Here is a 217,693-nt window from a genome sequence, read left to right on the forward strand (position 1 = left end):
GCGACAATGCCGAATCCGAGAAGCTGATCCGCAAGGTCGAGGATGCCCGCACCGAGAAACTCCTGGTCAAGTTCAATCGTAACGATGAAGATTGATCTTGGTTAACCACAGCGCAGAGTTGTTACTGCATTCAACTTTTGCGTAACAACTCTGTGGCCTTCTCTGCCAGTCGAAAGAGGGACCCGCCGTGCAACACAATCTGATGACCTCCAGGAAATTCGCGCCGCTGTTCTGGACCCAGTTCCTGACGGCCTTCAACGACAATTTCCTCAAGAACACCCTGGTGTTCCTCATTCTCTTCAAGATGTCGGCGAGTGAAGGCGCCGCCCTGGTGACGCTCGCCGGCGTCATCCTCATCGTGCCCTTCCTGCTGCTCTCCGCGCTCGGCGGCGAACTCGCCGACAAGCACGACAAGGCGAAGATCGCCGAGCTGCTGAAACGCTGCGAGATCGCGGTCGCCGCCCTGGCGGTGGTCGGTCTGGCCTTCTCTTCCATCTTCGTGCTGATGGCGGCGCTGTTCGGCTTCGGCGTCGTCTCGGCGCTGTTCGGGCCGATCAAATACGGCATCCTGCCCGATCATCTCGAACGCCGCGATCTGCCGAAGGCCAATGCCTGGATCGAGGGCGGCACCTTCATCGCCATCCTCGCCGGCACGATCATTGCAGCCTTCGCCTTCTCCGGCGGCGACAATGTGCTGATCTTCGGCACGATGATGATGGGGCTTTCGGTGCTCTGCTGGCTGGCCAGCCGGATGATCCCGCCCACCGGCTCCAAGGCGCCGGATCTTCAGATCGACCGCAATGTCATCCGCTCCAGCTACACCCTGGTCATGGAAATCCGCGCCGATAAGCGCCTGTGGCGTTCGGCGCTGATGAACTGCTGGTTCTGGCTGGTCGGCGCCTTCGTTCTCTCCATCCTGCCGACCATGGTGACCGAACTGCTCGGCGGCTCCGAGCTCGTCGTGCCGGCTTATCTCACCGTCTTTGCCATCGCCGTCGCCGTCGGTTCGGCCATCGCCGCCTGGATGTCCTCCGGCCGCATCGTGCTGCTGCCGGCCCCTGTTGGCACGGCGCTGCTCGGCCTCTTCAGCCTCGATCTCGCCTGGAACCTCTGGGGCTTGGCTTCCACAAGCCACGCAACGACGATCGGCACCTTCTTCGCTGGCCAGAATACCATCCGCGTCGCCATCGATCTCGCCGGCATGGCGATCGCGGGCGCCTTCATCGCCGTGCCCACTTTCGCCGCCCTGCAGACCTGGGCGCATGAGGACCGCCGCGCCCGCGTCATCGGCGCCGCCAATGTGCTCTCGGCCCTGTTCATCACCGTCGGCCTCGGCCTCGTTGCCGCCGTCCAGGCGCTTGGCGCTTCCATTCCTCAGATTCTGATCGGCCTCGGCATCATCAATTTTGCCGTCGCCTGGCTGATGCTGAAGACGCTGCCGACCAATCCTTTCCGCGATTTCATCTCGATCATGTTCCGCGCCTTCATGCGCCTCGAGGTCGAGGGGCTGGAGAATATCAAGAAGGCCGGCCGCGCGCCGATCATCGCGCTGAACCATGTCAGCCTGCTCGATGGCGCCCTGGCGCTTGCCATCACCGAGGAAGAGCCGACCTTTGCCGTCGATTACAAGATCGCCCAGGCCTGGTGGGTGCGGCCCTTCCTGAAGATGTGCAAATTCCTGCCGCTCGACCCGACAAAGCCGATGGCGACGCGTTCGCTGATCAAGGTGGTGCAGGACGGCAACCCGATCGGCATCTTCCCCGAGGGCCGCCTGACGGTGACCGGCACGCTGATGAAGGTCTATGATGGTGCCGCCATGGTCGCCGACAAGACCGGCTCGATGGTCGTGCCGGTGAAGATCGACGGGCTGGAGAAGAGCTATCTCTCCTATCTCGACAACGGCAAGATCCGCCGCCGGCTGTTCCCCAAGGTCAAGGTCACCATTCTCGAGCCGGTGAAGCTCGAAGTGCCGCCAGAGCTGAAAGGCCGCAAGCGTCGCACGGCGGCAGGTGCAGCCCTTTATCAGGTGATGTCGAACCTGCTGTTCCAGACCGCCGATACCTCGTCGACCGTGCTCGACCGCGTCATCCAGGCCGGCCATGAATTCGGCACGAAGAAACTTGCGGTCGAAGATCCGGTCACCGGCCGGCTGACCTATGGCAAGCTGCTGACCGGGGCTGCCGTGCTCGGCGCCAAATTCCGCACGATGTTCCCGGAACAGAACCTCGGCGTCATGCTGCCGAATGCCAATGGTGCCGCCGCCACGCTTCTCGGCGTGATGAGCGCGGGCAAGGTGCCGGCAATGCTGAACTTCACCGCTGGTGCCGCCAATATCCTCTCCGCCTGCAAGGCCGCCGAGGTCAAACATGTGCTGACCTCACGCGCCTTCGTCACCCAGGCCAAGCTCGGGCCCGTGATCGCCGAGATGGAAAAGCAGGTGACGATCGTCTGGCTCGATGATCTCAGGGCCGAAATCTCATTCAAGGACAAGATCCTTGGGCTTCTCCGCAAGGCGCGGCCGCTGGTGAAGCGCCAGCCGGATGATCCGGCCGTCATCCTCTTCACCTCGGGCTCCGAGGGCACGCCGAAGGGCGTGGTGCTCACCCACCGCAATATCCTGTCGAATGCCGCCCAGGCCGCTGCCCGCATCGATTTTCACAGCGGCGACAAGGTGTTCAACATCCTGCCCGTGTTCCACTCCTTCGGGCTGACGGCCGGCACCGTGCTGCCGCTGATTTCGGGCGTGCCGGTTTATTTCTATCCGTCGCCGCTGCATTACCGCATCGTGCCGGAGCTGATCTATGCCTCCAACGCCACGATCATCTTCGGCACCGACACCTTCCTCAACGGTTATTCGAGGACGGCGCATCCCTACGACTTCCGCTCGATCCGCTACATCTTCTCCGGCGCCGAGCCGGTGAAGGCCGCAACCCGCCAGACCTATATGGAAAAATTCGGCCTGCGCATCCTGGAAGGTTACGGCGTCACCGAGACGGCGCCGGTCATTTCGATCAACACGCCGATGTACAACAAGTCAGGCACCGTCGGCAAAATCCTGCCGGGCATGGAATGGAAGCTCGAACCGGTGCCCGGCATCGATGAGGGCGGCCGGCTGCATGTGCGCGGCGCCAATGTCATGGCCGGTTACCTGCGTGCCGAAAAGCCCGGCGTGCTCGAGCCGCTTGTCGACGGCTGGCACGATACCGGCGACATCGTCACCATCGACGAGGACGGCTTCGTCAAGATCCGCGGCCGCGCCAAACGCTTCGCCAAGATCGGCGGCGAAATGATCTCGCTCGCCGCCGTCGAGACGCTCGCCGCCGAGCTCTGGCCCGGCGCTCTCTCGGTCGTCTCCTCGCTACCCGACGCCAAGAAGGGCGAGCGCCTGGTGCTCCTGACCGACGCCCCCACCGCCACCCGCGCCGAATTCCTCGCCTTCGCCAAATCCAAGGGCGCCATGGACATGATGGTGCCGGCCGAGGTCACCATCGGCAAGGTGCCGGTGCTCGGCTCCGGCAAGGTGGATTTCGTCGCGGCGCGCAAGCTGGCGGAGAGTGTGGCGCAGGCGGGGGAGGCGGCGTAGAGCCCTAACCTCCGGTCGCGCTAATGGCTGCCCCTCACCCTAACCCTCTCCCCGTAAACGGGGCGAGGGGACGTGCCCTGCGAAAGGTTGGTGGGGGAACGGAGAGGTCGCGACATGGTCCCTTCGCCCCGCAGGCGGGGGTCCGAAGGACGGGGCGAGGCCCGTGGCTCGACCCCGGCGGTGGCGGCAGCCGGATGAGGGGCTGGCCCCGACACTGAGCAACAATGGCCCCGTGCCGAGGAAACCGTCCGTTACTTCTGTTCGGGCGCCAAAAACTCTGCGCAATAGGACGGGCCGTTGACGCCGGGGATGTCGGCGACGGTGCGGATGTCGCGGATGGTGTAATCGGAGCTGGTGGTGATTTCGGCCTGGCAGCGCAGATAGGCGGTGCGGGCGGAGGAAATCTGCTTGCCGCGCTTGCCGTCGGCGCCTTCGGCATATTTCGCCGGAATGCGCACGGTCTTGTAGCCGCCGCGCCAGGTATAGACGGTGGTCGAGCCTTGCTCGCTGTCGCTGATCGGCGGCCCGTAGGCGGCAAAGAAGATGCCGGCCGATTTGCCGACCCAGCGGGCCTCGATCGGATTGCCGGCGGAAGGAATGGTCGTGCATCCGGCAAGCGCAATTGCAAGCCCGGCCGCGGTCATGGTGCGGAAATTCATCGTGTCGTCCCTGATCTCAAGCGCATTGGCTGCGAAGCCGCCGTCGCAGCGGTTTCGCCTGTCCCGTCTGCCCTTTAGCGCGGAACCTGGCAAAAGAAAATTGCCCCTTTGAGACTTCCGTTCGATTTGCGAGAGGTGTGGCTTTTTGCTGCAGCTGTAGCCGCCCAAACCTGTCACAACCCCGTCAAAATTTCCGCCGGCTTTTTGGAATTTGGTGCTTGTGCAACCAGATAGGCTGTTCTATAGAAGCGCCGCTGGTCACGGAGTGTAGCGCAGTCTGGTAGCGCACCACGTTCGGGACGTGGGGGTCGAGTGTTCGAATCACTCCACTCCGACCAGCCGAAAAGCCCGGTAACCCGGGCTTTTTTCTTTTGTGCTGATCTCGGCCTTCGTCTCCTCCCCACCGACCAAGTTTCCTAACGGCGGGACTTTGGCGCAGGTGTCGAAGTTCCCCCGGCTCCGTCAGGGCCAGTTTCAACTCCGTAACGGGCGGGATCTTCGCCAATTTCCGCCATGCCTTCGGCGAGAACGGACATGAGCTGTAGACGGCGGTCCGGTCGCATGAACGACAATCCGCGTGCAATTGCGTCACGCCATGACTGACCGCGTTCCCACGCCTCGCAATAGGCCAGCGCAAGATCGGAATGGCGGCGTGTCGCGCCCATCGCTTCGAAAAGATGGGAAGCCTGCTGCACGTCCTTTTCGCGCTTGAGCACGCCATTGTCGTCGTTCTGCCGCCGCGAGGCGACGATCAGCTTGTGAACTGCGTAGCGCTCCGCAGCGGGAACATTGACCGTAATGCCGCTCTTGTGAAGGACCACGGTCCTGATTGGGTTGTAGATGAGGTAATCGAGGAATCTGAGCGGTTCGGCAGAAATTCCCCCAAGGGCGGGCATATCAGCGGGCTTCTGCTGATTGTCGTCGCTGCCCGTATTCGGCGTCAGGAATTCGACCTTGTAGTTCTTCGCGTTCACGAACTGGGTCGAGCGCGTGGGATGGTTGAGATGTGGGACCTCCCGGAATGTCGAGTCCAGCTTTTCAAGAACCTCGCCTATGGGAGGGATGCTGTCGTTGACCGCCGTCGAGATCGAATGGAACTGGGCGAAGTCGGCATCGCTCGTCTGCATAAGCGACGCCGGCAGTCGAACGCCGAGAATGCCGGAATAGGTCTGGAATGCCACGGTTCCGACGAGAACCGCGCGCAGACGGAAGAGCCCTGCATTGGCAAGCGCCTCGATGATGTCGCCCGTAAACCTGGGCGGTGCGTTCATGCCGCCTTCTCTCGTAAGAGTGGCTACCATTCGCCGGCGGTTTCGGAGATCATCCTTGATCGCGCCGAAGTCGGTCACTCTTTTCGTAAGCTCCTCGTCATTCTTTGGCCCGACATACGACCGTTTGACTCCGTCTTGGCCCGGATGATCGAAATACCAGTATTCCTTGCCCTTCACGGGGACGGAGACGAACCGACCCTCCAGCGGGAACTCGGCGACAAAACTTCCGTCCAGCGAACGCTGGCCGAGCTCCGCCAGCATGGTCTGGTACATCAAATCGATCTCGCGGATGGGCACGGATTTTCTCTTGTTATAACTTTCCTGTAAAAAGATTATAACACCGCGCTCGACCGGCCGAAAGCCCATCCTTCCTCTGGTTATAATTTTTCTACAGGAAAGTTATAACTGAGGCGCGGCTGAACGGGAGCGGTGCATCGGCTCCGTGTGGCGCAGAACGTGCGTGTGACATCATCGCCAAACCCTGCCGCGTCCTGACCGTCCTCGCGCGTTGCGCACTGTGGATCAAAAAGGAGCCCCGCCGAAACGGGCAATTTGGGTACGGGCGGATCGCACTGCAAGGGGTGGCGTACGGCCCCGTCACGAGGGGGCACCTGCGCGATCCTTGCGACCTAACCTATTGATAGTCCGAAAAGTTCCTGTGCGGTTCCGCACCAAGCGCCCCGCGCCTGAGGGATTGATGTCGGCACCTTGTTTCATTCGAAAAAAGAGCACATCTCGATGGGGTAAGCGCCGTCAGGAAAGCAAATGGCCTACGAGCGGGATATGGCTATCGTCTTCGATAGCGTGACAAAGGCGGTGATCGTCAGTTTCCGCGGAGTCACGGTCTATCTGCCAGGTCCCTATGCCGACCGAAAGGAGGCCGTCCTGATCGCCGAAGCGCATTGCCGCCGACTTGGCTGGCGAGATTGATTGCGACTTCTTTTCAACGATCGACGAGGGGCAGATATTTATATTGTGAATCGCTCGTCCTTTCGCAATGAGCGCGCATGCCGAGGCAAGATGTGCTAAGCTCTCTTGGTCGGCACCGAACGTCGGTGCCGGTCTATCGTCGCTGATCATCAACAATGTCAGTGGCTTATGTGCGGTTTTGTCATAAACGCACACTTTCGCGGGACCTATAGCCAAATCTTTGGGCGTCCCGTAGCTTTCACCACACCCACAGGCGTTTGGCTTGACATCCAAGCTCCCCACGCGGAGCTGCTATGCCCCACCAATCGACCGTCGAGAACACTCTACTGAAATTGTTGAGCGTAGACGGTTTCGCACGCCTCTCGGGAGCGATGGAGCGCATCGACCTTCCATTGCGGCACGTTCTTGTCGCCAGCGACGTGCCGACCACGCATGTTTGTTTCCTGGAAAGGGGCCTGGCATCCATGGTTGTCAGCAGCATCGACGAAGAAGTTGTGGAAATTGGCCACATCGGGCGCGAGGGCGCATCCGGCATGCACGTCGTCCTGGCGGTAGAGACCACCCCCACGCGCACGTTCATGCAGGTCGCGGGGTCGGGGATTATGGTGCCGATGGAGACATTTCAGCGCGCGCTCGCCGATGATCCCGAGATGAAGGATTTCTTCCTTCGCTATGTTCACACAACCGTGCTGCAGCTCGCCCATTCGGCGCTCGCCAACGCCCGCTACAATATGCATGAGCGGCTGGCTCGATGGATCCTGATGTGTCACGACCGCCTCGAAGGCAATGACCTGGCCATTACCCATGAATTTCTGGCATTGATGCTCGGTGTCCGGCGTTCGGGCGTCACCAATGAGCTACACGTGCTTGAGGGCGTCCACGCCATCCGATCGACCCGCGGAAACGTGCGAATAGTGGACAGGGAAAAATTGATCGAAATCGCCGGTGGCTGTTATGGAGTGCCGGAGCGCGAATATGAGAGGTTGCTGGGTCTTCCGCTCGGCGCCAGGTAGATCAGCCCATTGGCTTCACCGCTTCCGAAAAAGGCAACACGAGCAGGATACCGCCTGTTCATTTTGCCTCTCTCCGTCGCGCTCAAGGCAACGGCATCGATAACGCATTCGCCACTGTGCCATGTCATCGCCGGCAATTGTGCGCAACCGCACTGATGGTTGGCCTTCAGAGCTTGATGCACTACGGTTGTCTTATCGCGATCCGGGTGAGCTGTTGCGACGCTCAATGAGGAAGATATGACGGACTTCGATCCCTCACTCCAGCTAGCAGACGTGAGCATGCTTTCGGATGCTGTTCGGACTTGGTACCGGCATAATCGCGCCACGCCAACGGAACAATCGACACAGCTGCTTTGCAGCGCGGCGTTCGACTTCTATAATCAAGGACACAGGACGCGCGAGGAACTGGTCACGCTGCTGATCACGAAGTTTGATTGCCTTCACTCACTTGATGTCAACGCGCCGACGTCCACGTCTCATCACTAGTGAATCGGTCTTCTCCCGGCTTGACCCTAGAGCGCGAAAAGGCGCTCGCGGCCGATGGAACCTGCGGCGCAATGCTGCGACTCAGCCGCCGACTGTGATTTCACCATCCGCAACACGTTTGACAAATATCTTCAAACCGTCATGCCTCAGTTTCTTCCAACTGCCGTCGGAAACCATTGACTTAGCCAGATCGGCAAACCCCTTGGTGAGGTAGGGAACCTGCGATGCCGGTCGTTTGCCGAGCGCTTGAATCAGACAGTCAGTTCTTGGCGGTGACGAGAACGTGTTTCCTGAACGCTGCATGCCGATCTCCACATGATCTGTGCCGTCTGGAAATCTGATCGTCCCATAGCCGCACTTGGCCGCCGCATTCACTTCGACCTTGGAGAGCTTGTCTTGCAGAAGAAATGACAGCTGGCTGAAAGTCTTGTCGGTGTAGTCGAACTGACCCAGGATGATGAAGTCCAGCTCGTTCTGCCCCTTCTTGGCGCCTTTGATCTTGCCAAAGAAGTCGGAATTCACCTTGGTGTCTTTGCCTGTCGTCAGGGCGAGCATTTCGCCCAGCTTGATATAGGTCCTCGGTTTTGACGAAGCGTTTTTGGTGCCAGCCGCGGCCTTGCCTGACGGCAGACTTGCCGTCTCCGGCTTGGCATAGGCGTCAGCGAAGGCTTGCAGTGTCGTCAGGTTGAGCGCCTCGGGAAGCGAACCGCTCTCGAACTTGCGGCAGGAGAGCGCGGCTTGCCGTGTTGCCTTGTCAGGCTTGCCCTCGACATTCCCTGGCTTGCAGCCCAAATGAGCCAGTTGCTGCTGCAACCTCTTGAGCAAAACTGCTTGTTTGGCGGAATAGTCGCTGACAGCGCGGGTCACACTGACATTGCGGACATCGATGCCGATACCATCCGGCTGCACCACGTCAAACTGGGACGTATGATGGTCATAGGTCTTCCATTCATTGCCCCAACCCATCATCACCGGGCCGAGAATGAAGTTGAATGATTTTGGGTCGCGGTTTGATTGTGGCTCGCACTCGTTCGATTCCCAGCAATGCGGAGCCTGGTTGGTTGCTTCGCCTTCGGCGGCGTAGATCACCTTGTTGTCGCAGCTTGCCGTAACCCATCCGCTCTCATCGTTTGCCCATCGGATTTTCAACGAGAATGTCGCCCATTTGCCGAAATCTTCCGGTTTTTGGCACTGGCGGGCGAGAAAGTTCACGCCGTTGCGCGTGTCGGCTTTCAGCATGTAGATGAAATTGTGGATTGCCGGTCCTTCCCAGGACGCGAGGGCAAATGGCTGTCCCAGCCATCGGGATAAAAGCCATTTGCGGAGTTGTTGTGCCAGCCCTTGTAGGCAAAAGTCGGATCGAGCCGGAAATCAAACTTGTATCGACGCTTTCGCCAGCCTTCATGTCTCGCGTATAGCGAATTGTCGAGCGGACGTTGCCATTGCGACAATCATTTTCGCCGCGTCCATCTCCATAGTAGACATGGGAACACTGACGGTCGAATATCTCAAACCGGGTCACGCCGTCCTTGACCTCCGGTCTGACCGATCCGTTGAACTTGTGGCGCTCAAAACCTTTGGGGAGCGGATCGGCAGTCGCTGCTGCGTGGGGCACAAAAACCATAAGCGCGCCAACCGCCAGTCCAACGATGGGATTTTTCAGCATAGCCCCCCCTCCAAATTGGACGCCAACCATATCACGATCTCTTTGGAAGGTCGGGTTTAGATCAGGTTCAGATCGGTGCGTGAGGTGCTGTGCCATGAGCGGGGGCCGCGGTCAAAGCTGCCGAGCTGCTGTCTTCAACGATGCCGCCGAGCCCGAGCAGGTGCGGCGGGATTGGCCCGGCGAGACGCCGGCGGTCGAGCCTATTGGCTCGGAGCCCCGGCGCTCAACAGCGCCCGCACCAATGCCGCCTGGCTGCGGACGCCGGTTTTGTCGAAAATGCGCTGTAGCTGGGTGCGCAACGTGTTGACACTGACCCCGAGCAGATCGGCGGCGGCGGCGAGGTCGTGGCCATTGATGATCAGGCGAGCAAGCCGGGTCTGCGCCGGCGAGAGGCCGAAGACCTCCCGCGCACTGGCGATCCGGCGCACCAGCGTCTCGGCGTCGTCGAAGGAGACCAGCGTCTTGCCGTCCTCGAGCAGAACCCAGCAGTGGAGCGGAATCCCCGCCGCGTCCTCGCCGAGCGCCACCGCCCAGGCCTGCTTCGGCGCGATGTTCAGCGGCCTCTGGCTCTGCAGCTCGCGGAACGCCAGGCGCACCGCCTCGCGCAGCGCAGGGTCGCGTTCGCGCTGCCGGGCACGCAGGCGGCCGGCAGCGGCGACGAGCCCGGGATGGCCAGGCATCCGCTCCCGCGCCAGCCGGTTCGTCCAGAGGATCCTTGCATCCGTGTCGACCTCGATCAGCGGGCAGCTCGCCTCCTCGACGCTGCTCTCCATCATCACCATGCAGCCGATCTTCCAGGCGCCGTCGATCCGGTGGAGGATCCGGAGCTGGCGCTTGCGATCTTCGCCGGTGTCGCTGCTGATCTGATCGAAGGTCATCCAGGCCATGTTGCCGTCGACGACGATGTTGACCTTTTCCCAGCGGACACGCTCCGAAAAGACGTGTTTCTCCGGGAATCGCTCGACAATCTTCTTGATCCGCGCGGCGATCGGATCCCAGCCTTCGTCCACCCGGACGCCGAGTGAGGCGAAATATTCCATCCGCCGGGTCTGCGGCGACTGCACCCAGTGGCTCGCCAGCGCCTCGAAGTCGCGCTGCAGCCAGGCCTCGGTTTCGGCGCGGATCACTGCCATGATCGCCGCCCGGTCAGCCTCGCTGTCGTCCATCGCGCGGTCCCCCACAACGGATCGCAGCATAGCATGATCGGTCTGTCGGAGCATGGCGGCACCTCATGTGTGGATGACGCCGGCCAGAAACAGCGTCAGGCCGGCGGTCGCGGCAGTCAGCCCGATTAGCCGAAGCTTCAGGCGCGGCAGGGTGATCTGATTTCGGTAGTATCGGTCCTCGGCCGCGGCGCCCATCGGCGTCGGGCGGCGGCGGTTTGGCATATGCGCGGCGACGAGACTCTGAAGGTCCATTGTGTTGCCTCCCGGTTCGGGCTTCATCTGCCGCATTCTCGCACGCATCCGAGCCCCGCTCTGTCATGCAGGCGGAGGACATCGGGCTCGGCGCCCGGCTGGCGAACAAAGAATCATCTCAACCGGAACGAGTCCCGCGGTGATTCGTTGAGTCGCGTATTTCCAGCGTGAGGGGGATGCATCATGAGCAGGCGACGAAGGTTCAAGCCGGTGAAGATCACCATCAATGGCAAGGTCAGGACGGTCTATAATGTCGTTCAGGCCGGCAACACTTTGCTGAACGACTGGCCCGAGCAGACGCCGGCGGCCAAGGTGGCCGAGCGGCTTGTGCTTGATGTGTTCAATGATGCCGCCGGGCCGGAGCAGGTGCGGCGGGCATTCATCACGGCGGCCAAGGCCAGCGACATCAAGTTCAGCTCCTGATCCGTGGCGTTGGCAAAGCCTTGGCTCACTTCCATGACACATGCTCCTGGTATCGCAGATCCCGGGTTTTGAACTGCGTCTCCATCCAGGCGGCCGAGACGATCGCCGCGAGGAAGCCGAAGGTGAGGCAGGCGATGGCCTGGGTCCGCCACGAGACGAAGGTGACCGGTGCCGGGACGACCGGCTTTTTCGCGCATTCACCGGGCGGGCAGGCGCAGCCGGAAAAGGCCTTGATCAGGCAATCGCTCATGATGGGCTGCCTTTCACCGTGTCGATGGCGGCGAGGATCTTCCGGTGAAGCGGGCAGCCGTGATCGTCGCTGCCATCGAAAAAGCGTTCGGCCTCCACCAGCGCCGTCAGGAGATCGGGTGCCCCGGCCGTGAAGCGGGCCCTGGCGCGGGTCTTTTCGACTGCCCCGGCCCGTCGGGCGGCAGGAAGGGAAGGGCTCTCGGTCGATGGCTCTGGTGCGGGACTGGCGGCAGACATCTCCGTTCTCCTCAGGCGTAAAGCTGATCGGTATCGGTGATGCCCATGATCTCGCGGGCATAGCGGTAATGCTCCTCGACGCTGGCCGCAGCACCCCGCAGCCAGGACGGGCCGCGGATCGAATGTTCGGGACGGCGCAGAAAGGCAAAGCCGAGGGCGCCCATGCGCTGGGCCTCATTGGCCATATAGGCGCGGCAGTCGCCCATCGTGCGCGCCGCATTCCAGCGGGCATCCCGCCTGCTCTCCTCGGTCTCGATATTGCGGATGTGCTGCATCGCCTGTCCTCTCGCGCCTCTGATCGGCCTGCGAGAGAAAGGTATATATCATACCCTATTGCGTCAACCGTAAAAGGTATAAAAAATACCTCAGTGATTGACGAGGTACGAATCGTAGGTCTATGTCTGTCGCCAGTGATTGGGCGACCGGGTGCAACTCCCGAGCTGACGAAGCCCAGCGGCGCGGGAAGCGAAAGTCCTTAAGTGCGCTGTCAGAAAATCAGGACGAGGGTGAAGCGAATGGCCCCTCTGGCACGTGTCCCATCCCGGCTCCGGCCTTCAGGACTTGGCCAATGCTCTCCCGGCTTCATGGGCTTTGCTCATGGGGTAGGGGGAAGCTTTGGTCGGAACCCTCCCTCACCAGCCTTCAGGAACCTTCTCCTCCTAAGCTGAAGAGAGAGGAGTGAGAACTGAAGTTGGAGTATGAAGCTACTAGAAAAAAGAGGCCGGCCATGCGCAACGAAATCGAAATCACCGGCGAGGTGATCGAAGCAGGTCGGATGCCATCACCGAATTTTAAGGTCATGAGAGGAGAATCTGCCGAAAGACATGTTCCCCGCGGCGATCCGTTCCATCCTGGTGGCGGTGTCGAGAGTAGTGCGCCAACGGCATCCGGAGCTTCTGCAATTTGTGGCTTCAGAGGACGAATCGTCCCGATATTCCTCGTGATCCCAGCTGGAGGCCGGCGAGCTTCGGAGCGAAATCCTACAGGCCGTACATCTCGCGCGCGGCGCTGTACGCCAGGAGCAATACCGCTAGTGAGACGATATAGAACCAGATTCGGCCGGCGCGTGAGGAAGGGCGTATCATCCTGTTTTCCCTGTTGAAGTATGATTGATTCGCGGCGTTGCTTCCGAGCCTTGCGCTTTCATTCCTACATCTCGATGATCGATCGGCGGACGCGGCCGACGATGGTGACAGCGCCCTGGAATTCCGGCGGCGGCACGTCCTCGTAGGAAGCGGGCTGGAAGGGCGGGTCGTCGTTCGGGCGATAGCGCTTGTAGGTTGCAGCGCCCGTCTCGTCGGCAACGACATAGAGTGCGTTCGGCGCCAGGCGCTTGTCGCGCAGATTGACGAAAATGATCGAGCCGGGTGGCGAGATCTTGTTCATCGAATTGCCTTCGACCTCAAGCGCGATCCATTCGCCATCGGGCAGGTCTAGGGCGGCGACCGTCGGGAATTCCGAAAAATCGGTGATCGGCGCCTGCTCGCTCAACTGGCCGGCGCTGACCCAGGAGATCTTCGGCACATCGGCGACGGAGACCGGCAGCTCATCCGGATCGAGCGCGTTGCCGGTGCCGAACTGCAGCCAGTTGAGATTGACCTTGAAAGCGCGGGCATACTTCTTCGCATCGGCAATGCCGAAGCCGTTGCGGCCGGACTCATGCGCCTTGTAGACATTGGCATTCCAGCCGAACCGATCGACGATCGCCTTCGGCCCGGCAAAGCCAGCATTCTTCCTGGCCATGACGAGGCGCTTTGCGCGTTCTTCGCGTTCAAATTGTTCCTGATCTTTCAACATGATATAAAAAATACCCTAAATTAAGGTACATGTCATGCCCTAATGCGCTTGACATATCGGGTATTAATTGTACCCTAATCGACATGGCAAGCACCGACATCATCAACAACGGCCAGCCTTTCGGACTGGAGGAGACGGCACCATGAGGTTCACCATTTCCTCGGAAGAGCGGCTCGCCATGGACGTCATGCCGACCGGCGTCGTCATTCACCGGCCGCAAGGGCCAAGGGGAGGGCGGATGTCTGCGATATCAGTTCGCAACGAGGATATTCCCTTCCTCGCCAAGGCCTTGCAGCAGGTGCTGAACGCCAACCGGGAGGTGGAATCGCTATGACCATCGCCACCGCAACACCCGCCGGCGAGTTCCAGCGCCGCGGCGCCCGCTACACCGGCTGCCCGAACTGCGGCAAGGCGCTGTCGATCGCCGAGGTGATCGAGCGCCACTGCGAAAATTGCGATCGGCCGACGCGCCCGGAAGAGATCAGCGAGACGATGATCCCGCCCGGCGCTCTGCCGATCACCAACCCCGATAGCCCAGCCCCTCCCTGACGGCTATCGGTGGCTGGCGTCGTCGCCCTCCCTCGGCGACGCCAGCATCTCGGGCGCGGCAATGCCGTGCCCACCGGGCGCGACAATGTCGTGCCCGACCCAGGCGGCGGCCTGGCAGACGACCGGAGCCTTTGCTCCCAGAGCCGGGGCTCCGGTCGTCATCCGTGAAAAATCAAAGACGTTGGCAGCACCCGCTCCGGCGGGAACGGCGAGCCGCGCTTGAAATCGGAAAGAAGGATCAAGCGATGAGCATCCAGGCCGAGGCCACGCCAGCGCAGCAAAGCACGCACATGAACGCGCTCGAGCTCTTCCGCAGCGGCCGGGACTACATCGAGATCGCGGCCCTCCTCGGGAGGTCGGTGCCGTCGGTGGAAACCGAGATCCACCGGCTTCGAAGCGCGGAAAAGGGCGACACCGCCCACGAGGATCATGCCGGCTCAGAGATCAGGCGGTTTCCCCGCCGCACCGCCAGGCCCGGTGCCCCGGTCAATTTTGCCGGCGGGCGACGGCGGCTGCGGATTTGAAGAGGCCATCTCAATCGGGAAAGGGACATCGCATGGCTAAGGATACAGTGAGCCAGGAGATCATGGAAATCCTCCGCCCGGTGCTGGGGGAGGAGCTGGCGGCAGCGATCATCGAGCATCGCAAGCGCACGCTGAAGAAGCCGCTGACGGCTTATGCCGCCAGGATGCAGGCGAGGGAATATCTCATGACCGGTGACCCGGTCGGCGCCGCCGAGATGCAGATCTTCCGCGGCTGGCAGGCGATCAAATGCGACTGGTACCTCAAGGAGAAAGCGAGGGAGGCCGGGTCGATCAACAGCAGCACGAGAAGGACGACAGTGGATGCCGCAAGAGATTTCCTCTCCGGTGAAGATCATAGCTGGGATGCTTTCGGGTTTCCCGGCATCCGCAGGCACTGATCCCGACATGCAGATCCGCGCCTATCTCGTCGCGATCGAGGGCATCCCGCTGGAGGCGGTCTGGCAGGCCGCCAAACTCTTCATATCAGGAAAGGTGAGGGATCATAACCGCGCCTTCGCCCCGAGCTCAGCCAGTTTCGCCGAGCAATGCCGCAATCAGCAGGCGGCGATCGAGGCGGAAAGCCGGCCGCGCATGGAGGCAGAGCCCGAGAGCCCGCAGCCGAAAGTGCCGGCCTACAAGATGCAACTGCTGCGGGACGCAGCCAATGGAAGCCGCAGCGCCAAGCGGGAGCTCGCCAGGATGTTTCCCGACAACCCGATCATTGCAAGGGCCGCACGATACGAGGAGGCACTGAGATGACCATCACCTTTTGGACGGAAGACAAGATCGTCAAGGCGGAAAAGCTTTGGAAGGAAGGGCTATCGGCGAGAGAGATCGCCAACCTGTTCGGCTCGAAGAAGAACACCGTCATCAACATGGCGCATCGCAACCGCGACAGGTTCCCCTCCAGGCAGGACACCTGGCATCCGCAGCCAAAGGCGGGCCCGCCCGTCCAGCCGATCCGCCACCCCGACCGCGTGACGCGCGTGACCATGTCGGGCGCGCATGTGACGATGCCGCGCGTGCCCTGCATCGATGGGTATGCAGAGCCATGAGCACCGTCACCCCACGCGAAACCGAAGTGATCCGCTGGATGGCGGCGGGCAAGACGGCCGCCGAGATCGGCACCATTCTCGGCATCTCCCACATCACCGTGAACACGCACATTGCCAACGCTAAGGCGAGGCTCGGCGTCTTCAAGGATACGGCGCTGGTCGCCGCGGCACTCAGAAACGGCATCATTCGATAGAGGGACGATCAGCATGGGCGGCAAAGCCACCAAGGTGAAGACACAACGGGCAAACAAGGGCGCCGGCCGTCCGCGCAAGGAGAATGTCGAGCGTTTTCCCTGCGGCAAGATCAAGCCCTTCGAAACCGAGAAGGAGAATATCAGCGTGGCGATAACAGCCCGCCGGCGCATCCACGGCTTCGGCCGGACGGTTGATGACGAGACGGTCAAGAGCCCCTTTGCCGGCTACACCCTCGGCCGCATGTTCCTCGACGGCCTGATCACCGCCGAGCAGCGCCAGGCCGGCGACGACTATGCCGAGGCGATCGCCCGCTACCACAAGACCACAGGCATCCCGGCCCCAAGCCCGAGAGCGCAATCGCTCTTTACCGTCAAAGGCCATGAAGGCGAGGTGACCGACACCTTCGCCGACCGCGCCCGCAAAGCCAGCAACCGCATGATGGCGCTGCAGGGCATTCTTCTGCGCTGCCCTGATGGACCGCAGGTCAGGAGCACGGTCTATAACGTCACGGTGATGGACTATGAACACTTGCGCCAGATGCCGCCGCAGCAATTGCTATGGCTGCGGCGGGGGTTGACGGCGTTGCGGGCGGCGAGGGCTGGGTGATGGGGTGGCTCAAGGCTCAGTCCGGTGTCCGGGGCTGCGACCTCTCTCCAGCCTCATCCTGAGGCGCCCCGCAGGGTCCTCGAAGGACGGGGCTGGCCTCCCGCCTGCCTCGATATGCCATGCTGCCATTGGCATCCAGCCACCCGCCCTCGTCCTTCGAGGCTCCGGCCTTTGGCCTGCGCACCTCAGGATGAGGGGTGGTCGGTGCGCCGTGCCGCTGCGCCCTCTACAACCCCGGCCAGCGCCGGGCAGGCCAAGCGCTGATCAACATCACCAGGGGGGCAAAATTGCCACGCCTAAACACAGGCGATCTGATTGACAGAAGATTAGCGGTTGGCACATACCTGCAGGGCCTGTTCTAATAGGGATATTGACGGATCCACCGTGAAATTGACGTTGCTGCAAGTTTTGAGGACATTGTGGGCGCGGGGGAGCAATTGCCAAACACATGTCGTTCTCAAGGGACATAAGGAAGCAAGACTGTGATCTACGAGCTCAGAATTTACGACTGCCTGCCCGGCCGATTGCCCGCGCTGCTCAACCGCTTTGCTGAACATACGCTGGCAATATGGGACAAGCACGGCATCAAGCAGGCGGGTTTCTTCACCACAATCGTGGGCGAAAGCAGCCAGCGTCTCACCTATCTCATCGCCTGGGAATCGCTAGCTGATCGCGAGGTGAAATGGAATGCTTTCACCACTGATCCTGCATGGCTTAAGGCCCGCGACGAGTCAGAGCGCGACGGGGAAATCCTCTCCACTATCTCTAGCCAGCTGTTGTCACCGACCGCCTTTTCGGCAGTAAAGTAAGACACCACCGATCCCCGCTGGCCGCCAGTCGGAATTCCACCCGAGCTGGTCATCCGCGGAAGCGATGAAGAACGGCAGCTCCTAGAACAGGATGATTTTAGGCCCGGTGGGCCTAAAATCTGAATCCTGTTCTAAATTAAATAGTTGGAGCATGATGTCGTCCGAAAACCGACCACACTTTTTGGCATCATGCTCTAGGATATCGCCAACGCTGCCCGAACGGCCGGAATGGGGCGCTTCGCCGACGGCTCTTCATCACCGTCGGCAAAATCACTTCGGTCAGATCTCGGTAGCTTCGGGGAGCGAAAGCGCGCCTGCACCAGATGCCGCCGCCGCTGTTCTCGTCGGCGAGCAGGGGGCTTGCGGCGACGGCCGGTTGACGCCGGAGCTGCTCGGCCCGACGCTCATCCGCATGGGCGCTGAATAAGGTCCATCGCATGGTCTTCCATCCAGGCGACCTCAAGCATCCCTTCGTCAAGCACACCACGGCTAGCCAATTCCATCTCCCATGCGGAACCTGCTGCGGCAAGGTTGCGCATATGTTGCTGCATTTGCCGAACCCGTTCGATTCCGGCCTGCATGATGCCGATCTCGGGCTCTATCCCGTAGGCATCGAGTAACAATTGAAAGCGCCGGGCTTTCTCGCGGACGCCCGTTTGCAAGCCATGCGCCTCGCATTTCTCGTCACGCCAGAACGGCACCCAGCGCCAGGCAACAAAGCCGAGGTCCCAGGCGCGCGGTCCCGGCGCTGCCGCGTCCCAATCGATGAAAGCCACGGGGAGCCCTGCTTGAAACACCGTATTCCACGGCGTCAGGTCATTGTGGCAGACCGTTTCAACAGGGTGGCGGGCGTCAAGACGCCATTCGCGATCCCGCCATGAGAAGCTGGCTGCAGCATCGTGGTAGGATCGCAGCAATTGTCCCAGGCGCTCGAGGACGTTATCGCGCCAGACATAATCCGGGAGACGGAGATCGAAGCGACCGCCTTTATCGGGAAGGAAGCCTTCGCCGTTGCCGACGTCACCGTCGATATAGGTAAGAACTTCCCGGCCCTGGTCATCGAGGCCCAGCGCACGCGGGCAGCCATCATATCCCTGGCGCTCGACGTGCCGCAGCAGGTCGAGAACGGCCGGAGACCACGCACGTCCGCCGCGCCGCACCGTTTCGCCGATGCGCACGACATTCGAATCCTTGCCGCCGATAAGGGGAATTTCTGGCTCGTCCATACCCTAGCTTAGGCGAGGGCGAACTGACGGGTCAACGGAGAAGGTGCCTGCAAAGGCGAAGGGAACGGAGCGTCGAGCCGACGTCATCGACGATCGCAGCAAGCAATAGCCGCGAAAGCCCCGACTCCCGCGCTCTATCCGGTTCACGCCGGGAACTGCCCCTCACCCTAACCCTCTCCCCGTAAAAACGGGGCGAGGGGACGTGCCAAACGCAGCGTCAAGATTGAGGAAGCCGGTGCGGCATGTCCCTTCTCCCCGCGCGCGGGGGTCCGAAGGACGGGGCGAGACCCGTGGCTCGACCCGCTGCGATCTATGTGCGGGATTGCCGCATGACATGGGATCCGCTGCTCGCGTCCAAAACGCCGCGGGTCTAACCGGTTGACCGCCCCCGAGCTACTCGGTCCACCGCCGTTCAAAGAACTTTGTCCTGGCGCCCAGATAAATGAGCGCGAGCAAGAGGCCGATGCCGACATAGCGACTTTGGTCGACGTCTGATGAACCCTTTTCGGTGCCGCTCTATGGGAGTATTTTGCTCTCAAACTGTCTCAACTTGGCGTTGGAGAGTGCAGTGTTTGTGGACGGCCGTCGCAAGTTCCTGCTCTTCTTGGCCCTCGCATCGTGTCAACTGGCGTTGGCGCCACGATTGGGTGCGGCAGACGAGACCGTTACGATCGACAGCGGAATGCTGAAGGGTGAGAGGTCAGGCACGGTCGTCAGCTTCAAAGGCATACCCTACGCGGCGCCGCCGGTCGGTGATCTGAGATGGCGTAATCCCAGGCCAGCGGAGACATGGAGCGGTATCAGGGATGCCCGCAATTTCGGCCCGTCCTGCATGCAGACCGATGACCTGCCGAAGTCAGAGGATTGTTTGACCCTCAATGTCTGGACACCCATCAAGCGTCCCCGGACGCCGCTGCCGGTGATGGTTTGGATTTACGGCGGCGCTCTTGTCCATGGAAACACCCCTCAGTATCCCGGTGGCCAGCTGGCTGCCCGGAGAGTCGTGTTCGTCAGTATGAACTACCGCATGGGACGACTGGGTTATTTTGCCCATCCTGCACTGATCAAGGAATCCCCTGACGAGCCCGTCGGCAATTATGGTTACATGGACCAGCTTGCAGCCTTGAAATGGGTCCAGCAAAATATTGAAGCCTTCGGCGGTGATCCGAAGAAAGTGACGATATTCGGAGAGTCGGCCGGTGGCGGCTCGGTGATGGCGCACATGATATCGCCGTTGTCACGGGGGCTTTTCCGCGGCGCCATTCTGCAGTCACCGGGCCTGCCTGCCGCGCGTGCTGAGAGCACGCCTTTGTCACCTCTGAATGAAGCGGAGAAAACCGCGTTGGACTATGCGGCTTCTCTGGGGATCAACGGCAGCGATGCCGAGGCTCTCACGGCACTTCGGGCGCTGCCTGCGGAAAAGCTGACCGAGGGTGCATCGGCACAAGAGGTGCTGGCGGGAATGTCGACAGGCAAGCCCGTCATCGGCATCTCAGGCGCGATGATTGACGGACGGTTTTTGCTCGAAACGCCGGAAGCGGCTTTTGCGGCAGGCCGTCAGGCGCCGGTTCCCGTCATCGTCGGGGCAAATAATCGAGATCTCGGTCTTGGTCAGGCCGCGACGAAAGACGATCTCTTCGCGCTGTTCGGGAAGCATGCAACTGAGGCCCGCACCGTCTACGATCCGACCGGCCAAGAGACCCTCGATGAGCTGAAGCAGCAGGTTCTGGCCGACAAAACACTTGTCGAACCGTCTCGCCACCTCGCTGACGAGATGATCCGCGCTGGTCGGCCGACGTGGTGGTATCGTTTCTCCTATGTCGCCGAGGCTCTCCGCAACGATCCGGCATGGAAAGGCACTCCGCACGGCTTCGAAATTCCGTTTACGCTCAACGTTCCAGACGCACTGGTGAAAGACAAGGTTACGCCTGCCGACTGGGCCATGGCCACATTGGCGAGTGCTTACTGGGTCGATTTTGCAACGAGCGGTGACCCCAATGGAGGCTCACGGCCAAAATGGCCTCACCACGACCCCTTCGTCCACAGGGTCATCGACTTCACCAATCACGGCGTGACGTTCGGAGCAGATCCGCTGAAGCCAAGGCTCGACCTTTGGCAAAGATATTGGGAGGAAGAGGAGTGACGGGGTGGTGCCCGTCGCTTAGCCTCCGCCATCCCTAGGACTGCAGTCCCGTCCCCGAGCCCGAGGGCGCTATCGCTGTTCTCAGTCAAAGGCCATGAAGGCGAGGTCACCGAAACCTTCGCCGACCGCGCCCGCAAGGCCAGCAACCGTGGTGTCAGGCCCCACTGAGGGTGACTACAGCCGCCTGCCTTCATAGCAAGGCTTCACTAGGCTGAGAATTTCACCGTGACACCGCGCTGCCGAAAGTAGGCCTCCATCCGCTTCCTGCCAGAACGGTTATTCTGCACGAGCCTAGCCGGGTCGAATACGGCCTCTTTCACACCCGCCCGCGTCAACGCTGCCTTGAGGGCCGCGATATGCACGTCGATGTCGGCGTTGTCCGCCTGGAGCGACTCATAAATGCGGTTTGTTGCATCTGCTACGGTCGGTTCGCTCACGATTGCACTCCTGTTGTCGTCTGGCTGGCCTGACCGTATTGGGGTAAAACCTGTTCACGTCAATGGGTGACAATGGATTGGAACATTTCGTCCACTTTCGAAGATGAACCACTCAACGGCAGGAACAGCTCCGCCACCGTCCCGTGCTCCGGCCCCCGGGGAAGAAGGCGAGGTGTCCTCACCAGCGAGCGTTACAAAGGTGGCAGCAGCCGGATGAGGGGCGGGCGGCGATCTCTAGGCGAGTGTGGGCACTGCGCCGGTTGCTCAAGCCAAGGATCATCCGGCGCGGCACGCAGTGGGTCGCTGTCGTCATCGAAGGCGCGGTGGTTGTCGTTTCGATCGCGGGAAGGGAGGCGTCCACTGCGTGCCGCAGGAGAGCTGGTAGCGCGGCATTGTTGCGCGCACTTTGCCGGGATCATACCAATCCGTAAGAATGCAGCCCCGGCCGTTCGACCGCCGCACTTTACCAAAATGTATAGTTCCAGCGAGGTCCCCGTGAGGTTTGGAGCGCAGGCTTGGCGCCATCATTGCCAAGTTGAAGGTCAGCTCTTTCATGAACATGCGCGCCGCTCCTGCCACGCTTATGCCGGCCCTTCATCCGGTCAGCCTGCGGGTGAACACCTACCTGATCAATCTCGACCGGGCGCCGTTGCGCAGGTTTCGAATGGAGCGCCTGCTGGCAAGCTTCGGCCTTGCCTTCGAGCGCGTGGCGGCGGTCGATGGCGCAGGGCTGAGCCTGCCGCATCCGGGCTTTGACGAAGCATCCTATCTCCGCCGGCACGGCCGCCGGCCGAACCATTTCGAGATCGGCTGTTATCTGAGCCACGTCGAATGCGCCAAGCGGTTCCTCGGCAGCCATGCCGAGTTCGCGCTCATTCTGGAGGACGATCTCGATTTCGATGACGATCTGGCCGAGCTGCTCGACGCCGCTCTCGAGCACCAGGCGCGCTGGGACATTCTGCGGCTGTCGACCGTCAATACCGGGCGAAAGCACAAGGTGGAGCCGCTGACCGCATCGCGCTCGCTCGCCATCGCGCTGACCCGCGAGAAGGGCTCCGGCGCCTATCTGATCAATCGCAAGGCGGCGGGCTGGATTGCCGATGTGCTTGTCCCCATGCGCCTGCCCTATGATCTCGCCTTCGATCTGGAGTTCGATGATGGGCTGAGCGCCTGCTTCGTCGATCCGCTGCCGGTCAGCCAAAGGGCCGATCCCTGCTCGCAGATCCAAGCCGGGCTTTCGACCTATCGGCTGGGCCGCCGCCGGCCGTGGAGCGTGCTGCCGTATCGCGCTGCGGCCGAGCTGCGCCGGTTTACGGCCCGCTTCAGCCGGCTCGCGGCATGGCGGATGCGAAATTAGCACCTGCCGCCGAGATCAGCGGGAAGCCGATCGAAACGATGAGGCCGGGATGATTGTCCGCCATGGTGATCTTAGCCGAATGCAGGTCGGCGATTGCCTTGACGAGGCTGAGCCCGAGCCCGCTTCCCGGCGTCGCGCGGCTCTTGTCGAGCCGGTAGAGGCGCCGGAAGACCTTGTCCCTTTCGCCGGCGGGAATGCCGGGGCCGCTATCGGCGACCGAGATGATAGCGCGGCCGCCCTGGCAGCGGAGCGAAACCGTGATGTCGGTTCCATCAGGGCAGTGGTTGATCGCGTTTTCCACCAGGTTGGCGATCATCTGCGTCAACAGATCACGGTCGCCCCGGATGAGCGCCGGACAGCGCTCCGCGATCCTCAACGCCATCAGTGCGTCTTCGGCGACATCGACATAGACCTCGGAAATCACGCCAAGCACGGCGTCGATATCGGTTGCCTGGAAACGCTCCTTGCGGGCGCCGGCCTCGATCTGGGAAATGCGCAGCAGCGCCTCGAAGGTGGCGTTGATCCGGTCGCTCTCGTGTCTGGCTTCGTCAAGCAGAGCCGAAACATCCGCCTGCTGGTCGTTGCCGGCCACCGCGGCATCCAGCGTCAGGCGCAGCCTGTTCAGAGGCGTCTTCAGATCGTGGGCGATATCGGCGCTCACCTGCCGCATGCTCTCGACCAATCTCTGCAGCCGCTCCAGCGCCGCGTTGATCTGGATCGCCACCGTATCGAGATCGTCGCCGTTGCCGGTGATGGCAATGCGAGCGTCGAGCGCGCCGTGGGAGACCTCGTTCATGGTAAGGGCGACCCTGTCCAGCCGCGCCTGGGCGCGAACGGCGAGAAAGACGCCGCCGCCGATCGCGGTCGCGACGACGATCGCGGCGGCCCATTCGAAGCTGACCAGCACGATCCGCAGCATCTCGTCGACATCGTTGAAGTTTTCCGCCACCACCAGGCTGTAGGGACCGATGGTCGAGACCTGCATCCGGTAGCGTTCATGCGCCTTCAGCCCGACATCCCTGGAGGTGACGGTATAGACGCCGTTCGGGATGCGCGGTGCGGCGAAATTGCCGGCGAGTTTGCGCCCGCCTGCATCCGTCAGCGAATAGAGCCCGTCGGAGGTCGACTGGAAGCTTGCATAATTGTTCAGCGTGTTGATCAGATCCTCGGTGTCACCGGGATTGTAGGTCGAGACGATGAGCGAATTCATCTCGTGGAGCGACTGTTCGAGATCACGCTCAAGGCCGAGGCGCAGCATGTGGTAGATGATCGCACCGCTCAGGATGAAGGTGACGACAAAGAGCACGCCGAAGGTGACGGCAAGCCGGAACGGCGTGCTCCTGCGCAGGCTCGAGCATGATGCCGAAAAGTGTGCGCGGTTTTCGGACGAGATCATGCTCTTACTCTTTAAATTGCGAACAGGTTTTGAGATTTTCAGGCTGATAGGCCCTGAAATCATCCTGTTCTAGCGAGGCGCATGCAGGCTGTATCCGGTGTTGCGGACCGTATGCAGAAGCTGGACCTGGAACGGCTTGTCGACCTTGGCTCTCAGCCGGCTGATATGGGTCTCGACGACGCTGGTCTTCGGATCGAAGTGGAAATCCCAGACCCGCTCCAGCAGCATCGTCTTGGTGATGACCCGGCCTTCGCCGCGCATCAGCACCTCGAGCAGGGTAAATTCGCGCGGCTGCAGCTCGATCACCTGGCCGGCGCGGCGGGCCTCCCGCCGGATCAGATCGAGCTCGAGATCGGCAACCTTCAGCACCGTCCGCTGCTCCTGCACCGGCGGCCGCCGGCCAAGCGCATTGACGCGCGCCATCAGCTCGGAGAAGGCAAAGGGCTTGACCAGATAATCGTCGCCGCCCGCCTCCAGCCCCTCGACCCGATCGTCGACACCGCCGATCGACGTCAGGAACAGCGCCGATGTGCCGACCTTGGCAGCCCTCAGTGAACGCACGATCGCCAGGCCATCGAGACCCGGCAGCATGCGATCGACGACGATGACGTCATAGGCCTCGCGCTGCGCCTGAAACAGCCCATCGCGGCCGTCGCCAACCACGTCACAGACATGCCCGGCCTCGGAGAAGCCCTTGGCGATATAATCGGATGTTTTCCGGTCGTCCTCAATAAGCAGGATTCGCATCAGCCCGATCATTCCCGGCATGCCTGGGGGCGAGATCTAGCCGAGAGGACGGCTTGGCCGCAACTTACGGATTTGTAAGGTGATGGGTGGGGAGTGGCTTCAGACGCAACCAAGCGCCACCCGCCCTCGTCCTTCGAGGCTCCGGCCTTTGGCCTGCGCACCTCAGGATGAGGGCTAACCGTGGTGCTTGCATGGGCTACCGGCGCGTCTTGCCGCCGCGCTTCCATTGAACCAGGCTGCAACCTCTCTCCAGCCTCATCCTGAAGTGCCCCGAAGGGGCCTCGAAGGACGGGGCTGGCCTGCCGCCTCTCGCTCCGGTTGGCTGCGAAGCCAGTCCGAAAGATATGTCGATTTTCACGGTTGTTGCCGGTGTGCTTGCCGCAGAGCTCACCCCACCCTCCGTCTTCCTCGGGCTTGACCCGAGGATCCACGCCGGCATTCATCAGCAGCGGGCAATGGATCCCAGGCTCAAGGCCTGGGATGACGGAGGGTGAGGGGAAGCGTGTCGCCATGCCTCGCCCCACCTTTCTCGCTGGCGAGGGGACCACAAGACCGGAAACCTCCTCCTCGTGCGTCTCCCATCCGTCTTGGCGTGTAAAATTTCCGCGCTACCTCTGCACACGGCAAAGGAGGAAGACGATGAAGATGCGTAAGTTCACGGTCGCCGATGCGTCGTTGGAGCGTTCCCCCGGACAGGAGGCAGACATCTCCGTCGGCAATCTGGTCGACGAGCGGCACGGAGGGCCGATCACCATCGGTTATGGACGTTACGCACCCGGCCAGAGCCTGACCGAGACGATGGCGGTTGATGACGTGATGATCGTTCTGGAAGGCCGGCTTTCGGTCTCGACGGACGGGGGAACGGTCACCGCCGGGCCTGGCGAGATCGTCTACATGCCCAAGGGTGAAACGGTGACCATCCGCTCGCACGAGGAGGGCGCGCTCACCGCCTATGTCACCTATCCGCATTGGCGGCCGGCACACGCCTAGAGCGCCGGGCGGCGGCCCTATTCGGTCGATCGCCGACCCCCGAGCTGATCGTCAGAGGCCGGCAAGATAGTGAGCCATGGCAGCGATGTCGTCGGCCGACAAATTGCACCAACGCCGTCATGCGGGGCATGTTCGGGCGCTTGTTGTCGTGAAAGTCGGAGAGGGTTTTGATCAGGTAGTCCAGCTTCTGATTTGCGACGCGCGGAGTGTTGGCGTATCCGACGAAACCCTCGCGGTGGCACGAGGTGCACTTCTTCTCGACGTCGAGCGCTTGGAAGCGGGTCATGCTCGCTGCGTCGGCCGGCTCGCGGTAGGCGGGCCAAGGCAGTGCGGAGAAGTAGGCCGCAAGCGCCTTCATGTCGTCGTCGGAAAGATTCTTCGCGATCCGGCCCATGAGCTCGTCGGTGCGCGCTCCATTGCGATATTCCTGCAAAGCTATCAGCAAAGAGGACTCGTGCTGGCCGGCGATGATCGGCGTGTTCTTAACAGTCGGCAGACCTTTCCTACCGTGACACATCTGGCAAAGCTTGGCCTTGTGGGAGATTGCCGCCGGCGGTGGCGCAGCATTGTTCTGCGCTCCAGCCGGCAGCGGACCGAGGGCCAGAGCGGCGATGACGAATGGAGCGAGCGCGCTGCTGCAGGGCATGCGAGGCCTCCAGATGTATGAGGCTGATCTTATCAGAAGATGCAACCATTGGCGAGCGAACCCCCGTCGCCTCCATCCGACTATGGCTGCGTTTTTATGAGTTCACGCCCTAGACCGCGGTTTGTGGCTCAGCGCCTGTATTCGGGCTCGCTGCGATCGAGCGCGCGCTTGACGGACTCCAGATGGAGCCGGGCCGACTCCGGGTCGCCTTCGCGCATTTGCCGGTATGCAGCTTCCGCAATCTCAGGCGCGGCGGCAAGGACTTCGCGTCCGGTCGACAGGGCGAGCGTCTGCACTTCGCAGGCGCGCTCGAGGTAGTAGAGGTCGTCCCAGGCCTCGGCGATGTTAGGTGCGCAGACCATCACGCCGTGGTGCTTCATGAAGACGATGTCGGCATCGCCGATTGCGGCGGCGATCCGATCGCCCTCGCGCGCATCGAGCGCCAGGCCGTTGTAGTTCTGGTCGACGGCCGTGCGGCCATAGAATTTCAAGGCGGTCTGCCCGGCAAAGATCAGGGATCGCCCTCCGTCATCGAAAGGGCGGTGGCATAAGGCATATGGGTGTGGAACGCCGCCTTGGCGCGGGGAATGTTCTTGTGAATCCTGGCGTGGATGTAAAAGGCGGTGGCCTCGGGCTGCCCGCTGCCCGACACCACGTTGCCGTGAAAGTCGCAGATCAACAGCATCGAGGCCGTCAGTTCGGCAAAAGCGTAGCCATAAGGGTTGACGAGGAACAGGTCGTCATATCCAGGAACGACGGCCGAGAAATGGTTGCAGATCCCTTCCTCCATGCCGAGCCTTGCCGCCATCCGGAAGCAGGCGGCAAGATCGACGCGGGCCTGCCAGATGTCGTCCGTATCAAGTTTCGGCTGGTTGGGGCCGCCGGCGGGCGATGGGGCTGTGTTGAGGGAGTGCGCCATGGGGTCGTTTCAAATTGGTGTCGAAGGAGAGGGTGGCTACGTTCTGGATTACGCCCGGATCAGCCTCGCATCAAGCCGGCTGGAGACAAAGATGGTTGGGTTCGCGCCAATGGCTGCCCCTCACCCTAACCTTACCGGGGTCGAGCCCCTTGTCTCGACCCGTCCTCCGGACCCCCGTAACGGGTAGAGGGGACATGCCAAACGCAGCGTGGAGGTTGAGGGAGCCGGTGCGGCATATAGGACGCCGCGCAGTTCTTTCCACGTTGAGCAGTGATTGGTCTGAACGCCCCAATCCATCATGCCTCAGCCGTGCTTCCGGATCGACAGCAGATGAGCCATTGCATCGATAATCGCGTGGCTGTCGTAGGGTTTCGAGAAGAACCGGCTTCCGGTGGGGAGGCTGCTCTCTTCGAGGATTGCTGCGCCCGACGCAACAATCAACCTCACAGGCGGCCACCGATCGTTGATGTAATGGGAGAGCTTGATGCCGTCCATCGTGCCAGGCATCTGAACATCGGTGAACACCAGATCGACGTCGTCTCGGGATTCAAGGATGCCGATTGCCTCGTCCGCATCGCAGGCCTCCAGCGCTTCATATCCCGCAGATACCACCAGATCGACCGCACCCATCCGAATGATCGTGCTGTCTTCGACGACCAGGACGACCGCCTTGCCATTTCTCATCACTCACTCAGTTGAATTAGAGTTGGGAGCCTCGCAGGCTCCGATGGGATAGCGCGTAGGAAGCCATTCAGTTCCTACGCGGCCGTAGAAATGTCGCGGGAACCGGCGCTTTCCTGGCGGCTGATGGTGACGGCGGTGCCGGGATCCGCATCGCTCAGCTGAATTTCGCCGTTCAGGGTCTTTACCAGCGCCTCCACAATGCCAGTCCCGAGGCCCGCCTTTGGTGCTCCCGCAGGCATGCCGATGCCGTTATCGGTAACGGAGAGCGCCCAGTCGTCGCCGGATGATCGATAGTCGATGACGATTGTGCCCGTTCGCTCATCGGGAAAGGCGTGTTTGAGGGCGTTGATCGCAAGCTCGGTCACAATAAGCCCCAAGCGAACGGAAACGTCCGCGTCGACGGCGCTGTCGTCGGCCGTCACCTCAATCGAGAGCCTGTCCGGATCAGCGATCATCGATGCGCCGAGGCTTTGGCAAAGCTGAGTCAGATAGGTGCGGAGTTCGACCTTGCCGCCGCTGGACGTCGAGAGTTGCCGCTGCAGGGTTGCAATCGACATGACCCGGTGATGGGCGTTGTGGAGGTGCCCGCGCGCTTCCTCCGACTGGACCCGGCGGGCACTCTGCATGAGAACGCTGGCAATGATCTGGAGGCTGTTGGCCACCCTGTGCTGGACCTCCTGCAGCAGAATGGCATTATCGCGAACCAGATCATCTTTCAGCCGAGCCTCGGCGCGCACATCGGTCACGTCGGTGATGGCCAGAAGCAGTCGAATATGGTCGATGTCGCCGTCATCGAGCGTCCGCGCATTGACGACCAAGTGCCGCATTTTCTGGTTTGGCCTCTGAAAGTCGATTTCGTAGGCTTCGATGTTGGCACTTCCAGAGGCGGTAGCCCTCAGCAGTGATGCAAGCTTGGGCATCGCCCATTCGCCGTTGCCAATTTTGCTGAGGCGTTGGCCACAAACGGTCTTGGGGTCGATGTCGAAGGCCCGGCAGAACGACGCGCTCGCCGCGATGACCTTCAGGTCATCGGATAGGAACAGCAGCGGCTCGTTGGATGATACCACCACGGCAAGAGTACTCGCCGCTTCGAAATGCGCGATGGGGATTTTTTGCATAGGGAGGCCCTCATGGGCCGAAAACTCACGGAGCAAGTCATCACTCGGCAACAATGCCAACCGGCCAGAAGCTCGGCCCGACAAAGTGATGGTAACACGCCTGACAGGTAATCTCTTCATACTAAATATCGCGGCTGCCATGTCCATGCGATGAGCCGAGATGACGGATATTCATCGTCCAAATCATTATCCAAGCAGATGCGAGCGTTCGATTGTCGGCGGCATAAAGCTCGCCGTGCACTTTCGCCTCCCTCGGTAATCTCCGAAAGGGTTTTGTCCACTGCGGATCTCAAGCACCGACTGATGCTTGGATCAACGCTTCAACCCTCCTTGCGACATGCAAGGAGGGTTGGTCTCAAGGCCGGTTAGATCGTCCGCCGATAGCGGTCACGCTCTTGCGCGATCTGCTCAGGCGCATATGGATCGAGCGTGTCGTCGAACCGCGTCCAGCCCTGGTCGTTATAGGCACGCCGGCGTTCGATCGGGTCGACCCAGTTTGAACCCTGGAGAATAGCCTGCGCCTCGGAGGCGCGGACGTCGTCGACCTTGGCGGTGACCAGGCTGCCGCCGCGGCGGACACCTTCGGCATAGAGGTGAGCATCATCTTCCGGGACGCCGGAGTCGGTGAGGGCGCCGATCAGGCCACCGGCAGCACCGCCAGCGACAGCGCCGGCGACGGCCCCGGCCGCAGTCGCGGCAAGCCAGCCTGCGGCAACCACCGGTCCGACACCCGGAATGGCCATCAGGCCCAGTCCGGTCAGCAGGCCGCCGGCGCCGCCGACGGCAGCGCCAATGCCGGCGCCGGTCGCGGCATCCTCGCCAACGTCAGAGTCGCGATCGATGCGGCCAGCCTTGTTGGAGACGATGCTGATGTCGCTTGAGGGAATGCCTGCCGCTTCCAATTTGCTGACGGCGGAGCGAGCGTCCGAATAGTCGTCGAAAAGTCCGGTTACAGTTCTCATGATGTTTCTCCCTGGGGGTTACTTGGCGACGATGTTGCCTTGATAATCGAGGGCAATGGAGACGGCTTTCCCGTCCTTCATGCCGGCGGCCATCCAGATCCCCTTGTCATCGAGCTTGAGATCCTTGACGTCGGTGTAACCCGCTTCCGTAATGCGATCCTTCGCCTGGGCTTCGGTGAAGCTGTTGGCGCCCTCGACGGGTGCAGTCGGATTTTTGGTGTCCGGGGTTGCAACCGCAGGTGTATTTCCATCCGCAGATGGAGCCGGCGTTGTCTGGGCAAGGGCTGCAACGGCAGACGCGCAGAGAATTGTCGCCGCAAAGACGATCTTCTTCATATGTGTTTCCTCTCATTTTGCGGATCAGATGACGATCCATGCGCTGAAAACACGCAAGGGAGTTCTTTGTTCCCCAAGATTATGCAATTGATTTTTCTAAATATAAGGCAACGCGGCGGGCTGCGGGGTCATTCTCTACGGTGCCAGGGCAATGTAAGCAGACAGTAACGAGGGAGGGTAGCCGACGATCCACGGGCGCCTTGAGGAAACCTCTCGGAGTGAGGTCGGTCCTCTAACTCCTAAAGTTGTGCTGCTGTCAAATGTCCCAGGGCTGGCAGCGCGGGGCCGCTCTCCTGCCGGCACTTCGTGCGGGTGACGGATGCAGCCCCGGCGGTGTCAGTGACTTCACGGAATACGGGCGATGACCTTGATCTCGAAGTCGAAGCCGGCGAGCCAGTTGACGCCGATGGCGGTCCAGTTCGGGTAGGGCGGCGTGCTGAACATCTCCTGCTTGACGGCCATGATCGTTCCGAACTGGTTTTCAGGATCGGTGTGGAAGCTGGTGACGTCGACGATATCATCCAGCGTTGCGCCGGCGGCGCTCAGCGTCGCCTTCAGGTTTTCAAAGGCGAGCCGCACCTGGCTTTCGAAATCCGGTTCCGGCGTTCCGTCCGAACGGCTGCCGACCTGCCCGGATACAAACAACAGGTCACCGGAGCGGATCGCGGCGGAATAGCCGTGCTTCTCGTAAAGAGCATGCCGGTCGGCCGGAAAGATTGCTTCGCGTTTTGTCATTCTGGTCTCTCTTCATTGTTGACAACGACCGTTGAGCGCGACGTATCGCTTCACATCTCACGCCCCATTTGATATACGGTTCGTATGTGAAATGTATGAGATACGCATCGTATGTCAAGTCCATATACGCTTCGTATCTGAAATTGAGGGATTGAATGGCGAGGAAACGCAGTGAAACGATGCAGGAAAACCGCGTCAAGCTGATCGCGGCGGCGCGCAAGACCTTTGCGGAAAAGGGCTATTCGGCAGCATCGATGGACGAGCTGACGGCTGACGTCGGCCTGACACGGGGCGCGCTCTACCACAATTTCCAAGACAAGCGCGGGCTCCTGGCAGCGGTTGTCGATCAGATCGACACGGAGATGGCGGTGCGCGCTCAGGAGATCGGAGCGCGCGCAGGCAATGATTGGCAGGGCCTGCTTGCCGAGGGTGCGGCCTATATCGAGATGGCGCTCAATCCGGAAGTCCAGCGCATCGTCCTGCTCGACGGACCTGCGGTGCTGGGTGATCCCTCGCAGTGGCCGAGCCAGAACAATTGCCTGCAGGTGACCAAGAGCACGGTGGAGCGCCTGATCGCCCAAGGCATCCTCAAGCCGCTTGACCCAGAGGCGGCCGCCCGATTGCTAAGCGGCGCCGCTCTCAATGCGGCTCTGTGGATCGCCGCCAGCGAAGATCCGCAAAGCGTGATGCCAAAGGCGGTCGAGGCTTTTCACGCCTTGGCGGCAGGTCTGCTTGTGCAGCCTTTGTGATCTCCCAAGAGCCAAAGACGGCGAGATACTTTTACGGACCCAAAGAGTTTCGGCATGGCGGAACCAATCCTGCTGCCGGTGCACGCTCTAGATGGAGATGGCGAAGTGGATGGCACTGCTTGATCCAGCTGCGCCACCGCTGCTAGGCTTCGGACGTTGGGAGCATCGTAGTGGTTGATGGCGATTTAATTGTAAGTTGGATCATGTTCTGCGTGGTGGGCGCCTTTTGCGCTTACCATTGGTATTGGCTCATCAGGTCGATCATCTTCTACAGTAGAAACGGCTTCGATTTCCGCGAAGATTTCGGACCTGAGGCGTACTGGTCCGATCGGGGAGGTGATGATGATTGCGTGTTGATGAAGCCGAAAGAGAAATTCCTGATATTCTGGCCTTCTTTCGTGGTAATTACCTCTGTTATGTTGACTTTCATAGTTTTAGGTTTGACGGGAATTATTTAGCCTTGCGTCGGTTGCAGACCGAAGCTCTTGAACGTTATTCTAGGTCATAAACCGCCGCATTGTCCTCGCTCCCGCAGCCCCTTATATCGCATGCCGAAGCTTCGCGTCCTCCGTCGACGCCTTATATTCAATCTCTGCGATCAGCGTCGGCTGCAGCCAGACAACTCTTTCCGCTGGACGTGTCGCAAAAGTCAGTAGTTTTGCAACGCGACAACCACAGGCTCGCCTTGTGGGAAGCTGATAACCTCCTTTGGTAAAGGCCAGTCCGCTGTAGTTTCCGGCTCGCCGTCCCCGTCAACATCGGCGCTCCTGAGTCGCGAAGCGAGCTGGTCTAGCGTTGTCCTCGCCTGTTGCGACAACTCGGTTGAAATGGGGGAAAGGTCCTTTGATAGACCCCAGTAATCCCACGGCTTCAGTTCCAGCTTACGCAGGGCCGCGATTTCTCGAAGCAGGCTTCCCGCGACGAACCACTCCCCCCAAGGTTGAGGCTCGACACGCCAAATCGCGAGGCGATGCCCGGTTCGTCTTTAATCCGAAACCATGCCTCGTTTGCGGTTAGAAACCGGTCGCGCGGTACGTCCAATGTGTTGAAGGAAGCTCCACCGGCCGCCGCAAATTCCACATCGAGCCGTTTCCAGTGCTGGCCATCATGCCATTCGCAAAGCCAGTGATCTTCCCAAAAGTCGGGAACGATGTAGTCGGCAAAACCGACGCGAAGACGTGCCGGGATACCCTTGGCGCGAAAAGCGCTCGCTGCCAGAATTGCGAAATCCCGGCAGAGGCCACCAACCTTGATCTGCGTAGGATCGCCTTCAAACAAGTTGCCCTCGGCAGCAACTGCCAGAATCTCGGTTACGGAACGAAGCTCCAGATCGATGACCTGTTTAGTGGTAAAGCCTCGTTCCTTCGACTCGGCACCGCGAGGATGCTGCATGAACGAGCCAATCCTCCGGGCAATCAACTCCGGCGCGTCGCCCCCGAGCATCAAGGCTTCACGATACGGGCCGGGTTCCGAATAAATACTTTGGGAGGCATAGAAGGTTTTGCGCATTGTCGTCTCTCTCCGATCGAGGATTGAGACACGACAAGAAGGGCAAATTTTCAAAAATTGTCAATCGGGTGCCTGTCGCGAAAGTCCCGATTAAAGCGACGCTTGTTTTCCTGAATTTTGCGACGTCGCAGAACAGACGGTTTTGCGATGCCGGCAATGTCTGCTGTTGACGCAAATCCGCCGCGCGCACAGCGGGAAATATGCCGATCGCGGACTTTAGGGAATTGCCTTGGCATAGTCTCGGGCTCGAAGAGTTTTGCGGCCGCGAAATAGACTTGCGAATCGCATAAGTGTGTGCTTATGTGTTTGCATGATCGAGAGTGACATCTTCCGAGCCTTGGCTGACCCCACCCGCCGCGCGATCTTCGAGAAGCTGGCGGCGGGCGGCATGAACGCCAGTGCCCTGCGGGAGGGCATGGAGATCAGCCAGCCGGCAATGTCGCAACACCTCTCGGTTTTGCGGAGCGCAAAGCTCGTGAGGGAAGAACGGCAGGGGCGTTTCGTGAATTACGAAGTCGATCCGGACGGGCTGGCTCTCATCGCACAATGGTTGGCGAAATATCGCGCCTACTGGCCTGCCCGCATCGAAGCTCTCAAGGTCTTGCTGAAGGATATGGACCAATGAACGATGGAAAGGCCAAGGAGCAGAAAGACGGCATCGACCTGGAATTCGATCTGGATGAACCGCCGCAAAAGGTCTGGCGTGCAATCAGCATTCCGGAATTTCGGGAAAACTGGTTGCCGAAAGACGCTTTAGCCGATCCCACCCCGGCCACGATCACACCTGGCGAGGAGGTCCGTTACAGCCTGCGCGACGACGCTCCACCTTTCCTTGAAAGCACGGTGACGTTCACGATCGTCCCGAACGCGACCGGCGGCACCCGCCTGCGCATTGTCCACGAGCTGACCGACGCGAGGCTTGACCGGATGGCGAAAACGCCCGCGAACGGCAACAGTCCGCCCCTCATGCTCGCCGCCTGACGCGGCAAGCTCTCCCCGTTGATGTCTGCAAGATTGGAGTTCGCCGATGCGCGAAGCGATGCAACTCGTCCCTATGGTCATAGAACAATCCAGCAGAGGGGAGCGGTCTTTTGACATTTACTCCCGCCTTCTGCGCGAACGCATCATCTTCCTCAACGGCGAGGTCAACGATACCGTTTCCGCTCTGGTCTGCGCGCAGTTACTGTTCCTTGAGGCCGAGAATCCAAAGAAGCCGATCAATCTTTACATCAATTCTCCGGGCGGCGTCGTGACCAGCGGCCTCGCCATGTACGACACCATGCGTTTTATCCGCGCGCCAATTCATACGCTTTGCATGGGGACAGCCCGTTCTATGGGATCGTTCCTGCTGATGGCAGGCGAGGCCGGCGGAAGAGCTGCCTTGCCGAATGCCAGTATCCTCATTCACCAGCCATCCGGTGGCTTCCAAGGCCAGGCTTCCGACATGATGATTCACGCCGAAGAAATTCTGAAGACCAAGCAGCGCATGACGCGGCTCTACGCGGAGCATTGCGGACGCTCCTATGAAGACTTTGAGCGCGGGATGGATCGTGACCGCTTCATGACGGCGGAAGAAGCATTGGAATGGGGTCTTATCGACCGTATTCTAACGGTTCGGGAAGACACGGACAGTCTATAGACAGTTTCACGGACGCAAAGAGTCCAGACAGGGCGGAACCGTTGCTGCGGCTATCGGTTAATCCGCCGAGGTCGCGGCGTGCCAATCGGACGCGACGGAGATGGTGAACGCACCGGTTTTTCCGATTTCTCGGTGCGGGCGGAAACGCCAGGAGAGCACCTTACCTGTTCGCCGCGATCTCATCCCGGACAACAGGATTTCGCGATGATCGAAACCGTCAACCAGGGCCACACATCGATCACTGTCGCCTGAGCGCGGAAACCGCCGCCCGCCATCAAAGGCGATCGAACGGGCGAGCGACCATGATCCGTGTGGATCGATCAGAGGAGGAGAGGGCATGAGCGAGAATAGTTGGAAGGTCGGGCTTCGCGCGAAGCTGGAGCATCTCGTAGACGACCGCGTTGTCGCCGGGGCCAGGCAGCAGGACGTGTTCGTTGCGATCATCAAGGAGATCGGCAATCTGCGCGCAGCCCTTGAGCGCGATCCTGACCCTGCGGAGGACGATGTTGCCGTCATAGAGGAACCTGCGAACGATTGGCCCGCGGCCGACAAGTGACCTGAAGCCGATCGGGGAGGGGCACGAGACCTGTTGGGGCGGAGCTTATGGAACCAACTGGCGCCGCGGAAGGTTATAGTCTTGGCGATCGGTTTAGCTCGATCTGCGAGACGTGACAGCCCGCGCCGGCCGCTCATCATTCACAAGGGGGAATTGCTATGGAAAGTGCAGGTATCGGCTGGATCGCCGCAATCATCATCGGCGGCATTGCCGGCTGGCTCGCCGAAATGCTGATGAAGAGCAACATGGGCGTGCTGATGAATATCATTCTCGGCATTGTCGGCGCCATCGTCGCCAACTTTATCCTGTCGCTCTTCGGCGTCGTCCTAGGCGGATGGCTGGGTTATCTGATCGCGGGCTTCATCGGAGCCTGCATCCTGATAGCCATTGCCAGAATGGTCAGGCGGACGGCCTGATCAAACAGAAGGCGGCCCCGCAAACCGGCCGCCTTCATCACGTTTCGGGTTACCCCCGCTTGATTGCTCCCGGGATTCCGGCGGCGCAAAACGCCGCCGGGACATGCCTGTCAGACCTCGATGATGTAGACGATCGTCAGCGCATCGGGATCGACGATGACGATCCGACCATCAGCAAGGATGAAGAAGCGGTAGCTTTCGTACTGCGGAACGATCTTCACGATGCGTGGCGGCAGCGGTTCGAGACGAACCTTCTTCGGGATCGTCGTTCCGACGGAGACCGTGAAATTCACTTCCTTCACCGGCGCAACATGGACCTCCTTCACCACTGTGCGAATTTCGGTCTGCTGCTCGACGGAAATGTTGACGTTGGTCTTGGTGTTGGACGTCTGATTGTTCGTCGTTGTGTTGTTGTTGACCTTGGTTTCGGAAGAGCTTTTGCTCGTCGTCGAAGAGTTCTGATCGGTCGACCGTTTCGACGCATCGCCGCTTTGCGTGGTGGCGGCGTTGCCCGAGCCCTCTGCAGGCTTGGCATTTTGCGTGCTGCTCTTCGTGCCTGAGGTGGCCGAGCCGCTTGTATCGCTGCTGCCGGATTTGGCGGCCGGCTTCTGTTCGGTCGTGGTGGCGCCGCCGGTGTCTTGCGATCCGGGCTTGGCTTCCGTCGAAGACTTGCCGGAGGCACTTCCCTTTGTCGAAGAATTATCGTTCGAAGGCTGTTCGGCGCTCTTTTTCATGTCCGAACCCTGACCCGATTTTTGCTGCGATGACTGGCCCTTGCCTTGCGGGCAGGCTCCCGAAGCGTCGGGGGTGCAGTCGGCGCCGGTGCCGGTGGCGCTGGAGCCGGGCTGCGAACCGGCGTCCGTGCCCGTCTGGGAACCGGACTGGGCCTGGCCGCCGCTCTTGGTGTCCTGCTGAGCCGCGGCGGGCAGTGTGGCAAGCGGCGATACGCTGAGTGACAACGCTGCTACGAGCATGTGAGATGGTTGCTTTTCATGATCGATCTCCGAGGTTTCGGGCACGCGATGCCGCCACGCATTCTCATGCGTCGGATGCGTGCCCTGACTGTTGATAGGGGGCGGCGTCAGCCGCACGTGGTCACTGAATGACCTGGATGACCTTCCGGGAGGAAGGTTCGACGATCACACGCTGATCGTTGACGATCGCGTATGCATATTTCGGGTCGTCGGGAATTGGTGTGACGACCACGGTCTCCGGCAGGGGCTGTCCGACGACGACCTTCTCCTTCACCACGACGCGCGTGGTCGGGGCGGGAGCCTGCTGAACATAGGTCACCACCTGCTGCGGCGGTGGATCGATGACGCTACCTGCCACGCCGCCGACGATACCGCCGACAGCAGCACCGACCGGGCCGCCGACAATCGCACCCGTTGCAGCACCGCCTACTGCTCCTGTCACCGTCGAAGACTGCGCAAAGGCAGAGCTCGATGCCAACAAGATGCCTGCGGCGATTCCTATTACTTTGATATTCATCTGTTTTCCTCCTTGGATGCGGTTGATTCCGCTGCGGAGACAAACCGCAAGATCGAGGAAGTGTTCCAGACGTCGGACTTCATGCCGGGGCCGGTCCGACCTTGGTCCTAGCGTAGGATTCGCCCGCCTACTGCGTGGGAAAACGGCTGAGCATTCGGTCTTGGACGTTCTCCCAGCCGACGATCATCGCGGCAAGCGAGATGGCTTTGTCGCGGTCTGCGGCGTTGGTTATAAAGCCTTCGAGCAGGACGACAGGGCCGAGCATCCTGATCTCGATGGCACTGCTGTCGATATCCGGATCGGCGGAAAGGGCTGCTTCGATTGTGGCGATCGTGGATGCCGAACTGTGGCCTTGCGAGCAGCGCTCTTCGTGATTGTAGTTATCGGGGCCGAACTTCATATTCTCCTCCTGTTCCGCCCCTCCACGGACGTACACATTACCTCGCACTGGATATGAGCGGCGTGCCCTGACATCACCAGCCGGACTTAAGTCCGGCTTTCCCTCGGCACGATCCGCATTAAATTCTCCTGATCCTTGCTGAAAGGACGTCAGGGAGGTTCTAGCAATGTTGCCGAACTCCAGTCAGAACCTCCCTGATGACGCTTGAATTTATCGACCAGTGTCGAGCGTCCGAGCTCGGCAAGGAGGCGATGAATAGGAATGCAGGCGGTCGGTCATAGGGAAGCGCGCGAAAGCGAGGACTTTGCTCCTCTGATGCTTGTGACAAGCGGCAAAGGTTGGGCGCTCTGGCGCCATCCTGATGTCGACCCAAATGTCTGATTTCGCCTCCGGCTACGAAGACCGGGTTTGTGATTTTGCCACCTGGCCGAGCCGGTCCGCCACGGGCTCAAGGGTTGAATGCAGCTCGGCATCCACCTCCGTCAGTTGCATCAGGTGACGTCGAGATTGCGCGGTCTCGTCCGGGCGTTCGACAGACGAAGGGACGATTTGCTGGTCGAATTTCGACCTGTTCACTCGCGGTGGATCACGACCGGTTGCTGTTGCGGTCACGAGGCGAAGACAATGTTGTCTCAGGCGCAGGCACTTCTCGAGTGCAAGCCGAACCACGAAAGATGGTTCGCTTTTTAAGATCGACCAGATCGTCACAAGTGAGAGATACGTGTTCCTGGCTTGGCGGAACTCCCAAAATGCGTATTTCTGGGTGGCGTTGATTGCGCTCCGCGTTGCGTATTGGGGGAGTTGAGGGTTTGCCGCCAGCGAACGCCTGATAACTTCCAGTGCGCCTCGGCCCATTGGCAGGTGATTGGACGACATGTTGCCGGGATACTGCCGGTATCCAACCAGCCGTTCGGGGATGACTTCGATTTGATAGCGCGCGGCCAGCTTGAGTTCGAAGTCGAGATCTTCGCAGCCGCCAATTCCTGCAGCTGCATATGAGCTGTCAAATCCGCCAATCTCGAGCGCGACATCCCGACGGACAAGAAGCGCGCTTCCGTTGCCGACATATTTGAAAGTCAGATGCCGGGCGAAGATATATCCTCTGGCGACATCGGGCCGGCAGGAGCGAAGGATCTCGTCGTCACTATTGATGATGTAATGCAGCACATAAACCGCAGCCCACTGTGGGGTTAAGCGATTGAGCGCATTCACCTGCTTTTCGATTTTCGTGTGATGCCAGAGATCGTCCGCGTCAAGAAATGCCACAAACCGACCTGCTGCTTCCCGGATGCCGGTGTTCCTTGCTGCGGCAACGCCGCGGTTTGGCGTGGACAGCAGGCGGATCCGCGAATCTGCCAGCGCCACTTGCTCGACCACCCTTGCCGTATCATCGGTAGAGCCGTCATTGACGACTATGATCTCCAGGTTCCGGTAGGTCTGGCGCCCGGCGGATCGAAGCGTGCGTTCGATATAACGGGAAGCATTGAAGGCCGGGATGACCACCGAAACCAGCGGCCCGTTGAAATGACGAACGTCCCTCCGATCCGTGTCTGAAGAGAAAAGCATTCCAGATCCCTCATTCGGCCAACAATAATTCTCTTCGTTCTGATGATTGGCGATTCAGCCAGGCACTATTCCAACTTCGGGCGACCCGAAATTAACTTTCGTCCAATGCAACTGCCCTCGCGCGGAAGGAAGGGAAGATATGGTGGCCGCAGTGGGCGTTCCGGATGAACTTGCCACCGCGACCGCCCCTTTTCTTCGGGTGTTCTAACATGCGTCCAATCAACCTCCAAAAAGAAAGCCCCGTCGCGAGAGACGGGGCAGTTAATTTTCGACAGAAGGAGTGGGCCGCACGACAGCATCGAAGGGTCGCGGTATCAAACTTGCCCCCGGCCGGCCCGGCCCGTTACTCTCGCCGACCGCATTGCTTCCCGAGCTGGCGCATATACCTAGCGGAGTGGAAACACTCGCTTGGTGGCTTTGGGCTGTCTCGGGGACGGCGGCATTGACGGAAACCTCGCGGAGGATCGTTCCCTCCTCGCTGCAGATTGCGATGCCGAGCGGAATTCTTTGCCTTCTGGACAAAAGAGCCGTTGCGACCAGTTCTTGAAGGCTCTCCATGGCTTCTGCAGTTGCGACATAAAGATCCGGGTACTCCTGGCCCTCGGTTTCCAATACTGAGCCATCCATGTGCGTGATATGAAAATACAGCGTCAGCAAGGTACACCTCCTTCACAGGTGCTGATTAACGCGGATCTGCTTCAGAAGTTTCGGTCAACCGTACACTCGCTCGATCGGCGCCACCGCAAAGCTTGGAGGGGCGGATCGCGATCCGGAATCAGAGACAGCAATCGTCAGTCAGAAGCGCGTGGCAACTCTGCTGCACGGCGGATCGGATGGGTCGGCGACTGGCGCCGAAATGGACCAGCCTCAGCTTCGGCTTCTTGTCACGATTTATCGCCGGCGTCTTCGTCTCGGACCGCAGCTCGGTCTCCAGCCCGATCACGCCTGCCGCGCATGGTTCGATCCCTGATTGATCTCGGATATCAACCGATGTATAGCTTTTGATGTACGTACATCATTCACGGGCCTGACGGGCGGAGACGAGCGTTGCGAGGCCAGGGTTCCGGGCCTACGTTCGGCCATGGAATGAATGGGATTTCGGGAGGGGATTATGACGGGTTTGCAACTCAATCCAGATTTTGCCATCGCGGATGAACAGTCGCTTCGGGCGCTGTTCGAGCCGACCCACGCTCTGGCAATCGTGAAGTGTCAGAATTCCCTTGGCGAGCACGCGCAGGAATTCATCAGGCGCTCGCCATTCTTCTGCATCGGCACGCAGAGTTCGGAGGGAAAGGCCGACGTCAGTCCTCGCGGTGACCCTCCGGGGTTCGTCAAGGTTCTTGACGAGCGCACCCTGGCGATCCCGGATCGACCTGGCAACAATCGTCTTGATACCTTAAGCAACATCATCGCCAATCCGAATGTCGGGCTCTTGTTTCTTGTCCCTGGTTTCGACGACACATTGCGCGTCAACGGCCGGGCAAGCCTGACCAACGATCCTCAACTGTTGACGAGCATGAGCGTCGCTGATCGTCTCCCGAAACTCGCGATCATCGTCAACGTCAGCGAAGTTTTCATGCATTGCGCCAAGGCGTTCAGACGGTCCCACCTGTGGAGCCCGGATCATTTCCAGGACCGCACCGAGATGCCCTCGCTGATAAAGATAATTCTGGATGAGACGACAGGGGCGCCGAAGGACGGGGATGAAATGCGGAAGATGGACGAAGACCTGGAGCAAGCCTACCGAAGGACACTTTACTAGCTGCCCGGCGCGGGCTTCAAGCCGGTCTCTTTCCCCGCCAGCATCTTGAATCCGATCTGCAGCCCTTGGAAAACCCATCGATTCAAGACAAGATCGTCCCGCTCTAGCGTTTGGGGGAAATCCTGATGGAAAACCACGAGCCGTTTTTGCGCGAGGCGATTGCGCTCTCGAAATCCGCTGTGGCAAACGGCGACGAACCGTTTGGCTCGGTGCTGGTGAAGGACGGCGCAGTCATCCTGCGCGCCGAAAACAGCGTCTTCACCGGCCACGATATGACCAACCACGCCGAGATGAACCTGGTCAAACTGGCGGCGCAGCACTACGACACTGCTTTTCTCGCCGGCTGCACGCTCTACACCAGCACGGAACCCTGCGCGATGTGCTCCGGGGCGATTTACTGGTCGGGCATCGGGCGCATGGTGTTTGCCTGCTCCGAAACGCGGCTTGGCGAGATCGCCGGGATCGGATTGAACGTGCCGAGTCGGGCGGTGCTGCAAACCGGCGCACGCATCGTCACGGTGGTTGGCCCCGACCCGAAGCTCGAAGACGAAGCCGCCGAAGTCCATCAGCAATTCTGGCCGAAGCATCTGGGCAAGGCATAGCCTCTTTCGTCCGACGTGCGTATTCGCCATCAACCGGATCTGGCGGACGACCGCAAAGCGATGGGCGGCTTCGACATCGTCTGGCGTTCAGGGATTGACCCAGCGGGAGGAAGTCAGCGCGCCCAAATGGTCGTAGGCAAAGACCGCGCGCCGGTTATCGGCGTGGCGCAGCTGGAACCAGTCCAGCGTCTCGGCCCGGAATATCAGCACCCCGAAGAAGGCCTGTCCATCGGCGTCTGCGATGCTACCCTCGCTTGCCGGCCGCTCGCCGATGTCGTCGCCCGGCGGCTCGCCCATATAGGTGCTGCGCGTCGATCGCGGCAGCAGGCTCCAGGCTTCAGTCGCGCACTCGCTTGCCGGTCCATTGAGTTCGGCCGATCCCTGAAGGCGAAGCTGCACTTTCGGCTGCGGGCCAAAGCCGAGGAGGGTGACCAAAGGATTGGCCGATATTTCCTGCCATTTCGGGCTTCTGACATCCGTATGGATTTCCAGGATGCGCCGCCCCACATCCACGCGCCGCAGCACCACCATGCGGGCTTGCGGCCGGCCGCCGGCATCGACCGAACACAGGTTCAGGTAGCGGAAGGCCGACTGCGGGTTGGCGGCAGCACCTTGCAGCTCGGCCCAGGCCGATGCATCGACCTCGGCGAGGTTCACCGTGTCGCCTCCGCCTCAGCGTTCCTTATCTTGCCGGCCTTGCCGTTCCAGTCGAAGCACATCGCTGTTCTCCTTGGCATTGAAGCGATCCTGTCAGACGGACCGGGTAAGGCCGCCGTCGATCTTGAGGCTCTGGCCGGTGATATAACCCGCCCCTTCGGAAACCAGGAAGGAAATTGTCGCGGCCACTTCGGCACTGGTGCCGTAGCGCTTCATCGGCACGCTGTCGCGGCGCTCCTCGGTCGGCGGCAGGCTGTCGATCCAGCCTGGCAGCACATTGTTGATGCGGATGCCGTCGCCCGCATAGGTATCGGCATAAAGCTTGGTGTAGGCGGCGAGCCCGGCGCGGAAGACGGCCGAGGTCGGGAACATCGCCGACGGTTCAGCCACCCAGGCGGTGGAGATGTTGACGATTGCGCCCGACGTCTGCGCCTGCATGATCGGGGTGACGAGCCGCACGGGACGGACCACGTTCATGAAATAGATGTCCATGCCCGCGTGCCACTGTTCGTCCGTGATCTCGGTGATCGGCGCGCGGGGGCCATGGCCGGCGCTGTTGACGAGCACGTCGACCCGGCCCCATTTCTCCATCGTGGCGTCGACCAGGCGCTTGAGGTCGTCGTTCGATTGGTTCGAGCCGGTGACGCCGATGCCGCCCAGTTCGGTGGCAAGCGCCTCGCCCTTGCCTGACGAGGACAGGATGGCGATCTTGAACCCGTCGGCCGCCAGCCGCCTCGCGGCTTCCGCACCCATCCCGCTGCCGCCAGCCGTGATGATCGCTACCTTTTCTACTGTCATCGTCGCTATCCCTATTCTATTTTCACCCATTGCCGGGCCTTAATCCCTGGAATAACATGCGCTTCAAGCGAAAGCGAACCAGTTTTCGTCAAATATCCCAGTAGAAAAACTATCGGATGTTCATGTCCATCGGTAATCTTCCATCCCTCAACGGCCTCAAGGCCTTCGACGTGGCGGCGCGGCATCTGAACTTCCGGCTTGCGGCCGAAGAGCTCGGCGTCACCCAGGGAGCCGTCGCCCAGCACGTGCGAGGGCTTGAGGCGGAACTCGGGGTGACATTGTTCGAACGCCTGCCGAAGTCATTGGCGCTGACGGGCGAGGGGCGAAGCTACGTCGCCGACGTCAGGCGCGCCTTCGAACTGCTCGCAAACGCGACGGCGAACCTGAAACCTCAGCCGGTCAAACTGGTGGTCAGCACGACACCGACCTTTGCCTCGAGGTGGCTGATCCCGCGTCTTCCTGATTTCACCTCGAGCCATCCCGATCTCGATCTCCACATCCTGGCGACGGACCGCATTTCCAGCTTCCAGCTCGACGGCGTCGATCTCGCCGTCCGATATGGCAGCCCTCCGTTCGGTCCAGGCCTTGCCGCCGAGCTGCTGTTCGAGCAGGAGATCATTGCCATCTGCAATCCAAGCCTCGTCGCCGAGGGAGCCGAGCCCAACAACGCCGAAGAACTCTCGCACTACACGCTGCTTCACGATGCCCATAATTCCTGGCCCGAATATATCGATCGCTTCCTCGGCGGCGGCGATCCCACGCTGTTTCGGGGCATCAGCTTCTCGCAGACATCGCACGCGATCGAAGCGGCGATCGCCGGACAGGGCATCGCCACGGCAACCCGCGCTTTCGTCTCGACCGACATCGAGGCGGGCAGGCTGAGACAAGTCTTCGACGGCGCCCTCAGAGCGCGGTCGCACGTCTATCTGGTGAAGCCGCGATATCGGAAGTCCGGAGCGGTGGACAAGCTTCAGGACTGGCTGCGCTCGCAGGTGCAGAGCTGACGGCCTGCTCCTAAGATACCCCTTCATCAAGCGGAACCATTTGACTTTTAGACCAGCCCAAACCGGTCATTCGACTGTCGCAAAATTCCGCCGCTGAAGCGCGCTCTGAAAGATCGCGACGCGCTTTAGGATCGCTCAAGCCAGACAGTTCTTGCTGCGGCGCTGTCGTAACCGTGAGCTGTGTAGAGCCCTTTGATTCGCACCTGTTCAGAAGTTCGTTCGATCTGCGCCTCCATGGCAGTGACAAGGCGGTACCATATTTCCCGGGTTGGCCGCCATCGTGGTTGTGAGTGCCAAATAGGTGAAAACGCCGGAAGGGGTTCGACCTCACCATAGAAGACTGACGCTGGATTCACCTCCATCAGCGCGAGAGATTCCATTTCGTATTCATCAAATAGCTTGGGATAGAGCCGTAGCGTTATATCCTCGTCAAGATATTCAAAAATCGGAGCCTGATAGGCATCACCGTCTGGCGGCGCACGCAGGGTCTGCCAATCCTGAAGATAGAAGATCGCTCTTCCATCAGCCCTGAGCCAACCAGCCCGTCTGGTTTGATTGATCTTCTCGGCGCGTCGAGCCGACAGTTTCCTAAGTGCAGCCTGAACCCTGCTACTGCTAGATTCGGTATCCACGTCAGGGTCGATTGCATGCCATGGCTGAAGCGCGATAGCCTCGACACGATCTCTGCCGGCGGACGGGTCGCTCTGCACAGTTCTCAAGTGGGCGTATTGCCGCCGGCGCAATTGAGGCTCCCATCGTCCCTGAAAGCAACCTCCAGTTTCTAAGAGCGTTGACGGGGACGCACCGAAAATCGCCGTCTCCGGCCATGCGAGCAAAGCGTCCCTCGAAAAATTCGCTATCTCATGCCAGCGGACGTCCGGTATCGACTGACGACAAGATTGTCGGTTTTTGGATCGCGAGGCCTCGTGATCCAGCACCCACTGGCCAGCTGCAGAGCTTGTTTTCCGGCTTTCCCTCGTGACCACAAGAAGATATTCGCCATCGCCATCGCGATAGCAAAAAACACCCTGGCACTCGTCGGTAACTTTTCCGCTTCCTGAAACGATCTCGCGCAACTCAATTTTCTGGCCGGTGGTTCGATCCGTCAGAGAAGACGCCTCGGTCTGATATTCGAATTGCTCCCAAATCGGCCGGTTTAGAAAAGGCGGATCGTCGTTGAAAATATACGATATCTCATCGCGATCGTAGCTCTTCCCTTCCAGCGCTTCTTCTGCAGTAACGAGATCGACTCTAACAGCAGTCCCGGCAGCGGAAACCATCTTGTCAGCCCGAACCCGCTTCGGAGGTTGAATGCAGATTTCTTTGGCGGGGTCCTTTATGGATCTGCGATCACAAAGGTAAAATCGAGCTTCCTTCCATTGCCAGACGGCGTTGTCGCAGAGGTCGCGGAATCGGTCCAGAAAGACCAGTGGAAAGTTTCCGAATTCCCTCTTCAGACTGCCTTTTACGCCTTCCCAAGGAAAGTCGAATTTGAATGCTGTTCCACTTCTTCGATCGATAGTTCCGACAACCACTTCGTTGTCGATCCGGAACGTCCAACCGTCTTCTTGAGCATAGACAGAAATTCGGTCGGTGATGATGTCGTCATCCATGTAAAGCCAAACTGTCCGTCCGCGGATCTGCGACAGAGGAACGAAAACGCGATCATCGGACTCTAGATGCGGGCGATGCGGCAGGAGGCCGAAAACCAGATTTTCAACCTCTTCCGGCTTTGCCGCAGCGAACCTTTCGCGCGTCGTTATCTCCTCATCAACCGTCGCCTGCCGAGCTGGCAGGAGAAAACACCACCGGCGGGTCGGCTCTTCCGAAAAAACTGGCGATCGTAGAACAGCGTTGCGGCCCAAAGCATCGAGATAGGCCATGCTAAACGTACGGTAGCATTCCTTGCGCCATTGTCCTTTGTGCCAACCACCGTTGACTGCGATCAAGGCGGGCCGGAGACCCGTGGCCTCCCATTGAGGCCAGCAGACCAAGGCATCGCAAATCAATCGATCAATCTCGATCCATTCTTCATAGTCCAATGCGCCAATGCCGAATTGCTGCAAGGAAAATGCGTAATCAAGACGCCAGATTAAGAGGCGGGAACCGGAAGGGTTAAAAACATCACGCTGCTGCACGAACAGTTCTATTGTGCGATTGGCGGCTGCCGCTTCGAAGCGCATCCAGCGCCGGTCGTTAGAACTCTCTTCGCCGCGTTCATCATCTGGATTGACGAAACCGAGAAAGCGGACGGATGCTCCATCGCTGCGAACGAGACGTTCCTCCGCTTCGCGAACAGACCACCATCCGAGCACCGGACTAGCTTGTCGTTGCCCAAACGATTTGACGCTCATCGCGAGAGCCTCGAATGAATTGCTTTCAAATCCACACCCATAGCTACAATTTATGGTTTCGTCAGATTCAAACAGAAACATCCCAAAAGAGTGTTGCCAGAATTGTTAGAGTCTCTCTCCCCTCGCAAGAAGAAGGTGACCGCTGAAACCCACTTCAAGAAGTCTGCACAGCGGCGTCCCCTGTTGCCACTCTTTGACTTCGGACGAGTGGCAGCTCTGAGATTTATCAGTGTGCTTCTTCCTACAAAGCGATGGGCGGCTTCGAAGTCGGCTGGCGTGATCGGCCGGACGGCCCGATAGGCATCGACGAAGGCGTCCCACATGGCGGTCGACCTCCGGCCGAAGGATGTGTGCGCCCACAAGAACACCGACAAGTCGTAGGCGAGGTATCCCGGACCTCCGTCATCGAAGTCGAAAAAGACGGCTTCGCCGGCATCGTTGATCCGCGCATTGAAGCCGTGACAGTCGCCATGGCAATAAGTCGGCGTCAAATCGCCGAAGGCTTCGATCGCCGTTGCGGTCCGCGCAGCGATGTCTTCAAGATCGCTGCGGACCTCGGCGTCCTCCACGACGCCGCTGTCGCATATGCGGGCAAGCGGCCGATGCAGCAAGTGTTCGAGGTCGAGCCGATAGAGCGCTGCGGACGGCTGGAATGTCTCGGCGGCGTTGTGCATCAGAGCAAGGGTCTTGCCGTTGGCCCGTGCATCGCCGGCATCCGCCGCATCCGGCTTGCGGCCTCCGATCTCCCGGAAGAGCACCGCCTGGCGCACGCCCTCCGGCGCATCTCCCTGAACGAACAAGCTGCCCTCGCGTGTCGGGATGGGCGCTGCGACCGGAACGCCTGATTGCGAGAGATGCGCCAGGAACGCCGTTTCGGTCTTGACGTCGGCCGGACCACGGGCGCGGCGATGAGAAAGCCGGAATACATAACGCTCGCCGCTGCTTGCGACGGCCAGATACACATCATTCAGGCCGCGTTGAAGCAACCGGCAGGAAACCGGCCCTGCAAGCGGATAATGCCGATCGATGAACTGTTCGATGGCCGCAATCTGCGGGGTCGAATAGAGCGGATTAAAGTCGAGCATGGGCGCTGTACCATCGGGCTTTGCTGGCAGGCTGCTTCCGCGGTGAAAAGACTATGAAGGCGGTGGCGGCCGCAGGCACGTGCGATTGCAATAGGCTGCTGATTGGATAAGCTGAATGGCGCTATTAATAAAACCAAGAGATGAAAAACAAAATGCTGGCCTCGCGATTTTTGAAAGAAAACTCTATTTCGATTTCTGTGCTTTCCATCATTTTAGCTCTGTCGGGATGTGTCACCAGTCAAGACGGTGTCGCTATTTCTGCGGATCACAGTCGGGCTCTGAGTGGAGAGCGGACAAAGATGGGCCAGTCCTACAATTTGAATGAAGATTGCACGGCTGCAACAATCGCCAATATAAAATTGGTAGAAGCCCCGGCGCATGGCTCGGTTGAATTCGTCAAAGAGAATATTTATTCAAACTACAAGGATGGCATCCGCATTAAATGCAATTCCAGGAAATCTCTAGGCGTGTCGGAATACTATACTTCCAACAGCGGCTATTCTGGAAGTGACATGTATAAGGTGAGGGTGTCCTACGGCGAGGGGACCATCAAAGACGTCACCGTCAACATCAATGTGATCAAGAACTAGGGTGAAGCGTCTCAACAGGAAACTAGTCATCATTTTGCTGCCGGTGTGGCTGTTGCCGGGAATGCTTGCCGTTTTCGTGAGGATGGCTGGCTTTAACTTCCTGCCGTCCATCGAATGGACATCCAAAACGAATAATCTTTCGATTGCGGCCGGTCTGCTCCCGGCGGCGTTTCTGTCATGGGTCGCCTGGAAAGCCATGGACGTTACTCCGGTCGGCGATGGGAAGGCGGCTATTGCCATGTTTTCAGCCCCCATCTTTGCTTACTTATTGGGAAAGAACCTTTTCGCTGTTGCCTTGCCGATGACGCTCGCCATGGTCGCGGGCCATCAGGTCGAGCTCCCTTTTACCGTGGCACACGCCGATCGATGGGGCGACTCCAAATGCCCAACACCAGTTGAGCTCGAAGGCCTACCCTTTCTCTTCGACACAATTTGCCGTGTCCGAGACGATGTCAGGATGAGCCTGTTGCCGGGTAAGCCTGCTGTCGTCACCGGCCGAGGCACCAGCCTGGGCCTCTTTGCGGAAAGTCTGAGCCGGTAGACCGAACAAGCTCAACCGCCGCAGCGGTGCTCCTTGCATTCAACCGGCATCGGCACGCGCGCCTCGCCCTTCGAGGCCCGTGGGGGGCTTATTCTGGGTCTACTGTAAAAAGTGCACCCACCATAATGAGACTTCGTGTCGACCTTTTCCGTAATCGAAATAATCCACCGGCAGACCAGCCGCGAGCTTAGCATCCGACATTGCCTTTCGTTCCGCCATGCATGAGTTATCAAGCATTGAAGCGACTTTTTGCGGATCTTTGTTTGAAACAAGATACGATTTTGTGGTCCGCTCCAAGCACTTGCCCAATGCACTCCCGGCTGACCCGACGCGGCGTATCTCTGGGGTGTCATAGGGTGAAGTAGCACACGACGCTAGAGCCGTTACAACGCTCAGAATAATGATCGTATATCGCAATGCATTCCCCGCTAAAATTGAAGTCTTGTTGAGTCCAGCTTCGCCATCGCTACCACTGAAGCCCATGTTTCAACACCCGCAATCGAAGATCACCGCTCAAGACTCGTGCCATCATCCACCTCTCCAAAGTGGATCTTGAATCAGCTTCGACCTGCGCCGTCACTCACAATCGCGGATTATGCTCTAGCGGCGATCAGTCCGCCTTCGGCTGCCCGGGAAGCTGGCCGTAAGCCGTCAGAATGGCCCTGATCAGGCCCGGGAAGCGTTCGTCCAGCTCGGTGCAGCGCGTTTGATTGCGCATCTCCACACCCTGGCGCTCGCTCATGATCAGCCCGGACTCGCGCAGCACCTTGAAATGGTTGGACAGCGACGACTTTGGAATGACGCGGTCGCCGAGATCGGCAAGCGCAGAGCACGTCCCGCCACTGCTGGCGCCGGCAAGCTTTGCATAAATGGCAACGCGCTCCGGATCGGACAGCGCATAGAGGATCGCCTCGGGTTTGATGTCCTCCAGGGCTGGGTGAAAGAGCGGTCTCATGAATTTTATATAGCCTCCCTTGACATCGAGATCAACAGTTCCGAATTTCTGAACTATGGAACAAGCCTGTCAATCCGGCGGCTATCCAGATCTGAAGGAACGAGAAATGGCTAAGCTTACAGGAAAAGTCGCTGTCGTAACGGGCGCCTCCAAAGGCATTGGCGCTGCGATTGCCAAGGCGTTCGCGGCTGAAGGTGCAAAAGTGGTGGTCAACTACGCATCGAGCAAGGCGGGAGCCGACGCCGTGGTTGAGGCGATCAGCGCGGCCGGTGGCAAAGCCATCGCGGTGCAGGGCGATGTTTCGAAGGCCGGTGAAGCACAGGGACTGGTCGATGCTGCGGTCAAGGAGTTCGGAAAGCTCGACGTGCTGGTCAACAACTCAGGTGTCTATGAATTCGCGCCGATCGGTGAGGTGACCGAGGAGCAATATCGCCGCATCTTCGACGTGAATGTTCTTGGTGTTCTCCTGACCACCCAGGCAGCGGTCAAGCATCTCGGCGAGGGCGGCAGCATCATCAACATCTCCTCGGTGGTCACCAGCCTGGCGCCGCCAGACTCCGCCGTCTATACCGGCACGAAGGGAGCCGTCGAGGGCATCAACAGCGTGCTTGCCAAGGAACTCGGCCCGCGCAAGATCCGCGTCAACGCCATCCTGCCAGGGATGGTCGAAACCGAGGGCACGCACACGGCCGGCGTCATCGGCTCGGATTTCCAACAGACCATCGTCGCCCAGACGCCACTCGGCCGCATCGGCCAGCCGAACGATATCGCCGGTGTCGCCGTCTTCCTCGCTTCCGACGATGCCCGCTGGCTGACCGGCGAACGATTGGCCGCCAGCGGCGGTTTTCGCTAAAGCGCGTCGCGTTCAGATTTGCTTGGCCCGCGCTTTGGGTCTTTGGTTTTGCGCATGTCGCGCAAAACCGCTGCTCACTTTGCGCGACATGTTTTAGTAGGGCGAGACGCACGCCCGTCGCGGACCGTAATAGGGCTGGAACGTGTTGTCGTAAGCTCTGTAAGACCGGTAGCGCGAGTAGCACCAGCTCGTATGTCCGTTGCCGCCACTATAGACTTGGCGGTACGAGCGCGGCGCGTAGTAGCGCGGACGGTAAATGGTCGAGCCGTAGTAGCGCGGCGGACCGTAATAGGGCGATCCGTAGTAGCCCCGGTCGTAGTAGCCTTGATCGTAGTAGCCCCCACCGTAATAGCTTCGGCCATAATACGGCTGCGCCAGCATTCCGCCGATGATTGCGCCGGTCGCGAGCCCGCCGAGACCCCAAGCCCAATTGTCGTTGCGGTAGCCACCCCCGCGGTAGCCTCGATAGCCGCCTCGATAGCCGCCTCGGTATCCACCGCGGTAGCCGCCGCGATAATTTCTGTACTGGACCGGCTGCGCCTCCGCGGCTTCGATCTTCGGCACGGCAACGGTGGGAAACGCCATGGCCGGCGGGACGCTCGTCAGCGCCGTCACCAGCGACAGGATAACAATTGCTAACCTTTTCATTGGCTCATCTTTCCTTCGTAAGCGCTGCGCGACGCATGCGGCGCGCAAGGACGTTTCAGCCCTCTCAATGCACTGGTTAATTTTACCCTAAAATCGACTAGGATTCGAGGAATTTTGCAGGAAGGCTTTTCTTCGACGGCGGGGTCGCGGCGAAAGCACGCGCCCACCCTCCGTCATCTCATATGAACCGGTGCGCGCTCCATGAAACATGCGACGTGGGGCACGGCATATGTCGTCGGGCGGCGCTGCGTCTGCGCAACTCCGCACTCCTCTCGTTGGACGCCGACGTCGAGGAAGCATTGCGCGACCTTGCCCACGAATTTGGCGTGACGTGCAGCCATATTGACGCCGACGGCGTCACGATAGACTGATAGGTCTTCTGGGGACGTGCAAAGTGGGGACGAGTTTGCATGAAAAATTTCTTATCGCTATGCGCAGGGGTTGGGTTTCTCGCATCAGGAGCGATTGCACAAGACGTGACGCCGGGATCGGTTGGGGAGCTAATGAATGAACTTGCAAGCACCAACCCTTTGCTCCACGTGATTTTCAGAGATCATATGGATGAAGCGAAGGAGATAAACGAGACGTTTAAGGCAGGAGACGAGGAGGCCGCGATGAAAGCCGCGTACGACATGCTTCGAAAATACGGATTCCCGGCACTCTCGCGTGCGAGCGACGCTTCTGCGATTGAGGTGCTGAAGAAGGCAGGCGATGTCGTTGATGCTCTGGGCGATCACTATCCGCGAGGATGCATCGAGTTCGTTCGCAATGATATCTCTGACGAAGCGCTCTCTGTTCGCAGCGTGAATGAAGCCTATCGGAAGTATCAGGAGGCTGTGTTTGATGCATATGAGGATGGAAAGTATCGCGAACCGATTCCGAGGATGGAAATCGGAGATATGTTCCAGGTGGTTACCGAGGATCTGAAAGTAAGCAGAGACGAGATACATACGTTGCTGAATCCAGAGAACGTTGCCGCCATCGAACTATGCGCAATTATAAGAAAGAACTTCAACGTATCGGCCGTGCGGGAGCCATTGCGCGGGCCATACGCGAGGGCCAATATATCATCGAAGAAATAAGCATTTCCGAATTGTGGTAGAGAAATGGGCGCGCCGTTGGAAACAAAGTAGCGAGCTAGAGAGCCTAACGCGGTAAACCCGCCGAAGATGCCGGCAAACCGCGCTCATCACCTGCCGATATAGGCGGCAAGTTCCTCCGGCGTGCCATTGGGGAAGGCCTGTTTCAGAAAGTCCAGGAACGCCGAGACGCGCGCGCTGAGCAGCCGCCTGGAGGGGTAGAGCGACCAGAGCGCGATTTCGGGGCCGTCGATATCCCCCCAATTGACCAGAGTGCCGTCCGCCAGATCATGGCTGACCAGCGAAATGGGAAGGCGTCCTGCACCGACGCCGGCGCGCACCGCATCGCGGACCATGATCAGCGTCGCCAAGGTGAGCACAGGTTCGATCCTGATCGTCGACCGACCGCCTGGTGTCTTCACCGGCCATGTTTGGGCTTCGCCCACCCCGCGCGAAACGCCTGGAGCGGCAAGTCCGCCGGTCGGGCGGGGAAGATCGGGGCTTGCCACCACCACCAGCCGGTCGCGCAGAAACACCCGTCCGACCAGGCTTTCATCCGGATCTGGATTGACCCGGATGACCAGATCGTAGCCTTCCTCGATCATATCGACAGGCCGGTCCTCACTCGTCACCTCGAGTCTGACCTCCGGATATTTGAGGGTAAAGCCGGCGGCGATCCTGCCCATGGCGGTCTGGGAAAAATGCAAAGGTGCGCTGATCCGCAATCTGCCCTTGGGTTTTTGACCGCCGGAGGCAATCGCCGCCGCCGTCTCGTCCAGTTCGGCAAGCAGCGCCCCCGTCCGCTCGAATAGCGCCCGTCCTTCTTCGGTAAGCTTCAGGTTACGCGCACCCCGTTCAAACAGCCGCAAAGCGAGGCTGCTTTCCAGCTCGGCGACACGCCGCGACAGGGTTGCCTTCGGCCGGCCGGTGGCCCTTGCCGCTTTTCCGAAGCCACCATGGCGGGCAACGAGATTGAAATCGGCAAGCGCAAGAAGATCCATGTCTGTTCCACCAGCGAGACGGTCTGTCTAAAATCGCCGTCTATCGGGCTGCTAGTGAACCACACATATTCGAGGTGTCAAGCAACCCAACACGGAGAAAGACCATGACCATTCTCGTCACCGGCGCCACAGGCAATGTTGGCCGCCAAGTCGTCGAACACCTCGTCAAGCGCGGCGCCGATGTCCGCGCTCTTGCCCGCGACCCGTCGAAAGCCGAATTCCCGGCTGGTGTCAGCGTCGTGCAGGGCGACTTCCTCGACGTCGACTCGCTGCGCAACGCCATGTCTGGCGTGTCGACGCTGTTCCTGCTCAACGCCGTGGTGCCGGATGAATTCACCCAGGCTTTGATTGCGCTGAATGTCGCCCGATCGGCCGGCATCGAGCGGATCGTCTATCTCTCGGTGATCCACGCCGACCTCTACGTGAACGTGCCGCATTTCGCCGGCAAGTTCGGGGTCGAGCGGATGATCGAGAAGATGGGTTTCAAGGCGACGATCCTGCGCCCGGCCTACTTCATCCAGAACGATCTGACGGTCAAAGACGTCATCACCGGCTACGGCGCCTACCCGATGCCGATCGGGCCCAAGGGTCTCGCCATGATCGACGTCCGTGATATCGCCGAGATCGCCGCCCTTGAGCTGCTGCGCCGCGAACAGTCTGCAGAGCCGCTGGCGCTTGACCGGATCAACCTCGTCGGTCCGCAGACACTGACCGGAACGGATATCGCCGCCATCTGGTCAGACGTGCTCGCCCGCCCGATCCACTACGGCGGCGACAATACCGAGGGCTTCGAGCAAAATCTCAAGCAGTTCATGCCCGCCTGGATGGCCTACGACATGCGCCTGATGGGCGAGCGCTTCCTGACCGACGGGATGCTGCCCGAGGCCGGTGACGTCGAACGCCTGACAAAGCTGCTCGGCCGCCCGCTGCACTCCTATCGCGCCTTCGCCTCGGAAACCGTTGCCTCCGCCTGAGGCAGCTACAGCGATCTCGAAAGGACGATCACCATGATTTATTCCACAGCCACAGTTCCGGTGAACCCGGAAGGCGAAACCCCGTTGACGCGCGCCGAGGCCTGGCGAGGTCTCGAACGCAAGGCGCGCGACGCCCGGCTCTTTCTTCCCGCCGGTCTGCACCCGCTGCGATGTCGTGGAGGAAAGCCCGACCCATTTCGTGCGCGAGGCGACGATTGCCGGGCAGGATCTGCGCGAGATCATCACCCTCGACCAGCAAAGCAAGGTCACCTTCTTTCAGGCAACGGGGCCACGCGAGGGAGCGATCATCAATGAGCTCTTCGAGGATGAAGCAGGTCAGCTGCAGCTACGCTTCTACTGCTATCTCGGCCTGCGCGGTAAAGAGCCGAACGGCCGGGAGGAGCGGGCCGAGCAGGCGCAATTCGACGGCGAAACGGGCTACAAGGCCGCCCTGCTGTCGACGCTGAAGCGGACCCGCGAACTGCTGGCAGAGGGAAAACTCTGATCATCGCCGCAACACAAGCAACAGGGCTGCGACCTTTCTCCAGCCTCATCCTGAAGTGTCCCGAAAGGGCCTCGAAGGACGGGGCTGGCCATGGGCCGAGCCGCTTGTCGGTCAAAGCGGACAAGCGCCTTGCCGGCGCCGCGCTCACCTAATCTTTGCTGGCATCCATATGGCTCGCGAAGGCGGGAAAATCGGTTCAGGCAAGACTATCGCGAGCTTTCCAGGCGGCCATCGGAGCGCAGAAGGTTCAGCCAGGCCCGGGACGCTTTCTCCCCGCCTGTTCCCCCGAAATGGCAATCGTCGTAGCGGTCGTCTGCATCGAGTAACGCGTCGGAATTTACGCCCTCTCGGATACCGTGACCGCTTTTTGCCAGGGCCAGTTGCGCCCGTACTATCGCATTGTCTGGAATATGCTCCTTGAAGCCGCCATTGCTCGGTTCGAGGCATTTCGATGCAATCGAAATGTAAACGGGTGCTTCGACGCCGTGCTGACGCAACGTGTCAACCATCGACATGAAACGTTCCTGGTAGGCCTTCGCAGTGGTGCCCATAACGAGGTCCGCCTCTCCTTGCACCCAGAGGACGTTCGTTATCCGGTAACCGGAACCCTGAAGCTGTTTCACCGTATCGACCAGCACGGGATTGAAGTCACCACCTGCCGCCCATCGTGCGACCTCAGATCCGGAATATGCGAGAGGTGCGAGGATCACGCTGTCATTTTGTCCCGATGCGATCAAACTGTTCCCAAGAAGCGTCCAGTACTCTCCCCTGGTATTGGTCGATCCAAGAAGTGGCGACGCCGCGATGAAGCATCGTTTGTCAAAGGCGTTTACAACGCGAGCGCCATAATTTGACCTGTGGCGTTGTCCACCGTAGTTGGCCGCGTTCGATTGGCCAAGAATGAGTAAGACAGCAGTTCGGTCAGTCTGAGGCGGGCAGGCCACAAGCGTTTTTGATTCATCCCCGATGAGCCGTTCCTTGTCGTCGAAGTGTAACGGCTGGGAGCCACCACCTTTTCTCCGCCAACCATTTTCTTCAGCGCGGAAAGTTGTGGCCAAGACCGGTGATTACAATCATCCGGTTGGGTTAGATCGTACCTTCTATGGGCAGGTCCAGACCAAGCAGCGGGCTGCCGATCGTACGCGCGAAATCGCCGTCGGGGCAGGTCTCCAGCGGACCCGCGAACTGCTGGCAGAGGGAAAGCTCTGAGTATCGCCGAAACACAAATAACAGTGCGGCTGGTCATGGGTTTATCCCCGACCAGCCGCCGTGTGTCAGATACTGGGGACCCTGAAGGGAAGCGTCGAGACGCTTCTGCGGGGAGGTGCCGGGCGTCGGGTTTCCCACCGGCGCCCTTGGCTCTATCCCGACTTGTTGATCACGCGGCCTTTGCCGCTGTCACGGCGGCGAGCAGAATGCCGGCGGTCTCCACCGATGAACCGGGGTTCTGCCCGGTGATGAGCAGGCCGTCCTTGATAGCATAGGACGACCAGTCGTCGCCGCTGGAATAGATGCCGCCATTCTCCTTCAACATGTCTTCGACCAGGAACGGCACCACCTGGGTCAGGCCAACGCCGTCTTCCTCGGAGTTCTTGAAGCCGGTGACGTGTCTGCCCTGAACCAGCGGCTTGCCGTCGCCAGCCTTGACGTGGCGCAGCACACCCGGAGCGTGGCAGACAAAGGCGACGGGCTTGCCGGCCTGATAGAGCGATTGGATGAGGGCGATCGAATTCCTGTCTTCCGCCAGATCCCAAAGCGGGCCATGGCCACCCGGATAAAAGACGGCGTCGTAATCTTCGGGAGAGACCGAAGCGAGCGTTACGGTCGAGGCGAGCACGGCCTGGGCATCCGGGTCGGCATGGAAGCGGCGGGTCTGGTCGGTCTGGAAGCCCGGTTCGTCGCTCTTCGGGTCGAGAGGCGGCTGTCCGCCCTTCGGCGATGCGACGGTGATGTCGGTGCCGGCTTCGCGGAAGGCATAATAGGGGGCGGCGAACTCTTCGAGCCAGAAGCCGGTCTTCCGGCCGGTGTCGCCCAGTTGGTCGTGCGAGGTGAGAACCATGAGGATTTTCATCTGGGGATCCTTTCGAGACAGATGCGATCGGTTGCTTTCGATGAGGGGGATCATGCCTCGGCGGCCATCATTCCTGAAATTTATTTCTTTGATTTCAGTTATGCATTCGGCAATATATCTGGATGAAGTATGACCTCAACCTCCTGCCTGTCTTCGTGGCGCTCATGGAAGAGCGCAATGTCACGCGCGCAGCCGAACAACTGGGCATGACGCAGCCGGCCGTCTCCAACGCCTTGAACCGCCTTCGCGAGACGCTGCGCGATCCGCTCTTCATCCGCGAGCGCTATGGCATGAAGCCGACTGAAATGGCGCAGGCACTTGCTCCGGTGATCCGCAGCGCATTGGCGAGCCTGGATGACGTCATTCTCGGTCAGCAGGCGTTCGATCCGGCGCGAGCGACACGGCAGTTCACCATCGCCCCGAACAGCTACGTCGAGTTCGTCCTGATGCCGGTGATCGTGGCGCGGCTGCGCGAATGCGCTCCCGGGATCAGGCTTCGCCTGACGCCCTTCGGCAATGATCTGGCCGAGACCGGCGCGATCTCAGGGGCGACGGAAATGGTGCTCGGCCGGATCGTCGAGCCGCCTGATAACATGGTCGTGCAGCATCTCATGGATGATGGACTGGCCTGTGTCGTGCGCAGCGATCATCCCGAGATCGCCGAAAGCATCTCCGAGGAACAGTATCAGCGGATGCGGCACGTCAACGTGCTTCCGCCCGGCCGGATGCGCGTCGGCCTGTTCCAGATGCTGCAGCAGGCCGGTCTCAGGCGCGACGTTTCGGTCTCCGTCACCCATTTCCTGGCGGTCCCGGAAATGGTGGCCGTCACCGACTATTGCGCCACGCTGCCCCGGCTGATCTGCCATCGCCTTGCCCGCGACCCGCGTCTCAAAGTCCTGCCCGCACCGGTCGATCTCGGCCGCTTCCCGGTCGAGCTGGCATGGCATGTCCGCTATCGAAACGACCCCGCCCACCGGTGGCTGCGGTCGTTGATATCAGAGGTGGCGAAGGATGTCTCCGGCGCTCCGGTGGCAGAAGTGATGGCTGGAAAGTGAGAGCGCGTGTCCGAGACCTCGGCGAGGCCTTCATGGGCGAATTGCAGGGCAAAAATCGGTGTTGATGGCGCCCGATTATGGCATACGTCGCTGTTCTTGCTGCAGACGCCACCCGCGCGCCGTCCTCCTCCGGCTTGAGCCGAGGATCCACTCTGGCCTCCTGATGGCACATCGGTCGCTCTCGACCATGCTGTCCAGTAGGCGCTGCTGAAGGCTAACTCACTTCGTCGGCTGCGATCGTACGGTCAATTTATTTCCGTCAGGATCGCGAAGATATGCGACGAATGACCCGTTCGGACGTTCCCGTGGCGGGCTCTCGATCGCTGTGCCACCATGCGCAGTACCGGCGGCATGCCACGCTAGAACATGGTCGGGGCTCGCGGCGGCGATACCGATAGTCCCACCGTTGGCTACGGTCGCCGGCTTGCCATCAATCGGTTTCGTGATCATCAGCCGACCACCCTCGTGGACATAGATCAGCCTGCCTCTTGCATCCATCTCGCCGGGCTTGCCTCCCAATGCAGCGAACGTGGCGTCGTAGAAGTTTCTGGCCCGCTCCAAGTCGTTGCTTCCAATCATCACGTGGGTGAACATGCTTCATCTCCAGTAACGTAGCCAATAGATCAGTAGCCGATCTCGATAAATTCACGTGCCTTTGCCAACGCCTTTCACCCTGGCAAAGGGTCCTTCGGCCGTGCCCTCTTAGGCCGGGAAAGGGTTTCGCCACGCATCCAGTTGTTCAAGCCGCCCGTACCACGCTTGGATATGCCGAAACTCGGCGAGTGGAATCTCAGCAGAAGTCGCATAAGGAAGTGCAGCGGCCAATGCGAAATCTGCCACAGTCAGTGTTTCCCCGACCGCGACGCTGTTCTTGGCCAAATGATCGTCGAGCACGCGAGCATGGAGCCGAAAACTGGTCTTTGCATCTTCGATCACGGCGACGTCAGGCTGCCCGCCGAACAACGGCTTGATCAAGGTTTCAAACCATAGCGTTGCCCCGTGCCGGGTGAAATGACTGGCATCCCAACTCAACCAGCGCAGCGCATCGATCTGCCGGTGGTCATGCGGCCAAAAATCCGATGCGACGCTGTCAGACAGCCTGCACATGATGGCGTTCGCTTCCCATAAAGTTCCGGCATCATCCTGCAGCACCGGGACTTTCCCGTTCGGGTTAAGCGCCAGGAATTCTGCGGTACGCTGTTCTCCGCTTGCCAGGTCAACCCTGACGAACTCGACGTCGGCTTTGAGATAACGAGCGGCGGCGCAGGCCTTCCGGGGATTGAGCGTCTCACAGTAATAGAGCTTCATCGCCGCCTTAGGCATGATCCGGCCCTTGGGGTCTAGTCCCGAGAAAGAAGCTCAACCGCTCGAGACTTTGCGACCAGCCGTCCTCATGACCCTTTAGTGACGATGCGCTATCAAACCCACTCTGCCGAAACGTCATTTCCGTGCCTCCGTCGCTTTCCCTGAACGTGATGGTGACGACCGTTTCCGGGCTGTTTTCGCCGGTTGCAAGCTCCCAGGCATGTGTGAAGACAAGCCTATGCGGCGGCTCGACCTCCAGATATTTTCCGCCGACCCAATGCTCTTCTCCATCTGGCGCGATCAGACAGGCGCGGTGTCTACCGCCGGGCCAGGCATCAAGCCGATCGCCCACCGCCTTGAAACCGTGAGGGCCGCACCATTGCACCAACGCTTTCGGGTCGGTCCATGCCCTGAAAACCAGATCGCATGGGGCATCAAACCTTCGGACAAGAACCAAGTCGCGGGTGTTGTCGGTGTCGGTCTCTGGATTAGTCATTGTCGTATCCTTGTACCTTGGACAGATAGTCATCGAGACGATCAAAGCTTTGATCCCAGAGGCGTCTGTAATCGGCGACCCAATCAGCAATCGTCTTCAACGCAGCCGGCTCGAGCACGCGGGGACGCGAATTCGCTTCACGGCCGGAGCGGATCAATCCGGCCTGTTCCAGGACCTTGAGATGCTTTGATATGGCAGGCTGAGACAACTCGAAGGGATCAGCGAGTTCAGCCACCGTCGCCTTGCCGTTCGCAAGCCGCCCAAGAATTGCTCGCCTCGTGGGATCGGCGAGTGCGGAGAAAATCGCATCGAGCTTGTCGTCCATATATCACCATCTAGCTATATAGCTACATGGATATATTCTACGCAGCGCAATGTCAACGGTTTTGCATGGGCGAAATCACGGGGCAAAAACCGTTGTTGATGCGCACCCGATCATGTCGGGATACGTCGATGTTCCTGCTGCAGACGCCACCCCGCGCTCCGTCCTCTTCGGGCTTGACCCGAGGATCCACTCTGGCCTCCTCGATCAGCAGCGGGCATGGATCCCAGGCTCAGGGCCTGGGATGACGGAGGGTGGGGGCGGGTTGCCCACGCCAGTCGGTGAAAGCGGCCGATCGTGCTCAAGATGAGATCGCGGCAAGAGCAATCAGGGTGACAAAGACGCTGAGCGGCGCTAGGTGTGCATAGTCGCGGTGGCGGAGAACCGTAAAAACCGCAGCCGCGATGATGACCGCCCCAAGCGCCACGCCGACAATGCGACTGGCAGGAAGCGCAATCAGGACGGCGCTCGATATTTCCCGTCCACCGGTGACGATGCCCCACCAGCGCGGATAGCCCCAGCGGGCGAAATCATCTTGCGTCCCGGACGTACCGATGGCGTTGACGAGGCCGGCGCCAGCGAATGCGACAACCAGGAACCAGATTGCAAGAAGGTGAACCATCTCAGTCAGCCCCGATCATCATCGGGATGGCAACCAGGACCATGATCATTGCCGTCAGGCCATGAATGGCGAAGGCGCTTTTGGTGGAGCCTTTCGCGGCGAGAATGAGCAGCATGTCACCTGCGGGGATCATCGCTTCGATCAAAAGCACGATGCCGACCTCGCGCTCAACGCCCCACACCATGAACGCCAGCACGAGCAATCCGGCGACGATATCGCGCACCCCTTTGAGGCGAAGCCACCAGGCGACGTTTGGGCCATCTTCAGGCAGCGGCAGGCCGAAGCCGCGCATCGTCGTCGTCGGGCTGGCAATATAGCCGGTGCCGATCGCGATAATCGCGAGGGCAATCAGCAACCCTGTCCCATTTAACAGCCACTGCATTATGCACTCCTTCTGTCGATGCTATATAAAATAGCGTTGATAGATAACTGCGCTAGCATTGCTAGTTTGTCAAGCGTGGATATAATCCTCGCTATTGATCTGCCGGCCGTGGAGATTTTGGAAATGGGTAGCGCAGAGCGAAAAACTCGGGAAAGGGCCGAGCGCGAAGATCGCATTGTCGCGGCGGCCCGTGCCGTCGCCGAGAGCGAAGGATGGGATGCGGTGACGATCCGCCGCCTGGCCACGGAAATCGAATACAGCCAGCCGGTCCTCTATTCGCATTTCGCCAACAGGGACGCCATCGTTGCAGCGGTCGCAGTCGAGGGCTTCAAGGAGCTTGCAACCGTTCTCCAGGATGCGGCGGGCGAGGCGAAGGGACGACGAGAGCCCCTCATGGATGTCGCCATGGCCTATTTTGCCTTCGCCCTCAGTCGCCCGGCACTCTACGAGGCGATGTTTATCCTGCCGACCCAGTTGCAGTTCGCCGAGGTTGAAACGAGATCGGAACTTCGGGCCGGTTTCGACGCCATCGCTGCTGCCGTGTCTCCCTTCTGTGCCGATGCGGAGATCGTGACCGAGACCTTCTGGGCAGCCCTTCATGGACTTGCCGAGCTCGAACGTGCAGGCCGCATCAGGCCCGGCATGCGTGACAGACGCATCGCGCTTGTTGTCCAGGCGATCATCGATGCAGGGGTTCATCAAACAGGGTCGTCAGATCAGGTCTGAAGGCTTGGCCGGTGGCCGCCGCACTGCGAGAACTGGCTGGCGCCTATTTCTCCTCCTTCATTCCTGTGCTTGTCACGGGAATCCAGCCACGGCGCGTCCGTGCCGTGAATGACTCTCATCCAAACAAGAAAGTCTATCGCGCCCAAGGACTTGGGCGCACTGGATTCCTGTGACAGGCACAGGAATGAGGGAGGCTGGGGCGTCGACTTCCACGCCGAGATATCTGCGCCGATCGCCTGGGGCCGATCTCGGCCGCTTGCATGACGCCGATCTGCGTGCTAAACACTGAACTATATGGTTCAGTATTCGACAGATCGCCTTGACGCCTCTTTTGCCGCGCTCTCAGACGCCACGCGACGCGGCGTTCTGGAGCAGCTCGGCAGTGCTGATGCTTCGATCACGGAGCTTGCTGGGACGTTCCACATGACCCTCACGGGCATGAAGAAGCACATCGGCGTGTTGGAGCAGGCGGGGCTGGTGACGACGGAGAAGGTCGGGCGTGTGCGGACCTGCAGGCTCGGCTCACGCGGGCTCGAGGAAGAGGCGGCCTGGATCGAAGCGCGCAGCCAGATCTGGAACGCACGCTTCGACGCGCTTGATGACGTCATTGAGGCCCTGAAACGGAAGGAGAAAGTCGATGGGGGACAGAGCGAGTAACGGCCGCACGGCGGTCGAACGGAGATCCGAGCTTGAACTCGTGGTGACGCGCACCTTCAACGGCCCGGTTCGCCTCGTATTCGACGCGTGGACCAAGCCCGAATTGTTCAAGCTGTGGTGGGCGCCGAAGTCGATGGGCGTGCCCATTCTTTCCTGCGAGATGGATGTTCGCACCGGGGGCAGCTATCGCATCACGTTCGGACACGACGCTTCGGACGCCATGGCCTTCTTCGGCAAGTATCTCGACGTGTCGCCGCCATCGCGCCTCGTCTGGACCAATGACGAAGGCGGGGAGGAGGGCGCCGTCACCACGGTGACCTTCGAGGAAGAGGACGGCAGGACGCTGCTGGTACTGCGGGAACTCTATCCCTCGAAGGAAGCGCTCGACCAGTCTTTCGTCGGCATGGAAGACGTGTTGCCGGAGCAGTTCGAGCAGTTGGATGAACTTCTCGTCACGCTCAGCGCGAGCATGTGACAGCTCGACTCATTCGGCCATGCCGCAAACAGTGACGAACCAGGGAATTGGCGCAGCGTGGCTGCTTCCTGAAGTCCGCTGCCAACCCATGTTCCGCCGGCGATGGCGCAATTCACGGGTGGATGCGGCCTGTCGATCTTAGACCGCTCGAACCTCGGCAAGCCGCTTGACTGCGTATTCGTCCCGCCAGCAGACGGCGGCTTCCCATGCGGCCGAGGCTTGCGCGGCGATGTCATGTGCGCCGTCGTCGAGATCGGCAGCGTTGTCGGGCAGCACCAGGTCAAGGTCGGGGACGTCGACATGTGACTCATCCCAGTCGATCAACGCGACCCGATCTGCAGTCATGCGGATGTTGCCGGGGCTGTTGGGATTGCCGTGGACAACACATGTCTGACGCCCGATGAGCCGCGCCCACGCTGCTCGACATCGAATAACGCCCTCAGGCGGCATCGCGGTCAGGTTGATCCTCGTTCCGGTCTCAGTATGCAGGAGGTCGCTCGAGGATCGCCAGCCCGGGCGCTGCGGCCAGCCCTGTGTCAGCCGATGCAGCTCGCGCAGCGTGTCGGCGACGCGACGCCAGTCGGACCCCGTCTCGGGCGGTCCGCCCTCCATGTATTTCATCACCACCAGCCCGTCCACGAACAGCCGGCCGTCAGTCGTCGGGATCGGTACCGGAACGGTCATGCCTTCACGGTCGAGGTGTTGGAGCAGCTCGGCTTCCCATTTAAGATCAGCGTCGCTCCTGGAGCCGAGACGAGCGACTGCGATCTGCCCATGGACGCGAACGCTCCACACGTCGTTGGCAACGCCACCCGTGAGCCGTTCGATGCGAACCGCGTCTTCACCCCATTGCCCGAGTGCTTCCCATCCCATTGGCGATACCCTTGGAGGTCATGATTAATGACGAAAGAAATAGAGAAAGTTTACGACGCCACAAGGCCGCTGGCGGCGGGCGCAAAGCTGCCGTTGGTAGCAACCCGAACGCCTCGTTCATTCCTGCGTCCTCAGGCTTTCCCCGACAAGTTCCCATAAATCGACCTTCTCGGCCCGCCCCTTGAGCTGCACCAGGCCCAGCGGGCGAAGGGCGAAGCGGGTGCCGACGGCCTCGTGGATGGCGGCGCTCACCAGGATCGAGGTGTTGAATTCCTTGTTCAGTCCTTCCAGCCGTGAGGCGACATTGATCGTATCGCCCATGGCCGTATACTGCTGCCTGGAAATCGCGCCGAAGCTGCCGACCACTGCCGGGCCGGTGTGCAATCCAAATCGGGTGATGAGCGCGGGACGGCCATTCCGGCGGTTGGCTTCATTCAACTCGTCGACCGCCGCTTTCATGGCAAGCGCGCACCGGCAGCCGTTTTCGGCATGGCTGGCATCCGGAACAGGGGCGTTCCACATGACGAAAATGGAATCGCCGAGATATTGCACGACAGTGCCGCCATGGCACTCGGCGATGGTGTTTAAGACTTCGAAATAGGCCGACAGCGTATCGACCACATCCTCGGGCGAATGCTGCTCGGAGATGGTGGTGAAGTCGCGGATGTCGGTGAACAGCACCGTCACATCCTGCCGCTGCGCCTTGACGACGGCTCGTCCCTCGGGATTGACGATCCGCCTGACGACTTCACGCGGAACATAGAGGGCAAACTGGCTGATGGCATGACGGCTTGCCGCCAGCGCGCTTGCCAGCGTGTTGATCTCCGATATCCAGGAGTGGGAGACGCCTTTTTCGCCGACGTCGAGATCGCCGATCCTGCGCGCCTCGTCGGCGAGGCGATAGAGGGAACGGCTGACCATGCGTGAGAGCATCACCGAGGCGGCGACGCCCGCGATCACGAAGGCGGCCGCAATCAGGAGATTGTGCAGGAGCAGCCGATTGGCTTCAGCTACCAGATCTTCCAGGGGCACGACGATTGCGGCAACGCTTCCCTTGAACAGACCGGACACGCCGACGGGGGCGATCTGCAGGATCTGGCGTTCGCCATCGAGATCGATCCGCACCACGCCGCCATTTGCAAAGGCCGGATCACGCCTGAGCCTCGCCACCGTTTCGAGGCTCGTGTCGTAACTGTCGGTCGTCGTATCGACGGCAACGGCGCCATCGGCATTTTTCGACCATACGCCGAGAAGCCTGTTCATGATTGCCGGGTCGGAATGGGCGATCAGATCATCGGCATCATCGATGATATAAGCGCGCGCCCGCGGCGAAATCTCCTGCGCATCCAGCAGGCGGCTGACAGTCATCAGGTGGATGTTGATGCCGACGACAACCTGATCGTCGTCTCTCATCGGTGCTGCGATCGTCAGCGTTGGAAGCTGCAGCGTTCCCGCGACATAGGGTCCGACGGATACTTCCTCGCCGTGCTGGATGACGGATTGGTACCAGGGGCGTTGCCGCGGATCGAATGATGCATAGTCGACGTCACGCTCGGCGATCGGCCTTGCCTGGCGGTCGAGGAAGCGAAACGTCGATATGACGTCCGGGCCCTGTCTTCGTGCTATCGTGCGGACCGCAAAAGCCGTACCATCGGGTGCTGCGAGGATCCGGCGGACATCCTGCCTTTGCGTGTTGATGACCTGCAGATACGAGCCGTCAGGATAGCCGGTGTAGACGCTCGTCGCGTTGGGGACGTTTCTGAGAACCTCCAGAAAGAATTGCTGTTTCGCCGTGATATCCTGGGGCGGCGGGGAGGCGAGCTGCGGCAGGGTCGATGCCAGTGCCACCGCCTCGGTGCCGCCCTGCAGCGTATTGCGGTACCCCTCGATCAGCCGCAGGCTCATCTCGCGCATCTGCTGCATGCCCGCACTGACGGCAGCATCGCTTCCTTGCCTGAACGCCAGCCAGATGATGGGCGTCGACGTGCAAAGCAGCGATGCGACGACCAGGACACCGAGATGCAGTCGTAGGGGTTTAGACCAGTGCACGAGATTTCCCCCAAAATGCGGACACGTCTCAGCGCACGAGGCATAGTTAACGATGGCAGCTAACCGCTTTTTGAAAACTTACACAAGGCGGTGAGTGCGGTCACACCGCCGCTGCGCGTTTCGGTAGAACAAAGTCGCCGACCGTATGAACTGTCGCCGATCATGCCCGCATGCGTCCTGTCCTTGCTCCAGCCGCCACTCCGCGCTCCGTCTTCCTCGGGCTTGACCCGAGGATCCACACCGGCCTCCATTAGCAACGGGCATGGATCCCAGGCTCAAGGCCTGGGATGACGGAGGGTAGGTTCAATGGCAGAGAACCAGCGACGCGAGACTGAGGCCCTATCAATTGATGCGGCCTACCGCCGGTGAAGCGCCTTCAGCTTCTCATAATGTTCCTCGACCCGGCGGCATGCCTCTCGCGAGGTTTGCTCCGAGCCGCTGCGAGGCATGATCTCCTTTCGCACCCATGGAAGGTGGGTAGCGTTCCACTTCCACAGGCCGGGTTTCAGGTCAGCCGCGTTCTCAAGCTCGACGCGGCCGAAAGACTGGTCGCCGTCGAAGCCGCTAAAATCCTGATGTCCTTCTCCAGGCCAGGTCTCGCGCCATGTGTAGATCGGTTGGTATTGATCTTTCATGTTGTGGCCCATCCGCTTTGCGCGCCATCGTCGATAGATGGCTTTAAGCATTTGCGGGCGCTCCAGTTCCGAAGAAAAAAGCGGTTGCCGAATGACCCATAGAGTGGTACATCAACTAAGCATTGGAGGCGTGGAATGATCGTCGGGTTTCAGGACGAATGGCTGCGGGCCTTTTTCGTGGAGGATATCCACTCCCGCAACATTCCGTCCGATCTCGAAAGCCGGTTGTTCCGCAAGCTCCAGATGATCGACGACGCGATGACCGATCAGGATTTGCGTGTGCCACCCAGCAATCATTTCGAGAAGCTGCGCGGCACGCTCGACGGCCTGCATTCGATCCGCGTCAACAAGCAGTGGCGGCTGATCTTCCGATGGGACGGCGGTCGCGGCGAAGCGTCGGATGTTTATCTCGACGACCACAGCTATCGATGAGGTGACGCCATGTTGATGACCACACGCAAACCGGCCACGGTCGGCGAAATCCTGACGGAAGAGTTCATGCAGCCGCTCGGCCTGACGCAGGCGGTGCTTGCCGAGGCGATGGGCGTGCAGCGCAAGCATGTGAACGAACTCTGCAACGACCGGCGCAACGTGACGGCGGCGACCGCGCTCATTCTGGCGCGCGTGTTCGGCAACAGCCCGGACTTCTGGCTGAACACGCAGCGTCGCAGCGATCTGTGGAGCGTCATGAATTCGCCCGAGGAGCGGGCGCGGGTCGATCGTGCCAAGCCCTTGCCGAAGGCGGCATAGCGCGGAGCGATCCCACCGATTTGCCGCCGTTTCTTCGCCATGACCGCACGGCCTGCGATTTGGCTTTCGGTTCTACTCTTGCCGCCGCTTGATGTCTGTTTGACTCGAACCGAGAAACAGGCGGCGACATGGAAGGCGATGACGACGAGAAGCCGGACGAGACCGTCCCGGCCAACGGCAATGACGGTGCGGACGGCGAGCCGGAGGCGGAGACATGGCAACGCATCGACCGCGCGGCGCTGACGCTGGCCCGGATCATCGGTCGCCGCATGGCGCGAGAGGACTTTGCGGCGCTCGCCGCCGCCAATGACAACCACAGGCCCGATGCGGCCGGGAAGACGGAGGACGAGGCCGACAAGGATGCCGAGAGTGATCCTGAACCCGCATATGCGACGGTGCTTCACAGCAGTTCTTGCTCTATTGGCTATTGGTCTAAGGCCAGCCGCCGGAACGCCGAAATGTCCTGCTCAGGATGAATTGCTGGCGAAAGCGGAGATCGTGGTTAAGGCGCGCGTGAAATCGCTGTCGATCGGCGAATCTGGTTTCATAGGGACAAAAGACTCTCCGACGCGGTGGATAAGGGCAGATCTGGAGATCAAGAGAGTTATCAAAGGCAAATTCCCGGGAAAGGAGGCGACGGTGTACGGTGCCGTGTATCCCCCAGGGCCTTTCGGGGAACTGACCACGATGGCGTTATCTTACGGTTTCGATGGCCATGACACCTTCGAATGGGAGCTTTCGCGCCGCGAAATCGGTGATGATGTGGCGTTGTTTTCAATGAACGCCTGCAACTATCACAAATTCCCCGACGGGGCAGTTGCTCCCCGCTGATCGACGGTGTCACATCGCGATTGGCGCATGTCGGCTCACGCCCGCTTCCGCCGCATCTGCGTGACGCTCCGCCAGACGGCCGAGACCAGGAAGTAGAAGGCGCCGAGGCCGGCATATCCGGCGATGTTGGCAATGGAGGGTGGTTCCGGCATTTGCGCCTGGGCGATGAAGAACGCGCCTGCCACCGCGGATTGGCCGCCGCTGAGGATCATCGCCCACTGGCCGCCATTGGTCTTCCAGCGCCGGACAGCGGTTCCAAGCTGCAGCAGGCCGGAAAAGATCGCCCAGAGGCCAAAGACGCCGAGAACCCAGTTCATGCTCATCGTCAGGGCGACGATCACGGCAGCGGTCGTCACCGCGCTGACGGTGACGTTGATTGCCTGGCTGCGGTTGTTTGCCAGGCCGCCATTCCGCGATGCGTCGACCAGGTTGGCGGCGGCATCCCAGGCCGGGTAGAGGATCAGCAAGGCGGCCGCGACGGCAAGCGACTGCTGGCCGGCCGTCAAGGCGGCTGCGACCCAGATTGCGGAAAAGGCTGCGCGGGTGAAGTAATAGCGGGTCAGCCACTGTTCCCTGTCGCCAGACGCGACGGTGGTTGAATAATCGGTCATCATGATCTCTTTCCTGAATGTGATGGTGTTGGTCTGATGGGGGCGGCTCACCGTCATGAGCGGCGGCGTCCGTCATCGAGACTGGTTTCCTGGGCTTGCCGGAACTGCCCGAGCATTGCCGGGCGGCTGTCGAGACGGTGTTCTCCGTCGTTCGGGTCCATCGGCTGCTGGTCAGGCGGCATTCCCTGGTAAATCGCCGGTCGAACCGGGGGCGGCCCGGCCGACCGGCGACGACGTGGTCACATGGGCGGGACCACGCCATTTTTCCCGACAAGCACCTGATGGGCGAGGGGGCCTGAGGCGGCTTTCTCGGCGGGGATGAAGACGGCGGCGCCGGGAACGAGATCGTCGTTGGTGGCCGGAGCGATGGTCACGACGGGCGTGCCGTCCGGAATGGCGATCTTCTTTTCCTTGCCGTGATAGGAGACGGTGACGGTGCGGCCGTCGACGCCCTTGACGGCGTCGGCCACGGTCGCATTGGTCATGCTGCTGTTGGGCTTGAGGTCCCAGCCATAGCTGCCTTCACCCGCACCCTTCATCGCCGGCGGGAAGATCAGCACTTCAAGCGCGCCGTCGCCGCCGCCTGCGTTGGGCAGCGATGCGATGCCGACGAAGTCGCCCGGCTTGATGTCGGTGACCGCAGCATTTGCAACGCTCGCCAGTTTCCAGCCGTCGGCGAGGGTGACATCGACGGTCTGTCCTTCGCGGGTCTTCACCTTGAGAGCGGAGCCGCTGTAGGTAACGATGCTGCCCCTGACATGGACCTGCTCGGGTTTCTGGTCTTCGGCATGGACCGGCGCCGCTGGAAGGGCCGCCGACGCGATAGCGGTGAGCCCCAGCACGAGGGCGGGGAGAATGGTCTTGATCATGTCGTTCTTCCTACTAGTTGGTAGTTTCGCTGAACGTGGTTATCGCTCCGGGCTATATTCCGCCCGGAACTTTATCGAGCGGCGGTCGGAGTGAGCCGCTGCAAGGTGGGGGCCAGAATGGTGGCGAAGACCTCCGGGGTTCCGTAAGCCCGGGCCGACAGCATAGCGCCATGGACGGAGGCCATGAAGGCTTCAGCCTCGACGCGCGGTGCGCTCGACAGTTTCAAACTCCCGCCCTGAGCGCCCCGTTCCATCACAGAAGTCAGCCATGCCGAAGCAAAGCGGAAGAAGGCCTTGACCTCGCCCGCGACCTCCGGCGGCAGCGCCGGCAGTTCGCTCGCAAGCAGGGCGCAGACGCAAAACGGCCTGCTTGCATCCTCGATGCACTGGGCCCAGTGGCCCGCATAGGTTTGGAGGAGCGCCAGGGGATCCCGCACCTGCTGCTCCAGGCCCGCGATACCCGCCTCGGCATTTTCGCGATATCGCACCACAAGCGTGCGCACCAGATCGGTCTTGCTCGGAAAGTGGTGATGGATGCTGGCCTTGCGGATGCCGACGACGGCAGCGATATCGGCATAGCTGAAGCCGTTATAGCCTCCGGTCATGATCAGCGCTCGCGCGGAGGCCAGGATTTCGTCGGAGGTCGTCAAAAGATTGCTCATGGGCTGTATCTACCTTCCAGTAGGAAGGTTGTCAAGCGCAAAGCAGATTTTCCGCCGTCAGCGGTGGTGGAGAGGTGACAGGCTTCCCCTTGCCCCTAGCGAAAGTGATGGAGGCATCGGTTGTAGCGACCGGCCTTGACTCGCCTCGAACACCCAGAACATAATCAGAACATCTAATATGCGGAATGGAGTTTTGGATGTGCGGCCGCGTCTATATCAAGACATCGCTTGAGGAACTGGTGCGCAATTTCGCCTTCGCAGAGCGAGGCGCGATCGATGCGCTCGGGAACCGATTTCCGCGCTACAACGGCGCGCCGACGCTGGATTATCCGATCATCATTCGCGACGTGGTCCGCGAGCCTGACATCATGGGGCCGGTGTTCGCCTCGGCGCGCTGGGGTCTGATGCCGGCATGGATGAAGCCGGGTGGCCGGCCCCCACCGATCAATGCGCGCTGCGAGGGCATTGCCACCAACGGCCTGTTCCGCTCGGCCTACAGATCGCGCCGTTGCCTGGTGCCGATCAACGGCTTCTTCGAGTGGAAGGATATTTTTGGCACCGGCAAGAACAAGCAGCCCTATGCGATCGCCATGGCTGACGGCTCGCCCTTTGCGCTCGCCGGCATCTGGGAGACGCGGCGCGACAATGACATAGAGACTCGGAGCTTCGCAATTGTCACCTGCGAACCGAATGAGATGATGGCGCAGATCCATGATCGGATGCCGGTCATCCTGCATCGGGAGGATTATGAACGCTGGCTATCGCCGGAACCCGATCCGAACGACCTGATGAAGCCGTTCCCGGCGGAGTTGATGACCATGTGGCCGATCGGCCGCAATGTCGGTTCGCCGAAGAACGACACGGCTGACATTATCGATCCGATCGACCCCGATCCGGAACCGACGCTGATCTGAATTCACCGGCTCGGGCGGGAGCCATCCATCAACCATGCGGTCAAAGAGATACCTCGCGAGAGGACGGGACGACGCATGCCAGAACAAATCACTTGGAAATCGTGGGAACATGTCAGCGGCCGGGAAATCAAATACAAATGGCGGCACGCCTGGAGGGAGAAACCCGGCGACGATTACGTCGCTTTTGACGGCGATACCCAGATCGGAAGGATATTCCAGTCACAGGCAGGCGAAGGGATCGACAATCGATGGTTCTGGATCGTGGCGACAGACGGCAGCAATCGATTGGATTGGCCGTCAGCCGGATACGAGGACAGTGCCTATGTCGCCTCGAGGCGGCTGGAAATGATCTATGAGAGCATCAAGAGCGGGAAACGGAGGACGGTGCATCCATGAGCATCGAAGGCCATTCGAACGCGCCGGGCGCCAATGTGATCGTTGAACATTATTGCGAGCACCGGCTTGCCGACGGCACAGGCTGCAAAGAATGGGGAGGCTGGGGAAACAGCCCATCCCCGGCCGTGCCAACGCGCTGGTGGTGCTTCGAGCATTTCCCGCATAAATCATACGAACAGGAACAGGCGCTCAGGCGGAAGCTGGAGGCGGCCGAGGGTGGGAAAATTATCCAATGAGGGCTGGCTGATTGATGTTCCGCGTCAGTCGTCGGTCGAGACGGTAACGGATTTCCACGCCTCGATCTCTTGCTGCAGGCGAACGATCCTCTCCGACACATGCTTGAGGGCGTCGCTACCGAGCAGCAGCTGCGGCGGCGGATTGTCGGATTCGATGAGCTCCAGAACCGCGGCGGCCAGTTTGGCGGGATCGCCGAGCTGCTTGCCGCTGACGGCCTGTCGCGCCTCGCGGATTGGATCGAACAGGCCATCATAATCGGCGATCGACCGCTCCGTGCGGACCATCGATCGTCCGGCCCAGTCCGTCCGGAAGGAACCGGGGCAAAGGGTCGTCACATGCACCCCGAACGGGGCCATTTCCGCCCGCATCACCTCCGATATGCCTTGAAGCGCAAACTTGCTGCCGCAGTAATAGGCGATGCCGGGCATGGTGATCATGCCGCCCATCGAGGTGACGTTGACGATGAACCCTTGGCGTCGCGCGCGAAACCGCAGCAGAAATGCCTTGGCGACGGCGACGGCGCCGAAGACGTTCACCTCGAACTGCCGCCGCATCTCTTCGATCGGCGACTCCTCGAGCACACCCTCATGGCCGTAGCCGGCATTGTTGATCAGCACGTCAACCGGCCCATGCTCCTCCTCCGCCTGGCGGACGACATCATCGATACGGTCGAACTCGGTGACGTCGCAGACGACCGGCCGCAGGCCAGGCAGGGTTTTGGCGAGCGCCGTGCGCGACGCCTGCGAGCGCACAGTGCCGATCACCCTGTGGCCCGCCTGAAGCGCCGCAGACGCAATGGCCAGCCCGAAGCCGGAATTCGATCCGGTGATGAAGAAGGTCTTTCCTGACATCAGCGATACTCCTTGATTGAGGATAGGAATTGACAAATAGTATGGAGAAACCGGCGCATCGATTGCGGATTCTCTCAAAATGTTGCCAAATCCTATGAAGGGTGATCGCGGCCTATCCAGGCGAGGGGAGATGGTCGCCTTGGCTGCACGTCTCGCGCCCCGTCACGGATATAATCCGACCGCGCTCGCTCCCGTCCGCATATTGCGCACGGAAGCCGTGCTCCACGACATCCCTGTCCTCTATAAACCGGGCGCGGTTTTCGTCCTGCAGGGCAGCAAGCAGGGCATCCTCGAAGGCGAGGTCTTCCTCTATGACGAGGAGCACTATCTGGCGGTGTCGCTGCCCGTTCCATTCCGGATGACGTCGACGGCAAGTCCCGAGCGGCCATTGCTTGCGGTCTATGTCGAGTTCGATATGCAGATGGCAGCCGAGATCGCTTTGCAGGTGGAAAAACATGCCGAACTGCCAGGCGACGAGCCGAGAAGTCTCGTCTCGAGCAGGATGTCCGGTGATATCGAGGATGTCCTGCTGCGCCTGCTGACGGCACTACGCAGCAGCGTCGAGACGGATGTGCTTGGCGCCGGCATTCTGCGCGAATTGCACTACCGTGTCCTGGTCGGCCCGCAAGGCGGCGCGATGATCGCAGCCCTTCAGCAGAAAGGCAGGTCCGGAAAGATCATCCAGAGCCTGGCCTGGCTGCGGGAAAACTATGGCCGGGAGATCGCGGTCACCGATCTGGCAAGAGAGGTGGGCATGAGCGTTCCGTCCTACCATGTCCATTTCAAGGGGCTGACCGGCAACAGTCCGATGCAATATGTCAAAGCGATGCGGCTTCACGAAGCGAGATTGATGATCGCCCGCCAGACGAGAACGATTGCCGAGGTCGCGGCTTCCGTCGGCTACGCCAGCCCGGCCCAGTTCAGCCGCGATTTCAAACGGCATTTCGGGCGCACGGCGTCGGAGGAGATCAAGTGGGTCCAGCGCCACCTTGGCGAACTGGGCGACGATCACGCCTAGGCCGTTTGGTCGGCCGCCTGCGCAGCGCCGGTCGCGATTAGCTACGTGCGCGGCGGTGAGCAGGCAGGCGGGATGCCGGCTTCGCCCATCGCGACGTGAGGGTCTCACGCCCCCGACGGTGCAACGGCCCGCAACGCGGTCCTGACGATCGCATCGCCGAACTCCGGCGAGACCGGGCGATGGCCGACCAGCAGCCGGAAGAAGACCGGTCCGTAGATCATGTCGAGCAGCGCCTCCATATCAAGCGGCGAAACGATCTCTCCCCGAGCCAGAGCCTCCTCCAGGATGACACGACCGGCGTTGCGGCTCGACAGGATCACCTGATTGCGGAAGGCCTTGGTGAATTCGCTTTCCGGGTCGGCGGCCGCAAGTGCCATGGTGATCTGCCGTCCGCGCGTGCTCGCAAAGGCAGTCACCAGCCCGCTCATCTGCGCCCCGAGAGCCGCTTGCGCCGTGCCCCCTCCAACCTCCGCTTCCGGTAGCCGGTTGACCAGAAGAGCGGCCATCGCCAGTTCCTGCGCGTTGGCCCAGGAGCGGTAGATCGTCGGTTTGCCGACACCGGACCGCGCCGCCACGGCTTCGATCGTCATGCGGCCAAAACCTTCGGCCATCAGGATTTCATGGGCCGCCTCCAAGGCACGCCTCTGCGCGGCAGCGCTTGGCGGCCGCCCTCGTTTTTTCGGTGTTGCATTACTCTCTTGACTCATATCTTTACGGTACGTAACGTTAATAAAGGAACCAGTCAAGGAGGATCATCCATGCCGAGTTTTGCCCGAAAAGTGAGCGCCTACTTCATCGTCAAGGATGCGGCGCGGGCCATCGACTTCTACAAGGAGGCTTTCGGCGCCACGGAAGTCTTCCGAATGACCGATCCTTCGGACGGGCGGATCGGCCATGCCGAGCTGCGTTTCGGAGAGACGCTGATGATGTTGGCAGACGAATATCCGGACTTCGGCGCCCTGTCTCCCGATACCATCGGAGGCTCGCCGGTGACCTTCCATATGGACACGATGTCGACCGACGCAGCACTGGCGCAGGCGCTGTCGGCCGGGGCGACGATGTTGCGTCCGGCGACCGACCAGAGTTTTGGCGAGCGGGTGGCGCAGGTGCTTGATCCCTTCGGTCACCGCTGGATGTTGTCGCAAACCATCGAGCAGGTCACGCCTGAGGAGATGCAACGCCGCTGGAACGCGGACATCTCGGCGTGAGTGCCACAGCCCTTGGAGCGCTCGAGGAGGCCGGTGGCCGGCGTCCGTCCCGAGCGACTGCACCATTTCTCTGGGGGTTCACTGAAGGTAGCTCACATCAAAACATCCGTCTTGACTCTCTTCGCTATCAGAACATAATAAGAACATCGGCGCGGCGGCCGCCATCTGAAAACCGAAGATGTGGAGAGCGGATATGCGTGAGCAGCCGATCGGCGAAGCCGTGGAAGATGATGCGTGGCCTGCAAGTGATGTGATGTGGCCGCCGGAAAAGGAGATTGAGGTCTCCGAGGCGCATGCAAGCCTTGTCAATGCCGTGGCGGGGAGCCGAGGCGTGAGATATTTCACGGCCTTCATCATCGACATCCCCAGCGATACCTGTCTTGGCGATGTCCAGATGGCGATCGACGAGGCTGCCGGCGAGGCCAGCGGCATCCTGCTGACCAAGCATGTCACCGGCCGTGACGCCGCAACAGGCGAGCCAGTTCTGACCGAGGAAGCCACGCGACCGTTCAAGTTTCCTTGCGGCGAGGGCGTCGCGAACGCCATATCGGCATTCTGCAGCAAACTCAAAATGGCGGGCATCTTCCCTTGATCGCCGTCATGCAACGCTTCCAGCCGGACCTCTCGAAAACGCCGATGCATCGTCGCACCAAAGAAGGTGGAGTTCCATCCGGCCATGCTTTGCCGCATGGGAGGGCCATGGTAAATTTCGATAGACCGTGTCGATTCCGGCGTCGTAAAATCGACAACCGTGAGAAAAATACGGAATGAGCCCCCATGCCCATCTTTCATGCGCAGTGTACCTGTGGCGCCCTTGCCCTGGAGGTCGATGGCGATCCTGTGCACAACCACGTCTGTACGTGCACGCGCTGTCAGCGTGCATCCGGCTGTGCGCTTTCACACAATGTGTGGTTCCGTGAGGAAAATGTCCGGATCATCTCCGGGGAATATTCCGTCTGGTTTCCGCAAGGCGAGACCACACCTGAGGTGATGAAAGCCTTTTGCCGGGTCTGTGGCGGGGGCGGGTTTTCGAAATCCGGAACATACTTTCCCGGCACTGTCGTCATCGCCGGCGGCACATTCGCCGATCCGTCCTTTCCTGTGCCGGATCATGTTCATTGGTGGGACAATCGCCCGCATTGGCTCGACCTCGCCGAGCCGATCGAGCGTCTTGCGGGAAATTGACCTCTCCGGGCATAGCCTGCGATGTGGCGCATTGGACGAAGCGCACGGTTAGAGCCTGCCGCCGCGCGAACACCGCGCCTGCTTTTCGGTGTCATGCTATGGCGCCACCGCCTTGTTTTCTCCGGCATCCGAACTACGGTGACGATGGGTTGATGGCGATGATTTGGGGATGGTCGCGTGCGTTTCTTTGCAGCTTTGGTGATTGCGATCCTGTTGAGTGGGGAGGGGGCGGTTGCGTGCCCTCTCAATGATACGTTGAAGCTGTGCGTGTTGAATGGTCGAAGCCTGGCTGCCCTGCACAACGGCGTTGATCGAGGCGATTGGACCGTTGAAGCGCCTTCTTCTCCCGCCAACACTACCTCTGAGCCTCGAACCGGCAGCGAGCAGTACACGATGCCGAGCGGATTGCGGTTCGCCACGTATTATCAGGAATACCGAAAGCTCTTTTCTGCTACCTGTACGCTCGATTATTTTGGCGTTCTGGCGACGGATCGTTCGGAGGATCTGCGTTGTTCGAACGCTGAGCTCGAAGCCTTCGAAGCTGGGCTCGCGGCAGCCTCGTTGGGTTCAGTCACGAAAGACCGCAAGCAAAGCGGCGTGGCCTATTTGATCGAGGGTGAGAATACGTGGATGACAGTCGTCGTCGTTGGCAAAGACCTGTTGAATGTCTGGGTCGAGACGTCAGTCCTCAAAAAACCCTAGAATACGCCGTGGACATGGAAGGCGCAAAAGTGACCGGCAAAAACCGTAGCAAACCGCGCTCGGGAAAACACACCGCCGACGCCCCAGCGGTCGACGCGTTCACCCGGAGCGCGCTCGCATCGGATCTGACGTGGATGCCGGATTTGACGGCTGTTGGAAAGCCACCGCTTACCGCTGATGCCTATGTAGAGGCCTATCTCGCAGATCCCGGCGAATGGTATTGGACGACGATTTTACTGCACGATCCGAGCGAGGTCGTCTTGAAACGAGTGCTCGCCATTATCGATCAAGCCCAATTGCCTGGCCACGAAAAAGCGCTCGGCCAATTGGGCGCCGGCCCGCTCGAGGACATGATGTCGGAGAAGTTGCTGGATCGTCTGCAACATTGGCTGCCCTTCACACCGGCCATGCGCCATGCGCTCGGTCTGGTTCGAATGTCCAGCGAACCTCTTGTCTCGCAAAAGCGACTGAAGGCGATGCTCTCGCGGTAGTGTGCCTCCGCGGCTGGCATGGATTCCAGGGCCAAGGCCTGGAATGACGGAGAGTGGGGCGTTTCCTGCGAACTTCGAGCCGAGGTTTTAGTTCAAGATGTAGTTTCGAAGGAATGTGCGAACGCTGCGGATGGACTTTCCTGCGGCGTCCGGATTGTATTTTTCGATGTGGCCCAACACCCTCCGTCCCACCTTAAATTCCGGGGCGTCAAAATCGTGGTAAGTGCCCTTGTAGATATTGAGCTCGATGGGCGGGCTATCGTCACTCAGCTTGGCAAGCCTCTTCCGGCATCGGTCAGCCGGGCTCCAATTGTCTCGTTCGCCAGTTAAAATCAAGATCGGCACCGTCGCATCGCCCTGAGTTGCCGCGCAGAGGGGATAGTAGGCAACCGCCGCCCTGAACTTGCTGTCCATCAGCTGTTCGTTGCCTTCGATTTTTGTTCCCTCCAGCGTCGCCGTGCCGCCGGTTGAAAAGCCCATCAGGGCAACGCGCATGATATCGACAAAGCTTTGTTTCGATAAAAAATTCAAAGCGCCATAGGCGTCGAAGACGCGATCGGGGAGATGGCTTTGACAGCTGTCCTTGATGTTGCGGGTGGTGAAGCTATCGACGACCAGCACGACGTAGCCCCATGCGGCCAGCCGTTTCGGCCAAAGGTCCTTGACGCTCAAACGCAGACCCTCGCATCCATGCAGAACGACGACTGCCGGGAAAGGGCCATCGCCCTGGGGGCGGGATAGATATCCCAGCAATGGCGTGCCCTGCGGTTGAGAAAGAATTTCTCCCTGTTCTCTCGCCTTGCTTATTCGAAACGGGCTGAGCTTGACCGGCGCGCTTTCGAAGTGAACCAGTTCGTCGGCATCAGCCGGGTTTCCAGCGAGCGTGACGCTGAGAAAAGCGACGAGGCAAAGAAAAAGTCTCGTGGTTTTCACTGAACTTCTCCACCGTTTGATCAACAGCCCACTCATTGTACGCCGGACCTGAAGGCTCGCAAAGCGGTGAGGCGTTCTGCCGCCGGTTGGACCGGGTTGGGCAGATTTCAATTAATCGCATGCTGCGGTTAGAAGCCCTTGATCACCCCCCGGCGGATCATTTATGACTACCGTAAATCCAGGCTGCGAAATTTGAGTCCAGAAGCGATGTCGACCAAATCGGCGCCGCGCTCCGATCGTACGCGCCATTTGCCAAGACTTGCGGATTTGCCACAGGGCTCACCTCTTGCTCCGTCCTCCTCGGGCTTGACCCGAGGATCTACGTTGACCCTCCACCAGCAGCGGGCATGGATCCCAGGCTCAAGGCCTGGGATGACGGAGGTTGGGAAGCGAGATTTGCCAAATCCGGCGCCGGCGCGGCGTAAGTCGTTCTGCCGCCGACCGTGTCGAGCAGGCTCGGTTTCGAACTGGCGCGAGGCCCACAATTAGCCCTTGATCACCCCCCGGCAGATCATTTATCACTACCGCAAATCCAAGCTGCGAGATTTGAGTCCAGAGGTGATGTCGACCAAATCGACGTCGCCCTTCAATCGTTTGCGTCACTCGCCAAGGCTTGAGAACCGGTCATCTCAGACGTCCGGACAGCTTCCTCGGATCGTCGTTGATCCCCCATCCTCTGCCGCCTGACCGCTCATCTTCGATCACATCGGGATCGGGCCGGGTATCGCTCGCCTCTTCCAAGGAGAACTGCAATGGACCCTTCGATTGCTCCGGCCTCGCGGGCCGCAGTGGTGACGCCGAACGATACCGCCATTGTCGGTGCCCGCGCTCTCTATATCGGCACGACGGGTGACGTTGCCATTGCGCCGCGCCGGGACATGGATCCTGTCATCTTCAAGAGCGTGCCGGCCGGGACGATCCTGCCGGTTCATGCCGCCATCGTGGCGCTGACCGGGACTACGGCATCCAACATCGTCGCGCTGTTCTAGAACCCTCCAGAAGCAGCGCCTCATGGGCAGACCCATCAAGTTCACCCAGGCGCTTGCCGACAGGATTTGCGAGCGTATCGCCGACAGGGAAAGCCTCCGGTCGATCTGCCGGGATGAGGGGATGCCGGCGATGTCGAGCGTGCTCTCCTGGCTCGCCGATGACGACAAGGCCGGTTTTCGGGCCAAATACGCCCTAGCGCGCGAGATTCAGGCGGATGGTTTTGTCGACGAGATGGTCGAGATTGCCGATGACCGCGCAGACGACTGGATCGAAAAGAAGAACGCGAGCGGCGAGACCACCGGCTGGCAGGAGAATGGCGAGGCCATAAGGCGTTCGCAGCTCCGCATCGCCACTCGTCAATGGGTCGCCGCGAAGCTGAAGCCGAAGAAATACGGTTCCAAGGTCGAGCCCGACCGTGGCGCCGTGACCGGCGAGGTTTCGCAGTTGCTGGAAGATATCAATGGCAAGACGCGCGGACTTCCAAACGGCAATTGACCAGTTTTCCGACTGGCGCTGGCGTCTGAATAATCTCTATTGGATCACCGACAAGGCAGGCAAACGCGTCAGGTTCGAGATGAACTGGACGCAGATGACCTTTTTCGAGCAGATGCATTATCTGAATGTGCTGCTGAAAGCCCGCCAGCTGGGTCTCACGACCTTCATTCAGATCTTCATGCTCGATGCCTGCGTCTTCAACCGGGATATCCGCGCCGGCACCATACGCTGGGCGACGTGCAGGCGATCTTCCGGGACAAGATTAAATACCCTTATGACAATCTGCCGGATGGTATCCGCAACGCCATGCCTGTCGTCAGAGCCAACCAGACCGAACTGCTGCTTGGCAATAATTCGAGCATTCGTGTCGGCACCTCGCTGCGCTCGGGAACGCTGCAATATCTCCACATCTCCGAATATGGAAAGCTTTGCGCGAAATATCCTGACAAGGCGAGGGAAGTCCGCACCGGCGCTTTGAATAAGGCCGGCGAAGAGCACCGCAAGCGCCTTGCGGCCGCCGAGGCCGCCGAGCAGGCCGCCAAAGACACACTCGAAATCGAGATCCAATCCTATGAGCTTCAGCTTTCGGAAAAGAACCGCGCTTGCGCTGTCACTGCTGCTGATCGTCAGTGGCTGCTCCGCCACTGAGCGGCTGAACAAGGCGGCGGTGACGAAGGGGCAGGCGGCGGCCGGCATCGCTCTGCCGCCGTTGCCGGACGATCTCCGCCGCCAGGAAGCGCATGCGCCTGTTGTCGAAGGCGAGCCTGTCATCGCCATCCTCGCCCGCGAGCGCCAGGCGCTCAACCGCGCCAACGCCCGCCAGGGGCGCACCATTCAATTCTACGACGACCTCACCAGCAGATATGGAACACGCCAATGATGAACGCCATTTCGCTTGCCCTGACGAGCCCGATGCTGAGCGGTGGAGGCGGAGCCGGCGGAGACCCTGACCGCTACATATTCTTCGCGACCCGCAACCGCATGCCATCAGGCAGTATCGTCACCGCTGCATCCGGCACGAATTATGTCTGCACCAAGGTCGTCGTCAACACGCCGCAGTACAGGACCAGGACCTTCCGCTTTCACCTCTCGGGCTTTGCCTCGACGGAAGGTGGATACGCGCCGCAGGAAACGGTCGTTACCGGCACGATCGGCACGCCGGGCAATTCCGTCGTTGCCGATGCGATGTTCATCAGGGCGGCCGGCGTCTTCTACCAATGCACCTTCGCCGGCTTGAACACGGTGACGGTCGCGGATCAGACGAATGGCGCCTGGACGGACGAACTGACCATTCCCGATGTCGCCTCGGAAAGCGAAATCGAAATCTGGCTGTTTTATCATACCACCGTCGGCGAGAAGATCTGGCCGGTCTATTCATCCAGAAGCACCGCGGCGAGCGCGTCTGGGGTGCCGGCGATCTCGCCACGCTGCTCGCCTTCAAGGACACCCCGCTTGCCGACAGCACGGCCGCACTCGACTCCAACTACGCGACCGTCACCCAGCCACAATATTATGGGCCTGACTTCATGGTCGCCAAGGGCGATTGGGATGGAAGGCCGGTCGCACTTGCTGTCGTCGACAGCCTGGGTGAAGCGCGCCAGCAGTTTTCCGCGGCTGCCGATGCGCGCGGCAATCTCGGCTGGTTTCGCCGCTGGCTCGACAGGGATGGCGGCATCGGCCGCATTCCGCATCTGATGATTGGCATGCCGGGAAACGGTTCGGTGCGCGAGCTCACCGGCACCGGGGCTGCGATCGCGACCCGGCGCTGGGCCGTTCTCGACGAAATCACCGCCTTCAACAACAACAAGAAGCCGTTCACCGTCATCGCCAACCAGATGGGGCAGAACGATACGGCCGCCACCTACACGCAGTTCTTCAACACCAACTACAGAAGCTTGATCACCAGGCTTCGGGCGCGCTACCCCGGCGTTAAAATCGTCGCCTTGCCGCCGCTCGGCCGCACCGTATCCACCCGCACGGTCACCCTGACATCGGTCGGCACCGTCGTCACGGCAACGATCGCCTCGGGCATCAATGGGCTTACGACCGGCCAGACGGTGTCGATCTCCGGCGCTACGCAGACGGAGTATAACGGCAATGTGGTGATCACGGTCACCGGGCCGAACAGCTTCACCTATAATTTCGCCGGATCGGCGACATCGCCCGCGACCGGCACGATCACCGCCAACGACCTCTATCTCAGGGCCTCGTATCAGAGCTTTTCCGCCAACAACACCTGGCCGGCGGACGGTACGGATGCTTCGGGCAAATGGCGGCTGCGCGCCGATATCCTGGCGAAGACCTCGGCCTGCTGCGACGACGCGATCGACACTTACGCGGCCTGGGTCTCCGGTGAAAGGGATGGCGTCTGGCCCGGTATGCTGGAGCTGTCGAGCACGGTGGTGACCGTGCAGTCGGGCACGGACGGAGTTGCGACCTACACGACGATCGAAGTGGCGGATGCCAGCGTCTTCGGGCCGGAGCAGGAGATCAGCACCTATGCCGGGCCGGATGGCCTTGCCCGCCTGTCGACCACGTCGATCGGCAGCATCTCCGGCAATACGATCACCATTTCGATCCCGCGCTCCACGGTGCTGCCGGTCGGCTCCATCGTCCGCCTGAGCGTCACGCCGGATGGCGTTCATCCCTACGGCGCCGTGATCGACCGCGTCGCCACCGGCATTCCCCAATCCGAGAAGGTGAAATTCAATCCATAGGCGGAGCCAACGAAGAGCCCTTCGACATCGTCACTTCGGCTCCGGCTGCTGGATGACCGGCGGGGGCGTTTCGCTCTTGCCGCCTTGATCGAACGGCTTGATCACCAGGATGCTCAGGATCGACGCGACCATTACCCCGATGATGATCATCAATAGCATTCTCATGGGCGCCTCGCGTCAGATCTATCGAGCTGTTTTGCGGCATGCATACGCCTCTTCGCGAATCCGAAGACTCAACATCCGTAGGCTGAAAACGTTCCAACCCACGACAGAGCACCGATAGAGATGACATCCAACGACGATATCCTTCGCGCCCTCGGGCGCGTCGAGGGCAGGCTGACCGGCATCGAGGAAAACGTGGCACTTCTGCGCAACGAGGTCAGCGACGAAAAGGCCAACGCCCACGACAGCCGTGCCGTGATCCACAAGCGGCTCGACGAACAGGCAAGGCAGATCGCCCAGCTCGATACCAGGGTGGCGATCGGCGGCGGCGCGGATGCGCTGATCCGCGAGGAAATCAGAACCCTCAAGGAGACCGTCGAGAAGAACCAGGAGGCGGTGGGGCCGGCGCTTGAAGAGTGGAAACGGATGAAGACGATCGGCTACGGGATATCCGGGTTGATTGCCTTTGCCGGACTGACGATCGGCGGCACCATTGCCTATGCGAGCGATGGCGCGGTGGCGGCACTTCGGCATTGGTTGAAGATCAATTGATCGGCTCGATCTGTAATCCTTGGAGAGGAAGACAGGCGCTCTTCAGGGCTACGTTTAGGAAGGCAGAAACCCATTGATCTCGTTGCGAGCGCCTGGCGCCAGCAGACCGGCGTTTCTCACTCGCTGCAAACCGACGCAAAACAAAACCCTAAATTTTAGACTTCGCTAACGAACAAATCCGCACCTTGCTGGTTTTCCTCTCAGGAGGAAACAGACATGAAGAGTATGGACAACCGCCAAGTTCGCATTCCCGGCCCGCGAGAGCACGATGTTGCGGAGCATTGCCGCAAGTTTGGCATCGGCCCTGCCGAGGAGAAGAAGCTGAAGAAACTTCTCGGGTCGCGGGCGCCGCTGCATGAAATCCAGGCCAATGCTCCGCCGCGCCAGCCAAGGTGGCGTTAGGTGGGGAGGGGTCACGTCGCAAGTGGCCATTACACGCCACATTACGACAATGATTCAAAGATTGAGCGGAACAGAGCAGCACCGTGAACGCTCGCGAAAGAGGTGCTTTTGCCGGATTTTGAAATGATCGATTTTGTTTAAAACGTCGGCCGAATGTTCGGCTTGCTCCACTTGGACCTGCTGAAAGCCCCGCTCCGGCGGGGTTTTTCGTTGGCGTTGTGATGTGCCTGTCGGTTTTCGCCCGGCGGGAGCTTATCGGTGTGACGGTCGCAACGTGCCCGGGCAGGTTGTCGATGATCCCCAGGCGGAATTTCCGGGATCGTGGCGTCGCATTTCTGCCGGGGAACTTCCGACAACATCAGGGGTTTTGCCGGCGGATCGCGCGGCAGGTCTCGTCTCCTGTACCACTGCTACCCCTGCAGTTGCTGCGCGGTCCACTTGATGCAAGCGTCTCACGGAAGAGCTTTGCTCCCGGCTCTCGGCAGCGGGCGAAGCCATTTCTGTCGGCCGTCACCTGGCCTGTTGGAAGATCCAAACCTGCAAAGGCGCAAACGACCCGCAACGAGCCCAGCACCTGCAATGGCTCAGGAAGGTACAGCCGCGCGCCCGAAACACCTATCAATGGCGTGGTTGCCGCGAGAGCATGAGGATGTAGTCATCGGCGATATCGGCAACCACCATGGCGGCTTCCGCGGCCGTGTATCCCCTGCCGATGGCGTCGCTGACGATCTTCATCACGGCAGGTTCAAGGGCTTCCCGGCAGTCGGACAGGCTTTCGACATGCGGGCATTTTGGACGAAATTCCAAGACGTTGTTCATGGCACACCCTCCATTTGATTGAGCTCGGCCCCTGTGAAGGCAAGCCGGCCTTTCCCCGGAAAGGCGGGCCACGGTTCCGGCGAGCTGCTTCACGAACCAGAAGTCTTATCGTGACGCTACGATGGCATAGGAGCTGACGTATTCAAGCGCATGCTGATATTAAGGTAAGCCAGTAGGGTTAATTCGTCCGTTGCTGTTGCATCGTGGCATCGCTAGCAGATGCAAAGGGGCTACAGAGGCCGCTGCATTTCGCCCAAAACCGTACAGCGGTTTTGGGACAACGACATGCATCAAATAAAGACTTCAGGATTTGAACGCCTGCGAGGCTATTTTCTGCCCTAAAGCGCGTCGCGATCTTTCAGATTCGCTCTTGGCGCTAAATCTTTGTTTTTACGCATGTCATTGTCGCAAAGCCGCTGTACACTTTTGCGCGCCATGCATTAGACGCTGATACGCCGGCCCGCCTTGTCCGCCTCTTTGCGATTGGCGCCGTGCTTTTCGATGATGTCCTTGGCATCCTCGTTGGAAATGCGGTGTTTCTTCGCGAAATAGATGACGTCGTAGGGGGCGTCAGCCACGGCCGCTTTGGCGGGCTGGGCCTTTTTGGTTGTGTCGTTGGTCATGATTTTTCCTTTCAAGGCAATGTTGCGCCGGACATCAGCTCATGTCGCCGCGCGTCAGCACTGGAACAGGATAATTTAGGCCGGGTCGGCCTAAAATCTGAATCCTGGTCTCAATTAAAGAGTGAGAGCATGGTGTCGTCCGAAAGCCGCTCGCACTTTTCGGCATCATGCTCTATCGGCTCCGGAACGAGCCAAGCCGGCATCGGTCGAAGAATTGGCTTCGTGCCGTTTTATCGATGCGCTCGGGCCGTCATATGTTTTTCCCAGATCTGCGTTGCCTGCGCTGCCGTGCCGGTCTTGTGGAATCGCAGCAGGTGCAGTCCTTCGTTCCGTCGTTTTTCGTTAAAGGCGCTGTTTTCGTAGTCGGTGCCTTCGACAATGCTCTCGCTTTGAAGAACGGCCTTCAATTCCTGCACATAGTGTCCGGTGATGTTGAAAAGCGCTTCATTCTCAGGTGCGTCTGTCATCGTTTTCCCTATGAGTGGTCGCGTGGCATTGAACGCAGTGCTGCGTTTCAGCTCGCCACGTTTGGTAGGATGCATCAAGCAATCCGCGCCCCTATGGGAAAGGCTGGTATCGGACAGCGTTTAGCTGGAGGTGTCTGTCTGGAGTTCCATATATCATGCAGCAGCGCACCCTTGCCAATCAAGGATTAAGGCGCGGCGAGTCTGAACGCCCGCATGTTAAACTACTTGCCTCCCCGATACCATCTCAATCGAAATACCGAAGAATATGGATGGAGCAGGGCCGTCTTCGCTTTCCGAGTTTAAGGCAAGCGATCCGGGTTCCCACCAGAATGGTTGCTTCTGCAGGAGAGACCAGGCGTGGAGGCGTTCGTCATGCCGGGCCGGCGTATCGGTCAGCTCATCATAGGTGCCCTGAACAAGCACGCTCTTCCACGTTCGGTTTTCGCCGAATTCTTCAACCTGAACGCAGGCCGGTGAATGGGCCCGCAATAGATCAATCTTCAGGCCCGGCATGGAAAATATGAAAAGTCGGTCTTTTTCATAGGCATACTGAATGGGAACGATATAGGGATATTTTTCGCCCAGGCATGCCAGGTGGCCACGGGTGTGGCCTGCCAGAAAGGCGAGGCAGTCTTGTTGACCCATTTCTCGCAGTTGCATCGCGTTATCCAATTCCGTCAGCGTTTCAGCCCTTCATTTGATCGGCAGCATAGCGTCTTGGCTCGCCGCAACAGTCTTGCAGCGCCTACCAGAAGACATCCTTGAAGATGATATAGACGATAAAGACCAGACAGATTGCTGGTGTCGATTTCACGAGAAAGTCGATGTACCGGAGCCTGCCGATATGCTGAGCCAGGCGTTTCCACGAATGGATGTTTACCGTGGAAGACATCATGCCCTCCTTTGGTTGGGGCCGGGTAATAACCCCGGGAAGCAGCGCCCGTTCACAAGCTGCCACTACACCAGATATGGGCGCCAAACATCTGCGCTGCAAGGCGTGGCGGGTTGCCGGTCCGGTAGAGAGATCCCGCTGCTGTGCACGATCGCAAAGGGCGGCGCGGAGGGGCCAGGATTGCTGGGCACGTCCACACACAATTGCCCTTCTACCTCAACCATCGCTTCGATCAGTTTCAGCCGATCGAGCTTCCGCCGTTGATCGTCGTAGAGCCTGCTGAGCAGCGCATAGGCCGATCCGGAGGGTCTACCTTTGCGCAATAGTTTCTTGATCAGCATTTCCTGATCGGCAACGCGATGCGCCGCCTTCACGATATGGCGACGCGCCAACTTCAGGTCTTTCGGGCGGTATCGTGTGGAAACCATATGCTTTGCTTCCCCTGTCTCATCCGGCAGTAGCAGGATGGTGGCCGTTTCAGTTCACCGGCCGCACGCTCCTTCTCGCGATCAGCGAAAATCTGCGGCCGTGAGCGTGAAGTTGTTTCCGCGTCGATGCTGATAGGCTCTCGATGCGGCCTCCTGAATGGCAGAGCGCGCCGCATCAAAGGCATTGAGATAGGCGGCCTCGGAGGAGTTCTGGGTGATCGCGCTGCCAAGCGCTGCCTCTTCGACCAGAAACCTGACTTCGAACATGCCGTCATAGCCGGTGAAGCGGACACCTTTTCGCGCTTCATCGAAGCTGCGGCTTCTGTTGGGAAAGATAAGTGCCATTGCGGTTGATCCTTGGAAGTGGGCGGGAGCCGCTGTGCGGACTTCGGACCCGGCGATGATTGTCGATGCACGGCTGGCCGGAACGGGCATCTTGATGCCAATGGTTGGCATTCAGCCTGCCGCCATACCCGACTGTCGGCAGGTCTTAATGGATCGTCTGCACGATGACCCGGTCATCAAGCAAAGCCTGCGACGTCTTGATCAAGCGCACCGTACCAGTGATGATCCCGTCGGAATAGACCGGATCCGCACGCGAAATTTCGTCCGTCATATCGCGGAGGACTTTGTTTATCTCAAGCAGAGGCGGCACAAGGTCCAGCAATCCGTCGGCGGCCAGCCCGTGAGCCAGGCCTGCGATAACCTCTCTGAGGTGATCTATGAGCGCACGCCGTTCCGAAACCGCCAGTGCCGACGGCTTTGTGAGGGTCGCTTCACCGTTGAACTGCATGATGCGTATCCTCCTCTCTCTAAAATGGGTTCCGCCCCGCCATTATCAATGGCTACCGCCGAATGAGGTTGCGGTCAGCTGGCAATAAGCGCAAGCTAATTTATCGGCGGGCACGATACGGGCACCGCTGCTTGGGGCGCGACAGTAATCTGGCGCCAGTGAACCCTAGCCCCAACGAAGGAGGACGCCATGTCTTCCACATCAGATCAGTTTTTCGATATCGACAATTTGAGAATGCTGGATCGTATTCTGCGAAAGGTCGGATTTCGCGGCGGCGAAACCCATGCGGCCGATGAGGGTGAGATCACCGCCACAAGTTTCCTCATTCATTGTTTCCAAATGGGGATCGTCGATGAGGCCGCGTTAAAATCGGCGCTGAAAATGTATCTCGCGACTCAGTTGAGTTCCGGCCCGCTTCCGCAGGCGACGGAGGACGGCTCCTTTGCCCGATGGCAGGATGACGGCGGCGCCCCGGTGAAAGCCTATCGGATCGCGCGGTATACGGCGTCCGGGCGTGCGGACGCATCGCTGCGGCCGCCAGCTTACCGCTTTCCCAAAACCAGGCTGCCTGAACGATTGCTCGAGATCCCGTGAACAGGCCTGCTGCGATGTCGCCAGCGCCCCCGGATCGATCGTCCCGATAACATGACGAACAAGGAAGAAGACATGTCCGCGATCCATGCCAATCGAAAGGACAGGGCCGGGAAGAGCAAAATCATCGCCTTCTTGCGGAAAATCGCAACCTTAAGCCCAACTGCAGACGATCTGATAACGCAGGCTCGTCAAGCGCGGTCATCGTCAGCGGAGGAGGGGATCGATAGCGCCGAAGCCTATGGTCTGGCGCGTCCACACAAAGGTCCATTCGATAATGCGACGGCATTCAGCGCTTCCACCTACGACCATGATCTCCCGACGCGGCAGCAATTGGAGGCCGCGCAACGCAACCACTCCCATGCGGTAGAGCAGCAAGAGGCAAACCACCAAAAAGGCAAATCCCGCCTGCGCGCAAAGACAACGAAGCTGAAATCTCCCTGAGCAGGAAATAGAGGGACGGACAGCGCCCTATTGATTTTGCCGAGTGGGCGGTGCTTGCCTTCAAGGCCCTTCCGCCAGATCGGTCGAAAAGCCCGCGTCAGGCAGGCTTTCCTGTTTGCAGCAAAGCTCGGGCGACCGTCACGCCGCCCCAAACGGCACGGCGACAAAGGTCTTGTTGCCATCGCGTTCGACGAGCAGCAGCACCGACTTGCGGCCGGCCTTGCCGGCATCGGCAATTGCGGTCTTGACGTCGCGGGCGTTATGAACAGGTCTGTCATTCACCGAGACGATGACATCGCCGGACTGGATGCCGGCGGCAGCCGCTGACTTGTCCGGGGCGACCTTGGCGACCACCGCACCGTTGATCGAGCGCGGCAGGTTGAGCTGCTGGCGCACATCGGGCGTCAGATCGGCAAGGCCGATGCCGAGGCTCGGCTGGCCGGAGCTCTGATCTTGAGCGTCGGGGCTTTCGGCCGCCGCCTGTTTCTGGCCTTCCTCATTGGTGCCGACGGTGACGTTGAGATCGATCGTCTTGCCGTCGCGCCAGACGCTGAGGGATTTTTTCGCGCCCGGCGAAAGGTCGGCGACCAGGCGCGACAGGTCTTTCGGCGTCTTGACGCTCTCGCCGCCGACTGACGTGACGATATCGCCGGGCTTCAGGCCGGCATGGGCGGCCGGCGTATCGGCGGTGACGGCGGCAACCAGCGCGCCGCCGGTCTTATCGAGGCCGACGGCATCGGCGACATCCTTGGTGACCGGCTGGATCTGCACGCCGAGATAGCCGTGATCGATCGAGCCGTCCTTCTGCAGCTTGGCGACGATCGCCTTGGCCTCGTCGGAGGGAATGGCGAAACCGACGCCGACGCTGCCGCCGTTTGGCGAATAGATGGCGGTGTTGATGCCGACGACATTGCCGCTGCGGTCGACCAGCGGTCCTCCGGAATTGCCATGGTTGATCGGCGCGTCGATCTGGATGAAATCGTCATAAGGCCCGCTGTGCAGGTCGCGGCCGCGCGCCGAGACGATGCCTGCCGTCACCGTGGTGCCGATGCCGAAGGGGTTGCCGATCGCCAGAATCTGGTCGCCGAGCTTCAGCCTGTCGGAATCGCCCCAGGCGATAGTCTGCAGCGGCTTGCCCGCCTCTATCTTCAGCACGGCGACATCGGATTTCGGATCGGTGCCGATCAGCTTGGCCGGCAGTTCCGTGCCGTCATCCAGCGTCACCTTGATATCGACGGCATTGTCGATGACATGGTTGTTGGTGACGATCACCCCGTCGCGGCTGATGATGAAGCCGGAGCCGAGCGCCATCGCCTGCTGCGAAGGCCGCTTTTGCGGTGCCTGGCGCGGCAGCGGGATGCCCTGATCCTCGAAGAACTGGCGGAACTGCTCGTCCATCGGCGATTCCTGGTCGGCGCTGACATCGGTCGCCTTCATCGTCGTGGTGATGGTGACGACCGCAGGCTTGTCGGCTTCGACGATGGAAGCGAAGGAGCCGTTGGGGGCGAGAATGCCGCCGTTATCCGAAGGCGCAGCAACGGCATTGGAGGCGTTGAGGGCGAAGGGCAGGCAGGCTGCGCCGGCGATGATGGCGGCCCCGACAAGGGCTGCGGTGCGATGGTTGCGGAGGATGTGTGACATGGGTGGTGATCCCTTGGACGGTGGTCCATTGCGAGAGCGTTGGCTTGGATGGCGTCGTGGTTCCATGTCCTGGGACCTGGCGTCGGGTGGCGTTTGGCGCCAATTCCTCTTGGGAACGCGCAGTCGGCGGGGGGCGACGACCGGGGGGAAGAGAAGAATTGGCGCTCGGGATTCATATGATCCCGGCAAGCGGATTTACAAATTAAAGTTTGATCATGTTTATATTGCCGATTTGTAAGATATGACCGGAATCTAATCTTCGCTCGCCCAGCGTTTGAGCGTCTCAAAAATTCCGGCCTGATTTTGCCTCGCTTGGCGTCCCCCGCGATGTTTTCATTCGAAAATAAATGGACGTGTTCCCGGAGGCGGTGATCCGTTCGCCGCATTCGTCCGTAATTTGCCGACAGACGAACTTGTTGCTCTTTCCGGACGTTATATTCCCGGATCCTGTTGCGAATATAAAATGTTAGTAGACTCTAAAATATTTCTTCTTCAGAAAGTAAAAACCGCGAATCGAGGGCAAGCGAGTCTCGCGGGCGACGTATAAGGGGCGATGAGGGCAGCAGTGGAGCGGGGGCGGAAAGCCAGGCGCGGCGCGCATGTGAAGTTGAGCGATGTGGCAAAGAAGGTGGGGGTCAGCCCCATCACGATTTCGCGTGCGCTTCGCAATCCTGAAATCGTCTCGGAGGATCTGCGCCAGACCATCCTGCGCACGGTGGGGGAGATGGGGTATACCCCCAATCTTGCCGCCCGGGCGCTGGCCGGTCGCCATAACGGCATCATCGGCGTCATCACGCCCGCTTTGCACCAGCACGGCTTCGCCGGCCTGATGATCGGCATCGAGGATTGCTTGCGCGCTACCGAATTCCGCGTGCAATATTCCAATACGCTCCACCATGCCGACGGCGAGGCCGGCGAGCTCAGATCCTTCCTGACGCAGAAGCCGGCCGGCGTCATCATTGCCGGCGCCGAATCCTATCGTGATCTCCTGCCGCTGATCGAGAATGCCACCTGTCCGATCGCCCATATCACCGATCTCAGCCAGGAGCCGGCAAGGCTGGTCGTCGGCCTTGATCATCATGCGGCCGGCGCCGAACCCACCCGCTTCCTGCTGTCGAGAGGCTATGAGAGGATCGGCTTCATCGGCCGCGGCACGGATATTCGCTCGCGTCGCCGGAAGGAAGGCTATGAGGCCGCGTTGCGGGAAGCCGGCCGTTTCGATCCCGATCTCGCCATTGGCGGAGATGAGGGAAGCAGCACCGGCCTCGGCAGGGAATTGTTTGCCCGCCTGTTGCAGCGCGTGCCGGATATCGATGCCGTCTTTGCCCAAAGCGACGATCTGGCGCTCGGCGTGCTCATCGAATGCGCCGTGCGCGGCATCCGCGTGCCGGAGGATGTCGGCATCTGCGGCTTCAACGATCTGGAATTTTCAGCCTTCACCCAGCCGACGCTGACGACGGTGCAAATTGCACGCTACGATATCGGCTACCGCGTCGCCGACATGCTGCTACGCGCCATCCGCGACGAGCCGCCCGGCGAAGACAAGGTCGATTGCGGCTTCTCCATCATCCCGCGCGGCTCGACGCGCTAGCGCGGCTCGACGCGGTAAGCCGATATGATCTGCAGGCTTTGTACCGGCCATGAGGCCAGTCAAAAACGCCCTCAAACTGTCGAGATCAGCCCAGGGTTCCTGCAAATCGATCCGGCCACCGTTCACGTTGAAAAACCTCCGTCAGGAAGTCGATGAACACCCTTGTCTTGGAGGGCAACAGGGTGCGGTTTGCATAATAGATCGAAATCGGGCCTGCATCGGCATACCATGCCGGGATCAATCGGATCAGCTCGCCGCTCTCCAGATAGCGAAGAGCATCCGCCTTGGCGATCATCGCGACACCAAGGCCGAGAAGTGCGGCGGATCGCATTGCCGCGGGATCGTTGACGACGATCTTCTCTTTCAAGGCCGCAGGCTGCTCATCTCCAACAAGATTGCGCATCTGCCGCTGGTGAATTCGACCCGTCCGCATCGAGCGCATGACGATACCGTCGAATTCGCGCAAGCCGGACGGATCATGAGGCGGAACACGATCGCCCATATATCCTGGTGATGCCACGGGGATAATATGAGCAGGGGCCAATGGCCTGGCGATGACACCAGGCGTCAACTCGAAACCTCCGCCGATCGCAGCATCATAGCCCTCGGCGATCAGATCGACCTGTCTGTTTTCGAACATCCATTCCGGCCGGATCATCGGATATCGCTGCATGAACTCTGGCAATAGTGGAAGGATGTAGCCGATGCCGAGTGTCGGGCTCATGCTGAGTTTCAGCACGCCGGATGGTTCGGATTGTTCGTTCGATGCCTCCGAGATCGCTCCCTGAAGGCTTTCCAGATGGTCACGGATTGAAAGCAGAAAGCGCTCGCCGGCTTCCGTGAGCGTCAGACTTCGGGTGCTTCGTTGAAACAGCCTGAGCTTCAGGTTGCCTTCAAGTGCTGCGACATTGCGGCTGACCGCCGCCGGCGTCAGGCCGAGCCGCCGTGCCGCCGAGGAGAAGCTGCCAAGCTCGGCGCTGCGCACGAAGGATTCCAGGTTTGCAAGCGTCTCCATATCATGACTTTCAATGAATGCTTGAAATTGATAACAGGCAATTCCGTCTAATCACAAGAGAATAACGAGGCGATATTCGCTCCATCGAAACCAAACAATGGAGTTATCGCAATGACCATCGGTATCATTGGCGCCGGCAAGATCGGCTCCGCCTTCGCCCGGGCCCTTGCCCGCAACGGCATCGCTGCCACGATCTCAAACAGTCGCGGCCCTGACACATTGCATGATCTTACCGAGGAGCTGTCACCGCACATTACGGCGGGGACGATCGACGAGGCGGCGAAAGCCGACCTCGTCCTTGTCGCCGTCCCTTGGTCAAAGCTTCCCAAGGCATTGGCGGGTCTTCCCGACTGGGCGGGCCGCGTCGTGATCGACGCCAACAATCCGATCGAAGGACCGCTGTTCAAACCGGCCGAGCTAAATGGCCGCCTGTCGACGGAAGTCTTTGCGAGCCTGGTGCCTGGTGCTCGCGTCGTGAAGGCATTCAACCATCTTCTGGCGCATCTGGTTTCAGCCGATCCCCGCGCCGAGGGCGGCAGCCGCGTGCTCTTCTATTCCGGCGACGATGCCCAATCGAAGGCCGAAGTGGGCGCGCTGATCTCCAGACTGGGCTTTGCCGGCATCGATCTCGGGCCGATTTCGATTGGCGGCAAGCTCGCGCAATTCCCCGGCGGGCCGTTGCCTGTCCTCAACCTCGTCAAATTCGGATGAACAGCGATCGGCCGGATCAATCCGGCCGATCTGCTCGAACTAGGCATAGCCCAGATTATTCCCTATACCGAGGGAATGATGATCATTGTGCTGAAAAATGGATAGTACGGGACTGTCTCTCGACAGAATGCGCACCTTTGTCCGCGTCGCCGAACGCGGCAACCTGTCGATGGTCGCAAGAGAGCTGGGTATCGGTCAATCCACTGTGACGCGGCACCTCAACGAACTTGAGGAGGCTGTCGGCGTACCGCTTCTCACCCGAACCACGCGACGCGTGACCCTGACCGACGAGGGTAGCCGCTATTATACCAACTGCCTGCAGATATTACGCCTGGTCGAACAGGCTGCTGAAGAAGCAAGAGATGCCCGGCAGGCCCCCGCGGGCGCTGTTCGGCTTTCTTGTACGGCAGCGCTCGGCGTGATGCACATCACGCGCCTGATCTTTGATTTCCAGGACAAGCATCCGGACATCCGGGTCGACCTCAACCTGACGGACGAGCGGATCGACCTGGTTCGCGAAGGCGTCGACGTCGCACTCCGTCTTGGGCCTCTCGCCGACAGCGCGATGAAACTTCATGCGCTCGGAGAGAGCCATCGGCTGCTGGTGGGCGCTCCGACCTATTTGTCCGTCCATGGACGGCCGCAGCACCCAGCCGATCTGTCACGCTACGAAACCGTCGTGATGTCGAATGTGGCCGGCAGCGATCAGCTCGTTCTTTCCTCTCCCGATGGCGCAAGCCTGATGATCCCCGTCGGTGGGAAGTTGCGCGTCGATCACGGGCTTGCGGCGCGCGAAGCCTTTGCCGCCGGTCGCGGCATTGGTCCTGGACACCTCTGGTTGGTCCACGATCTTCTGGACGACGGTCAACTCGAGGTCGTGCTTGGCGACTATCGTCCTTTACCGGTTCCGGTGAGCTTGCTGATCGTTCCAGAGCGTGCCGCCATTGCCCGCGTTCGGCTTCTCGTCGACTTTCTTGTCGCCGAGGTTTCCAAATTGCCGGGAATCCGGCCATCGTAAGTCTTTGTTTTCAAGCATATCGTTATTGCAAAACCGCTGCACACATTTGCGCGACATGCTTCAACGTCCGAAAGACCGCTTATCGCCACGCCACCCCGTCGTCTTGAGATATTGTTCCCAGTTGAGCGTGTCGGGGTTCAGGCGACGGCTCCATTCAAGGTCGTGCTCCTTGCCGAAATAGCCATAGTCGACAGCGTATTCGACCATCCCCAGAAGCTCTCGAACGAGAAGTTCGTTGGCAGCAAATTCTGGAAAATAGTGCAGCAGGCCATCCCGGGTGAAAGCGTTTCGATACGCGGCCTTGAGGCCGGTCACGCGCTGAAAGGTTTCGATCATCTCGCTCGGAGAAATGATGTCGCCAACGATCGGCAGGGTTTTGCCGTTGTAACGCTCGGGATTTGAGAAAATCTCGAGGACGGCAGGCCCGGTCGCGGTCAGCGGATCGACAAAAGGCGCTCGGAAATCTTCGGGAAGATAAACCGGCAGGAGCAGCGTATCGCCCTCCATGCGCGGCACATAATATTCGAGCAGATTCGTATAAAAGAATGCCAGCATGACGAAGGAATGAGAGATCGGCAAGCCGCGAATGTGGTCTGCTACGCGTGCCTTGTCGGTAAAATGCGGCGCATACTTCGTGCCACTGGTGATCTTGTCGACATTCTCCAGCGTGCTGAAAACTATATGCCCGACGCCGGCCTCAGCGGCGGCATCCGCCAGTTGTCGGCCGAGAGGGGTCTCGATGGTCTCCGGCGGGGCGATCGGCGGCGTCATCAGAAATGCGCCATCCGCGCCTTTGAAGGCGGCAACGAGGTCCTTTTGACGGCCAAGTTCGAGAGGGACGGTGACGATTTCAGCGCCGCGTTTCTCCAGACGTAAAGCTTCAGGGGAATCCTTTTTCCGGGTGAAAGCGCGCACCCGGAAACGTTGGCTGTCAAGGAGCGTCGTGGCAACGCTGCGCCCCTGTTTGCTCGTTGCGCCGACAATCGCGATCAGTGGTTTTTCATGGGCAGACATAGAGCTTTGAACCTTTCCCTGTCATTGACGCCGACTGCGGTGCCGGGCGTCATTTTGCGGGAGAGCGGTCGGCCTATGCCGAGTGCCCACCGCAATGGCGGACCCTATCTCAACAGGTTCTATGGCTGTAGATATCTGAAATACATAACATAATGCCATTTTATGGATAAATGGTGCCGGCCAAGCGCGTCGAAACCCGCACCGAGGACTGAAAGGCGCCGACAGCGATCCATGGACTCTGCCGGCGCTGTTTCTCTGGCTCTTCAAGGGATCAGCAGGATACTGCCCGCCGAGCGTCCGGATTCCATCTCTTCATGCGCCTTGGCAACATCGGCCAAACGATATTCGGCACCGATCTGCGAAACGATCCCGGTTTCCATCGCCCCGACGGCAGCCAGAGCAGCCTCGCGATACTGTCCGATGTCAGCGCACCAGGCCATGATGCTCGGATGGCAGAGCGCCTTGCCCGGGCGAAGTTCCTCGACAGGCACCGGTGGAATGGCACCGGCGGCCTGGCCGATGGTGACAGCCATGCCGAATGGGCGGACAGAGCGTATGCTTTTGAGAAGCGTGTCACCGCCGATCCCGTCATAGGCGACGTCGACACCAAGCCCGTTCGTCAGCCGCTTCACGTCCGCGACGATATCGGCGTCTCGTCCGACAATAAGGTGATCGGCTCCATACGATGCGGCGAGTGCGGCCTTTTCGGAAGAGCCGACCGTCCCGATCACCGTGGCATCGAGCGATCTGGCCCAGCGAACGAGGATGCTCCCGAGCCCGCCCGCAGCCGCATGGATCAGAACCTGGGTTCCTGCACGCACATCATAGGTCTTTTTCAGCAGCATGTAGGCGGTCATGCCTTTGAGCAGCGAACTCGCTGCCGTTTTCGCTGAAACGGCATCCGGAAGCTTGATCGCCCTTTCGGCGGCAATATTCCTGGTGGAGCGATAGGCGCCAACCGGAGGCCCTCCATAGGCGACGCGGTCACCCTTTTCGAAGATGGAGACGCCGGGACCGACATCGTCGACAATGCCCGCCGCCTCGGCGCCGATCACCGAGGGATAGGAAGGCATGGGATAGAGGCCCTTGCGGTGATAGACGTCGAGAAAGTTGGTTCCGATCGCCTCGTGACGGATTTGTATCTCGCCATGACCGGGAGGTTCACACTGGTGATGCTCCTCAACATGGAACTGGGCGGTATCACCGGGGGCGTTCAGCCATATGATTTGGTCGGTCATCTCTCGTGCTCCTTCATGGGCACAAATTAGGCGATGGCGTGGTGTGTGAAAATTCCCTATTGTTTCACAATGATTGGGAAAGAATTCACAAAACTCGACTGGGACGACCTTCGGCATTTCCTGGCGCTGGCGCAGTCCGGAACCTTGCTTGGCGCAGCAAAGCAGCTCGGCGTCGAACACGCGACGATCAGCCGGCGCGTTTCGTCGCTTGAAGGCAGTCTGGGACGCAAGCTGGTCGACCGCCGCGGAAGGCGCATCATTTTAACCTCGGACGGAGAGCAGATTGCCAGGCACGCAGCTCTTGTCGCGGCGCAGACCGCAGCAATCGAGCAGCTTGGTCGCAGCAGCGCCACGGAATTGCGGGGCCATGTCAGGATCAGCGCGCCTCCCGCTCTCTCAAGCGTGCTGTTGGCAAAGCCGATCGCGGCCGTCAGGCGAGACCATCCGGGTGTTGAGATCACGCTTGTCGGAGAAAAGCGGCTCGCCTCCCTGAACAGACGAGAGGCCGATATCGCCGTGCGCATGTCGCGTCCCGAGGACGGCGATTACGCCATCGTCAAGCTCGGCGAGACAAGCTTCCATCTCTACGCATCAAAGACCTATCTCGAAACGGTTTCCCCGTCGGACTGGACCTTCATCGGTTACGACGAAACCATGAACGCCTCACCGCAACAGCTGCGGCTAATCGAACTCGCCGCCGGCCGGCCGATCGCCGTGAGATCATCCGTTCTGGAGTTTCAGGCCGCAACCGCAAGCCTTGGCGCCGGTGTCGTCATGCTCCCCGATTTCACCGTCCTTGACACCAGCGGTCTCCAGCGCATTGAGACCGAACATCTTTTGACAAGAGAGGTCTGGCTGGTTGTCCATTCTGACATTAAAGACGTCCCCTCCATCCGCGTCGTCGTCGATGCGCTGAAGAATGCTCTCGTGAAGTAGTCCGCTCAGTTGGCCGGGGCCGCAGGGGGCAAAGGCAGCCATTGAACTGGTCGCAGCCCGGCGGAGTTCAGGTTTGCGCCCATTGCCGTCATTGATATCTCAGCCGCTGTTGTCTTTAGTGGGTCGTCACAACTTCAGGCGGGAGGAGAACATGCCAGTCGAAGCAATACGAACGGGTGGATGCCTGTGCGGTGCAGTGCGTTATGAGGTCTGGGGCGAGCCCTATCAGTCAGGGTTGTGCCACTGCAAGACGTGTAGAAAGATCACGGGCTCCGCTTTCTCCGCAACGGCAAATTGGCATCGTCGGCAATTCCAGATGTCCGGCGAAATCAGCACTTTCGATAAAAGGTCCTTCTGCCCTGTCTGTGGTTCTCGGCTCTTCTTTCTCTTCGATGGCGGCGTGGAAGTGTTTCTGGGGACGCTTGATGACGCGCCTTACGCTATCAGCCCGATGGTCGAAGTGTGGAACATTCGACGTGAACCTTGGCTCGCCCCGGTCGTCGGAGCTGCGCTTTACGAAGGAAATGAGATCGCTTCGGAAAAGGCGGACTAAGCCAAGCCAAAGCCTGCTGGGCATCCCCTTCTGCGCCGGGCACCGCTTATCGCCGAGAGAGGCCGGAATGCGCCATGAGAACTTGTCTGGCCGGTCACTCGGACACCGAACCTTGAAAGTGCTCTACCTCGTCGTCAAGCTGCACCCAATTATGTTTCGATTGTTCGAAGACTGATAGGGCAGGTGGCGCGAAGGCCGGATCGGCAAGGGAACCGACCGCCACCCCGATCCAGGACGGTGCAGCATCGGCCTTCCAATAGACGGTCGAGCCGCATGTTGGGCAAAAATGCATTCGGACCTTGCGACCGCTCTCGGCAGTACGAATGAATTCTGTAGACGTTCCAGATATTTCGACGCAGCCGATCGAGTAGAAAGCATTTGCGCTGAACGGCGCACCCGTTCTGCGCTGGCAGGCCAAACAGTGGCAGAGAGCTGTCAGTTGTGGTGGCTCGCTGAGCATCAGTCTCAGAGCGCCGCAGGCGCATTGGGCATTGGCCATGGAAACTCCTCCCGCTTGCACGGTGAAATTACGTTGAATGGGGGGGAAGCGCAGGCCCGAACCGCACATGGTGAGGGTGGGCGATGCGAAGGGGCTGAGACCTGATACAATTTCAGGCTTACAGAGGCTCAAATGTAGATCGCGGAAATGCTGAAGTCTAGAGGAAAGCCATCTGACCGCTTCGGGCCGGAAGCGGATGCGGAGCCCTCATCGGCCCCGTCGCATCGTCGGCGACGCCTTTCAGGACTTTATCGGATACCCTCGTGAGCACCACCCGGTAGGTCGTCGAGCGAGTTTTTCGTTGTTAATGTACGACTTGGGAAGCGACCGACATCAATTCCTGGGAATTCGGTGCCTGGAATGTCTGGAGCCCAGCCTCCAGAACTTCGGTGAAGCTCCAGCGTACAATGCCCTCCCGGTCGATTAGGAACTGACCGACAAGCTGCCCATGGTCGGCAGTCATCATCTGCTGATCGGCTTCCGTAATTTGATATCCTTCCTTCCTGTTGAGAAATTCGTCCATTGCCATCACGCCCATAGGCTCGGGCAACTCGCCCGGAAGATCGATCCGTATCGCCATGGCCGTGTCGATCCCGACCTCGCGTAAGCCGAAGGCTTGGTGCGAAGCCCGTACCGGGTCGGAAGCAGCAAGAAGATCGGGCATCGGATGGTAACGGAAATAGAGCCGCGCGCGTTCGACCGGGGTGTTTACCACCGCCAGAGATTGGACGCCTTTCTCACGCAGCACCGGGTTGAGATATGCCATGGCCGCGACATGGCGCCGGCAGAACGGACAATGCAGGCCTCGAAACAAACCGATCAACAATGGGCTGCGGCCACGAAAATCATCAAGTGCGATCTTTCCCTCGCGTGAGATCGCATCAAACACAACGTTCGGGACCCGGTCGCCCGGTTGTAGCGGATGGTCGACATAGAGCGTGGACATGGACAACCTCCTCGCTCGGGGATCAGTCGAGAAAAGGCGCCACGTTAAGTGCTTCTAGGTCGAAATTGAGCGCTGCAAGGCCTGAGCTCTCGTTTTACCGCACCGCCAGGATCCGATCTAAGAATGGCCCCACTTTGGCCCGCGGGCAAGCGGAAAACAGCGAATCGCGAACTGAAAAAGCCCGTTTTCTGCAAACTCTGTTTTTTTCGGCGGCCGTAGAGGCCGACTCAAAAAAATGAGCTGGGGGACCAGCCAATTTCGTTCAAGCAGCGTGAGGCCGCATAGCGGAAGCGAAACAGCATCGAGCGGCAACATTCGCTCAAATCACCAATTGACCGACTTTTCGTTAAGCCCGGATTTTCGACTTTTTCAATACTATCGGCCGGAAGCGGATGCGGAGCCCTGATCGCAAAGTCTCAGGTTCTGAGCAGCTCTGCAGCCCGCAGATTCGGCTGCGGTGAGGGGGCCAGTCTTGCTGGCCCCTTATCCTTATCAGATATCGCTTGCAGCGCTCGACCAGAGGTCGGCGGCTTCGGCTGCCGTCATGCGCCGCACCTCGGCCTCATGGCTGCGGCTGGCGAAGAGCTCGCTCGCCATGATCTGTTCGGCAAGGTCGGCCGGAAGCGAGAGGATGACGCGGGCTTCGCCATTGTGCAGGCCGCCGAGTTCCGTGCGCTTGCCGGTCACCATGCCGCCGGCGACCGTGTTGTTGGTCTCCGGATCGATCAGGATGAAGGAGCCGGAAAGCCGGTTCTGCTCATAGGGGTCGAAGATCGCGGCTTCGTCGAAGACGAGCCGGACTTTGCCGATGGCGTTCATGTAGAGCCGCTGGGCGGCGTTCCAGGCACCGGTCTTCAGTTCCAGCTGGCTGAGCGGCTGCACCTGGACACGCTGCCGGCGGCTGCCGCTCTTCAGCCAGTAACGCTTGCCGGGCTCGATACCCTCAGGCTGCAGCGCGACGATCTGCGCGTCGAAGGCAAGGCCGACCTGCGGCTGTGCGTCGATCGAGACGATCATGTCGCCGCGCGCCACATCCACCTGGCGGTCGAGCACCAGCGTGATCGCATCGCCGGCCACGGCGGCATTACGGACGAGATCGAAGGTGACGATCTTCGAGACGTTGGCGACCATGCCGGACGGCAGGATCATGACGCTGTCGCCGGGTTTGACCGAACCGCCGGCAACCGTGCCCTGATAGCCGCGGAAACTTTCGCCGGGACGCGAGACGCGCTGGACGGACAGGCGGAAGCCGACCGTCTGCGACGAGCGCACGGTGGCAAGCTCCAGCGTTTCCACCAGCGTCGGGCCGCTATACCAGGGCATGGCGGCCTGGCCGGAATAGACGACGTTTTCGCCCTTCAGCGCCGACATCGGAATGGCGGTGATCTGCTTGACGCCGAGCGACAGGGCAAATTCCCGGAAGTCATGGCTGATCTTGTCGAAGCCGGCGCGGTCGTAGCCCGTCAGGTCGATCTTGTTGATGGCAAGCACAAACTGCTTGATGCCGAGCAGCGAGGCGATCGTCGCGTGACGGCGGGTCTGCTCCAGAATGCCGAAGCGCGCATCGATCAGCAGAATGGCAAGATCGGCGGTCGAGGCGCCGGTCGCCATGTTGCGGGTATATTGCTCATGGCCGGGCGTGTCGGCGACGATGAAGGAGCGCTTGTCGGTCGAGAAATAGCGATAGGCGACATCGATGGTGATGCCCTGTTCGCGCTCGGCCTGCAGGCCGTCGAGCAGCAGGGCGAAGTCGGGCAGGCCGAGGTCGTTCTGCTTGCCGGTGGAATCGCGCTGCAACGTGGCGGCCTGGTCTTCCTTGACCGCCTTGGTGTCCCAGAGCAGGCGGCCGATCAGGGTCGACTTGCCGTCATCGACGCTGCCGCAGGTAATCAGGCGCAGCGGCCTGGTATCGCGCACGGCCTTGAGCGGCTCGGCGGCGGGCAGGTTGACGACGGTTGCGGCCGAGACGGCGGTTTGGGCTGCGGTCATCTCAGAAATATCCTTCACGCTTCTTTTTTTCCATGGAGCCGGACTGGTCGCGATCGATGGCGCGGCCCTGGCGTTCGGACACCGTTGCGATTTCGAGTTCGGCAATCACCTCTTCGAGGGTGGTGGCCTGTGAGCGGATGGCGCCGGTCAGCGGGAAGTCGCCGAGGGTGCGGAAGCGGATCATGCCTTCCTGGCGGACTTCGCCGGGCAGCAGTTCCAGGCGCGGATCCTCGGCCAGGATCATCATGCCGTCGCGTTCCACGAACGGCCGCTTCTTGGCGTAATAGAGCGGCACCAGCGGAATGTCCTCGGCCTGGATGTAGCGCCAGATATCGACCTCGGTCCAGTTCGACAGCGGGAAGGCGCGCACGCTCTCACCCTTGCGGATCATGCCGTTATAGATGTTCCAGAGTTCCGGGCGCTGGTTGCGCGGATCCCAGCGATGGTCGGGCGTGCGGAAGGAATAGATGCGCTCCTTGGCGCGGCTGGCTTCCTCGTCGCGCCGCGCACCGCCGAAAGCGGCGTCGAACTGGCCGGCATCGAGCGCCTGGCGGAGCCCTTCGGTCTTCATGATGTCGGTGAAGGCGGCCGATCCATGCGTGAACGGCGTGATGTTTTCGGCTTTGCCGCGTGGATTGATGTGCTCGATCAGATCGAGATCGTACTTCTTCGCGGTCGCGTCGCGGAAGGCGATCATCTCGGAAAATTTCCAGCCGGTGTTCACATGCAAAAGCGGGAAAGGCACGCGGCCGGGATAGAAGGCCTTGCGCGCCAGATGCAGCAGCACCGAGGAATCCTTGCCGATCGAATAGAGCATGACGGGACGCTCGAATTCGGCCGCAACCTCGCGGAAGATGTGGATGGATTCGTTTTCCAGCGCTTTCAGATGCGGGTCGAGCGGCGCCTTGGCGCTCTGCGGATTGCTGAGTTCCGTATCCGGACGGCTATCGGGCATGTCTTACTCCAGGCTATCGGTCGTTTGCGGGTGCCCGCAAAGCAATTCCTTGATGTTGGCTTTCCCCGGGAATGTTGGCTTTCCCAGGGAATGTTGACTTTCCCAAGGCTGCGGCGGTTGCCGCGCCCTGATTGGGAAAGCCGTGGGGTGATTTACTGTGCGGCGATCGCTGCGGCCTCTTCGGCGACATGCAGGCCGCATTCGCGCGTTTCGTCCTGCTCCCACCACCAGCGGCCCGCGCGTTCCGGCTCGCCAGGCTTGATCGCCCGCGTGCAGGGCTCGCAGCCGATCGAGGGATAGCCGCGCTGATGCAGCGGATTGACCGGCACGCCGTTTGCGGAAACGAAGGCCTTGATCGCCTCCAGGTCCCAGTCGGCGAGCGGATTGACCTTCAGCAGGTGGCGTTCGGCGTCATACTCGGCAAAGGGCGTTTCGGCGCGGTTGGCCGATTGGCCGCGGCGCAGGCCGGTGATCCAGATAGCGGCACCTTCGAGGGCACGCGCAAGCGGCTTCAGCTTGCGCACGCCGCAACAGGCATGCCGGGCCTCGACGCTCTCGTAGAAACCGTTGAGGCCGTATTGCGCCGCATAGGCGTCGATATCGGCCTTCTCGGGCTCGAAGCGATGGATATGGATGTCGTACTGGCTTTCGGTCTCCTCGATCAGAGACAGCGTCTCGGCAAACAGCCGGCCGGTCTGCAGCGTCGCGATATCGATCGGCAGGCGGTGCGTGCCGATCTCGGCAGTGATCACCTGATCCTCGATGCCGAGTGACGTTGTGAACACCACGCGGCCGCCAAGGCCGGAGACCAGCGACAGACGTCCGGCTAGGTCGAGGCCTGCCAGTCTGTCGTTCAGCGCCTCGGCTTCCGCAATCGGCCCTTCTTCCGCAATCGGCCCGCCTTCTACAATCGGATTGATAGCAGTCATGAGATTCCTGTCCTTTGTTGAACGGGAGTATCGCAGTTCACGCATGGATCGGACAGAAAAAGGGATTTCGAAAGCTGCGGCCGAAGGAGCAAATATCTCTCCGAAGCTGCCGCGATGCAGAAAAGCAGCCGCCTGCGGATGAAAATCCACATCGGCAGCTCGAATGTCTATAGAAATAGTAGAGTTACACGCAGCCTGTCAATCCGAAATCTGAAGTGATGCCGAAAATGGTGCAGAAGGCGCGGTTTTGGCATAGATTAAGTGCGCTTGGCCGAGAGCAAAAAACAAGGCCAAAACGCTTGTCTCTCAAGGCTTTCTCCGGCGCGTTCAAATTCCGTTCATGCTGGTTGTGCCATAGAGGTGAAAGTACTTCCGTAGCGGTGCGGAAATTCGCGCCGCCTGTGTGTGTCGATGGTCAAAAATGATTACGCAAAAGGCGAAATATGCGCTGCGGGCGCTCACGGTCTTGGCTGATGCCGATGCCGACGAACCGGTGATGATTTCCGATATCGCGGCGCAGCAAAAGATCCCGAAAAAGTTCCTCGAACAGATCCTGCTCGACCTGAAACATCACGGCGTCGTCGCCAGCCGTCGCGGCAAGCAGGGCGGTTATCTCCTGCTGAAGCCTGCCCACACGATCACCTTCGGCGAGATCCTGCGCATCATCGACGGCCCGCTCGCTCCGCTTCCCTGTCTGTCGATCACCGCCTATAGAAGGTGCGACGATTGCGATGGCGAACAGAACTGCCAGATCCGCCACGTCTTCGCCAAGGTGGCGGACGCCACCCGCAAGGTGCTGTTCTCGACGACCATCGCCGATGCCGTCGCCCCAAAGCACAGCGCCGAAGTCACGCGTCTGCTGGCCTGAGCATCAGGGTGAACTGACGCCCGCATCTTTCTTCAAGATTTGGTGAAATCCCTTTTCTTCCAGACTTGGTGCTCCACCTGCCTGCCCATGTGGTAGGGAGGATATCATGTCTATAATTTCAGCACGGCGGCTAGAGCAATTCCTGCAAAAGTGCATAGCGGTTTTGCGTCCGGAATCGCGTGAAAACAAAAAGATAGAGCATTTCCGTGGTTCGAAGAAAAACGGAAATACTCTAGTGGCTGCGGCCATGCTTTCGATGGCTTTCGCCACCGGCGCAATTGCTCATCACGGCTGGTCCTGGGCCGAGGCGGATCAGATCGAACTGCGCGGCACCATCGAGAAGATCTCCATGGGCGGACCGCATCCAACGCTCGATATCGCCACCGCCGATGACGGCGTCTGGCTCGTCGAACTCGGCAATCCGCGCCAGACGGAACGCTCCGGTTTCGTCGAAGGTGTGGCCAAGCCCGGCGACCAGGTGGTGGCCCTTGGAAACCGTTCGCAGGATCCAAAAGAAAAGCGGCTGAAGGCGGTGCGCCTCACCATCGGCGAGAAGCGCTACGATATCTATCCCGACCGCATCAAGACGAACTGACCTCTGGGCGAACTGAGCTGTGATCGACATTCTCGAATGGCTGTCGGCAACGACACCTGCGGTCGCGCTCCGGCGCTCCGGAACACTCTACATGTTCGTCAACGCAGCCCATATCCTGGCGATCGGCCTCTTGCTCGGCGCCATCCTGCCGCTCGATCTGAGGCTCGCCGGCTTCTTCCGCAAGGTGCCGGTTGAAATCGTCGCGCCGTTTCTGTCACGCGCCGCCGGCGTCGGCCTTGCCGCGGCTATTGTCACCGGCTTCTGCCTCTTCAGCGTCCGGGCGGTCGAATATGCCGGCAATTCCGCCTTCCTTGCCAAGCTCGGGCTGATCGCCCTCGGCATTCTCAACCTGTCGATTGTGCATCTCGGGCGAGGGTGGAAAATGGTGCTTTCCCTAGGCATGGTCCGGCCTGGCCTGCGCTTCTCCGCCGCCCTGTCTGCCGCCATCTGGATTGCCGCCGTGATCGCCGGACGATGGATCGGGTTTCTTTAGGGAATTAGCGAGCTGTCGGCGCGCGCCCGTCCGAGGCACTGCGGGTTCAACATGCTTGTTCGAATTCATCGCCCGAATCCTCTGCCGCGCCCATCCCACGGTCAGCCTCGCAGCATGCGACGAGCTTCATAAGCTTCCAGGAATTCCGGAGAGGCGACTTCATCGGCCAGCGCGCGAAGCGCAGAAGCGGAAGGACCCAGCACCACCTCGACGCGCTGATTGGCATCAGCCCACAGGGCCAATGCCTCGTGCAGACGGTGTTCACCATGCGTCGTCAGCGTCGCATGCTTCGTGCGGCCATCGTGTTCGTCCGGCATGAGCCCGACCAGTCCGTCCCGGACCAGCGGGCGAAGTGCGTGGGTCAAAGCAGAGATGCTGACGGCAAGGCGCTCGGCCAGGGATTGCAGGGTGGGCCATTGATGGCCGCCTTCGCGCAACGCAGCTATCTGGGTCAGAAGCCCGACCTGGGTGGCCTTCAGGCCGGTTGGCGCTACCGCATCGTCATAGAGTTGGCCTAGTCGCCGTGACGCGCGTCGAAGAGCGGTGTTGGTGCACACAAGTTCGGACAGGAGTTCGGGCGAACTCAGCCTGCCCCCACGCAGTTCCTCTCCGAGATTGCCAATCGAAAGTTTCTTACCCATCTCACTAAAATAGTTGAGGGCTCATCCATTGACAAGAGGACATCGCGACCATACGTAAACTTGAGCACTCAACCAAATAGGATTTTGACATGTCTGCATCATCGCTCAAGCCCGTCGCCCTCGTCACTGGCGCCTCCGCTGGCATCGGCGCCATCTACGCCGCGCGTCTCGCCGAAAAGGGGTATGACCTCATCCTCGTCGCCCGGCGGGCCGATCGTCTGAAGGCGCTCTCGGACAAGCTCGGCGCTGCCCACGGCACGAAAGTCGAGGTCGTGGAAGCCGACCTAACGAAAGACGCCGACGTCAACCGCGTCGAAAAGGTGCTGAAGGAAAATTCAGCGATCACGCTCCTCGTCAACAACGCCGGCAACTCGACCTTGGCTCCGGTCGCCAAGACTACTGAGGAAGACGCGGCCGCGATGATCGCGCTCAACGTCACTGCGCTCACGCGGCTGACACACGCCGTTCTGCCTGCATTCCTCAGCCGCAACCACGGCGCGATCATCAACGTCGCTTCGGTCTTGTCCTTTCATGCCCTGCCGATCAGCGCGATCTACAGCGGCACCAAGGGCTATGTGATGAACTTCAGCCGGGGTCTGCAGCAGGAGCTGGCTGAGACCAATGTCCGCCTGCAGCTCGTGATGCCGGCGGCCACGGCGACGGAACTCTGGGATTTGTCGGGCGTGCCGCTGGCGTCGCTCAACCAGGCGACCGTCATGACGTCCGAAAACCTGGTCGACGCCGCCCTGGCCGGTTTCGACAAGGGCGAAGATATCACGCTGCCATCCGTTGCCGACGCCAGTCTCTGGGACAAGTTCGACCAGGCCCGATCCACACTGTTCGCCGCGACGCAGACCGGTGAACCTGCGCCCCGTTACCGCGCCGTCTAGACACCCCGAAGGATCGAGCGCGCGGATTAACCCCTACGCCAGCGGCGTCGGCAGATCCGTGCGGTTGATTGATATTCATTTCAAGGAGATTCCATTGCCCAGCCTGTTCGACCAATTCACGCTGAAAGGCGTCATCCTCCGAAACCGCATCGCGGTATCCCCCATGTGTCAATACTCCGCGACTGATGGCGTTCCGAACGACTGGCACGCCGCCCATCTCACAAGCTTGGCGCGCGGTGGCGCTGGCCTTGTCAATGTCGAAGCCACGGCTGTCTCTCCGGAGGGGCGTATCACGCCGGGCTGCACCGGTCTTTGGAATGATGTCCAGGCCGAGGCCTTTGGGCCGATTGTCGCCGGCATCGAAAAGGCGGGCGCGGTCGCAGGGATCCAGATCGGTCACGCCGGCCGCAAGGCCAGTGCAAACCGCCCTTGGGAAGGCGACGATCATATCGCCGATAGCGATCCGCGCGGCTGGGAAACCATCGCACCGTCCGCCATCGCGTTCGGCGGCGGCTTGGCCAAGGTACCGCGCGCCATGACGAAGGCCGACATAGATCGCGTTCGTGGCGATTTTGTCGATGCAGCGATCCGCGCGCGCGACATCGGATTCCGCTGGCTCGTGTTGCATTTTGCTCACGGCTATCTCGGCCAGAGCTTCTTCTCGCCGCATTCGAACCAGCGAGACGACGAATATGGCGGCAGCGCCGATAACCGTGGACGCTTCCTCCTCGAGACGCTGGCGGCCGTTCGTGAGGTCTGGCCCGAGGATCGTCCGCTGACGGCTCGCTTCGGCGTCATCGAGTTTGACGGTCGCGACCAGGAAACCCTGCAGGACGCGATCGATCTCGTCGGAAAATTCAAGAAGGCCGGCCTCGACTTCATCGACGTCAGCCTCGGCTTCTCAACCCCAGCCGCCAATATTCCCTGGGGCCCGGGGTTCATCGCGCCTTACGCCGATCAGGTCCGCAAGGCCACTGGCCTCCCCGGTGCCGCAAGTTGGAACATCACTCAGCCGGAGCAAGCGGACGAACTCATCCGAAGCGGGCAGCTTGACCTGGTTATGATCGGCAAAGCGATGCTCGCCAATCCGCATTGGCCCTACCAAGCCGCGCGCAAGCTCGGTGTCGAGCGTCCGTCCTGGACATTGCCTGCCCCCTACGCACATTGGCTCGCATCCTACCGCGCTGCCTGAGCGATCGGGGCTCTCGAACATCGTTGAGGGCCCTTGTCTCTTCGCTTTAAAAAACGAACCAAGGCCCGCTGATTCATGGGCGCGATATCGCGATATCGCGCCTCACGTCAGACGGTTGGGCCGTGACGGGCGTTTGTGAAGGCTTTCGGTACCTGCATAGACGGACAAAGTAACGTCGGACGGCTCGCTTCTTATCGATCGCTGACGGCCGCGCGCGGGTTGACCCAGGGTTCCTGGTTCGAACGCGCCAGCGGTTGTTTGCCGAGGATATGGTCGGCGGCCTTCTCTCCGGTCATGATCGAGGGGCCGTTCAAATTGCCATAAGTGACGTGCGGGAAGATCGAGCTGTCGGCGACGCGCAGGCCATCGATGCCGATCACCCGCGTTTGCGGATCGACCACCGCCATCGGATCGTCCTTGGCGCCCATCCGGCAGGTGCCGCAGGGGTGATAGGCGCTTTCCAGATGTTCGCGCAGGAAGGCGTCGATCTCTTCGTCGCTTTGCACGCTTTCGCCCGGCTGGATCTCCGGGCCGCGATAGTCGTTGAAGGCCGTCTGCCCGAAGATTTCGCGGGTGAGGCGCACGCAGTGGCGGAATTTCTCCCAATCCTCGGCATGGCTCATATAGTTGAAGCGCAGCACCGGGTCGGCCTTGGGATCGGCGGAGCGCAAGCTCACGCTGCCGCGCGATTTCGACAGGTTATAGCCGACATGAACCTGGAAGCCGTGGCTTTTCGCGGCCGCCTTGCCGTCATAGCTGATCGCCACCGGCAGGAAATGATACTGGATGTCGGGCTGCTTCAGCCCCGGCGCCGAGCGCAGGAAGGCGCAGGCCTCGAACTGGTTGGAGGCGCCGAGCCCGCCGCGCGAGAGCAGCCATTGGGCGCCCGCCACCCCCTGCCAGAACCACGGCAGCCAGGAATAGAGCGACACCGGCTTGGTGCTCACCTGCTGGAAGTAGAATTCCATATGGTCCTGCAAGTTGGCGCCGACGCCCGGCCGGTCGGCCTTCACCGTAATGCCCATGTCCTGCAGATGTTGGCCGGGACCGATGCCCGACAGCATCAAGAGCTTCGGCGAATTGAAAGAGGAGGCCGAGACGATCACCTCGCGGTTCGCCTTCAGCACCTCGATCCTGCCGTTGCGTTCAATCTCGACGCCGGTCGCCCGCCCGTCCTCGATCACGATCTTCTGCGCAAAGCCATAGACGATCCTGACATTGTCACGCTTCAGCGCCGGTCTCAGATAGGCGTTGGCGGCAGACCAGCGGCGGCCGCCGAAGATGGTCTGCTCCATCAGACCGAAGCCTTCCTGCTTGCTGCCGTTGTAATCCTCCGTCGTCTCGAAGCCCGCCTGTTTGCCGGCCTCGACGAAGGCGCGGAAGAGCGGATTGGTGAAGCCGCCGCGCTGGACATGCAGCGGCCCATCGGTGCCGCGCCAGCCCTCTTCGCCGCCATGCGAATGTTCCATCCGCTTGAAATAGGGAAGTACATCGGCATAGGCCCAGCCGCTGGCGCCGAGCTCCTCCCAGCGGTTGAAGTCCTCGGCATGGCCGCGCACATAGACCATGCCGTTGATCGACGAGGAGCCGCCGATCACCTTGCCGCGCGGCGCGGTGATGCGCCGGTTGTTGAGGTTCGCCTCGGGCTCGGACAGATAACCCCAATTATATCTCTTCATGCTCATCGGCCAGGCAAGGGCTGCCGGCATCTGGATGAACGGCCCGAAATCGCTGCCACCGGCCTCGATGACGATGACACTGTTCTTGCCGTCTTCCGACAAGCGGTAGGCGAGGGCGGAGCCGGCGGAGCCCGAGCCGATGATGACGAAATCTGCTTGCATAGTCTTGTTCCCTCGAGCTGCCATCATCCGGCTGCTTCTTGTTTTCCCAGAGCCTGCCCCTCATCCGCCTGCCGGCACCTTCTCCCCGCTCGCGGGGAGAAGGAGATATGCCGCACCGCGTTCCTTAACCTCGACGCTGCTTTGGGGCACGTCCCCTCTCCCCGCGCGCGGGGGTCCGGAGGACGGGTCGAGACGAGTGGCTCGACCCCGTTAGGGTGAGGGGCAAAAGCAAGGGCAGATGTTTTTCAATTCAATAAGGCGCCGCCACCGGCCCCATGCCCACGTAAACCGTCTTCAGTTCGGAATAATGCTCCAACGCCGCAAGCGAATTCTCGCGGCCGAAGCCGGATTGTTTCGAGCCGCCGAAGGGGATTTCCACCGGGCAGAGATTATAGGTGTTGATCCACAGCGTGCCCGCTTCCAGCCGGTCGACGACGCGGTGGGCGCGGGTGAGGTCGGCGGTGAAGACGCCGCCGGAAAGGCCGAATTCGCTGGCATTGGCGCGGGCGATCACCTCGTCCTCGGCGTCGAAATCGAGCACTGACATGACGGGGCCAAAGATTTCCTCGCGGGCGATTGTCATGTCGTCGGTGACATCGGCAAACACCGTCGGCTGCACATAATAGCCTTCGCCGGAGACGTTGTTCGGAATGCCGCCGCCGGCAATCAGTGTTGCGCCCTCGGCCTTGCCCTTCTCGATATAGGAGATCACCTTCTCGCGCTGCGCCCAGGAGACCATCGGCCCGACCTGCGTCGCCTCGTCCATCGGATCGCCGATCAGCATCGCCTCGGTGCGGATCTTCAGCCGCTTCAGGAATTCGGCCTTAACAGTCTTCTGCACGAAGACGCGCGTGCCGTTCGAGCAGACCTGGCCGGTCGAATAGAAATTGCCGAGCATCGCGCCCCCGACCGCCGAATCGAGATCGGCATCGTCGAAGACGATGAGCGGCGACTTGCCGCCGAGTTCCATCGTCACGTGCTTGAGGTTGCCGGCGGCAGCCGCCGCGACCCTGCGCCCCGTCGGCACCGAGCCGGTCAGCGACACCTTGGCGACATCGGGATGGTTGACGAGCAGCGGTCCGGTGTCGCGGTCGCCCTGGATCACGTTGAAGAGCCCCTTCGGCAGTCCCGCCTCAAGCAGGATCTCGGCGATCTTCAGCGCGCCGAGCGGGGTGTTCTCGGATGGCTTGAACACCATGGCATTGCCGCAGACAAGCGCCGGCGCAGCTTTCCAGCAGGCGATCTGCTGCGGATAGTTCCAGGCGCCGATGCCGACGCAGACGCCAAGCGCCACGCGCTTGGTATAGGCAAAGTCCTGGCCGAGCGGGATCTGCGAGCCGTTGAGACCGGCCGGCGCGATGCCGCCGAAGAATTCGAAGGCATCGGCGCCCGAGGTCGGGTCGGCGACAACAGTCTCCTGGATCGGCTTGCCGGTATCGAGCGTCTCGAGTTCGGAGAGCGCCCGGTTTCTCTCGCGCATGATGTCGGCTGCCCGCTTCAGGATGCGCCCGCGCGCCATCGGGCTCATCGCCGCCCATTCCGGCTGGGCGCGCTTGGCGGCGGCGATCGCCCGTTCGACAATCGCAGGCGTTGCGGCATGCAGCCGGGCGATCACCTCGCCGGTGGCGGGATAGAGGCTCTCGATGACGGTGCCGTCGGTATCCTCGACATATTCGCCATCGATGAAGTGCGAGGCTTTCGGCTGGGCTTTCATGTCATTTGTCCTTGGGTGGTTCGATGTGGTCGTCCCTTCTCGCTCCGGGGAGAGGGGGAGGCGGTGGCCAAAAGCGCATTCAGATAATCCTCGGTCAGCGCAATCGAGGCTTCAATGCCGATCGGCGCGGATTTCAGACTTTGCCTGATATAGAGCCCGTCGATCATCGCCGCAGCGCCTTCGGCGATGCGTTCTGCGGCGTCAGCTGGCAACAGCACTTTCAGATCGGCCAGCAGATTGGAGCGCAGCCGCCGCGCATAGATCACCAGGAAGCGCCGCGTCTCTTCCGAGCGCTGTGCTTCGGCGTAAAAGGCAAGCCAGGCGGCAATCGTCTCCGGCGCGAACTGATCGGCGTGGAAGCTGACACGGATGACGGCCGAAAGCCGGGCGCGCGGCGTCCTGGCGGCCCTGAGTGCCGCCACCGTATCGTTGCGCAACTGTCGGAGAAGCGAGCGGATCGTTTCGATCAGCAATTGCTCCTTGCTGCCGAAATAATGATGCGCCAGGGCAGGCGACACGCCGGCCTGCCGGGCGATGTCGGACATGGTGACGGCAAGCGAGCCGTGATCGCCGATCACCCGCAGCGCCGCATCGACAAGCGCCTTGCGGCGCACCGGCTCCATACCGACCTTTGGCAACAGACCACTCCTTGAAATCAGCGACAGGTTATTTTTGATTGACTGATCAATCAATAAAAATCTTTAGCGATTTGCTCAGACGCAGATCTTTCCCTGCCGAATTGCTGCAGCATATTCGAATCTGTCAGGAGGTGAGTCATGGCCGATGTCTTCGAGGGAGCGCCGACATCTTCGCTGCAGTCGAAATGGATCTGGTTTGCCGGTCTCGGCGTGCTGCTGCTCGTCTGCGGTCTGATCGCGCTCGGCAATCTGATGCTCGCCACCGTCGTCTCGGTCTATTATGTCGGCATGCTGATGCTGTTCGGCGGCGTTATCTATCTCGTCCATGCCTTCCAGGTGCGCGGCTGGGATCACGTGCTGTTCTGGATACTGAGCGGCCTGCTCTATGTGCTTGCCGGCATCTGCGCCTTCATCAATCCGATCCTGACCTCGGCGGCGCTGACGCTGTTTCTCTCGCTCTCGCTCGTCGTCGCCGGCGTCTTCCGTACCTGGGTCGGCATGCGCATGAAGCCGGTCAAGGGCTGGCGCTGGATCGTCGCAAGCGGCGTCATCACCGCCCTTGCGGGTTTCGTCATCGCGCTCGGCTGGCCGGTGAACAGCCTGTGGATCCTCGGCCTGTTCCTGGCCGCCGATCTCATCGTTCAGGGCTCGACCATGATCGCCTTCGGCCTCGGCATCCGCAGTTGAGATTGTGGAGAGCGGCCGTTCTTTTTTGACAAGACCCGTTCTTTTTTGACAAGACTAGGACAGGGGATTAGACTGAAGGGGTTACGGGCCGCTCCCAGCACGCGGACGGTCCTATGTGCGAATGCACCAAGGCACCGGCGAGATCGCCGAGAATGCTGAAAATGGTCATGCGTCCCCCAGAGGCAGGGTTCTGCCTGATCAGAAAAGGGAGGAAGTTCATGCCGATGGTCACCGTTTCCATCTCTCCGCAACAGGCAGCGGGCATCCGCGCCGCCGTTGACAATGGCGGTTATGCCTCGAGCAGCGAGGTCGTCCGCGAGGCGCTGCGTCTCTGGGATACCGCCCGCAAGCTCAACGAGTTCCGGGACGATATTCTTGACGACGACGCTCCATCCGGCGGCAGATGCGTCGCCGACATGTTCGCCGATCACGAGGCGGAGCGCCGTCGCTCCGCCTGAACAAGCGTTTGATTCTATTGGGGAAGTCCAATAGGCGCTGAACGCGTCGCGATGGGCCGCGCGTTTCATAAAACTTTCGTTTACTTGATCCTGCCACGGCATGTTCCGAACGAGGGCTGCGCCGCCGGCTGCATCCTCGGCTACGACCGTGCGGCACGGAAGCCCTGTTCCCGCTGATCCGCTTTCGATCGGGTCATCGAACTGCCGGAAGGCCTCGCCTTCCATCGGTTGGGCGAGGCGAATTGACGCCCTTGCCACTTCCAGCCTTCCCAAGCCTCCGGGGCTGATTTACTTCCTATGCCAGCGAATAGAGCAATTCCCAGGAAAACTGCGAAGCGGTTTTTCGTCCGGGATTGCGTAAAACCTAAGGTTAGAGCGGTTCTGAACCGCTCTAGGAGGAGCCGGGTCATGCCATTGCCTCAGGAAATGCATTTCGTCGATCTGCCGTCCTTTGGCGGGCCGGAGGTGATGACGATCGACAGGCGCCCGTTGCCCGTGCCTCAAGACGGAGAGGTCCTGGTGCGCGCCGAGGCGATCGGCGTCAACCGCCCCGATATTGCCCAGCGCCAGGGCAACTATCCCGCGCCGAAGGGTGCGAGCCCGATCCTCGGCCTGGAATTGTCGGGCGAAATCGTTGCCGTCGGCCCGGGCGTCAGCGGCCATGCCGTCGGCGACAAGGTCTGCGGCCTTGCCAATGGCGGCGCCTACGCCGAATATTGCCTGCTGCCAGCAGGCCAGATCCTGCCGTTCCCCAAGGGCTATGACGCGGTGAAGGCGGCAGCCTTGCCTGAGACCTTCTTCACCGTCTGGGCCAATCTCTTCCAGATGGCCGGGCTGACGGAAGGCGAGACGGTGCTGATCCATGGCGGTTCCAGCGGCATCGGCACGACGGCAATCCAGCTCGCCCGCGCCTTCGGCGCCGAGGTCTACGCGACGGCGGGCTCGAAGGAGAAATGCGAGGCCTGCGAAAAGCTTGGCGCCAAACGCGCGATCAACTACCGGACCGAGGATTTCGCCGAGGTGATCAAGGCCGAGACCGGCCACGGCGTTGATATCATCCTCGACATGATCGGCGCGTCCTATTTCGAGCGCAACATTGCCTCGCTGGCCAAGGACGGCTGCCTGTCGATCATCGCCTTCCTCGGCGGCGCGATCGTCGAAAAGGTCAATCTCTCGCCGATCATGGTCAAGCGCCTGACGGTCACCGGCTCCACCATGCGCCCGCGCACGGCGGAAGAAAAACGCGCCATCCGCGATGATCTTCTCTCCGAGGTCTGGCCGCTGCTTGCCGCTGGCACCGTCGCGCCCGTCATCCACAAGGTCTTTGCCTTCGACGAGGTCGTCGAAGCCCACCGGCTGCTGGAAGCCGGCAGCCATGTCGGCAAGGTCATGCTGCGCGTTGGCTAGAGCAATTCCAGCAAAAGTGTGCAGCGGTTTTGCGTCCGGAATTGCGCCAGACCAAAGAGCAATTCCAGCAAAAGTGTGCAGCGGTTTTGCGTCCGGAATTGCGCCAGACCAAAGAGCAATTCCAGCAAAAGTGTGCAGCGGTTTTGCGTCCGGAATTGCGCCAGACCAAAGAGCAATTCCAGCAAAAGTGTGCAGCGGTTTTGCCAGGCAAAGTGCGAAGCGCTTTTGCCGGGAATTGCGCCAAAACAAAGAGATAGGGCGCTCTTAGTGCGTCCTATCGGACGCGCGGCGCGGTAATGTCAGCGACACCGCGACGGCGAGAACACCTGGCACCGCCATCAGCAGATAGAGCCAGTGCGCTGCCGAAAGCGCGCCTGATATGCCGCCGGGATGAACGAGGCCGGCGCCATTGGCGATGACGCCGGCAAAGGCGGCCCCGAACGCCCCACCGAGCGAACTCATTGTTGGGATCGCGGCAGAAGCCTTGTCTTTCTCGTTGTCGGCGACGAGCCTCAAAACCATGGCGACGAGATGCGCCCAGCCGAGACCGATGCCGAAGCCCATCATGAACATGCCGATCGCCGCCGGCACGATGAGGAGCATATGCCCCTCGGGATTGTCCTTGGCGAGGAAGACGGCGAGGCAAGCGGTCGCCGCCGCCTCGATGAGGGCGCCAATGACGATTGCCGCGTACGCCCGCCTGCCGGTCAGCGAGCCGCTGAGGAAGGCCGCAAACGTCCATCCGAGGGCAACCAGCGCCACCAGATAACCCGATGCGAGTGGAGCCACCCCATGCAGGGTCTGCAGGAAATAGGGAATGAAGACGTCGCTGACGAGAACGACGGTCATGGCGAGCATCGCCAGGTAGACCCGGGAAATCGGCTGGGAAAGGCTGACGGCGCCAGAGGGCAGCAGGCGGTTCGGGCTTCGGCTCTCGATGAAGATCATGCCGGCGACCGCGATGACCGAAGCGGCGATCAGCGCGACCTTCGTGGCTGTCGTCTCGATCGCGCCGGCCGTGCTGACCATCAGGACGGCGGCAAGCAGCAGCCCGATCTGGGCAATCGGCGTCTTTACCTGCTCGCGGTCGTCCTCGACCTCTGGCAACAGCCGCGGCGCCAGGAAGGCCATCAGCAGGCCGAGCGGCACGAGCACGATGAATGCGTAGCGCCAGGCGTGGCCGGATGAAAAGAAGCCGCCGAACGTCGGCCCGATGACTGTCGCCACACCCCAGATCGCCGCATAGAGCGTCGAGGCTTTTGGCCATAGCGGCTCGGGATAAACGAAGCGGATAAAGGCATAGCCGAGCGCGGCAAGTGCGCCTGTTCCGAGACCCTGCACCGCACGTCCGATCAACACCACTGGCATCGACGGTGCGGCTGCGGCAACCAGGCTGCCGACGCCGAAGACCAGCGCCGCGACCACATAGACGGATCGAAGCCCGATGCCGCGCGGCCGCATGGCGACAAAGATCGAGCCGAGTACGGCCGCGGCGACGAACAGGCTGGTGACCCAGGAAAACAACGCGAGGCCGCCGATATCGCGCACGATCGAGGGCGCGATCGTCGCCATGATGTAAGTCTCCACCGCATAAAGCGTCACGCCGCCTGCCAGCATCAAGGTTGCCGGCAGGTGCTCGGGCGCAAAGAGGCGGAAGAGGGAGCTAGCGTTGGGGATGGTTGCAGTCTGGTCGATATTCGACATGGGATGGCCCCGAGATTTTTGCTGGCGGAGGATTATTTTCCAAGTTATAAATTGGAAAATTACACGCCGCCTCAAATTAAACAAGACTTGACTTGGAAAATATGCGCCAGTCCCCAGCCAACCGGATCCTGATCCTGATAAAGACCGACGGCCCGCAGCTCGCCGCCGCGATCGGCGATGCGCTCGGCATATCGGGCGAGGCCGCCCGCCAGCAGCTGTCGAAGATGGCGGAGGAGGGGCTGGTGGAACCGGTCACCGTTGCCGCCGCGGGCAGGGGCCGGCCGCGCCAGCTCTGGCACCTGACGGCGAGCGGCAACCGCCAGTTCCCGGATGGCCATGCCGAGCTGACGGCAAACCTCCTTGGTACGCTCGTCGAACAGCTCGGCCCCGCAGCCCTCGATACGGTCATTGCCGCCCGCGAGGCCGAGACGCTGCAGCGTTATCGGCAGGAACTCAGCAAGGCGCATGACCTTGCCGCGCGCGTCGAGGCCCTTGCCGGCATCCGCACCCGCGAGGGCTATATGGCCGATTGTTGGAGGCAAGCGGACGGCTCCTTCATGCTGGTCGAAAACCACTGCCCGATCTGTGCGGCCGCCACCGCCTGCGCCGGCTTCTGCCGCTCCGAACTCGAAACCTTCCGCGCCGTCCTCAGCGCCGAGGTCGAACGCAGCGAACACATCCTCGCCGGCGCCCGCCGCTGCGCCTATCGCATCACGCCGCATTGACGCCTGTCGATCGGAGCGCCGCATTTCACGCCGGTTGCCGCGCCTGCCGCCTGCTGCTTTCGAGATAGAGCAGCACTCCGATCGATGCGAGACCCGCTGCCGCGCCGACGAAGGCGGTGCCGGAATAATCGGTGATCGCGGTGCCGAAGGCGAAGAGACCGGCGCTGATGCCAACCCCAATGAACGTGTTCAGCGAGATCAGCGAGGTTCCAAGCCCCGGCCGGTCCGCGATCAGGTCCTGCAGATAGGTGATCGGCACGCTGAGGATCGCTGCCGCCCCACAGGCATTGAAGAGGAGGAGTGCGTAGACGTGCCAGGGTGCGGAAGCAAAGCCGAGCAGCAGCAGATAGACGCAATAGATCAGCGCGCCGAAGGCAAGCACATGCGCGCTTCGGAAGCGGCGCTGCGCAAAGCCCCACATCATCATGAACGGCATCTCGAGCAACGCCGTCAAGCCTGCAATGAAGCCGACATCGACCACGGTGCCGCCGGCCGCACGGGTGATGATCAGCGGCAGGAGCATGGCGTTCAGCCGCTGCAGCCCGAACAGCATCGCCATGACGATGACGCGCGACAGCACATGCGGCACGAAAATCCGTTGCAGCGAAGCAAAAAAGCCGACTGGATCGGGGGCAGTGCCGCCTGAGCCATTTCCGGGTGCGAAGAAAAAATACAGGCAGAAGCAGGTGCAGCTTGCCAGTGCCGCGATCCCATAGGCCGGCGTCATCGACGGCGAACTGACGAGATAGAGGCCGATCAACCCCGGCGCCAGCGCCCATGAGCCGGAAAAGAGCGCCCGCACCGTTGCGGTGATCGCCGCCCCCTGGCCACGGTCCATCTGGTTGGTCCTGGCGCGCAGGCTGGCAAACAGCAGCGAATAGGTGGAATTGCTCATCGGCACCAGCAACAGCGTGGAGAAGATGAAGACCGCGGGGCTATGAATGAGCGCGATCGACCCGAAGCCGAGCATGCCGGCGACGCAAAGCCCCAGCACCAGCGGCCGGCGCTCCTTCAGCCTGTCCGACCAGATGCCGAGCGTCAGGCTCGTCGTGACGTTGACGATCGAAGACAAGAACACCAGTGCCGAATAGGCGCCGTTGCTCATGCCGAGTTCGTTGATCCCGATGATCGACTGATAGGGCGCGGTCGACGCATAGGTGAAGGCGAGCGCGACGAGGGTCACGGTTGGGATGCGGATCCTGTTGTCGCGAAGGATCAAGGAAAAGGTGGATGACATGGGAACGGTTCCTGATGCACCACTCTTAGTCGCATCGGACCCATCAGAGAAACGATAGTTTTCGATCGCCTCGGTCAATTTATGTGATGAATATTTGGACGATGTGATCGCGCTCCGAGCCCGCAACGAGGCCGAGCGCCTAGCTCGCCCGGTAAATGCTCGCCGTGCCCGCAGCCGATTGACTCTATCAATCTTCTGCCCTTAGTGCTCGCCGGGGTTGATCAATTGGATGGGGACAATGAAATTTCGCTTTATTGGCGCTGTTGTGCTTTCTTTCGCCGTTGCAGGTTGCAGTAGCATTGCCCCTGATGGTCGGCCGCTCGTTCAACACTTCTTTCGGGATCTTGTGATGAGGGGATGTGGTTTCCAGATGACATGGGAATCGGCGAGAGAAGCCACAGATACTTTTAAGCCAGTTATACCGACTGACAGAGAGCGCATGACTGACAGAGGCCTCATGAGGGCTGCGATTGCAATTTGCGGCAAGGCGAAACCCGGAAATAAGAGCAAAGCCATCGAAGTCCAGGTTCCTGACAGTGGCGGTGTCCTCCGGAAAATCGTTGTTGAAAGAGAATAGAAAAGCGCAGACCGGAGGGTAGGCGTTCGCGATATCGATGGGGCTGAGACCACAAAAGCCCCTCATCCGGCTGCCGCCACCTCTGCCTGGGTCGAGCCACGTGTCTCGCCCCGGTCCTTCGGACCCCCTCTTGCGGGGCGAAGGGGATATGCCGCACCCTCTCCGTCCCTCGATCACCTCGCGCATGGCACGTCCCCTCTCCCCGTCAGAACGGGGAGAGGGTTAGGGTCATATGCGCTAGGTTTAGCCCTGGACATAAGGAATCTGGTTGTGATTCAAGCTTTGGATGAAGATTCGTCCTGAGGTTTTGGATCATTGGCCGGAAGTGCGCGAGCGGCTTCCGGCGGGTTTTGACTTGGAAGCAACGGCGCGGTTGCGCGGTGCTTTTACGCGGGTGCGGGAAATCAAGAATGCCGAGACGCTGTTGCGGCTGGCACTTGCCTATGGCGGCCTTGGCATGTCGCTACGCGAGACCTGTGCATGGGCCGAAGCGGGCGGGATCGCCCGTTTGTCAGACCCATCGCTGCTTGAGCGGCTGTGCAAAGCGGCGCCTTGGCTTGGCGACATCGTGGCCGCGCTGATTGCCGAACAGGCCAAAGTGCCGACGGGGCGCTTTGCGGGATATCGCTTGCGTGTGCTCGATGGAACGTCGATTTGCCATCCAGGCGCTGACCGCACGACATGGCGGTTACACGTCGGCTACAACTTGGCAACGGCTCAGGTCGATCAGCTTGAGTTGACCGACATCCATGGTGCCGAGAACCTTCAGCGCCTTACCTACGCACCCGGCGATATCGTGCTGGCCGATCGCTACTATGCAAGACCGCGCGACCTGCGGCCGGTGATCGACGCCGGTGCAGACTTCATCGTGCGGACCGGCTGGAACTCGTTGCGCCTGTTGCAGACGAATGGCGAGCCCTTTGATCTGTTTGCCGCACTCGCCGCTCAGCAAGAGCAGGAAGGCGAGGTGCAGGTTCGTGTCCACGAAGGCATGACGGGGACGCCGCCACCACCGCCGCTGGCCCTGCGCCTCATTGTCCGACGCAAGGATCCGCAACAGGCCCAAGCCGAGCAGGAGCGTCTGCTCAAAGCCGCCCGCAAGCACGGCAAAAAACCCGATCCGCGCAGTCTCGAGGCGGCGAAGTACATTCTGCTGCTGACCTCGCTGCCGGCCACCACCTTCCCGCCGGCCGATATCCTCACCCTCTATCGCTTCCGCTGGCAAATCGAGCTGGCGTTCAAACGGTTCAAGAGCCTGGCCGGCCTCGACAGCTTGCCGGCCAAGAAGCCGGAACTGGCCCGGGCATGGCTCTACGCCAGACTGATCGTCGCCATCATCGCCGAACAGATTGCCGGGCAAGTCCCGGACTCTCCCCCCTCTGGATGTGGCAACCCCACTGGCTAGCCCCCCATTGGCAAGCCCATCGCGCTGGCGTCTCATGAAGATCGCCCTGGCCACCATTTGCGCCGCCATCCGCGGACCACTTCTGTGGCAGGCCGTCTGTAATCTCGTCACGCGAAGTCGTCGCCACCTCTGTGAGCCGCCGCGACGACGCCGAAAACAATGCGACGATCTACACGCTCGCTTAACCTAGCGCATATGAGGGTTAGGGTGAGGGGCAGCCTAAACCCCGTTGGCTTTCCCCGCGTGACGCGTTATGGACTGCGCATCCCGCCAGCATCCGGATGAGAGCTCATGACCAATCCCGTCACCGTCGAAGTCACCCGAGGCCTGCTCGTCGAAAGTCGCCATCGCGGCTCGGTGGCTGTGGTCGATGGCGATGGCAAGCTTGTCTTCTCGCTGGGCAACATCGAGGTCGCGGTCTTTCCGCGCTCGTCCTGCAAGGCGATGCAGGCGCTGCCGCTGGTCGAGAGCGGTGCTGCCGATGCCTATGGCTTCGGTGACAAGGAATTGGCGCTGGCCTGCGCCTCGCACAATGGCGAGGACGAGCACGTGGCGCTCGCCTCCTCCATGCTGTTGCGTGCCGGTCGCGATGCGCAAGCGCTGGAATGCGGCGCCCACTGGTCCATGAGCCAGAAGACCCTGATCCATCAGGCCCGCACGCTCGAGGCGCCGACCGCGCTGCACAACAATTGCTCGGGAAAACATGCCGGTTTCATCTGCGCCTGCTGCCATCAGGACCTCGATCCGAAGGGTTATGTCGGCACCCAGCACCCGCTGCAGATCGAGATCCGCGCGGTGATGGAAAGCCTGACCGGCGCCGTGATTGGCGCCGATAGCTGCGGCACCGACGGCTGCTCGATCCCGACCTATGCCGTGCCGCTACGCAGCCTGGCCCATGGTTTTGCCAAAATGGCGACCGGCACCGGCCTGGAACCCTTGCGCGCCAAGGCATCCCGCCGGCTGATCGAGGCCTGCATGGCCGAGCCCTTCTATGTCGCCGGCTCCGGCCGCGCCTGCACGGCGCTGATGCAGATCGCCCCCGGCCGCATCTTCTGCAAGACAGGTGCCGAAGGCGTCTTCTGCGCGGCGATCCCGGAAAAGGGCATCGCCATCGCGCTCAAATGCGAGGATGGCATGACCCGCGCTGCCGAAGCCATGGTGGCGGCGACCCTCGCCCGCTTCTTCGAGGCGGAGAGCGAGGTGCATGCGGCATTGATGGCTCATGCCGCAACGCCGATGCGCAATTGGAACGGCATCCATGTCGGCGATATCAGGGTCACCTCCGCCTTGGCCGGATGACTGCGAGCTTACATATATAAGTTATTAGAAAAATAAGAATTGCCTAATATAAAGAGGGATACGTCCTGCGATCGCGGATGCACCCTTTCGCGGCGACGTGAGCACAGTCCTGGAAGCCGTGAGGGCAGGGCATGTTTGCAGGCCGCTATCTCTGGTGGATGCTGATGGGGATCGGCATCTTCATGTTCGCTGCGCTGAGCCTCGATTATATCACCTGGCTCACGATCCAGCTGTCCGGCTGCGGCGATATGGCCGGCGCCTGCGAGCCGGTCCTCCGGCTGATATCGGGCATGCTCAAACCCGCCTGCATCTGGGCTGCAATCGGCGTGCTCTTCATGGCAACGCTGCTGCGTCTTCACACGCTCTCGCTCATCTGGTTCTGGGGACCGGTCGTCGCTGTCTGGTTCGTCGCCTCCACGCCGATCCTCCTCTTCGTTGCAGCGGATGCGGCGGCTCTGACGCAACCCACCACCCTGGCGGTGCTGCCGGTCGCCTTCCTGTTTCTGGCGGCCTTTGTCATCTATCTCATGTTTGCGCTCGAGGATGGCGACATGCTGCCTCTTGCAGCCTCGGTGCCCTTGCGCCTCACACGCCGCCTGACGGCGGTCTACGGCGCGCTTGCCGGCGTAGCCTTCATGCCGGAACTGTCGCGGATCGCCGGGACACTGCTCGACATGCCGGCACTTTCCGTCGTCATCGCGCTGGCGCAGCCATATCTGCAGATGGTGCTGACCTTTGGAACCGGCAGCATGGCGCCGGCCTATGCCGTGTTGGCGGCCTTCATCGCGGCCCTTGCCGCAAGCCTCTTGCCGCATGCTGCAGCACCGCAGCCCTCCCGCAGCACCATCATGCTGCGGCGATTGCGCCGTTGAGATCGCGATAGGGTTTCAGCTGTTCAGCCGTCATCTCCGCCGGCACGATCAGCCCCGCCACCTCGGAAATGCCAAGCACGGGGCAGGGCGAGACGAGGTCGAACTTCTCCTCGGTCAGCAGCACATGCGTTTCAGCCGCGCAGCGGGCGATGTGCCGCTTGATCGCCGCTTCCTCGAAATCGCCGGTGGAAAGCCCGTGCACCGGATGGGCGGCCGTCACCCCGAGGAAGAAGAGGTCGGGGCGAAGCTGCGAGATCGCCGCCATCGCCGCTGCCCCCGTCGCCACCATCGAATGTTTGTAGAGCCGTCCGCCGGCGAGGATCACCTCGGCTGTCGGGTGGTGTTCGAGTTCGGCGGCAATCGTCGGGCTGTGGGTCGCAACCGTCAGCGGCATGTCGCGCGGCAAGTGCCTGGCGATCTCCGCCGTCGTCGTGCCGCCGTCGAGGAAGATCATCTGACCGGGCTTCACCATCGCCGCCGCCGCCGCCCCCAGCCGTGCCTTGATCTGCGACGACACGCTGCGCCGGGCGGTAAAATCCGGCAGATCAGGCGCCAGCGGCATCGCCCCGCCATGCACTCGTTTCAACAGCCCCTCCGCCGCCATTTCCCGGAGGTCACGCCGGATAGTGTCCTCCGAAAGCGCGAAATCCTCGGCGACGCGTTTGGCGATCACCTGGCCGTCACGGCGCAGGATGTCGAGAATGAGGGCCTTGCGTTGGGTTGTCAGCATCGTCTCTCTGCATGAAATTAAACATAATAGCCCGATATTGCACGAAGTGACTCGACATTCAAGAAATATCGTTCATTTTCACGAAATCCCGTGCATGAGGCCGGGAAAATGCTCACGCATAAAGCGGAGCGAAGGAGTGGATCATGTTGATTTTGATTGCCGGGCCCTATCGGTCCGGAACCGGCGACGACCCGGAAAAGATGGCCGCCAACCTGAAGCGGCTGGAAGCGCCCTCGCACGCGCTGTTTGAAGCCGGCCATGTGCCGATGATCGGCGAATGGGTTGCCCTGCCGATCTGGCATGCCGCCGGCGGCCGGTCGGTCGGCGACGCGCTCTACGAAGAGATCTTCCACCCGGTCGCCGGCCGGCTGCTGCAGCTCTGCGAAGGCGTGCTGCGCCTGCCGGGCGATTCCAAAGGGGCGGACAACGACGTCCGCATCGCCCGGGAACGCGGCATCCCGGTCTGGCACAGGCTGGAAGACGTGCCGGGCTGCGGGTGAGGGAACGTGTTTTCTCTCCGGAGGGAGAAGGGGTACCTATCGTATCCGGCTGCGTTGGCTGACAAGGCAAGTTAGTGCAAGATCTGCCCCTCACCCTAACCCTCTCCCCGTAAAAACGGGGCGAGGGGACGTGGCAAACGCAGCGTCGAGGTCGGGGAAAGCCGGTGCGGCATGTCCCTTCTCCCCGCAAGCGGGGAGAAGGAGGCGGCAGCCGGATGAGGGGCGCGGCGCGGCACACCGATCATGCTCTCACACTCGCACGCACCCACCCTTGTCCCGATGGAGAAGCAAAACCCAATCTCACCAGTTCCGACCCGCGCACCCCTACGCTATAACCCTTGCCGAAAGGGAGTCGAGAACCATGCTGACACTATACTACGCTCCGGGAACCTGCGCGCTCGCAAGCCTTATTGCCCTGGAAGAATCCGGCCTGGCCTTCGAAGTCAAGAAGATCAGCCTCCGCGATGGCGAGCAGCGCTCGCCGGATTATCTGAAGATCAACCCGAAGGGCCGGGTGCCGGCACTGGTCACCGATTATGGCGTGCTGACGGAAACGCCGGCGATCTTGGCCTATATCGCCCAGAGCGCGCCGGCCGCCAAGCTGGCGCCGCTTGACGATCCTTTCGAGTTTGCCAGGCTGCAGTCCTTCAACAGCTATATCTGCTCGACCGTGCATGTGAACCATGCGCATCGCCCGCGCGGCTCGCGCTGGGCGGACGAGCCGGCGGCCATCGAGGCGATGAAGGCCAAGGTGCCGCAGAATATGGCCGATTGTTTCACGTTGATCGAGCAGACGATGTTCGAAGGCCCATGGGTGATGGGCGAAGCCTATTCGCTCGCCGATCCCTATCTCTTCGTCATGACCGACTGGCTGCCGTCGGACGGCGTCGATCCCGCCCGCTTCGAAAAGGCGAGCGACCACCACGCCCGCATGCTGCAGCGCCCCGCCGTCCAGCGGGCGCTGGCCTACGATCGGGCCTGATCGTTAAAACCGTCGGCAAGCTTCTTCGGCGCCCGGAACAGCCAGGCGCCGATCAGCCGCAACCGCAATTCCTCGTCGCTGATCACGGCGGCGCGCACCGGCAGATGCGGCCAGCCGACATAATGATCGGTTTGAAAATAGACGTCAGGCGCCATCTCCAGCAGGTGATCCTTGTCGTCGAGCGAAATCGAGATCACGATCGTCTCGGCATTCTTCACCGCAACGAAACTCTTGCCGTCGACCTTCAGCGCCGGATTGCCGTAGGAGGTGCTCTCCTCGACATCAGGCAGCCCGGCTTCCGCCGCCAGCCGCTTCAGGCGTTCGAAGATTGCATCGACATTGCCGGCCATGGTTCCGCCCTTTCTGCCAGGGCGAACCTACCATATCTTCAGGCGCATTTCGCCAGCGGCGGCTTGGCCTCTTTGGGAAAGCCGGCCGGCATCCCGAGCGGCAGATCGGCGATTTCGCGCATCGACATGCGCTCGACCTCAGGATGCCGCAACGGATCGTCCTTCCAGGCAGGAGAATCTGCAATTTCCGCACTGCCCAGATGAAGGACGGGCCTCAAGAAAAACTTCAGCAACGACATGGCATGCCTCGCTTTCTTCCGTGGCGTGGATGTGATCACCCCAGCGGCTCACGCCTCCGAGTAATCCTAACTGGCCGACGCTCTGCGTTGGAATGGATTGCCTATGCTTGCAATGTCGGCCCCAGCAGGCAGATTTTCAATTGAGAATAACGCTGAGCCGGTATAGAAAAACTATATGAAGAACTTGAATATGGTCCATCTCAACGGCCTGCGCGCGCTGGAGGCCGTCGGTCGTCTCGGCTCGCTCCAGGCCGCCGCCGACGAACTCGGCGTCTCGGTTGGCGCCGTCAGCCAGCAGGTCATCAAGGCCGAAGCCCAGCTTGGTCAGGTGATCTTCGAGCGCACCGCCAGGGGCATGATCGCCACCGAAGCCGGCCGGCCGGTGCTCCTGGCGCTCGACGAGGGTTTTGCTCGTCTTTCGGCAGCGGTGTCGATCGCGAGCCGCAAGGACGATACGATCCTGACGATCTCGGTGGCGCCGGTTTTCGCCGCCCGCTGGCTCGTCTACCGGCTGGATCGATTCGCCGAGCGCCATCCCGACATCAAGCTGCGGCTGGATGCGACGACCAATCTCGTCAATCCGGCGCTTTGTGATGTCGATATCGGCATCCGCGTCGGCAACGGCAAATGGCCGGATGTGAAGGCTGAACTGCTGCTGGCACAGGAGGTCTTTCCCGTCTGTTCCCCTGATATGGCCGCGACATTGAAAGAGCCCGCCGATATCCTCCAACTGCCTGCCATCATCGATGGCCATGCCATGTTCACCTGGGAGGTCTGGATGCGCGAGGTCGGACTATCAGGTGCCACGCTTTCGACTCGCCACGTCTTCAACGATGCCTCGCTCTGCCTCGATGCGGCGATTGCAGGCCAGGGCGTTATGCTCGCCTGGCAGACCCTTGCCGCCTTTGCGCTCGCCGAAGGCCGGCTCGCCGCCCCTTTCGGCATTCGCGCGCCGACCGGTTTCGGCCATTACTTCGTCACCGCTGAAGGCACGCGCGAGCCGAAGAAGGTGAAGGATTTCAAGGCCTGGATCCGTGAGGAAATGGCCGGCACGCTCGCCCTTTTCCCGTAGTCCTCAAACTTCGATCGGCTCCTCGCCGCGGGTCGCCTGCATCGCCTTGTAGGCCGGGCGGGTCTGGCAGCGCTCGATCCAGGCTTTGATATTCGGATGCGCATCGAACAGCGCCTCCTCGGTCTGGGCGTAGCGCAACACCTCGGCAAGGTTGAGATCGGCGACGGTAAAGCGGTCTCCGACGATCCATTGCCGGTCGGCGAGGTGGCCTTCGAGAACCGCCAGTGGCCTGCGTAGCGAGCGGCAGGCAACCGCGATCGTCTGTTGGCCGCCTTCGCTGTTTTCGAGCTCGTTATCATAGGTGAGTACGATCTTCACCGTATGTGGCTCGACCTCCGCAGCCGCCCAGACCGTCCACATCGTCAGCAATCCGTCTTCCTCGACGGTTTGGCCGGAAAGCGGTCCGCCATGTCTACGCGCGAGGTAAAGATTGATCGCCAGCGACTCGTGCATCACGAGGTCGCCATCCCGAATGCTGGGGATCTGCGCCATCGGGTTGACGGCAATGAATTCCAGCGAATGCGTGTTGAGCGGCGCATCCTCAGATAGCGGATCTGCCAGCCGCCTTGCCTGCAGCACCGGCACCGAGCGGAATTCGACCCCAAGCTCCTCCGCCATCCAATAGACGCGCGAGGCGCGCGACCGATAGACTCCGTAGATTGTCAGCATGTCCATATCCCCTCGATGTGTCCGGGAGACCGTAAATGCCGGATCGGCGTGGGAAAAGTCCTTGTGGCTGATGGGATGATGAAAGCTTTTGATGGCCTTCAGGAGATACGGTTCCGCTCGACGGTCAGCTGCGCATAGGGCGAGCCGCCGCCCGCCATCTCGCCGGAGACTTTCTTCTCCCATTGGAAGCCTAACACCGCGCCTTCGGTGATCTCCTGGAAGATGTTGTCGGTGATGACGGCGGTCCCGGCGCCATCGGCGACCGAGACGGCGCAACCGACCGGGGCCCTGCGCACCACATTGCCTGTCACAACGACGTTGCGCAGATACGGACCCCAGCCGATCTGCAGCCCCCAGCGCGGCGCGCCCTCGATCACATTGCCTGAAATCAGCGTGTCGGCCTCGGCCGCAATGCCGATGCCGAAGCCGACCTCGTGTTGGTATGGGCCGCGCAGCGTCAGGTTGCGCACGACATTGCCGGTGACGCTTGCCAGCCGGCCGCCCTCGTCGAAATTGGCGATCGAAATGCCGTTTGCCGCCCCGTCGATCATGTTGGCGGAGACGACGGCGCCCTCGAAGGCGAATTCGACATAGATCGCCGTCTCGCCGGATCGCCGGCACTGGTTGCTGCTGATCTGGATGTCCGAGGCCGAATTGGCGCGGATCGCCGTAAACGCGCAATCGGAGATCTGGTTATTCACAACCATCACCCCGTCGGCACGGAAGATGTTGATGCCGTTGCCGTTTTGCCCGGTGCCGCCGTCATTGGCGCGGATGTTGAAGATGCGGTTGCCGGAGACGATAGTGCCGTCCTCCGCCTTTTTCCAGCGGTGCACCAGGATGCCGCCATTGCCGCAATCCGAGACCGTGTTGCCGGTGACCGACAGGGCGCTGGAATCCACTGCGTAAAGCCCGGATTGGGCAGCCCCCGAGATCCGGCTGCGCTCGATCCGCCCGCCGCAGCGCTCCAGTTGCAGGCCGTGTTTGCGGCTGCCGCCGATCTCGCAATTGTCGATCAGCACCTCGTCGACGCCGGTGAATTGCAGAAGCCCGCCGGCATAATCGCCAAGCCGGCGGTTGCCGCCGTCGATGACGAGATTGGAAAGCTCGATGCGCCGCACGTTCTCGGCCGAAAAGAGATGGCCGTCGCCGGTATAGACGATCCGCGAGGCGCCGGGCACGCCAGTGATACGCGTATTGTCCGGCAAAGTGAGGTTGGAGACCCGGTAGGTGCCGGGCGGCAGGAACACCGGCACGTTCTCGCGCGCCGCCCGTTCGATCATCTGCTCAAGGTTGCCGGTCTTGCGGTCGCCGCTTTCGGGAATGGCGCGATATTCCACCGCGTCGATCGCCCCGCGCAGATCGGGCTGACCGGCTGCCGTCCGCGGCGAGGCGAGGGCGCGCGATGCCCCTCCCGCAACGGCCGAGGCAGCGAGGAATAAAAGCATGTCGCGGCGTGAAGGCATCCGGGGATCACTTGTCATAGCGCGCCCGTAGCAGGAAACGTGCCAGGCGCGCATGTATTCTTTTGGCACAAGCTTGGCAAAGGCCGGCGAAATTGCAGTTGTGACCGAGCGCGACGGCAGGATATCGCCGCTTATATTGTCGTCTTGTTCACCCTTTCATTTAAGCAAGCCGAAGGAAATGAGGACTACTTTTAAGGGAATTTCTATTATGCGGGTGTGGAATACGGCCTTCGGCCGCAGGGGGAATGGCGTCATGCGCGAATTGGGTGCCAGGCGATGGGAATCAACCGATGCCCAGACGGCCGAAACGCGACGCATCATCGCCGCGACGGAGGCAATGATGGCATCGACCGCCCACCACCTCTCCGAAGGTATCGAGAACCTGCGCCTCAAGGAAATCGTCCACGAACTTCCCGACTTTCTCTATGTCAAGGATCGTGACAGCCGCTTCGTCTTCGCCAATACAGTCACCGCCAGCAGCCTTGGCCTGGAGAGTGCTGCGCTGATGACCGGCAAGCGCGACTTCGACCTGTTCGATTTCGAGACGGCGCGCCACCATTTCGATATCGAGCAGCAGATCATGGCGACGGGCGAAGCCCGCATCGACATGGAGGAATCCTACGTTCTTCCCGGCAGCAGAAGACCGATATGCCGGCTGACTTCGAAGATACCGCTGCGCAATGATCGTGGCGAAATCGTCGGTCTGATCGGTGTTTCCCGTGATATCACCGAACGCAAGCGCCAGGAGGATCTGCATCGCGGCCAGGCGAGCCTGCTCGAAATGATCGCCCGCAACGAGCCGCTGCCGATGATCCTCGAGGCGCTCGTGCTGATGATCGAGGCGCAGCTGGATGGGATTGACGGATCGGTGCTGCTGCTCGACAGCGAGGGCACCAGGCTCTATCACGGCGCGTCTCCCAATCTGCCTGGCGGCTACAGCCGGCTCATCGACGGCGTTACGATCGGTCCCAAGGTCGGCTCCTGCGGCACCGCCGCCTGGCGCGGTCAGACCGTGATCGTCGACGACGTGATGAGTGATCCGCTCTGGGAGGATTTTCGCGCCCTGATCGCCCCGTTCGGCTTCCGCTCCTGCTGGTCGACGCCGATCGCCACCTCACAGAACAACGTGCTCGGCACTTTCGCGCTCTATTCCAGGGAAGTCCGCCGTCCCACCGACCACGAGATGACGCTGGTGGCGCTCGCCACCCATATCGCCGGCATCGCCATCGAGCGCAAGCGTGTCGACGACCGCATTCATTTCATGGCCCATCATGACGATCTGACGGGCCTGCCGAACCGCGCCTTCCTCAAGGAACGGCTGGCGAGCATCCTCGACCAGGCCCGGCGCAACAACCGCAAGGTGACCGTCGCCTATATCGATCTCGACAATTTCAAGGACATCAATGACGGCCGCGGCCACGCTGCCGGCGACGAGGTGCTGAAGGAGATCGCCACCCGCATGGCCAATAGCGTCAGGGCGTCTGATATGGTGGTACGACTCGGCGGCGACGAATTCCTCGTCGTGCTCGTCCACCAGTCAAGCCATGATGCCGGCATCACGCGCCGCCTTCGCGAGCTGCAGAAGGCGATCAACCGGCCGATTCGCGGGGCGGACGGCGAAATCACCGTCACCTCGAGCATCGGCGTTGCCGCCTTCCCCTTCGATGGCGCAACCTCGGAAGAGCTCCTCGCCAATGCCGACCGCGCCATGTACCGCGCCAAGGAACTCGGCCGCAACACATTGCAACATCACGAAGGCGGCAGCACGCCGGTCGGAATGCCGCTCGGCGAGCACGAAGAATTGCATCAGGCGATCACCGGCGACCAGCTGTTCCTCCAATACCAGCCGCAGGTTGATGTCGCCACCGGCCGCATCACCGGCCTCGAGGCGCTGGTGCGCTGGAACCATCCGGCAAAGGGCAGGGTGCCGCCGGTCAATTTCATTCCGCTCGCCGAAGAGACCGGCCTGATCGTTCCCCTCGGTCTCTGGGTACTGAACGAGGCCTGCCGCCAGGCGCGCCAATGGCAGGACATGGGCCTGGCGCCGCTGACAATCGCCGTCAATGTCTCGGCCAAACAGTTCGCCGATCCGGACTTCGCAACCCATGTCGCCGAGGCGCTCGAGCGCCACCGCCTGCAGTCCCGCTGGCTGGAGCTTGAAGTCACCGAAAGCGTGGTGATGCAGAATGCCGAACGGGCGCTTGCCATGATGGAAACGCTGCGGGGGCTGGGCGTGCGCCTGTCGATCGACGATTTCGGCTCCGGCTATTCCAGCCTGGCGGCGCTGAAGACCTTCCCTTTCGACCGCCTGAAGATGGACCGCTCGCTGGTCGAGGCCCTGCCGGGCGACAAGACCGCAGTCGCCATCGCCTCGGCGGTCATTTCGCTGGCGCAGACGCTGAAGCTCTCGGTTCTCGCCGAAGGCGTCGAAACCGACGCCCAGATGGATTTCCTGCGCCAGGCCCACTGCGAGGAGGCGCAAGGCTTCCGCTTCTCCAAACCGGTCTCACCGGAGGAGATCCCGGCATTGCTGCGGGCGCGTAGTCTCTGACACTTATTTCATAAGTTTGCCAATCGCTTCGATCTCGTTCGTCCATATGCCCGCCGCATAGTTCGGCGGCAGCCGCGCCAGTTGCGCGGGGTCGTCGATGCCGGTGGAAAAATCATTGCCGCGATAGGGGCCGAGCACGAAGACGTCGGTCCCGGCATCCTGCATCCGGTTGAGAAAACGATCCGGCCAGCCCCAGAGCCACGGCGCGATATTGATCGGCACCAGCATCATCGCATGTTTGCATTCGTCCGGCAGCAGGCCGGTCCAGCCATAGCCGATATAGCCGGTGAGGCAGCTCTTCAGGCTCTTGCGCGAGGCAGTCTTGATATCGGGTGCCATCCGGCGCACGACGTCGATCGGCTCGTCGCCGCCATAGACGATGATCTCCGCCCGTCGTGCGGGGGAAAGCCCGTTGAGCACGGTGGCGAGCTTTTCGCCCTCGGAAGGATCGCGGCTCTTGACGTTGATGAGGAAGCGCCGATCCGGAAAGGTCGACAGCACCTCGGCAAGCGTCGGCATCATCCCGATGCCCCGGCCGCGAAAGGGAAAGGTCTTGCCGCCATCGGCGGTATAGCCATAGCCGATGTCGAGCCTCTTCATGTCAGCCATCGAATGCTCGCGGGTGACGCCATGCCCGTCGGTGCGGCAGTCGAGCGTCCAGTCGTGAAAAACCGCAAACTGCCCGTCCGTCGTCGGATGTATGTCGATCTCGACGATATCGGCGCCCGCCGCAAAGCCTGCCTGCATCGACGGAATGGTGTTTTCCAGATAATCGTGATTCGGCGGCAGCATGCGGCTCGCCGTACAGGTGTCGTTCTTGAGATCGGTTTCGTCGAACCGTTGGGCGATGCCGCGATGGGCGAGCAGCACCGGCTTTCCCGGCCGATGTTCGGCGAGCAGGCTGGTATTGTTGAGGTAGACGCCCGCCGCGGCGATCGCGATTGCCGCCGCACAAAAGAAAAACTTCCTGCCCAATGCCGATCCCCCTGGTTGCATCGCAAGGGCTAGAAAACGATTCTGGTTGTTCTTGGGCTGTTTTCCGGCTTTTCTATGCTGCGGCAACAATGAGTCTGATCACTATGGAAGTTGACGACGACGAACTCATCCATTTCGAAGCGCATGGCGCCGCGCCGTTGCCGCCGGCGGCAGTCGACGGTCATGTCGCGCATGACGGCGCCCGTATCTGGTATGCGAGCTATGGCGCCGGCCCGCCCGTCATTCTGCTGCATGGCGGCCTCGGCCACAGCGGCAACTGGGGCTATCAGGTCCCGGCACTGTTACGCCGTGGCCGCCGCGTCGTGCTTGTCGACAGCCGCGGCCATGGAAGAAGCACCCGAGATTCCCGTCCCTATAGCTATGAGTTGATGGCTGCCGATGTGCTTGCCGTCATGGACGAACTGCATCTCGACAAGGCGGCCATTATCGGCTGGAGCGACGGCGCCTGCATCGCTTTGATCCTCGCCATGACGGCGCCGTCGCGGGTCGAGGGCGTCTTCTTCTTCGCCTGCAACATGGATCCGAGCGGCACGCGGGAATTCGTCCCGACCCCGGTCATCGACCGATGCTTCGGCCGGCACGCCAAGGACTATGGCGCATTGTCCACCACGCCGGATGATTTCAACCCATTCGTCGAGGCGGTCAGCCTGATGATGCGAACGGAGCCGAATTATCAGGCTTCCGACTTGGGCCTGATCCGCGTGCCTGTCGCAATCGTGCTTGGCGAGCACGACGAATTCATCAAGCCCGACCATGCCGAATATCTTGCCCGCAGCATTCCGAACGCTGAGATGATCTATCTGACAGGCGTCAGCCATTTCGCGCCGCTGCAGCGACCGGGTGAGTTTAATGTCGCTGTGGTCAACTTCCTGGATGACATCGGCACACGAAAAAATGAAGACTTGCGGCGTTGAGCCGCGGCAGGGCAATTTCCTAAGAATTCGGTAACTTTTTCGGAACGGCAAACGTAGGGTCCTGTGGGAAGGATTCGTTTTGTCGTTCGCTCACGGAAACCTTCGAGCCGCCGCCCGCTCATGTGATTTCCTATGCATGGGTAGGTTGCGCGGCCGATGGCGTGTGCTCGATCCGCGGCTCCCCCGCATGTCTTGAGAAGGCCCAGGGAGCAGGAATGATCAGTATCGATATTGAAGAGCGAGTTTCGATCGCGCAAAAATCGCTGAGCGACGCTATGAGTTTTCAGGCCTCGGGCGATTTCGAAAGCGCCGAGAAAGCCTATGTCCGAGTCCTCCACAAGGACTATCGCACGATAGATATCCTACCGCTGCTGGCGAGTGTCGTCGCAAAGAGAGGTGATGCAGAAACCGCTCTCTACTACTGGAACAAGCTGCTCGGTCTCAATCCCGGCCATCTCGTCGCCCTGATGGAAAAAGGTGCGCTGCTGCGTCAGCTCGGCCGGTCGGCGGAAGCGGTCGGCTGCTATGAGATGGCACGTGGCCTGTCACCCGAAAATCCTCTCGTGCGGAACAACCTCGCTGTCGCATTGGCCGATTCCGGCCGGCAGCCGGAGGCGCTGGCCGAATTCCGTCATGTTCTGCGGTTGCAGCCGGACAATATCAATGCCTGGCATCAGATAAGACGGATCTCCTCGTTGATCGTGCCCTTCTGGCACATCGCCATGATGAACGACACTCGACGCAACGATGCTTTTGAAGCGGCAATCCGCCTTGCCATAGAGCTGCGCGGAGCGGATGCGCAGATCCTCGATATAGGCGCGGGCAGCGGTCTGCTGTCGATGATGGCGGCGCGCGCTGGCGCCACCAATATCGCGACCTGTGAGAGTGTGCCGGCCATAGCGCAGACGGCGGAGAGGATCATCGCCGCCAATGGTTATCGCGAACAGATCGACATCTTCGAAAAGTCCTCGACCGAACTTTCTGTCGGCAGAGAGATGAAAGCCCGCGCGGACATCCTGATTTCCGAGATTCTTTCGAGCGATCTCCTTGCCGAAGGCGTGCTGAAAACCTTCGAGGACGCCCACGCCCGCCTGGTCCGCGAGGACGCGATCGTCATTCCACGCGCCGCCTCCGCCATCGGCTGCCTGGTTGCCAGCGAAACGCTTTCCAACTATGCCCATGTCGGCGAGGTCTCCGGCTTCGACATGTCGCAGTTCAATGCGCTCGCCCCTTTGCGCCTACCCGTTCACGGCACGATGACCGAGTGGACCAGGCTTTCGGACGATTTCGAGATCGCTGCCGTGGATCTCACCGCCCGCAAACATTCTGCAGCGCTGCGTAAGATATCGGTGCCGGTGCAGGCAAACGGCTCCGCCGTCGGGGTCGTCCAGTGGATGAAGGTCGATCTGATCGAGGGTGTGGTTTTCGATAACCACCCCGACGGCTATCATGATGGAGGTTGGCTCCAGATTCTTCACACTTTCCCACAGCCGGTCGACGTCCATGCAGGTACCTCACTGGACATGCTGGTTGGCCACGACGGAACGAGCCTGCTGATGACGCCTATCGCCTGAGCAACGGCCTTCTGTCGCAGACACGGAAGGTCAGCATGGCCGTCTTGAGGAAAGGCGGCCATGCTCGTTACTGTCCGAGTGTTTTCGACCAACGTCACGACGAAGACGAGCTTGCGCAGTGGTCGATTGCAGTGCATTCGCCAGTCCCTTCTTCCCGCCCTCTGGCCTCGCGCCCATTTCCCGCTATCTCTCGTTTCATGAGACCTGATGCGCTGCTTTATCCCGCCCCGGAGGGGCTCTATTGCCCGGAAGGCGGCTTTTATGTCGATCCGGTGCGGCCCGTCGAGCAGGCGCTCGTCACTCATGGCCATTCGGATCATGCCCGCCCGGGCCATGTGAACGTGCTTGCCACCCGCCAGACGCTCGACATCATGCGCTTGCGTTACGGCGACGGTTACTGCGCCAGCGAACAGGCTGCCGCCTTCGGCGAGGAGCTGCTGGTCAACGGCGTCAAGGTGAGCTTTCATCCGGCCGGCCATGTGCTCGGCTCCGCCCAGATCGCCATCGAGAAGAACGGCACCCGGATCGTCGTTTCCGGCGACTACAAGCGCCGCCCCGACCCGACCTGCGCCGCCTATGTGCCGGTTCCCTGCGATGTCTTCATCACCGAGGCGACCTTCGGCCTGCCGGTCTTCCATCATCCCGATCCGATGGAGGAGATCGGCAAGCTCTTGGCATCGCTGCGGCAATTTCCCGAGCGCACCCATCTGGTCGGCGCCTATGCGCTCGGCAAGGCTCAGCGCGTCATCCGGCTGCTGCGCGATGCCGGCTATGCCGAACCGATCTATATCCATGGCGCCATGGAAAAACTCTGCGACTATTACATCGAGCAGGGCATCGATCTCGGCGAGCTGCTGCCGGCGACGATCGAAAGCCGCGACAAGTCCGCCTTCAAGGGGGCGGTCGTCATCGGCCCGTCATCGGCCTTCGCCGACCGCTGGGCCAGGCGCTTCAACGAGCCGCTGCCGGCCTTCGCCTCCGGCTGGATGATGGTGCGCCAGCGCGCCAAACAGCACGGCGTCGAACTGCCGCTCGTCATCTCCGATCATTGCGACTGGCCGGAACTGACCGAAACGATCCGGGAACTGCACCCGGCCGAGGTCTGGGTGACGCATGGCCGCGAGGAAGCCCTGGTGCGCTGGTGCCAATTGCAGGGCATCAAGGCGAAGCCGCTGCATCTGGTCGGTTATGAGGATGAGGGGGATTGAGCGTGGAGCTTGTCGCTGAAAACCCCTCCCCAACCACTCCCCACAAGGGGGAGGGGCTTTCGTGCCGCGCCCGCCGCATTTCTCACACCCTCATTCCTGTGCTTGTCACAGGAATCCAGCCACCGCGCGTCGGCGCGGTGAAAGACTCATGCGACGTAAAAGGATCTCCCGCGTCCAAGGACTTGGACGCGCTGGATTCCTGTGACAAGCACGGGAATGAGGGAGTACCCGTTGGGCCTCTTCACGCCAGTGGGAGGCGCCCATGAAAGCCTTCGCCGACCTCCTCGACCGCCTGGTGCTGACCCCCAGCCGCAACGGCAAGCTGAAGCTGCTGACCGACTATTTCCGCGACACGCCGGATCCGGACCGCGGCTACGGCCTTGCCGCCATCGCCGGCACGCTGGAGGTGCGCAACGTCAAGCCCGCCATGCTGCGCGAGCTGGTGCTGGAGCGCATGGACGAGGTGCTGTTTCGCTATTCCTACGACTATGTCGGCGATCTTGCCGAAACCATCTCGCTCGTCTGGGACAATGAGAGGGATATCGACCGCTCGGCCCTTGCTCAGCCGCGTCTCGGCGAGGTCGTCACCGGCATGAATGCGCTCGGCCGCACTGAAGTGCGCAGCTACGTTCGCGATCTTCTCGACCGGCTGGATTCGTCCGGCCGTTTCGCTTTCATCAAGCTTGCCACCGGCGCCATGCGCATCGGCGTTTCCGCCCGCCTTGCCAAGCAGGCGCTGGCCGATCTCGGCGATAAGGACGTCACCGAGATCGAAACCCTCTGGCATGGCCTGCAGCCGCCCTATGAGACGCTGTTCGAATGGCTGGCGGATGGCGGCGAAAAACCGGTGCTGGCCACACCGGCGATCTTTCACTCCGTCATGCTCGCCAATGCGGTGGAGGAGGGGGATCTGACCAGTCTCGATCCGGTGAACTACGCCGCCGAATGGAAGTGGGACGGTATCCGCGTCCAGCTCTCCCGCTCCGGCGACAGGCGCAAGATCTATTCCCGCTCCGGCGACGACATATCAGGCGCCTTTCCCGATATTCTCGACGCGATCAATTTTTCCGGCGTCGTCGACGGCGAGCTGCTGGTCGGCGGCACCGCGCGCTCCAACAGCCCGACCCGCACCTTCTCCGACCTGCAGCAGCGCCTGAACCGCAAGACGGTGACGGCAAAGATGCTTGGCGATTACCCCGCTTTCATCCGCACCTATGACCTGCTCTTCGATGGCGACGACGATGTCCGCGGCCGCACCTATGTCGATCGCCGCGATCGGCTGACCGAGATCATCGACCGCGCCCCTCATGACCGTTTCGATCTCTCGCCGCTCGTGCCGTTCTCGTCGTGGGAAGAGCTCGATACTCTGCGCGCCGCGCCGCCCGATCCGGTCATCGAAGGCGTGATGATCAAGCGCCGCGACAGTATCTACCAGGCCGGCCGCATGAAGGGCCCCTGGTTCAAGTGGAAGCGCAACCCCTACAACGTCGATGCGGTGCTGATGTATGCCCAGCGCGGCCACGGCAAGCGCTCCAGCTACTATTCCGATTTCACCTTCGGCGTCTGGGCCGATGACGAGGACGGCGAACAGCTGGTGCCCGTCGGCAAGGCCTATTTCGGCTTCACCGATGCCGAGCTCGAGGTGCTCGACAAATTCGTGCGCAACAATACCACCGAGCGTTTCGGCCCGGTGCGCGCCGTGCGCGCCGACAAGGATTTCGGCTTCGTCCTCGAAGTGGCCTTCGAAGGCATCAACCGCTCGACCCGGCACAAATCGGGGGTCGCCATGCGCTTCCCCCGCATCGCCCGCCTTCGCCCCGACAAGCCCTCCTACGAGGCCGACCGGCTGCGCACGCTGATCGCCATGATCGAGGCCAAGCCGGCATGAAGTTGCAAGCCCTGCGCAAAATGACGCAGGGCAATATTTTCAACAGCATGTGTATTGGCGGCAACGATCTTCCGGTGCAGATTCTGCATGCCGGGAAAATGATGGGTGCGTTATGAGCTCGCTTGAACAAAATTCTTTTTTCCATCAACGCCGTGCCGTACTGGCGGGTCTTGCCGGTGCACTTGTCCTGCCGCGCATGGCGGCAGCTTTCGATGTCCCGGACGAGCCGCGCCTTGCCAAGCACGACTACGCCAAGGTCCGCCACCATTTCCGCACCAAGCTGCTGCAGAAGGGCCCGGCGCCCGACAAATACGAACTGCTGAATGCGCCTGCCGATGCCGACAAGATCTTCTACCGCTCCGGTTACGGCGAACTGGAACTGGCGGCCTTTGTCTCGAAATACAAGCGCGAGCGCGCCGCCAAACCGGCCGTGCTCTTCCTGCACGGCGGCAATGCCATGGGCATCGGCCACTGGCAGCTGATGAAACCCTATATGGATGCCGGTTATGTCGTGATGATGCCGTCGTTGCGCGGCGAAAACGGCCAGATGGGCAATTTCTCCGGTTTTTACGACGAGGTCGATGACGTGCTCGCCGCCACCGAGCGCCTGGCGCATCTGCCAGGTGTCGATCCCGAACGGCTGTTCATCGCCGGCCACAGCATCGGCGGCACGCTGACCATGCTGACGGCGATGACCACTCACAAATTCCGCGCCGCCGCACCGATTTCGGGCAACCCCGATGCCTTCCGCTTCTTCAACCGCTATCCGCAGGATATTCGCTTCGACGACAGCAATAAGCATGAATTCGAGGTGCGTTCGGCCCTGTGTTACGCTCATAGCTTCAAATGTCCGATCCGCGTCGTCCACGGCACGGAGGAGCCGCATTTCAACGACCGCGCCGATCTGCTGGCCCGCCGCGCCCGCGCCGCCGGCGTCCATATCGAGACCGAAACCATCGCCGGCAATCACACCTCGGCGCTGCCGGCCGAGATCGAACAGAGCATCCGCTTCTTCCACGGGGTGGTGGCCTGAATTCCAGCCGCTTCAAATTGAGGGCTATTGGCCCTATATTGTGGGAATGACGACGAACGCAGAGAGCATGCCAGAAAGCATGATTGTGCCGAACGACTTCCCCGAGCTGAAATCGCTCGCCTGGAATCGCGATCCCGCGCGCGCCATGCCTGCCAGCGAGGCCTTCGCGCTTTATGAACGCAACTGGCGTTTCGTCGATACCGGCAGGCTGACCGAGCGGGAGGCGCAACTGATCCGCGAGCTGGCCGCCACCCATGGCAACGGCGTCCTGCTCGTTTCCTGATTTTCCGTTTCTTTATCCTTCGCGTTTAGGCTTGGGCGGAAATCGAGTGGCCACCATGGAATTCAGACGTCCGGAACATCGCACCATCGCCGCGGCTCTTCAGTTGATGGAGGCTGATTTTCTTCTGGCCAACAAGTGTTGGTTTGCCGGCGGAACCGCCATAGTCATGCATCTCGACGAATACCGACTGTCGCTCGATGTCGATTTTCTCTGTGCGGATGGCGAGGGATATCGCGTCTTGCGCATGGCGGCGGTCGAAAGCGGAGTAGGGGCGTTTTTCGCAAAGCCGGTAGCCGCGCTCCGGGATATCAGGACAGATCAGTATGGAATACGCACGGCTCTTACCCTTGAAGGGCAGCCGATTCGCTTTGAAATCGTGCGTGAGGCCCGGATTGCTCTTGAAGGCACCCTCGATCCACAGCTGAACATTCCCATGCTGTCGCTGCCGGATATGTTCGCTGAAAAACTGCTCGCCAATGCTGACCGCTGCCAGGACAGGGCTGTCGCCTACCGTGATGCTATCGATCTCGGCATGCTTCTCACCCGCTACGTGGAAATTCCCGCTGTCGCTGTTCTCAAGGCGACGGAAGCTTATGGGCAAGACATTGAGCGCAAGATCGGCTGGGTCCTCGCCAGACTTGAGGACGAGACTGAATTGAGACATGCCGCAAGCGTTCTGCAGATGGACGGTGACGTTGCCGCACAGGCGATCGCTGCGCTTCGCGGCGAAGCCCGGCGACTCTGGTCGTCTTAGCCCGCAGCTTTCCCACCCCAACGCCAGCCTCGCGCCAGCCGCAGATGCCATCGTCCCGGCAGATATCGCTGTCTTGCCGATCGTTGATAAGGGTGGTTCCATGAATTTTCTGCGCCGGGTCTTCCCACTTGCCGGGCTCGTGATTGCAGTTGCGTCGCTGAGCGGCTGCAACATCCTCATTCCCGATGTCGCCGCCGATTCGCCCGCCCGCTTCGTCCAGGAAACCTCGCCGGTCTTCTATCAGCCGCCCGGCGTCGATCCGCGCCGGGTGCGGCCGATCCCCGATCAGCCGGTGCCGCAGACGCGCGAACTCTACAAGACCCAGTTCCACCAGACCTATGGCCTGCCGGTTACCAATCCCGTGCACATGGCAATGTACGGTCAGCAGCGTGACGAGGATTTCACCCTGCCGGCGATCCCGGTCAGCCGCGTGCAGCCGCAGTTCTTGCGCCAGGAGGTCGATTATCAGACGGCTGAGCGTCCCGGCACCGTGGTCATCGATACCAAGGCGCATTTCCTTTATTTCGTCGAGGGCAACGGCAAGGCGATGCGCTACGGCGTCGGCCTCGGTCGCGACGGTTACGCCTGGTCGGGGCGCGGCGTCATCCAGTGGAAGCAGAAGTGGCCGCGCTGGACGCCGTCGGTCGAAATGGTCTCGCGCCAGCCTGAAGTTCGCCCGTTCGGGGCGGAGAATGGCGGCATGAATCCGGGGCTGATGAACCCGCTCGGCGCCCGCGCCATGTATATCTTCAAGGACGGGCAGGATACACTCTATCGCATCCACGGCACACCTGACTGGCAGTCGGTCGGCAAGGCAACCTCGTCGGGCTGCGTGCGCATGCTGAACCAGGACGTTATCGATCTTTACGACCGCGTTTCGGCCAAGGCCGAGATCGTTGTGATGTAGCGCTGCAACAGCGCTACCCATATCGTCCGCTCCGGGCTGGACACGTCTGCGTGAAGCTATGGTTTATTTGGCGCAAGCCGATAGATCTTTTGATGTTGTTATCGGCATTGGACGAATCACCGGTTTATCCGGACGTCTCGTCCGGCTTCCCGCATCAGAGGAAATCAGTCCCGCGTCATGAGCTTCGATAGACATCTTTCCCGCCGCAGCTTTCTTTCCTTTTCGGCGTTGACCGCAGCCTCCGCGCTCGCCGGCTGCGCCTCCTCAGCCAACACCGTGACATCAGGCGATACGACGATCACCTACCGTTCGCCCATGCGCCTGTTCCAGTCCCCGGGTGCGTCGAGCGTGCCGAGTGGGGCTGAGCTTGCCGTCATGTATGGTCCCATCGAAGACGGCGGCTTTCTCATTCCAGCCGTTCCCTACGAACAGATCGATCCGCGCTATTATCGCCAGCGCGTCGTCGATCCCACCGGTCAGCCTCCCGGCACCATCGTCGTCGATACGCCGTCGCGCTTCCTCTATCTCGTCCAGGGTGACGGCATGGCGATGCGCTACGGCGTCGGCATCGGCCGCGAGGGTTTCGCCTGGCAGGGTTCGGGCGTCATCCAGTGGCGTCAGAGATGGCCGCGCTGGAAGCCGCCGAACGAGATGGTTGCCCGCCAGCCCGAACTCGTCAAATACTCGATCGAGAACGGCGGCATGGAGCCGGGTCTGAAGAATCCGCTCGGCGCCCGCGCGCTTTATATCTTCTCGAATGGAGAGGACACGCTCTACCGCCTGCACGGCAATCCCGACTGGCGCTCGATCGGCAAGGCCGTCTCGTCGGGCTGCGTGCGGCTGATGAACCAGGATATCATCGATCTCTACGACCGCGTGCCGACAAAGGCGCCCATCGTCGTCTGGCAGTAATCGTCACCGAGGCGGCCGCAATCCGGCCGCCTCGGCTTGATCCTTTTCCCGGGCAAGCAGATGCTTTGCCCCAGGCAAGCGAGTGCTTTGCCCCGGGGAAAAAGGGTGCTTTCCGCGGGGGCAAGAGCTTCATTTTGCGCCCGCGAGAGAATTATTTTCCGAAATAGCATTGCTTAATTCGGTAAATATCCTACATGGTGCGTATCGAATTGCTTGCGACCTTTGTCCACGCGCTTGAGCGCTCCGTCAGATATCCTCTCAACATCGATACGGCTTGTCGGGGATTATTCCGCAGGCGAACACAAACGGTTGAAAAGGAGATCGTTATGAATTCAGGCGTCGTCAAGTGGTTCAATGGCACCAAGGGTTTTGGCTTCATTCAGCCCGATGATGGTTCTACGGACGTTTTTGTCCATATCTCAGCGGTTGAACGCGCCGGAATGCGCGAACTCGTTGAAGGTCAGAAGATCCGCTACGATCTCGTCCGCGACAAGAAGTCCGGCAAGAATTCGGCTGACAACCTTCAGGCCGCATGATTTGTCATTCGCCTCTGCTGGCCATGAATATGGCAGCAGGCTGGCCATGTGCTGGCAGCAAGCTGACCACGGATGTACTGGCAGCGAGCTACCGATACCGGCGGCGGGCTGAGTGACTGGAAGAGGTCGGGTACCAGCCCGGCCTTTTTGCTTTGATCGCAGGCTTTTCCGGAATGCCCGGTCGTTCCTGAATGACCCCCCGGTCGTTCTGATTGACCGAGTGAGCAGCCGAAGAGTCGAAGGGACGCTGAAATGGGCAGACCAAACTATAAAGTCGGCGACATGATCGTGCTGAAATCGGGCCTCACCCGCACGGCGAAAGCCGATAAGCGGTGCCGGATCTCCAGCATCCTGCCCAACGACCATGGGCATGTGCAATATCGCGTCCAGTTCGACGCAGAGAATTTCGAGCGCCGCATCACTGAGGCGGACATCGATACCGGTGAATCTCCGTCGAGGGCTTCCCCCGAGGCGGCAGCCAAGTCCGACGGCGCCGAGCCCTGGCTGAAGTTTTCGAGCATCAAAATCGGGAAATAGTCCCGCGTTTTTAATTTGGACAGTGCGGCGGCCGCCGCGACAGGAAGGATATCGTTTTGCAGGTACTCGTCAGAGATAACAATGTCGATCAGGCGCTCCGCGTGCTCAAGAAGAAGATGCAGCGGGAAGGCCTGTTCCGGGAAATGAAGGCGCGCAGCGCCTTTGAGAAGCCGTCCGAGAAGCGCGCCCGCGAAAAGGCCGAGGCCATTCGCCGCCAGCGCAAGCTCGCCCGCAAGAAGTTGCAGCGCGAAGGTCTGCTGCCGGCGCCGAAGAAGGTTCTCCGCCCCACCCGCTAATCCCGGCTGTGGCATCACGGCCAACAGTGGCATCACGGGCTCACCGCGGAATCACGGCCAACCGTGAATCATGGTTTCTGCCGTGGAGCCATGGCTTACAGCGCCGCGCGTCTTTTCCAGACGCGCAAAGGAGGCTGTGACACTTGAATTTCAGTATAATTCCTTGAACCGATTTCGATTTGAGGAACTATGCAGCAACGCCGCCATCACCTGGGAAAGGGGCACATGACCGCCACCAAGGGAGAATTCTTCAATCCCGCCAAGCTTTCGTCTCGCGACAAGGCCGAAGCGACCGACCACACGGCGCGCGCGATTATCGCCGCCGAGGCATCGGCCCGTGACAAGAAGACGGAGAAGCTGAAGGCGCTGCGTTTGCAGCAGGAGGCCGAGGCCGAACCTAAGGCGGCGCCTGCCAAGAAGCGCCGGTCGCCGGCTAAGCCGCGGCCCTGATCTCTCGGCGCGCCCCCGCCCGCTCTACCGGGTGTGCCGGCTCTATCGGATGAATGCGTTCAGCCGCCCGTGCCGGCCCGCCCGAGATTGCCCCGCAGCCGATGCAGCATGTCGCGCATCTCGGCCATTTCCTCAAGCGTGCAGCCTGCGGCTTGCCCGATCGCCGTCATGATCGTATCGATCTCCCCCTTCATTGCCTGACCTTGCGGGGTCAGCGACACGATCACCTGCCGTTCGTCGCGCAGGTCGCGGATGCGCTTGAGCAGCCCGCTCTGTTCCAGCCGTTTCAACAGCGGCGATAGCGTGCCGGAATCGAGATCCAGTTGCTCGCCGATCGTCTTCACCGGCAATTCGCCGCGTTCCCACAGCACCAGCATCACCAGATATTGCGGATAGGTCAGGCCGACCTTGTCGAGGATCGGCTTGTAGGCGCGGGTGAAAGCATGCGCTGTCGCGTAGACCGCGAAGCACAACTGCTTTTCCAGCCGCTTCTCCTCTTGCGGTATCTCCATCGTCTTCGTCGTTTGCGCTTTCATATCCATCATCCCTGAGGCGCTGATTGTCCTCTTTTCGAATCCGAAATGCAATTTGCAAAATTCACTTGCGTGCAATTTAATTGTGCGATAATAAAAATCCAACCCGATCGAAGGGCCAATCAAAGGAGATCGTCATGCCTATTCTCTATACGACCAAAGCCTCTGCCACCGGCGGCCGCGCAGGCCGCGCCGTTTCCGAAAACGGCGTTCTGGACGTGACGCTGACAGTTCCCAAGGAACTCGGTGGTGACGGCGCGACCGGCACCAATCCCGAACAGCTTTTCGCTGCCGGCTACTCCGCCTGCTTCCTCGGTGCATTGAAATTTGTCGCGGGCCAGCAGAAGGTCAAGATTCCCGAGGACACGACGGTCTCCGCCAAGGTCGGCATCGGCCCGCGTGAAGATGGCGGCGGCTTCGGCATCGAAGTGGCGCTGACGGTCAACATTCCGGGTCTCGACCGCGAAACCGCTGAAAAGCTCGCAGCCGCAGCCCACATCGTCTGCCCCTACAGCCACGCCATGCGCACCTCGACCGAGGTCCCGGTCACCGTCGCCTGATCGGAGCAATTCCCAGCAAAAGTGTGGGAGCAGCTTCCATCTTCGGCCGGACGCCGTCGCGCTTCAACTCCTGAGACGAACGCAGTAGAGCCCGGCCCAGGAGATCGGTGAGGCCAGCCCCTCATCCGGCTGCCGCCACCTTCTCCCCGTAAACGGGGCGAAGGGGATATGCCGCGACCTCTCCGTTCCTCGCCAACCTCTCGCGGGGCACGTCCCCTCTCCCCGTTTTTACGGGGAGAGGGCTAGGGTGAGGGGCAGCCATCGGCTTGCTCTATTCGGCCGCTAGCCGTCCGCTGTGACGAGGTCGGCGTTCAGCCCGGCGGCCCGGGCGTTTCTGCCATCATTCATGACAGCGCCTGCAGGTCCTGCCGCAGCCTTGCGGCGCCGCCATCCGGCAGCTTTCCGTCGATCATCGCATGCGTGCTTTCCCAGATCGGCAGCGCTCTCGCCAACACCGCCTTGCCTTCGACGGTGAGGCTCAGCAGCCGGCCGCGCCTGTCCCTCGGGTTCTCCATCACCTTCACCCAGCCCTTGCGCTGCAGCGGCTTCAGCGCCGCCGTCAGCGTCGTCTGGTCCATGGCGAGCAGGGCGGCGACCGGCCCCATTGGCGGTGGTTCCGGCCGGTTCAGCGACATCATCAGCGAAAACTGCCCATTGGTCAGCCCGGCCGGCCTCAGCGCATCGTCGAACAGCCGGGCAAGCGCGCGTGCCGCCCGCTGCACATGCAGGCAGAGGCAGGTGTCGCGCACCAATAGCGTCGTGGAAAAGGGAATCTCGATCGAATTTGACATGCCCCATTTCTATTGATATCAATGTATTTAGTCAAGGAGAAGGAGATGAGCCGGCTTCACCGGCAAGCGCCGGAGGAGGGCGCATTTCATGCAGAATGAAGTTGTGTCCCGCGAAGAGTGGCTCGAAGCCCGCCGTGCCCTGCTGGCCAAGGAGAAGGAGGCGACGCGGCTACGCGACAGCGTCAACGCCGCCCGTCTGGCGCTGCCCTGGGTGAAGGTCGACAAGGATTATGTCTTCGAAACGCCGGAGGGCAGGAGGTCGCTCGCCGATCTCTTCGACGGCCGCAGCCAGTTGCTGATCTACCATTTCATGCTCGGCCCGGATTGGGACGCCGGCTGCACCGGCTGCTCCTTCCTGTCCGATCATGTCGATGGCGCCCTGCCGCATCTGAACCATCACGACGTCACCTGGGTCGCCGTTTCACGCGCGCCGCTCGACAAGATCGCCGCCTATAAACAGCGCATGGGCTGGCAATTTCCCTGGGTCTCTTCCTTCGGCAGCGACTTCAATTTCGATTATCACGTATCTTTTAGCCCGGAGGATCTTGCCAAGGACGAGGTCTTTTACAATTTCACGCCTATGCAGCCAGCTGACGCCAATGACGAACTGCCGGGCCTCAGCGCTTTCTACCACAACGACAGGGGCGAGATCTTCCATACCTATTCGAGTTATGCCCGCGGGCCGGAAGAACTGATCGGCACCCTGATGATCCTCGACCGCGCGCCGAAAGGCCGCAACGAGGACAGCACGATGAATTTCGTGCGCCGCCACGACGAATATGATGAGGCCCCGAAAGCGCCATCCTGCTGTCACTGAAATAGGCCACCATCACTCAAGGGAGAAGAGGACGATGAAGACCGCTGAAGTGCTGAAGGAACATTCCTTCCTGGAAAGACTGATCGGCGACTGGACCGTCACCGCACCCGACATGACGGGAAGCGAGCCCTGGACGGAAACCGTCCGCTCACTGCACGGCATCTGGTTCGTCGCCGAAGGGACCGGCCGCATGCCTGATGGCAAAGAGGCCACCAGCATCCTGACGCTCGGCTACAACGCCGCAAAAGGCAAATACGTCGGCAGCTGGATCGGCAGCATGATGGATTATATGTGGGTCTATGAGGGCGAGCTCGACGCGTCAGGCAGTGTGCTGGACCTCTATACCACAGGTCCCGACTTCAACAGCGAGGGGCTTGCCGATTACCGCGAGCAGATCACCTTCACCGACGCCGATCACCGCACCTTCATCTCCAGCGCCAAGCAGCCTGACGGTTCCTGGAAGCAGTTCATGGAAGCACATTACGCCCGCAAGATCTGACAATCACGGCGCTCAACCTTGAAAAAGGGGTTTCGAAAAAGAGGCCTCGGGAAAAGGGCGTCGAACAAGGGAGAGTATGATGTCCGAGACGCATGGAAAGTTCATCTGGTGCGAGTTGATGACCCCCGACACATCGGCTGCCGCGAAATTCTATAGCTCGGTCGTCGGCTGGACCACCTCCGAAATGAAAATGGAGGGCATGCCCACCTATACGATCTTCGAGGCGAACGGCATCGGCGTCGCCGGCCTGATGGAATTTCCGGCCGAACTCGAGGGTAAGGGCATTCCACCGAACTGGACGGGTTATGTCGATGTCGACGACGTCGACCAGTCGGCCAAGGATTTCGCCGCCAATGGTGGTTCGGTCCGCCGTCCGCCGGAAGACATCCCGACCATCGGCCGCTTCGCCGTCGTCGCCGATCCACATGGCGCGGTGCTCTGCATCATGACGCCGGCGCCGATGGAGAAGCCCATGCCGGAACTGGCCTTCGACGCACCCGGCAATATCGGCTGGCGTGAACTCTATGCCGGCAATGGCGAACAGGCGCTGGCCTTCTATTCCAAGCTGTTCGGCTGGACGAAGGACAGCGAAATGGACATGGGCCCGATGGGCGTCTACTATCTTTTCGCCCATAACGGCAGGCAGACCGGCGGTATGATGACCAAGCCGGAAAACATGCCGATGACGTTCTGGTGCTATTATTTCATCGTGCCCACCCTCGACGCCGCGATCGAACGCGTCACCTCAGGCGGCGGCAAGGTCGTCCACGGCCCGATGGAAGTCCCCGGCGGCAGCTGGATCATCCAGGCCACCGACCCGCAAGGCGCCTTCTTCTGCCTGGTCGCACCGAAGCGGTAGGGTTTGACGCGGCAGCTGCGGCAGGCCCCTCATACGGCTGCCGCCCTGCCTTTCCGTCAGAACTTGTAGCTGGTCCCGAAGAGGACCTTATCCTGCGTAGCGCCGACATCGCCGATGGTCGAGCCGAAGTCCTTGTTGCCGAAATCGGAATGGCGATATTCGCCGCGCACCAGGATATTGTCTGTGACCGCGTGTTCGATGCCACCGCCGGCCGTCCAGCCGATCAGGATGCCGTCCTTCTTTCCGGCAGCGGAAATGTCGACCTTGCCGCCGCCGGCCGCCACGCCTGCCGTTGCAAAGAACAGGGTTCGATCCCAAGCATAACCGACCCGAGCTCGGCCCGAGGCATCCCATTCGAGGTTCGCATTGTCATTTTTCTCGAAGTTGTAGTTAAAGTCGTTCTCGATGCCGTAGACGATATTTCCGGATTGGAAATTATAGCCGGCATGCAGGCCTGACGTGCCGCTGTCGATATCCTGATCCGAGCCGAGGATCTTTGCCTGGCTCCAGGAATATCCGCCCTGGGCGCCGAGATAGAAGCCCGACCAGTCATAGGCTGAAGATACCTCTCCGGCGGACGGCGCCGGCGGCGTTTCATAGGTGAGATCGGCGGCAACGGCCGGAACGGCAACCGAAAGCGCCAGGACGGCGCAGGCGACTAATCTGATATGCATGGAGATGCCTCGTGTTCATGGGAAGAAAAGCCGAGAGGGCGATTGCGACACCGCCCGGCTCTCAAGAAACCATGCCCCGCGCCGACGTTGCGGAGTGTCTTTTAACATTGAGATTTGTTGCGAACCCTCGCGAAGGATGGGGCGGCGCGGCACGCCGCGCCACCCATCACACGCCTGATCCCACCGAAGCAAAGAACCCCTCCGGGCTTTCGACTTCCACCAGCCGCTTCTTCTCGATCAGCCAGAACCGGTTTCCCACCGCCCGCACGAAACTGCGGTCATGCGAGACCAGCAGGCAGCTCGCCTCGTGCGCCATCAACTCGCCCTCCAGCGCCTCCTGTCCCTCGATGTCGAGATGGTTGGTCGGCTCGTCGAGCAGGTAGAAATTCGGTTCCGCAAGCCGCAGCACCAGCATGCCGAGCCGTGCCTTCTGGCCGCCGGACAACTGGCCGATCGGTTTTGCCTGCATGTCGATCGTCATGCCGGCGCCAGCCAGCAAGCCCCGCGCCCGCTGGTCGCCGACATCGAAGCGGCGGATGATTGTGCCGATCGGCGTATCGGTGTCGGCAAGATCGGCAAGCGCCTGGTCGCCATAGCCGAGCACGAGCGAAGGCGTCGCCTTGACGCCGTCCCGCGCCGTATCCGGTCTTTCGATCGCCTGCTTCAGCATCGACACCAGCCGCGACTTGCCGGCGCCGTTGAGGCCGAGCAGCACGATGCGGTCACCCTGGCAGATGAATTGTCGGCCGGTTTTGAACAGCAGCGTTCCATCCGGCGTCGTCACAGCCGCATCCTCCAGCGTCACCAGCACCTTGGCATGCGTGCCGCGATTGGCAAGCCGGATGGCGCCGGCCGAGCGCTCCAGATGCGCCGGTTTTGCCGCATCCTCCAGCTTCTCCGCCCGCTGCTTGAGCTGTTTCGTCTTGACGACGAGCAGATCGCTGCCGGAGTTGATGCCGATATTGTTGAGCTTGGCCGCCTGCTTGCGCAGTTGCTCCGCCACTTTCATGTCGCGCTCGTAGCGCCGGGCTTCGGAAGCGTCGGCCTCGTCGAGGGCGGCGCGCGCCCTTGTATAGGGCAGGGCGAAGACCGGCGATTGCTCCGGCCGCAGGAACAGCGTCCGGTTGGTCGTCGCATCGAGGAAGGCGCGATCGTGGCTGGACAGGACAACCGGCACGTCGCGCGGCAGCGCATTCAGCCAGCTCTCCAGCTGCGCGATCTTTTCGAGGTCGAGATGGTTGGTCGGCTCGTCGAGCAGAAGCACGTCGGGTTCGCTCACCCAGGTGCGGGCAAGCATGGCAAGCCGCTGCCAGCCGCCGCTCAACTGCTTCAGCGGCCGGCCGCGCATGACCTCCGGCACATCTAGCGATTCCAGCACCACGTCGACCCGCCAGCTTTCGCTTTCGGCCTGATCGGCCGGCAGCGCCTGCAGCACCGCATCGTAGAACGGCGTGTCGAAAAGGGCAGGCGGCACATTCTGCGCGACATGGCCGACGGTCAGCCCCCGCGCTTTGGTGATCTCGCCCTCGCTTGGCTCCAGCGCGCCGGTGATGCAGGCAAGCAGCGTCGATTTCCCCCGCCCGTTGGCGGCGACGAGACCAATGCGGTCGCCGCCATTGACGACGAGATTGAGCTTGGAAAACAACGGACTGCCCAGCGTCACGCCGAGATTGCGGATATTGATGAGTGTCATGATCGTTCTCTGGTCTTGACCGGGTATCAAGCGCGCTCCGGGGCGTTCAGCCATCACGGGATTGCGCGGTTCGAGCCCGGGAAATGAGAGGAATGCGCGCTGTCATCTACGGCGTCGCATTGGCCACGAAGGGCAGACCAGGAAGAGATGTCGAGAAACGGTCTCTGGTCAGCCCTGCAAACGCATTTGCAGGGCGTTGACGGGACCACGCTGGCGATTAAACCGAAAATAATACTGCATTGCGTGATCCTCCTTTCTCAAAAGCTTGAGCGATCCAAATAACATTGCCCGCAAGAAGAGGCAAGGGAGCCGGACGTGCGCCGATTTCCAGCCACAAACCGTGCATAGAGGATTCCTCGGGGCCGACCGGGAGAACAAGACGCATGCTCATTGCCCATTTGCCGGCAGGCTACATTCTGGCGAGCGCCGCGCGGCAGCGATCCGCTGCGCCCGGCATCATGACCGCGGCATTGGTCGGTAGCGTGCTTCCGGATTTCGACATGGTCTATTTCTTTCTGACCGGCGGCAAGGTCCATCATCACGGCTATGTCTCGCACTGGCCGCTGTTCTGGCTTGCTCTCGCCGTCGTGGCTCTGCCGGTGATCGGACGGCTGGCGTCGCGCTGGTTTCCCGCGGCCGCCGTCTTTTTCGCAGCCGTCATGCTCCACATGATCATGGATACCGTCGCCGCGCCGATCCTCTGGCTCGCGCCATTCGATTGGTCGAAATTCGAGCTGACGACGGTGCCGGCGACCTACAGCAATTGGGTCGTGAGTTTCATGTTGCATTGGACCTTCGCTCTTGAACTCCTGATCTGCGTAACCGCGTTGATCGTCGCCGTCTGCCGGAGCCGTCGCGTCGGAGGCCGGCAGCAGGCATGAGCCGGAATTATCCCGGGTCGGCGGGCGACAGTTCCAACCGCCGCGTGATCCCAATGCTCTGAAGGAACGTTTCGTCGTGGCTGACGACGAGCAGCGCGCCGTCATAGGCGCGCAGTCCGGCCTCGACCGCTGATATTGAGTCGATGTCGAGATGGTTGGTCGGCTCGTCGAGGATCAACAGCGGCGGCGGTGCCGAGCCGAGCACGCAGGCAAGGCCCGCCCGCAGCAATTGCCCGCCGCTGAGCGTCGATACGGTCTGCAGCGCCGCATCCGCCCGGAACATGAAGCGGGCAAGCGCAGCCCGGCAGGTATTTTCATCGGAAAGCGGATTGATCCGGCGGAAATTGTCGCGGATCGAGATCGACGGATCGAGCAGGCTGACCTTCTGATCAAGCATCGAGAGGTCGGTCATGACGTTGACCGTGCCGGCCCAGGGTTTCAACTCGCCGGTAATAAGCGCCAGCAACGTCGTCTTGCCCGAGCCATTGCGGCCGGTGACGGCGATACGCTCCGGTCCCGTCACATCGAAGGAAAGATTGCGGATGACGGGATCGCCTGGCAGATAGCCCGATGTCACGCCATCCATTTTCAGGACGGTCTTGCTGGTCGGCAGCCCGGTTGGCGGCAGGGTGACCGACAAGGGCTGCAGGATCTCGATCTTCTCGCGCGCCGCCCTTGCCTCGTCCAGTGCCTGGGCGCGCCGACGGTCGGCGAGGCGGGCATTGTTGCCACCCGTCGTTTCGCTCCGCTCCTTCATACCGCCGAGCACGATGCGCGGAATGCCGCCCTTGGCGGCCGTCTTCCGCCCGGTGCTGTCCCTCTGCGCCTGACGCTCCACCGTCGCCTGCGCCTTCCTGGCAACCTCGGCGATGCGTTTTTCGGCGTCAGTGAGATCATGCCGTGCCGCCGCGAGCTCGAGCGCTTTGCGTTCGCGATAATGGCTCCAGTTTCCGCCGTAGCGCGTGGCAGAGAGCGACGTCAGTTCGACGATCGCATCGACACTTTCGAGCAGTTCGCGGTCATGGCTGACGATGACGGCGCCGGCCCGCCAGCCTGACATCAGCGCGATCACCGCCTCGCGGCCCTCGCGATCGAGATTGTTGGTCGGTTCGTCGAGCAGCAGAAAGTCCGGTTCGGTGAAAACAAGCGCCGCAAGCCCGGCACGGGTGCGCTGCCCGCCTGAGAGCACAGCAAGCGGCGTCTCCGGCAGTGCGTCGAGCCCCGTCCGATTGAGCGCTGCGGCAATGCGCGCCTCTAGCCTCCAGTCCGCGGATGCCAGCTCGTCGGCCGTTGCCTCGCCGGCTTCCGCATGGCGAAGAATAGCGAGGGCGTCGGTCACGCCGAAGAGATCGGCAACCGTTTCGTCAGACGTCACCTGAACGCTCTGCCGTAGCACGCCGAGACTGCCGCTGACGGATACCGTCCCGGAATGCGGCTGGAGTTCACCGGAGACGAGCTTGAGCAGCGTCGTCTTGCCGACGCCATTGCGCCCGACCAGACCGGTACGCTCAGCCCCGAAACTCAGGTCGAGATTGGAAAAAAGCGGCCGCCCGTCAGGCGCGGACCACGAAATTTGGGAGAGGGTGATGGATGCAGGCATGGATATGGTTTTCCCCGTTGGCAAGGCGAACTGGCGTTGCGATCGGGTTGAAATCCATTGCGGCACACATCCTGTTGAAATGGTCGATGGCAGGTAATTTAGGGAATAAATGCTGCGGGTTCAAGAAGGGGAACGATCAGAGAAGGCGTGGGAAGTTGCCCCTCACCCTAACCCTCTCCCCGTAAACGGGGCGAGGGAACGTGCCCTACGAGAGGGGAGGAACGGAGAGGTTGCGGCTATTCCGCTTCGCCCCGCGAGCGGGGGTCCGAAGGACGGGGCGAGACCTGTGGCTCGACCCCGGTCGGTGCCGGCAGGCGGATGAGGGGCTTTTATAGCTCGTCGCAACCCTACCGCTTCAAGCTCCCCAAGATCCCGCGCACCAGCGCCCGGCCGACTTGTGTTGCCACCGTGCGGGCCACGCTCTTCATTGCCGCTTCCACCACCGTTTCGCGCTGATAGCTGGACGTCCGGCCGCGCGATTGGCCGCGGCCCTGGTTGTCGTCGTCATTGCCGCCGCCGAAGCCCGGCAGGTTCCAGCCGGAGGTTGTGCCGCCCTGTTGCTGAGGCGCTTCTTCCTGCGCCCGTTTGGCGGCTTCGGCATCGGCTGCCTTCTTCGCCCGTGCGGCCAGCAGTTCGAAGGCGGATTCGCGGTCGATATCCTCGTCATAGACGCCGAGAACCGGGCTCCTGTCCATGATCTGACGGCGCTCGTCATCGGTCACCGGGCCGACGCGGCCGGAGGGTGGGCGGATCAGCGTGCGCTCGACGATCGAAGGCGCGCCCTTGGCCTCCAGCGTCGAGACCAGCGCCTCGCCGGTGCCGAGATTGGTGATGACGGTGGCGCAATCGAAGGCCGGATTGGCGCGGAATGTATCGGCCGCCGTCCGCACCGCCTTCTGCTCGCGCGGCGAATAGGCGCGAAGCGCGTGCTGCGCCCGGTTGCCGAGCTGGGCGAGCACCGTTTCCGGCACGTCGAGCGGGTTCTGCGTCACGAAATAGACGCCGACGCCCTTGGAACGGATCAGCCGCACCACCTGCTCGACACGTTCGGTCAGCACCTTCGGCGCATCGTTGAAGAGCAGGTGCGCCTCGTCGAAGAAGAAGACGAGCTTCGGCTTGTCGGGGTCGCCCACCTCGGGCAGTTCCTCGAAGAGTTCGGAAAGCAGCCAGAGCAGGAAAGTGGCGTAAAGCCGCGGGTTCATCATCAGCTTGTCGGCGGCCAGCACCGAGATCTGGCCGTAGCCGTTGTTGCTGGTGCGCATGATGTCGGAAATCTTCAGCGCCGGTTCGCCGAAGAAGTGCTCCGCACCCTGCTGTTCGAGAACGAGCAGCGCCCGCTGGATCGAGCCGACCGAGGCCTTGGAGATCAGGCCGTACTGGTTGGAAAGTTGGCTGGCGTTCTCGCCCATATAGTTGAGCAGCGAGCTGAAATCCTTGAGGTCGAGCAGCGGCAGCCCGCCCTGGTCGGCGATCTTGAAGGCAATGTTGATGACGCCTTCCTGCGGTTCGGAGGCATCCATCAGACGGGCGAGCAGCAGCGGTCCCATCTCGGCGATGGTGGTGCGCACCCGGTGGCCCTTCTCGCCGAACAGATCCCAGAAAATCACCGGAAACTGGTCGAATTCATAGTCGGTGAAACCGATCTGCTCGGCGCGCTTCGTCAGGAAATCCTTCGGCTCGCCCTTGGCGGCGATGCCGGAAAGATCGCCCTTGATATCGGCCGCAAATACCGGAACGCCGGCCCGCGAGAAGCCTTCGGCGAGCACCTGCAGTGTCACCGTCTTGCCGGTACCGGTGGCGCCGGTGACGAGGCCGTGACGGTTGCCGAATTTCAGGTCGAGATATTCTGGCTTGTTGATGCTGTCATCGGGATTGCGGCTCGCGCCGATGAAAATCTTGCCATCCTCGATCATTCGGAATGCTCCCTTGGGGCTCTGCCGCCATTTGTATGAGAAGGCGTGCTTCTGCCGCCTTCATCGAACCATCGTTTCCTTGTTATAAGCAGGCAGGTGCATGCCGACAACTGTTTGCGTTGAAAGCAAAACCGGACAAAGTGCGGCCCGGGGAGGGGCCGGCTTGAGTTGCTGTGGAATTTCGATTAACGTTGACGTTAACGTCAAATAACAGGAGGCTGACATGAATGAAATTGTAACCCAGATCGCCGATCGCGTGGGTATCGCGCCAGACCTCGCCGAAAAAGCGCTCGGCATGATGCTCGGCTTCCTGCAACGCGAGGCCGCCGATGGCCCGGTTGCCAAGATGATCGAAGCGATCCCCGGCGGCGCCGATCTCGTTGCCCAGTTCAACGGCGCCGGCGCCGGCGGCGGCGGCCTGCTCGGCGGGCTGATGAGTTCGCTCGGCGGTGGCGGCATCATGGGGCTCGGCCAGCAGCTGATGGGTGAGGGCCTCGGCATGGGCGAGATCACCTCGCTTGCCAAGGAAACCATCGCGATCGCCAAGCAATATGCCGGCGAAGAGGTCGTCGACGAGGTCGTCGCTTCCGTTCCGGGCCTCAGCCAGTTCGTCTGAGACGAGGGATCGGCAGGAGCCTCGCTTTGTTGCGGGGCTCACTGTTCTCGCTATACCGGGGTGAAAAGCAAGCCCTGTCCCTATGAAAGGAGAGTTCGTGACCGTCTGGCGCCCATCGCAGCAGATCAGGGTGAAGGTGATCGGCCTCGCCTGGCGGAAAGACCAGCTGCTTGCCGCCGAAGTGGAGGATGACAGCGGCCGCATCAAGGGCGTTCGCCCGCTTGGCGGCGCGATTGAATTCGGCGAGAGCCGCGAAGAAGCCCTGCACCGCGAATTCCAGGAGGAACTCGAGACCGATATCCGCATCGTCGGCCCCTGGCATCTGCTTGAAAACATCTACGAGCATCACGGCGCGACCGGTCACGAATACATCTTTGCCGCCGATATCGAACTGGCCGATGCATCGCTCTATGAGCGCGACGAAATCCACTATTCCGAGCTCGACGAGACGGCGGCGACCGCGCGCTGGTTCTGTCGCGACAGCCTGCGGGACGCCGGCATCGATCTCTATCCGACAGGTCTCGACAGGCTGCTGTCGCGCTGGCGCGATTGAGCCGGAGATCGCCCGCTCTGAGGTGCCATATTCCGATCGCCAAACTTTGATCGTCCGCCTCCGCTTCCGGGGGAACAATGAGGTCGTTCTGCTGTTTCTGTCGCATCGCTGAAACCATAGGGAATAGCATCATGCGTATGTTTCTTGCAGCAGCCTCGATCATTCTCCTCGGCTTCGTCGCTCCGGCCTTCTCCCAGGCGCTTGCTGATATGGACTCTAGCGGCCGCTTCGGCGGCATGCCACCCGGCACGGTGCCGGGAGCGGAATCCAATGGCGGACTCATGATTCCGCTCGATCCAGTCGAAACCGGTGATATCACCGTCGTCATTCCGTCCGATCGGACCATCTGCCCGCGGCCCGGAACGCGTCAGTACCGCGCGGCAGAGCGCGACGGTACGCTAAGCGACGCCTGCCGCTGACAGGATGGGCCCCAGATCAGAAAGCAGGACCGGCTATTTGTCGTTTTTGTGCAGCACGACGCCGAGTTCATGCCACTGCCGCCTGTCGCGCTGCATCAGTTCGTCGGCTGAGGCGGGTCCCATGCTGCCCGGCGCGTAGGCGTCAGGCACACTCTGGTCGTTCGCCCAGATATCGAGGAAGGGCTGCACCACCGCCCATCCGGCTTCGATGCCGTCGGCGCGCTGGAACAGCGTCTGATCGCCGATGAAGAGATCGTAGAGCAGTGATTCATAGCCGGTGGTCTTGGCAATATCGAATTTGTCGGCATAGCGGAAATCGAGCGAGACCGGCACGGTATCGACCGAAAGCCCCGGCGATTTGATCGAGATTTCCATGCTCATGCCCTCATCCGGCTGCACCTGGATCACCAGCCGGTTCGGCGGCAGGCGGCGCTTGACGTCGGTCTCACGAAACTGCGCGAAGGGCACCGGCTGGAAGGTGATGACGATCTCGGTGTCGCGCGCCGTCAGCGCCTTGCCGGTCCTGAGATAGAAGGGCACGCCGGCCCAGCGCCAGGTATCGGCATAGAGCTTCAGCGCCACGAAGGTCTCGGTCCTGCTGTCTGGCGAAACGTCCTTGGTGTCGCGATAGGCGGGAAGCTGAGCCCCATTGAGCGGGCCTGCAGCATAGGCGCCGCGCACGCCATGCGTCTTGGCCTCCTCCGGCGTATAGACGCGCAGCGCCTTCAGCACCTTGCTCTTTTCATTGCGGATCGCTTCGGCATCAAAGCTGTTCGGCGGCTCCATGGCGATCATCGCCAGCAGTTGGAAGAGATGGTTCGGCACCATGTCGCGCAGCGCACCCGTCGCATCGTAGAATTTGCCGCGGCTGCCGACATCGACGATTTCGGCAGCGGTGATCTGCACATGGTCGATATAGCGGCTGTTCCACAAAGATTCGATCATCATGTTGGCGAAACGGGCGGTCATCAGGTTCTGCACGGTTTCCTTGCCGAGGAAATGGTCGAGCCGGTAGACTTGGCTCTCCCCGACCTGCGCGAGGATCTGTGCATTGAGCGCCTGCGCCGAGGCGAGATCGGTGCCGAACGGCTTCTCGATCGCGACGCGGCGGAAGACGCCGTCGCTTTCATCGGTCAGCCCATGCGCGGCGAGCTTCTCGACGATCGTGCCGAAGAAGGAGGGTGGCACCGCGAGATAGAAGGCGGCATTCGCATGCGGCCCCAGCCTCTTGCCGATCTCGACGAAAATATCGTCCTTGGTGAAATCCCCGGACGTATAGGAAATTCGCCGGCGCAGGCTTTCCCAGGCCTCGTCCTTCACCATCGGCTCTTCGCCGCTCAGATGGCTGAGGAATTGGTCGAGCCGCCCGCGCAGGAATTCGTCGTCACCCGGTTCGATGCCGATGCCGAGAATGTGGAGATCCTCGCCGACGAGGCGGCTGCGCGTCAGATTGATGATCGCCGGCACCAGCAGGCGGCGCGTCAGGTCTCCGGTGGCGCCGAAGATGACGAGGGTGACCGGCGGGGTAGGGGCAGCGTCCATGTGTCATCTCCTTGGATTTTGCGGCCGACTATACTGCGCGCCAGCTTTGCCGCAACATATGCAGGCGAGGGATAACAAGCATTTGACACTATCCGGGGCGCCCGAGCTCGAGTAGCCTTGCTTGCCGGCGGTCAGCGTCAGCCTTTCACCGCCACCATGAAGATCCTCGGAAACCTGAGCAGCACCCGCCCGTCCGACATCTTGGGATAGGCCTTTTCCAACCGCTCCAGATAATCGGCCAGGAACGCCTCGCGATGCTCTTCGCCGGCATGGGCGAGATAGGGCATCAGCCCGGTTCCCTTCACCCTTTCGACGATATCAGCAGCATCCGCCATCGGGTGATTGTAGACGCTGTGCCAGATATCGACGCGCGCGGCTTTGGCGATCAGTCGGCTGTAATAGGTGGACGGCGGCGGCAGCGACCTGCGGCGCACGCTCTTCGCCTCGAAGGCGGATTTCCACGGGCCGGCATGCGCCGTCTCCTCCATCGCCAGATGCGAGGGTTCGCCGAGATTGTCGGGCATCTGCACGGCCAGCACGCCGCCTTCGGAAAGCCCGTCCATCAGTCGGTCGAAGATATCGAGATGATCGGGCAGCCATTGGAAGACGGCATTGGCAAACAGCAGGTCGGCGGGTTCGTCCGGCTGCCAGCGGGTGAGATCGGCCTCGACGAAGGCAGTGCCCGGAAGCCGCTTGCGCGCCGCCTCCAGCATGTTCATGTCGCTGTCGACGCCCGAGACGCCGTCCGCCCCGTAGCGCTCGATGATCAGCTCGGTCGAATTGCCCGGGCCACAGCCGAGATCGATGGCATGACGAAGGTTTTGCAGCGGCACCTGTGCCAACAGGTCGCGCGCCGGTCGCGTGCGCTCATCCTCGAATTTCACATATTGATTGGCGGACCATGCCATGGCGTTCACTCCTGCTGTCAGGCCACATCGTCCATGTGGTGGATGCGGATCTTATCGATGTTGCGGCCGTCGAGATTGACGACCTCAAAGGCGAAGTCGCCGGCGACGAAGCTTCACTCAGCCGACACAAGTATTTTGTCCACGCGCCTCCCGTCGAGATCGACGACTTCGAAGCGCCATCCATCTCTCGTGAAGCTCTCGCCCAATTCCGGCAGATGTTTCAACTCTTCCAACACCAGGCCGGCGACAGTCTGATATTCCAAGTCGCCATCGAGCTTGAGGTTTAAGAATTCAGCGAACTCGTCAATTGGCGTCCAGCCCGACACGAGATAAGAGCCGTCGTCTCGCCGAGCGATGGCCTGTTCATCGACCGGTCCCTCCTGCAGAGCCCCCATGATTGCTTCCAAAATGTCACCTGACGAGACAACCCCCTCGAAGTGGCCGTACTCGTCGAAAACCAGCACCATGTGAACGGGCGATTTCCTGATGGCTTCAATAACATTGATGGCAGTTGAAAGGTCTGAAACCACCGGGACGTCTTGCGTCAGAGCCTTGATGTCGGCGCTGCCGTGTTCGGACATCGCGTCGTAGAAGTCCTTGACCGGAAGGATGCCGATCACCTCGTCCGAACTGCCTTTTCGAACGGGCAACCGCGACCGCTTCGTCCTGTGCAACTGGGTCCGAATTTCATCAAGGCTGTCGTCGATATCAATAATTTCGACGTCCCGTCGGGGCGTCATAAGCGCTCGGGCAGTGCGATCCGCCAGCCGCATGACACCTGATATCATCGCGGACTCTTCGCTTTCGATCACTCCAGCCGACTGCGCCTCGGCCAGAACAGTTTTGATTTCTGCGTCAGAGACATTTTCGCCAGCTTTTCCTGTTTGGCCCAAGAGTTTGAGCACAAGGTTTCCGGAGGCGTTTAGAAGCCACACGAGTGGCAGCGCAATTTTTGAAAGGACCGCCATAGCGGGTGCGACCCTGGCCGCAACCGCTTCGGGTTCCCGCAATGCGATCTGCTTTGGAACAAGTTCGCCGACGATCAACGAAAGATATGTGATTGCCACGACGACTGAACCTACGCCAATGGCATCAGCGGCCGTCGATGACATTCCCTGGGCTTCTAGCCATCCGCTCAGGCGGCCGCCGAGCGTGGCCCCCGAGAAAGCGCCGGATAGAACGCCGACCAGCGTGATGCCGATCTGCACCGTTGAGAGAAAACGACCAGGGTTTTCAGCAAGTTTGATCGCTTGAGCTGCACCCTTGCTTCCATTGTCGGAGAGGACCTTTAGGCGAGCTGTTCGAGAATACACGACGGCCAGCTCCGACATGGCGAGCACACCATTCAGGATGGTGAGAAACGCCACAATTCCAATTTCCAGAAACACAGGGACCCTATTCGTTTAGGTTGTAGTGCCGCATTCATCAGGCGAAGCGGCGAGGCATTCGAAGGGACGCTCTTATACGCATATACGCATCGCCTGTCGTCTCTCCATCATAGTGTTGACATCAGTGCAGGTTCCATCAGACCGCTCCTCTGAAGTGAGCCGCGGCCGCCCGTCAGCGGCAATGGTCTGGGAAGCGGCCCTCTCTGCGGGAGCATAGACATGCTTGACGCGAGGCGGAGGTCATCGCACCGTCTACAATGGTCGCCTGCTTCCTCGGCCGGGAGATCCCGGTTGGAAGGGGCGGAGCTTGTACTGGATGGGTCGCTGTCAGGCATGTCGCAATTTTGACGGTGAAACAGTGCCGACGCAAGAGGCGCCGGGCGAAAATCCTTATAGCGTCTTGATGTGACAGTTTCGCCAACGGCAGCACCATCGCGTTTGCGCGTCTTAAAAGAGGCGCGGCGATCAGCCAGTCATAAGGAAAGCTGCCGCAATACACCGTAAATTAACAGCCTGTCCGTATTTTCTCCAAATTGCGAACGATTTCCGTGACGTGCAGCCACGTCCTGAAATCAGTTCTCGGTCTGGGGAAGCCGGGACGGAATAGATCGGTGCGCGATCGACGACCTGCCCGCTTGAGGAGGTTAAGCGCATGCAGTTCAAATCGGCGACCGGACGCAACATTTTTTCCGTGGCGGCCTGCGGTGTCATCGCCACGATCGCGGCATCGGGCGTTCTTTTTTACATCGCCTACAACGATATGCGCAAATCGAGCCTCGATCAGATGCTCCAGATCGCCGCCACCAATGCGCTCAACGTCGAGAAATCCATGGGCGTGGCACTCGGCATCGTCAACACGCTGGAAACGTCGCTGTCGACGATGAAGGACGGCGGAAACGCCAATCGTGCGGCTGCCGACGACCTGCTGAAGAACATGCTGCAGGATAATCCGATGGCGCTCGGTGTTTGGACCGGCTGGGAACCGAATGCCTTTGACGGCAAGGACAAGGATTTCGTCGGCAAGGAAGGCCACGACACGACCGGCCGCTACGTGCCTTACTGGGTCCGCAGTGGCGACAAGATCCAGCACACGCCGCTGGTCGATTATGGCGTGTCGGGCGCCGGCGATTACTACCAGCTGCCCTTTACCCAGAAAAAGATCGTCGTCATCGAACCCTATGTCTACGCGGTCGACGGCAAGGACGTGCTGATGACCTCGGTCGCCAAGCCGATCATGGTCGACGGCAAGGCGCTCGGCGTCGCCGGCATGGACATTTCGCTGGACGACGCCAACAAGGCGATCTCGGCGGTCCATCCGATGGAGACCGGCTATCTCAGCCTGGTGACGGGCGCCGGCAGCATCATCAGCCATCCCTCCGCCGAGCTCGCAGGCAAGAATATCAAGGACGGCGGTGATCTGACCGCCGGCTGGGATCAGTTGATCGCCAAGCCCGGCGTCGCGCAGGAGATCGCAGGCCCGGACGGCCAGAGCTATTTCTCGGTCGCCTATCCGGTAAAGCTCACGAATGACCTCAACTGGTACGCCATCGTTTCGGTGCCTAAATCCACCGTCTTTGCCCAGCTCAACAACATGGCCTGGAGCGCCGTAGCGATCACCGCCATCGCTGCCCTCCTGCTCGGTCTCGCAGGCTGGCTCATTGCCCGCAAATTCATCCGCCGCATAGAGGGTGTGATTGCCGAGACTGATCGCATCGCCCATGGCCAGCTCGACGTGCAATTGAACGACAAGAATGCCAAGGACGAAATCGGCGACCTCTCGCGTTCTCTCGCCATCCTGCTGGAAAGCAACCGCCAGAAGATCAAGCTGGAAACGGATGCGGAAACCTCCCGGTCCCGCGAAGAGATCGAACGGCAGGAACGTTCCGTCCTCCATGCCGCCCGCGAAGATTCGATCAAGTTCGCGGTCAGCGAACTCGGCAACGGACTGGCCAGCCTTTCCAATGGAGACATGACCATCCGGCTGGAAAAGCCGTTTGCCGACTCGCTTGACGAAATCCGCGTCGATTTCAATGCGTCTGTCGAAAAGCTCCAGGCAGCCCTGATTTCCTTTTCCGAAAACGCCGCCGTCATCCAGGCCGGTTCGGAAGAAATCCGCTCCGGCGCCGACGATCTCGCCCGCCGCACCGAACAGCAGGCCGCTTCCGTCGAGGAGACCGCCGCCGCGCTCGAGCAGATCACCACCTCGGTCAAGGACTCCACCCTTCGCGCCGAAGAAGCGGGAACGCTCGTCAGCCGCACCAAGGATGGTGCAGAAAAGTCCGGAGAGATCGTGCGCAATGCCGTCGACGCCATGACCGGCATCGAGCAATCCTCGCAGTCGATCTCCAACATCATCGGCGTGATCGACGATATCGCCTTCCAGACCAACCTGCTGGCCCTCAATGCAGGCGTTGAGGCAGCACGTGCAGGGGAGGCCGGCAAGGGCTTCGCCGTGGTCGCACAGGAAGTGCGTGAACTGGCGCAGCGCTCGGCGACGGCCGCCAAGGAGATCAAGGCGCTGATCACCTCGTCCGGCGCCCAGGTCAAGCGTGGCGTCGATCTCGTCGGTCAGACCGGCAAGGCGCTGCAGGCAATCGTTTCCGAAGTCCAGCAGATCAACAGCAATGTCCAGGCGGTCGTCCAGGCCGCCCGCGAACAGTCGACGGGTCTCCTGGAGATCAATACGGCAGTCAACCAGATGGACCAGTCGACCCAGAAGAACGCCGCAATGGTCGAGGAATCGAATGCCGCCTCGCACACGCTGGTGACCGAGGTGTCCGCTCTCTCGGAGCGCCTGGCACAGTTCAATCTCGGCCAGATGGCAAAGGCGGCCCCCGTCGCCCGGACGGCTGCCAAGCCGTTGGCACGCCCGGTCGCGGCGGCGCTTGCGGCGCGTAGACAGGTTCCCGCCTCGGCCACCGACCATGCCAGGCCCGCTCCCTCGCCGGCCCGCGCACTCGGCGGCAAGCTCGCAGCCGCCTTCGGCACCTCAGCCGCACCGGCTTCGACCGAGGGCAACTGGGAAGAGTTCTAGACATTTGGCGCGCGACGCTGCTAAGCGCCGCGCCACACGCGCCCTCGAGGGCGGCACATTGTTTTTCCACACAGCTGCAAGGATGGCGCGCGCTCAATTTTGATTTGAAAGCATTCAATATCTCGCGCTAAGGTCACGCAAAACCAGCATCAGCGCAAAGTCCTCGGAGTTGCCGATGACGTTTCCCAATCCCTCAGCCGCCTTTGACCGCATGCTCATCATGGGCAATGGCGGCGCGGGTAAAACATGGCTTGCCCGTCGTATCGGCGAGCAGCTTCACCATCCGGTTGTCCACCTTGATGACATGCATTGGGAGCCGGGGGGCTACGGCATCGCTCGCGACAGGGCGTTGCGGGATGAGATGGTCATGGCAGCGGCCGAGCGCGATGTCTGGGTTATGGAGGGCGTTTACGGGCAGCTGGCGAACATGGTCCTCAGCCGCACGACGATCCTGATCTGGATTGATCTGCCGGAGGAGGAATGCATCGCCAACATCAAGGAGCGAGGCATCCAGGGCGGCGAGTCCCAAACCCAGTTCGATGGCCTTTTGAAGTGGGTGGCCGAATACCGGAGTAGAACGAACAACTGGAATTCCTTCGAGACGCACACCCGATTGTTCTCGGTCTTTTCCCGTCCGAAATTCCTGCTATCGAGCCGTGAGGCCGTCACCGATTTTTGCCGGCCGGTTGTCCACGAGCATCGACGAGGCCATCTATGAACGAGCCTAGATTTCCGAATGACGAGGGCGAAGCCGCCTGGATGGTCGTCCAAGTGTCTGCGGATGAACACTGGAACGCCTACCACGACATCCGCCGCGCTGTCCTTTTCGAGGCCCGCGGGTTGATTGGCTATGATGCGAACCATCCCGATGATCGAAGGGATGGGCATTTCCCTTTGCTGCTTTTGCTCGAAAATACTCCGGTGGGTGCGGCTCGCCTCGATCTGATGGACGATGCGGCGGCGTGGGTGCGAACCGTCGCGATCAGGGCGGAATGCCAGGGAAAAGGGTACGGGCGGTTGCTCATGGCCGGCCTCGAAAAATTCGCATCACGGCACGGGGTCAAGAGATTGGTTGTGAATGCGGCGCGAGACGCCGTCGGATTCTACGAGGCGCTCGAATGGACCGTCGTTGAGGCCGGTGGTGAAAACCCCGTGCTGACAAAGGAATTGCGAACCAGGCCTCAATGGTGAAGTATTGCGTTGACCGTGAGCTGCTCTGACGTTCTCGTGGAGCCTCTCCAAAAACGACGAGGTGACGATGCTCATTATCTTCGGTGGTCTGCCTGGCAGTGGAAAGACGACGATCGCCCGCGCTTTGGCTGAGCGATTGAATGCGGTCCATGTGCGCGTCGATACCATCGAGCAGGCAATCCGTGCCTCCGGAATTGCCGATGATGCCGGGCCTGCAGGCTATATCGTGGCTTACGGTATTGCCGGAGACAATCTGACCCTTGGCAGGACCGTTATCGCCGACTCCGTCAACCCGCTTCGGATAACCCGGTCAGCGTGGCTTTCGGTCGCGCAAGCTGCCGGGGTGACAGCGGCGGAGGTCGAGGTTGTTTGCTCGGATAAAGCCGAGCATCGCAACCGTGCTGAAACGCGCCTCACCGACGTCGAAGGTCTGGTGAAGCCGACATGGCAAGAGATTTCCGAAAGAGCCTATGACGAATGGCACCATGCAATCGTCATCGATACGGCTTCAAAAACGGTCGACGCCGCTTTGGATGAACTGGTGAGCCGATTGAAATCGCTCCCGCCAAATGCCTAGCATAACCGACGAAGGAACGCATGATGTCGTCCGAAGAACGACACCACGCACGCGCGCCGTCACGCCGCGAGGATGGTGATCCCATAGGCGTTAGCAGCCGCCGTCATGCGAGCGATGGTTTCCGCCGAAGGGCTGGCCTTCGGTGGCTCGGTCGTGCCTTCCGCTTCGATAAACTCGGCCATGTCTCGATCGACGACCGCGAAAAAGACCACGGGAACGGTTCCGCGGTTGGAATAGCCGTGCACCATGAAGGGCGGGATCGTGACGATGTCGCCGGCGCTGGCCTCGATCTCTTCGGGGCCGCTATCGCTCAGGCGCCAGATCGTCAAGCGTCCCTCGATGATGCGGAACACTTCCGGGCTCGCATGCGCATGTTTCGGCGTCCGGCTGCCTGATGGCACGGTGACGTCGAAGATATTGAGCCAGGTTCCGCTGATTCTAAGCCGCCGCTCGACGCGGTCACCGAGGACGAAAAACCGCTTTGCCTCGTTGCTCGCAGGCATTTTCACAAATGAGTTGGACATCATGTCTCTTTCTTTTTCTTACAGGGCTTCTTCTTATGGGTTTTTTCTTGCGGGCGCAGCCGTTAGACCTTTGCGCTGCCTTTGACAACCCACCCTGTTGTTGGGGGTAACATCGCCGAACGCGCTTCAAAGAAGCGCCCTACGTCAGCCGAAGCGATGAACAAACGGCTCCGTTGCCAGGGGTTCAACGCCGCTCGCGCGCCATTGCGTCACGAGACTGTCGGGGCCGATATCGGTACTTCGGGGCGTTTCCGCAAGGTCCGCCAATGCCGCATCAGCTATGCGGAAATGACTGAGGCCGGAGAGTTCGAAAGGCTCGGCGCCTGTAATACCGCCGACACAGAAGGGGCGCATAGAACGCGGCGGCCGTTCTTGGAGCCGTCCTTCCACGCCGTCCCGGCATTCACATTGATCATTCACATTGATGGAGCGTATCCATGTCCTCTCTTCCCGTCGTCGGCGCCGCCATGACGCTCGATGAAGTCGAACTTCACCGTGACTGGCTGTTCGAAAAGTCCCGCGATCTCGAATTGCAGAGCTTCGTCGATGCCGAGGTTCTGAACGGCGACTGGGCGCCGCTCGCCGCCCGCGCCAGAAGGCTTCTCGACGGTCATGGCGGCCGCCTCGGCATTCACGGCCCGTTCTGGGGCTTTACCATCGCCTCGGAAGATCCCGATATCCGCGCCATCGTCACAAGGCGCCTCTTGCAGGGCCTCGAAGTCTGCGCCGCCATCGGGGCGACGCATATGGTCATCCACAGCCCTTATACATCCTGGTCCTACAACAACCTCGACGACAATGCCGGCGCCCGCGAGGCCTTGGTCGAGCGCACGCACATGACCCTGCGCGATGCCATCAGGCGCGCCGAGGATATCGGCTGTACCATGGTCATCGAGAACATCGAGGACAAGGATCCGCATATTCGCGTGGCGCTTGCCGAGAGCTTCAACTCGCCCGCCGTCGCCGTCTCGATCGATACCGGCCACGCCCATTATGCCCATGGCTATACCGGGGCTCCGCCGGTCGATTATTACGTCAAGGCCGCCGGCAATCGCCTGCAGCATGTCCACCTGCAGGATGCCGACGGATATGCCGATCGCCACTGGAGCCTCGGCGAAGGCTCGATCCACTGGCACGCCGTCTTTAGGGCCCTTGCCAAACTCGAAAGCAATCCGCGCCTCATCATCGAGATCAAGGACAAGTCGAAGATCCCGGCTTCATCAGTTTTTCTCGCCTCGATCGGTGTAGCTCAATAGGGCCTGTTGCTCGTCCCGCTCTCCCTCATTCCCGTGCTCGCCACGGGCGGGGAGGGTGGAATTCCCTCATGAAAACCGGGTGATCACGCTGATCCCCGTGGCCTCAGCCTTGTCGAGCGCCATCAGCGCCGGCACGGCCTCCTCGAGGCTGATCCGCCGTCCGATCAGCTTCTGCGGCGCGATCTTGCCGGCCGAAAGCATCGACAGCATGGCGTCGTAACGCCAGGCCTGCATGCCGTGGCTGCCGTAGATTTCCAGCTCGTGGCCGATCACCTGCGCCATTGGAATCTGCGGCGTCGCGTGTTCACCCAGCATCAGCCCCACCTGCACATGCCGGCCGCGCCGGCGCAGGTTCTTGATCGAGTTGAAGCAGGTGACGGGATGGCCGAGCGCGTCGATCGAGACATGCGCGCCGCCCTTGGTGATCTCGCGCACTGCCTCCGCCACGTCGGCGCCGCCCGATGCATTGACCGTTGCCACCGCCCCGCACTCCCGCGCAAAGGCGAGCTTCTCCTCGGAGATGTCGATACCGATCGCATTCGCTCCAAGCGCCGTGGCAATCATGATCGCCGACAGGCCGACGCCGCCGCAGCCATGCACGGCGATCCATTCGCCGGGCCCGGTGCGGGCCTGGTCGGCAACGGCGCGAAACGAGGTGGCGAAGCGGCAGCCGAGGCTTGCCGCCGTCGCATCGTCGATCGTGTCGGGCAGGTGCACCAGATTGGTATCGGCATAATCGATCGCGACATATTCGGCGAACGACCCCCAATGGGTGAAGCCCGGCTGGAACTGGTTCGGGCAGACCTGCTGGTTGCCGGAATGGCATTCGCTGCAATGGCCGCAGCCGGAAACGAAGGGCACGGTCACCCGGTCGCCCACCTTGAAACGCATCACGCCGCGGCCGGTGGCGACGATCCGCCCGGCAAGCTCGTGTCCCGGCACATGCGGCAGGCGGATATCGGGGTCGTGGCCCATCCAGCCGTGCCAGTCGCTGCGGCAGAGCCCGCTGGCCCCGACCGATATGACGACACCGTCCTCTGTCGGTGTCGGATCGGCAACGGTGCGGATTTCGGGCGCCTGTTCGAAGGCTTCGTAGAACATGGCTTTCATCGGCGTCTTCCCTTGCTGCTTATCCGCTGTTGCGCCCATCATCGCATGCGGCAGGCAGCCATTCCAACATTCCATTCCATCATTTTTGCTGATGCACCCATCGATGAAGCTGCCGTTGCTGCGCACGAATATTGCGGCCTGGCGCCATTCCCCGGCATTTTCTTGCTTCCGTGTTTCCGCTCGGGATTTGTCCTTGACCCGGCTTGCCGCGGCGGTTTTTCCTTCTCCGGCTTCAGGAGGAAACCATCATGGCCGTCGATACATCACCCCGTTCAACCACCTGGACTCATGTCGATGGAGAATGGCTCCCCGGCAATCCGCCGCTGATCGGGCCGACGTCGCATGCCATGTGGCTGGGCTCTACGGTCTTCGACGGCGCCCGCTGGTTCGATGGCATCGCGCCGGATCTCGACCTGCATTGCCAGCGCATCAACCGCTCGGCGCTCGCCATGGGCCTGAAGCCGGTGAAATCAGCCGAGGAGATCGTAGCGCTCGCCTGGGAAGGTGTTGCGAAATTCGATGGCGCGACGGCGATCTATATCAAGCCGATGTATTGGGGCGAACACGGTTCGCCCGGCAGCGTCGTCGCCGTCGACGGGGAATCGACCCGCTTCGCGCTCTGCCTGTTCGAGGCGCCGATGGGCGGCCATGGCGGCACCAGCCTCACCGTCTCGCCCTATCGCCGCCCGTCGCCGGAAACGGCGATGACCGAGGCGAAGACCGGCTCGCTCTATCCAAACAGCGGCCGCATGATCGCCGAAGCGCGCAGCCGCGGTTTCGACAATGCGCTGGTGCGCGACCTGAACGGCAACATCGTCGAGACCGCTTCCTCGAACGTCTTCATGGTCAAGGACGGCGTGGTGATGACGCCGGCCGCCAACCGCACCTTCCTCGCCGGCATCACTCGCGCCCGCGTCATCGGCCTGCTGCGCCAGGCCGGTTTCGACGTCGTGGAAGCGGCACTCGCTGTCGAGGATTTCATGCAAGCCGACGAGATCTTCACCACCGGCAACTATTCCAAGGTCGTCAGCGTCACCCGCCTCGACGACCACAATCTCCAGGAAGGCCCGTTCACCCGCAAGGCGCTGGAACTCTACATGGATTGGGCCTACGGCCGCAGCGAAAGCGAGGAGTGAGGAGAGGTCCCGCGAAGCGGGAGCAATCGATCCAGTGAATCGATTGCAACGACGAACGCCCGAAGCGCAAGCGCAGGGCTGCAGCGGTTCGGCGGATCGGAGCCCAGCCCGCCCCTCATCCGCCTGCCTGCACCTTCTCCCCGCTTGCGGGGCGAAGGGGGATAGCCGCAGCCTCTCAGTTCACGCAAGGGTCGTCAAAAGTACTCATCTCGCCTGTAGAAATTGCCGTAGAGGTGCGTCAGCACCGAATTGGCTGCCAATTTTTCTTCATCGCTGTCGCCATAAACCAGTTTGGGCGGATCGCTTTCGCTAAAGATGAGAGCGACAAAATGATTGTAGCCCGCGCCGGCGATCCCTGTCGAAACGTCGCGCCCCTCGATGATCGTACCGTTCTGTGCAGAGCCACTCGCGGCTGCCGCCGCTTCGAAACGCGATTTATTGAAAATGACGTACCATAGCCAAGGATCGAACAAAGGCACGGTGATCATCGTCCCAAAACAAACCGGAACAATGATGATAGCAATAAGACGACTCACCATTCCACGGATACGACGACGAAATAACGCGACTAATGCGCCGATAAACCAAACGAACAGTATGCCCGCGACCGAGAGAAAGAGCAGCGGCCCTCCCAATAGATCGAAGAGTCCTCGTAGCCCATTGGCCGAATCAAGCGGCCAAAATTCCAAGGCGCGATGGTAAGCTGCACACGCGGTGCCAAGAAAAGCGGCGATGACCATTCGCCGAACATTCCAAATGTCTATGGGCACAGCCGACACACCATCCTGTTGTTTTTCATAGTCGAATGGTGTCCAGCGAAGTCGAGGCATTTTTGGGGCCGAACGGCATTGCTGCCGAATTCCGCTGTGTTGCAGTGAAGGGTGACCTCCAATGTAAAATTGCCCCTCACGTCATCCACTTCCGATGCTCCGCAAATCTCTCCGCCAGGAGATCGATGAACAGCCGCACCTTCGTCGGCAGATGGCTGCGGTTGGGATAGACCGCGTTGATGTTGAACTCTATCGGCCGGTAGTCCGGCATGATCTTCACCAGCCGCCCTTCGGCGATGTCGTCGAACACCACGAAACTCGGCGCCAGGAAGATGCCCCGCCCGGTCAGCGTCAAGAAGCGCAGCATCTCGGCGCTGTTGGAAACGACGTTGCCGCTGATCTTGACGCTCTCCATTTTGCCGTCGCCATCCTCGAAGCGCCATTCGTCGCCATAGGGGTAATAGGCATATTGTAGGCAGTTGTGGTCGGCGACCTCGGCCGGCGTCTTCGGCATCGGATGGCTCTCGAAATAGGCCGGCGAGCAGACGAGCATATGGCGCCAGGGCGTCAGCTTGCGGGCGACGAGCGACGAATCCGGCGGCGGTACGGTGCGCATCACCAGGTCGTAGCCATCCTCGATCATGTCGACCGTCCGCTCGCCGACGCTGAAATCGAGTGAGATCGACGGATAGAGCTCCATATATTCGCTGACGACAGGCAAGAGGAAACGCACGATGGCGCTGCTGGTATAGACCTTCAGCGTGCCGCGCGGCGTCGAACTCAGCGCGCCTGCCGTCCGGTCCGCCTCTTCCAGCTCGGCGAGGATCTGCAAAGAGCGCTCATAGTAATATTTGCCGGTTTCCGTCAGGCTGACCTTGCGCGTCGTGCGGTTAAGCAGCCGCACGCCGAGCCGGTCCTCCAGCGACTGCACGTGATTGCCGACCATAGTGACGGACATGTTGAGCCGACGCGCGGCGGCGGAAAAACCACCGCATTCCACCACCCGGCCAAAGACTGTGAGGCTTGTCAGCCGATCCATATTGCCCTCGGATTATCCGCTGAGAGTTGATGATCCTTCCCGATTTAAGCAGATTATCAAAATGAATGTCAGGGTGCATTTTCCGTCTCATCGAACATGGCCTCTCACAGAGGAGGCCAACGGTGAAGGAGAATTACGATGGTCGAGTTACCCCGCGTTTTCGAAAGTGACAGGCAGGCCGAGCAGATCCTGGCCGAGGAAGCCGCCAGGGCGCCTGCCGCCGAGGCGCCCCCCATGCATGTCTCCGAAGCGCCGGTCGCCGGAGCCCCGGTTGCGGAAGCGCCCAAAAAGTCCGGCCGCCGTATCGTCAAGCGCGCCGTCCTTGCCGCCGCGCTGCTTGCCGGCGTCGCTTTCGCAGGCGATTTCGGCTACCGCTACTGGACGGTCGGCCGCTTCATCGAATCCACCGACGATGCCTATGTGAAGGCCGATTACACCACTGTCGCCCCGAAGGTCGCCGGCTATATCAGCCAGGTGCTGGTCAACGACAATGACGCGGTCAAGGCCGGCCAGGTTCTCGCCCGCATCGACGACCGCGACTTCCAGGCCGCACTGTCGCAGGCCAGAGCCGATGTGAAGGCAGCCGAGGCCGCCATCACCAATATCGATGCCCAGATCGCCCTGCAGCAGTCCGTCATCGAGCAGGCGAGGGCGACGATCGATGCCTCGCAGGCATCGCTGGATTTCGCAGTATCCGATGCCGCCCGCTCGGCCCGCCTGATCACCAACGGTGCCGGCACCCAGTCTCGCGCCGAACAGACCCAGTCGGCCCGCGACCAGGCCACTGCCGCCGTCGAGCGTGACCGGGCAGCCCTCGTCACGGCTCAGAACAAGGTGCCGGTACTGCAGACTGAGCGCGAACAGACGGTTGCCCAGCGCGACCGTGCGGCCGCCGCCGCCCAGCAGGCAGAGCTCAATCTCTCCTATACGGATATCGTCGCCGCCGTCGACGGCACGGTCGGCGCCCGGTCGATCCGGGTCGGCCAGTATGTCACCTCGGGCACGCAGCTGATGGCGGTCGTGCCGCTGCACGCGGTCTATGTCGTCGCCAATTTCAAGGAAACGCAGCTGACTTATATCAGCCCCGGCCAGTCGGTCGAGATCAAGGTCGACAGCTTTCCCGATATCTCGATCAAAGGTCATGTCGACAGCGTTTCGCCGGCAAGCGGCCTCGAATTTTCGTTGCTGCCGCCGGACAATGCCACCGGCAATTTCACCAAGATTGTCCAGCGCATCCCGGTCAAGATCGTCATCGACGACGAGGCGCTGAGCGGCCTGTTGCGCTCGGGCATGTCGGTCGAGCCGGAAATCGATACCAAGGCTGCCCAGACCCAAGCTGCCGAGACCAAGCCTGCCCAAGCCCCTGGAACAGCCGGGGAGGGATAATCCAGCCACGCTGGATGATCCTTCCCTTCTTCGCCCAATTATCCCGATCATTCCCGAATGATCCCGATCATTCCCCGAATGATCACCCGAACCCCGTCATGAGAAAGTTTCCCGCGAGAGCTGGAAGGAGATAAGCCATGGCCACTCTTCAGATCGCAGCCAACAGCAATGCGCTGGCGCCCCCCGCCGTTGCAGCGCCCGCGACACCTGCGGCGATGAGCCCACTTCGCATGTGGGCAGCCGTTGTCGGCTCGACGCTCGGTGCCTTCATGGCCGTCCTCAACATCCAGATCGTCAATGCCTCGCTTGCCGATATCCAGGGCGCGATCGGCGCCGGCACCGATGACGGCGGCTGGATTTCGACCTCCTATCTGATCGCCGAGATCGTCGTCATTCCGCTCAGCGCCTGGCTGGCGCGGGTCTTCTCGCTCCGCAATTACCTGCTCACCAACGCCATCCTCTTCCTCATCTTCTCCGTTGCCTGCGCCTTCGCGGCCAATCTGCAGCAGATGATCATCCTGCGCGCCATTCAGGGCTTTTCCGGCGGCGTGCTGATCCCGATGGCCTTCACCATCATCATCACCCTGCTGCCCAAGGCCAAGCAGCCGATCGGCCTCGCGCTCTTTGCCCTGTCTGCCACCTTCGCGCCGGCGATCGGCCCGACGATCGGCGGTTATCTCACCGAGAACTGGGGCTGGGAACATATCTTCTATGTCAACCTGGTACCCGGCGCGCTGATGGTCGGCCTGCTCTGGGCCTCGCTCGACCGCGCGCCGATGAACCTGAAGCTGCTCGCCAAGGGTGACTGGCCAGGCATCATCACCATGGCAATCGGCCTCGCCGCCCTGCAGACCGTGCTGGAAGAGGGCAACAAGGAAGATTGGTTCGGCTCCGATTTCATCCTCCGCCTGTCCGTTATCGCCGCCGTCTCGCTGACGCTGTTCCTGATCATCGAGCTGAAGACCGCCAATCCGCTGCTGAACCTGCGCCTGCTCGTGCGCCGCAACTTCGGCTTCGGCATCGTCGCCAATTTCCTGCTCGGTATCGCGCTTTACGGCTCGGTCTTCGTGCTGCCGATCTATCTGACCCGCATCCAGGGCTATAATTCCGAGCAGATCGGCATGGTTCTCGCATGGACCGGCATCCCGCAGCTGCTGCTGATCCCGCTGGTGCCGCAGCTGATGAAGCGTTTCGACGTTCGCCTGCTGATCGTCGTCGGCTTTGCCCTCTTCGCCGCCTCGAACTTCATGAACGTGCACATGACCGGCGATTATGCGAGCGACCAGCTGTTCTGGCCGAACATCGTCCGCGCGATCGGTCAGGCGCTCGTCTTCACCCCGCTTTCGGCGATCGCTACCGCCGGCATCGAGCAGGAGAATGCCGGTTCGGCTTCGGCACTCTTCAACATGATGCGCAATCTCGGCGGCGCCGTCGGCATCGCCTCGCTGCAGACCTTCCTGTCGAAGCGCGAGCAGTTCCACTCGAACATCCTGACCAACTCAGTCTCGGTCTTCGAGGAAGCCACCCGCGATCGCATCGCCAGGCTCACCGGCTATTTCATGAGCCACGGCGTCAGCGATCAGGCGCTCGCCGGCCACAAAGCCGTCGTCGTCATCGCGCTCAAAATACGCAAGCAGGCCAATATCATGGCCTTCAGCGACACCTTCTTCCTGCTCGGTGTCGCCCTCGTCGTCGCCCTGCTTGCAAGCCTGCTTCTGAAAAAACCCGGTCAACTCTCTGGCGGCGGCGCCCACTAGCGCCCTGCCTCCCTTAAGGAGGAGAAAGCCATGACGTCAGCGATCTATGCTCCCGATGCCGACAGGCTCCAAACGAAGACCGCCGGCCCTGCCGTCAGCGCGGCTGCGCTGCTCTCCATCATCGAATGGCTCTCCGGCGATGAATGCCACGCGCTCGATGAAGCGGGCCTCGTCTCCGGCCTCGGTCGCCGGCTTCAGGCGCTCGGCCTGCCGGTCGACCGGTTGACGCTGCATCTGATGACACTGCATCCCGAGTTCATCGGCCGCACCATCGCCTGGGCGCCGGGTGAACCGGTCGAGATCCACGATCGGGAACACGGCGCCCGCGTCGCCATATCAAATACGCCGCTGCGCAAGGTCATGGAAACCCGCGAACCGCTGGTCGTCGATACCGGCGAAAGCGTGCATGGCCGCTGGCAACATATCGATGTCTTTGCAGATCGCGGCCTGATGCAGCTCGTCATCGCGCCGCTCTGCAATGTCGATGGCCCGGTCAGCGCCGCCGTCTTCGGCACGAAGCGGCCGGGCGGCTTCACCGTCTCCGAGCGTCAGGTGATCGAGCGCATCCTGCCGGCGCTGCGCAACACCAGCGAGTTGCGCATTCTGCGCCAGGTCGAGCTCAGCCTGCTCGATACCTATATCGGCCCATTGACGGCAAGCCGCATCCTAGCCGGGCGCATCCGCCGCGACGAGATCGAATCGATGGAGGCGGCACTGCTGCTTTGCGATCTGCGCGGCTTTACCGAGCTGTCGAACCGGCTGCCCGGCAGCACCGTGCTCGGGCTGCTGAACGCCTATTTCGACAGGATCGTGCCGGCCATCACCCGCGAGGGCGGCGAGGTGCTGAAGTTCATGGGCGACGCCGTGCTCGCCTTCTTCCCGGGTTATGATGCCGCCCATTCCTGCGGCGCCGCCCTGGCATCGGCCCGCGCCATCCTCGATGAGGTCGACCATTTCCAGTACGAGGGCATCGGAGTCAAAGCCGGCATCGCCCTGCATTACGGCGAGGTCAGCTATGGCAATGTCGGCTCCGGCCGCCGCCTCGATTTCACCCTGATCGGCGGCGACGTCAATCTGGTCAGCCGCATCCAGACCGCCTGCAGCGAACTCGGAGAGGCCTTGCTGATGTCGGCGCCGTTTCGCGACGAGGCCGGGGCAGGGGATGTGGTGTCGGTCGGGGCGCACAGGCTGAAGGGTTTTGCCGATCCGGTCGAGCTGTTTACGATCGTGCGGTAGATACCAAGCCGCTCACTTGCATAAAACGCATGGCAGGTTTGCCCGAAACGGCTTCGTCTTCCCCCATCTTTTCGCCATAGTGGCGCCGAAATTCCGTAAGCAGGGAGGAAGAGGCTTATGACTGTGCTGTTCGACGAACAAGGCGAGATCATCCGCGAACTGGGTGTCGCCGCCGATATCGACGCTGAGCGGGAGATCGAACGGCGAACCGCTTTCCTCAAGGATTATCTCGTCGCCTCCGGCATGCGCGGCTACGTCCTCGGCATCAGCGGCGGCGTCGATTCGCTGACGGCGGCGCTACTGGCTCAAAAGGCGGTGCGCGAGCTGCGGGAAAGCGGCCATGCGGCCGAATTCATTGCCGTGCGCCTTCCGTACGGTGTGCAGGCGGACGAGGCTGATGCGGGAAGGGCGCTGGAAACGATCGGTGCAGACCGCGCGATGGTGGTCAACATCAAGGCGCCGGCGGATGCGATGCTTGCCGCCGCGCAGGACGGCGGCCTCGCCTTTGCTGATGCCGGCCGGCAGGATTTCATCCTCGGCAATATCAAGGCGCGTCAGCGGATGATCGCCCAGTTCGCCCTTGCCGGCGCCCTTGGCGGCCTCGTCATCGGCACCGATCATGCGGCCGAGGCGGTCATGGGCTTCTTCACCAAGTTCGGCGATGGCGCCGCCGACATCCTGCCGCTCGCCGGCCTCAACAAGCGCCGGGTCCGCCTGCTGGCAAAGCGGCTCGGCGCCCCGGACGAGCTGGTCTTCAAGGTTCCCACAGCCGATCTCGAGGACCAGCGGCCGCTGCGCCCCGATGAGGAGGCCTATGGCGTCAGCTATGACGAGATCGACGATTTCCTCGAAGGCAAGCCGGTCGGCGAGATCGCCCGCCGCCGCATCCTTGCCGCCTATCGGGCGACCGGCCACAAGCGTGCCCTGCCGGTCGCCGTCAACGCCCTCTGATGCCCATCCGTGTCGCGGTGTGGCCGACCTCGCGTTTACGGCCTGACCGGCGAGCCGGTCCGTCCTGATGAGGCGAGATAGGCGTGTGGCGCAAAATAGACGCCGTCGGCATCGAAGGCCTCGAGGTTTTCGGCCTGCAGCGCCTCGCGCACCTTCGGTCGTGCCGCCACCCGGGCCATGAAGGCGTGCAGCGCCGGCCATTGGTTGAGATCGATGTCGGTCCAGGGCGACCAGTTCAGGCAGACGAAGAGATAGGCATCCGCCACCGTAAACGCATCGCCGGTGAGATAGGGTCCGGCAAGACGGCCGTTCAGCCAGGCGAGCCGCTTGGAGATCAGCGCGCGGACCTCGCCATGAACGCTGGAATAGATCGGATTGAAGAGCAACACCATCGGCTTGTGCAGCTCGGCGGTGATGAAGTTCAGATAGGATTGCACCTCGTTGCGGCGGATGTTGCCGACCTCAGGCAACAGGGCTGCCCCTTCGGGCACGCTGTCGGCGAGGAACTGCACGATCGCCGGCCCCTCGGTCAGCACCTTGCCATCGTCGAGCACCAGCGCCGGCACATAGCCGTTGCCGTTGATCGCGAGGTAATCCTCGCCGGTGCTCGTCCTGTAGGTCTGACGATCGACCTGGACGAGCTCGATATCGAGCCCGAGCTCGCGGCAGATGATGTGCGGCGAAAGCGAACAGGCGGCTGCGTGCATGTAAAGTTTCATTCCGGTTTCCTCTCCTTGCGGAGGCGGTCGATGCCGCCGGCCGACAGTGTTGAATATCTGTACTGTTTCGCATAAAATGACTCTCGTCAAGAATTTAATGCGAAACGGTACAAATATGAAAGACGAGAAGAAGCGGGGCCGCCCGAGGGCTTTTGACACCAAGGCGGCGCTCGGCAAGGCACGGGATGTCTTCTGGGACAGGGGGTTTGCCGCCGCCTCGCTCGACAATCTGAGCACGGCCACCAACCTCAACCGCCCGAGCCTCTACGGCGCCTTCGGCGACAAGGAGGATCTTTATCTCGATACGCTGGAGGGCTATCGGCAGGACGGCATGAATACGCTCGCCGAGGCGCTCGACCCCTCACTGCCGCTTCGCGACAATATCGCCCGCGTCTATGCCGGCGCGCTGGCGATCTATCTGCATGGTGAAACCGCGGCCCGCGGCTGTCTGCTGATCGGCACGGCGTCGGCCGAGGCGGTCCAGCATGAGCGGGTCCGCGAGGTGCTCGGCCGCAGCCTCAACGATTTCGACGACGAGATCGAAAAGCGCATGCGCCTTGCCGTGGAAAAGGGTGAGCTTCCCCGAAGCGCCGATCCGCAGATGCTGGCCAGGCTCGCCTCCGCCGTCATGCATTCGCTCGCCGTCCGCGCCCGCGCCGGCGACAGCCGCGAGACGCTGGAAGCGATCGCCCGGTCGGGCGTCGAGCTGATCTGCGGGAGCGCCCCCTAGAACAGGATGATTTTAGGCCGGGTCGGCCTAAAATCTGAATCCTGTTCTAAATTAAAGAGTTAGAGCATGATGTCGGCCGAAAACCGCTCACACTTTTCGGCATCATGCTCTAGCCCGATGTCTGCCGATCCCTCCGCCGTACCACCCAGGAATAGGCAGCGCCGACGAGAAGCAGCACGGAGGTGCCGAGGAACACCGCCCGCATGCCGATATGCCCGCCGACGAAACCGCCAAGGATGGGGCCGGCCACCTGGCCGACATATTGCGAGGAGATGGAAAGCCCGAGAATGCTGCCGGCCGCACTGTCCGGCACGCTGTGGCGGATGACCGCGGCGATGCAGGGCAGCAGCCCGCCGAGTGCTGCGCCCATCAGGAAACGCAGGATGATCAGCTGCCAGGAGCTGGTGACGAAGGCCTGCGGGATCAGCAGCAGCCCGGCGACGGCGAGCGCGCCTGAAATAACCGGCCAATGGCCGATCCGGTCGGCGAGCTTGCCGAGCCATGAGGCCGAGAGAATACTGCCGAGGGCGGCGGCCGACATGACGATGCCCGATATCATCGTCACCTGGGTTTCGACGGGCACGAGCTGCGCGACATAGACGGTGATGATCGGCTCGATCGACATATTGGCAAACATCAAGAGCATGCCGGTTGCCAGCATGGCGATGACCGGCCGCTTGTCGGCAATGGATTTCCAGCCGCCGCTGGCCTTGGCCGCCTGCTTGCGGGCCGGCGATTTCTCTTCCTTGATCAGCAAGGCCGTGGCGAGAAAGGCGAGGAAGATCATGCCGCCGGCGGCGAGAAACGTGCCGCGGATGCCAATGATCGGCGGCAGCGCGCCGCCGATCAGCGGCCCGACGAGATTGCCGGCCATGATGCCGGAGGAGAGCACGCCGAGCGCCCAGGCCGAACGGTCCTTTGGCGTCTGCGTCGCCACCAGCACCATCGAGCCGGAGGCATAACCGCCGGCAAGCCCGACGAAGAGGCGCAGCGCCACCAGCTGCCAGACATTGCCGGCCATGCCCATCAGCGAGATCGCCAGCGTCATACCGAGGCTGGCGCGTACCAGCATCAGCTTGCGGCCGTAGATATCGCCGAGCCGCCCCCAGAGCGGCGCGACGAGAGCCGCAGCGAAGAAGGTGGCGCCATAGGCGATGCCCGACCATTGCACGATCGCCGCATGGTCGCTGACGCCGAGTTCCTCGACATAGAGCGGCAGGAAGGGAAGCAGCAGCGTCATCGCCACGATCGTGGTGAAGGAACCGATCAACGAGATGGTGAGGTTGCGCTTCCAGTGGATCGAGCCCGGCCTGGCGCTGGCGGCGTCCAATTGCGTATCGGTCATTCTCTCGGCCCCGGCATTGATCGCGCGGGCAACGTTCCGCACGCCTGATGAAACGATGTGCCCTTTGCCGCGGCGATGGATCGGTGCGGGTGAAACTGTCCTGAAGATCGAGCTTTTCGAGGTCGAGCGCATAGGCCGTAGCGGTGCATGCGCTCGCCGTTCCAGGGCGGGCACGCGCTGATATAACCGCGCTATGGCCCATCCTTCAAGACAGCGCTTTCGCATCGGTGACCTGTCTATCGAAATGAGAGCCGCAATCTGGACCCTCTCGGGCAAAAGTGCTAGAACAGGACCGATTGCATGATGCAATCGGTTAATCCAAGGACATTGCCATGAGCGACATGTGCACATCCCGAGAGCAGACCGTCCGTCAGCTCTACGCCGCCTATCTCGACGATCGCAAGGATATTGTCGGCGCCATGTTGACGGAGGATTTCACCTTCTCCAGTCCGCGCGACGACCACATCGACCGGGCGACCTATTTCGAGCGTTGCTGGCCGAAGGAGCCGGTCTTCCGCGGCTTTGACATCGAATTCCTGGCGATCGACGGCGACGAGGCGGTCGTCCGCTACCGTGCGGAAAAACGCGACGGTGGCAGCTTCCGCAACATCGAGAGCCTTCGCTTCCGCGGCGACAAGATCGCCTCCGTGGATGTCTATTTCGGCCGGAATCTCTGATCCCCCGGCCGGGATGGCGATCGCTCTTTACAGGATCCGTATCGCCGACGTGCCGATGATGATCATCGACACCGCCACCATCAGCGGCCGCACCGGCAGCCGTTTGACGAGGATCGCGCCGAAGGGGGCGGCGATGACGCCGCCGATGATCAGGCCGATCGCCGAATTGAGCTCCGACCAGCCGAGCGTCAGCATGAAGGTCAGGGAAATCGTCAGCGTCACCGCGAATTCGGTGAAATTGGTCGAGCCGATCACCCGTTTCAGGTCATGGCCGCGGCTAACGAGCGAACTGGTGACGATCGGACCCCATCCACCGCCGCCGATCGCATCGAGCACGCCGCCGCAAAATCCGACGGGCGGCACCATCCAATCGCGAACATCCCGCTTCGGCGGTGGCCGAAAGGCCTTGTAGAGGATCACCAGCCCGATCGCGATCAGATAGGCCGACACGAAGGGCGCGATCGCCTTGCCGTCGATATTGGCCAGCAGATAGGCGCCGATCGCGCCGCCGATCATGCCGGCCGGTGCAAGCCGCGCCACCAGGCGCCAGTCGACGTTGCGATGATAGGCATGCGAGATGCCCGAGGCGGCGGTGGTGAACATTTCCGCCACATGCGTCATGGCGCTGGCATTGGCCGCCGGCACCCCGAAGGCGAGAAGGCTCGTCGTCGACAGTACGCCGAAGGCCATGCCAAGCGCGCCGTCGACGATCTGCGCGCAGAAACCCACGACGATGAAAAAGAAGATATCCGATGTCATGCAGTCCCCTCAGGCGAACGGTAGCATCAGAATAAGCGACGCGGGGAAAAAAGTTCCGGTCTCAGCCGGCAAGTCCGCGCTGCTTCAGCCGGATGATCTTGAAGAAGCCGTTCGGAAAGACCGGCAGGATATCGGCAGCGGCAAAGTCGCCGCGGCGCTCGGCCCAGGCGACGATGCGGTGAATGCGGAAGGCGGAGGACCAGCCGATGTGACGCACCAGCGGCGCCACCGCCGTCTCGATCGCGCCCTGCAGACCGGCGCCGTCGCCAAGCTTGCTGGCAAGGATGATCTCGCCGCCCGGCCTCAGCACCCTGGCGCATTCGTCCAGCGCCCGTTCGGGTTCGGGGATGAGCGTGATGACGAAGGGCAGGCAGACCACATCGAAAGAACGGTCGGCAAAGGTGAGCGCATGCGCATCCATCACATCAAGCGCCTGCACATGATGCAGCTTTTCGCGTCTCGCCTTTTCACGCGCCCGCGCAATCATGTGTTCGGAAATGTCGATGCCGGTCACCCGGCAGTGGCGCGGGTAATGCCCGAGCGTCAGGCCGGTGCCGACGCCGATCTCCAGGATGTCGGTGCCGGCCGCAGCGGCGAGGGCTGCAAGCTTGCGGTGGCCATCGCGCAGGATGCCGCGATAGACCCGGTCATAGACCGGTGCCCAGCGCTGATAGATTTTTTGCTGATCGTCCGCCCTGCTGCGAAGCTCTGACATGCCGCACCTCCCTAAAAGCCCAGGTTTTCAACTCCTGAGGGAGGCTTCGGTTCCTCAGAAATGTGACCCAAGGCACAAACCAGCTTGGTGAGCAGCCTCATAGCGGCCTATTTTGCCGGCATGAGACCGAGCGTCTTGGCGTCCAGCTCGCTGCCGATCTCGACGGTTTTCTTTTGCTTGTCGTAGACGCAGATCTGGGCGATCAACCCCTTGGCGCCCTTCGGCTTGCCAATCACAAGGGCAAGCCCGTAATGCGAACTACCGAAGGGATCGACGGTGGCGCTGGGCTTTTCGATCGTGACCGCTGCCTTCTTGCATTTAGCCTCGACGTCAACGGCGAGCTGCTTCCAGGCGTCATCGGAGGAGGCATGCGCCGCACCTGCCAGGCAAAGCAGTACGGCGGCAGTGAGAGGCTGGATTATTTTCCTGTTCATATCGGGTCTCCGTTGATCTCCATAATGGGCAAAGTGGTTTTCGGGGCGGGTATTCCCATTGATTTGCCCAGGCGATTTCTACGCACGACTCCAACCCTGCAACTGAGGCAAATTTTCCTCCGGCCGGTCGTTTTTTGATAATTCGCCGGTTGCCTCTCCCCCTTTCCCCTCCTATGTTCCGCCTCACCTGCCGAGACGCAATCTATTGCCAAGAGGAGATCTGACATGGCTTTCGAATTGCCTGAACTTCCCTATGACTACGAAGCGCTTGCTCCCTTCATGTCGAAGGAAACGCTGGAGTTCCACCACGACAAGCACCACAAGGCCTATGTCGACAACGGCAACAAGCTCGCCGCCGAAGCCGGTCTTTCGGACCTCTCGCTCGAAGACGTCGTCAAGAAGTCCTTCGGCACCAATGCCGGCCTCTTCAACAACGCGGCCCAGCATTACAACCACATCCATTTCTGGAAGTGGATGAAGAAGGGCGGCGGCGGCAACAAGCTGCCGGGCAAGCTCGAAGCGGCCTTTACCTCCGATCTCGGCGGCTATGACAAGTTCAAGGCCGATTTCGCCAATGCCGGCGCCACCCAGTTCGGCTCCGGCTGGGCCTGGGTTTCCGTCAAGAACGGCAAGCTCGAAATCTCCAAGACCCCGAACGGCGAAAACCCGCTCGTTCACGGCGCCACCCCGATCCTCGGCGTCGACGTCTGGGAACACTCCTATTACATCGACTATCGCAACGCCCGCCCGAAGTACCTCGAAGCCTTCGTCGATAGCCTGATCAACTGGGACTACGTCCTGGAACGCTACGAAGAAGCCACGAAGTAAGCGCTACCAGGCTCGCCGCCCTGGCGGCGATGTCCGTCCGCCTGTTTGAATTTGACACCCGGCGCCTCCAAAGCGCCGGGTGTTTTGTTTGGAGAGGCAAGCCGTCACATCCCTGTCACCAGCCGCTCCTAATCACGCTGCATGTCTTCCTCTGCTTCTCCCCTGTTCCGCTTCGGCATCATCGCCGACCCGCAATATGCGGCGATCGCGCCGCATGTGGCGATGGATCGTTATTACGCCAACAGCCTCGCCAAGGTCGCCGAGGCGATCGAGGTCTTAAATGGCGAGGAGCTGAGCTTTGTCATGACGCTCGGCGATGTCATCGACCGCAGCTTTTCAAGCTTCGACGATATCCTGCCGGTCTACGGCAAGCTCAGGCACGAGGCGCTCTTCCTGCTCGGCAATCACGATTTCTCGGTCTCTTCTGGGCATCTCGCCGAAGTCGCCGCGCGTCTCGGCATGCCGTCGCCCTATTACAGCTTCGTGCGCCACGGCTGGCGCTTTATCGTGCTCGACGGCAACGAGGTCAGCATCTTCGCACCGCCCGAAGGCCATCCTCATCGCGCCCTTGCCGCTGAGATGCTGGCGGAGCTGCAGGCAAAAGGTGCGAGGAATGCCCATCGCTGGAATGCCGCGCTGAGCGACGAACAATTCGCCTGGCTCGGCGATGAAATCGCAAAAGCGGCTGCGGCCGGCGAGAAGGTGATCGTCATGAATCACCATCCGGTGCATCCGCCCAGTGAGCACGGCATGTGGGACAGCGAACGCACCGTCGCGCTGCTCGCCTCCAGCAGCAATGTCGTCGCCTATCTCAATGGCCACGACCACGTCGGCAACTACGGCATGGCCGGCGCCTGCCACTTCCTCAATTTCAAGGGCGTGGTTGACACCGAGATGGAAAACGCCTTTGCGATCGTCGAGGTCTATGCCTCCAGAATCGAAATCCGCGGCTTCGGACGCGAGGTGAGCCGCACGCTGTCCATCTAGCTGATTGCCGGCTCAGCCGGCATCGCCTTCATTTCACTGATGTCGCGCTTCGGTGGTGTCCCGAACATGCGGGCATATTCGCGGCTGAACTGGGAGGCGCTCTCGTAACCCACCTGATAGGCCGCGTTTGCGGCGTTGAAACCATCGGTCACCATCAGCCGCCGGGCCTCGAGTAGCCGCAACTGCTTCTGATACTGCAGCGGCGTCATCGTGGTCAGGATTTTGAAATGCTGGTGGAAGGAGGAAGGGCTCATCCTGGCTGCCGCCGCAAGCTTTTCCACCCGGACGGCGTCCGCAAAATTACCGCGCAACAGGTAGATGGCCTCGGCCACGCGGCGCGTATGGCTGTCGGGCAATGCAAGCTTGCAGACCTCATCGCCATTTTTTCCGGAAAGCAACCAGAAACTGATCTCTCGCATGATTGCCGGATGAAGGATTGGGATCGCCTTGGGCGTTGCGAGCGTTCGGATCAGCCTCAGTATGCAGTCCTGCAGCTCGGGGCCGAATTCTTGTACGAAAACACCCGGCCCGCCGTCGCCTGCCGGCTTCGGCGGCGCATCCATCTCCTCCAGCACCTCGCGCAGGATAGTGACGTCGAGTTCCAAGTTGATGGCGATCATCGGCCGTTCGGCACTGGCTTTCGTCACCTGTCCGAAGGCCGGCATCTCGACGCTGATGATAAGCGCTTGCATCGCTTCGTAATCGAAAAGGCGGTCTCCGAACATGAGCTGCTTGGCGCCATCGACGATAATGCAGAGCGCCGGTCGGTAGATCGCCGGTTTCGGCATGGAGAGAGTGCTGGAACGCATCAGGAAAAAGCCGTCGATAGCGGTGGCAAAGAGGCCGTCACCGCCGCCATGTGCATCCATGTACCCATTGAGCGCCTGCTTCAGATCTGCGGACATCTTAGTCTCCAGTGAACGCGGGGTCGGTCTGCCGCGCCGGTGAGGATGATCTTAATCCCTCAGCCCGGCTGGGCAAGGCGTTTGGAGGAATAGGCAAGAAATTGCAGGGTTTCGGCATTCAGGATTCCAAGCTTGCGGCGCATAAACTGGTCTATCAAAACATCAGGAGTACCTGAAATGCCTAACCAGAATTCAACCTCGAAAATCGCAATCGTAACCGGCGGAAGCCGCGGCCTGGGCCGCAATACGGTCGTCCATCTGGCAAGGAGCGGCGTCGATGTGATCTTGACCTACAACTCGAACCGCGACGAGGCGGAGAAGGTCGTCGCTGAGATCGAGGCGCTGGGCCGCAAGGCCGCCGCACTTCAACTTGACGCCGGCAACGTGGCCGCGTTCGATGCCTTTGTCGAAAGTGTTCGCGAGATCCTCAAGGGCTGGGGGCGTGAGCACTTCGACTTTCTAGTCAACAATGCCGGCACCAGCTACCACGCCCCGATTTTGGAGACGACCGAAGCGGAGATGGACAAGCTTTACAACCTGCATTTCAAGGGGGTCTTCTTCCTCACGCAGAAGCTCCTGCCGGTGATCGAGGACGGCGGCCGCATCGTCAACCTCTCCAGCGGTCTTGCCCGCATGGCCATGGTCGGCGCTTCGGCCTACGGCTCGATAAAGGGCGCAGTCGAGGTGCTGACGCGCTACATGGCAAAGGAGCTTGGCCCCCGCGGCATTGCCGTCAATACCGTCGCCCCGGGCGCCATCGAAACCGATTTCAGCGGCGGCATGGTGCGGGACAATCCGGAGATCAACCGTGCGGTCGCCTCCATGACCGCACTGGGCCGCGCCGGTGTCCCCGACGATATAGGGCCGATGATCGCTTCCCTCCTGAGCGATGCCAACCGTTGGGTCAACGCCCAGCGCATCGAGGTTTCGGGCGGCATGTCGCTCTGAATAATCGCGATTGGGCGAACAGCTACACGGCGATCGGTTTCTCTGTCCAGCCGCTGGTCCAGAGTTCCCGCAGCCGGTCGCCGTCGCCCTTGAAGAAATCCTCAGCTGTCGCACAGCGTTCCACCCGGTCGCTGCGGAAATTGCGGATCGCCTGGCGCAGCTCGCACCAGGCGACGATATTGGCGGTCTGCGAATAATAGATCAGCGCGACCGGCCGGATCGTCCGCTCGCTGGCGCGGCCGAGCTCGTCGCGATAGCCGAGCATCAGCTTGCGTTCGTCGCGGATCGCGCGGCGCACGATCGCCAGGTCGAAGCCCGCCGGCTGCGCGATCGAGCCCCAGGCGTAAAGCGCCTTGTTGTCCATCGCCTGGCGCAGGGGCGCCGGCACGGCGCCTGATATCTTCCGGTTGACCCGGCGCGCGGCCTGCTTCAGCTCCTCGTCCGCCGTCCGTTCGAGCAGCGCCAGCGACAGCACGATCGCCTCCATCTCCTCGATCGAGAACATCAGCGGCGGCAGGTCGAAGCCCGGCCGCATGATGTAGCCGATGCCGCGCCCGCCTTCGATCGGCACCCGCATCGCCTGAAGGGCGGCGATGTCGCGATAGATCGAGCGCACGGTCACTTCGAGCGTCTCGGCCATCGTCGCCGCCGTCATCGGTTTTCTTGCCAGCCTGAGGATCTGAATGATCTCGAAAAGCCGCGAGGCCTTGCGCATTTAACCTCTCCCATCCGCCACGCTCCTGACAATACACTGTCAGTTGGGTTCCCGTATAGAGCCGCCTATCGGATTGAAATCAATCAGGGTCTTTTGAAAACGGCCCGCAGAACCCAAGGCGGTAACTGACATGAACTACCACGAAAACCTCTGGCTCTTCTTCACCCTTCTCTTCGGCATCATCATCGTGCCGGGTATGGACATGCTCTTCGTGCTCGCCAATTCGCTGACCGGCGGCGTCAAGCGCGGGCTGGCGGCGACCGGCGGCATCATGGCCGGCGGCGCCGTGCATTCTGCCTATGGCGCGGCTGGGGTCGGCGTGCTCGTCACCATGCTGCCGCAGCTCTTCAACGTACTGCTGTTTGCCGGCGTCGCCTACATGATCTGGATCGGTATTTCGCTGATCCGCAGTTCGATCACCGTCGAGGCGGTCGAGCCGGGAACCGCACGCTCCGGCTGGCGCGCCTTCCGCCAGGGCGCCGTCACCTGTCTCGTCAATCCGAAGGCCTATATTTTCATGTTCGCTGTCTATCCGCAGTTCCTCAGGCCGGAATATGGCCCGATCTGGATGCAGGGACTGATCATGGGCGTCATGACTGTCGTCACCCAGTTCGCCATCTACGGCACGCTGGCGATGACGGCCGGCCGCAGCCGCGACCTGCTCGTCGCCAACCCTGACGTCACGGCCTTTGTCGGCCGCTTCGCCGGACTGCTGCTGGTTGCCGTCTCCGCCTTCAGCCTCTGGCAGGGGTGGAAAAGCGCCTGAACCGCCACTGCATGTCGCCCGGAAGTGTGCAGCGGTTCCGGGATAACGACATGCATAAAAGCAGAGAACGGCCTATCACATTGTTTTTATGACAATCCGGCAAAAAGTGACTGTCTGCCGCCGTGGATTTTGTCATGCTCCCGGTGCAGATTGGCCATCGGCCAGCTTGGCCGAGGAAAAAGGGAGAGAAATATGAATTGGAAAGCAGCAGCTGCGGCTGTAGCGATCGCCGGCATGGCCTTCAGTTCGGTGACCGCCGCCGACGGCACCCATGATTCGCGCATTGCGCTGATGAAGCAGATCGGCGGTTCGGCTGGCGCGCTGGCGGCCATCGCCAAGGGCACGAAGCCTTACGACGCCGAGGCGGTGAAGGCGGCACTGACGACGATTGCCGCAACGGCCAAGGTTTTCCCCGATCAGTTCAAGCCGGGCACGGAGACCGGCGACAAAGAGGCGAGCCCGAAAATCTGGGAAAACATGGACGACTTCAAGGCGCGCGCCGCCAAGCTCTCCACTGACGCCGAAACTGCGCTCGCCCAGCTTCCGGCCGATCCTGCGGCCGTCGGCGCCACGATGAACACGCTTGGCGCCAATTGCGCGGGCTGTCACAAGGCCTATCGTATCAAGGAGTGATAGGCCGGCCTGAGCAATTCCAGCAAAGGTGCGCGCCTTGCTTCCGCGTGACGTGGGGGAAATGGAACGCTCGGGACCCGCGATCCGTGCCGGGCTTGCCGCCGGCGCGGATCGCTTTATGTGGGACCGACGGCGGCAACATTGGCAAAAGGAGAGGCGGCGCATGGTCCGCAGGTTCATCCGGGTACTGCTCTGTCTGATCGGCGTCGCTGTGCTCGGCGGGGGCGCCTTCTATCTCGTCACCGCACCCGATCCGCTGCCGGAGAGCCATTGGGCGGGTCTCGGCGCGCCGGATCCGGCAAATGGTCAGATGGTTTTCTGGGCGGGCGGCTGCGTCAGCTGTCATGCCGCACCCGGTTCCGAAGGCGATGCAAAGCTGACACTTGCAGGCGGTCTGGCGCTGAAGAGCCCCTTCGGGACCTTCCACGTGCCGAACATCTCACCCGATGAAAAAGCCGGCATCGGTGGCTGGACACTTGCTCAGTTCGGCAACGCGATGAAGCGCGGCGTCGGCCCGGGCGGGCAGCATCTCTACCCGTCCTTTCCCTATGGCTCCTATTCCCGCATGAGCGACAAGGACGTCAACGATCTCTATGGCTTCCTGAAAACCCTGCCGAAGAGCGCAAACGTGGCGCCGCCGCACGAACTGCCGTTCCCCTTCAACATCCGGCTGGCGCTCGGCGGCTGGAAATTTCTCTATCTCAACGACCAGCCGCGCGTCGCCCTGGCAAAGAGCGACGACAAGATCAAGCGCGGGCAATATCTCGTCGAAGGCCCCGGCCATTGCGGCGAATGCCATACGCCGCGTGATGCGCTCGGCGGCTTCAAGGCGGATCAGTGGCTTGCCGGCGCGCCCAATCCGGAAGGCAAGGGTCGCATACCCAATATCACCCCGGCTTCCGAGAGCATCGGCGGCTGGAGCGAGGCCGATATCGCCAGTTATCTCGAAACCGGCTTCACCCCCGATTTCGATTCCGTCGGCGGCTCGATGGTCGATGTGCAGCAGAACATCGCCCATCTGCCGGCCTCCGACCGTGAAGCGATCGCAGCCTATCTGAAGGCCGTGCCGGGACGCTAGAGCATGTTGCGAGCAACGACATGCGTAAAAACAAACATCCGAAGCGCGTCGCATGAATCAAGTTTGATGCGACGCGCGCTTTAAAGTGCGGTTGTGCTTGGCGCTTTCGCAGGGTCCCACGCCTGTTTATAGGGAGGTGGGACCCGGCATCAGATCATAGGGATGGCGCCAGCCGGGCATCGTGCTGATACGATCTTTCCAGGCTGCGATAGCCGGGAAGGCGCTGTGATCTATCCCGGTTTCCTCCGGCATGAAGACGTAGCCCGCCAGAGAGAGGTCTGCGATCGTCAGCCGGTCGCCGACCATGAAGGCCTGGTGCGCCAGATGTTCGTCAACAATGGCATAGGCAGCTTTGGCCCTCAGTCTCAAAAACTCGACGACGGGCGTCTCGCCGCTCTTCTGGAGGCCATACATGAACCTCAGCGTCGCGTAATAGCTCGTGAATTTGTGGTTGTCGAAAAGAATCCAACGCATGATGTCACGTCGCTCTTCGGCTGTCTGCGCCCCGAAGTGGCCTGTCACCTCTGACAAATAGTCCAGGATAATCCCCGATTGGCTGATCTTCGTTTGGCCGTGCTCGAGCACAGGGGCTTCGCCCTGCTCGTTTATGGTTTTTCGCCATGCTTCAGTGCGTGTTTCGCCGCCGAGATAGTCAACGAAAATGCTCTCCCACTCGATGCCGGCAAGTGTGAGGAAGAGCGCGACCTTGTAACATTCCCCGAGAGAGCGAAGCAATGTAGTTTGAAATCTGGCATGAAAGCTCCTCATGCAATTCGAGAATTGTCAGTAGGCTGAAACCGGTCCCTACATAAACCCGACCGGCCGCTTCATGACCTCCAGCCCTGAAGCGCGTCGCAATCTTTCAGATTTGCTCGTCGCGCTTTAGGCCTTTATGTCAACGCATCCTGTTATCGCAACACCGCTCACACTTTGCGCGACGCGCTTTAGGCGATCGATTGCATGTAGCGCATGCCGGTCACTGGCCGCGGGGTGAAATCCAGCTGTTCGTAGAAGCGGTGCGCCAGCACGTTTCCGGTGGCGGCGCTGACGGAGAGGTAGCCGCAGCCGGCATTGCGGGCGGTCTCGCGCGCCCGGTCGACGAGCAGCTGGCCGGTGCCGTGGCCGCGATGGCCGTCGCGCACGAAGAGATGGTGCAGGTCCATGCCGCGCTTGCCTTCCTGCGCCCTGTAGAGCGGCACGAGAATGGCGTAGCCGATCAGACCTTCGCTGGTCTCGGCGACGAGCGCATTGATCCAGGGCAGGGGCCCGAAGAGGTCGCGCTCCAGCTGCTCCGGCGTTGTGGCAGCCGCATCGCCGTGATGGGCGGCAAGCAGGGCGATCATCTCGCCGAGTTCGGGCAGGTCGCGCGGCTTGGCGGCGCGGATCGTCACCACCGATGGGCGCATCAGTGAAATTTCGCTGTCTTCGATTTCGGTCATGGTCTTCGCGTCCTTTGATAGTCTGCCGTCAGGACGCTGCCGATACAACAAAGCCGCCTGACGGCGGCTTGTTGACAATATGATCTTGTCCGGCCGCCCTTTACAGGTACAGCCAAAAATACGAGCGGCTCTGGTGCGCGTTCTTGATCATGGATCATAGATCGTCGGAAACGCGGGCTTTGTCAATGGCGGATCAAGCCCATCACCGGCATTGAGCCTCGGCTTCAGCCTTGATACTATACCCCCCTATGTTATATGAGAGCCCATCATGTCCCACACCACCCTGCAGAAAAAGAAGCTCGTCGCCCGCATCAGCCGGCTGAAGGGGCAGATGGAGGCGGTCGAGCGCGCGCTCGAGGCCGAGCGCCCCTGCGGCGAGATCCTGCAGCTGCTCGCCTCGATCCGCGGCGCCCTCACCGGGCTGACCGGCGAGGTGCTCGACGATCACCTGCGCGAGCATGTGCTGAATGCCGCTGATGATGCGGCCAGGGCAGAGGCGGTCGAGGAAATATCCGAAGTCTTGAGAACCTATATGCGCTAGAGCAATTCCAGGAAAAGCGTGAAGCGGTTTTCCCAGGCAAAGCGCGTAGCGATTTTGCCGAGAATTGCGTAAAAATAAAGAGTTATGGCGACGAAGGAGCCTGTCATGAGTGCCGGAATCGACAAAGTTGGAATTGATGCCCTGGAACACGATCACGTCTTCCTCGGCACTGATCATGCACGCAACGAGCGGCGCATCTGGCTGGTGATTGCGCTGACGGCGGTGATGATGGTGGCGGAAATCGCCGCCGGCACCGTCTACGGCTCCATGGCGCTCGTCGCCGATGGCTGGCACATGTCGACCCATGCCAGCGCACTGCTGATTTCCGCACTCGCCTATCTCTTCGCCCGCCGGCAGGCGCGCAATCCGCGTTTCACTTTCGGCACCGGCAAGCTCGGCGATCTCGCCGGCTTCGCCAGCGCCATCGTCCTCGCGCTGATCGCCCTGCTGATGGCCTGGGAGAGCCTGCTGCGCCTTTCCAATCCCGTGCCGATCGGCTTTGCGCAGGCAATCGCCGTGGCGGTGATCGGCCTTGCCGTCAATCTGGTGAGCGCCTGGCTGCTGGCCGGCGGCGGCCATGTCGCGCATGGCAATCATGCGCATCACGGGCATGGTAATCATGCCCATGCCCACGGCCATCATCATCACGGACATGGCGATCATGCCCATCACGCAAAGACCGGCGACAACAACATCCGCGCCGCCTATCTGCATGTCATCGCCGATGCCCTGACCTCCGTGCTCGCCATCGCGGCGCTGACGCTCGGCAGTCTCTACGGCTGGCTCTGGCTCGATCCCCTGATGGGCATCGTCGGCGGGCTGGTGATCGCCAACTGGTCCTGGAGCCTGATGAGATCCTCGGGCGGCGTCCTTCTCGATGTCGTTCCCGAAGGCGAGACGCTGCCGGCGGAAATCCGCGGCGCCATCGAGACGGAGGGCGACCGGATCACCGATCTGCATGTCTGGCAGGTCGGCCCCGGCCATCATGCCGCGATCGTCGCCGTCCTCACCTCGCAGCCGCGAGACCCGGCTTTCTACAAGGGCAGGCTTTCGGCGCTGGAGGAATTGTCGCATGTAACGGTCGAGGTGACGCGCGCGGCGTGATCGGCGCGGGCGGAGACGCTCGGCGGACGACAAGATCGCTCGGCGGACGATTAACATCGCTCGGCGGACGATTAACATCGCCGCGGGGACGACAAGTCGCCGCAATCGCTGCTTAGCTCTGTCCTCCTGATTCGCCGGAGGATTTCATGGATCTCAGTCTGACCCGCCGCATGCTGATAGGCTCGGCATTGTGCCTGCCCGTGCTGACGCTTCGAGCCAATGCTGAGGAGGGGGCTGAGGAGGGGGCCAAGGAGAGTGCCAAAGAGAGTGCCGGCGAGGGCGACGACAATATCGAACACCGCCTTGCCGCATTGGAAAAACGCACCGGCGGCCGCCTCGGCGTCTCGGTGCTCGACACCGATACGAGCATCTCCTTCGGCTATCGCGGCAGCGAGGCCTTCCCGATGTGCAGCACTTTCAAGGCGCTGGCCGCCGCTTTCGTGCTTGCCCGGGCCGATAAGGGCGAGGAGAACCTCGACCGGCGGGTGACCTACGGCAAGGACAAGCTCGTCGATTATTCGCCGCTCAGCGAAAAACATGCCGGCACCGATGGGATGACCGTCGCCGAACTCTGCGAGGCGGCGGTGACCGTCAGCGACAACACAGCCGGCAATCTGCTACTCGAAAGTTTTGGCGGGCCGGCGGGCCTGACCGACTGGCTGCGCTCGATCGGCGACGGCACGACCCGTCTCGACCGCACCGAACCGACGCTGAACGAGGGCCGGAAGGGTGATCCGCGCGACACGACGACCCCGGATGCGATGCTCGACACGCTCGGCAATCTGACGCTCGGCTCGGTCCTCGCCGAAGCCTCCTGCGACAGGCTGATCGCCTGGCTGGTGACGAGCACGACCGGCAAGGAGCGGCTCAGGGCCGGCCTGCCGGCGGATTGGAAGGTCGGCGACAAGACCGGCACCGGTCCGAATGGATCTCTCGGCGATATCGCGGTGATCTGGCCGCCCGATCGCGGCCCGATCGTCGCGGCCGTCTATATCAGCGAGACGACCGTGCCGGTAAAGGAGCTCAACCCGCTCTTTGCCGAAGTCGGCCGCATGATCGTCGAGATGGTGTGAATCATAAAAAATGCGGCGGAGAAGGCTCTCCCGCCGCATGCTGTCGATCTTTCAGTGGCTCAGGCGGCGGTGATATCGTCTGCCGTCTCGGTGCCGTCATCCTCGATGCCGGCCATCTCGCGCTTGATCTGGTCGGCGATTTCCTTCTCGATTGCGGCGCGCTGGTCGGCCGGCATGGCGGCCAGATCGGCCTCGGTCAGATCGTGCTGCTCGAGGTAGCGGGCCCGGATATATTCCGCCGGCGTCATGTTGCCCCATTTGGAGAATTCGTCGACCAGGGAGTCATGCGCAGCGCTTGCCGCCACTTCTTCGTCGGAGGGCGGGTTGATATAAGGGCCTTCGCTGCTTTGAAGAGCCCAGATCGTATTGGCGATCGAAGGCGGCGTGCTGCTGGGCTCGAGACCGGGCGCGGTATTGCGCGCTGTTTTGGTGAAGTCCGTCGTCTGCTGATTCTTGGATTTGGCCGGCTGATCGAAAAGGCCGCCGATGCCGTAATAGTTGCGAATATTGCTAGAGATTTCCATAAAAACTCTCCCCGAAAACCGGGGAGAGAATGAAGCGGTAAACCTGCGCAGAGCTTGCGGGAAGCTTGGTGTCACGGCAACGTATAGGCGATCACATAATCGCCGGGCGTGGTGCCGACCGAGCCGTGGCCGCCGGCGACCATGACGACATATTGCTTGTTGTCATCGGTCATATAGGTCATCGGCGTCGCCTGGCCGCCGGCGGGAAGCCGTCCCTGCCAGAGCTCCCGGCCACTCGTCACGTCATAGGCGCGCAGGTAGTTGTCGACCGCGGCCCCCAGGAAGGCGACGCCGCCCTTGGTCAGCATCGGCCCGCCGATGCCGGGCACGCCCACCTTGAAGGGCAGGGGCAATGGCGTCATGTCGTGGACGGTGCCGTTCTTGTGCATATAGGCGATCTTGCCGGTGCGCAGGTCGACGCCGGCGACATAACCCCATGGCGGCGCCTGGCAGGGGATTTGGAGCAGCCCGAGGAAGGGACCCATGAAGACGCCGTAGGGCGCGCCGTCATTGCGGTTGAGCCCCTGTTCGCTGCCCTTCTCGTCCTGGCCTCTCGGAGGAATGTCGGCGGCCGGCACCAGGCGCGAGGTAAAGGCGAGATAGGTCGGCATGCCGAACATGATCTGCCGCTCCGGATCCACCGCCACCGAGCCCCAGTTGAAGGTGCCGAAATTGCCGGGATAGACGATCGTCCCTTTCAGCGAAGGCGGCGTAAAGCGGCCCTCATAGTGGTAGCGGTGGAAGTCGATGCGGCAGGCCATCTGATCGAACAGCGATACGCCCCACATGTCTCTTTCCTGGAGCGGCTCTGGCGAGAAGGTGAGGTCCGAGATCGGCTGCGTCGGCGAGGTATGATCGCCCGAGACCGCGCCGCCTGGCGCTGGTATTTCCTTGATCGGGATGATCGGCTCGCCGCTGCGCCGGTCGAGCACATAGATATCGCCCTGTTTGGTCGGGCCGACCAAGGCCGGAACCACGGTGCCGTCTTGCTTCGTCAGGTCGATCAGCGCCGGCTGGGCCGGCACGTCCATGTCCCAGAGATCGTGATGCACTGTCTGGCGCACCCAGCGCAACTGGCCGGTGGCGATATCGAGCGCGACGATAGAGGAGGAGAATTTCTCGACATTGTCGCTGCGGCCGATGCCGATCTGGTCGGGTACTTGGTTGCCGAGCGGGATGTAGACCATGCCGAGCGCCTCGTCGACGCTGAAGACCGACCAACTGTTCGGCGAGTTGGTCGTATAGGTCTGGCCCTCGGTGATCGGCGTCGTCACATCGGGATTGCCGGAATCCCAATTCCAGACCAGGGCGCCGGTATTGATGTCGAAGGCGCGGATGACGCCGGATTGCTCCTCAGTCGAATAATTGTCGTTCACCGCCCCGCCGACGATGATTTTGCCCGCCACCGCGACCGGCGGCGAAGTGGAATAATAGTATCCGGCCGGGTTGAACCGCATGCCGGTTTCCAAATGCAGCACGCCCTGGTCGGCAAAGCTGGTGCAGACCTTCCCGTCCGCCGCATCGAGCGCGATCAGCCGGGCGTCTGAGGTCGGCAGGTAGACGCGCTCGGCGCAGGGCTGGCCGGCGGCAACGGTTGGATCGGCATAATAGGTGACGCCACGGCAGGTCTGATGCTGCCGGTCGGGGTTCATGCCCGAGTTGGCGTCGTATTTCCATTTCTCCTTGCCGGTCTTGGCGTCGAGCGCGATCGCCCAGTTATGCGGCGTGCAGAGATAGAGCGTGTCCTTCACCTTCAGCGGCGTCACCTGATAGGTCGTCTCGCCGACATCGTCCGGCCGCTTGACGTCGCCGGTCTGGTATCGCCACGCTTCCTTGAGGGTGGAGACGTTTTCGGCGGTGATCTGGTCGAGTGGCGAATAGCGCTGGCCGAAGGGCGTGCGGCCGTATTGATGCCATTCGCCGTCCGGGACGCTGCCGCCGAAGGCGGGATTGGCGGCGACCGTATCCTTGGGCAGCTCGCCGGCGAGATCATGGGGGTCAGTCGTCATCGAATAGAGGGCGACAAGGATGGCGAGAATGACAGGCGCGGCGAGCGGCCAGGGGTTTGCGGCATAGGTGATGCCCGTTGGGCTGCGCAGGCCAAGCGGCCGGCGGATCCATGGCGTCAGCAGCCAGAGCCCGAGCAGGATGATCATGCCGCCGCGGGGCCCAAGCTGCCACCAGTCGAAGCCGACCTCCCAAATCGCCCAGGCGAGTGCTGCGACGACGAGCACCGCATAGACCCAGAGCGCCACCGCCTTGCGCATCAGCAGCAGCCCGGCGGTAATCAGGAACATCAGCCCGGCGAACAGATAGAAGACGCTGCCGCCGAGCGTGACGAGCCAGAGCCCGCCGCCGCCGAGAGTGAGCCCGACGATGATGAAGAAGATGGAGGTGACGATGATCGCCATAAGGCTGTCTCCCGCTGAGGTTAGCCGGGCTGAAGGATCGGCGGAAAAGTCCCGCCGATCAGGCAGATAGCGCGAAGGAGATGCCTTTCAACGGCCACAATTGCCGCAGGGGCTACAGCGCCACGCGTCTTTTAAGACGCGCAAAGGACGCTGTAACACTTTGAATGCTGCATAACTTTAGCCTTAAATCGATTCCGATTTAAGGAATTATGCAGTCGGTCCGGATGCACCGAACTGGGCTTGATGCAGCCTGGCGTAGCCGCCTTCGCGCGCCAGCAACTGGCTGTGCGTGCCCTGTTCGACGATGCCTGACGTTCCCACTACGACGATGCGGTCGGCGTTGCGGATGGTGGCGAGTCGATGGGCGACGACCAGCGTGGTGCGTCCCTTGGAGAGCGCCGACAGCGACTGCTGGATGGCATATTCGGTCGCCGAATCGAGCGCCGAGGTGGCTTCATCGAGGATGAGGATCGGCGGATTTTTCAGGAAGATGCGGGCGATCGCCAGGCGCTGCTTCTGCCCGCCGGAAAGCTTGACGCCGCGTTCGCCGACGACGGTATCGAGCCCGTTCGGCAGCGACAGCACGTATTCGTCGAGGGCGGCGCGCCGCAACGCGTCGATGATCGCCGCGTCGTCGGCGCCAAGCCGGCCATAGGCGATATTGTCGCGGATGGTGCCGCCGAACAGGAAGACGTCCTGGGCGACGATGCCGATCTGCGAGCGCAGCGACTTCTGGGTCATGTCGCGGATGTCGATGCCGTCGATCAGGATCGAGCCGGAATCCACCTCGTAAAAGCGCGGCAGCAACGAGCAGATCGTGGTCTTGCCGGCGCCGGACGGACCAACGAAGGCGATCGTCTCGCCGGCCGCGATCGAGAGTTCGAGCCCGTCGAGCACCTTGCCGTCGCCGGTATAGCCGAAGCTCACATTGCTGTAGACGATGTTGCCGGTAAGGTGATCGACGCTGGTCGCGTTCGGCCGGTCGGCGATATCTGGGGCGGTGTCGATCAGCTGCGTGAAGCGCTTGAAGCCGGCGATGCCCTTCGGATAGCTCTCCAGCACCGAGGTGATCTTGTCGATCGGCCGGAAGAACACATTGACCAGCAGCAGGAAGCCGACAAAGCCGCCATAGCTGAGTTCGCCCGATATGACGAACCAGGTTCCCGATATCATCACCACCAGTTGCACGAAGCGCGTGCTGAAATAGCTGAGCGTGATGCTGGCGGTCATATAGGCATAGGCGTTGAGTTTGGTTGCCCTGTAGCCCTCGTTGTTGCGGGCGAACAGATCGCGTTCGTGATCCTCGTTGGCGAAAGCCTTGACGACGCGGATGCCGCCGACGCTTTCATGCACGCGTGTATTGAACTCACCGACCTGCCGGAACAGGTCTCGCCAGCTGAGCGTCATCTTGGCGCCGTAGCGGCTGACTAGCCAGGTCATGAACGGCACGATGGCGGTCGTCAGCAGCGCCAGCTTCCAGTGCACGGTGAACATCAGGATGAAGGCGCCGATGAAGGTCATGATCGCGATGAACAGGTCTTCGGGACCGTGATGGGCGACTTCGCCGACTTCTTCGAGGTCCTTGGTCACATGGGTGATCAGATGGCCGGTCTTGTTGTTGTCGAAATAGCGGAAGGACAGCTTCTGGATATGGTCGAAAGCCTGCCGGCGCATATCGGTCTCGATGCCGATTCCGAGCGCATGGCCCCAATAATTGACCACCGCCATCAGCGCCGTGTTGAACAGGTAGATGACCAGCAGCAGCCCGGCCGTCGCCGCAATCAGCCACCAGTCCCGCTGCGGCAGCAGGGTGTCGACGAAGAGCTTGACGGCGATAGGAAAGCCGAGTTCCAGCAGCCCGGCAACGACCGCGCAGCCGAAATCGAGAAAGAACAATTGCTTGTAGGGACTGTAATAGCGAAAGAATCTGAGCAGCATGGACGGCCCCACGGGAAATGCGGAAGGAGGCGCCGCTCCTCGTCAAGGACGCTGTAGCGGCGGCGATCCTGCAAGGACAGCCCTTTTCGTCGCAGGCCGGATGGAAGCGGATCGCTGTGGCGCAACTGCCGCACCGAAAACGATCGAAGCGCCTGTCACGTTCCGCAGAAGGTCGCAAGCACCCGTTCGTCGGGCTTCGGCGGTTCCCGATAGGCAACAAAGCCCGGCTGGTCCTCATAGGGTTTCGAAAGCACGCTCAGCAGCGCCTCGAACAGCGAAAAATCGCCATTCTCGACGGCGGCCTCGATCGCCTGTTCGACGCGGTGATTGCGCGGAATGAAGGCCGGATTGACGCGGCGCATGGCAATGGCGCGCTCGGTGGCCGTCTGCGGATCGCGTGACAGCCGCTCGCGCCACTGCGTAAGCCACGCGCCGCGGGCGTCCGGCTCGCGGAAACTCGCCGCAAATTCAGGCTCTGCGGCATCATCGCCGGCAAGATCCGATAGCCGCCGGAAGGTCAGGGTGAAATCGGCGCCCTGCGCCTGCATCAGTGACAGTAACGCCTGCACCAGGTCGAGATCGCCGTCCTCTTCGCCGGCAAGGCCGATCTTTTCGCGCATGCCGGCCAGCCAATGCGCCTGGAACCGTTCACCGTAACTCTTTATCACGATATTGGCCTTGTCGACCGCGCCGTCGGGCTCGGCGTCGATCAGCGGCAGCAGCGTTTCGCCGAGCCTTGCGAGGTTCCATTGGCCGATGCCGGGCTGGTTGGCATAGGCGTAACGACCATGCTGGTCGATCGACGAAAAAACGGTCGCCGGATCATAGGCATCCATGAAAGCGCAGGGGCCGAAATCGATCGTCTCGCCGGAGACGGTCATATTGTCCGTGTTCATCACGCCATGGATGAAGCCGACATGCAGCCAGCGGGCAATCAGCGCCGCCTGGCGTTCGGAGACCGCTTCGAACAGCGCGAGATAGGGGTTCTCGGCTTCTTTCAATGCCGGATAGTGCCGGTCGATCACATAATCGGCCAGAGCCCGCACGCCGTCGGTATCGCCCCTGGCTGCGAAGTACTGGAAGGTGCCGACGCGGACATGGCTGGCCGCGACGCGGGTGAAAACCGCGCCCGGCAGCACCTCTTCGCGATAGACCGGCTCGCCTGTCGTCACCGCCGCCAGCGCCCGCGTGGCGGGAATGCCGAGCGCGAACATCGCTTCGCTGATGATATATTCACGCAAGACCGGCCCGATTGCCGCCCGCCCATCGCCGCGGCGCGAAAAAGGCGTTGGTCCGGCGCCCTTCAGCTGGATGTCGTAGCGCTTGCCGCTGCGGCCGACCACCTCGCCGAGAAGGATCGCCCGCCCGTCACCGAGCTGCGGCGAGAAGCCGCCGAACTGGTGCCCGGCATAGGCCATCGCCAGCGGTTCGGCCCCTTCGGGAACGAGATTGCCGGAAAAGATCGCCGCGCCATCGCGGCGCAAGGCCTCGACATCGAGCCCGAGTTCGGCGGCGAGCGCCTCGTTGAGCTTGATCAGCCAAGGCTCCGCCACCGCGGTCGGCGCTTGCGCCGCAAAGAAGTGGGGCGGCAAACCGACATAGCTGTTGTCGAACGGAAAGGCCGCACCGGGCCGGTTTTTCTGCAGGGCGGAGGTCATGGTTCATAGGTAGGGCCGGGGTGTCTGTGGCGCAAGCCGGACATTCACGAAGATCGAACCGATGCAAGGAATCGTGACCTGCCTTTACCTCTCGTCAAAGCAGCTTTGCCATAAACGACATAGCGCCGCCATGATCGCGGGCGTATAGCAAATCGTCTCCCCTTGGCTTTGCGCCATGTCATCCCCCGCGGCCTTGCTGCCTTTGTGTGCTCCGCCGCGCCACCGCGAGTGATCCCGGACGATGTCGGATCAGATTTACCAGGCGCCGATGGTTCGGCGCGCCACGCCCAATTTTCGGGTGATCGCGATGATTGTCGCGAGTGCGATGCTGATGGAAAACATCGATGCGACCGTGCTTGCGACCGCGCTGCCCACCATGGCGCGCGATTTCGGCGTCGGCGCCCCGGCCATGTCGATCGCCCTGACTTCCTATCTCTTGAGCCTTGCGATCTTCATCCCGGCAAGCGGCCGGATGGCCGACAGTTTCGGCTCCCGCACCGTTTTCCGCTCGGCGATCGCCGTCTTCGTCGTCGGCTCCATCCTCTGTGCTCTGGCGCCGACGCTGTCCTTCCTGGTGCTGGCGCGGCTGCTTCAGGGCATAGGCGGCGCGATGATGATGCCGGTCGGGCGCCTGGTGCTGATGCGCAGCGTCGACCGCAAGGATATGGTCAGCGCCATGTCCTGGCTGCTCGTACCGGCGCTGATCGGCCCGATTGTCGGCCCGCCGCTCGGCGGCTTCATCGTCACCTATCTCGACTGGCGCTGGATCTTTTATATCAACGTGCCGATCGGCATCATCGGTATGATCTTCGTCTCGATCTACATCGACGAGGTCAAGGGCAAGGCAAGTGGTCCGTTCGATACGATCGGTTTCGTCCTCTCGGGCATCTCGCTCGGTTCGCTGCTCTTCGGCTTCGAAATGTCGAGCCATGAGGGTGAGGGTGCGTTTTCGATCTTCCTGATCGCCATCGGCCTGCTCTTCGGCATCGCCTATCTCAGGCATGCCCGCAAGCATCCGTCGCCGATCATGGATTTCTCGCTGATGAAGGTGCCAAGCTTCGGCACGTCTGTCATTGCTGGTTCCCTGACCCGCATCACGCAAGGGGCGCAGCCCTTCCTCCTGCCGCTGCTCTTCCAGATCGGCTTCGGCCTGTCTGCCGCCGCGGCCGGCCAGATCATCATCGCGACCGCGCTTGGCGCTCTCGCCATGAAGCCGATGGCCAAGTTTGTCTTCCGCCGGCTGGGCTTCCGCAGAAGCCTCATCCTCAACGGTATCCTCGGGACGATCGGCTATGGCCTTTGTGCCGCCTTCCGGCCGGACTGGCCGATGCCGCTGATCTTCGTCGTCCTGGTGCTCAGCGCCTTCTTCCTGTCGTTCCAGTTCACCGCCTATAACACCATTGCCTATGACGAGATCAGCAAGGAGCGGATGAGCTCGGCCACGAGCTTCTACACCACCTTCCAGCAGCTGATGCTGTCACTCGGCATCTGCATCGGCGCCTTGGCGCTGCACGGCTCCATGGCTTTGTCAGGCACTGAGACGCCGGCTCTTGGCGATTTCTCGGCCGCCTTCATCGTCGTCACGATCATCTCCATCACCGCCACCTTTTGGAACCTGCGCTTCTCGCCGACCGCCGGCGAGGAGATCACCGGTTATAGGGCGAAACAGAGGAAGGGCGCCGTCGCCGAAAGCTGACGCCGCCCGCGGCCCGTCCACCGCCGTCGCCATTTCTGTTGTGCCGTGCCGGCACCCTCTGCCCTGCCGGATACAACATCTCCTCCCTCTCAGGTCGTCACGCCGCTTGCGGCAGGCATGCCTCGCAGATCGCCGCGACGTGGCGGTGGTCGGTGCCGCAGCAGCCGCCGAGCACGCGGAGCTCCGGCATGCGGTCGATGAGCTTGCGGTAGCGGCGGCCGAGATCTTCGGGATCGCCCGCATCGAGCGTCTCGCTATTGTCGAGCTGCTCATGGCTCATGGTCGAGGCATTGGCGCGGATGCCCGAAATGCGCTTCACCCAGGCGCTTCCAGGATCGAGCGCTGTTTCGAAATGCGTCGGGTGGGCGCAGTTGATCATGTAATAGGCAGGCGCCCCGCCGGTCATCGCATCGGTCGTCTCGATGGCCTCCTGAATGCTGCGGCCCGTCACCAACCGGCCATCCGTCTCGAGCGTGAAGGAGATGGCCGAGGGCATGCCGAGCGACTGTGCGGCCCGCGCCACGCCGATCGCCTCGTCGATATTAGTCAGCGTGAAGGCGCTCACCATGTCGGCTTCAGTGCCGGCAAAAGCCCCGATCTGAAAGGCGTGGTAGTCTTCCGCTTCGGCCGCATCCATGAAGCCTGCCTTGTAGCCGTCGCCGCGCGGGCCGATCGCGCCGCTGATCACGATCGGCTGCTCCGGCCGTTCATAGGCGCTGTGCAAGCCGACCAGCAAGTCGATGGCCTCCTCATTGACCGCCTTCAGGGCTTCGCTGGTATAGCCGAGCTTCTGCCCCCAGTCCGGATTGGCCCGCCATGTGGCGGTATCGAGCACGAAGCCCGTGCCGTGCCGCCGTGCGATATCGAGATAACGGCGATAGTAATTCCGCATGCGCTGCCGCCCGTCTTCGGAAGCCAGCAATATGAAGGCGGCGAAATGCGGAAGCTCGATCCCTTCCTGGAAGATCATCGTCGTTTCCATGCCGCCATCGGTAATGAAAGTGCCGCCTTTGAGCTGCGGCAAACAGTTTCTGTACTTTGCCATTGTTGAAGCCTCTCCACCGCGGCAGCCGATTGGCTGCCGTCGATGAATGATGTTCTGGCGCTTAATCGGCTGCCAAACTAGGCGACTTGAGGTATACTCCAGGCGGTTGTGGCTTTTGCCGATTGATATCAATTGCTTGCTTCAACCGATCCTGCCGGGGGCGGAGGCAGGTTTGATCGTGCGAGACTGAAAACTGTACCGCCGGTACAGGAGGGGACATGCGAAAGGGCGAGGAAACGCGGACCCGCATCCTCGATGTGGCCGAAGCGGCAGTCTTGCAGAAGGGTTTCGGCGGCACTTCCATCGAGGAGCTGATCGCCGAGACCGGCATCACCAAGAGCGGCTTCTTCTATCATTTCAGGGACAAGAACGAGCTCGCCAAGGCGCTGCTCAACCGCTACATCGAAAATGACGAGCGCATCTACGACGAAATCTTCAGCCGCGCGCGCGACCTGACCGACGATCCGCTGCAATCCTTCCTGCTCGGCCTGAAGCTGCTTTCCGAATTGCTCTCCGACCTGCCGAACGGCCATCCGGGCTGCCTTGTGGCGGGCATCTGCTACTACGAGCGGCTGTTCGACCGGGAGATACGGGAGATCAACCGGAATGCGGTGCTTGCCTGGCGGCGGCGCTTCGGCCGCATGATCCGGGATATCGTGGCCGTCTATCCGCTACGCGAACCCGTCGACGTCGACCAGCTTGCCGACATGGTGTCCTCCGTCCTGGAAGGCGGCATCGTTTTGTCGAAGACGCTGAAGGAGCCGAACACGCTGGCCGAACAGGTGCTGATGCTCCGCACCTTCGTAAAGATGCTCTTCCTGCCGGTGGCGGAGATGCCGAAGGCGTCGAGCGGTTCAGCCTTTCATGGAGGCGCAGAGCCGCACTAGCTTTTTGGGCGTCAGTCCTTGCCTTCCATCGCCGCGGCCATTTCCGCGAGCTTTCGCACGGTGTTGAGATTGCGCGACGTTCCAGTCTTCAGCGCCGGCAGCTTCAGCTTCGAGCGGCCGGAGCCGTTGGGGTAATGCACGTAGATTTCCCGGCCGGCGAGTTTCGCCTCCTCGCCGTCGGGCGCAACCATCGTCGCCAGCGCATCGCCGGTCGCCTTTTCGGGCAGGAAGTAGACGAGCAGGAAGTTCGGCTTGGCATCGGGAAAGGGTGCGTTGGCAACGATTCCGTCGAGTTCCTTGCGGCTGCGCACCATCACGCCCGGCCGCTTGCCCATCGTCTTGCCGAGCGCCTCGTCGAGCCGCTCCTCCACCGTCTTTTCCGCTTCGTCCGAACGGAAAAGCACGTTGCCGCTCTGGATGTAGGTCTTGACGTCGGAAAAGCCGAGGCCTTCGCAGATCGCCTTCAGCTCGGCCATTGGCAAAGAGCCGGTGCCGCCGACGTTTACGGCGCGGAGGAGGGCGATATAGACGGGCATTTCATTCTCCCTTGACCTCGTGCCGTGCCGGCCCCCCTCTGCCCTGCCGGGCATCTCCCCCACAGGTGGGGAGATTGGCTGGGCGCGATGGCTTCCCCAAACAACAGGCCGTCACATCAATCTCAAATCAGGGCGAGGCATGGCCTCCTGCCGATCTCCGGGGAGATGCCCGGCAGGGCAGAGGGGGGTGCCGTGCCACTAGCACGCCCCCAACCCTTCACATCTTGCCGGCAACCTTGATCGCAAACGCATACTCAAACGCGATCTCTTCCAGCCGCTGGAAGCGGCCCGAGGCGCCGCCATGGCCGGCGTCCATGTTAGTCTTGAGCAGGATCGGCGCGTTGCCCGTCGTCTTGTCGCGCAGCTTCGCAACCCATTTGGCCGGTTCCCAATAGGTGACGCGCGGGTCGGTCAGGCCGCCGAGCGCCAGGATCGGCGGATAGGCTTTTGCGTCGACATTGTCATAGGGCGAGTAGGATGCGATCTGCTCGTATTCTTCCTGGCTGTCGATCGGGTTGCCCCATTCCGGCCATTCCGGCGGGGTGAGCGGCAAAGTGTCGTCGAGCATGGTGTTGAGCACGTCGACGAAGGGAACGGCGGCGATGAGGCCGGCGAACTTCTCCGGCGCCATGTTGGCTACCGCACCCATCAGCATGCCGCCGGCCGATCCGCCCTCGGCGATGATCTTCGCGTAAGAGGTGAACTTCTGTTGATTCAGATAATCTGCCGCTGCGACGAAGTCTTTGAAGGTGTTGGTCTTCTTGTCCATCTTGCCGTCTTCGTACCAGGAAAATCCCTTGTCCTTACCGCCGCGGATATGGGCGATGGCATAGACGAAGCCGCGATCGGCGAGCGACAGGCAGTTGGTGTTGAAGCCGGCCGGAATGGTGATGCCGTAGGCGCCATAGCCGTAGAGCAGGCAGGGCGCGCTGCCGTCGAGTGGGGTATCCCTGCGATAGAGCAGGGTGACCGGCACCTTCTCGCCATCCCAGGCCGGCGCAAAGACGCGGCGGGTGACGTAGTCGTCGGGATTGTGGCCGGACGGTACTTCCTGCGTTTTCAACAGCGTGCGCTCGCGCGTCACCATGTTGTAATCATAGAGCTGCGACGGTGTCGTCATCGACGAATAGGAGAAGCGGATGATATCCGAGTCATATTCCGCCGCGCCCTGCAGTCCCAGCGAATAGGCTTCCTCGGCAAAGGCGATCGCATGTTCCTCGCCGGTCGCCCGATCGCGGATCATGATCTGCGGCAGCCCGTCCTTGCGCTCCAGCCACAGAAGATGGCGGGCATAGGCCATGTGGCTGATAACCAGCGTGCCGGGCTTGTGGGCGACCACTTCGCGCCAGTTTTCCTTCACCGGATTGTCGACCGGCGCTTCCATGATTTTGAAATCCTTGGCGCCGCCGTCATTGGTGAGGATGTAGAAGACGTCGCCGCCCTCGGTCAGCGAATATTCGATGCCTTCCTCGCGCGCCGCCACCAGCTTCGGCTCGGCTGTGAGATCCTTGGTCGACAACAGCCGGTATTCGCTGGTCTCGTGGTCGTGAATGTCGATATAGATGAAATCGTCAAGCAGCGAGCCGCCGACGCCCATGAAGAAGCCGGCATCCGCCTCCTCATAGACCAGCCGGTCTTCCGACTGCGGCTGGCCGAGAATATGGTGGAACACCTTCGACGGCCGGTGGTTCTCGTCGAGCGCCGAATAGAAGAAGCTCTTGCCATCGGGCGCCCAGACGCCGCCGCCGCCGGTATTCTCGATCCGGTCGGCAAGGTCTTGCCCGGTCTGGAAGTCGCGCACCTGCAGCGTGAAGAACTCCGAACCCTTGTCGTCATAACCCCAGATGCCGCGGTTGTGGTCGCTGGTATGGTCGAGGCCGGCGAGGCGGAAATAGGCCTTGCCGGCCGCCTCCTTGTCGCCGTCGAGCAGCACGGTGCGGATCGTCTCGTCGGCGACGTTGCCGTCGCGGGCGATGCGGAAAAAGCGCGGCTGTTCGCCGCCTGTGACATAGAAGGTGCCATAGGCATAGGCGCCATCCTTCATCGGCACCGAGCTGTCGTCTTCCTTGATGCGGCCGCGCATTTCGGCAAACAGCACCTTCTGCAGCGGCTTGGTGTCCTCCATCGCCGCGTTCATATAGATGTTTTCAGCTTCGAGATGGCGGCGGATTTCAGGATCGAGGATCGACGGATCCTTGAACATCGCCTGCCAGTTATCGGCGCGCAGCCAGGCATAGTCGTCCGTGCGGGTAATGCCGTGGCGCGTATCGGAGATCGGCTTCTTCGGTGCGGCAGGCGGTGTCGGCAGGCTTTTGAAAACGGACAAGGAATGGCTCCGGGTCGGAATGCGGGTTGGCAAGAGATAGAGGCGCGCCGCCGCCGGATCAAGCGGCAAGGGTGCGACAAGGCCGCGGATGACCTTCCACAGACAAGGAGGACGCCCGGCCCACCTTGCCTTGATGTCACCACAATATTTAAGAAAGTCCGCTATCTCAGTGAATTTGCACGTGCCAAGCTCCCGGCAAGCTGTCGGCGGTAGGGTAAGAATTGCAGAACAGTAAGGGATTTTCACCGCAATGCCGAAACGTCTGGTCCTGTTTCTATCCCTCGCAAGCCTTGCTGCCCCCGCCTTTGCCGTCGATCCCGCCATCAAGAAGCAGCTGGAAAAACTCGATCCCTCGACCCGCCTGGAACAGAGCTGCGACACCGAGGCGATGAGCCGTATCAACAAGGACAGCACCGGCTTCAAGCCCGACAAGGTGATCGCCTACACCTTCAAGGACCCGATCCCCGGCGACAATTCGCTGGACGCGCCGGGTGCGGTCTTCCGCAGCAAGGGCGACTGGTACCATCTCTCCTACAATTGCATCACCGGTCCGCAGCATATCAACGTGCGCGAACTCAATTATGAGATCGGCGAGAAGGTGCCGCGCGAGAAGTGGGACAAGTACTATCTCTATGACTGATGCGGTGATTGATGCGGTCCTGCCCGTCCAAGCGGCTACGGTGACATCCGGCCGCATGGCGCCGGGAGAGAGCCGCCGCTAAAATCGGCAGCTCGAATCATAGAAATCCATTACATGAACCGCATCCTGCTCACTTCGGCGTTCCTTCTCGTCAGTATCTCCGCTGCATTCGCGGACGGAATTCCGTCAGCCGTGCCGACGGCGGTTGGTTCGGTCCCGGCTGCGGTTAGGCCGGCCCCGAAGGCGTCGGCGCTAAAACTCGTCGAGCCGCATCTGCACATCGCCCGCTCGAACCTTGTCGGCCACGCTCGCATTGCGCTGACCTTCGATGCCTGCATGGGGCAGGCGGACGAGCGCATCCTTTCGACGCTGGTGCGTGAACGTATCCCGGCAACGATCTTCGTCACCGCCCGCTGGCTGAAGCGCAATCCCGCAGCACTTGCCGTATTCCTGCAAAATCCTGATCTCTTCGAACTCGAAAATCATGGCCAGAACCATATTCCGGCCGTCGACACGCCGACGCTGGTCTATGGCATTGCGTCCGCCGGCTCGCCGCAGGCGGTGCGGCAGGAGGTCGAAGGCGGCGCTGCCGCCATGGTCGCGGCCGGCATCCCGGCGCCGCATTGGTTCCGCGGTTCGACCGCCAAATATGATCTGTCCGCCATCGGCGAGATCCGCGCCATGGGCTATCGCATCGCCGGTTATTCCGTGAACGGCGACGGCGGTTCGCTGCTCGGAGCTGTCATCACCGAAAAGCGCATCGCCTCGGCCAGGGACGGCGACGTCGTCATCTCCCACATCAACCAGCCGACCCATGCAGCCGGCGAGGGGGTAGCCAAGGCGCTGGTCGATCTCAAGGCCAAGGGCACGCAATTCGTCCGTCTCCAGGATGTCGAGGATACCGGTGACGACAAGACGACGGAGTGATCGAAGGCATGCCGTGGGGACACCCCCCTCTGGCCTGCCGGCCATCTCCCCCACAAGGGGGGAGATCGGCAAGAAGCGATGCCTCACCCTAAGTTCACGATTCATGTGACGGCCAGTTGTTTAGGGAAGCCATCTCGCCCAGCCAATCTCCCTCCTTGTGGGGGAGATGCCCGGCAGGGCAGAGGGGGGCGGCACGCCACGACAGTCAATGTGAGACCTTACTTACCTCAGCTCATTCCCGGCCCGCACAAAACCCTCTCCAAAACGGCGCAAACCCGGCCCATCCCTGTCGAGCGCAAAATCTTCGAACCAGTCGCGATGCATGCCGGCGAGCATGGCGCCGATCATCTGCGCGGCGAGATAGGAAAAGGTGATGCCGTTGCCGCCGTAGCCATAGGCTGCGAAGACATGCGGCGTCTCCGGCACCGGGCCGATCAGCGGCAGACCGTCGACCGTCTCGCCGAAAGTGCCGCACCAGGCGTGTTCCACCCGCGTATCCGCTTTCGGCCACAGCCGCTTCATCTTCTCCTGGATTGCCATGGTCTTTGCCGGGAGCTTGCGGTCGCGCGCCTCCGCATCGATCGTCTCGTCATCTTCGCCGCCGGCGACGATGCGATTGTCCGCCGTCGTGCGCATGTAGAGATAGGGGTGGCTGTCCTCCCAGATCAGCGCCCTGTCACGCCAGAAATTTGCCGGGTCCTGCGGCACGGTGGCGAGCGCCCAGCTCGAAGTCGACCGGTGCAGCTTCGGCATGTCGAGGCCCGGCATCGAATAGCCGGTCGCCAGCACGACATGCCGCGCCTCGATGACGTGGCCTCCACCTGTCTCTGCCGTGACGTGATTGCCTTCGCTGTGAAGCGCGGTTACGGAAGCGTTGACCAGCCGCGCGCCGCGCCGCATCGCCATCTCCAGCAGCGCCCAGGTCAGAAGCAGCGGATCGCACTCTGCCGAACCCGGCGAATAGATCGCACCATCCCGGTCGAGTTCGAATTGTGTGAAGAGATCGGGATGTTCGAGATAGACGCCGGGCAGGCCCGCCCGGCGACGAAGCTGGCGCTCCTCCAGGAGGTCACGCGCGCCTTCCCGGCCGTCAGCCAGATAGAGCGTGTTGCGCGGCCGGAAGCTGCAGGCGATGCCGTTTGCGGCGATCAGCTTGGAAAGGCCGGCGACCGCGGCACCACTGCGGCGGTAGATGCCGGCGGCGCGCTCGAAGCCGTAATAATCCTCGAGTTCGGTGAGCGTGCTGTCGATTTCCCATTGCAGCATCGCCGTGCTCGCCGCAGTGCTGCCGAAACCGGGCTCCTCCCGGTCGATGATCGCCACCGAAAAACCGCGGGCCGTCAGATGTTCGGCAACCAAGGCACCGGTGATGCCGCCGCCGATCACGGCGACATCGATGGAAAAGCTCTGCTCGATCGGCCGCCATTCCGGCCGTATCCCGCTCTTCCCCCAGAGAGAACGGCCGCTCACCATCTGGTCGTGATCGGATTCGGCAAGATCGAGATCAGATGCCACTGACGTTCCCCCGGTTGATCATTTCGGCAACTGCGGCTGCGGCTTTTCCTCGATCAGCAGTTCGTCGATGACAGTCATGACGATCAGCGAGAGCGGCAGCGCCAGCATGGCGCCGACGGCGCCCCACATCCATGTCCAGAATAGGATGGCGAGGAAGACGACGAAGGGATTGATTTCCAGCCGCCGTCCCATCACTGCGGGGAAGATCAGGTTCTCCATGAGCAGATGCACGGTGAAGAAGGCAGCGGCCGGCATCAGGCCGATAAGGAGGCCATCATGAGTCAGGATGCCGGCGACCGCGACGGCAAGCGTCATCAGTGTGATGCCGAGATAGGGGATGAAGCTCGACAGGAAGGCGAAGAAGCCCCAGAGCACCGGGGCCGACAGCCCGCCGACATAGGCGATGACAGTCATGACCACGCCGAGCCCGACATAGATCAGCGAGGCCGTGGCGAAATAGAAGCCGAGCACCTGCTCGACGGCGTTGATGACACGGATGGCGGCCAGGCGTTGCGTGCGGGTGCGGAAGGTCATGATGATCGTCTTGCGCAGGTTGACCCGACCAGCGAGGAAGAACAGCAGCGCCGCAAAGAAAATCAATCCCTGCACCAGGGCGGGCGTCAGGCTGGTGGTCACGACATGCAGCACATTGCCGGTGTTTTCGAGCAGCGCACCGATCGACATCGACCCGCTTTCGAATGTCGCCGGCGTGATATGCAGCCATCTGATGCGCTCCAGATAAGGCATGACGCGGTTGATAGTTCGCTCGGCGAAGGCGGGGCCTTCATTGGCTAGCGTCATTAGCGGGTCGGCAAGCGAGTTGATCAACAGGAAGATCACCAGCGCAACGCTGCTTGACAGGATGAAGGCGTTGGCAAGCCGTGGCACCCCCATCCTGCTGAGCTTTTCTGCCGCCATGCCGAGGATCATGCCGACGACGACGGCAAGCGTGATGGGAATGAGGATCAGCGACATCAGATAGACAGCGGCAAGGAAGAGAATGCCGAAGATGCCGATGATCGCCCAGGCCATGCTGACATCGAGCCCGTCCTTTTCCAGCCGGTGCAGCGGTGGCGGCGGCAGCTCTTCGGCCGTCTCCTTCAGCGACTGTGCCCAGGCGCTGGTGTGGCGTTCGCCGATGGCGATCTTCTTTGCTTGTTTGCGGATGCCATTGGCGATGCCCATGCGGTGAGGTCCCCGAAGCCCCATTGCTTCGTCACGGAAACGCGCCGATGCGGTTCCGGTTCCTCAAGGGTGTGACAATGTGGCGCGGTGCATGTGAAGGCGCGCGGCATTGGCGCCCGTTGCCGTCTGGCATGCAACCGAAGCAGGCCGATTTCCGCCCTTATTCCTTCAACCGATAGCGCTGATCCGTAGTTACTGGAGTTACGCCGAAAGCGTCAGGCCGATACCCCAGGGATCTTTCAGAAACACGCCGCCGTCGCGCTTCTCGCTCTTGATCTCCAGTGCGTCGAGCTTGGAGACCGCCGCATCCAGCGTCGCCTTGTCGTTGAAACGGACCTTGTAGTCCGAAAGCCCGGTCATGTTGCCGGCGCGTGCCGTGGCGCCTCGGCTGTTCCAGATATTGGCGCCGAGATGGTGGTGGTAGCCGCCGCTTGCAAAGAAGCTCGCGCCCGGATAGCGCGCCATCAGCTTGAGGCCGAGGACGTCGCGGTAAAAGGCGTCGGCCTGCGGGATGTCGCCGACCTGCAGATGCAGGTGGCCGATCGCCGTCCCCGCAGCCATGCCGTCCCAGCGCTCATCAGGCGCGCTGTTGTAGAGCGCCTGCAGGTCGAGGCGAAGCGTCGCCATCTCCACCATGCCGTCCTCATGGAATTTCCATTGTTCGTGCGGGCGGTCGGCATAGATCTCGATGCCGTTGCCTTCCGGATCGGAAAGATAGATCGCTTCGCTGACGAGATGGTCCGAGGCGCCGTCGAGCGTGACGTTATTCTGTGCCGCGTGGCGCAGCCAGCGTGCGAGCTCCGTCCGGTCCGGCATCAGGAAGGCGGTGTGGAAAAGGCCTGCGGCATTGCGCGGCGCGATCATGGCATTCTTTGCGGTGGTCAGCGTCAGCAAAGGCAGGTCGCCGACACCCAGCACTTCGCCGCTCGCCGTCTTCTCGATCACCTTCAGGCCGAGCATCGATTGGTAGAAGCCGGAAACCAGACCGAGGTCGGTCACAACCAGATGCGACTGGTCGATATAGGCGGGTCGCGTCAGCGCATAGGAAGTTTCGGTCGTCATGGATTGGTCTCCTGCCTCTGAATTGGCCCTTGAGATAGAAGGCGTACCGGCGGTGGCGGCAAATGTGCCGCCTGCAGCAAGCCCGAGGAAGTTTCGCCGGTTCATTCTCTGAGGTCCCCTCGGTTGCCGTACTTGATCTCTATATGGCGCATCCCGATTGTTCACAGAAGATCTGTTTTTGAGGATGAAGCGTTGAGCAGGCGTTGACGATGACTTGCGCCCACTTGATCGCGATCAATGCGTTCATATCTTCTTTAGAGAAAGCTTATGCATCGCAGTCATGGAGGGAAGCCATGTACAGAAAGATCATCGTAGCGATCGCGCTCGGCGGCATCGACAAGGGAGAAAAAATCCTCCGCAAGGCCGCGTCCTTGCTCGACGAAGGCGGCGAGATCATCGCGCTCAATGTTGTCGAGGATGTGCCGAGTTATGTCGCGATCGAACTGCCGGCCAATATGGTCGAGGACGCCATGAAGGATGGCCGCGAGAAGCTGGAAGCACTGATCGCCGCAGCCGGCGTCACGGCAACCATCGAGATCCGCAACGGCCCGCCCGCCAAAGCGATCATTTCGGCCGCCGAAAGCCACGGCGCCGACCTGATTATCGTCGCCTCGCACGTTCCGGACTTTTCCAACTACTTCATCGGTGCCACCGCCGATCGGGTCGTGCGCCATGCCAAATGCTCGGTGCTCGTCGACCGGCAGAAGGTTTGATTTTTGCGCCACTGCGGCCTGTCACGAAGATTTACCGCCCGTGCGCTTTGCCGCAGTTGCACCTCCGTCCGTTCGATGCGACGATTGCAATCGGGGTATGAAACGGATTGGCGTGCATGGGCGAGTTCAACGGCATTCGCTGGGCTTATGATAGATACGAATTGATCGCCGACGGTATTGTCCACGGTGTCGGTCTCGTGCTGGCCCTGATCGGGGCCACCGTGCTGATCTTCTACGCCACGGTCTGGAGTTCCTACGGCGCGCTCGCCGCCGCCTGGATCTACGGCGTCGGACTGGTGCTGACGCTTGCCATTTCCTTTTCCTATAACGCCTGGCCGGTCTCGCGCACGAAATGGTATCTGCGCCGCTTCGATCATTCGGCGATCTTCCTCTTGATCGCCGCCACTTATACGCCCTTCCTCGAACGCGGTGCCGACGATCCGCTGCTCTTGTTCATGCTGGTCGCGATCTGGCTGTTCGCCGCCGTCGGCATTTTCTTGAAATGCGTCTTTCCCGGGCGTTACGACCGTCTTGCCATCCTGCTTTATCTCGCCATGGGCTGGAGCGGCGTGCTGGTGGCCGAGCCCGTTGCCTCGCGCATTCCTTCTGCCTCGATGCTGCTGATCGTCATCGGCGGCGTCATCTATTCGCTCGGCGTTATCTTCCATGTCTGGGAAAAGCTGCGCTTTCAGAACGCCATCTGGCATGGCTTCGTCGTCACCGCGGCGGCCGTGCATTATTCTGCCGTCTTCACCTGTTTCAGCCTGTCACCACCAGGCCTCTGAACGACTGATGTGCCGGAAGTCGTTCCTGTTTCGCGTCCGCCGTTTACATCTTTCGAGGCGGGGCGTATGCCCGCCTTCGCAAACAATATGAACCCGAGCATCATGACAGACGCTGTCCTCCTCCGCGACGCCACCGAAGCCGATCTCTCCGCCATCCGCGATATCTACAATCACGCCGTCGAACACACGACGGCGATCTGGAACGACACACTGGTCGATCTCGAAAATCGGCTGGAATGGTTCAGGGCGCGCAAGGCGCGCGGCTTTCCGGTCATCGTCGCCGAAATGTCGGGCAAGGTTGCGGGTTACGCCTCCTATGGTGATTGGCGCGCCTTTGACGGCTACCGCCACACGGTCGAGCATTCCGTCTATGTCGACAAGGATTGCCGCGGTGCGGGGATCGGCGAGCGGCTGATGCGAGAACTGATCGCGCGTGCTGCGGCCGGCAATATCCATGTGATGATTGCCGGCATCGAGGCGGAGAACACCGCCTCGATCAGGCTGCACGAAAAGCTCGACTTCCGCATCGCCGGCAGATTTTCCGAGGTCGGCACCAAATTCGGCCGCTGGCTGGATCTCACCTGCATGGAACTTCGCCTGCCCGGCAAGGTGGATTGACCTGCCTGCCCGGCAAGGCGGATTGACCTGCCTGCCCGGCAAAGCCCCAGATTGATCAGGCAAAGCGCCAAACTCATCAGGCAAAGCCCCAAACTCATCAGGCAAAGCCATTGTGAACGGCGCGCGCCATCTTTTTATTGTAGTCTGAGCTGTGTAAGAATGTGGAAGCAGTCTGCTTCGCGGAAGGCGGCCTGAAAGCATATTGTAAGCGTCATGGGGGTGAATAGTTCAATGGCAATGCAAAGATCGTCGCTGGGTCTCCTTGCCCTCGTCCTTCTGGCATTTGCGCCGGTTGCCGCACGGGCCGCCGATTGCGGCAGCCTGGCCTCGCCGAAGCTCGACTGGCAGGAATGCACCAAGAAGAACCTGATGTTGCAGGGCAGTGATCTCGAAGGCGCCAACCTCGTCGGCACCGATTTCTCGCTGACCGATCTCGCCGGCGCCAACTTCAAATCCGCCAATCTGGAGAAGGCGACGCTGGTGCGTGCCTCACTCGAGGGCGCCCACGCCGAAGGCGCCAACTTCGCCAAGATCGAGGCCTATCGCTCCAGCTTCGCCAATATCGCGGCCGATGGCGCTTCCTTTGCCGGCGCCGAGCTGCAGCGCGCCAATTTCGCCGGCGCCCGGCTCGCCGGCGCCAGCTTCGAAAAGGCCGAGCTCGGCCGCGCCGATTTCGACAAGGCGGTGCTGACGGGGGCGAAATTCTCGTTCGCCAATCTCTCCCGTGCCGATCTCTCCGGCGCCACCTTCGAAACCACGCCGATGTTCGATCGTGCCTTCATGTTCCTGACCCGCATCGAAGGCCTTGACCTCTCGGCCGCAACCGGGCTCGAACAGGCCCAGATCGACCTTGCCTGCGGCGATACCTCGACCAAGCTCCCGGCCGGCCTCTCCGCACCGACAACCTGGCCCTGTCCCGCCGATCACGAGTGATCAGGCGGGCTCGCCGGCCGTATGGTCGAGCTGCGCAAGCGTCTGTCTCGGCTTGTCATCCGAATGAACCGCTTGCCGACTACGGGGCCGGTCGCTTACTTCCCGGGCTCGAACACCATGGAGTGGCCGTTGATGCAGTAGCGCAGGCCTGTCGGCGGCGGGCCGTCGGGAAAGACGTGGCCGAGATGGGCCTCGCAGCTGCCGCAGCGGATCTCTGTGCGCACCATGCCGTGGGTCGTGTCGCGATGCTCGATTACCGCTTCGGGTGACACCGCTTCGAAATAGCTCGGCCAGCCGCAGCCGGCATCGAATTTCGTGTCGGAGCGGAAAAGCGGCGCGTTGCAGCCGACGCAGCGGTAAAGCCCCGTCTCGAACGAATCCCAATAAGGGCCGGTGAAGGCGCGTTCGGTGCCGTGCTGGCGCGTGATGCGGTACTGCTCGGGAGTGAGCTGCTCTTTCCAGTCGGCGTCGGTCTTGTGGATCTTGGCGGTGGTCGCAGTTTCGGACATGAGGTGCTCCTTTCGCCGAGGGGCGGGTTCCGTTTCGCGAGAAATGTGGTGCGCCGCGTTCAGTTCATCAAGTCTCCCGCCGGCGCGCCATGAGATTGGCCGCATACCCAATTGGGGGAAGAGGCTTGCTTTTACATCCGTTAGGGGTTTTCTGTTAGGGTTAATGTTGCGTGCATTGGAGAATCACTGGTGTTTGAAACAGCAATCGTCCTGCTCTACGGCCTCGTGGCCGTGGCAGCCATGGCGGTCACACTGTTGGAAGGCTGGGCCAACCATGACGGCGTGACGCTTCATCGTCTCGCCGGGCTCTTCGCCTGCCTGCTCTGGCCGCTGACGCTTGTGGTCTTCATCCTCCACGGTTGCATCGCCCGGCTGCTGACGCGTCTTTCCAGATCGACGGCCTGATCGGCTTTGAACATCACCATGCAGTGCGGCTCGCGGCCGAAATCACTTGAGACGCTCCCCCGTTTCGCCTAAGCCAGAGGACAGGCTGGTTTTCTCCGGTTTTTCCGTCTGTTGCTCTTGCAACAGACTTTTGCCTTTACAGCGCCGCGCGCCTTGTCGGACGTGCAAAGGACTGTAACATTTTGAATTATGCAGTAGAGGAGGGGACATGGCCGATGTCACGGCTCTGACATTTCTGGCCCTGTGTCTGCCGCTCGTCGGCGCTCTTGCCGCCCCCTTCGTCATCCGCATCTTCGGCGCAAACGGTGCCTGGCTCCTGGCGGTCGCTCCCTTGCTCGCCTTCCTGCATTTCCTGCGTTTCATTCCCAAGATCGCGCGCGGCGAGGTCGTCGCCGGCGGTTATTCCTGGGTGCCGAGCTTTCATCTCTCTTTTTCCTGGTTTCTCGATGGCCTGTCGCTGACTTTCGCGCTGCTGATCACCGGCATCGGCACCCTGATCGTGCTTTATGCCGGCGGCTACCTCAAAGGACACAAGGATCAGGGCCGCTTCTTCTCCTTCATCTTCCTCTTCATGGGCGCGATGCTCGGCGTCGTCGTTTCCGACAGTTTCCTGATGCTCTTCGTCTTCTGGGAATTGACGTCGATCACGTCCTTCCTGCTGATCGGCTTCGACCACGAGCGTGAGGCGGCTCGCCGCGCCGCCCTGCAGGCGCTTGTTGTGACCGGCGGGGGAGGGCTCTGCCTGTTGGCCGGCCTGCTGCTGCTCTGGAACATCTCGGGCGTCACTGAGATGTCGCGGCTCATGGGAGCGGGCGATATCGTGCGCGAAAGCCCGCTCTATCTCGCTGCCCTCATCCTGGTCTTGGGCGGTGCCTTCACCAAATCGGCGCAGTTTCCCTTTCATTTCTGGCTGCCGAACGCCATGGAGGCGCCGACGCCGGTTTCCGCCTATCTGCATTCGGCCACCATGGTGAAGGCAGGCGTCTATCTGCTGATGCGGCTCAATCCCGTCATGGGGGCAACCCCTGCCTGGGAAATCCTTCTGCCCTTCTTCGGCGGGCTGACGCTGGTCGTCGGCACCGCGCTCGCCATCCGCCAGACCGACCTGAAGCTCAAGCTCGCCTATACCACCGTCTCCTCGCTCGGCCTGCTCGTCATGCTGATCGGCTTCGGCTCGGACCATGCGGTGGAGGCGGCGGCGCTCTATCTGGTGGCGCATTCCCTCTTCAAGGGCGCGCTCTTCATGGTCGCCGGCATCATCGATCACGAGACCGGCACGCGCGATATCACCAGGCTCAGCGGCCTGATGCGGGCGATGCCGCTCACCTGGATGATTGCCCTTGCGGCGGCCTTCTCGATGGCCGGCCTGCCGCCCTTCTTCGGTTTCCTCGCCAAGGAGGAGATTTATATGGCACTTGTCGGCGGCGATATCCGCGCGCTCACCTTTACCGCCATAACCGTCTTCGGCAATGCGCTGATGTTTGCCGTCGCCTTCGCCGTGGCGCTGAAACCCTTCCTCGGCCAACCGGTGGAGACGCCGAAACCGCCGCACGAAGCGCCCGTCCTGCTTTGGCTCGGCCCGGCCGTTCTCGCCGTCCTCGGCCTGCTCGCGGCGATCTTTTCGACCTTCACCCATACCGTCCTGTCCTCGCCGATCGCCTCCGCCATCCGCCAGACACCCGTCGAAATCGACATTTCGCTGACGCCGCATATCGGCCTGCCCTTGGCGCTTTCCGCCCTGACCGTGCTGCTCGGCATCGGCGTCTACGGGCAGCTCGCGCGCGCCCGTTTCCTGATGGCCGTTTTCCTGCGCGCGGCCGGACCTGGGCCGGACCATGGCTTTGATGTTGCACTATCGGGCCTTGTCCGCTTTTCCGGCCGCGTCATGCGTGTGCTCCAGCCGGGGCGGCTGGAGATCTATGTCACCTGCACCTTCCTCTGCGTCGCCGCTATCCTCATCATTCCGCTTGTCGTCTATGGCGAACTGCCGCGTCTGCCGGCCTGGCCGGCCGATGTCAGGCTCTATGAATGGGCGGTCTTCCTGATCGCCGCCGTCGGCCTTGCAGCCGTGCTCGTTGCCCGCGACCGGCTGACGGCGATCGTCTCGCTCGGCATCCAGGGTTTCGCCGTCGCCATCATCTTCCTGCTGTTCGGCGCGCCGGATCTGTCCTTCACCCAGTTCATGGTCGAAACTCTTTCGGTGGTGATCCTTGCCCTGGTCATGACCAGGCTTCGTCTTTCTCCCGCCGATCGGCGGCCGCTCGGCCGCAAGCTCTTCGACGGCGCGCTGGCGCTTGCCTGCGGCCTCGGTTTCACGCTTCTGCTGATGCGGGCGACGCAGGCGCCGTTCAACGATGCGCTGACGGAATTCTTCAACGCCTATTCCAAATCGATCGCCCATGGCGCCAATGTCGTCAACGTCATCATCGTCGATTTCCGCGGCACCGACACGCTCGGCGAAATCGCGGTCGTTGCGGTCACCGGCCTTGCCATCCTGGCGCTTATCCGCATTCGCGCCGGCAGCGAGCGCAAGCTTGCCGCCAATGATCCCGCGACGGAGGGCTGATCGCGTGAACACCCTCATCTTCCGCACCGTCGCCCCGTTCCTCACCGCACTGATGCTGCTGTTTTCCGTCTTCGTGCTGCTGCGCGGCCATAACGAGCCGGGCGGCGGCTTCATCGGCGGGCTGATCGCTGCCTCGGGACTGGCGATCTACGGCATTGCCCGCGGCGTCGGCGCCGTTCGCCGGGCGCTGTTTTTCCATCCGCTGTCGATCGCCGGCTTCGGCCTGTTCCTGTCCACCGCAGCCGGTCTTCTCTCCATCCTGTTTGCCGTTCCCTTTATGACCGGCCTGTGGATCTATCCGACGCTTTTCGGCGCCGAGGTGCCGCTGTCGAGCGTCATGCTCTTCGATATCGGCGTCTATCTTGTCGTGCTCGGCGCCATCACGTCGATCGCATTGGCATTGGAAGAAAAGGAGGTGGAATGATGGAGCCGCTTCTGGCGATCCTCGTCGGTCTGTTCTTCGCCGCCGCCATCTATCT

At 61.2% G+C, this 217,693-nt stretch carries 243 protein-coding genes, 1 tRNA gene and 9 pseudogenes (2 of these 253 running past the window's edge); 140 read left to right on the forward strand and 113 right to left on the reverse strand.

The annotated features are described in order from the left end of the window. Positions 1-95: the final stretch of a YiaA/YiaB family inner membrane protein gene (locus tag AC245Y_RS03850; RefSeq protein ID WP_003557239.1), read on the forward strand. 187 nt of this gene lie to the left of the window's left edge; 95 of the gene's 282 nt are visible here — the last part of the coding sequence; its start codon lies beyond the left edge, outside the window; it ends in the stop codon at positions 93-95. A gap of 92 nt (positions 96-187) precedes the next feature. Next, positions 188-3,583 (forward strand): acyl-[ACP]--phospholipid O-acyltransferase, encoded by a 3,396-nt coding sequence (locus AC245Y_RS03855; protein WP_017993232.1) that lies wholly within the window; start codon positions 188-190, stop codon positions 3,581-3,583. Positions 3,584-3,834: 251 nt separating this feature from the next. On the opposite strand, the gene AC245Y_RS03860 is transcribed toward AC245Y_RS03855, so the two are convergent. Further along, on the reverse strand, positions 3,835-4,242 hold the full coding sequence (locus AC245Y_RS03860; RefSeq protein ID WP_024323212.1) for a hypothetical protein: 408 nt from the start codon (positions 4,240-4,242) through the stop codon (positions 3,835-3,837). Between the two features lie 261 nt (positions 4,243-4,503). On the opposite strand from AC245Y_RS03860, the gene AC245Y_RS03865 reads away from it, so the two are divergent. Then, positions 4,504-4,580: transfer RNA gene (locus AC245Y_RS03865), tRNA-Pro, on the forward strand. Between the two features lie 78 nt (positions 4,581-4,658). Here the strand turns inward: AC245Y_RS03865 and AC245Y_RS03870 are convergent. Further along, a complete protein-coding gene (locus AC245Y_RS03870) occupies positions 4,659-5,804 on the reverse strand; it encodes a nucleotidyltransferase family protein (protein WP_245274038.1) in 1,146 nt (381 codons plus the stop codon). Positions 5,805-6,278: 474 nt separating this feature from the next. Between AC245Y_RS03870 and AC245Y_RS03875 the strand changes: the two genes are divergently transcribed. The 3 genes from AC245Y_RS03875 to AC245Y_RS03885 all read left to right on the forward strand — a co-directional run bounded on the left by AC245Y_RS03875 (position 6,279) and on the right by AC245Y_RS03885 (position 7,942). Next, complete coding sequence (locus tag AC245Y_RS03875) at positions 6,279-6,443, forward strand: hypothetical protein (RefSeq protein WP_003554706.1); 165 nt, start codon at positions 6,279-6,281, stop codon at positions 6,441-6,443. Positions 6,444-6,736: 293 nt separating this feature from the next. Beyond that, complete coding sequence (locus AC245Y_RS03880) at positions 6,737-7,456, forward strand: Crp/Fnr family transcriptional regulator (protein ID WP_017993235.1); 720 nt, start codon at positions 6,737-6,739, stop codon at positions 7,454-7,456. 237 nt (positions 7,457-7,693) lie between these two features. Then, positions 7,694-7,942 (forward strand): hypothetical protein, encoded by a 249-nt coding sequence (locus AC245Y_RS03885; protein ID WP_017993236.1) that lies wholly within the window; start codon positions 7,694-7,696, stop codon positions 7,940-7,942. Between the two features lie 81 nt (positions 7,943-8,023). Here the strand turns inward: AC245Y_RS03885 and AC245Y_RS03890 are convergent. The 3 genes and pseudogenes from AC245Y_RS03890 to AC245Y_RS03900 all read right to left on the reverse strand — a co-directional run bounded on the left by AC245Y_RS03890 (position 8,024) and on the right by AC245Y_RS03900 (position 11,026). Continuing rightward, positions 8,024-9,608 (reverse strand): annotated as a pseudogene (locus AC245Y_RS03890) (hypothetical protein). 200 nt (positions 9,609-9,808) lie between these two features. Then, on the reverse strand, positions 9,809-10,828 hold the full coding sequence (locus AC245Y_RS03895) for a helix-turn-helix transcriptional regulator (RefSeq protein WP_017993238.1): 1,020 nt from the start codon (positions 10,826-10,828) through the stop codon (positions 9,809-9,811). Positions 10,829-10,837: 9 nt separating this feature from the next. After that, positions 10,838-11,026, reverse strand: a complete 189-nt coding sequence (locus AC245Y_RS03900) for a hypothetical protein (RefSeq protein ID WP_020486928.1) — start codon at positions 11,024-11,026, stop codon at positions 10,838-10,840. A 183-nt stretch (positions 11,027-11,209) separates the two neighbouring features. Between AC245Y_RS03900 and AC245Y_RS03905 the strand changes: the two genes are divergently transcribed. Further along, positions 11,210-11,449, forward strand: coding sequence for a DUF982 domain-containing protein (locus AC245Y_RS03905; protein WP_012756410.1), 240 nt, complete (start codon positions 11,210-11,212; stop codon positions 11,447-11,449). A 25-nt stretch (positions 11,450-11,474) separates the two neighbouring features. Here the strand turns inward: AC245Y_RS03905 and AC245Y_RS03910 are convergent, their stop codons facing one another. The 4 genes from AC245Y_RS03910 to AC245Y_RS03925 form a co-directional block, all read right to left on the reverse strand. Further along, on the reverse strand, positions 11,475-11,699 hold the full coding sequence (locus tag AC245Y_RS03910; RefSeq protein ID WP_017993240.1) for a hypothetical protein: 225 nt from the start codon (positions 11,697-11,699) through the stop codon (positions 11,475-11,477). After that, positions 11,696-11,935 carry a hypothetical protein gene (locus AC245Y_RS03915; protein WP_017993241.1) on the reverse strand — a complete coding sequence of 80 codons (240 nt, stop codon included), beginning with the start codon at positions 11,933-11,935 and terminating at the stop codon, positions 11,696-11,698. The genes AC245Y_RS03910 and AC245Y_RS03915 overlap by 4 nt, the downstream gene beginning before the upstream one ends. 11 nt (positions 11,936-11,946) lie before the next feature. Continuing rightward, positions 11,947-12,210 carry a hypothetical protein gene (locus AC245Y_RS03920; RefSeq protein WP_017990593.1) on the reverse strand — a complete coding sequence of 88 codons (264 nt, stop codon included), beginning with the start codon at positions 12,208-12,210 and terminating at the stop codon, positions 11,947-11,949. Between the two features lie 874 nt (positions 12,211-13,084). After that, complete coding sequence (locus tag AC245Y_RS03925; RefSeq protein ID WP_017993243.1) at positions 13,085-13,732, reverse strand: S24 family peptidase; 648 nt, start codon at positions 13,730-13,732, stop codon at positions 13,085-13,087. Between the two features lie 142 nt (positions 13,733-13,874). On the opposite strand from AC245Y_RS03925, the gene AC245Y_RS03930 reads away from it, so the two are divergent. From AC245Y_RS03930 to AC245Y_RS03970, 9 genes are all read left to right on the forward strand, one after another. After that, positions 13,875-14,066: a hypothetical protein gene (locus tag AC245Y_RS03930; RefSeq protein ID WP_017993244.1), complete on the forward strand. Its 192-nt coding sequence runs from the start codon at positions 13,875-13,877 to the stop codon at positions 14,064-14,066. Beyond that, entirely contained in the window at positions 14,063-14,281 is a 219-nt protein-coding gene (locus AC245Y_RS03935; RefSeq protein WP_017993245.1) for a hypothetical protein, read from the forward strand. The genes AC245Y_RS03930 and AC245Y_RS03935 overlap by 4 nt, the downstream gene beginning before the upstream one ends. Before the next feature lie 245 nt (positions 14,282-14,526). Next, complete coding sequence (locus tag AC245Y_RS03940; RefSeq protein WP_017993247.1) at positions 14,527-14,805, forward strand: hypothetical protein; 279 nt, start codon at positions 14,527-14,529, stop codon at positions 14,803-14,805. A 32-nt stretch (positions 14,806-14,837) separates the two neighbouring features. Then, positions 14,838-15,203, forward strand: coding sequence for a hypothetical protein (locus tag AC245Y_RS03945; protein ID WP_026157273.1), 366 nt, complete (start codon positions 14,838-14,840; stop codon positions 15,201-15,203). Beyond that, complete coding sequence (locus AC245Y_RS03950; protein ID WP_017993249.1) at positions 15,169-15,564, forward strand: hypothetical protein; 396 nt, start codon at positions 15,169-15,171, stop codon at positions 15,562-15,564. The genes AC245Y_RS03945 and AC245Y_RS03950 overlap by 35 nt, the downstream gene beginning before the upstream one ends. Further along, on the forward strand, positions 15,561-15,860 hold the full coding sequence (locus AC245Y_RS03955) for a GcrA family cell cycle regulator (RefSeq protein ID WP_012756420.1): 300 nt from the start codon (positions 15,561-15,563) through the stop codon (positions 15,858-15,860). The genes AC245Y_RS03950 and AC245Y_RS03955 overlap by 4 nt, the downstream gene beginning before the upstream one ends. Further along, entirely contained in the window at positions 15,857-16,054 is a 198-nt protein-coding gene (locus AC245Y_RS03960) for a response regulator transcription factor (RefSeq protein ID WP_012756421.1), read from the forward strand. Before AC245Y_RS03955 ends, AC245Y_RS03960 begins: the two co-directional genes overlap by 4 nt. Positions 16,055-16,067: 13 nt before the next feature. After that, on the forward strand, positions 16,068-16,661 hold the full coding sequence (locus AC245Y_RS03965; RefSeq protein WP_017993250.1) for a hypothetical protein: 594 nt from the start codon (positions 16,068-16,070) through the stop codon (positions 16,659-16,661). 482 nt (positions 16,662-17,143) lie between these two features. After that, positions 17,144-17,470 carry an NIPSNAP family protein gene (locus AC245Y_RS03970; protein ID WP_017993251.1) on the forward strand — a complete coding sequence of 109 codons (327 nt, stop codon included), beginning with the start codon at positions 17,144-17,146 and terminating at the stop codon, positions 17,468-17,470. Between the two features lie 404 nt (positions 17,471-17,874). Here the strand turns inward: AC245Y_RS03970 and AC245Y_RS03975 are convergent, their stop codons facing one another. Then, positions 17,875-18,696, reverse strand: a complete 822-nt coding sequence (locus AC245Y_RS03975; protein WP_017993252.1) for a phosphotransferase — start codon at positions 18,694-18,696, stop codon at positions 17,875-17,877. A 568-nt stretch (positions 18,697-19,264) separates the two neighbouring features. Here AC245Y_RS03975 and AC245Y_RS03980 point away from each other — a divergent pair. Continuing rightward, positions 19,265-20,839, forward strand: a complete 1,575-nt coding sequence (locus AC245Y_RS03980; RefSeq protein WP_017993253.1) for a carboxylesterase/lipase family protein — start codon at positions 19,265-19,267, stop codon at positions 20,837-20,839. Between the two features lie 206 nt (positions 20,840-21,045). Here the strand turns inward: AC245Y_RS03980 and AC245Y_RS03985 are convergent, their stop codons facing one another. Continuing rightward, the gene (locus AC245Y_RS03985) at positions 21,046-21,279 is read right to left on the reverse strand and encodes a hypothetical protein (RefSeq protein ID WP_026157274.1); all 234 of its coding nucleotides are present in this window, start codon (positions 21,277-21,279) and stop codon (positions 21,046-21,048) included. Positions 21,280-21,829: 550 nt separating this feature from the next. On the opposite strand from AC245Y_RS03985, the gene AC245Y_RS03990 reads away from it, so the two are divergent. Next, positions 21,830-22,633 (forward strand): glycosyltransferase family 25 protein, encoded by an 804-nt coding sequence (locus AC245Y_RS03990; RefSeq protein ID WP_026157275.1) that lies wholly within the window; start codon positions 21,830-21,832, stop codon positions 22,631-22,633. Here the strand turns inward: AC245Y_RS03990 and AC245Y_RS03995 are convergent. Further along, a complete protein-coding gene (locus tag AC245Y_RS03995; protein WP_017993256.1) occupies positions 22,599-24,029 on the reverse strand; it encodes a sensor histidine kinase in 1,431 nt (476 codons plus the stop codon). The two genes, AC245Y_RS03990 and AC245Y_RS03995, sit on opposite strands and share 35 nt — an antisense overlap. A gap of 69 nt (positions 24,030-24,098) precedes the next feature. After that, entirely contained in the window at positions 24,099-24,776 is a 678-nt protein-coding gene (locus AC245Y_RS04000; protein WP_026157276.1) for a winged helix-turn-helix domain-containing protein, read from the reverse strand. Between the two features lie 344 nt (positions 24,777-25,120). On the opposite strand from AC245Y_RS04000, the gene AC245Y_RS04005 reads away from it, so the two are divergent. Continuing rightward, the gene (locus tag AC245Y_RS04005; protein ID WP_017993257.1) at positions 25,121-25,270 is read left to right on the forward strand and encodes a hypothetical protein; all 150 of its coding nucleotides are present in this window, start codon (positions 25,121-25,123) and stop codon (positions 25,268-25,270) included. A 145-nt stretch (positions 25,271-25,415) separates the two neighbouring features. Next, positions 25,416-25,766 carry a cupin domain-containing protein gene (locus tag AC245Y_RS04010; RefSeq protein ID WP_026157277.1) on the forward strand — a complete coding sequence of 117 codons (351 nt, stop codon included), beginning with the start codon at positions 25,416-25,418 and terminating at the stop codon, positions 25,764-25,766. Here the strand turns inward: AC245Y_RS04010 and AC245Y_RS04015 are convergent. The 7 genes and pseudogenes from AC245Y_RS04015 to AC245Y_RS04045 all read right to left on the reverse strand — a co-directional run bounded on the left by AC245Y_RS04015 (position 25,732) and on the right by AC245Y_RS04045 (position 31,166). Beyond that, the gene (locus AC245Y_RS04015) at positions 25,732-26,412 is read right to left on the reverse strand and encodes a c-type cytochrome (protein ID WP_245274002.1); all 681 of its coding nucleotides are present in this window, start codon (positions 26,410-26,412) and stop codon (positions 25,732-25,734) included. The two genes, AC245Y_RS04010 and AC245Y_RS04015, sit on opposite strands and share 35 nt — an antisense overlap. A 128-nt stretch (positions 26,413-26,540) precedes the next feature. Beyond that, positions 26,541-27,331, reverse strand: a pseudogene (locus AC245Y_RS04020) (aldolase). Between the two features lie 303 nt (positions 27,332-27,634). Then, positions 27,635-28,015, reverse strand: coding sequence for a response regulator (locus AC245Y_RS04025; RefSeq protein ID WP_017993260.1), 381 nt, complete (start codon positions 28,013-28,015; stop codon positions 27,635-27,637). Between the two features lie 74 nt (positions 28,016-28,089). Beyond that, positions 28,090-29,133 carry a sensor histidine kinase gene (locus AC245Y_RS04030; RefSeq protein ID WP_026157278.1) on the reverse strand — a complete coding sequence of 348 codons (1,044 nt, stop codon included), beginning with the start codon at positions 29,131-29,133 and terminating at the stop codon, positions 28,090-28,092. 365 nt (positions 29,134-29,498) lie between these two features. Continuing rightward, the gene (locus tag AC245Y_RS04035) at positions 29,499-30,095 is read right to left on the reverse strand and encodes a general stress protein (RefSeq protein WP_017993261.1); all 597 of its coding nucleotides are present in this window, start codon (positions 30,093-30,095) and stop codon (positions 29,499-29,501) included. Positions 30,096-30,113: 18 nt separating this feature from the next. Next, positions 30,114-30,431: a PepSY domain-containing protein gene (locus tag AC245Y_RS04040; RefSeq protein WP_012756441.1), complete on the reverse strand. Its 318-nt coding sequence runs from the start codon at positions 30,429-30,431 to the stop codon at positions 30,114-30,116. A 345-nt stretch (positions 30,432-30,776) separates the two neighbouring features. Then, positions 30,777-31,166, reverse strand: coding sequence for a RidA family protein (locus AC245Y_RS04045; RefSeq protein WP_017993262.1), 390 nt, complete (start codon positions 31,164-31,166; stop codon positions 30,777-30,779). A 155-nt stretch (positions 31,167-31,321) separates the two neighbouring features. On the opposite strand from AC245Y_RS04045, the gene AC245Y_RS04050 reads away from it, so the two are divergent. After that, the gene (locus AC245Y_RS04050) at positions 31,322-31,915 is read left to right on the forward strand and encodes a TetR/AcrR family transcriptional regulator (protein ID WP_017993263.1); all 594 of its coding nucleotides are present in this window, start codon (positions 31,322-31,324) and stop codon (positions 31,913-31,915) included. 492 nt (positions 31,916-32,407) lie between these two features. Here the strand turns inward: AC245Y_RS04050 and AC245Y_RS04055 are convergent. Together AC245Y_RS04055 and AC245Y_RS04060 are read right to left on the reverse strand one after the other, a co-directional pair. Next, a pseudogene (locus AC245Y_RS04055) lies at positions 32,408-32,538 on the reverse strand (ATP dependent DNA ligase); the annotation flags it as partial. A gap of 247 nt (positions 32,539-32,785) precedes the next feature. Beyond that, entirely contained in the window at positions 32,786-33,424 is a 639-nt protein-coding gene (locus AC245Y_RS04060) for a transglutaminase-like domain-containing protein (RefSeq protein WP_245274003.1), read from the reverse strand. A gap of 310 nt (positions 33,425-33,734) precedes the next feature. On the opposite strand from AC245Y_RS04060, the gene AC245Y_RS04065 reads away from it, so the two are divergent. The 6 genes from AC245Y_RS04065 to AC245Y_RS04090 all read left to right on the forward strand — a co-directional run bounded on the left by AC245Y_RS04065 (position 33,735) and on the right by AC245Y_RS04090 (position 36,035). Further along, a complete protein-coding gene (locus AC245Y_RS04065) occupies positions 33,735-34,049 on the forward strand; it encodes an ArsR/SmtB family transcription factor (protein WP_012756446.1) in 315 nt (104 codons plus the stop codon). Then, positions 34,046-34,405 carry an SRPBCC family protein gene (locus AC245Y_RS04070; protein ID WP_017993265.1) on the forward strand — a complete coding sequence of 120 codons (360 nt, stop codon included), beginning with the start codon at positions 34,046-34,048 and terminating at the stop codon, positions 34,403-34,405. The genes AC245Y_RS04065 and AC245Y_RS04070 overlap by 4 nt, the downstream gene beginning before the upstream one ends. Before the next feature lie 46 nt (positions 34,406-34,451). Further along, entirely contained in the window at positions 34,452-35,063 is a 612-nt protein-coding gene (locus AC245Y_RS04075; RefSeq protein WP_017993266.1) for an ATP-dependent Clp protease proteolytic subunit, read from the forward strand. A gap of 78 nt (positions 35,064-35,141) precedes the next feature. Then, complete coding sequence (locus AC245Y_RS04080) at positions 35,142-35,315, forward strand: hypothetical protein (protein ID WP_157628319.1); 174 nt, start codon at positions 35,142-35,144, stop codon at positions 35,313-35,315. An 85-nt stretch (positions 35,316-35,400) separates the two neighbouring features. Continuing rightward, positions 35,401-35,619 (forward strand): hypothetical protein, encoded by a 219-nt coding sequence (locus tag AC245Y_RS04085; RefSeq protein ID WP_017993267.1) that lies wholly within the window; start codon positions 35,401-35,403, stop codon positions 35,617-35,619. Positions 35,620-35,777: 158 nt separating this feature from the next. Continuing rightward, on the forward strand, positions 35,778-36,035 hold the full coding sequence (locus AC245Y_RS04090) for a GlsB/YeaQ/YmgE family stress response membrane protein (protein ID WP_017993268.1): 258 nt from the start codon (positions 35,778-35,780) through the stop codon (positions 36,033-36,035). A gap of 110 nt (positions 36,036-36,145) precedes the next feature. Here the strand turns inward: AC245Y_RS04090 and AC245Y_RS04095 are convergent. The 5 genes and pseudogenes from AC245Y_RS04095 to AC245Y_RS04115 all read right to left on the reverse strand — a co-directional run bounded on the left by AC245Y_RS04095 (position 36,146) and on the right by AC245Y_RS04115 (position 40,149). Continuing rightward, positions 36,146-37,029: pseudogene (locus AC245Y_RS04095) on the reverse strand (DUF1236 domain-containing protein). Between the two features lie 101 nt (positions 37,030-37,130). After that, positions 37,131-37,526, reverse strand: a complete 396-nt coding sequence (locus AC245Y_RS04100; RefSeq protein WP_017993270.1) for a DUF1236 domain-containing protein — start codon at positions 37,524-37,526, stop codon at positions 37,131-37,133. A 127-nt stretch (positions 37,527-37,653) separates the two neighbouring features. Then, positions 37,654-37,926: a BON domain-containing protein gene (locus AC245Y_RS04105; RefSeq protein ID WP_017993271.1), complete on the reverse strand. Its 273-nt coding sequence runs from the start codon at positions 37,924-37,926 to the stop codon at positions 37,654-37,656. Positions 37,927-38,319: 393 nt separating this feature from the next. Beyond that, complete coding sequence (locus AC245Y_RS04110; protein WP_017993273.1) at positions 38,320-39,492, reverse strand: glycosyltransferase family 2 protein; 1,173 nt, start codon at positions 39,490-39,492, stop codon at positions 38,320-38,322. Positions 39,493-39,753: 261 nt separating this feature from the next. Then, positions 39,754-40,149, reverse strand: coding sequence for a DUF6894 family protein (locus AC245Y_RS04115; protein WP_017993274.1), 396 nt, complete (start codon positions 40,147-40,149; stop codon positions 39,754-39,756). A 176-nt stretch (positions 40,150-40,325) separates the two neighbouring features. On the opposite strand from AC245Y_RS04115, the gene AC245Y_RS04120 reads away from it, so the two are divergent. From AC245Y_RS04120 to AC245Y_RS04130, 3 genes are all read left to right on the forward strand, one after another. Continuing rightward, entirely contained in the window at positions 40,326-40,466 is a 141-nt protein-coding gene (locus AC245Y_RS04120) for a hypothetical protein (protein WP_017993275.1), read from the forward strand. 137 nt (positions 40,467-40,603) lie between these two features. Beyond that, positions 40,604-41,254 carry a pyridoxamine 5'-phosphate oxidase family protein gene (locus AC245Y_RS04125; RefSeq protein ID WP_017993276.1) on the forward strand — a complete coding sequence of 217 codons (651 nt, stop codon included), beginning with the start codon at positions 40,604-40,606 and terminating at the stop codon, positions 41,252-41,254. A gap of 125 nt (positions 41,255-41,379) precedes the next feature. Then, a complete protein-coding gene (locus AC245Y_RS04130; RefSeq protein ID WP_017993278.1) occupies positions 41,380-41,856 on the forward strand; it encodes a nucleoside deaminase in 477 nt (158 codons plus the stop codon). Positions 41,857-41,943: 87 nt separating this feature from the next. Here the strand turns inward: AC245Y_RS04130 and AC245Y_RS04135 are convergent, their stop codons facing one another. Together AC245Y_RS04135 and AC245Y_RS04140 are read right to left on the reverse strand one after the other, a co-directional pair. Continuing rightward, complete coding sequence (locus tag AC245Y_RS04135) at positions 41,944-42,513, reverse strand: pyridoxamine 5'-phosphate oxidase family protein (protein ID WP_017993279.1); 570 nt, start codon at positions 42,511-42,513, stop codon at positions 41,944-41,946. A 93-nt stretch (positions 42,514-42,606) separates the two neighbouring features. Beyond that, positions 42,607-43,311 carry an SDR family oxidoreductase gene (locus AC245Y_RS04140; protein ID WP_017993280.1) on the reverse strand — a complete coding sequence of 235 codons (705 nt, stop codon included), beginning with the start codon at positions 43,309-43,311 and terminating at the stop codon, positions 42,607-42,609. A gap of 116 nt (positions 43,312-43,427) precedes the next feature. Between AC245Y_RS04140 and AC245Y_RS04145 the strand changes: the two genes are divergently transcribed. Further along, entirely contained in the window at positions 43,428-44,315 is an 888-nt protein-coding gene (locus AC245Y_RS04145) for a LysR substrate-binding domain-containing protein (protein WP_017993281.1), read from the forward strand. A gap of 125 nt (positions 44,316-44,440) precedes the next feature. On the opposite strand, the gene AC245Y_RS04150 is transcribed toward AC245Y_RS04145, so the two are convergent. Next, positions 44,441-46,669 carry a hypothetical protein gene (locus tag AC245Y_RS04150; protein WP_017993282.1) on the reverse strand — a complete coding sequence of 743 codons (2,229 nt, stop codon included), beginning with the start codon at positions 46,667-46,669 and terminating at the stop codon, positions 44,441-44,443. A gap of 50 nt (positions 46,670-46,719) precedes the next feature. Then, complete coding sequence (locus AC245Y_RS04155; protein WP_017993283.1) at positions 46,720-47,754, reverse strand: phosphotransferase enzyme family protein; 1,035 nt, start codon at positions 47,752-47,754, stop codon at positions 46,720-46,722. Between the two features lie 152 nt (positions 47,755-47,906). Here AC245Y_RS04155 and AC245Y_RS04160 point away from each other — a divergent pair, with 152 nt between their 5' ends. Continuing rightward, positions 47,907-48,344, forward strand: coding sequence for a hypothetical protein (locus AC245Y_RS04160; protein WP_017993284.1), 438 nt, complete (start codon positions 47,907-47,909; stop codon positions 48,342-48,344). A gap of 1 nt (position 48,345) precedes the next feature. Further along, entirely contained in the window at positions 48,346-48,885 is a 540-nt protein-coding gene (locus AC245Y_RS04165; protein ID WP_017993285.1) for a hypothetical protein, read from the forward strand. Between the two features lie 610 nt (positions 48,886-49,495). Here the strand turns inward: AC245Y_RS04165 and AC245Y_RS04170 are convergent. After that, positions 49,496-49,840 (reverse strand): ArsR/SmtB family transcription factor, encoded by a 345-nt coding sequence (locus AC245Y_RS04170; protein WP_017993286.1) that lies wholly within the window; start codon positions 49,838-49,840, stop codon positions 49,496-49,498. A gap of 106 nt (positions 49,841-49,946) precedes the next feature. Here AC245Y_RS04170 and AC245Y_RS04175 point away from each other — a divergent pair, with 106 nt between their 5' ends. After that, the gene (locus tag AC245Y_RS04175; protein ID WP_020486931.1) at positions 49,947-50,693 is read left to right on the forward strand and encodes a glucose 1-dehydrogenase; all 747 of its coding nucleotides are present in this window, start codon (positions 49,947-49,949) and stop codon (positions 50,691-50,693) included. 93 nt (positions 50,694-50,786) lie between these two features. Here AC245Y_RS04175 and AC245Y_RS04180 read toward each other — a convergent pair whose 3' ends face one another. Then, positions 50,787-51,341 (reverse strand): BA14K family protein, encoded by a 555-nt coding sequence (locus AC245Y_RS04180; protein ID WP_017993288.1) that lies wholly within the window; start codon positions 51,339-51,341, stop codon positions 50,787-50,789. A 233-nt stretch (positions 51,342-51,574) separates the two neighbouring features. Here AC245Y_RS04180 and AC245Y_RS04185 point away from each other — a divergent pair. Together AC245Y_RS04185 and AC245Y_RS04190 are read left to right on the forward strand one after the other, a co-directional pair. Next, positions 51,575-51,673 (forward strand): annotated as a pseudogene (locus AC245Y_RS04185) (CopG family transcriptional regulator); the annotation flags it as partial. A 78-nt stretch (positions 51,674-51,751) separates the two neighbouring features. Beyond that, on the forward strand, positions 51,752-52,423 hold the full coding sequence (locus AC245Y_RS04190; RefSeq protein WP_020486933.1) for a hypothetical protein: 672 nt from the start codon (positions 51,752-51,754) through the stop codon (positions 52,421-52,423). 107 nt (positions 52,424-52,530) lie between these two features. Here AC245Y_RS04190 and AC245Y_RS04195 read toward each other — a convergent pair whose 3' ends face one another. Next, a complete protein-coding gene (locus AC245Y_RS04195; protein ID WP_017993291.1) occupies positions 52,531-53,421 on the reverse strand; it encodes a LysR family transcriptional regulator in 891 nt (296 codons plus the stop codon). Positions 53,422-53,525: 104 nt separating this feature from the next. Between AC245Y_RS04195 and AC245Y_RS04200 the strand changes: the two genes are divergently transcribed. Together AC245Y_RS04200 and AC245Y_RS04205 are read left to right on the forward strand one after the other, a co-directional pair. Beyond that, on the forward strand, positions 53,526-54,395 hold the full coding sequence (locus tag AC245Y_RS04200) for an SDR family oxidoreductase (protein ID WP_017993292.1): 870 nt from the start codon (positions 53,526-53,528) through the stop codon (positions 54,393-54,395). A 33-nt stretch (positions 54,396-54,428) separates the two neighbouring features. Next, positions 54,429-54,900, forward strand: a pseudogene (locus AC245Y_RS04205) (AtaL-like protein). A 206-nt stretch (positions 54,901-55,106) separates the two neighbouring features. Here AC245Y_RS04205 and AC245Y_RS04210 read toward each other — a convergent pair. Further along, positions 55,107-55,957: pseudogene (locus tag AC245Y_RS04210) on the reverse strand (sialate O-acetylesterase); the annotation flags it as partial. Positions 55,958-56,278: 321 nt separating this feature from the next. After that, positions 56,279-56,971 (reverse strand): type 1 glutamine amidotransferase domain-containing protein, encoded by a 693-nt coding sequence (locus AC245Y_RS04215; RefSeq protein WP_017993294.1) that lies wholly within the window; start codon positions 56,969-56,971, stop codon positions 56,279-56,281. 122 nt (positions 56,972-57,093) lie between these two features. Here AC245Y_RS04215 and AC245Y_RS04220 point away from each other — a divergent pair, with 122 nt between their 5' ends. Next, positions 57,094-58,026: a LysR family transcriptional regulator gene (locus tag AC245Y_RS04220; RefSeq protein ID WP_017993296.1), complete on the forward strand. Its 933-nt coding sequence runs from the start codon at positions 57,094-57,096 to the stop codon at positions 58,024-58,026. Positions 58,027-58,245: 219 nt separating this feature from the next. On the opposite strand, the gene AC245Y_RS04225 is transcribed toward AC245Y_RS04220, so the two are convergent. The 6 genes from AC245Y_RS04225 to AC245Y_RS04250 form a co-directional block, all read right to left on the reverse strand. Then, on the reverse strand, positions 58,246-58,620 hold the full coding sequence (locus tag AC245Y_RS04225) for a VOC family protein (RefSeq protein WP_017993297.1): 375 nt from the start codon (positions 58,618-58,620) through the stop codon (positions 58,246-58,248). Between the two features lie 108 nt (positions 58,621-58,728). Continuing rightward, positions 58,729-59,349, reverse strand: a complete 621-nt coding sequence (locus AC245Y_RS04230; protein ID WP_017993298.1) for a glutathione S-transferase family protein — start codon at positions 59,347-59,349, stop codon at positions 58,729-58,731. After that, a complete protein-coding gene (locus tag AC245Y_RS04235) occupies positions 59,342-59,827 on the reverse strand; it encodes an SRPBCC family protein (protein WP_017993299.1) in 486 nt (161 codons plus the stop codon). Before AC245Y_RS04235 ends, AC245Y_RS04230 begins: the two co-directional genes overlap by 8 nt. Next, positions 59,820-60,152, reverse strand: a complete 333-nt coding sequence (locus AC245Y_RS04240; RefSeq protein WP_017993300.1) for an ArsR/SmtB family transcription factor — start codon at positions 60,150-60,152, stop codon at positions 59,820-59,822. Before AC245Y_RS04240 ends, AC245Y_RS04235 begins: the two co-directional genes overlap by 8 nt. Positions 60,153-60,450: 298 nt before the next feature. Beyond that, the gene (locus AC245Y_RS04245) at positions 60,451-60,771 is read right to left on the reverse strand and encodes a DoxX family protein (RefSeq protein ID WP_017993301.1); all 321 of its coding nucleotides are present in this window, start codon (positions 60,769-60,771) and stop codon (positions 60,451-60,453) included. Position 60,772: 1 nt separating this feature from the next. Further along, entirely contained in the window at positions 60,773-61,153 is a 381-nt protein-coding gene (locus AC245Y_RS04250) for a DUF4267 domain-containing protein (RefSeq protein ID WP_017993302.1), read from the reverse strand. Positions 61,154-61,276: 123 nt separating this feature from the next. On the opposite strand from AC245Y_RS04250, the gene AC245Y_RS04255 reads away from it, so the two are divergent. The 3 genes from AC245Y_RS04255 (at position 61,277) to AC245Y_RS04265 (ending at position 63,011) form a co-directional block, all read left to right on the forward strand. Beyond that, positions 61,277-61,879: a TetR/AcrR family transcriptional regulator gene (locus tag AC245Y_RS04255; protein WP_017993303.1), complete on the forward strand. Its 603-nt coding sequence runs from the start codon at positions 61,277-61,279 to the stop codon at positions 61,877-61,879. A 294-nt stretch (positions 61,880-62,173) separates the two neighbouring features. Beyond that, positions 62,174-62,536 carry an ArsR/SmtB family transcription factor gene (locus AC245Y_RS04260; protein WP_012756488.1) on the forward strand — a complete coding sequence of 121 codons (363 nt, stop codon included), beginning with the start codon at positions 62,174-62,176 and terminating at the stop codon, positions 62,534-62,536. Beyond that, positions 62,517-63,011 carry an SRPBCC family protein gene (locus AC245Y_RS04265; protein WP_017993304.1) on the forward strand — a complete coding sequence of 165 codons (495 nt, stop codon included), beginning with the start codon at positions 62,517-62,519 and terminating at the stop codon, positions 63,009-63,011. The genes AC245Y_RS04260 and AC245Y_RS04265 overlap by 20 nt, the downstream gene beginning before the upstream one ends. A 138-nt stretch (positions 63,012-63,149) precedes the next feature. Here the strand turns inward: AC245Y_RS04265 and AC245Y_RS04270 are convergent, their stop codons facing one another. The 3 genes from AC245Y_RS04270 to AC245Y_RS04280 all read right to left on the reverse strand — a co-directional run bounded on the left by AC245Y_RS04270 (position 63,150) and on the right by AC245Y_RS04280 (position 66,568). Continuing rightward, complete coding sequence (locus AC245Y_RS04270) at positions 63,150-63,884, reverse strand: phosphotransferase enzyme family protein (RefSeq protein ID WP_017993305.1); 735 nt, start codon at positions 63,882-63,884, stop codon at positions 63,150-63,152. Between the two features lie 117 nt (positions 63,885-64,001). Next, positions 64,002-65,933, reverse strand: coding sequence for an adenylate/guanylate cyclase domain-containing protein (locus AC245Y_RS04275; protein WP_017993306.1), 1,932 nt, complete (start codon positions 65,931-65,933; stop codon positions 64,002-64,004). 356 nt (positions 65,934-66,289) lie between these two features. Further along, on the reverse strand, positions 66,290-66,568 hold the full coding sequence (locus AC245Y_RS04280) for a hypothetical protein (protein WP_026157280.1): 279 nt from the start codon (positions 66,566-66,568) through the stop codon (positions 66,290-66,292). A gap of 135 nt (positions 66,569-66,703) precedes the next feature. Here AC245Y_RS04280 and AC245Y_RS04285 point away from each other — a divergent pair, with 135 nt between their 5' ends. From AC245Y_RS04285 to AC245Y_RS04300, 4 genes are all read left to right on the forward strand, one after another. Further along, positions 66,704-67,000, forward strand: a complete 297-nt coding sequence (locus AC245Y_RS04285) for a type II toxin-antitoxin system RelE/ParE family toxin (RefSeq protein WP_012756493.1) — start codon at positions 66,704-66,706, stop codon at positions 66,998-67,000. A gap of 9 nt (positions 67,001-67,009) precedes the next feature. Continuing rightward, positions 67,010-67,318 (forward strand): HigA family addiction module antitoxin, encoded by a 309-nt coding sequence (locus AC245Y_RS04290; protein WP_017993308.1) that lies wholly within the window; start codon positions 67,010-67,012, stop codon positions 67,316-67,318. Between the two features lie 128 nt (positions 67,319-67,446). Beyond that, entirely contained in the window at positions 67,447-67,794 is a 348-nt protein-coding gene (locus AC245Y_RS04295) for a hypothetical protein (RefSeq protein ID WP_012756495.1), read from the forward strand. Position 67,795: 1 nt separating this feature from the next. Continuing rightward, the gene (locus AC245Y_RS04300) at positions 67,796-68,149 is read left to right on the forward strand and encodes a hypothetical protein (protein ID WP_017993309.1); all 354 of its coding nucleotides are present in this window, start codon (positions 67,796-67,798) and stop codon (positions 68,147-68,149) included. 35 nt (positions 68,150-68,184) lie between these two features. On the opposite strand, the gene AC245Y_RS04305 is transcribed toward AC245Y_RS04300, so the two are convergent. The 3 genes from AC245Y_RS04305 to AC245Y_RS04315 all read right to left on the reverse strand — a co-directional run bounded on the left by AC245Y_RS04305 (position 68,185) and on the right by AC245Y_RS04315 (position 70,291). Further along, positions 68,185-68,763 (reverse strand): DUF308 domain-containing protein, encoded by a 579-nt coding sequence (locus tag AC245Y_RS04305; RefSeq protein ID WP_172643732.1) that lies wholly within the window; start codon positions 68,761-68,763, stop codon positions 68,185-68,187. Between the two features lie 236 nt (positions 68,764-68,999). Further along, on the reverse strand, positions 69,000-69,629 hold the full coding sequence (locus AC245Y_RS04310; protein ID WP_017993311.1) for a hypothetical protein: 630 nt from the start codon (positions 69,627-69,629) through the stop codon (positions 69,000-69,002). Between the two features lie 71 nt (positions 69,630-69,700). Further along, positions 69,701-70,291, reverse strand: a complete 591-nt coding sequence (locus tag AC245Y_RS04315; RefSeq protein ID WP_017993312.1) for a TetR/AcrR family transcriptional regulator — start codon at positions 70,289-70,291, stop codon at positions 69,701-69,703. A gap of 197 nt (positions 70,292-70,488) precedes the next feature. Between AC245Y_RS04315 and AC245Y_RS04320 the strand changes: the two genes are divergently transcribed. From AC245Y_RS04320 to AC245Y_RS04330, 3 genes are all read left to right on the forward strand, one after another. After that, a complete protein-coding gene (locus AC245Y_RS04320) occupies positions 70,489-71,205 on the forward strand; it encodes an SOS response-associated peptidase (protein WP_017993313.1) in 717 nt (238 codons plus the stop codon). Between the two features lie 75 nt (positions 71,206-71,280). Next, on the forward strand, positions 71,281-71,601 hold the full coding sequence (locus tag AC245Y_RS04325; RefSeq protein ID WP_017993314.1) for a hypothetical protein: 321 nt from the start codon (positions 71,281-71,283) through the stop codon (positions 71,599-71,601). Then, the gene (locus AC245Y_RS04330; RefSeq protein WP_017993315.1) at positions 71,598-71,837 is read left to right on the forward strand and encodes a hypothetical protein; all 240 of its coding nucleotides are present in this window, start codon (positions 71,598-71,600) and stop codon (positions 71,835-71,837) included. Before AC245Y_RS04325 ends, AC245Y_RS04330 begins: the two co-directional genes overlap by 4 nt. Before the next feature lie 24 nt (positions 71,838-71,861). Here the strand turns inward: AC245Y_RS04330 and AC245Y_RS04335 are convergent, their stop codons facing one another. Further along, positions 71,862-72,689, reverse strand: a complete 828-nt coding sequence (locus AC245Y_RS04335) for an oxidoreductase (RefSeq protein ID WP_017993316.1) — start codon at positions 72,687-72,689, stop codon at positions 71,862-71,864. A gap of 79 nt (positions 72,690-72,768) precedes the next feature. On the opposite strand from AC245Y_RS04335, the gene AC245Y_RS04340 reads away from it, so the two are divergent. Then, the gene (locus AC245Y_RS04340; protein ID WP_017993317.1) at positions 72,769-73,707 is read left to right on the forward strand and encodes an AraC family transcriptional regulator; all 939 of its coding nucleotides are present in this window, start codon (positions 72,769-72,771) and stop codon (positions 73,705-73,707) included. Positions 73,708-73,811: 104 nt separating this feature from the next. On the opposite strand, the gene AC245Y_RS04345 is transcribed toward AC245Y_RS04340, so the two are convergent. Then, positions 73,812-74,414 carry a TetR/AcrR family transcriptional regulator gene (locus AC245Y_RS04345; RefSeq protein ID WP_017993318.1) on the reverse strand — a complete coding sequence of 201 codons (603 nt, stop codon included), beginning with the start codon at positions 74,412-74,414 and terminating at the stop codon, positions 73,812-73,814. Positions 74,415-74,465: 51 nt separating this feature from the next. Here AC245Y_RS04345 and AC245Y_RS04350 point away from each other — a divergent pair, with 51 nt between their 5' ends. The 5 genes from AC245Y_RS04350 (at position 74,466) to AC245Y_RS04370 (ending at position 77,293) form a co-directional block, all read left to right on the forward strand. Beyond that, a complete protein-coding gene (locus AC245Y_RS04350; RefSeq protein WP_017993319.1) occupies positions 74,466-74,915 on the forward strand; it encodes a VOC family protein in 450 nt (149 codons plus the stop codon). A gap of 193 nt (positions 74,916-75,108) precedes the next feature. Further along, a complete protein-coding gene (locus AC245Y_RS04355) occupies positions 75,109-75,507 on the forward strand; it encodes a hypothetical protein (protein ID WP_017993320.1) in 399 nt (132 codons plus the stop codon). Between the two features lie 185 nt (positions 75,508-75,692). After that, entirely contained in the window at positions 75,693-76,100 is a 408-nt protein-coding gene (locus AC245Y_RS04360) for a GFA family protein (protein ID WP_017993321.1), read from the forward strand. A 177-nt stretch (positions 76,101-76,277) separates the two neighbouring features. Continuing rightward, positions 76,278-76,802, forward strand: coding sequence for a hypothetical protein (locus AC245Y_RS04365; RefSeq protein ID WP_244432245.1), 525 nt, complete (start codon positions 76,278-76,280; stop codon positions 76,800-76,802). Positions 76,803-76,816: 14 nt separating this feature from the next. Next, a complete protein-coding gene (locus tag AC245Y_RS04370) occupies positions 76,817-77,293 on the forward strand; it encodes a hypothetical protein (RefSeq protein WP_017993322.1) in 477 nt (158 codons plus the stop codon). Positions 77,294-77,380: 87 nt separating this feature from the next. Here AC245Y_RS04370 and AC245Y_RS04375 read toward each other — a convergent pair whose 3' ends face one another. After that, positions 77,381-78,262 carry a dienelactone hydrolase family protein gene (locus AC245Y_RS04375; RefSeq protein ID WP_017993323.1) on the reverse strand — a complete coding sequence of 294 codons (882 nt, stop codon included), beginning with the start codon at positions 78,260-78,262 and terminating at the stop codon, positions 77,381-77,383. 716 nt (positions 78,263-78,978) lie between these two features. Here AC245Y_RS04375 and AC245Y_RS04380 point away from each other — a divergent pair. The 7 genes and pseudogenes from AC245Y_RS04380 (at position 78,979) to AC245Y_RS04410 (ending at position 83,544) form a co-directional block, all read left to right on the forward strand. Further along, entirely contained in the window at positions 78,979-79,215 is a 237-nt protein-coding gene (locus AC245Y_RS04380) for a spike base protein, RCAP_Rcc01079 family (RefSeq protein ID WP_012756512.1), read from the forward strand. 22 nt (positions 79,216-79,237) lie between these two features. Beyond that, positions 79,238-79,711 carry a terminase small subunit-like protein gene (locus AC245Y_RS04385; protein WP_012756513.1) on the forward strand — a complete coding sequence of 158 codons (474 nt, stop codon included), beginning with the start codon at positions 79,238-79,240 and terminating at the stop codon, positions 79,709-79,711. A gap of 339 nt (positions 79,712-80,050) precedes the next feature. Then, positions 80,051-80,359: a hypothetical protein gene (locus tag AC245Y_RS04390; protein WP_171815712.1), complete on the forward strand. Its 309-nt coding sequence runs from the start codon at positions 80,051-80,053 to the stop codon at positions 80,357-80,359. A 19-nt stretch (positions 80,360-80,378) separates the two neighbouring features. After that, the gene (locus tag AC245Y_RS04395) at positions 80,379-80,591 is read left to right on the forward strand and encodes a hypothetical protein (protein WP_012756515.1); all 213 of its coding nucleotides are present in this window, start codon (positions 80,379-80,381) and stop codon (positions 80,589-80,591) included. Then, positions 80,588-82,428: pseudogene (locus AC245Y_RS04400) on the forward strand (SGNH/GDSL hydrolase family protein). Before AC245Y_RS04395 ends, AC245Y_RS04400 begins: the two are co-directional and overlap by 4 nt. A gap of 285 nt (positions 82,429-82,713) precedes the next feature. Further along, positions 82,714-83,142 carry a hypothetical protein gene (locus tag AC245Y_RS04405; protein ID WP_017993326.1) on the forward strand — a complete coding sequence of 143 codons (429 nt, stop codon included), beginning with the start codon at positions 82,714-82,716 and terminating at the stop codon, positions 83,140-83,142. A 216-nt stretch (positions 83,143-83,358) separates the two neighbouring features. Beyond that, positions 83,359-83,544, forward strand: coding sequence for a hypothetical protein (locus tag AC245Y_RS04410; RefSeq protein ID WP_003557517.1), 186 nt, complete (start codon positions 83,359-83,361; stop codon positions 83,542-83,544). Between the two features lie 618 nt (positions 83,545-84,162). Here the strand turns inward: AC245Y_RS04410 and AC245Y_RS04415 are convergent. The 8 genes from AC245Y_RS04415 to AC245Y_RS04450 all read right to left on the reverse strand — a co-directional run bounded on the left by AC245Y_RS04415 (position 84,163) and on the right by AC245Y_RS04450 (position 87,566). Next, positions 84,163-84,363: a hypothetical protein gene (locus AC245Y_RS04415; RefSeq protein WP_017993327.1), complete on the reverse strand. Its 201-nt coding sequence runs from the start codon at positions 84,361-84,363 to the stop codon at positions 84,163-84,165. A gap of 440 nt (positions 84,364-84,803) precedes the next feature. Then, positions 84,804-84,986, reverse strand: coding sequence for a DUF3606 domain-containing protein (locus AC245Y_RS04420; protein ID WP_017993328.1), 183 nt, complete (start codon positions 84,984-84,986; stop codon positions 84,804-84,806). A 230-nt stretch (positions 84,987-85,216) separates the two neighbouring features. Beyond that, positions 85,217-85,453 (reverse strand): hypothetical protein, encoded by a 237-nt coding sequence (locus AC245Y_RS04425; RefSeq protein ID WP_017959490.1) that lies wholly within the window; start codon positions 85,451-85,453, stop codon positions 85,217-85,219. A gap of 216 nt (positions 85,454-85,669) precedes the next feature. Then, positions 85,670-86,113, reverse strand: coding sequence for a pyridoxamine 5'-phosphate oxidase family protein (locus AC245Y_RS04430; protein ID WP_012756522.1), 444 nt, complete (start codon positions 86,111-86,113; stop codon positions 85,670-85,672). A gap of 85 nt (positions 86,114-86,198) precedes the next feature. After that, entirely contained in the window at positions 86,199-86,345 is a 147-nt protein-coding gene (locus AC245Y_RS04435; RefSeq protein ID WP_012756523.1) for a hypothetical protein, read from the reverse strand. 65 nt (positions 86,346-86,410) lie between these two features. Next, complete coding sequence (locus tag AC245Y_RS04440; RefSeq protein ID WP_017993329.1) at positions 86,411-86,773, reverse strand: hypothetical protein; 363 nt, start codon at positions 86,771-86,773, stop codon at positions 86,411-86,413. Between the two features lie 81 nt (positions 86,774-86,854). Further along, entirely contained in the window at positions 86,855-87,118 is a 264-nt protein-coding gene (locus tag AC245Y_RS04445) for a DUF1488 family protein (RefSeq protein WP_012756525.1), read from the reverse strand. Positions 87,119-87,263: 145 nt separating this feature from the next. Further along, positions 87,264-87,566, reverse strand: a complete 303-nt coding sequence (locus AC245Y_RS04450) for a hypothetical protein (RefSeq protein ID WP_012756526.1) — start codon at positions 87,564-87,566, stop codon at positions 87,264-87,266. A gap of 189 nt (positions 87,567-87,755) precedes the next feature. Here AC245Y_RS04450 and AC245Y_RS04455 point away from each other — a divergent pair, with 189 nt between their 5' ends. Continuing rightward, a complete protein-coding gene (locus tag AC245Y_RS04455; protein WP_012756527.1) occupies positions 87,756-88,160 on the forward strand; it encodes a hypothetical protein in 405 nt (134 codons plus the stop codon). Positions 88,161-88,232: 72 nt separating this feature from the next. Further along, the gene (locus AC245Y_RS04460; protein ID WP_017993331.1) at positions 88,233-88,601 is read left to right on the forward strand and encodes a hypothetical protein; all 369 of its coding nucleotides are present in this window, start codon (positions 88,233-88,235) and stop codon (positions 88,599-88,601) included. 138 nt (positions 88,602-88,739) lie between these two features. Here AC245Y_RS04460 and AC245Y_RS04465 read toward each other — a convergent pair whose 3' ends face one another. Further along, positions 88,740-90,242, reverse strand: a complete 1,503-nt coding sequence (locus tag AC245Y_RS04465; RefSeq protein ID WP_017993332.1) for a DegQ family serine endoprotease — start codon at positions 90,240-90,242, stop codon at positions 88,740-88,742. Positions 90,243-90,795: 553 nt separating this feature from the next. Between AC245Y_RS04465 and AC245Y_RS04470 the strand changes: the two genes are divergently transcribed. After that, entirely contained in the window at positions 90,796-91,833 is a 1,038-nt protein-coding gene (locus AC245Y_RS04470) for a LacI family DNA-binding transcriptional regulator (protein ID WP_026157282.1), read from the forward strand. An 85-nt stretch (positions 91,834-91,918) separates the two neighbouring features. Here AC245Y_RS04470 and AC245Y_RS04475 read toward each other — a convergent pair whose 3' ends face one another. Beyond that, complete coding sequence (locus AC245Y_RS04475) at positions 91,919-92,848, reverse strand: LysR family transcriptional regulator (protein ID WP_017993334.1); 930 nt, start codon at positions 92,846-92,848, stop codon at positions 91,919-91,921. Between the two features lie 111 nt (positions 92,849-92,959). On the opposite strand from AC245Y_RS04475, the gene AC245Y_RS04480 reads away from it, so the two are divergent. Beyond that, positions 92,960-93,559, forward strand: a complete 600-nt coding sequence (locus AC245Y_RS04480; protein WP_017993335.1) for an NADPH-dependent F420 reductase — start codon at positions 92,960-92,962, stop codon at positions 93,557-93,559. Between the two features lie 97 nt (positions 93,560-93,656). After that, positions 93,657-94,577: a LysR family transcriptional regulator gene (locus AC245Y_RS04485; RefSeq protein WP_017993336.1), complete on the forward strand. Its 921-nt coding sequence runs from the start codon at positions 93,657-93,659 to the stop codon at positions 94,575-94,577. A gap of 60 nt (positions 94,578-94,637) precedes the next feature. Here the strand turns inward: AC245Y_RS04485 and AC245Y_RS04490 are convergent, their stop codons facing one another. Together AC245Y_RS04490 and AC245Y_RS04495 are read right to left on the reverse strand one after the other, a co-directional pair. Then, a complete protein-coding gene (locus tag AC245Y_RS04490; RefSeq protein ID WP_012756532.1) occupies positions 94,638-95,591 on the reverse strand; it encodes an NmrA/HSCARG family protein in 954 nt (317 codons plus the stop codon). Between the two features lie 263 nt (positions 95,592-95,854). Further along, on the reverse strand, positions 95,855-96,829 hold the full coding sequence (locus AC245Y_RS04495) for a quinone oxidoreductase family protein (RefSeq protein WP_017993337.1): 975 nt from the start codon (positions 96,827-96,829) through the stop codon (positions 95,855-95,857). 69 nt (positions 96,830-96,898) lie between these two features. Here AC245Y_RS04495 and AC245Y_RS04500 point away from each other — a divergent pair, with 69 nt between their 5' ends. Beyond that, complete coding sequence (locus AC245Y_RS04500; RefSeq protein WP_020486935.1) at positions 96,899-97,765, forward strand: LysR family transcriptional regulator; 867 nt, start codon at positions 96,899-96,901, stop codon at positions 97,763-97,765. A gap of 151 nt (positions 97,766-97,916) precedes the next feature. Next, positions 97,917-98,318 (forward strand): GFA family protein, encoded by a 402-nt coding sequence (locus AC245Y_RS04505; RefSeq protein WP_017993339.1) that lies wholly within the window; start codon positions 97,917-97,919, stop codon positions 98,316-98,318. 94 nt (positions 98,319-98,412) lie between these two features. Here the strand turns inward: AC245Y_RS04505 and AC245Y_RS04510 are convergent, their stop codons facing one another. The 5 genes from AC245Y_RS04510 to AC245Y_RS04530 all read right to left on the reverse strand — a co-directional run bounded on the left by AC245Y_RS04510 (position 98,413) and on the right by AC245Y_RS04530 (position 103,636). Beyond that, positions 98,413-98,817: a GFA family protein gene (locus AC245Y_RS04510; RefSeq protein ID WP_026157283.1), complete on the reverse strand. Its 405-nt coding sequence runs from the start codon at positions 98,815-98,817 to the stop codon at positions 98,413-98,415. 304 nt (positions 98,818-99,121) lie between these two features. After that, positions 99,122-99,763 (reverse strand): peroxiredoxin-like family protein, encoded by a 642-nt coding sequence (locus tag AC245Y_RS04515; protein WP_012756537.1) that lies wholly within the window; start codon positions 99,761-99,763, stop codon positions 99,122-99,124. A 492-nt stretch (positions 99,764-100,255) separates the two neighbouring features. Next, positions 100,256-101,752: a sulfate adenylyltransferase subunit CysN gene (gene cysN / locus AC245Y_RS04520; protein WP_012756538.1), complete on the reverse strand. Its 1,497-nt coding sequence runs from the start codon at positions 101,750-101,752 to the stop codon at positions 100,256-100,258. 1 nt (position 101,753) lies between these two features. Further along, a complete protein-coding gene (gene cysD, locus AC245Y_RS04525) occupies positions 101,754-102,707 on the reverse strand; it encodes a sulfate adenylyltransferase subunit CysD (RefSeq protein WP_012756539.1) in 954 nt (317 codons plus the stop codon). Positions 102,708-102,859: 152 nt separating this feature from the next. Continuing rightward, on the reverse strand, positions 102,860-103,636 hold the full coding sequence (locus AC245Y_RS04530) for a phosphoadenylyl-sulfate reductase (protein ID WP_012756540.1): 777 nt from the start codon (positions 103,634-103,636) through the stop codon (positions 102,860-102,862). Between the two features lie 421 nt (positions 103,637-104,057). On the opposite strand from AC245Y_RS04530, the gene AC245Y_RS04535 reads away from it, so the two are divergent. From AC245Y_RS04535 to AC245Y_RS04545, 3 genes are all read left to right on the forward strand, one after another. Next, positions 104,058-104,504 carry an RrF2 family transcriptional regulator gene (locus AC245Y_RS04535; protein ID WP_017993342.1) on the forward strand — a complete coding sequence of 149 codons (447 nt, stop codon included), beginning with the start codon at positions 104,058-104,060 and terminating at the stop codon, positions 104,502-104,504. A gap of 247 nt (positions 104,505-104,751) precedes the next feature. After that, a complete protein-coding gene (locus tag AC245Y_RS04540) occupies positions 104,752-105,099 on the forward strand; it encodes a DUF6152 family protein (protein WP_050563535.1) in 348 nt (115 codons plus the stop codon). A gap of 19 nt (positions 105,100-105,118) precedes the next feature. Continuing rightward, positions 105,119-105,592, forward strand: a complete 474-nt coding sequence (locus AC245Y_RS04545; protein ID WP_012756543.1) for a DUF6644 family protein — start codon at positions 105,119-105,121, stop codon at positions 105,590-105,592. A gap of 101 nt (positions 105,593-105,693) precedes the next feature. Here the strand turns inward: AC245Y_RS04545 and AC245Y_RS04550 are convergent, their stop codons facing one another. Then, positions 105,694-106,233, reverse strand: coding sequence for a MarR family winged helix-turn-helix transcriptional regulator (locus AC245Y_RS04550; protein ID WP_017993344.1), 540 nt, complete (start codon positions 106,231-106,233; stop codon positions 105,694-105,696). 89 nt (positions 106,234-106,322) lie between these two features. Between AC245Y_RS04550 and AC245Y_RS04555 the strand changes: the two genes are divergently transcribed. Together AC245Y_RS04555 and AC245Y_RS04560 are read left to right on the forward strand one after the other, a co-directional pair. Further along, positions 106,323-107,123 carry an SDR family NAD(P)-dependent oxidoreductase gene (locus AC245Y_RS04555; protein ID WP_012756545.1) on the forward strand — a complete coding sequence of 267 codons (801 nt, stop codon included), beginning with the start codon at positions 106,323-106,325 and terminating at the stop codon, positions 107,121-107,123. Positions 107,124-107,217: 94 nt separating this feature from the next. Next, the gene (locus AC245Y_RS04560) at positions 107,218-108,315 is read left to right on the forward strand and encodes an NADH:flavin oxidoreductase/NADH oxidase (protein WP_020486936.1); all 1,098 of its coding nucleotides are present in this window, start codon (positions 107,218-107,220) and stop codon (positions 108,313-108,315) included. Between the two features lie 191 nt (positions 108,316-108,506). Here AC245Y_RS04560 and betA read toward each other — a convergent pair whose 3' ends face one another. The 3 genes from betA to betI all read right to left on the reverse strand — a co-directional run bounded on the left by betA (position 108,507) and on the right by betI (position 112,493). Further along, a complete protein-coding gene (gene betA / locus AC245Y_RS04565) occupies positions 108,507-110,156 on the reverse strand; it encodes a choline dehydrogenase (protein ID WP_012756547.1) in 1,650 nt (549 codons plus the stop codon). Between the two features lie 250 nt (positions 110,157-110,406). Continuing rightward, on the reverse strand, positions 110,407-111,870 hold the full coding sequence (betB, locus tag AC245Y_RS04570; protein ID WP_017993346.1) for a betaine-aldehyde dehydrogenase: 1,464 nt from the start codon (positions 111,868-111,870) through the stop codon (positions 110,407-110,409). Continuing rightward, positions 111,867-112,493 (reverse strand): transcriptional regulator BetI, encoded by a 627-nt coding sequence (betI, locus tag AC245Y_RS04575; RefSeq protein ID WP_012756549.1) that lies wholly within the window; start codon positions 112,491-112,493, stop codon positions 111,867-111,869. Before betI ends, betB begins: the two co-directional genes overlap by 4 nt. 153 nt (positions 112,494-112,646) lie before the next feature. On the opposite strand from betI, the gene AC245Y_RS04580 reads away from it, so the two are divergent. The 3 genes from AC245Y_RS04580 (at position 112,647) to AC245Y_RS04590 (ending at position 115,060) form a co-directional block, all read left to right on the forward strand. After that, a complete protein-coding gene (locus AC245Y_RS04580; protein WP_012756550.1) occupies positions 112,647-113,195 on the forward strand; it encodes an HdeD family acid-resistance protein in 549 nt (182 codons plus the stop codon). 218 nt (positions 113,196-113,413) lie between these two features. Then, positions 113,414-113,653, forward strand: a complete 240-nt coding sequence (locus AC245Y_RS04585) for a ribbon-helix-helix domain-containing protein (protein ID WP_012756551.1) — start codon at positions 113,414-113,416, stop codon at positions 113,651-113,653. Positions 113,654-114,061: 408 nt separating this feature from the next. Continuing rightward, complete coding sequence (locus AC245Y_RS04590; protein ID WP_017993348.1) at positions 114,062-115,060, forward strand: NAD(P)H-quinone oxidoreductase; 999 nt, start codon at positions 114,062-114,064, stop codon at positions 115,058-115,060. 264 nt (positions 115,061-115,324) lie between these two features. Here the strand turns inward: AC245Y_RS04590 and AC245Y_RS04595 are convergent, their stop codons facing one another. Beyond that, positions 115,325-116,764, reverse strand: a complete 1,440-nt coding sequence (locus AC245Y_RS04595; protein WP_017993350.1) for an MFS transporter — start codon at positions 116,762-116,764, stop codon at positions 115,325-115,327. Positions 116,765-116,865: 101 nt separating this feature from the next. On the opposite strand from AC245Y_RS04595, the gene AC245Y_RS04600 reads away from it, so the two are divergent. Continuing rightward, positions 116,866-117,489 (forward strand): helix-turn-helix transcriptional regulator, encoded by a 624-nt coding sequence (locus AC245Y_RS04600; protein ID WP_012756554.1) that lies wholly within the window; start codon positions 116,866-116,868, stop codon positions 117,487-117,489. Positions 117,490-117,514: 25 nt separating this feature from the next. On the opposite strand, the gene AC245Y_RS04605 is transcribed toward AC245Y_RS04600, so the two are convergent. Next, positions 117,515-118,726, reverse strand: a complete 1,212-nt coding sequence (locus tag AC245Y_RS04605; RefSeq protein ID WP_012756555.1) for an MFS transporter — start codon at positions 118,724-118,726, stop codon at positions 117,515-117,517. Between the two features lie 238 nt (positions 118,727-118,964). Here AC245Y_RS04605 and AC245Y_RS04610 point away from each other — a divergent pair, with 238 nt between their 5' ends. From AC245Y_RS04610 to AC245Y_RS04625, 4 genes are all read left to right on the forward strand, one after another. Next, positions 118,965-119,303 (forward strand): hypothetical protein, encoded by a 339-nt coding sequence (locus tag AC245Y_RS04610; RefSeq protein WP_017993352.1) that lies wholly within the window; start codon positions 118,965-118,967, stop codon positions 119,301-119,303. 325 nt (positions 119,304-119,628) lie between these two features. Continuing rightward, entirely contained in the window at positions 119,629-120,708 is a 1,080-nt protein-coding gene (locus tag AC245Y_RS04615) for an IS4 family transposase (RefSeq protein ID WP_245274000.1), read from the forward strand. A gap of 291 nt (positions 120,709-120,999) precedes the next feature. Further along, positions 121,000-122,007: an asparaginase gene (locus tag AC245Y_RS04620; RefSeq protein WP_017993353.1), complete on the forward strand. Its 1,008-nt coding sequence runs from the start codon at positions 121,000-121,002 to the stop codon at positions 122,005-122,007. A gap of 131 nt (positions 122,008-122,138) precedes the next feature. Beyond that, complete coding sequence (locus AC245Y_RS04625) at positions 122,139-122,879, forward strand: hypothetical protein (RefSeq protein WP_017993354.1); 741 nt, start codon at positions 122,139-122,141, stop codon at positions 122,877-122,879. On the opposite strand, the gene AC245Y_RS04630 is transcribed toward AC245Y_RS04625, so the two are convergent. Beyond that, positions 122,854-123,609: a DeoR/GlpR family DNA-binding transcription regulator gene (locus AC245Y_RS04630; RefSeq protein ID WP_012756559.1), complete on the reverse strand. Its 756-nt coding sequence runs from the start codon at positions 123,607-123,609 to the stop codon at positions 122,854-122,856. The genes AC245Y_RS04625 and AC245Y_RS04630 overlap by 26 nt on opposite strands. A gap of 143 nt (positions 123,610-123,752) precedes the next feature. Between AC245Y_RS04630 and AC245Y_RS04635 the strand changes: the two genes are divergently transcribed. Both AC245Y_RS04635 and AC245Y_RS04640 read left to right on the forward strand, forming a co-directional pair. Further along, a complete protein-coding gene (locus tag AC245Y_RS04635) occupies positions 123,753-124,109 on the forward strand; it encodes a hypothetical protein (RefSeq protein ID WP_003546432.1) in 357 nt (118 codons plus the stop codon). Positions 124,110-124,470: 361 nt separating this feature from the next. Continuing rightward, a complete protein-coding gene (locus tag AC245Y_RS04640; RefSeq protein ID WP_003557618.1) occupies positions 124,471-125,091 on the forward strand; it encodes a glutathione S-transferase family protein in 621 nt (206 codons plus the stop codon). Here the strand turns inward: AC245Y_RS04640 and AC245Y_RS04645 are convergent. Together AC245Y_RS04645 and AC245Y_RS04650 are read right to left on the reverse strand one after the other, a co-directional pair. Further along, positions 125,076-125,441 carry an MmcQ/YjbR family DNA-binding protein gene (locus AC245Y_RS04645; RefSeq protein WP_017993355.1) on the reverse strand — a complete coding sequence of 122 codons (366 nt, stop codon included), beginning with the start codon at positions 125,439-125,441 and terminating at the stop codon, positions 125,076-125,078. The genes AC245Y_RS04640 and AC245Y_RS04645 overlap by 16 nt on opposite strands. A gap of 38 nt (positions 125,442-125,479) precedes the next feature. After that, positions 125,480-125,680, reverse strand: a complete 201-nt coding sequence (locus AC245Y_RS04650) for a hypothetical protein (protein ID WP_012756563.1) — start codon at positions 125,678-125,680, stop codon at positions 125,480-125,482. Positions 125,681-125,855: 175 nt separating this feature from the next. Here AC245Y_RS04650 and AC245Y_RS04655 point away from each other — a divergent pair, with 175 nt between their 5' ends. Further along, positions 125,856-126,752 carry a LysR substrate-binding domain-containing protein gene (locus tag AC245Y_RS04655; protein ID WP_012756564.1) on the forward strand — a complete coding sequence of 299 codons (897 nt, stop codon included), beginning with the start codon at positions 125,856-125,858 and terminating at the stop codon, positions 126,750-126,752. Positions 126,753-126,755: 3 nt separating this feature from the next. Here AC245Y_RS04655 and AC245Y_RS04660 read toward each other — a convergent pair whose 3' ends face one another. Together AC245Y_RS04660 and AC245Y_RS04665 are read right to left on the reverse strand one after the other, a co-directional pair. Next, on the reverse strand, positions 126,756-127,421 hold the full coding sequence (locus tag AC245Y_RS04660; RefSeq protein ID WP_017993356.1) for a glutathione S-transferase family protein: 666 nt from the start codon (positions 127,419-127,421) through the stop codon (positions 126,756-126,758). A 98-nt stretch (positions 127,422-127,519) separates the two neighbouring features. After that, a complete protein-coding gene (locus AC245Y_RS04665) occupies positions 127,520-128,887 on the reverse strand; it encodes a TIGR03808 family TAT-translocated repetitive protein (protein ID WP_017993357.1) in 1,368 nt (455 codons plus the stop codon). A gap of 253 nt (positions 128,888-129,140) precedes the next feature. On the opposite strand from AC245Y_RS04665, the gene AC245Y_RS04670 reads away from it, so the two are divergent. After that, positions 129,141-131,438, forward strand: coding sequence for a sensor domain-containing protein (locus AC245Y_RS04670; RefSeq protein ID WP_026157285.1), 2,298 nt, complete (start codon positions 129,141-129,143; stop codon positions 131,436-131,438). 3 nt (positions 131,439-131,441) lie between these two features. On the opposite strand, the gene AC245Y_RS04675 is transcribed toward AC245Y_RS04670, so the two are convergent. Further along, the gene (locus AC245Y_RS04675; RefSeq protein ID WP_017993359.1) at positions 131,442-132,413 is read right to left on the reverse strand and encodes a glycerophosphodiester phosphodiesterase family protein; all 972 of its coding nucleotides are present in this window, start codon (positions 132,411-132,413) and stop codon (positions 131,442-131,444) included. Between the two features lie 104 nt (positions 132,414-132,517). Here AC245Y_RS04675 and AC245Y_RS04680 point away from each other — a divergent pair, with 104 nt between their 5' ends. The 13 genes from AC245Y_RS04680 to AC245Y_RS04740 all read left to right on the forward strand — a co-directional run bounded on the left by AC245Y_RS04680 (position 132,518) and on the right by AC245Y_RS04740 (position 143,726). Beyond that, entirely contained in the window at positions 132,518-133,348 is an 831-nt protein-coding gene (locus tag AC245Y_RS04680) for an alpha/beta fold hydrolase (RefSeq protein WP_017993360.1), read from the forward strand. Positions 133,349-133,563: 215 nt separating this feature from the next. Further along, positions 133,564-134,922, forward strand: coding sequence for a tetratricopeptide repeat protein (locus tag AC245Y_RS04685; protein ID WP_017993361.1), 1,359 nt, complete (start codon positions 133,564-133,566; stop codon positions 134,920-134,922). Between the two features lie 197 nt (positions 134,923-135,119). Then, a complete protein-coding gene (locus AC245Y_RS04690; protein ID WP_017993362.1) occupies positions 135,120-136,130 on the forward strand; it encodes a ligase-associated DNA damage response exonuclease in 1,011 nt (336 codons plus the stop codon). 262 nt (positions 136,131-136,392) lie between these two features. Next, entirely contained in the window at positions 136,393-138,018 is a 1,626-nt protein-coding gene (locus AC245Y_RS04695; RefSeq protein ID WP_017993363.1) for a cisplatin damage response ATP-dependent DNA ligase, read from the forward strand. A gap of 112 nt (positions 138,019-138,130) precedes the next feature. Continuing rightward, a complete protein-coding gene (locus AC245Y_RS04700) occupies positions 138,131-139,051 on the forward strand; it encodes an alpha/beta hydrolase family protein (protein ID WP_017993364.1) in 921 nt (306 codons plus the stop codon). Positions 139,052-139,097: 46 nt separating this feature from the next. Next, a complete protein-coding gene (locus AC245Y_RS04705; protein ID WP_026157286.1) occupies positions 139,098-139,334 on the forward strand; it encodes a hypothetical protein in 237 nt (78 codons plus the stop codon). A gap of 55 nt (positions 139,335-139,389) precedes the next feature. Then, positions 139,390-140,088 (forward strand): nucleotidyl transferase AbiEii/AbiGii toxin family protein, encoded by a 699-nt coding sequence (locus AC245Y_RS04710; protein WP_012756576.1) that lies wholly within the window; start codon positions 139,390-139,392, stop codon positions 140,086-140,088. Between the two features lie 100 nt (positions 140,089-140,188). Then, positions 140,189-140,995 carry a L,D-transpeptidase gene (locus AC245Y_RS04715; RefSeq protein WP_003557646.1) on the forward strand — a complete coding sequence of 269 codons (807 nt, stop codon included), beginning with the start codon at positions 140,189-140,191 and terminating at the stop codon, positions 140,993-140,995. Between the two features lie 177 nt (positions 140,996-141,172). After that, positions 141,173-141,907 carry a L,D-transpeptidase gene (locus AC245Y_RS04720; RefSeq protein ID WP_003557650.1) on the forward strand — a complete coding sequence of 245 codons (735 nt, stop codon included), beginning with the start codon at positions 141,173-141,175 and terminating at the stop codon, positions 141,905-141,907. A 326-nt stretch (positions 141,908-142,233) separates the two neighbouring features. Beyond that, positions 142,234-142,443 carry a cold-shock protein gene (locus AC245Y_RS04725; RefSeq protein ID WP_003546468.1) on the forward strand — a complete coding sequence of 70 codons (210 nt, stop codon included), beginning with the start codon at positions 142,234-142,236 and terminating at the stop codon, positions 142,441-142,443. Between the two features lie 252 nt (positions 142,444-142,695). After that, complete coding sequence (locus AC245Y_RS04730) at positions 142,696-142,980, forward strand: hypothetical protein (RefSeq protein WP_012756578.1); 285 nt, start codon at positions 142,696-142,698, stop codon at positions 142,978-142,980. A 56-nt stretch (positions 142,981-143,036) separates the two neighbouring features. Continuing rightward, the gene (gene rpsU, locus AC245Y_RS04735; protein WP_003546477.1) at positions 143,037-143,276 is read left to right on the forward strand and encodes a 30S ribosomal protein S21; all 240 of its coding nucleotides are present in this window, start codon (positions 143,037-143,039) and stop codon (positions 143,274-143,276) included. A gap of 225 nt (positions 143,277-143,501) precedes the next feature. Then, entirely contained in the window at positions 143,502-143,726 is a 225-nt protein-coding gene (locus AC245Y_RS04740; protein ID WP_003546479.1) for a hypothetical protein, read from the forward strand. Positions 143,727-143,785: 59 nt separating this feature from the next. On the opposite strand, the gene AC245Y_RS04745 is transcribed toward AC245Y_RS04740, so the two are convergent. Then, positions 143,786-144,271, reverse strand: a complete 486-nt coding sequence (locus AC245Y_RS04745) for a MarR family winged helix-turn-helix transcriptional regulator (RefSeq protein WP_017993366.1) — start codon at positions 144,269-144,271, stop codon at positions 143,786-143,788. A 125-nt stretch (positions 144,272-144,396) separates the two neighbouring features. On the opposite strand from AC245Y_RS04745, the gene AC245Y_RS04750 reads away from it, so the two are divergent. After that, positions 144,397-144,819: an organic hydroperoxide resistance protein gene (locus AC245Y_RS04750; RefSeq protein WP_003546481.1), complete on the forward strand. Its 423-nt coding sequence runs from the start codon at positions 144,397-144,399 to the stop codon at positions 144,817-144,819. 344 nt (positions 144,820-145,163) lie between these two features. On the opposite strand, the gene AC245Y_RS04755 is transcribed toward AC245Y_RS04750, so the two are convergent. Beyond that, a complete protein-coding gene (locus AC245Y_RS04755; RefSeq protein ID WP_012756580.1) occupies positions 145,164-145,610 on the reverse strand; it encodes a MarR family winged helix-turn-helix transcriptional regulator in 447 nt (148 codons plus the stop codon). Positions 145,611-145,698: 88 nt separating this feature from the next. Between AC245Y_RS04755 and AC245Y_RS04760 the strand changes: the two genes are divergently transcribed. From AC245Y_RS04760 to AC245Y_RS04770, 3 genes are all read left to right on the forward strand, one after another. Next, on the forward strand, positions 145,699-146,427 hold the full coding sequence (locus AC245Y_RS04760; protein WP_012756581.1) for a DUF899 domain-containing protein: 729 nt from the start codon (positions 145,699-145,701) through the stop codon (positions 146,425-146,427). 34 nt (positions 146,428-146,461) lie between these two features. After that, a complete protein-coding gene (locus tag AC245Y_RS04765) occupies positions 146,462-146,926 on the forward strand; it encodes a DUF1579 domain-containing protein (RefSeq protein WP_017993367.1) in 465 nt (154 codons plus the stop codon). Positions 146,927-147,005: 79 nt separating this feature from the next. Next, entirely contained in the window at positions 147,006-147,785 is a 780-nt protein-coding gene (locus tag AC245Y_RS04770) for a VOC family protein (RefSeq protein WP_020486939.1), read from the forward strand. 56 nt (positions 147,786-147,841) lie between these two features. On the opposite strand, the gene AC245Y_RS04775 is transcribed toward AC245Y_RS04770, so the two are convergent. Together AC245Y_RS04775 and AC245Y_RS04780 are read right to left on the reverse strand one after the other, a co-directional pair. Next, positions 147,842-148,459 carry an outer membrane protein gene (locus AC245Y_RS04775; protein ID WP_012756584.1) on the reverse strand — a complete coding sequence of 206 codons (618 nt, stop codon included), beginning with the start codon at positions 148,457-148,459 and terminating at the stop codon, positions 147,842-147,844. Between the two features lie 166 nt (positions 148,460-148,625). Next, positions 148,626-150,152, reverse strand: coding sequence for an ABC-F family ATP-binding cassette domain-containing protein (locus AC245Y_RS04780; RefSeq protein WP_017993369.1), 1,527 nt, complete (start codon positions 150,150-150,152; stop codon positions 148,626-148,628). A 383-nt stretch (positions 150,153-150,535) separates the two neighbouring features. Between AC245Y_RS04780 and AC245Y_RS04785 the strand changes: the two genes are divergently transcribed. Beyond that, the gene (locus AC245Y_RS04785) at positions 150,536-151,033 is read left to right on the forward strand and encodes a metal-dependent hydrolase (RefSeq protein WP_017993370.1); all 498 of its coding nucleotides are present in this window, start codon (positions 150,536-150,538) and stop codon (positions 151,031-151,033) included. A 7-nt stretch (positions 151,034-151,040) separates the two neighbouring features. On the opposite strand, the gene AC245Y_RS04790 is transcribed toward AC245Y_RS04785, so the two are convergent. Beyond that, positions 151,041-152,633 carry an ABC-F family ATP-binding cassette domain-containing protein gene (locus tag AC245Y_RS04790; RefSeq protein WP_012756587.1) on the reverse strand — a complete coding sequence of 531 codons (1,593 nt, stop codon included), beginning with the start codon at positions 152,631-152,633 and terminating at the stop codon, positions 151,041-151,043. A gap of 347 nt (positions 152,634-152,980) precedes the next feature. Further along, positions 152,981-154,546, reverse strand: a complete 1,566-nt coding sequence (locus AC245Y_RS04795; RefSeq protein ID WP_012756588.1) for a helicase HerA-like C-terminal domain-containing protein — start codon at positions 154,544-154,546, stop codon at positions 152,981-152,983. Between the two features lie 223 nt (positions 154,547-154,769). Here AC245Y_RS04795 and AC245Y_RS04800 point away from each other — a divergent pair, with 223 nt between their 5' ends. The 3 genes from AC245Y_RS04800 to AC245Y_RS04810 all read left to right on the forward strand — a co-directional run bounded on the left by AC245Y_RS04800 (position 154,770) and on the right by AC245Y_RS04810 (position 156,134). Beyond that, the gene (locus AC245Y_RS04800; RefSeq protein WP_003546502.1) at positions 154,770-155,162 is read left to right on the forward strand and encodes a hypothetical protein; all 393 of its coding nucleotides are present in this window, start codon (positions 154,770-154,772) and stop codon (positions 155,160-155,162) included. Between the two features lie 97 nt (positions 155,163-155,259). Beyond that, positions 155,260-155,715, forward strand: a complete 456-nt coding sequence (locus tag AC245Y_RS04805; RefSeq protein ID WP_012756589.1) for an NUDIX hydrolase — start codon at positions 155,260-155,262, stop codon at positions 155,713-155,715. A gap of 77 nt (positions 155,716-155,792) precedes the next feature. After that, on the forward strand, positions 155,793-156,134 hold the full coding sequence (locus tag AC245Y_RS04810) for a hypothetical protein (protein WP_017993372.1): 342 nt from the start codon (positions 155,793-155,795) through the stop codon (positions 156,132-156,134). Positions 156,135-156,167: 33 nt separating this feature from the next. Here the strand turns inward: AC245Y_RS04810 and zwf are convergent, their stop codons facing one another. The 3 genes from zwf to AC245Y_RS04825 all read right to left on the reverse strand — a co-directional run bounded on the left by zwf (position 156,168) and on the right by AC245Y_RS04825 (position 159,972). Further along, positions 156,168-157,676 carry a glucose-6-phosphate dehydrogenase gene (gene zwf, locus AC245Y_RS04815; RefSeq protein WP_012756591.1) on the reverse strand — a complete coding sequence of 503 codons (1,509 nt, stop codon included), beginning with the start codon at positions 157,674-157,676 and terminating at the stop codon, positions 156,168-156,170. A gap of 137 nt (positions 157,677-157,813) precedes the next feature. Further along, positions 157,814-158,584, reverse strand: coding sequence for a trans-aconitate 2-methyltransferase (gene tam / locus AC245Y_RS04820; RefSeq protein WP_026157287.1), 771 nt, complete (start codon positions 158,582-158,584; stop codon positions 157,814-157,816). A 113-nt stretch (positions 158,585-158,697) separates the two neighbouring features. Beyond that, the gene (locus AC245Y_RS04825) at positions 158,698-159,972 is read right to left on the reverse strand and encodes a hemolysin family protein (protein ID WP_012756593.1); all 1,275 of its coding nucleotides are present in this window, start codon (positions 159,970-159,972) and stop codon (positions 158,698-158,700) included. 652 nt (positions 159,973-160,624) lie between these two features. Here AC245Y_RS04825 and AC245Y_RS04830 point away from each other — a divergent pair. The 4 genes from AC245Y_RS04830 to AC245Y_RS04845 all read left to right on the forward strand — a co-directional run bounded on the left by AC245Y_RS04830 (position 160,625) and on the right by AC245Y_RS04845 (position 164,774). Then, positions 160,625-163,006: a methyl-accepting chemotaxis protein gene (locus AC245Y_RS04830; protein WP_017993374.1), complete on the forward strand. Its 2,382-nt coding sequence runs from the start codon at positions 160,625-160,627 to the stop codon at positions 163,004-163,006. A gap of 175 nt (positions 163,007-163,181) precedes the next feature. Continuing rightward, positions 163,182-163,724 (forward strand): P-loop NTPase family protein, encoded by a 543-nt coding sequence (locus tag AC245Y_RS04835; protein ID WP_017993375.1) that lies wholly within the window; start codon positions 163,182-163,184, stop codon positions 163,722-163,724. Then, positions 163,721-164,197, forward strand: a complete 477-nt coding sequence (locus AC245Y_RS04840; protein WP_017993376.1) for a GNAT family N-acetyltransferase — start codon at positions 163,721-163,723, stop codon at positions 164,195-164,197. Before AC245Y_RS04835 ends, AC245Y_RS04840 begins: the two co-directional genes overlap by 4 nt. 67 nt (positions 164,198-164,264) lie before the next feature. Beyond that, on the forward strand, positions 164,265-164,774 hold the full coding sequence (locus AC245Y_RS04845; RefSeq protein WP_012756597.1) for a P-loop nucleotide/nucleoside kinase family protein: 510 nt from the start codon (positions 164,265-164,267) through the stop codon (positions 164,772-164,774). 59 nt (positions 164,775-164,833) lie between these two features. Here the strand turns inward: AC245Y_RS04845 and AC245Y_RS04850 are convergent, their stop codons facing one another. Then, positions 164,834-165,301 (reverse strand): cupin domain-containing protein, encoded by a 468-nt coding sequence (locus AC245Y_RS04850; protein WP_017993377.1) that lies wholly within the window; start codon positions 165,299-165,301, stop codon positions 164,834-164,836. A 434-nt stretch (positions 165,302-165,735) separates the two neighbouring features. Between AC245Y_RS04850 and AC245Y_RS04855 the strand changes: the two genes are divergently transcribed. Further along, entirely contained in the window at positions 165,736-166,554 is an 819-nt protein-coding gene (locus tag AC245Y_RS04855) for a sugar phosphate isomerase/epimerase family protein (RefSeq protein ID WP_017993379.1), read from the forward strand. A gap of 66 nt (positions 166,555-166,620) precedes the next feature. On the opposite strand, the gene AC245Y_RS04860 is transcribed toward AC245Y_RS04855, so the two are convergent. Next, positions 166,621-167,664 carry a zinc-dependent alcohol dehydrogenase family protein gene (locus AC245Y_RS04860; RefSeq protein WP_026157288.1) on the reverse strand — a complete coding sequence of 348 codons (1,044 nt, stop codon included), beginning with the start codon at positions 167,662-167,664 and terminating at the stop codon, positions 166,621-166,623. 248 nt (positions 167,665-167,912) lie between these two features. Here AC245Y_RS04860 and AC245Y_RS04865 point away from each other — a divergent pair, with 248 nt between their 5' ends. Beyond that, positions 167,913-168,800 (forward strand): branched-chain amino acid aminotransferase, encoded by an 888-nt coding sequence (locus AC245Y_RS04865; RefSeq protein ID WP_017993381.1) that lies wholly within the window; start codon positions 167,913-167,915, stop codon positions 168,798-168,800. A 194-nt stretch (positions 168,801-168,994) separates the two neighbouring features. On the opposite strand, the gene AC245Y_RS04870 is transcribed toward AC245Y_RS04865, so the two are convergent. Together AC245Y_RS04870 and AC245Y_RS04875 are read right to left on the reverse strand one after the other, a co-directional pair. Then, the gene (locus AC245Y_RS04870) at positions 168,995-169,540 is read right to left on the reverse strand and encodes a hypothetical protein (protein WP_020486940.1); all 546 of its coding nucleotides are present in this window, start codon (positions 169,538-169,540) and stop codon (positions 168,995-168,997) included. Between the two features lie 166 nt (positions 169,541-169,706). Further along, positions 169,707-170,609, reverse strand: a complete 903-nt coding sequence (locus AC245Y_RS04875; RefSeq protein WP_017993383.1) for a LysR family transcriptional regulator — start codon at positions 170,607-170,609, stop codon at positions 169,707-169,709. Positions 170,610-170,747: 138 nt separating this feature from the next. Between AC245Y_RS04875 and AC245Y_RS04880 the strand changes: the two genes are divergently transcribed. From AC245Y_RS04880 to nadE, 4 genes are all read left to right on the forward strand, one after another. After that, a complete protein-coding gene (locus tag AC245Y_RS04880; protein WP_017993384.1) occupies positions 170,748-171,995 on the forward strand; it encodes an HlyD family secretion protein in 1,248 nt (415 codons plus the stop codon). A gap of 137 nt (positions 171,996-172,132) precedes the next feature. Then, positions 172,133-173,752, forward strand: a complete 1,620-nt coding sequence (locus AC245Y_RS04885) for an MDR family MFS transporter (protein ID WP_017993385.1) — start codon at positions 172,133-172,135, stop codon at positions 173,750-173,752. Between the two features lie 30 nt (positions 173,753-173,782). Then, positions 173,783-174,988 carry an adenylate/guanylate cyclase domain-containing protein gene (locus tag AC245Y_RS04890; protein ID WP_017993386.1) on the forward strand — a complete coding sequence of 402 codons (1,206 nt, stop codon included), beginning with the start codon at positions 173,783-173,785 and terminating at the stop codon, positions 174,986-174,988. A gap of 117 nt (positions 174,989-175,105) precedes the next feature. Then, positions 175,106-175,939, forward strand: coding sequence for an NAD(+) synthase (gene nadE, locus AC245Y_RS04895; protein WP_017993387.1), 834 nt, complete (start codon positions 175,106-175,108; stop codon positions 175,937-175,939). 35 nt (positions 175,940-175,974) lie between these two features. On the opposite strand, the gene gstA is transcribed toward nadE, so the two are convergent. Further along, positions 175,975-176,658 carry a glutathione transferase GstA gene (gene gstA / locus AC245Y_RS04900; RefSeq protein WP_017993388.1) on the reverse strand — a complete coding sequence of 228 codons (684 nt, stop codon included), beginning with the start codon at positions 176,656-176,658 and terminating at the stop codon, positions 175,975-175,977. A gap of 115 nt (positions 176,659-176,773) precedes the next feature. Here gstA and AC245Y_RS04905 point away from each other — a divergent pair, with 115 nt between their 5' ends. Beyond that, the gene (locus tag AC245Y_RS04905) at positions 176,774-177,388 is read left to right on the forward strand and encodes a TetR/AcrR family transcriptional regulator (RefSeq protein ID WP_017993389.1); all 615 of its coding nucleotides are present in this window, start codon (positions 176,774-176,776) and stop codon (positions 177,386-177,388) included. 109 nt (positions 177,389-177,497) lie between these two features. Here the strand turns inward: AC245Y_RS04905 and AC245Y_RS04910 are convergent, their stop codons facing one another. Continuing rightward, positions 177,498-178,733, reverse strand: coding sequence for a multidrug efflux MFS transporter (locus AC245Y_RS04910; protein ID WP_026157289.1), 1,236 nt, complete (start codon positions 178,731-178,733; stop codon positions 177,498-177,500). 332 nt (positions 178,734-179,065) lie between these two features. Between AC245Y_RS04910 and AC245Y_RS04915 the strand changes: the two genes are divergently transcribed. Continuing rightward, positions 179,066-179,410: a nuclear transport factor 2 family protein gene (locus tag AC245Y_RS04915; RefSeq protein WP_012756612.1), complete on the forward strand. Its 345-nt coding sequence runs from the start codon at positions 179,066-179,068 to the stop codon at positions 179,408-179,410. 27 nt (positions 179,411-179,437) lie between these two features. On the opposite strand, the gene AC245Y_RS04920 is transcribed toward AC245Y_RS04915, so the two are convergent. The 3 genes from AC245Y_RS04920 to AC245Y_RS04930 all read right to left on the reverse strand — a co-directional run bounded on the left by AC245Y_RS04920 (position 179,438) and on the right by AC245Y_RS04930 (position 181,318). Next, positions 179,438-180,169, reverse strand: a complete 732-nt coding sequence (locus AC245Y_RS04920; protein ID WP_017993391.1) for a sulfite exporter TauE/SafE family protein — start codon at positions 180,167-180,169, stop codon at positions 179,438-179,440. Between the two features lie 61 nt (positions 180,170-180,230). Further along, positions 180,231-180,884, reverse strand: coding sequence for a class I SAM-dependent methyltransferase (locus tag AC245Y_RS04925; RefSeq protein WP_017993392.1), 654 nt, complete (start codon positions 180,882-180,884; stop codon positions 180,231-180,233). Positions 180,885-180,991: 107 nt separating this feature from the next. After that, positions 180,992-181,318, reverse strand: coding sequence for a hypothetical protein (locus AC245Y_RS04930; RefSeq protein ID WP_012756615.1), 327 nt, complete (start codon positions 181,316-181,318; stop codon positions 180,992-180,994). A 225-nt stretch (positions 181,319-181,543) separates the two neighbouring features. On the opposite strand from AC245Y_RS04930, the gene AC245Y_RS04935 reads away from it, so the two are divergent. Further along, positions 181,544-182,146: a superoxide dismutase gene (locus AC245Y_RS04935; RefSeq protein WP_008528928.1), complete on the forward strand. Its 603-nt coding sequence runs from the start codon at positions 181,544-181,546 to the stop codon at positions 182,144-182,146. Positions 182,147-182,287: 141 nt separating this feature from the next. Next, complete coding sequence (locus tag AC245Y_RS04940; RefSeq protein ID WP_017993393.1) at positions 182,288-183,133, forward strand: metallophosphoesterase; 846 nt, start codon at positions 182,288-182,290, stop codon at positions 183,131-183,133. Here AC245Y_RS04940 and AC245Y_RS04945 read toward each other — a convergent pair. Beyond that, complete coding sequence (locus AC245Y_RS04945) at positions 183,130-184,038, reverse strand: AraC family transcriptional regulator (protein WP_012756617.1); 909 nt, start codon at positions 184,036-184,038, stop codon at positions 183,130-183,132. The two genes, AC245Y_RS04940 and AC245Y_RS04945, sit on opposite strands and share 4 nt — an antisense overlap. Before the next feature lie 177 nt (positions 184,039-184,215). Between AC245Y_RS04945 and AC245Y_RS04950 the strand changes: the two genes are divergently transcribed. Next, positions 184,216-184,986, forward strand: coding sequence for an SDR family NAD(P)-dependent oxidoreductase (locus tag AC245Y_RS04950; protein ID WP_017993394.1), 771 nt, complete (start codon positions 184,216-184,218; stop codon positions 184,984-184,986). Positions 184,987-185,008: 22 nt separating this feature from the next. Here the strand turns inward: AC245Y_RS04950 and AC245Y_RS04955 are convergent, their stop codons facing one another. Then, on the reverse strand, positions 185,009-185,701 hold the full coding sequence (locus tag AC245Y_RS04955) for a helix-turn-helix transcriptional regulator (protein WP_012756619.1): 693 nt from the start codon (positions 185,699-185,701) through the stop codon (positions 185,009-185,011). Between the two features lie 130 nt (positions 185,702-185,831). Here AC245Y_RS04955 and AC245Y_RS04960 point away from each other — a divergent pair, with 130 nt between their 5' ends. The 3 genes from AC245Y_RS04960 to AC245Y_RS04970 all read left to right on the forward strand — a co-directional run bounded on the left by AC245Y_RS04960 (position 185,832) and on the right by AC245Y_RS04970 (position 188,178). Then, entirely contained in the window at positions 185,832-186,467 is a 636-nt protein-coding gene (locus AC245Y_RS04960) for a LysE family translocator (protein ID WP_017993395.1), read from the forward strand. Positions 186,468-186,659: 192 nt separating this feature from the next. Then, on the forward strand, positions 186,660-187,100 hold the full coding sequence (locus AC245Y_RS04965) for a c-type cytochrome (RefSeq protein WP_012756621.1): 441 nt from the start codon (positions 186,660-186,662) through the stop codon (positions 187,098-187,100). 163 nt (positions 187,101-187,263) lie between these two features. Continuing rightward, entirely contained in the window at positions 187,264-188,178 is a 915-nt protein-coding gene (locus AC245Y_RS04970) for a cytochrome c (protein ID WP_017993396.1), read from the forward strand. Between the two features lie 126 nt (positions 188,179-188,304). On the opposite strand, the pseudogene AC245Y_RS04975 reads toward AC245Y_RS04970, so the two are convergent. Beyond that, a pseudogene (locus tag AC245Y_RS04975) lies at positions 188,305-188,933 on the reverse strand (glutathione S-transferase family protein). Between the two features lie 189 nt (positions 188,934-189,122). After that, entirely contained in the window at positions 189,123-189,617 is a 495-nt protein-coding gene (locus AC245Y_RS04980; RefSeq protein ID WP_012756624.1) for a GNAT family N-acetyltransferase, read from the reverse strand. A gap of 268 nt (positions 189,618-189,885) precedes the next feature. Here AC245Y_RS04980 and dmeR point away from each other — a divergent pair, with 268 nt between their 5' ends. The 3 genes from dmeR to bla all read left to right on the forward strand — a co-directional run bounded on the left by dmeR (position 189,886) and on the right by bla (position 192,335). Next, the gene (dmeR, locus tag AC245Y_RS04985) at positions 189,886-190,158 is read left to right on the forward strand and encodes a Ni(II)/Co(II)-sensing transcriptional repressor DmeR (protein ID WP_003546569.1); all 273 of its coding nucleotides are present in this window, start codon (positions 189,886-189,888) and stop codon (positions 190,156-190,158) included. A 105-nt stretch (positions 190,159-190,263) separates the two neighbouring features. Then, positions 190,264-191,262 (forward strand): CDF family Co(II)/Ni(II) efflux transporter DmeF, encoded by a 999-nt coding sequence (dmeF, locus tag AC245Y_RS04990; protein ID WP_012756625.1) that lies wholly within the window; start codon positions 190,264-190,266, stop codon positions 191,260-191,262. 146 nt (positions 191,263-191,408) lie between these two features. Further along, positions 191,409-192,335 (forward strand): class A beta-lactamase, encoded by a 927-nt coding sequence (gene bla / locus AC245Y_RS04995; protein ID WP_017993398.1) that lies wholly within the window; start codon positions 191,409-191,411, stop codon positions 192,333-192,335. Between the two features lie 59 nt (positions 192,336-192,394). Here bla and AC245Y_RS05000 read toward each other — a convergent pair whose 3' ends face one another. The 4 genes from AC245Y_RS05000 to AC245Y_RS05015 all read right to left on the reverse strand — a co-directional run bounded on the left by AC245Y_RS05000 (position 192,395) and on the right by AC245Y_RS05015 (position 198,866). Beyond that, entirely contained in the window at positions 192,395-192,859 is a 465-nt protein-coding gene (locus AC245Y_RS05000) for a hypothetical protein (protein WP_012756627.1), read from the reverse strand. A gap of 71 nt (positions 192,860-192,930) precedes the next feature. Beyond that, positions 192,931-195,270 (reverse strand): glucose/quinate/shikimate family membrane-bound PQQ-dependent dehydrogenase, encoded by a 2,340-nt coding sequence (locus tag AC245Y_RS05005; RefSeq protein ID WP_017993399.1) that lies wholly within the window; start codon positions 195,268-195,270, stop codon positions 192,931-192,933. Between the two features lie 207 nt (positions 195,271-195,477). Beyond that, positions 195,478-197,208, reverse strand: coding sequence for an ABC transporter ATP-binding protein (locus AC245Y_RS05010; RefSeq protein WP_012756629.1), 1,731 nt, complete (start codon positions 197,206-197,208; stop codon positions 195,478-195,480). A 155-nt stretch (positions 197,209-197,363) separates the two neighbouring features. Further along, the gene (locus AC245Y_RS05015; protein ID WP_012756630.1) at positions 197,364-198,866 is read right to left on the reverse strand and encodes a protein adenylyltransferase SelO; all 1,503 of its coding nucleotides are present in this window, start codon (positions 198,864-198,866) and stop codon (positions 197,364-197,366) included. 241 nt (positions 198,867-199,107) lie between these two features. Between AC245Y_RS05015 and AC245Y_RS05020 the strand changes: the two genes are divergently transcribed. Further along, complete coding sequence (locus tag AC245Y_RS05020; RefSeq protein ID WP_012756631.1) at positions 199,108-200,562, forward strand: DHA2 family efflux MFS transporter permease subunit; 1,455 nt, start codon at positions 199,108-199,110, stop codon at positions 200,560-200,562. Between the two features lie 97 nt (positions 200,563-200,659). Here the strand turns inward: AC245Y_RS05020 and AC245Y_RS05025 are convergent, their stop codons facing one another. Beyond that, positions 200,660-201,607, reverse strand: coding sequence for a homocysteine S-methyltransferase family protein (locus AC245Y_RS05025; protein ID WP_017993400.1), 948 nt, complete (start codon positions 201,605-201,607; stop codon positions 200,660-200,662). Positions 201,608-201,825: 218 nt separating this feature from the next. On the opposite strand from AC245Y_RS05025, the gene AC245Y_RS05030 reads away from it, so the two are divergent. Beyond that, a complete protein-coding gene (locus AC245Y_RS05030) occupies positions 201,826-202,494 on the forward strand; it encodes a TetR/AcrR family transcriptional regulator (protein WP_017993401.1) in 669 nt (222 codons plus the stop codon). An 11-nt stretch (positions 202,495-202,505) separates the two neighbouring features. Here AC245Y_RS05030 and AC245Y_RS05035 read toward each other — a convergent pair whose 3' ends face one another. Then, positions 202,506-203,030 (reverse strand): DUF1697 domain-containing protein, encoded by a 525-nt coding sequence (locus AC245Y_RS05035; RefSeq protein WP_017993402.1) that lies wholly within the window; start codon positions 203,028-203,030, stop codon positions 202,506-202,508. A 217-nt stretch (positions 203,031-203,247) separates the two neighbouring features. After that, positions 203,248-205,356, reverse strand: a complete 2,109-nt coding sequence (locus AC245Y_RS05040; RefSeq protein WP_026157290.1) for a S9 family peptidase — start codon at positions 205,354-205,356, stop codon at positions 203,248-203,250. Positions 205,357-205,606: 250 nt separating this feature from the next. On the opposite strand from AC245Y_RS05040, the gene AC245Y_RS05045 reads away from it, so the two are divergent. Together AC245Y_RS05045 and AC245Y_RS05050 are read left to right on the forward strand one after the other, a co-directional pair. Beyond that, positions 205,607-205,996, forward strand: coding sequence for a DUF930 domain-containing protein (locus tag AC245Y_RS05045; protein WP_012756636.1), 390 nt, complete (start codon positions 205,607-205,609; stop codon positions 205,994-205,996). A 114-nt stretch (positions 205,997-206,110) separates the two neighbouring features. Further along, positions 206,111-206,923, forward strand: a complete 813-nt coding sequence (locus AC245Y_RS05050) for a polysaccharide deacetylase family protein (RefSeq protein WP_017993404.1) — start codon at positions 206,111-206,113, stop codon at positions 206,921-206,923. Positions 206,924-207,145: 222 nt separating this feature from the next. On the opposite strand, the gene AC245Y_RS05055 is transcribed toward AC245Y_RS05050, so the two are convergent. The 3 genes from AC245Y_RS05055 to AC245Y_RS05065 form a co-directional block, all read right to left on the reverse strand. Then, positions 207,146-208,438, reverse strand: coding sequence for an NAD(P)/FAD-dependent oxidoreductase (locus AC245Y_RS05055; protein ID WP_017993405.1), 1,293 nt, complete (start codon positions 208,436-208,438; stop codon positions 207,146-207,148). Positions 208,439-208,456: 18 nt separating this feature from the next. Beyond that, positions 208,457-209,623 (reverse strand): AI-2E family transporter, encoded by a 1,167-nt coding sequence (locus tag AC245Y_RS05060; RefSeq protein ID WP_017993406.1) that lies wholly within the window; start codon positions 209,621-209,623, stop codon positions 208,457-208,459. A gap of 201 nt (positions 209,624-209,824) precedes the next feature. Beyond that, positions 209,825-210,790, reverse strand: a complete 966-nt coding sequence (locus tag AC245Y_RS05065; protein ID WP_017993407.1) for a VOC family protein — start codon at positions 210,788-210,790, stop codon at positions 209,825-209,827. A gap of 188 nt (positions 210,791-210,978) precedes the next feature. Between AC245Y_RS05065 and AC245Y_RS05070 the strand changes: the two genes are divergently transcribed. From AC245Y_RS05070 to AC245Y_RS05085, 4 genes are all read left to right on the forward strand, one after another. Beyond that, a complete protein-coding gene (locus AC245Y_RS05070) occupies positions 210,979-211,398 on the forward strand; it encodes a universal stress protein (RefSeq protein ID WP_012756642.1) in 420 nt (139 codons plus the stop codon). A gap of 116 nt (positions 211,399-211,514) precedes the next feature. Continuing rightward, positions 211,515-212,183 carry a PAQR family membrane homeostasis protein TrhA gene (gene trhA / locus AC245Y_RS05075; protein WP_026157291.1) on the forward strand — a complete coding sequence of 223 codons (669 nt, stop codon included), beginning with the start codon at positions 211,515-211,517 and terminating at the stop codon, positions 212,181-212,183. 66 nt (positions 212,184-212,249) lie between these two features. After that, entirely contained in the window at positions 212,250-212,801 is a 552-nt protein-coding gene (locus tag AC245Y_RS05080; RefSeq protein WP_017993409.1) for a GNAT family N-acetyltransferase, read from the forward strand. 231 nt (positions 212,802-213,032) lie between these two features. Further along, positions 213,033-213,734, forward strand: coding sequence for a pentapeptide repeat-containing protein (locus AC245Y_RS05085; protein WP_017993410.1), 702 nt, complete (start codon positions 213,033-213,035; stop codon positions 213,732-213,734). Between the two features lie 95 nt (positions 213,735-213,829). Here the strand turns inward: AC245Y_RS05085 and msrB are convergent, their stop codons facing one another. Further along, entirely contained in the window at positions 213,830-214,243 is a 414-nt protein-coding gene (gene msrB, locus AC245Y_RS05090; protein ID WP_017993411.1) for a peptide-methionine (R)-S-oxide reductase MsrB, read from the reverse strand. Positions 214,244-214,432: 189 nt separating this feature from the next. Here msrB and AC245Y_RS05095 point away from each other — a divergent pair, with 189 nt between their 5' ends. From AC245Y_RS05095 to AC245Y_RS05110, 4 genes are all read left to right on the forward strand, one after another. Next, positions 214,433-214,648 (forward strand): hypothetical protein, encoded by a 216-nt coding sequence (locus tag AC245Y_RS05095; RefSeq protein ID WP_012756647.1) that lies wholly within the window; start codon positions 214,433-214,435, stop codon positions 214,646-214,648. Positions 214,649-214,856: 208 nt separating this feature from the next. After that, the gene (locus AC245Y_RS05100) at positions 214,857-217,214 is read left to right on the forward strand and encodes a putative monovalent cation/H+ antiporter subunit A (protein ID WP_017993412.1); all 2,358 of its coding nucleotides are present in this window, start codon (positions 214,857-214,859) and stop codon (positions 217,212-217,214) included. Positions 217,215-217,218: 4 nt separating this feature from the next. Next, entirely contained in the window at positions 217,219-217,638 is a 420-nt protein-coding gene (locus AC245Y_RS05105; RefSeq protein WP_012756649.1) for a Na(+)/H(+) antiporter subunit B, read from the forward strand. Further along, positions 217,638-217,693: the 5' end (the start) of a Na+/H+ antiporter subunit C gene (locus AC245Y_RS05110; protein WP_032994420.1), read on the forward strand. 322 nt of this gene lie beyond the right edge of the window; only the first 56 of its 378 coding nucleotides appear in the window; the start codon lies at positions 217,638-217,640; its stop codon lies beyond the right edge, outside the window. Before AC245Y_RS05105 ends, AC245Y_RS05110 begins: the two co-directional genes overlap by 1 nt.

It is taken from the genome of Rhizobium sp. SRDI943 (genome assembly GCF_057653695.1).

Coding starts and splice junctions, on each gene's coding strand:
- AC245Y_RS04835 (WP_017993375.1), top strand. CDS start 163,182: ATGACGTTTCCCAATCCCTCAGCCGCCTTTGACCGCATGCTCATCATG.
- AC245Y_RS04075 (WP_017993266.1), top strand. CDS start 34,452: ATGCGCGAAGCGATGCAACTCGTCCCTATGGTCATAGAACAATCCAGC.
- AC245Y_RS04950 (WP_017993394.1), top strand. CDS start 184,216: ATGCCTAACCAGAATTCAACCTCGAAAATCGCAATCGTAACCGGCGGA.
- AC245Y_RS04065 (WP_012756446.1), top strand. CDS start 33,735: ATGATCGAGAGTGACATCTTCCGAGCCTTGGCTGACCCCACCCGCCGC.
- AC245Y_RS04690 (WP_017993362.1), top strand. CDS start 135,120: ATGAGACCTGATGCGCTGCTTTATCCCGCCCCGGAGGGGCTCTATTGC.
- AC245Y_RS03875 (WP_003554706.1), top strand. CDS start 6,279: ATGGCCTACGAGCGGGATATGGCTATCGTCTTCGATAGCGTGACAAAG.
- AC245Y_RS03995 (WP_017993256.1), bottom strand. CDS start 24,029: ATGATCTCGTCCGAAAACCGCGCACACTTTTCGGCATCATGCTCGAGC.
- AC245Y_RS04010 (WP_026157277.1), top strand. CDS start 25,416: ATGAAGATGCGTAAGTTCACGGTCGCCGATGCGTCGTTGGAGCGTTCC.
- AC245Y_RS05030 (WP_017993401.1), top strand. CDS start 201,826: ATGCGAAAGGGCGAGGAAACGCGGACCCGCATCCTCGATGTGGCCGAA.
- AC245Y_RS04875 (WP_017993383.1), bottom strand. CDS start 170,609: ATGGATCGGCTGACAAGCCTCACAGTCTTTGGCCGGGTGGTGGAATGC.
- AC245Y_RS04105 (WP_017993271.1), bottom strand. CDS start 37,926: ATGAAGTTCGGCCCCGATAACTACAATCACGAAGAGCGCTGCTCGCAA.
- AC245Y_RS04585 (WP_012756551.1), top strand. CDS start 113,414: ATGCCGATGGTCACCGTTTCCATCTCTCCGCAACAGGCAGCGGGCATC.
- AC245Y_RS04060 (WP_245274003.1), bottom strand. CDS start 33,424: ATGCGCAAAACCTTCTATGCCTCCCAAAGTATTTATTCGGAACCCGGC.
- AC245Y_RS04290 (WP_017993308.1), top strand. CDS start 67,010: ATGTTGATGACCACACGCAAACCGGCCACGGTCGGCGAAATCCTGACG.
- AC245Y_RS04715 (WP_003557646.1), top strand. CDS start 140,189: ATGAATTTTCTGCGCCGGGTCTTCCCACTTGCCGGGCTCGTGATTGCA.
- AC245Y_RS04860 (WP_026157288.1), bottom strand. CDS start 167,664: ATGAAAGCCATGTTCTACGAAGCCTTCGAACAGGCGCCCGAAATCCGC.
- AC245Y_RS04330 (WP_017993315.1), top strand. CDS start 71,598: ATGAGCATCGAAGGCCATTCGAACGCGCCGGGCGCCAATGTGATCGTT.
- bla (WP_017993398.1), top strand. CDS start 191,409: ATGGATCTCAGTCTGACCCGCCGCATGCTGATAGGCTCGGCATTGTGC.
- AC245Y_RS04155 (WP_017993283.1), bottom strand. CDS start 47,754: ATGCTCGACTTTAATCCGCTCTATTCGACCCCGCAGATTGCGGCCATC.
- AC245Y_RS05015 (WP_012756630.1), bottom strand. CDS start 198,866: ATGACCTCCGCCCTGCAGAAAAACCGGCCCGGTGCGGCCTTTCCGTTC.
- AC245Y_RS03930 (WP_017993244.1), top strand. CDS start 13,875: ATGAGGTTCACCATTTCCTCGGAAGAGCGGCTCGCCATGGACGTCATG.
- AC245Y_RS04795 (WP_012756588.1), bottom strand. CDS start 154,546: ATGATCGAGGATGGCAAGATTTTCATCGGCGCGAGCCGCAATCCCGAT.
- AC245Y_RS04740 (WP_003546479.1), top strand. CDS start 143,502: ATGACCGCCACCAAGGGAGAATTCTTCAATCCCGCCAAGCTTTCGTCT.
- AC245Y_RS04450 (WP_012756526.1), bottom strand. CDS start 87,566: ATGCAGTTCAACGGTGAAGCGACCCTCACAAAGCCGTCGGCACTGGCG.
- AC245Y_RS04335 (WP_017993316.1), bottom strand. CDS start 72,689: ATGTCAGGAAAGACCTTCTTCATCACCGGATCGAATTCCGGCTTCGGG.
- AC245Y_RS03910 (WP_017993240.1), bottom strand. CDS start 11,699: ATGAGCGATTGCCTGATCAAGGCCTTTTCCGGCTGCGCCTGCCCGCCC.
- AC245Y_RS04025 (WP_017993260.1), bottom strand. CDS start 28,015: ATGAGAAATGGCAAGGCGGTCGTCCTGGTCGTCGAAGACAGCACGATC.
- AC245Y_RS04455 (WP_012756527.1), top strand. CDS start 87,756: ATGTCTTCCACATCAGATCAGTTTTTCGATATCGACAATTTGAGAATG.
- AC245Y_RS04410 (WP_003557517.1), top strand. CDS start 83,359: ATGAAGAGTATGGACAACCGCCAAGTTCGCATTCCCGGCCCGCGAGAG.
- AC245Y_RS04265 (WP_017993304.1), top strand. CDS start 62,517: ATGGGGGACAGAGCGAGTAACGGCCGCACGGCGGTCGAACGGAGATCC.
- AC245Y_RS04510 (WP_026157283.1), bottom strand. CDS start 98,817: ATGGCCAATGCCCAATGCGCCTGCGGCGCTCTGAGACTGATGCTCAGC.
- AC245Y_RS03935 (WP_017993245.1), top strand. CDS start 14,063: ATGACCATCGCCACCGCAACACCCGCCGGCGAGTTCCAGCGCCGCGGC.
- AC245Y_RS04305 (WP_172643732.1), bottom strand. CDS start 68,763: ATGATGACCGATTATTCAACCACCGTCGCGTCTGGCGACAGGGAACAG.
- AC245Y_RS04845 (WP_012756597.1), top strand. CDS start 164,265: ATGCTCATTATCTTCGGTGGTCTGCCTGGCAGTGGAAAGACGACGATC.
- AC245Y_RS04530 (WP_012756540.1), bottom strand. CDS start 103,636: ATGACTGCTATCAATCCGATTGTAGAAGGCGGGCCGATTGCGGAAGAA.
- AC245Y_RS05005 (WP_017993399.1), bottom strand. CDS start 195,270: ATGGCGATCATCGTCACCTCCATCTTCTTCATCATCGTCGGGCTCACT.
- AC245Y_RS04780 (WP_017993369.1), bottom strand. CDS start 150,152: ATGACACTCATCAATATCCGCAATCTCGGCGTGACGCTGGGCAGTCCG.
- AC245Y_RS04960 (WP_017993395.1), top strand. CDS start 185,832: ATGAACTACCACGAAAACCTCTGGCTCTTCTTCACCCTTCTCTTCGGC.
- AC245Y_RS04680 (WP_017993360.1), top strand. CDS start 132,518: ATGGAAGTTGACGACGACGAACTCATCCATTTCGAAGCGCATGGCGCC.
- AC245Y_RS04370 (WP_017993322.1), top strand. CDS start 76,817: ATGGAAGGCGCAAAAGTGACCGGCAAAAACCGTAGCAAACCGCGCTCG.
- AC245Y_RS04730 (WP_012756578.1), top strand. CDS start 142,696: ATGGGCAGACCAAACTATAAAGTCGGCGACATGATCGTGCTGAAATCG.
- AC245Y_RS04885 (WP_017993385.1), top strand. CDS start 172,133: ATGGCCACTCTTCAGATCGCAGCCAACAGCAATGCGCTGGCGCCCCCC.
- AC245Y_RS04920 (WP_017993391.1), bottom strand. CDS start 180,169: ATGACATCGGATATCTTCTTTTTCATCGTCGTGGGTTTCTGCGCGCAG.
- AC245Y_RS04830 (WP_017993374.1), top strand. CDS start 160,625: ATGCAGTTCAAATCGGCGACCGGACGCAACATTTTTTCCGTGGCGGCC.
- AC245Y_RS04170 (WP_017993286.1), bottom strand. CDS start 49,840: ATGAGACCGCTCTTTCACCCAGCCCTGGAGGACATCAAACCCGAGGCG.
- nadE (WP_017993387.1), top strand. CDS start 175,106: ATGACTGTGCTGTTCGACGAACAAGGCGAGATCATCCGCGAACTGGGT.
- AC245Y_RS05070 (WP_012756642.1), top strand. CDS start 210,979: ATGTACAGAAAGATCATCGTAGCGATCGCGCTCGGCGGCATCGACAAG.
- dmeR (WP_003546569.1), top strand. CDS start 189,886: ATGTCCCACACCACCCTGCAGAAAAAGAAGCTCGTCGCCCGCATCAGC.
- AC245Y_RS04130 (WP_017993278.1), top strand. CDS start 41,380: ATGGAAAACCACGAGCCGTTTTTGCGCGAGGCGATTGCGCTCTCGAAA.
- cysN (WP_012756538.1), bottom strand. CDS start 101,752: ATGACCGCAGCCCAAACCGCCGTCTCGGCCGCAACCGTCGTCAACCTG.
- AC245Y_RS03920 (WP_017990593.1), bottom strand. CDS start 12,210: ATGCAGCACATCCGCAATATCGAGACCGAGGAGAGCAGGCGGGATGCC.
- betI (WP_012756549.1), bottom strand. CDS start 112,493: ATGGAGCCGGTGCGCCGCAAGGCGCTTGTCGATGCGGCGCTGCGGGTG.
- AC245Y_RS04195 (WP_017993291.1), bottom strand. CDS start 53,421: ATGGATCTTCTTGCGCTTGCCGATTTCAATCTCGTTGCCCGCCATGGT.
- AC245Y_RS04150 (WP_017993282.1), bottom strand. CDS start 46,669: ATGAGCGTCAAATCGTTTGGGCAACGACAAGCTAGTCCGGTGCTCGGA.
- AC245Y_RS05080 (WP_017993409.1), top strand. CDS start 212,250: ATGCCCGCCTTCGCAAACAATATGAACCCGAGCATCATGACAGACGCT.
- AC245Y_RS04420 (WP_017993328.1), bottom strand. CDS start 84,986: ATGACCAACGACACAACCAAAAAGGCCCAGCCCGCCAAAGCGGCCGTG.
- AC245Y_RS04655 (WP_012756564.1), top strand. CDS start 125,856: ATGAAGAACTTGAATATGGTCCATCTCAACGGCCTGCGCGCGCTGGAG.
- AC245Y_RS04230 (WP_017993298.1), bottom strand. CDS start 59,349: ATGCCTAAGGCGGCGATGAAGCTCTATTACTGTGAGACGCTCAATCCC.
- AC245Y_RS04650 (WP_012756563.1), bottom strand. CDS start 125,680: ATGTCGTTGCTGAAGTTTTTCTTGAGGCCCGTCCTTCATCTGGGCAGT.
- AC245Y_RS03895 (WP_017993238.1), bottom strand. CDS start 10,828: ATGCTCCGACAGACCGATCATGCTATGCTGCGATCCGTTGTGGGGGAC.
- AC245Y_RS04925 (WP_017993392.1), bottom strand. CDS start 180,884: ATGTCAGAGCTTCGCAGCAGGGCGGACGATCAGCAAAAAATCTATCAG.
- AC245Y_RS04660 (WP_017993356.1), bottom strand. CDS start 127,421: ATGCTGACAATCTACGGAGTCTATCGGTCGCGCGCCTCGCGCGTCTAT.
- AC245Y_RS04090 (WP_017993268.1), top strand. CDS start 35,778: ATGGAAAGTGCAGGTATCGGCTGGATCGCCGCAATCATCATCGGCGGC.
- AC245Y_RS04480 (WP_017993335.1), top strand. CDS start 92,960: ATGACCATCGGTATCATTGGCGCCGGCAAGATCGGCTCCGCCTTCGCC.
- AC245Y_RS04200 (WP_017993292.1), top strand. CDS start 53,526: ATGACCATTCTCGTCACCGGCGCCACAGGCAATGTTGGCCGCCAAGTC.
- AC245Y_RS04340 (WP_017993317.1), top strand. CDS start 72,769: ATGTTGCCAAATCCTATGAAGGGTGATCGCGGCCTATCCAGGCGAGGG.
- AC245Y_RS04440 (WP_017993329.1), bottom strand. CDS start 86,773: ATGGTTTCCACACGATACCGCCCGAAAGACCTGAAGTTGGCGCGTCGC.
- msrB (WP_017993411.1), bottom strand. CDS start 214,243: ATGTCCGAAACTGCGACCACCGCCAAGATCCACAAGACCGACGCCGAC.
- AC245Y_RS04580 (WP_012756550.1), top strand. CDS start 112,647: ATGGCCGATGTCTTCGAGGGAGCGCCGACATCTTCGCTGCAGTCGAAA.
- AC245Y_RS04540 (WP_050563535.1), top strand. CDS start 104,752: ATGCTTTCGATGGCTTTCGCCACCGGCGCAATTGCTCATCACGGCTGG.
- AC245Y_RS04465 (WP_017993332.1), bottom strand. CDS start 90,242: ATGTCACACATCCTCCGCAACCATCGCACCGCAGCCCTTGTCGGGGCC.
- AC245Y_RS04775 (WP_012756584.1), bottom strand. CDS start 148,459: ATGCATATCAGATTAGTCGCCTGCGCCGTCCTGGCGCTTTCGGTTGCC.
- AC245Y_RS04190 (WP_020486933.1), top strand. CDS start 51,752: ATGAAAAATTTCTTATCGCTATGCGCAGGGGTTGGGTTTCTCGCATCA.
- AC245Y_RS04035 (WP_017993261.1), bottom strand. CDS start 30,095: ATGAGAACTGTAACCGGACTTTTCGACGACTATTCGGACGCTCGCTCC.
- AC245Y_RS03885 (WP_017993236.1), top strand. CDS start 7,694: ATGACGGACTTCGATCCCTCACTCCAGCTAGCAGACGTGAGCATGCTT.
- AC245Y_RS04385 (WP_012756513.1), top strand. CDS start 79,238: ATGGGCAGACCCATCAAGTTCACCCAGGCGCTTGCCGACAGGATTTGC.
- dmeF (WP_012756625.1), top strand. CDS start 190,264: ATGAGTGCCGGAATCGACAAAGTTGGAATTGATGCCCTGGAACACGAT.
- AC245Y_RS03950 (WP_017993249.1), top strand. CDS start 15,169: ATGCTTTCGGGTTTCCCGGCATCCGCAGGCACTGATCCCGACATGCAG.
- AC245Y_RS04310 (WP_017993311.1), bottom strand. CDS start 69,629: ATGATCAAGACCATTCTCCCCGCCCTCGTGCTGGGGCTCACCGCTATC.
- AC245Y_RS04955 (WP_012756619.1), bottom strand. CDS start 185,701: ATGCGCAAGGCCTCGCGGCTTTTCGAGATCATTCAGATCCTCAGGCTG.
- AC245Y_RS04110 (WP_017993273.1), bottom strand. CDS start 39,492: ATGCTTTTCTCTTCAGACACGGATCGGAGGGACGTTCGTCATTTCAAC.
- AC245Y_RS05025 (WP_017993400.1), bottom strand. CDS start 201,607: ATGGCAAAGTACAGAAACTGTTTGCCGCAGCTCAAAGGCGGCACTTTC.
- AC245Y_RS04590 (WP_017993348.1), top strand. CDS start 114,062: ATGCCATTGCCTCAGGAAATGCATTTCGTCGATCTGCCGTCCTTTGGC.
- AC245Y_RS04495 (WP_017993337.1), bottom strand. CDS start 96,829: ATGACCGACCAAATCATATGGCTGAACGCCCCCGGTGATACCGCCCAG.
- AC245Y_RS04125 (WP_017993276.1), top strand. CDS start 40,604: ATGACGGGTTTGCAACTCAATCCAGATTTTGCCATCGCGGATGAACAG.
- AC245Y_RS04670 (WP_026157285.1), top strand. CDS start 129,141: ATGCGCGAATTGGGTGCCAGGCGATGGGAATCAACCGATGCCCAGACG.
- AC245Y_RS04705 (WP_026157286.1), top strand. CDS start 139,098: ATGACGACGAACGCAGAGAGCATGCCAGAAAGCATGATTGTGCCGAAC.
- AC245Y_RS05060 (WP_017993406.1), bottom strand. CDS start 209,623: ATGGGCATCGCCAATGGCATCCGCAAACAAGCAAAGAAGATCGCCATC.
- AC245Y_RS04005 (WP_017993257.1), top strand. CDS start 25,121: ATGTCGATTTTCACGGTTGTTGCCGGTGTGCTTGCCGCAGAGCTCACC.
- cysD (WP_012756539.1), bottom strand. CDS start 102,707: ATGCCCGATAGCCGTCCGGATACGGAACTCAGCAATCCGCAGAGCGCC.
- AC245Y_RS04890 (WP_017993386.1), top strand. CDS start 173,783: ATGACGTCAGCGATCTATGCTCCCGATGCCGACAGGCTCCAAACGAAG.
- AC245Y_RS04610 (WP_017993352.1), top strand. CDS start 118,965: ATGAAATTTCGCTTTATTGGCGCTGTTGTGCTTTCTTTCGCCGTTGCA.
- AC245Y_RS05010 (WP_012756629.1), bottom strand. CDS start 197,208: ATGCTGCTCAGATTCTTTCGCTATTACAGTCCCTACAAGCAATTGTTC.
- AC245Y_RS04550 (WP_017993344.1), bottom strand. CDS start 106,233: ATGGGTAAGAAACTTTCGATTGGCAATCTCGGAGAGGAACTGCGTGGG.
- AC245Y_RS03955 (WP_012756420.1), top strand. CDS start 15,561: ATGACCATCACCTTTTGGACGGAAGACAAGATCGTCAAGGCGGAAAAG.
- AC245Y_RS04935 (WP_008528928.1), top strand. CDS start 181,544: ATGGCTTTCGAATTGCCTGAACTTCCCTATGACTACGAAGCGCTTGCT.
- AC245Y_RS04360 (WP_017993321.1), top strand. CDS start 75,693: ATGCCCATCTTTCATGCGCAGTGTACCTGTGGCGCCCTTGCCCTGGAG.
- AC245Y_RS04345 (WP_017993318.1), bottom strand. CDS start 74,414: ATGAGTCAAGAGAGTAATGCAACACCGAAAAAACGAGGGCGGCCGCCA.
- AC245Y_RS04225 (WP_017993297.1), bottom strand. CDS start 58,620: ATGTTCACCCACGTGATGATTGGAAGCAACGACTTGGAGCGGGCCAGA.
- AC245Y_RS04945 (WP_012756617.1), bottom strand. CDS start 184,038: ATGTCCGCAGATCTGAAGCAGGCGCTCAATGGGTACATGGATGCACAT.
- AC245Y_RS04085 (WP_017993267.1), top strand. CDS start 35,401: ATGAGCGAGAATAGTTGGAAGGTCGGGCTTCGCGCGAAGCTGGAGCAT.
- AC245Y_RS05020 (WP_012756631.1), top strand. CDS start 199,108: ATGTCGGATCAGATTTACCAGGCGCCGATGGTTCGGCGCGCCACGCCC.
- AC245Y_RS03915 (WP_017993241.1), bottom strand. CDS start 11,935: ATGTCTGCCGCCAGTCCCGCACCAGAGCCATCGACCGAGAGCCCTTCC.
- AC245Y_RS04625 (WP_017993354.1), top strand. CDS start 122,139: ATGTTTGCAGGCCGCTATCTCTGGTGGATGCTGATGGGGATCGGCATC.
- AC245Y_RS04430 (WP_012756522.1), bottom strand. CDS start 86,113: ATGCAACTGCGAGAAATGGGTCAACAAGACTGCCTCGCCTTTCTGGCA.
- AC245Y_RS03880 (WP_017993235.1), top strand. CDS start 6,737: ATGCCCCACCAATCGACCGTCGAGAACACTCTACTGAAATTGTTGAGC.
- AC245Y_RS04295 (WP_012756495.1), top strand. CDS start 67,447: ATGGAAGGCGATGACGACGAGAAGCCGGACGAGACCGTCCCGGCCAAC.
- AC245Y_RS04505 (WP_017993339.1), top strand. CDS start 97,917: ATGCCAGTCGAAGCAATACGAACGGGTGGATGCCTGTGCGGTGCAGTG.
- AC245Y_RS04635 (WP_003546432.1), top strand. CDS start 123,753: ATGTTGATTTTGATTGCCGGGCCCTATCGGTCCGGAACCGGCGACGAC.
- AC245Y_RS04325 (WP_017993314.1), top strand. CDS start 71,281: ATGCCAGAACAAATCACTTGGAAATCGTGGGAACATGTCAGCGGCCGG.
- AC245Y_RS03965 (WP_017993250.1), top strand. CDS start 16,068: ATGGGCGGCAAAGCCACCAAGGTGAAGACACAACGGGCAAACAAGGGC.
- AC245Y_RS04915 (WP_012756612.1), top strand. CDS start 179,066: ATGAGCGACATGTGCACATCCCGAGAGCAGACCGTCCGTCAGCTCTAC.
- AC245Y_RS03990 (WP_026157275.1), top strand. CDS start 21,830: ATGAACATGCGCGCCGCTCCTGCCACGCTTATGCCGGCCCTTCATCCG.
- AC245Y_RS04790 (WP_012756587.1), bottom strand. CDS start 152,633: ATGCCTGCATCCATCACCCTCTCCCAAATTTCGTGGTCCGCGCCTGAC.
- AC245Y_RS04070 (WP_017993265.1), top strand. CDS start 34,046: ATGAACGATGGAAAGGCCAAGGAGCAGAAAGACGGCATCGACCTGGAA.
- AC245Y_RS03960 (WP_012756421.1), top strand. CDS start 15,857: ATGAGCACCGTCACCCCACGCGAAACCGAAGTGATCCGCTGGATGGCG.
- AC245Y_RS03900 (WP_020486928.1), bottom strand. CDS start 11,026: ATGGACCTTCAGAGTCTCGTCGCCGCGCATATGCCAAACCGCCGCCGC.
- AC245Y_RS04870 (WP_020486940.1), bottom strand. CDS start 169,540: ATGGTCATCGCCGCTTTTCTTGGCACCGCGTGTGCAGCTTACCATCGC.
- AC245Y_RS04030 (WP_026157278.1), bottom strand. CDS start 29,133: ATGCAAAAAATCCCCATCGCGCATTTCGAAGCGGCGAGTACTCTTGCC.
- AC245Y_RS04880 (WP_017993384.1), top strand. CDS start 170,748: ATGGTCGAGTTACCCCGCGTTTTCGAAAGTGACAGGCAGGCCGAGCAG.
- zwf (WP_012756591.1), bottom strand. CDS start 157,676: ATGGACGCTGCCCCTACCCCGCCGGTCACCCTCGTCATCTTCGGCGCC.
- AC245Y_RS04285 (WP_012756493.1), top strand. CDS start 66,704: ATGATCGTCGGGTTTCAGGACGAATGGCTGCGGGCCTTTTTCGTGGAG.
- AC245Y_RS04405 (WP_017993326.1), top strand. CDS start 82,714: ATGACATCCAACGACGATATCCTTCGCGCCCTCGGGCGCGTCGAGGGC.
- AC245Y_RS04045 (WP_017993262.1), bottom strand. CDS start 31,166: ATGACAAAACGCGAAGCAATCTTTCCGGCCGACCGGCATGCTCTTTAC.
- AC245Y_RS05000 (WP_012756627.1), bottom strand. CDS start 192,859: ATGGAAATCTCTAGCAATATTCGCAACTATTACGGCATCGGCGGCCTT.
- AC245Y_RS05035 (WP_017993402.1), bottom strand. CDS start 203,030: ATGCCCGTCTATATCGCCCTCCTCCGCGCCGTAAACGTCGGCGGCACC.
- AC245Y_RS04765 (WP_017993367.1), top strand. CDS start 146,462: ATGAAGACCGCTGAAGTGCTGAAGGAACATTCCTTCCTGGAAAGACTG.
- AC245Y_RS04630 (WP_012756559.1), bottom strand. CDS start 123,609: ATGCTGACAACCCAACGCAAGGCCCTCATTCTCGACATCCTGCGCCGT.
- AC245Y_RS04255 (WP_017993303.1), top strand. CDS start 61,277: ATGGGTAGCGCAGAGCGAAAAACTCGGGAAAGGGCCGAGCGCGAAGAT.
- AC245Y_RS04380 (WP_012756512.1), top strand. CDS start 78,979: ATGGACCCTTCGATTGCTCCGGCCTCGCGGGCCGCAGTGGTGACGCCG.
- AC245Y_RS04620 (WP_017993353.1), top strand. CDS start 121,000: ATGACCAATCCCGTCACCGTCGAAGTCACCCGAGGCCTGCTCGTCGAA.
- AC245Y_RS04760 (WP_012756581.1), top strand. CDS start 145,699: ATGCAGAATGAAGTTGTGTCCCGCGAAGAGTGGCTCGAAGCCCGCCGT.
- AC245Y_RS04250 (WP_017993302.1), bottom strand. CDS start 61,153: ATGCAGTGGCTGTTAAATGGGACAGGGTTGCTGATTGCCCTCGCGATT.
- AC245Y_RS04485 (WP_017993336.1), top strand. CDS start 93,657: ATGGATAGTACGGGACTGTCTCTCGACAGAATGCGCACCTTTGTCCGC.
- AC245Y_RS04685 (WP_017993361.1), top strand. CDS start 133,564: ATGATCAGTATCGATATTGAAGAGCGAGTTTCGATCGCGCAAAAATCG.
- AC245Y_RS04750 (WP_003546481.1), top strand. CDS start 144,397: ATGCCTATTCTCTATACGACCAAAGCCTCTGCCACCGGCGGCCGCGCA.
- AC245Y_RS04245 (WP_017993301.1), bottom strand. CDS start 60,771: ATGGTTCACCTTCTTGCAATCTGGTTCCTGGTTGTCGCATTCGCTGGC.
- AC245Y_RS04645 (WP_017993355.1), bottom strand. CDS start 125,441: ATGGCCGGCAATGTCGATGCAATCTTCGAACGCCTGAAGCGGCTGGCG.
- AC245Y_RS04490 (WP_012756532.1), bottom strand. CDS start 95,591: ATGTCTGCCCATGAAAAACCACTGATCGCGATTGTCGGCGCAACGAGC.
- trhA (WP_026157291.1), top strand. CDS start 211,515: ATGGGCGAGTTCAACGGCATTCGCTGGGCTTATGATAGATACGAATTG.
- AC245Y_RS04595 (WP_017993350.1), bottom strand. CDS start 116,764: ATGTCGAATATCGACCAGACTGCAACCATCCCCAACGCTAGCTCCCTC.
- AC245Y_RS04555 (WP_012756545.1), top strand. CDS start 106,323: ATGTCTGCATCATCGCTCAAGCCCGTCGCCCTCGTCACTGGCGCCTCC.
- AC245Y_RS04180 (WP_017993288.1), bottom strand. CDS start 51,341: ATGAAAAGGTTAGCAATTGTTATCCTGTCGCTGGTGACGGCGCTGACG.
- AC245Y_RS04320 (WP_017993313.1), top strand. CDS start 70,489: ATGTGCGGCCGCGTCTATATCAAGACATCGCTTGAGGAACTGGTGCGC.
- AC245Y_RS04040 (WP_012756441.1), bottom strand. CDS start 30,431: ATGAAGAAGATCGTCTTTGCGGCGACAATTCTCTGCGCGTCTGCCGTT.
- AC245Y_RS04160 (WP_017993284.1), top strand. CDS start 47,907: ATGCTGGCCTCGCGATTTTTGAAAGAAAACTCTATTTCGATTTCTGTG.
- AC245Y_RS04640 (WP_003557618.1), top strand. CDS start 124,471: ATGCTGACACTATACTACGCTCCGGGAACCTGCGCGCTCGCAAGCCTT.
- AC245Y_RS03905 (WP_012756410.1), top strand. CDS start 11,210: ATGAGCAGGCGACGAAGGTTCAAGCCGGTGAAGATCACCATCAATGGC.
- AC245Y_RS04785 (WP_017993370.1), top strand. CDS start 150,536: ATGCTCATTGCCCATTTGCCGGCAGGCTACATTCTGGCGAGCGCCGCG.
- AC245Y_RS04810 (WP_017993372.1), top strand. CDS start 155,793: ATGAGGTCGTTCTGCTGTTTCTGTCGCATCGCTGAAACCATAGGGAAT.
- AC245Y_RS04140 (WP_017993280.1), bottom strand. CDS start 43,311: ATGACAGTAGAAAAGGTAGCGATCATCACGGCTGGCGGCAGCGGGATG.
- AC245Y_RS04710 (WP_012756576.1), top strand. CDS start 139,390: ATGGAATTCAGACGTCCGGAACATCGCACCATCGCCGCGGCTCTTCAG.
- AC245Y_RS04050 (WP_017993263.1), top strand. CDS start 31,322: ATGGCGAGGAAACGCAGTGAAACGATGCAGGAAAACCGCGTCAAGCTG.
- AC245Y_RS04425 (WP_017959490.1), bottom strand. CDS start 85,453: ATGACAGACGCACCTGAGAATGAAGCGCTTTTCAACATCACCGGACAC.
- AC245Y_RS04535 (WP_017993342.1), top strand. CDS start 104,058: ATGATTACGCAAAAGGCGAAATATGCGCTGCGGGCGCTCACGGTCTTG.
- AC245Y_RS05065 (WP_017993407.1), bottom strand. CDS start 210,790: ATGAACCGGCGAAACTTCCTCGGGCTTGCTGCAGGCGGCACATTTGCC.
- AC245Y_RS04475 (WP_017993334.1), bottom strand. CDS start 92,848: ATGGAGACGCTTGCAAACCTGGAATCCTTCGTGCGCAGCGCCGAGCTT.
- AC245Y_RS05045 (WP_012756636.1), top strand. CDS start 205,607: ATGCCGAAACGTCTGGTCCTGTTTCTATCCCTCGCAAGCCTTGCTGCC.
- betA (WP_012756547.1), bottom strand. CDS start 110,156: ATGCAAGCAGATTTCGTCATCATCGGCTCGGGCTCCGCCGGCTCCGCC.
- AC245Y_RS04015 (WP_245274002.1), bottom strand. CDS start 26,412: ATGCCCTGCAGCAGCGCGCTCGCTCCATTCGTCATCGCCGCTCTGGCC.
- AC245Y_RS04355 (WP_017993320.1), top strand. CDS start 75,109: ATGCGTGAGCAGCCGATCGGCGAAGCCGTGGAAGATGATGCGTGGCCT.
- AC245Y_RS04260 (WP_012756488.1), top strand. CDS start 62,174: ATGGTTCAGTATTCGACAGATCGCCTTGACGCCTCTTTTGCCGCGCTC.
- AC245Y_RS04215 (WP_017993294.1), bottom strand. CDS start 56,971: ATGAAAATCCTCATGGTTCTCACCTCGCACGACCAACTGGGCGACACC.
- AC245Y_RS05050 (WP_017993404.1), top strand. CDS start 206,111: ATGAACCGCATCCTGCTCACTTCGGCGTTCCTTCTCGTCAGTATCTCC.
- AC245Y_RS04415 (WP_017993327.1), bottom strand. CDS start 84,363: ATGAACAACGTCTTGGAATTTCGTCCAAAATGCCCGCATGTCGAAAGC.
- AC245Y_RS04910 (WP_026157289.1), bottom strand. CDS start 178,733: ATGACCGATACGCAATTGGACGCCGCCAGCGCCAGGCCGGGCTCGATC.
- AC245Y_RS04605 (WP_012756555.1), bottom strand. CDS start 118,726: ATGTCATCCACCTTTTCCTTGATCCTTCGCGACAACAGGATCCGCATC.
- AC245Y_RS03975 (WP_017993252.1), bottom strand. CDS start 18,696: ATGGACGAGCCAGAAATTCCCCTTATCGGCGGCAAGGATTCGAATGTC.
- AC245Y_RS04905 (WP_017993389.1), top strand. CDS start 176,774: ATGAAAGACGAGAAGAAGCGGGGCCGCCCGAGGGCTTTTGACACCAAG.
- AC245Y_RS04725 (WP_003546468.1), top strand. CDS start 142,234: ATGAATTCAGGCGTCGTCAAGTGGTTCAATGGCACCAAGGGTTTTGGC.
- AC245Y_RS03860 (WP_024323212.1), bottom strand. CDS start 4,242: ATGAATTTCCGCACCATGACCGCGGCCGGGCTTGCAATTGCGCTTGCC.
- AC245Y_RS04270 (WP_017993305.1), bottom strand. CDS start 63,884: ATGGGATGGGAAGCACTCGGGCAATGGGGTGAAGACGCGGTTCGCATC.
- AC245Y_RS04720 (WP_003557650.1), top strand. CDS start 141,173: ATGAGCTTCGATAGACATCTTTCCCGCCGCAGCTTTCTTTCCTTTTCG.
- AC245Y_RS04515 (WP_012756537.1), bottom strand. CDS start 99,763: ATGTCCACGCTCTATGTCGACCATCCGCTACAACCGGGCGACCGGGTC.
- AC245Y_RS03940 (WP_017993247.1), top strand. CDS start 14,527: ATGAGCATCCAGGCCGAGGCCACGCCAGCGCAGCAAAGCACGCACATG.
- AC245Y_RS04350 (WP_017993319.1), top strand. CDS start 74,466: ATGCCGAGTTTTGCCCGAAAAGTGAGCGCCTACTTCATCGTCAAGGAT.
- AC245Y_RS04120 (WP_017993275.1), top strand. CDS start 40,326: ATGGGTCGGCGACTGGCGCCGAAATGGACCAGCCTCAGCTTCGGCTTC.
- AC245Y_RS05085 (WP_017993410.1), top strand. CDS start 213,033: ATGGCAATGCAAAGATCGTCGCTGGGTCTCCTTGCCCTCGTCCTTCTG.
- gstA (WP_017993388.1), bottom strand. CDS start 176,658: ATGAAACTTTACATGCACGCAGCCGCCTGTTCGCTTTCGCCGCACATC.
- AC245Y_RS04315 (WP_017993312.1), bottom strand. CDS start 70,291: ATGAGCAATCTTTTGACGACCTCCGACGAAATCCTGGCCTCCGCGCGA.
- AC245Y_RS04240 (WP_017993300.1), bottom strand. CDS start 60,152: ATGGACGACAAGCTCGATGCGATTTTCTCCGCACTCGCCGATCCCACG.
- AC245Y_RS04375 (WP_017993323.1), bottom strand. CDS start 78,262: ATGAGTGGGCTGTTGATCAAACGGTGGAGAAGTTCAGTGAAAACCACG.
- AC245Y_RS04235 (WP_017993299.1), bottom strand. CDS start 59,827: ATGACTAATCCAGAGACCGACACCGACAACACCCGCGACTTGGTTCTT.
- AC245Y_RS05100 (WP_017993412.1), top strand. CDS start 214,857: ATGGCCGATGTCACGGCTCTGACATTTCTGGCCCTGTGTCTGCCGCTC.
- AC245Y_RS04855 (WP_017993379.1), top strand. CDS start 165,736: ATGTCCTCTCTTCCCGTCGTCGGCGCCGCCATGACGCTCGATGAAGTC.
- AC245Y_RS04840 (WP_017993376.1), top strand. CDS start 163,721: ATGAACGAGCCTAGATTTCCGAATGACGAGGGCGAAGCCGCCTGGATG.
- AC245Y_RS04600 (WP_012756554.1), top strand. CDS start 116,866: ATGCGCCAGTCCCCAGCCAACCGGATCCTGATCCTGATAAAGACCGAC.
- AC245Y_RS04770 (WP_020486939.1), top strand. CDS start 147,006: ATGTCCGAGACGCATGGAAAGTTCATCTGGTGCGAGTTGATGACCCCC.
- AC245Y_RS04665 (WP_017993357.1), bottom strand. CDS start 128,887: ATGCCTTCACGCCGCGACATGCTTTTATTCCTCGCTGCCTCGGCCGTT.
- AC245Y_RS04800 (WP_003546502.1), top strand. CDS start 154,770: ATGAATGAAATTGTAACCCAGATCGCCGATCGCGTGGGTATCGCGCCA.
- AC245Y_RS04970 (WP_017993396.1), top strand. CDS start 187,264: ATGGTCCGCAGGTTCATCCGGGTACTGCTCTGTCTGATCGGCGTCGCT.
- AC245Y_RS04965 (WP_012756621.1), top strand. CDS start 186,660: ATGAATTGGAAAGCAGCAGCTGCGGCTGTAGCGATCGCCGGCATGGCC.
- AC245Y_RS04000 (WP_026157276.1), bottom strand. CDS start 24,776: ATGCGAATCCTGCTTATTGAGGACGACCGGAAAACATCCGATTATATC.
- AC245Y_RS04850 (WP_017993377.1), bottom strand. CDS start 165,301: ATGATGTCCAACTCATTTGTGAAAATGCCTGCGAGCAACGAGGCAAAG.
- tam (WP_026157287.1), bottom strand. CDS start 158,584: ATGGCATGGTCCGCCAATCAATATGTGAAATTCGAGGATGAGCGCACG.
- AC245Y_RS04445 (WP_012756525.1), bottom strand. CDS start 87,118: ATGGCACTTATCTTTCCCAACAGAAGCCGCAGCTTCGATGAAGCGCGA.
- AC245Y_RS04470 (WP_026157282.1), top strand. CDS start 90,796: ATGAGGGCAGCAGTGGAGCGGGGGCGGAAAGCCAGGCGCGGCGCGCAT.
- AC245Y_RS04745 (WP_017993366.1), bottom strand. CDS start 144,271: ATGATGGATATGAAAGCGCAAACGACGAAGACGATGGAGATACCGCAA.
- AC245Y_RS04695 (WP_017993363.1), top strand. CDS start 136,393: ATGAAAGCCTTCGCCGACCTCCTCGACCGCCTGGTGCTGACCCCCAGC.
- AC245Y_RS03945 (WP_026157273.1), top strand. CDS start 14,838: ATGGCTAAGGATACAGTGAGCCAGGAGATCATGGAAATCCTCCGCCCG.
- AC245Y_RS04940 (WP_017993393.1), top strand. CDS start 182,288: ATGTCTTCCTCTGCTTCTCCCCTGTTCCGCTTCGGCATCATCGCCGAC.
- AC245Y_RS04460 (WP_017993331.1), top strand. CDS start 88,233: ATGTCCGCGATCCATGCCAATCGAAAGGACAGGGCCGGGAAGAGCAAA.
- AC245Y_RS04930 (WP_012756615.1), bottom strand. CDS start 181,318: ATGAACAGGAAAATAATCCAGCCTCTCACTGCCGCCGTACTGCTTTGC.
- betB (WP_017993346.1), bottom strand. CDS start 111,870: ATGAAAGCCCAGCCGAAAGCCTCGCACTTCATCGATGGCGAATATGTC.
- AC245Y_RS04500 (WP_020486935.1), top strand. CDS start 96,899: ATGATTGGGAAAGAATTCACAAAACTCGACTGGGACGACCTTCGGCAT.
- AC245Y_RS03925 (WP_017993243.1), bottom strand. CDS start 13,732: ATGTTGAAAGATCAGGAACAATTTGAACGCGAAGAACGCGCAAAGCGC.
- AC245Y_RS04980 (WP_012756624.1), bottom strand. CDS start 189,617: ATGACCGAAATCGAAGACAGCGAAATTTCACTGATGCGCCCATCGGTG.
- AC245Y_RS04700 (WP_017993364.1), top strand. CDS start 138,131: ATGAGCTCGCTTGAACAAAATTCTTTTTTCCATCAACGCCGTGCCGTA.
- AC245Y_RS04755 (WP_012756580.1), bottom strand. CDS start 145,610: ATGTCAAATTCGATCGAGATTCCCTTTTCCACGACGCTATTGGTGCGC.
- AC245Y_RS04100 (WP_017993270.1), bottom strand. CDS start 37,526: ATGAATATCAAAGTAATAGGAATCGCCGCAGGCATCTTGTTGGCATCG.
- AC245Y_RS04435 (WP_012756523.1), bottom strand. CDS start 86,345: ATGTCTTCCACGGTAAACATCCATTCGTGGAAACGCCTGGCTCAGCAT.
- AC245Y_RS04865 (WP_017993381.1), top strand. CDS start 167,913: ATGGCCGTCGATACATCACCCCGTTCAACCACCTGGACTCATGTCGAT.
- AC245Y_RS04280 (WP_026157280.1), bottom strand. CDS start 66,568: ATGAAAGATCAATACCAACCGATCTACACATGGCGCGAGACCTGGCCT.
- AC245Y_RS04220 (WP_017993296.1), top strand. CDS start 57,094: ATGAAGTATGACCTCAACCTCCTGCCTGTCTTCGTGGCGCTCATGGAA.
- AC245Y_RS04175 (WP_020486931.1), top strand. CDS start 49,947: ATGGCTAAGCTTACAGGAAAAGTCGCTGTCGTAACGGGCGCCTCCAAA.
- AC245Y_RS04145 (WP_017993281.1), top strand. CDS start 43,428: ATGTTCATGTCCATCGGTAATCTTCCATCCCTCAACGGCCTCAAGGCC.